This window comes from Martelella mangrovi, from assembly GCF_040545495.1.
GTDB classification, from domain to species: Bacteria; Pseudomonadota; Alphaproteobacteria; order Rhizobiales; family Rhizobiaceae; genus Martelella; species Martelella mangrovi.
In genome coordinates this window covers 1-226877 of record NZ_JBEPLY010000001.1, presented here as the reverse complement: position 1 = coordinate 226877, position 226877 = coordinate 1, and the positions used below count along the sequence as shown (strand labels likewise).

Annotated in this window: 223 protein-coding genes (1 of these 223 running past the window's edge); 94 read left to right on the top strand and 129 right to left on the bottom strand. The window is 60.5% G+C overall.

Annotation, left to right across the window (positions count from 1 at the left end; all coding sequences use genetic code 11):
* Nucleotides 1–546, top strand: the 3' end of a protein-coding gene (locus tag ABID12_RS01115; RefSeq protein WP_354432756.1) for an FGGY family carbohydrate kinase. Its footprint begins 933 nt before the window's first position; the window shows 546 of its 1479 coding nt (coding positions 934–1479); the start codon falls outside the window, past its left edge; its stop codon occupies nt 544–546.
* Between the two features lie 328 nt (nt 547–874).
* Here the strand turns inward: ABID12_RS01115 and ABID12_RS01110 are convergent, their stop codons facing one another.
* The 14 genes from ABID12_RS01110 to ABID12_RS01045 form a co-directional block, all read right to left on the bottom strand.
* Entirely contained in the window at nt 875–3700 is a 2826-nt protein-coding gene (locus ABID12_RS01110) for an autotransporter outer membrane beta-barrel domain-containing protein (RefSeq protein ID WP_354432755.1), read from the bottom strand.
* Nucleotides 3701–3757: 57 nt separating this feature from the next.
* On the bottom strand, nt 3758–5062 hold the full coding sequence (locus ABID12_RS01105) for an HlyD family type I secretion periplasmic adaptor subunit (RefSeq protein ID WP_354432754.1): 1305 nt from the start codon (nt 5060–5062) through the stop codon (nt 3758–3760).
* Nucleotides 5049–6887, bottom strand: a complete 1839-nt coding sequence (locus tag ABID12_RS01100; RefSeq protein WP_354432753.1) for a type I secretion system permease/ATPase — start codon at nt 6885–6887, stop codon at nt 5049–5051. The genes ABID12_RS01105 and ABID12_RS01100 overlap by 14 nt, the downstream gene beginning before the upstream one ends.
* A gap of 12 nt (nt 6888–6899) precedes the next feature.
* The gene (locus ABID12_RS01095) at nt 6900–7700 is read right to left on the bottom strand and encodes a calcium-binding protein (protein WP_354432752.1); all 801 of its coding nucleotides are present in this window, start codon (nt 7698–7700) and stop codon (nt 6900–6902) included.
* An 84-nt stretch (nt 7701–7784) separates the two neighbouring features.
* Nucleotides 7785–10433 (bottom strand): TonB-dependent receptor, encoded by a 2649-nt coding sequence (locus ABID12_RS01090; RefSeq protein ID WP_354432751.1) that lies wholly within the window; start codon nt 10431–10433, stop codon nt 7785–7787.
* Nucleotides 10434–10573: 140 nt separating this feature from the next.
* Nucleotides 10574–11527, bottom strand: coding sequence for a FecR family protein (locus ABID12_RS01085; protein WP_354432750.1), 954 nt, complete (start codon nt 11525–11527; stop codon nt 10574–10576).
* A 91-nt stretch (nt 11528–11618) separates the two neighbouring features.
* Nucleotides 11619–12209, bottom strand: coding sequence for an RNA polymerase sigma factor (locus ABID12_RS01080; protein ID WP_106306892.1), 591 nt, complete (start codon nt 12207–12209; stop codon nt 11619–11621).
* A gap of 250 nt (nt 12210–12459) precedes the next feature.
* A complete protein-coding gene (locus ABID12_RS01075) occupies nt 12460–13590 on the bottom strand; it encodes a PLP-dependent cysteine synthase family protein (RefSeq protein ID WP_354432749.1) in 1131 nt (376 codons plus the stop codon).
* 4 nt (nt 13591–13594) lie between these two features.
* Nucleotides 13595–13969 (bottom strand): RidA family protein, encoded by a 375-nt coding sequence (locus ABID12_RS01070; RefSeq protein WP_354432748.1) that lies wholly within the window; start codon nt 13967–13969, stop codon nt 13595–13597.
* Nucleotides 13966–14553, bottom strand: coding sequence for a peroxidase-related enzyme (locus tag ABID12_RS01065; protein WP_354432747.1), 588 nt, complete (start codon nt 14551–14553; stop codon nt 13966–13968). Before ABID12_RS01065 ends, ABID12_RS01070 begins: the two co-directional genes overlap by 4 nt.
* On the bottom strand, nt 14550–15038 hold the full coding sequence (locus tag ABID12_RS01060; protein WP_354432746.1) for a hypothetical protein: 489 nt from the start codon (nt 15036–15038) through the stop codon (nt 14550–14552). The genes ABID12_RS01065 and ABID12_RS01060 overlap by 4 nt, the downstream gene beginning before the upstream one ends.
* Complete coding sequence (locus ABID12_RS01055; protein WP_354432745.1) at nt 15035–16324, bottom strand: TRAP transporter large permease; 1290 nt, start codon at nt 16322–16324, stop codon at nt 15035–15037. The genes ABID12_RS01060 and ABID12_RS01055 overlap by 4 nt, the downstream gene beginning before the upstream one ends.
* The gene (locus ABID12_RS01050; RefSeq protein WP_354432744.1) at nt 16321–16842 is read right to left on the bottom strand and encodes a TRAP transporter small permease; all 522 of its coding nucleotides are present in this window, start codon (nt 16840–16842) and stop codon (nt 16321–16323) included. Before ABID12_RS01050 ends, ABID12_RS01055 begins: the two co-directional genes overlap by 4 nt.
* Before the next feature lie 6 nt (nt 16843–16848).
* Entirely contained in the window at nt 16849–17859 is a 1011-nt protein-coding gene (locus ABID12_RS01045) for a TRAP transporter substrate-binding protein (protein ID WP_354432743.1), read from the bottom strand.
* A gap of 119 nt (nt 17860–17978) precedes the next feature.
* On the opposite strand from ABID12_RS01045, the gene ABID12_RS01040 reads away from it, so the two are divergent.
* Genes ABID12_RS01040 through ABID12_RS01025 form a run of 4 tightly spaced genes read left to right on the top strand, consistent with a single transcriptional unit; the run spans nt 17979 to nt 22837 of the window.
* Nucleotides 17979–18944, top strand: a complete 966-nt coding sequence (locus ABID12_RS01040; protein WP_354432742.1) for a LysR family transcriptional regulator — start codon at nt 17979–17981, stop codon at nt 18942–18944.
* Nucleotides 18945–18958: 14 nt separating this feature from the next.
* A complete protein-coding gene (locus ABID12_RS01035) occupies nt 18959–20404 on the top strand; it encodes an NAD(P)-binding domain-containing protein (protein WP_354432741.1) in 1446 nt (481 codons plus the stop codon).
* An 18-nt stretch (nt 20405–20422) separates the two neighbouring features.
* Nucleotides 20423–21412, top strand: coding sequence for a membrane dipeptidase (locus ABID12_RS01030; protein ID WP_354432740.1), 990 nt, complete (start codon nt 20423–20425; stop codon nt 21410–21412).
* A gap of 6 nt (nt 21413–21418) precedes the next feature.
* Nucleotides 21419–22837 (top strand): M81 family metallopeptidase, encoded by a 1419-nt coding sequence (locus tag ABID12_RS01025; RefSeq protein WP_354432739.1) that lies wholly within the window; start codon nt 21419–21421, stop codon nt 22835–22837.
* 27 nt (nt 22838–22864) lie between these two features.
* Here ABID12_RS01025 and ABID12_RS01020 read toward each other — a convergent pair whose 3' ends face one another.
* From ABID12_RS01020 to ABID12_RS01010, 3 genes are read right to left on the bottom strand one after another with little or no spacing between them, the layout of a single operon-like run.
* On the bottom strand, nt 22865–23770 hold the full coding sequence (locus tag ABID12_RS01020) for an NADP-dependent oxidoreductase (RefSeq protein WP_354432738.1): 906 nt from the start codon (nt 23768–23770) through the stop codon (nt 22865–22867).
* 31 nt (nt 23771–23801) lie between these two features.
* On the bottom strand, nt 23802–24569 hold the full coding sequence (locus tag ABID12_RS01015) for an SDR family NAD(P)-dependent oxidoreductase (protein ID WP_354432737.1): 768 nt from the start codon (nt 24567–24569) through the stop codon (nt 23802–23804).
* A gap of 1 nt (nt 24570) precedes the next feature.
* Nucleotides 24571–25491 carry an NmrA family NAD(P)-binding protein gene (locus ABID12_RS01010; protein WP_354432736.1) on the bottom strand — a complete coding sequence of 307 codons (921 nt, stop codon included), beginning with the start codon at nt 25489–25491 and terminating at the stop codon, nt 24571–24573.
* 186 nt (nt 25492–25677) lie between these two features.
* Here ABID12_RS01010 and ABID12_RS01005 point away from each other — a divergent pair, with 186 nt between their 5' ends.
* Entirely contained in the window at nt 25678–26052 is a 375-nt protein-coding gene (locus ABID12_RS01005) for a winged helix-turn-helix transcriptional regulator (protein ID WP_106306855.1), read from the top strand.
* Between the two features lie 24 nt (nt 26053–26076).
* Here the strand turns inward: ABID12_RS01005 and ABID12_RS01000 are convergent, their stop codons facing one another.
* The 8 genes from ABID12_RS01000 to ABID12_RS00965 all read right to left on the bottom strand — a co-directional run bounded on the left by ABID12_RS01000 (nt 26077) and on the right by ABID12_RS00965 (nt 33609).
* A complete protein-coding gene (locus ABID12_RS01000) occupies nt 26077–26433 on the bottom strand; it encodes a DoxX family protein (RefSeq protein ID WP_354432735.1) in 357 nt (118 codons plus the stop codon).
* Nucleotides 26434–26750: 317 nt separating this feature from the next.
* Nucleotides 26751–27884, bottom strand: coding sequence for a Gfo/Idh/MocA family protein (locus tag ABID12_RS00995; RefSeq protein WP_354432734.1), 1134 nt, complete (start codon nt 27882–27884; stop codon nt 26751–26753).
* A gap of 209 nt (nt 27885–28093) precedes the next feature.
* A complete protein-coding gene (locus ABID12_RS00990; protein ID WP_354432733.1) occupies nt 28094–28900 on the bottom strand; it encodes an aldo/keto reductase in 807 nt (268 codons plus the stop codon).
* A 10-nt stretch (nt 28901–28910) separates the two neighbouring features.
* Nucleotides 28911–29741 carry a carbohydrate ABC transporter permease gene (locus tag ABID12_RS00985; protein ID WP_106306843.1) on the bottom strand — a complete coding sequence of 277 codons (831 nt, stop codon included), beginning with the start codon at nt 29739–29741 and terminating at the stop codon, nt 28911–28913.
* A 4-nt stretch (nt 29742–29745) separates the two neighbouring features.
* On the bottom strand, nt 29746–30600 hold the full coding sequence (locus ABID12_RS00980; RefSeq protein WP_354432732.1) for a carbohydrate ABC transporter permease: 855 nt from the start codon (nt 30598–30600) through the stop codon (nt 29746–29748).
* Nucleotides 30601–30669: 69 nt separating this feature from the next.
* Nucleotides 30670–31896, bottom strand: coding sequence for an ABC transporter substrate-binding protein (locus ABID12_RS00975; protein ID WP_106306841.1), 1227 nt, complete (start codon nt 31894–31896; stop codon nt 30670–30672).
* Between the two features lie 31 nt (nt 31897–31927).
* On the bottom strand, nt 31928–33010 hold the full coding sequence (locus ABID12_RS00970; RefSeq protein WP_354432731.1) for a mannonate dehydratase: 1083 nt from the start codon (nt 33008–33010) through the stop codon (nt 31928–31930).
* 167 nt (nt 33011–33177) lie between these two features.
* Nucleotides 33178–33609, bottom strand: a complete 432-nt coding sequence (locus ABID12_RS00965; protein ID WP_319518305.1) for a VOC family protein — start codon at nt 33607–33609, stop codon at nt 33178–33180.
* 113 nt (nt 33610–33722) lie between these two features.
* Between ABID12_RS00965 and ABID12_RS00960 the strand changes: the two genes are divergently transcribed.
* Nucleotides 33723–34571, top strand: a complete 849-nt coding sequence (locus ABID12_RS00960) for an IclR family transcriptional regulator (RefSeq protein WP_106306832.1) — start codon at nt 33723–33725, stop codon at nt 34569–34571.
* Nucleotides 34572–34573: 2 nt separating this feature from the next.
* On the opposite strand, the gene ABID12_RS00955 is transcribed toward ABID12_RS00960, so the two are convergent.
* Nucleotides 34574–35770 (bottom strand): mandelate racemase/muconate lactonizing enzyme family protein, encoded by a 1197-nt coding sequence (locus tag ABID12_RS00955; protein WP_354432730.1) that lies wholly within the window; start codon nt 35768–35770, stop codon nt 34574–34576.
* A 132-nt stretch (nt 35771–35902) separates the two neighbouring features.
* Between ABID12_RS00955 and ABID12_RS00950 the strand changes: the two genes are divergently transcribed.
* The 4 genes from ABID12_RS00950 to ABID12_RS00935 are packed head-to-tail and all read left to right on the top strand — an operon-like array spanning nt 35903 to nt 39230.
* The gene (locus ABID12_RS00950; RefSeq protein ID WP_354432729.1) at nt 35903–36919 is read left to right on the top strand and encodes a Gfo/Idh/MocA family protein; all 1017 of its coding nucleotides are present in this window, start codon (nt 35903–35905) and stop codon (nt 36917–36919) included.
* Complete coding sequence (locus ABID12_RS00945; RefSeq protein ID WP_106306823.1) at nt 36916–37671, top strand: ribonuclease activity regulator RraA; 756 nt, start codon at nt 36916–36918, stop codon at nt 37669–37671. The genes ABID12_RS00950 and ABID12_RS00945 overlap by 4 nt, the downstream gene beginning before the upstream one ends.
* Nucleotides 37672–37695: 24 nt before the next feature.
* Nucleotides 37696–38766 carry an ABC transporter ATP-binding protein gene (locus ABID12_RS00940; RefSeq protein WP_354432728.1) on the top strand — a complete coding sequence of 357 codons (1071 nt, stop codon included), beginning with the start codon at nt 37696–37698 and terminating at the stop codon, nt 38764–38766.
* Nucleotides 38763–39230: a heme-degrading domain-containing protein gene (locus ABID12_RS00935; protein WP_354432727.1), complete on the top strand. Its 468-nt coding sequence runs from the start codon at nt 38763–38765 to the stop codon at nt 39228–39230. Before ABID12_RS00940 ends, ABID12_RS00935 begins: the two co-directional genes overlap by 4 nt.
* 137 nt (nt 39231–39367) lie before the next feature.
* Here ABID12_RS00935 and ABID12_RS00930 read toward each other — a convergent pair whose 3' ends face one another.
* Both ABID12_RS00930 and ABID12_RS00925 read right to left on the bottom strand, forming a co-directional pair.
* Nucleotides 39368–40315 (bottom strand): 2-hydroxyacid dehydrogenase, encoded by a 948-nt coding sequence (locus tag ABID12_RS00930; RefSeq protein ID WP_354432726.1) that lies wholly within the window; start codon nt 40313–40315, stop codon nt 39368–39370.
* A gap of 85 nt (nt 40316–40400) precedes the next feature.
* Complete coding sequence (locus tag ABID12_RS00925) at nt 40401–41273, bottom strand: NAD(P)-dependent oxidoreductase (protein WP_354432725.1); 873 nt, start codon at nt 41271–41273, stop codon at nt 40401–40403.
* Nucleotides 41274–41660: 387 nt separating this feature from the next.
* Here ABID12_RS00925 and ABID12_RS00920 point away from each other — a divergent pair, with 387 nt between their 5' ends.
* Both ABID12_RS00920 and ABID12_RS00915 read left to right on the top strand, forming a co-directional pair.
* Nucleotides 41661–42650, top strand: coding sequence for a LacI family DNA-binding transcriptional regulator (locus ABID12_RS00920; RefSeq protein WP_319519762.1), 990 nt, complete (start codon nt 41661–41663; stop codon nt 42648–42650).
* A gap of 29 nt (nt 42651–42679) precedes the next feature.
* The gene (locus tag ABID12_RS00915; protein WP_354432724.1) at nt 42680–43099 is read left to right on the top strand and encodes a GlcG/HbpS family heme-binding protein; all 420 of its coding nucleotides are present in this window, start codon (nt 42680–42682) and stop codon (nt 43097–43099) included.
* A gap of 102 nt (nt 43100–43201) precedes the next feature.
* Here ABID12_RS00915 and ABID12_RS00910 read toward each other — a convergent pair whose 3' ends face one another.
* Nucleotides 43202–44236 (bottom strand): L-idonate 5-dehydrogenase, encoded by a 1035-nt coding sequence (locus ABID12_RS00910; protein ID WP_354432723.1) that lies wholly within the window; start codon nt 44234–44236, stop codon nt 43202–43204.
* 227 nt (nt 44237–44463) lie between these two features.
* Here ABID12_RS00910 and ABID12_RS00905 point away from each other — a divergent pair, with 227 nt between their 5' ends.
* The 7 genes from ABID12_RS00905 to ABID12_RS00875 all read left to right on the top strand — a co-directional run bounded on the left by ABID12_RS00905 (nt 44464) and on the right by ABID12_RS00875 (nt 50071).
* The gene (locus ABID12_RS00905; protein WP_354432722.1) at nt 44464–45228 is read left to right on the top strand and encodes an SDR family oxidoreductase; all 765 of its coding nucleotides are present in this window, start codon (nt 44464–44466) and stop codon (nt 45226–45228) included.
* A gap of 1 nt (nt 45229) precedes the next feature.
* Complete coding sequence (locus tag ABID12_RS00900; RefSeq protein WP_354432721.1) at nt 45230–45748, top strand: gluconokinase; 519 nt, start codon at nt 45230–45232, stop codon at nt 45746–45748.
* A complete protein-coding gene (locus ABID12_RS00895) occupies nt 45745–46629 on the top strand; it encodes an NAD(P)-dependent oxidoreductase (RefSeq protein ID WP_354432720.1) in 885 nt (294 codons plus the stop codon). Before ABID12_RS00900 ends, ABID12_RS00895 begins: the two co-directional genes overlap by 4 nt.
* Nucleotides 46630–46721: 92 nt before the next feature.
* Nucleotides 46722–47054: a putative antibiotic biosynthesis monooxygenase gene (locus tag ABID12_RS00890; protein WP_354432719.1), complete on the top strand. Its 333-nt coding sequence runs from the start codon at nt 46722–46724 to the stop codon at nt 47052–47054.
* A 216-nt stretch (nt 47055–47270) separates the two neighbouring features.
* On the top strand, nt 47271–47789 hold the full coding sequence (locus ABID12_RS00885) for a TRAP transporter small permease (protein ID WP_354432718.1): 519 nt from the start codon (nt 47271–47273) through the stop codon (nt 47787–47789).
* On the top strand, nt 47786–49066 hold the full coding sequence (locus tag ABID12_RS00880; protein WP_354432717.1) for a TRAP transporter large permease subunit: 1281 nt from the start codon (nt 47786–47788) through the stop codon (nt 49064–49066). Before ABID12_RS00885 ends, ABID12_RS00880 begins: the two co-directional genes overlap by 4 nt.
* A gap of 27 nt (nt 49067–49093) precedes the next feature.
* Nucleotides 49094–50071: a TRAP transporter substrate-binding protein gene (locus tag ABID12_RS00875; RefSeq protein ID WP_354432716.1), complete on the top strand. Its 978-nt coding sequence runs from the start codon at nt 49094–49096 to the stop codon at nt 50069–50071.
* A gap of 261 nt (nt 50072–50332) precedes the next feature.
* Here ABID12_RS00875 and nrdF read toward each other — a convergent pair whose 3' ends face one another.
* The 9 genes from nrdF to cyoA all read right to left on the bottom strand — a co-directional run bounded on the left by nrdF (nt 50333) and on the right by cyoA (nt 60220).
* The gene (nrdF, locus tag ABID12_RS00870; protein WP_106307334.1) at nt 50333–51310 is read right to left on the bottom strand and encodes a class 1b ribonucleoside-diphosphate reductase subunit beta; all 978 of its coding nucleotides are present in this window, start codon (nt 51308–51310) and stop codon (nt 50333–50335) included.
* Between the two features lie 17 nt (nt 51311–51327).
* Nucleotides 51328–53499: a class 1b ribonucleoside-diphosphate reductase subunit alpha gene (gene nrdE, locus ABID12_RS00865; protein ID WP_354432948.1), complete on the bottom strand. Its 2172-nt coding sequence runs from the start codon at nt 53497–53499 to the stop codon at nt 51328–51330.
* Nucleotides 53500–53528: 29 nt separating this feature from the next.
* On the bottom strand, nt 53529–53930 hold the full coding sequence (nrdI, locus tag ABID12_RS00860) for a class Ib ribonucleoside-diphosphate reductase assembly flavoprotein NrdI (protein WP_106306787.1): 402 nt from the start codon (nt 53928–53930) through the stop codon (nt 53529–53531).
* A 134-nt stretch (nt 53931–54064) separates the two neighbouring features.
* The gene (gene nrdH, locus ABID12_RS00855; RefSeq protein WP_106307328.1) at nt 54065–54286 is read right to left on the bottom strand and encodes a glutaredoxin-like protein NrdH; all 222 of its coding nucleotides are present in this window, start codon (nt 54284–54286) and stop codon (nt 54065–54067) included.
* Between the two features lie 693 nt (nt 54287–54979).
* Nucleotides 54980–55735, bottom strand: coding sequence for an SURF1 family protein (locus ABID12_RS00850; RefSeq protein ID WP_354432715.1), 756 nt, complete (start codon nt 55733–55735; stop codon nt 54980–54982).
* 324 nt (nt 55736–56059) lie between these two features.
* On the bottom strand, nt 56060–56533 hold the full coding sequence (gene cyoD / locus ABID12_RS00845; RefSeq protein ID WP_354432714.1) for a cytochrome o ubiquinol oxidase subunit IV: 474 nt from the start codon (nt 56531–56533) through the stop codon (nt 56060–56062).
* Complete coding sequence (gene cyoC, locus ABID12_RS00840; protein WP_319518323.1) at nt 56530–57135, bottom strand: cytochrome o ubiquinol oxidase subunit III; 606 nt, start codon at nt 57133–57135, stop codon at nt 56530–56532. The genes cyoD and cyoC overlap by 4 nt, the downstream gene beginning before the upstream one ends.
* Nucleotides 57132–59114 (bottom strand): cytochrome o ubiquinol oxidase subunit I, encoded by a 1983-nt coding sequence (cyoB, locus tag ABID12_RS00835; RefSeq protein ID WP_106306775.1) that lies wholly within the window; start codon nt 59112–59114, stop codon nt 57132–57134. The genes cyoC and cyoB overlap by 4 nt, the downstream gene beginning before the upstream one ends.
* Nucleotides 59111–60220: a ubiquinol oxidase subunit II gene (gene cyoA, locus ABID12_RS00830; RefSeq protein WP_354432713.1), complete on the bottom strand. Its 1110-nt coding sequence runs from the start codon at nt 60218–60220 to the stop codon at nt 59111–59113. Before cyoA ends, cyoB begins: the two co-directional genes overlap by 4 nt.
* Before the next feature lie 573 nt (nt 60221–60793).
* On the opposite strand from cyoA, the gene ABID12_RS00825 reads away from it, so the two are divergent.
* Entirely contained in the window at nt 60794–61198 is a 405-nt protein-coding gene (locus tag ABID12_RS00825) for a hypothetical protein (RefSeq protein WP_106306769.1), read from the top strand.
* A gap of 228 nt (nt 61199–61426) precedes the next feature.
* The gene (pgi, locus tag ABID12_RS00820) at nt 61427–63052 is read left to right on the top strand and encodes a glucose-6-phosphate isomerase (protein WP_354432712.1); all 1626 of its coding nucleotides are present in this window, start codon (nt 61427–61429) and stop codon (nt 63050–63052) included.
* A 270-nt stretch (nt 63053–63322) separates the two neighbouring features.
* On the opposite strand, the gene ABID12_RS00815 is transcribed toward pgi, so the two are convergent.
* The 6 genes from ABID12_RS00815 to ABID12_RS00790 all read right to left on the bottom strand — a co-directional run bounded on the left by ABID12_RS00815 (nt 63323) and on the right by ABID12_RS00790 (nt 67406).
* Complete coding sequence (locus ABID12_RS00815; RefSeq protein ID WP_106309052.1) at nt 63323–63559, bottom strand: hypothetical protein; 237 nt, start codon at nt 63557–63559, stop codon at nt 63323–63325.
* 166 nt (nt 63560–63725) lie between these two features.
* Entirely contained in the window at nt 63726–63956 is a 231-nt protein-coding gene (locus tag ABID12_RS00810) for a hypothetical protein (protein WP_106309055.1), read from the bottom strand.
* A 169-nt stretch (nt 63957–64125) separates the two neighbouring features.
* Complete coding sequence (locus tag ABID12_RS00805; protein WP_106309058.1) at nt 64126–64356, bottom strand: hypothetical protein; 231 nt, start codon at nt 64354–64356, stop codon at nt 64126–64128.
* Between the two features lie 309 nt (nt 64357–64665).
* Nucleotides 64666–65622: a transaldolase gene (gene tal, locus ABID12_RS00800; protein WP_354432711.1), complete on the bottom strand. Its 957-nt coding sequence runs from the start codon at nt 65620–65622 to the stop codon at nt 64666–64668.
* Between the two features lie 331 nt (nt 65623–65953).
* The gene (locus ABID12_RS00795) at nt 65954–66838 is read right to left on the bottom strand and encodes a methylated-DNA--[protein]-cysteine S-methyltransferase (protein ID WP_354432710.1); all 885 of its coding nucleotides are present in this window, start codon (nt 66836–66838) and stop codon (nt 65954–65956) included.
* Nucleotides 66839–66914: 76 nt separating this feature from the next.
* Nucleotides 66915–67406: a DUF2244 domain-containing protein gene (locus tag ABID12_RS00790; RefSeq protein ID WP_354432709.1), complete on the bottom strand. Its 492-nt coding sequence runs from the start codon at nt 67404–67406 to the stop codon at nt 66915–66917.
* Between the two features lie 27 nt (nt 67407–67433).
* Here ABID12_RS00790 and nth point away from each other — a divergent pair, with 27 nt between their 5' ends.
* Nucleotides 67434–68186 (top strand): endonuclease III, encoded by a 753-nt coding sequence (gene nth, locus ABID12_RS00785; protein WP_354432708.1) that lies wholly within the window; start codon nt 67434–67436, stop codon nt 68184–68186.
* A gap of 246 nt (nt 68187–68432) precedes the next feature.
* On the opposite strand, the gene fdhA is transcribed toward nth, so the two are convergent.
* The 6 genes from fdhA to ABID12_RS00755 form a co-directional block, all read right to left on the bottom strand.
* Nucleotides 68433–69629, bottom strand: a complete 1197-nt coding sequence (gene fdhA / locus ABID12_RS00780) for a formaldehyde dehydrogenase, glutathione-independent (RefSeq protein ID WP_354432707.1) — start codon at nt 69627–69629, stop codon at nt 68433–68435.
* A gap of 227 nt (nt 69630–69856) precedes the next feature.
* Complete coding sequence (locus ABID12_RS00775) at nt 69857–70645, bottom strand: MetQ/NlpA family ABC transporter substrate-binding protein (RefSeq protein WP_354432706.1); 789 nt, start codon at nt 70643–70645, stop codon at nt 69857–69859.
* A 182-nt stretch (nt 70646–70827) separates the two neighbouring features.
* The gene (locus tag ABID12_RS00770) at nt 70828–71607 is read right to left on the bottom strand and encodes a MetQ/NlpA family ABC transporter substrate-binding protein (protein ID WP_354432705.1); all 780 of its coding nucleotides are present in this window, start codon (nt 71605–71607) and stop codon (nt 70828–70830) included.
* A 57-nt stretch (nt 71608–71664) separates the two neighbouring features.
* A complete protein-coding gene (locus tag ABID12_RS00765; RefSeq protein WP_354432704.1) occupies nt 71665–72333 on the bottom strand; it encodes a methionine ABC transporter permease in 669 nt (222 codons plus the stop codon).
* The gene (locus ABID12_RS00760; RefSeq protein ID WP_319519764.1) at nt 72323–73366 is read right to left on the bottom strand and encodes a methionine ABC transporter ATP-binding protein; all 1044 of its coding nucleotides are present in this window, start codon (nt 73364–73366) and stop codon (nt 72323–72325) included. The genes ABID12_RS00765 and ABID12_RS00760 overlap by 11 nt, the downstream gene beginning before the upstream one ends.
* A gap of 232 nt (nt 73367–73598) precedes the next feature.
* The gene (locus tag ABID12_RS00755) at nt 73599–74540 is read right to left on the bottom strand and encodes an AraC family transcriptional regulator (RefSeq protein WP_354432703.1); all 942 of its coding nucleotides are present in this window, start codon (nt 74538–74540) and stop codon (nt 73599–73601) included.
* A 222-nt stretch (nt 74541–74762) separates the two neighbouring features.
* On the opposite strand from ABID12_RS00755, the gene ABID12_RS00750 reads away from it, so the two are divergent.
* The 3 genes from ABID12_RS00750 to ABID12_RS00740 all read left to right on the top strand — a co-directional run bounded on the left by ABID12_RS00750 (nt 74763) and on the right by ABID12_RS00740 (nt 79206).
* On the top strand, nt 74763–75506 hold the full coding sequence (locus ABID12_RS00750) for an SDR family oxidoreductase (RefSeq protein WP_354432702.1): 744 nt from the start codon (nt 74763–74765) through the stop codon (nt 75504–75506).
* Nucleotides 75507–76486: 980 nt separating this feature from the next.
* Nucleotides 76487–78004 (top strand): MFS transporter, encoded by a 1518-nt coding sequence (locus ABID12_RS00745; protein ID WP_354432701.1) that lies wholly within the window; start codon nt 76487–76489, stop codon nt 78002–78004.
* Between the two features lie 353 nt (nt 78005–78357).
* A complete protein-coding gene (locus tag ABID12_RS00740; protein ID WP_354432700.1) occupies nt 78358–79206 on the top strand; it encodes an oxidoreductase in 849 nt (282 codons plus the stop codon).
* A 114-nt stretch (nt 79207–79320) separates the two neighbouring features.
* Here the strand turns inward: ABID12_RS00740 and ABID12_RS00735 are convergent, their stop codons facing one another.
* Complete coding sequence (locus ABID12_RS00735) at nt 79321–79548, bottom strand: tautomerase family protein (protein ID WP_106309092.1); 228 nt, start codon at nt 79546–79548, stop codon at nt 79321–79323.
* A gap of 415 nt (nt 79549–79963) precedes the next feature.
* Here ABID12_RS00735 and ABID12_RS00730 point away from each other — a divergent pair, with 415 nt between their 5' ends.
* Genes ABID12_RS00730 through ABID12_RS00705 form a run of 6 tightly spaced genes read left to right on the top strand, consistent with a single transcriptional unit; the run spans nt 79964 to nt 86429 of the window.
* Nucleotides 79964–81046, top strand: a complete 1083-nt coding sequence (locus ABID12_RS00730) for an ABC transporter ATP-binding protein (protein ID WP_354432699.1) — start codon at nt 79964–79966, stop codon at nt 81044–81046.
* 25 nt (nt 81047–81071) lie between these two features.
* Entirely contained in the window at nt 81072–82046 is a 975-nt protein-coding gene (locus ABID12_RS00725) for an ABC transporter substrate-binding protein (protein ID WP_354432698.1), read from the top strand.
* 41 nt (nt 82047–82087) lie between these two features.
* On the top strand, nt 82088–83794 hold the full coding sequence (locus ABID12_RS00720) for an ABC transporter permease (RefSeq protein WP_354432697.1): 1707 nt from the start codon (nt 82088–82090) through the stop codon (nt 83792–83794).
* Nucleotides 83782–84807, top strand: coding sequence for an MBL fold metallo-hydrolase (locus tag ABID12_RS00715; RefSeq protein ID WP_354432696.1), 1026 nt, complete (start codon nt 83782–83784; stop codon nt 84805–84807). Before ABID12_RS00720 ends, ABID12_RS00715 begins: the two co-directional genes overlap by 13 nt.
* Entirely contained in the window at nt 84808–85410 is a 603-nt protein-coding gene (locus tag ABID12_RS00710) for a dual specificity protein phosphatase family protein (protein WP_354432695.1), read from the top strand. It begins immediately after the preceding gene.
* Between the two features lie 8 nt (nt 85411–85418).
* Nucleotides 85419–86429 (top strand): LacI family DNA-binding transcriptional regulator, encoded by a 1011-nt coding sequence (locus ABID12_RS00705; RefSeq protein ID WP_354432694.1) that lies wholly within the window; start codon nt 85419–85421, stop codon nt 86427–86429.
* Between the two features lie 5 nt (nt 86430–86434).
* On the opposite strand, the gene ABID12_RS00700 is transcribed toward ABID12_RS00705, so the two are convergent.
* The 9 genes from ABID12_RS00700 to ABID12_RS00660 form a co-directional block, all read right to left on the bottom strand.
* The gene (locus ABID12_RS00700) at nt 86435–87292 is read right to left on the bottom strand and encodes a D-amino-acid transaminase (RefSeq protein ID WP_354432693.1); all 858 of its coding nucleotides are present in this window, start codon (nt 87290–87292) and stop codon (nt 86435–86437) included.
* A 141-nt stretch (nt 87293–87433) separates the two neighbouring features.
* Nucleotides 87434–88129: a sulfate transporter family protein gene (locus tag ABID12_RS00695; protein WP_354432692.1), complete on the bottom strand. Its 696-nt coding sequence runs from the start codon at nt 88127–88129 to the stop codon at nt 87434–87436.
* A gap of 159 nt (nt 88130–88288) precedes the next feature.
* Nucleotides 88289–88825 (bottom strand): DUF1176 domain-containing protein, encoded by a 537-nt coding sequence (locus ABID12_RS00690; protein ID WP_354432691.1) that lies wholly within the window; start codon nt 88823–88825, stop codon nt 88289–88291.
* A 421-nt stretch (nt 88826–89246) separates the two neighbouring features.
* A complete protein-coding gene (locus ABID12_RS00685; protein WP_354432690.1) occupies nt 89247–91415 on the bottom strand; it encodes a malate synthase G in 2169 nt (722 codons plus the stop codon).
* A gap of 245 nt (nt 91416–91660) precedes the next feature.
* Entirely contained in the window at nt 91661–92968 is a 1308-nt protein-coding gene (hslU, locus tag ABID12_RS00680; RefSeq protein WP_106309119.1) for an ATP-dependent protease ATPase subunit HslU, read from the bottom strand.
* A gap of 13 nt (nt 92969–92981) precedes the next feature.
* Complete coding sequence (locus ABID12_RS00675) at nt 92982–93482, bottom strand: GNAT family N-acetyltransferase (RefSeq protein WP_319518349.1); 501 nt, start codon at nt 93480–93482, stop codon at nt 92982–92984.
* On the bottom strand, nt 93472–94029 hold the full coding sequence (hslV, locus tag ABID12_RS00670) for an ATP-dependent protease subunit HslV (protein ID WP_106309441.1): 558 nt from the start codon (nt 94027–94029) through the stop codon (nt 93472–93474). Before hslV ends, ABID12_RS00675 begins: the two co-directional genes overlap by 11 nt.
* A gap of 98 nt (nt 94030–94127) precedes the next feature.
* A complete protein-coding gene (locus ABID12_RS00665; protein ID WP_106309125.1) occupies nt 94128–94568 on the bottom strand; it encodes a DMT family transporter in 441 nt (146 codons plus the stop codon).
* Nucleotides 94565–95059, bottom strand: coding sequence for a DMT family transporter (locus tag ABID12_RS00660; RefSeq protein WP_354432689.1), 495 nt, complete (start codon nt 95057–95059; stop codon nt 94565–94567). Before ABID12_RS00660 ends, ABID12_RS00665 begins: the two co-directional genes overlap by 4 nt.
* Nucleotides 95060–95293: 234 nt before the next feature.
* Between ABID12_RS00660 and hisB the strand changes: the two genes are divergently transcribed.
* The 4 genes from hisB to hisA are packed head-to-tail and all read left to right on the top strand — an operon-like array spanning nt 95294 to nt 97791.
* The gene (gene hisB, locus ABID12_RS00655; RefSeq protein WP_106309130.1) at nt 95294–95902 is read left to right on the top strand and encodes an imidazoleglycerol-phosphate dehydratase HisB; all 609 of its coding nucleotides are present in this window, start codon (nt 95294–95296) and stop codon (nt 95900–95902) included.
* 11 nt (nt 95903–95913) lie between these two features.
* Nucleotides 95914–96372, top strand: coding sequence for a DUF2628 domain-containing protein (locus ABID12_RS00650; RefSeq protein ID WP_354432688.1), 459 nt, complete (start codon nt 95914–95916; stop codon nt 96370–96372).
* Between the two features lie 5 nt (nt 96373–96377).
* A complete protein-coding gene (hisH, locus tag ABID12_RS00645) occupies nt 96378–97028 on the top strand; it encodes an imidazole glycerol phosphate synthase subunit HisH (protein WP_354432687.1) in 651 nt (216 codons plus the stop codon).
* A 34-nt stretch (nt 97029–97062) separates the two neighbouring features.
* Entirely contained in the window at nt 97063–97791 is a 729-nt protein-coding gene (hisA, locus tag ABID12_RS00640) for a 1-(5-phosphoribosyl)-5-[(5-phosphoribosylamino)methylideneamino]imidazole-4-carboxamide isomerase (protein ID WP_354432686.1), read from the top strand.
* A gap of 148 nt (nt 97792–97939) precedes the next feature.
* Here the strand turns inward: hisA and ABID12_RS00635 are convergent, their stop codons facing one another.
* Complete coding sequence (locus ABID12_RS00635; protein WP_354432685.1) at nt 97940–98686, bottom strand: DUF3800 domain-containing protein; 747 nt, start codon at nt 98684–98686, stop codon at nt 97940–97942.
* Between the two features lie 47 nt (nt 98687–98733).
* Here ABID12_RS00635 and hisF point away from each other — a divergent pair, with 47 nt between their 5' ends.
* From hisF to coaA, 3 genes are read left to right on the top strand one after another with little or no spacing between them, the layout of a single operon-like run.
* Nucleotides 98734–99516: an imidazole glycerol phosphate synthase subunit HisF gene (gene hisF / locus ABID12_RS00630; protein WP_354432684.1), complete on the top strand. Its 783-nt coding sequence runs from the start codon at nt 98734–98736 to the stop codon at nt 99514–99516.
* A 17-nt stretch (nt 99517–99533) separates the two neighbouring features.
* Nucleotides 99534–99857: a phosphoribosyl-ATP diphosphatase gene (locus ABID12_RS00625; RefSeq protein WP_354432683.1), complete on the top strand. Its 324-nt coding sequence runs from the start codon at nt 99534–99536 to the stop codon at nt 99855–99857.
* Nucleotides 99854–100852, top strand: coding sequence for a type I pantothenate kinase (gene coaA / locus ABID12_RS00620; protein WP_354432682.1), 999 nt, complete (start codon nt 99854–99856; stop codon nt 100850–100852). Before ABID12_RS00625 ends, coaA begins: the two co-directional genes overlap by 4 nt.
* A 223-nt stretch (nt 100853–101075) precedes the next feature.
* On the opposite strand, the gene ABID12_RS00615 is transcribed toward coaA, so the two are convergent.
* Both ABID12_RS00615 and arfB read right to left on the bottom strand, forming a co-directional pair.
* A complete protein-coding gene (locus tag ABID12_RS00615; RefSeq protein WP_354432681.1) occupies nt 101076–101708 on the bottom strand; it encodes an alpha-ketoglutarate-dependent dioxygenase AlkB family protein in 633 nt (210 codons plus the stop codon).
* A 3-nt stretch (nt 101709–101711) separates the two neighbouring features.
* Complete coding sequence (gene arfB / locus ABID12_RS00610; RefSeq protein WP_354432680.1) at nt 101712–102149, bottom strand: alternative ribosome rescue aminoacyl-tRNA hydrolase ArfB; 438 nt, start codon at nt 102147–102149, stop codon at nt 101712–101714.
* Between the two features lie 171 nt (nt 102150–102320).
* On the opposite strand from arfB, the gene ABID12_RS00605 reads away from it, so the two are divergent.
* Entirely contained in the window at nt 102321–102734 is a 414-nt protein-coding gene (locus ABID12_RS00605) for a hypothetical protein (protein WP_354432679.1), read from the top strand.
* A gap of 276 nt (nt 102735–103010) precedes the next feature.
* The gene (locus ABID12_RS00600; protein ID WP_354432678.1) at nt 103011–103460 is read left to right on the top strand and encodes a glyoxalase superfamily protein; all 450 of its coding nucleotides are present in this window, start codon (nt 103011–103013) and stop codon (nt 103458–103460) included.
* Nucleotides 103461–103547: 87 nt separating this feature from the next.
* Here the strand turns inward: ABID12_RS00600 and ABID12_RS00595 are convergent, their stop codons facing one another.
* Complete coding sequence (locus tag ABID12_RS00595) at nt 103548–105155, bottom strand: phosphoenolpyruvate carboxykinase (protein WP_354432677.1); 1608 nt, start codon at nt 105153–105155, stop codon at nt 103548–103550.
* A 336-nt stretch (nt 105156–105491) separates the two neighbouring features.
* Between ABID12_RS00595 and ABID12_RS00590 the strand changes: the two genes are divergently transcribed.
* From ABID12_RS00590 to ABID12_RS00570, 5 genes are all read left to right on the top strand, one after another.
* Nucleotides 105492–106211: a response regulator transcription factor gene (locus ABID12_RS00590; RefSeq protein WP_106309155.1), complete on the top strand. Its 720-nt coding sequence runs from the start codon at nt 105492–105494 to the stop codon at nt 106209–106211.
* A 170-nt stretch (nt 106212–106381) separates the two neighbouring features.
* A complete protein-coding gene (locus tag ABID12_RS00585) occupies nt 106382–108124 on the top strand; it encodes a sensor histidine kinase (protein WP_354432947.1) in 1743 nt (580 codons plus the stop codon).
* Nucleotides 108121–108615, top strand: coding sequence for an HPr kinase/phosphorylase (locus tag ABID12_RS00580; protein WP_354432676.1), 495 nt, complete (start codon nt 108121–108123; stop codon nt 108613–108615). Before ABID12_RS00585 ends, ABID12_RS00580 begins: the two co-directional genes overlap by 4 nt.
* Before the next feature lie 168 nt (nt 108616–108783).
* Nucleotides 108784–109185 (top strand): PTS sugar transporter subunit IIA, encoded by a 402-nt coding sequence (locus tag ABID12_RS00575; RefSeq protein ID WP_106309163.1) that lies wholly within the window; start codon nt 108784–108786, stop codon nt 109183–109185.
* An 8-nt stretch (nt 109186–109193) separates the two neighbouring features.
* Nucleotides 109194–109472, top strand: a complete 279-nt coding sequence (locus tag ABID12_RS00570; protein WP_106309166.1) for an HPr family phosphocarrier protein — start codon at nt 109194–109196, stop codon at nt 109470–109472.
* Nucleotides 109473–109754: 282 nt separating this feature from the next.
* Here ABID12_RS00570 and ABID12_RS00565 read toward each other — a convergent pair whose 3' ends face one another.
* The gene (locus ABID12_RS00565) at nt 109755–110471 is read right to left on the bottom strand and encodes a Crp/Fnr family transcriptional regulator (protein ID WP_354432675.1); all 717 of its coding nucleotides are present in this window, start codon (nt 110469–110471) and stop codon (nt 109755–109757) included.
* A 268-nt stretch (nt 110472–110739) separates the two neighbouring features.
* On the opposite strand from ABID12_RS00565, the gene ABID12_RS00560 reads away from it, so the two are divergent.
* Entirely contained in the window at nt 110740–111819 is a 1080-nt protein-coding gene (locus ABID12_RS00560) for a glycosyltransferase (protein ID WP_354432674.1), read from the top strand.
* A gap of 110 nt (nt 111820–111929) precedes the next feature.
* Here the strand turns inward: ABID12_RS00560 and ABID12_RS00555 are convergent, their stop codons facing one another.
* From ABID12_RS00555 to ABID12_RS00545, 3 genes are all read right to left on the bottom strand, one after another.
* Nucleotides 111930–113450 (bottom strand): aldehyde dehydrogenase (NADP(+)), encoded by a 1521-nt coding sequence (locus ABID12_RS00555; RefSeq protein ID WP_354432673.1) that lies wholly within the window; start codon nt 113448–113450, stop codon nt 111930–111932.
* 48 nt (nt 113451–113498) lie between these two features.
* Complete coding sequence (locus tag ABID12_RS00550) at nt 113499–114641, bottom strand: fumarylacetoacetate hydrolase family protein (protein ID WP_354432672.1); 1143 nt, start codon at nt 114639–114641, stop codon at nt 113499–113501.
* 183 nt (nt 114642–114824) lie between these two features.
* Entirely contained in the window at nt 114825–115283 is a 459-nt protein-coding gene (locus tag ABID12_RS00545) for a host attachment family protein (RefSeq protein ID WP_354432671.1), read from the bottom strand.
* Nucleotides 115284–115407: 124 nt separating this feature from the next.
* Between ABID12_RS00545 and ABID12_RS00540 the strand changes: the two genes are divergently transcribed.
* The 5 genes from ABID12_RS00540 (at nt 115408) to ABID12_RS00520 (ending at nt 119839) form a co-directional block, all read left to right on the top strand.
* Nucleotides 115408–115716 carry a hypothetical protein gene (locus ABID12_RS00540; RefSeq protein WP_354432670.1) on the top strand — a complete coding sequence of 103 codons (309 nt, stop codon included), beginning with the start codon at nt 115408–115410 and terminating at the stop codon, nt 115714–115716.
* Nucleotides 115713–116630 (top strand): glycine betaine ABC transporter substrate-binding protein OsmF, encoded by a 918-nt coding sequence (gene osmF, locus ABID12_RS00535; RefSeq protein WP_354432669.1) that lies wholly within the window; start codon nt 115713–115715, stop codon nt 116628–116630. Before ABID12_RS00540 ends, osmF begins: the two co-directional genes overlap by 4 nt.
* A 337-nt stretch (nt 116631–116967) precedes the next feature.
* Nucleotides 116968–118170 (top strand): ABC transporter permease, encoded by a 1203-nt coding sequence (locus ABID12_RS00530; protein ID WP_354432668.1) that lies wholly within the window; start codon nt 116968–116970, stop codon nt 118168–118170.
* Nucleotides 118167–119105 (top strand): ABC transporter ATP-binding protein, encoded by a 939-nt coding sequence (locus ABID12_RS00525; protein ID WP_354432667.1) that lies wholly within the window; start codon nt 118167–118169, stop codon nt 119103–119105. Before ABID12_RS00530 ends, ABID12_RS00525 begins: the two co-directional genes overlap by 4 nt.
* Nucleotides 119102–119839 (top strand): ABC transporter permease, encoded by a 738-nt coding sequence (locus ABID12_RS00520; protein WP_106309185.1) that lies wholly within the window; start codon nt 119102–119104, stop codon nt 119837–119839. The genes ABID12_RS00525 and ABID12_RS00520 overlap by 4 nt, the downstream gene beginning before the upstream one ends.
* A 350-nt stretch (nt 119840–120189) precedes the next feature.
* Here ABID12_RS00520 and gyrB read toward each other — a convergent pair whose 3' ends face one another.
* From gyrB to ABID12_RS00495, 5 genes are all read right to left on the bottom strand, one after another.
* Nucleotides 120190–122625: a DNA topoisomerase (ATP-hydrolyzing) subunit B gene (gyrB, locus tag ABID12_RS00515; protein WP_319518371.1), complete on the bottom strand. Its 2436-nt coding sequence runs from the start codon at nt 122623–122625 to the stop codon at nt 120190–120192.
* 325 nt (nt 122626–122950) lie between these two features.
* Nucleotides 122951–123148: a hypothetical protein gene (locus ABID12_RS00510; RefSeq protein WP_354432666.1), complete on the bottom strand. Its 198-nt coding sequence runs from the start codon at nt 123146–123148 to the stop codon at nt 122951–122953.
* Between the two features lie 226 nt (nt 123149–123374).
* Nucleotides 123375–123737 (bottom strand): helix-turn-helix domain-containing protein, encoded by a 363-nt coding sequence (locus tag ABID12_RS00505; RefSeq protein ID WP_106309459.1) that lies wholly within the window; start codon nt 123735–123737, stop codon nt 123375–123377.
* A complete protein-coding gene (locus tag ABID12_RS00500) occupies nt 123709–124302 on the bottom strand; it encodes a Smr/MutS family protein (RefSeq protein ID WP_354432665.1) in 594 nt (197 codons plus the stop codon). The genes ABID12_RS00505 and ABID12_RS00500 overlap by 29 nt, the downstream gene beginning before the upstream one ends.
* Before the next feature lie 66 nt (nt 124303–124368).
* Nucleotides 124369–125070 carry a Tim44/TimA family putative adaptor protein gene (locus ABID12_RS00495; RefSeq protein ID WP_106309197.1) on the bottom strand — a complete coding sequence of 234 codons (702 nt, stop codon included), beginning with the start codon at nt 125068–125070 and terminating at the stop codon, nt 124369–124371.
* A 141-nt stretch (nt 125071–125211) separates the two neighbouring features.
* Here ABID12_RS00495 and ABID12_RS00490 point away from each other — a divergent pair, with 141 nt between their 5' ends.
* Together ABID12_RS00490 and secB are read left to right on the top strand one after the other, a co-directional pair.
* The gene (locus ABID12_RS00490) at nt 125212–125772 is read left to right on the top strand and encodes an FxsA family protein (protein ID WP_354432664.1); all 561 of its coding nucleotides are present in this window, start codon (nt 125212–125214) and stop codon (nt 125770–125772) included.
* 147 nt (nt 125773–125919) lie between these two features.
* On the top strand, nt 125920–126402 hold the full coding sequence (secB, locus tag ABID12_RS00485) for a protein-export chaperone SecB (protein WP_106309203.1): 483 nt from the start codon (nt 125920–125922) through the stop codon (nt 126400–126402).
* Between the two features lie 57 nt (nt 126403–126459).
* Here the strand turns inward: secB and betA are convergent, their stop codons facing one another.
* The 4 genes from betA to betI all read right to left on the bottom strand — a co-directional run bounded on the left by betA (nt 126460) and on the right by betI (nt 132071).
* Nucleotides 126460–128139 carry a choline dehydrogenase gene (gene betA, locus ABID12_RS00480; protein ID WP_354432663.1) on the bottom strand — a complete coding sequence of 560 codons (1680 nt, stop codon included), beginning with the start codon at nt 128137–128139 and terminating at the stop codon, nt 126460–126462.
* 320 nt (nt 128140–128459) lie between these two features.
* The gene (gene betB / locus ABID12_RS00475) at nt 128460–129917 is read right to left on the bottom strand and encodes a betaine-aldehyde dehydrogenase (RefSeq protein WP_435528131.1); all 1458 of its coding nucleotides are present in this window, start codon (nt 129915–129917) and stop codon (nt 128460–128462) included.
* 49 nt (nt 129918–129966) lie between these two features.
* Entirely contained in the window at nt 129967–131484 is a 1518-nt protein-coding gene (gene betC / locus ABID12_RS00470; RefSeq protein ID WP_106309211.1) for a choline-sulfatase, read from the bottom strand.
* Nucleotides 131481–132071 carry a transcriptional regulator BetI gene (betI, locus tag ABID12_RS00465; protein ID WP_227023729.1) on the bottom strand — a complete coding sequence of 197 codons (591 nt, stop codon included), beginning with the start codon at nt 132069–132071 and terminating at the stop codon, nt 131481–131483. The genes betC and betI overlap by 4 nt, the downstream gene beginning before the upstream one ends.
* A 194-nt stretch (nt 132072–132265) precedes the next feature.
* Here betI and choX point away from each other — a divergent pair, with 194 nt between their 5' ends.
* The 3 genes from choX to choV all read left to right on the top strand — a co-directional run bounded on the left by choX (nt 132266) and on the right by choV (nt 135210).
* A complete protein-coding gene (gene choX / locus ABID12_RS00460; RefSeq protein ID WP_354432661.1) occupies nt 132266–133204 on the top strand; it encodes a choline ABC transporter substrate-binding protein in 939 nt (312 codons plus the stop codon).
* Nucleotides 133205–133340: 136 nt separating this feature from the next.
* Nucleotides 133341–134183, top strand: a complete 843-nt coding sequence (gene choW, locus ABID12_RS00455) for a choline ABC transporter permease subunit (protein WP_106309220.1) — start codon at nt 133341–133343, stop codon at nt 134181–134183.
* On the top strand, nt 134176–135210 hold the full coding sequence (gene choV / locus ABID12_RS00450) for a choline ABC transporter ATP-binding protein (protein WP_354432660.1): 1035 nt from the start codon (nt 134176–134178) through the stop codon (nt 135208–135210). The genes choW and choV overlap by 8 nt, the downstream gene beginning before the upstream one ends.
* Before the next feature lie 77 nt (nt 135211–135287).
* Here the strand turns inward: choV and ABID12_RS00445 are convergent, their stop codons facing one another.
* From ABID12_RS00445 to ABID12_RS00420, 6 genes are all read right to left on the bottom strand, one after another.
* Nucleotides 135288–136280: a WavE lipopolysaccharide synthesis family protein gene (locus tag ABID12_RS00445; protein ID WP_354432659.1), complete on the bottom strand. Its 993-nt coding sequence runs from the start codon at nt 136278–136280 to the stop codon at nt 135288–135290.
* 229 nt (nt 136281–136509) lie between these two features.
* Entirely contained in the window at nt 136510–136827 is a 318-nt protein-coding gene (locus tag ABID12_RS00440) for a hypothetical protein (RefSeq protein ID WP_354432658.1), read from the bottom strand.
* Between the two features lie 20 nt (nt 136828–136847).
* Nucleotides 136848–137588, bottom strand: a complete 741-nt coding sequence (locus ABID12_RS00435; protein ID WP_354432657.1) for a sugar phosphate nucleotidyltransferase — start codon at nt 137586–137588, stop codon at nt 136848–136850.
* The gene (locus ABID12_RS00430) at nt 137585–138235 is read right to left on the bottom strand and encodes an HAD family hydrolase (RefSeq protein ID WP_354432656.1); all 651 of its coding nucleotides are present in this window, start codon (nt 138233–138235) and stop codon (nt 137585–137587) included. The genes ABID12_RS00435 and ABID12_RS00430 overlap by 4 nt, the downstream gene beginning before the upstream one ends.
* The gene (locus ABID12_RS00425) at nt 138235–138864 is read right to left on the bottom strand and encodes a PI-PLC domain-containing protein (protein ID WP_354432655.1); all 630 of its coding nucleotides are present in this window, start codon (nt 138862–138864) and stop codon (nt 138235–138237) included. The genes ABID12_RS00430 and ABID12_RS00425 overlap by 1 nt, the downstream gene beginning before the upstream one ends.
* Nucleotides 138864–139607 (bottom strand): glycosyltransferase family 2 protein, encoded by a 744-nt coding sequence (locus tag ABID12_RS00420; protein WP_354432654.1) that lies wholly within the window; start codon nt 139605–139607, stop codon nt 138864–138866. Before ABID12_RS00420 ends, ABID12_RS00425 begins: the two co-directional genes overlap by 1 nt.
* A gap of 147 nt (nt 139608–139754) precedes the next feature.
* Between ABID12_RS00420 and ABID12_RS00415 the strand changes: the two genes are divergently transcribed.
* The 14 genes from ABID12_RS00415 to prfH all read left to right on the top strand — a co-directional run bounded on the left by ABID12_RS00415 (nt 139755) and on the right by prfH (nt 152734).
* Complete coding sequence (locus ABID12_RS00415) at nt 139755–142160, top strand: ribonucleoside triphosphate reductase (RefSeq protein ID WP_435528130.1); 2406 nt, start codon at nt 139755–139757, stop codon at nt 142158–142160.
* A gap of 11 nt (nt 142161–142171) precedes the next feature.
* A complete protein-coding gene (gene nrdD, locus ABID12_RS00410; protein ID WP_106309471.1) occupies nt 142172–142360 on the top strand; it encodes an anaerobic ribonucleoside-triphosphate reductase in 189 nt (62 codons plus the stop codon).
* A 118-nt stretch (nt 142361–142478) separates the two neighbouring features.
* On the top strand, nt 142479–143180 hold the full coding sequence (locus ABID12_RS00405) for an anaerobic ribonucleoside-triphosphate reductase activating protein (RefSeq protein ID WP_354432652.1): 702 nt from the start codon (nt 142479–142481) through the stop codon (nt 143178–143180).
* Nucleotides 143181–143343: 163 nt separating this feature from the next.
* Nucleotides 143344–143775, top strand: a complete 432-nt coding sequence (locus ABID12_RS00400) for a DUF2852 domain-containing protein (protein ID WP_354432651.1) — start codon at nt 143344–143346, stop codon at nt 143773–143775.
* 133 nt (nt 143776–143908) lie between these two features.
* Entirely contained in the window at nt 143909–144646 is a 738-nt protein-coding gene (locus ABID12_RS00395; protein WP_354432650.1) for a M48 family metallopeptidase, read from the top strand.
* A gap of 43 nt (nt 144647–144689) precedes the next feature.
* Nucleotides 144690–145352 (top strand): phosphoribosylanthranilate isomerase, encoded by a 663-nt coding sequence (locus ABID12_RS00390; protein ID WP_354432649.1) that lies wholly within the window; start codon nt 144690–144692, stop codon nt 145350–145352.
* An 11-nt stretch (nt 145353–145363) separates the two neighbouring features.
* Nucleotides 145364–146584, top strand: a complete 1221-nt coding sequence (gene trpB / locus ABID12_RS00385) for a tryptophan synthase subunit beta (protein ID WP_354432648.1) — start codon at nt 145364–145366, stop codon at nt 146582–146584.
* 5 nt (nt 146585–146589) lie between these two features.
* On the top strand, nt 146590–146874 hold the full coding sequence (locus ABID12_RS00380) for a hypothetical protein (protein ID WP_106309252.1): 285 nt from the start codon (nt 146590–146592) through the stop codon (nt 146872–146874).
* A 41-nt stretch (nt 146875–146915) separates the two neighbouring features.
* The gene (locus tag ABID12_RS00375; protein ID WP_354432647.1) at nt 146916–147377 is read left to right on the top strand and encodes a hypothetical protein; all 462 of its coding nucleotides are present in this window, start codon (nt 146916–146918) and stop codon (nt 147375–147377) included.
* The gene (gene trpA / locus ABID12_RS00370; RefSeq protein ID WP_354432646.1) at nt 147374–148213 is read left to right on the top strand and encodes a tryptophan synthase subunit alpha; all 840 of its coding nucleotides are present in this window, start codon (nt 147374–147376) and stop codon (nt 148211–148213) included. The genes ABID12_RS00375 and trpA overlap by 4 nt, the downstream gene beginning before the upstream one ends.
* Before the next feature lie 42 nt (nt 148214–148255).
* The gene (accD, locus tag ABID12_RS00365) at nt 148256–149212 is read left to right on the top strand and encodes an acetyl-CoA carboxylase, carboxyltransferase subunit beta (protein ID WP_354432645.1); all 957 of its coding nucleotides are present in this window, start codon (nt 148256–148258) and stop codon (nt 149210–149212) included.
* Between the two features lie 129 nt (nt 149213–149341).
* Nucleotides 149342–150685, top strand: a complete 1344-nt coding sequence (locus ABID12_RS00360; RefSeq protein WP_354432644.1) for a bifunctional folylpolyglutamate synthase/dihydrofolate synthase — start codon at nt 149342–149344, stop codon at nt 150683–150685.
* A gap of 229 nt (nt 150686–150914) precedes the next feature.
* Nucleotides 150915–152093 (top strand): RNA ligase RtcB family protein, encoded by a 1179-nt coding sequence (locus ABID12_RS00355; protein ID WP_354432643.1) that lies wholly within the window; start codon nt 150915–150917, stop codon nt 152091–152093.
* Nucleotides 152090–152734 carry a peptide chain release factor H gene (prfH, locus tag ABID12_RS00350; RefSeq protein WP_354432642.1) on the top strand — a complete coding sequence of 215 codons (645 nt, stop codon included), beginning with the start codon at nt 152090–152092 and terminating at the stop codon, nt 152732–152734. Before ABID12_RS00355 ends, prfH begins: the two co-directional genes overlap by 4 nt.
* Nucleotides 152735–153010: 276 nt before the next feature.
* Here the strand turns inward: prfH and ahcY are convergent, their stop codons facing one another.
* The 8 genes from ahcY to ABID12_RS00310 form a co-directional block, all read right to left on the bottom strand.
* Nucleotides 153011–154411, bottom strand: coding sequence for an adenosylhomocysteinase (ahcY, locus tag ABID12_RS00345; protein WP_354432641.1), 1401 nt, complete (start codon nt 154409–154411; stop codon nt 153011–153013).
* Between the two features lie 146 nt (nt 154412–154557).
* Nucleotides 154558–156150, bottom strand: coding sequence for an FGGY-family carbohydrate kinase (locus ABID12_RS00340; protein ID WP_354432640.1), 1593 nt, complete (start codon nt 156148–156150; stop codon nt 154558–154560).
* 128 nt (nt 156151–156278) lie between these two features.
* Nucleotides 156279–157760: a mannitol dehydrogenase family protein gene (locus ABID12_RS00335; RefSeq protein ID WP_354432639.1), complete on the bottom strand. Its 1482-nt coding sequence runs from the start codon at nt 157758–157760 to the stop codon at nt 156279–156281.
* Between the two features lie 49 nt (nt 157761–157809).
* Nucleotides 157810–158808 carry an ABC transporter ATP-binding protein gene (locus ABID12_RS00330; protein WP_354432638.1) on the bottom strand — a complete coding sequence of 333 codons (999 nt, stop codon included), beginning with the start codon at nt 158806–158808 and terminating at the stop codon, nt 157810–157812.
* Nucleotides 158809–158819: 11 nt separating this feature from the next.
* Entirely contained in the window at nt 158820–159650 is an 831-nt protein-coding gene (locus ABID12_RS00325; RefSeq protein WP_354432637.1) for a carbohydrate ABC transporter permease, read from the bottom strand.
* 2 nt (nt 159651–159652) lie between these two features.
* Entirely contained in the window at nt 159653–160525 is an 873-nt protein-coding gene (locus ABID12_RS00320; RefSeq protein ID WP_319518396.1) for a carbohydrate ABC transporter permease, read from the bottom strand.
* Between the two features lie 198 nt (nt 160526–160723).
* Entirely contained in the window at nt 160724–162037 is a 1314-nt protein-coding gene (locus ABID12_RS00315) for an ABC transporter substrate-binding protein (protein ID WP_354432636.1), read from the bottom strand.
* Nucleotides 162038–162519: 482 nt separating this feature from the next.
* Nucleotides 162520–163473: a sugar-binding transcriptional regulator gene (locus ABID12_RS00310; RefSeq protein WP_354432635.1), complete on the bottom strand. Its 954-nt coding sequence runs from the start codon at nt 163471–163473 to the stop codon at nt 162520–162522.
* A 172-nt stretch (nt 163474–163645) separates the two neighbouring features.
* On the opposite strand from ABID12_RS00310, the gene ABID12_RS00305 reads away from it, so the two are divergent.
* Nucleotides 163646–164536, top strand: coding sequence for an NAD-dependent epimerase/dehydratase family protein (locus ABID12_RS00305; RefSeq protein WP_354432634.1), 891 nt, complete (start codon nt 163646–163648; stop codon nt 164534–164536).
* A gap of 48 nt (nt 164537–164584) precedes the next feature.
* Here the strand turns inward: ABID12_RS00305 and dnaQ are convergent, their stop codons facing one another.
* From dnaQ to ABID12_RS00280, 5 genes are read right to left on the bottom strand one after another with little or no spacing between them, the layout of a single operon-like run.
* A complete protein-coding gene (gene dnaQ / locus ABID12_RS00300) occupies nt 164585–165298 on the bottom strand; it encodes a DNA polymerase III subunit epsilon (protein WP_354432633.1) in 714 nt (237 codons plus the stop codon).
* Entirely contained in the window at nt 165298–165906 is a 609-nt protein-coding gene (gene coaE / locus ABID12_RS00295) for a dephospho-CoA kinase (RefSeq protein ID WP_354432632.1), read from the bottom strand. Before coaE ends, dnaQ begins: the two co-directional genes overlap by 1 nt.
* Entirely contained in the window at nt 165903–166763 is an 861-nt protein-coding gene (locus ABID12_RS00290; protein WP_354432631.1) for a shikimate dehydrogenase, read from the bottom strand. Before ABID12_RS00290 ends, coaE begins: the two co-directional genes overlap by 4 nt.
* Entirely contained in the window at nt 166756–167367 is a 612-nt protein-coding gene (locus tag ABID12_RS00285) for a Maf family nucleotide pyrophosphatase (protein WP_354432630.1), read from the bottom strand. Before ABID12_RS00285 ends, ABID12_RS00290 begins: the two co-directional genes overlap by 8 nt.
* Nucleotides 167368–167406: 39 nt before the next feature.
* Nucleotides 167407–168228, bottom strand: coding sequence for a pyruvate, water dikinase regulatory protein (locus tag ABID12_RS00280; protein WP_354432629.1), 822 nt, complete (start codon nt 168226–168228; stop codon nt 167407–167409).
* Here ABID12_RS00280 and ABID12_RS00275 point away from each other — a divergent pair.
* The 9 genes from ABID12_RS00275 to ABID12_RS00235 all read left to right on the top strand — a co-directional run bounded on the left by ABID12_RS00275 (nt 168196) and on the right by ABID12_RS00235 (nt 177625).
* Nucleotides 168196–168522, top strand: coding sequence for a hypothetical protein (locus ABID12_RS00275; RefSeq protein ID WP_354432628.1), 327 nt, complete (start codon nt 168196–168198; stop codon nt 168520–168522). The two genes, ABID12_RS00280 and ABID12_RS00275, sit on opposite strands and share 33 nt — an antisense overlap.
* Before the next feature lie 116 nt (nt 168523–168638).
* Nucleotides 168639–169664 (top strand): uroporphyrinogen decarboxylase, encoded by a 1026-nt coding sequence (gene hemE / locus ABID12_RS00270; protein ID WP_354432627.1) that lies wholly within the window; start codon nt 168639–168641, stop codon nt 169662–169664.
* Nucleotides 169665–169696: 32 nt separating this feature from the next.
* Nucleotides 169697–170239 carry a protoporphyrinogen oxidase HemJ gene (hemJ, locus tag ABID12_RS00265; RefSeq protein WP_106309306.1) on the top strand — a complete coding sequence of 181 codons (543 nt, stop codon included), beginning with the start codon at nt 169697–169699 and terminating at the stop codon, nt 170237–170239.
* Nucleotides 170240–170438: 199 nt separating this feature from the next.
* A complete protein-coding gene (rho, locus tag ABID12_RS00260; RefSeq protein ID WP_106309308.1) occupies nt 170439–171704 on the top strand; it encodes a transcription termination factor Rho in 1266 nt (421 codons plus the stop codon).
* Between the two features lie 257 nt (nt 171705–171961).
* Nucleotides 171962–173281 (top strand): tRNA uridine-5-carboxymethylaminomethyl(34) synthesis GTPase MnmE, encoded by a 1320-nt coding sequence (mnmE, locus tag ABID12_RS00255; protein ID WP_354432626.1) that lies wholly within the window; start codon nt 171962–171964, stop codon nt 173279–173281.
* Nucleotides 173282–173400: 119 nt separating this feature from the next.
* The gene (gene mnmG / locus ABID12_RS00250) at nt 173401–175263 is read left to right on the top strand and encodes a tRNA uridine-5-carboxymethylaminomethyl(34) synthesis enzyme MnmG (protein WP_354432625.1); all 1863 of its coding nucleotides are present in this window, start codon (nt 173401–173403) and stop codon (nt 175261–175263) included.
* Between the two features lie 7 nt (nt 175264–175270).
* Nucleotides 175271–175894, top strand: coding sequence for a 16S rRNA (guanine(527)-N(7))-methyltransferase RsmG (rsmG, locus tag ABID12_RS00245; RefSeq protein ID WP_354432624.1), 624 nt, complete (start codon nt 175271–175273; stop codon nt 175892–175894).
* A gap of 18 nt (nt 175895–175912) precedes the next feature.
* Nucleotides 175913–176704 carry a ParA family protein gene (locus tag ABID12_RS00240; RefSeq protein WP_106309319.1) on the top strand — a complete coding sequence of 264 codons (792 nt, stop codon included), beginning with the start codon at nt 175913–175915 and terminating at the stop codon, nt 176702–176704.
* Between the two features lie 36 nt (nt 176705–176740).
* On the top strand, nt 176741–177625 hold the full coding sequence (locus tag ABID12_RS00235) for a ParB/RepB/Spo0J family partition protein (protein ID WP_319518407.1): 885 nt from the start codon (nt 176741–176743) through the stop codon (nt 177623–177625).
* Between the two features lie 242 nt (nt 177626–177867).
* Here the strand turns inward: ABID12_RS00235 and holA are convergent, their stop codons facing one another.
* The 3 genes from holA to leuS all read right to left on the bottom strand — a co-directional run bounded on the left by holA (nt 177868) and on the right by leuS (nt 182194).
* Nucleotides 177868–178905 carry a DNA polymerase III subunit delta gene (holA, locus tag ABID12_RS00230; RefSeq protein ID WP_354432623.1) on the bottom strand — a complete coding sequence of 346 codons (1038 nt, stop codon included), beginning with the start codon at nt 178903–178905 and terminating at the stop codon, nt 177868–177870.
* A 111-nt stretch (nt 178906–179016) separates the two neighbouring features.
* Nucleotides 179017–179577 (bottom strand): hypothetical protein, encoded by a 561-nt coding sequence (locus ABID12_RS00225; RefSeq protein WP_354432622.1) that lies wholly within the window; start codon nt 179575–179577, stop codon nt 179017–179019.
* Nucleotides 179564–182194, bottom strand: coding sequence for a leucine--tRNA ligase (leuS, locus tag ABID12_RS00220; RefSeq protein ID WP_354432621.1), 2631 nt, complete (start codon nt 182192–182194; stop codon nt 179564–179566). The genes ABID12_RS00225 and leuS overlap by 14 nt, the downstream gene beginning before the upstream one ends.
* A gap of 178 nt (nt 182195–182372) precedes the next feature.
* Here leuS and ABID12_RS00215 point away from each other — a divergent pair, with 178 nt between their 5' ends.
* Nucleotides 182373–183044 carry a YggS family pyridoxal phosphate-dependent enzyme gene (locus tag ABID12_RS00215; RefSeq protein ID WP_354432620.1) on the top strand — a complete coding sequence of 224 codons (672 nt, stop codon included), beginning with the start codon at nt 182373–182375 and terminating at the stop codon, nt 183042–183044.
* A gap of 36 nt (nt 183045–183080) precedes the next feature.
* Here ABID12_RS00215 and ABID12_RS00210 read toward each other — a convergent pair whose 3' ends face one another.
* Complete coding sequence (locus tag ABID12_RS00210) at nt 183081–184208, bottom strand: NADH:flavin oxidoreductase (protein ID WP_319518412.1); 1128 nt, start codon at nt 184206–184208, stop codon at nt 183081–183083.
* Between the two features lie 113 nt (nt 184209–184321).
* Between ABID12_RS00210 and ABID12_RS00205 the strand changes: the two genes are divergently transcribed.
* On the top strand, nt 184322–184696 hold the full coding sequence (locus ABID12_RS00205) for a winged helix-turn-helix transcriptional regulator (protein WP_106309341.1): 375 nt from the start codon (nt 184322–184324) through the stop codon (nt 184694–184696).
* A 100-nt stretch (nt 184697–184796) separates the two neighbouring features.
* On the opposite strand, the gene ABID12_RS00200 is transcribed toward ABID12_RS00205, so the two are convergent.
* Complete coding sequence (locus tag ABID12_RS00200) at nt 184797–185507, bottom strand: DUF1013 domain-containing protein (protein ID WP_354432619.1); 711 nt, start codon at nt 185505–185507, stop codon at nt 184797–184799.
* 200 nt (nt 185508–185707) lie between these two features.
* Between ABID12_RS00200 and acs the strand changes: the two genes are divergently transcribed.
* The 5 genes from acs (at nt 185708) to ABID12_RS00175 (ending at nt 189999) form a co-directional block, all read left to right on the top strand.
* Nucleotides 185708–187666, top strand: coding sequence for an acetate--CoA ligase (gene acs / locus ABID12_RS00195; RefSeq protein WP_319518414.1), 1959 nt, complete (start codon nt 185708–185710; stop codon nt 187664–187666).
* Nucleotides 187667–187741: 75 nt separating this feature from the next.
* Nucleotides 187742–188236 (top strand): hypothetical protein, encoded by a 495-nt coding sequence (locus ABID12_RS00190; RefSeq protein ID WP_319518415.1) that lies wholly within the window; start codon nt 187742–187744, stop codon nt 188234–188236.
* A 103-nt stretch (nt 188237–188339) separates the two neighbouring features.
* A complete protein-coding gene (locus tag ABID12_RS00185) occupies nt 188340–189125 on the top strand; it encodes an NAD(P)-binding domain-containing protein (RefSeq protein WP_354432618.1) in 786 nt (261 codons plus the stop codon).
* A 12-nt stretch (nt 189126–189137) separates the two neighbouring features.
* Nucleotides 189138–189776, top strand: a complete 639-nt coding sequence (locus tag ABID12_RS00180; RefSeq protein ID WP_354432617.1) for a LysE family translocator — start codon at nt 189138–189140, stop codon at nt 189774–189776.
* A 1-nt stretch (nt 189777) separates the two neighbouring features.
* Nucleotides 189778–189999 carry a DUF1413 domain-containing protein gene (locus tag ABID12_RS00175; protein WP_354432616.1) on the top strand — a complete coding sequence of 74 codons (222 nt, stop codon included), beginning with the start codon at nt 189778–189780 and terminating at the stop codon, nt 189997–189999.
* A gap of 9 nt (nt 190000–190008) precedes the next feature.
* Here ABID12_RS00175 and ispG read toward each other — a convergent pair whose 3' ends face one another.
* The 5 genes from ispG to ABID12_RS00150 form a co-directional block, all read right to left on the bottom strand.
* Nucleotides 190009–191268, bottom strand: a complete 1260-nt coding sequence (gene ispG, locus ABID12_RS00170; protein WP_354432615.1) for a flavodoxin-dependent (E)-4-hydroxy-3-methylbut-2-enyl-diphosphate synthase — start codon at nt 191266–191268, stop codon at nt 190009–190011.
* Nucleotides 191269–191328: 60 nt separating this feature from the next.
* The gene (locus ABID12_RS00165) at nt 191329–192516 is read right to left on the bottom strand and encodes an MFS transporter (protein ID WP_354432614.1); all 1188 of its coding nucleotides are present in this window, start codon (nt 192514–192516) and stop codon (nt 191329–191331) included.
* A gap of 11 nt (nt 192517–192527) precedes the next feature.
* Nucleotides 192528–192923, bottom strand: coding sequence for a VOC family protein (locus ABID12_RS00160; RefSeq protein WP_354432613.1), 396 nt, complete (start codon nt 192921–192923; stop codon nt 192528–192530).
* Nucleotides 192920–193690 (bottom strand): DeoR/GlpR family DNA-binding transcription regulator, encoded by a 771-nt coding sequence (locus tag ABID12_RS00155; RefSeq protein ID WP_354432612.1) that lies wholly within the window; start codon nt 193688–193690, stop codon nt 192920–192922. Before ABID12_RS00155 ends, ABID12_RS00160 begins: the two co-directional genes overlap by 4 nt.
* A 144-nt stretch (nt 193691–193834) precedes the next feature.
* Complete coding sequence (locus tag ABID12_RS00150; protein WP_354432611.1) at nt 193835–194317, bottom strand: MarR family winged helix-turn-helix transcriptional regulator; 483 nt, start codon at nt 194315–194317, stop codon at nt 193835–193837.
* 78 nt (nt 194318–194395) lie between these two features.
* Here ABID12_RS00150 and ABID12_RS00145 point away from each other — a divergent pair, with 78 nt between their 5' ends.
* On the top strand, nt 194396–195301 hold the full coding sequence (locus tag ABID12_RS00145) for an EamA family transporter (RefSeq protein WP_354432610.1): 906 nt from the start codon (nt 194396–194398) through the stop codon (nt 195299–195301).
* A 37-nt stretch (nt 195302–195338) separates the two neighbouring features.
* Here the strand turns inward: ABID12_RS00145 and pyc are convergent, their stop codons facing one another.
* The 5 genes from pyc to ABID12_RS00120 all read right to left on the bottom strand — a co-directional run bounded on the left by pyc (nt 195339) and on the right by ABID12_RS00120 (nt 204312).
* On the bottom strand, nt 195339–198797 hold the full coding sequence (gene pyc, locus ABID12_RS00140; protein WP_354432609.1) for a pyruvate carboxylase: 3459 nt from the start codon (nt 198795–198797) through the stop codon (nt 195339–195341).
* Between the two features lie 106 nt (nt 198798–198903).
* Nucleotides 198904–199653 (bottom strand): helix-turn-helix transcriptional regulator, encoded by a 750-nt coding sequence (locus ABID12_RS00135; protein ID WP_354432608.1) that lies wholly within the window; start codon nt 199651–199653, stop codon nt 198904–198906.
* A 261-nt stretch (nt 199654–199914) separates the two neighbouring features.
* Complete coding sequence (locus ABID12_RS00130) at nt 199915–203109, bottom strand: efflux RND transporter permease subunit (RefSeq protein WP_354432607.1); 3195 nt, start codon at nt 203107–203109, stop codon at nt 199915–199917.
* Entirely contained in the window at nt 203106–204098 is a 993-nt protein-coding gene (locus tag ABID12_RS00125; RefSeq protein ID WP_354432606.1) for an efflux RND transporter periplasmic adaptor subunit, read from the bottom strand. The genes ABID12_RS00130 and ABID12_RS00125 overlap by 4 nt, the downstream gene beginning before the upstream one ends.
* Before the next feature lie 13 nt (nt 204099–204111).
* Nucleotides 204112–204312, bottom strand: coding sequence for a YgaP family membrane protein (locus tag ABID12_RS00120; protein WP_354432605.1), 201 nt, complete (start codon nt 204310–204312; stop codon nt 204112–204114).
* Nucleotides 204313–204482: 170 nt separating this feature from the next.
* Between ABID12_RS00120 and ABID12_RS00115 the strand changes: the two genes are divergently transcribed.
* Both ABID12_RS00115 and ABID12_RS00110 read left to right on the top strand, forming a co-directional pair.
* Nucleotides 204483–205421: a DnaJ C-terminal domain-containing protein gene (locus tag ABID12_RS00115; protein ID WP_354432604.1), complete on the top strand. Its 939-nt coding sequence runs from the start codon at nt 204483–204485 to the stop codon at nt 205419–205421.
* On the top strand, nt 205418–205753 hold the full coding sequence (locus tag ABID12_RS00110; RefSeq protein WP_354432603.1) for a chaperone modulator CbpM: 336 nt from the start codon (nt 205418–205420) through the stop codon (nt 205751–205753). The genes ABID12_RS00115 and ABID12_RS00110 overlap by 4 nt, the downstream gene beginning before the upstream one ends.
* On the opposite strand, the gene coaBC is transcribed toward ABID12_RS00110, so the two are convergent.
* The 6 genes from coaBC to ABID12_RS00080 form a co-directional block, all read right to left on the bottom strand.
* A complete protein-coding gene (coaBC, locus tag ABID12_RS00105) occupies nt 205754–206953 on the bottom strand; it encodes a bifunctional phosphopantothenoylcysteine decarboxylase/phosphopantothenate--cysteine ligase CoaBC (protein WP_354432602.1) in 1200 nt (399 codons plus the stop codon).
* Between the two features lie 287 nt (nt 206954–207240).
* A complete protein-coding gene (locus ABID12_RS00100) occupies nt 207241–207612 on the bottom strand; it encodes a helix-turn-helix domain-containing protein (RefSeq protein ID WP_354432601.1) in 372 nt (123 codons plus the stop codon).
* A gap of 1 nt (nt 207613) precedes the next feature.
* Nucleotides 207614–207925 carry a type II toxin-antitoxin system HigB family toxin gene (locus ABID12_RS00095; RefSeq protein ID WP_354432600.1) on the bottom strand — a complete coding sequence of 104 codons (312 nt, stop codon included), beginning with the start codon at nt 207923–207925 and terminating at the stop codon, nt 207614–207616.
* 131 nt (nt 207926–208056) lie between these two features.
* Nucleotides 208057–209301, bottom strand: a complete 1245-nt coding sequence (locus ABID12_RS00090) for a saccharopine dehydrogenase family protein (RefSeq protein ID WP_354432599.1) — start codon at nt 209299–209301, stop codon at nt 208057–208059.
* A gap of 97 nt (nt 209302–209398) precedes the next feature.
* The gene (nspC, locus tag ABID12_RS00085; protein ID WP_354432598.1) at nt 209399–210493 is read right to left on the bottom strand and encodes a carboxynorspermidine decarboxylase; all 1095 of its coding nucleotides are present in this window, start codon (nt 210491–210493) and stop codon (nt 209399–209401) included.
* A 168-nt stretch (nt 210494–210661) separates the two neighbouring features.
* A complete protein-coding gene (locus tag ABID12_RS00080; protein WP_106309396.1) occupies nt 210662–211306 on the bottom strand; it encodes a L,D-transpeptidase in 645 nt (214 codons plus the stop codon).
* A 167-nt stretch (nt 211307–211473) separates the two neighbouring features.
* Between ABID12_RS00080 and ABID12_RS00075 the strand changes: the two genes are divergently transcribed.
* Nucleotides 211474–211971: an MmcB family DNA repair protein gene (locus tag ABID12_RS00075; RefSeq protein WP_106309399.1), complete on the top strand. Its 498-nt coding sequence runs from the start codon at nt 211474–211476 to the stop codon at nt 211969–211971.
* A gap of 12 nt (nt 211972–211983) precedes the next feature.
* Here ABID12_RS00075 and ABID12_RS00070 read toward each other — a convergent pair whose 3' ends face one another.
* From ABID12_RS00070 to ABID12_RS00025, 10 genes are all read right to left on the bottom strand, one after another.
* A complete protein-coding gene (locus ABID12_RS00070; RefSeq protein ID WP_435528143.1) occupies nt 211984–212565 on the bottom strand; it encodes an ActR/PrrA/RegA family redox response regulator transcription factor in 582 nt (193 codons plus the stop codon).
* A 205-nt stretch (nt 212566–212770) separates the two neighbouring features.
* Nucleotides 212771–213163: a CBS domain-containing protein gene (locus tag ABID12_RS00065; RefSeq protein ID WP_106309402.1), complete on the bottom strand. Its 393-nt coding sequence runs from the start codon at nt 213161–213163 to the stop codon at nt 212771–212773.
* The gene (gene nqrM, locus ABID12_RS00060; RefSeq protein WP_354432597.1) at nt 213160–213327 is read right to left on the bottom strand and encodes a (Na+)-NQR maturation NqrM; all 168 of its coding nucleotides are present in this window, start codon (nt 213325–213327) and stop codon (nt 213160–213162) included. The genes ABID12_RS00065 and nqrM overlap by 4 nt, the downstream gene beginning before the upstream one ends.
* A gap of 22 nt (nt 213328–213349) precedes the next feature.
* On the bottom strand, nt 213350–214366 hold the full coding sequence (locus ABID12_RS00055) for an FAD:protein FMN transferase (RefSeq protein ID WP_354432596.1): 1017 nt from the start codon (nt 214364–214366) through the stop codon (nt 213350–213352).
* A 3-nt stretch (nt 214367–214369) separates the two neighbouring features.
* Nucleotides 214370–215596 (bottom strand): NADH:ubiquinone reductase (Na(+)-transporting) subunit F, encoded by a 1227-nt coding sequence (gene nqrF, locus ABID12_RS00050; protein WP_106309408.1) that lies wholly within the window; start codon nt 215594–215596, stop codon nt 214370–214372.
* A complete protein-coding gene (gene nqrE, locus ABID12_RS00045) occupies nt 215593–216204 on the bottom strand; it encodes an NADH:ubiquinone reductase (Na(+)-transporting) subunit E (RefSeq protein WP_106309511.1) in 612 nt (203 codons plus the stop codon). Before nqrE ends, nqrF begins: the two co-directional genes overlap by 4 nt.
* Nucleotides 216204–216866, bottom strand: coding sequence for an NADH:ubiquinone reductase (Na(+)-transporting) subunit D (locus ABID12_RS00040; protein ID WP_106309410.1), 663 nt, complete (start codon nt 216864–216866; stop codon nt 216204–216206). Before ABID12_RS00040 ends, nqrE begins: the two co-directional genes overlap by 1 nt.
* 1 nt (nt 216867) lies before the next feature.
* Nucleotides 216868–217668 (bottom strand): FMN-binding protein, encoded by an 801-nt coding sequence (locus tag ABID12_RS00035; protein WP_354432595.1) that lies wholly within the window; start codon nt 217666–217668, stop codon nt 216868–216870.
* Entirely contained in the window at nt 217661–218437 is a 777-nt protein-coding gene (locus tag ABID12_RS00030) for an RnfABCDGE type electron transport complex subunit D (protein WP_354432594.1), read from the bottom strand. The genes ABID12_RS00035 and ABID12_RS00030 overlap by 8 nt, the downstream gene beginning before the upstream one ends.
* Nucleotides 218434–219654 carry a Na(+)-translocating NADH-quinone reductase subunit A gene (locus tag ABID12_RS00025; RefSeq protein ID WP_354432593.1) on the bottom strand — a complete coding sequence of 407 codons (1221 nt, stop codon included), beginning with the start codon at nt 219652–219654 and terminating at the stop codon, nt 218434–218436. Before ABID12_RS00025 ends, ABID12_RS00030 begins: the two co-directional genes overlap by 4 nt.
* Before the next feature lie 232 nt (nt 219655–219886).
* Here ABID12_RS00025 and ABID12_RS00020 point away from each other — a divergent pair, with 232 nt between their 5' ends.
* Both ABID12_RS00020 and ABID12_RS00015 read left to right on the top strand, forming a co-directional pair.
* A complete protein-coding gene (locus tag ABID12_RS00020; RefSeq protein WP_354432592.1) occupies nt 219887–221008 on the top strand; it encodes a cytochrome C in 1122 nt (373 codons plus the stop codon).
* A 245-nt stretch (nt 221009–221253) separates the two neighbouring features.
* Nucleotides 221254–222519 carry an MFS transporter gene (locus tag ABID12_RS00015; protein WP_354432591.1) on the top strand — a complete coding sequence of 422 codons (1266 nt, stop codon included), beginning with the start codon at nt 221254–221256 and terminating at the stop codon, nt 222517–222519.
* On the opposite strand, the gene ABID12_RS00010 is transcribed toward ABID12_RS00015, so the two are convergent.
* Entirely contained in the window at nt 222510–223817 is a 1308-nt protein-coding gene (locus ABID12_RS00010) for an ActS/PrrB/RegB family redox-sensitive histidine kinase (protein ID WP_354432590.1), read from the bottom strand. The genes ABID12_RS00015 and ABID12_RS00010 overlap by 10 nt on opposite strands.
* Before the next feature lie 60 nt (nt 223818–223877).
* Nucleotides 223878–226316, bottom strand: a complete 2439-nt coding sequence (hrpB, locus tag ABID12_RS00005) for an ATP-dependent helicase HrpB (protein ID WP_354432589.1) — start codon at nt 226314–226316, stop codon at nt 223878–223880.
* Nucleotides 226317–226877: the final 561 nt, after the last annotated feature.

Below are 226877 nucleotides of genomic sequence, written 5' to 3'. Positions count from 1 at the left end.
GCAAGCACCATGCTGGGTCTGGCCGACCCTGCCGCGCTTTCATCGCTGGCCCAAACAGTGGCCGACACGGATGGCGTCGTGTTCGTGCCGGCGCTGGCCGGCCTTGGTGCGCCGCACTGGGACGCCGAAGCGCGGGGAACCCTTACCGGCCTTTCCCTTTCGACGAAACCCGCCCACATTGCCCGCGCCACGCTGGAAGCCATCGCCATGCAGGTTTGCGATGTTGCAGACGCCATGGCTGCCGATCTCGATGTCGCCATTTCCGGCCTGCTTGCCGATGGCGGCGCGGCTGCAAATCCATTTCTGATGCAGACCCAGGCCGACCTTCTCAATGCCCCGGTTCATGTTCCGGCCATTCATGCATTAAGCGGCTACGGCGCCGGTCTCATGGCCGGCGTTGCGGACGGCATGTTTGACGACGAGGATGCCCGCGGTTTTGTCCGCGAGAATACACGTTCATTCGCACCGAACGGGCGGGATTGCGACCGCAGCGAAAGACGCCGCAACTGGCGCGATGCCGTGACAAGGGCCCGAAACCGGCCCTGAAGCTCTTCGTTTGACCGGAACACAGATCGGGAAAAGAAACCCGGACCGGCTGGCTGGCTTGCCAATACGCGCGATGCGTTTGGCTGGCTGGCTTGCCGGTCCGGCCCTGTGAGGAGGTCACATCAGCGACACCGGGCGACCTTGCCGAACGGCGTCCGCTCTCCGATGAACCCGTACACAGGAATTCGGGGGAACGAGGCGTAAATCTTCATGAATTTCTTCCTCTCGTTTTGATGGCCTTGCCGGATATACCGACGGCATCCGGCCATCCGCCACATCATGGCAACGCCGGCGACGACAATGCGTCGACGGCGTAGTTTTCAGCATATCAGAACCGCACGCGCAAGTTGGCGTTCAACCCCTGATCGGTGGCGTTTTCGCCGAACTGGCCACTGTAGCTGACGCCCAGCGTGGCCGATTCCGTAACCGCAAAGTCCAGCCCGGCTTCCACCAGCGCCGTATTCTCGTCGAGCGGCGTTCCGAAGACGGTGAAGTCGTTGCCGGTGGCAAAGCGCGCCGTCGTCTGGGTATCGACATCGCCAAACGCATGCATCCAGCCGAGCGAACCGCGCGCGACTGTCGGCACACCGCCGAAGTCGAAATCGGTGGCAGCCCGCACGCCGATCGTGGTGAAGGTGGTGCTCATCTTCTGGCCATCCACCCTGAGCGCCGCCGTGCCGCCGGTTTCGGTAAAGCTGTCGGTTTTCAGGTGAACGAAGGCCAGATTGGCGAAGGGTTCCACCGATGCGGGACCGAGATCCGCACGATAGGCCAGTTCGCCGAACGCGTTGAAGCTGTTGGCGTCATATTCGCCCTTCAGCGTCTGGTCGAGCGCGGTGATCTTGCGGTCGGCCTCGGCTCTGTGGAACGTATATCCAAGACCGCCGCGCACGGCGAGCGCGTTCCACTCCATGTCGGCATAGGTCGCCAAGGTGTAGTTGTCGCTCTTGCCAGTTGACTGGTCGACATCGAAGGTGGAACGCGAATAGCCGGCGGCGACACCGACCCGCCACATATCATTGACCATCATGTCGGCACCACCGATGAAACCGCCGCTACCGATATCCGCATCGGCACTGCCATTGGTTCCGTCGATCTCGCCCCACGTACCGAAGCCGCTGCCCCAGGCGGTGAAGCGTCCTTCATCGAAGCCATTCGTTGCGCTGTCGGGGAAGGCGCCCTTGGCGGCGACGTCGCTCTCCTCGGCATAGCCAAGCGCGGGCACGGACGGCGCGGCAGCACCGCCTGACGCCGACCGCAGGCGGTTGTTGATCATCCTGCCGACAGACAGCGAATTCTGCATCATCGCCGATTGTCCGGCAGCATAATCAAGGCCACCGAGCTGTTCATAGGTTTCACGTGCGTCATCGAGGCCGAGCATCAGCATCTCGTTGTAGAGTTCGAGCGAATCCCCGGACTGATCGAGCGAATCGAGCGCCTGTGCCACGGCATACTGGTTCGGCGTATCGGCTGCCCAGGTGAAAACGCCTTCGTCCCCCGGATCACCGCCGCCGTTTCCGCCGTCATTGCCGTCGCCATTATCGCCGCCGTCACCGCCTTCGCCCTCGCCTTCGCCGATGAGCGCGACCGTGATCTTGGCGTCATTGCCTTCATAGCTGGTCGTCACGTCAAGAAAGGCTGACTGGCTGAGGGCTTCCTCAAACGAACCGTCGCGCGTTCCCGCCGACAGGATCGTGTAGGTCTGGCTTTCCTGATAGCTGGTGGAATCATCGAGCGAACGGATGGAAACCGTGCCGCCGAGCGACGCCGTTCCCGAGACCGTCACAAGATCGCTTTCCGCGCCGGTGAGATCGACGACATAGGTCGAGCCGCTTTCGAATGTCAGATCGCCATTGACGGTGAGCGACCCGATCGCATTGCGCATGCCCGGCGCCAGCGTGCCGCCGTCACCGATCGTGGTGGAGCCGATGGTGCCGGTTCCGCCGATCGTGCCCGCCTCGGAAGCCGAAAGAACGCCGCCTAGATTGCCGGTCACCAGCAGCGTGCCGCCGGTTGCTTCCGTGGAACCGGTGAAGCTGCCGCTGTTGCCGGAAAGCTCGGTGACGCCGGCCACCTGCCTGATCGAGGCACTGGCCGTATCCACGTCGGAATTGGTCATCACATGGGAAAAGTCATAGTCGGTCTCGGTGTGATTGAAGACCAGATTGGCATCGCCATAACCGAAGTGCACGCCGTTATCGGCATTGAGCGTACCGGCCGCTGCTGCTGCCTCACCCTCGGCGGCGCCGATGTTGATCGTGCCGGATGTCCAGCCCCCGTAATTGCTGTCTCTGGTGATGAGGGCCTCTTCCGAAGCCGTTACCTGTGCACCATCGGCTATGGTCAATGTCGCGCTGGCCCGGTCATCTTCCTCGCCACGGTTGCCGACCGCCAGATATTCGACCGCCAGGCTGGTGCCGGCGCCGGTCGCCACAACTGCTCCTCTTCCGCCGCCAAATGTGCCGATATAAAGGTTTCTCGCCTGATAGATCGCGTGATCATCTACCCTCAAAGTGGCCGCGCCACCACTACCGCCAACGCTCGTCACGTTAATAGACGAAAAGGTCGTCCCGGTTCCGCTCACGACCATAGATGATGTCGCATCGTCCCCAAGGAGTGTCACACTGCCGGCATTATACACTTTCGCCCCGTCGGAAATCGCGAGCGATCCCTCCCGGATCGCGATTTGACCTCCACTGAAAACGGGCAGGTTGGGTTTTGCCAGATCCCATTCCGCTCCCCGGCCGGAAACGGTCATCACGCCGCCACCATCGATCTCGGCTCCGCCGGTATTCAGGCTACCACCGGTGAACGTCATCGTGCCGCCGTCCCCATCATCATTGCCAATCTCCAGCGTCATGGCGACGGCATCTCCGCTGCTCAGGGTCACCTCTCCGCCGTTTGCGATTACGGCCGTGCGGTATATGTTGTTATCCGGCTGAACATCCGGCACCACGCCGTTGGACCAGTTGGCGCCGTTGAACCAGTCGCCCGTTCCGGCAATCCAATCCTCGGCGTGAAGCGGCGCATGCGCGGCGAGCGCCGTCATGGCGAATACCGCCCCGGCCAGCAGGTGGCGGTTGAAACGCCGAAGCGTATGGCCTGTCGAACGCGCGTTGGTTTTGTTTGCAACGCAATACTTGATATCAGTCATGTGTTCTGTGTCCCTTCTTTTAAAGCGAGTGCTGACAATGCAGCCCTGACCGCTCGGCTATTGTTCGCGGAAAGCTTTCGCCAACTGGTCGGAAAGCGGTTTCATGAAATAGGAAAGTGCGGTCCGGTCGCCGGTGCGGATCATCGCTTCGGCAGGCATGCCCGGCATCAGAGTCAGTTCCCCGAGCTTGTCCAGTTCGGCAGACGGCACGGCGATCCGGATCAGGTAATAGGACATGCCGCTATGCTCGTCGGTGGTCAGATCGGCAGCAACGCGGCTGACATATCCTTCCAGCTCGGGCGTGGTCCTCAAATTGAAAGCGGACATTCGCAGCATGGCCTTCTGGCCGGTCCGGATCTGGTCGATATCCTGAGGACGGATACGCACTTCAAGCGTCAGATCGTCACTTTCGGGCACGATCAGCATGACCGGTTCGGCCGGCGAAACCACACCGCCCACCGTGTGAACGGCAAGCTGGTGCACCACGCCTGACTGCGGCGCGATGATATCGATGCGCTTCAGTTCGTCTTCAGCGGCAACCCTGCGCTCCACATATTCCCCGATCTGAGCCTGCACTTCTCTCAGTTCCTGGCCGACTTCGGTTTTCAGGTCGTTGTCGATGGAAAGGATCTGCAGTCTGGTTTCGGCAATCCGGCCGGCGGCCTGCGCCTGGTAGGCAATCTTCTCGCCGCGCTCTCCGCCGAAAGTCGCTGCTTCTGTAAGCAAACCGTTGAGACGCTGAACGGAAACGATGCCTTGCTCGAATAGTGATTTCTGTGAAGCGATCTCCCCTTCCAGCACCTCAAGTCCACGGGAATAGGCAACTTCCTGGGCCTTGAGCCCCTCAATCTCATGCTCGAACTGGGTGATACGTTCCCGAAGCTGCGCCTTTCTGCCGGCCCGCGATTCCTGCCGGAATTCAAACAGCCGCGTCTCGCTGCGGATTGCCGAGGCCACATCGGGTTCATCCTGTCGCGCAAGAAGGTCTTCCGGAAAGGTGATCTGGTCGAGATCGTCCCTTTCAGCCTGTAGCCGCGCAAGCCGGGCATTCAGTTCATCCAGTCTCTTGACGATGATCGCCAGATTGGCGCGCGTCTGGGTGGCGTCGAGACGCATGACGACTTCGCCTGCCGCAACGTCGTCACCGTCATGCACGAGAATCTCGCCGACAACGCCGCCTGTCGGGTGCTGCACCTTCTTGACATAACTGTTGACCACGAAGTGCCCCGAAGCGACAACCGCGCCGGCAAGCCTTGTTGTCGTTGCCCAGGCGCCGACGCCGCCGACCAGCAGCAGACTGACGGCCATTCCGGCCATCAGATGAAAGCGGATCGAGCGGGACACCCTGTCAGTGCGTTCCATCCGGCGCCTCCTTCAACTTTGTCTCCTGAGCACCTGCCTGTTTCGAAGCCGCCTCGGCGATCACCCGCAGCGGTGTCAGTCCGGTCGCGGACGCCGGAAAACCGCGGGTTTCAGATGCGGTGGCCGCCGCCGGTTTCAAAACGCGCGACAACACCTCATCGCGTTGGCCAAAGGCTTTCTGCCGTCCGTTTTCCAGCATCAGCACGAGATCGACGGCGTCTATGGCGCTGGGCCGATGAGCGATCACCACGACAATGCCACCCCTTTCGCGCACCGCCGAAATCGCCTTTACGACGGCCGCCTCCCCGGCGGCATCAAGATTGGCGTTGGGTTCGTCCATCACCACGAGAAACGGATTGCCATAAAGTGCGCGGGCAAGACCGACCCTCTGGCGCTGACCGGCGGACAGCGCCGATCCGCTTTCGCCGATCTGCGTTTCATATCCGTTTTCAAAGCGCAGGATCAGCTCGTGAGCGCCGGCGATCCGGGCGGCCGAGACGATTGCCGCCGGATCGGCATCTGGTTCGAAACGGGCAATGTTTTCGGCAATCGTACCGTCGAACAGTTCGACACCCTGAGGCAGGTAGCCGATGTGGCGTCCGAGCATCTGGCGGTCCCACTGATCGAGGCTCGCACCGTCGATCCGGACCTTGCCGGAAGCCGGCTGCCAGACACCGACCAGAGCACGGGCGAATGTCGATTTTCCCGAACCGGACGGACCGATCACACCGAGCGCGTTACCCGCGCTGACCGAAAAACCGACCCCGGCAAGGTTCGGGGCCTTCTGCCCCGGAGGAACAACGGCAAGCGCTTCCACCCGCAACTCCTTTTCGGGGTCCGGCAGAGCCAGAAAGCGCTCGTCGTGGGGGACCGAGCCCAGAAGGTCTTTCAGGCGGCTCCAGCTTTGCCGGGCCATGAGAAACGGTCTCCAGCTTGAAATCGCGATATCGACCGGCGCGAGTGCCCGGCCCATCATGATCGAACTGGCGATCATCACACCCGCAGTCACTTCCTGGCGGATAACAAGATAGGCGCCGACACCAAGAATTGTGGACTGGAGCATCATCCGCATTGTCTTCGAAAGGGAGCCAAGTCCGCCAGCAACATCCCCTGCCTTGCGGTTGGCATCCAGATAGGCGCCGTTGGCCGTCTGCCAGCGCCCGGCCATCTGCGCATGCAGGCCCATGGCACGCACGACTTCGGCATTGCGGCGGCCTGCCTCCATCAGCGTGTTGCGCGTCATGTTGCGCGCGATAACATCGCGGATTGCGGCCTGAGACAGGGCATTGGTGAGAAGCGTCATGCCGATCAGAAGCACCGCGCCGACAAGTGCAGTCACGCCGATCCAGAAATGAAACAGGAAGCAGATTGCCAGATAAAGCGGCATCCACGGCAGATCGAAAAAGGCCGTCGGACCATTGCCGCCCAGAAAGCCGCGCACATTGTCGAGATCGCGCAACGGCTGGAGGCCGTCGCCCTTCACGCGGGTAAGAAGCGGCACACGCAGGACAGCATCAAAGACCCGGCCGGAAAAATCGCCGTCGAAACGCTCGCCGATCCGCAGCAGCACACGTCCGCGCAAGGCATCGAGCACGGCCTGAAAGCCGTAGAGGCCGGCGGCCAACACGGCCAGACCGATCAATGTCGGCACGCTGCCGCTTGCCAGCACCCGGTCATAGACCTGCAGCATGAACAGCGGCGATGTCAGCGCCAGAACGTTGACCACGCCGCTAATCATGGCAATGCCTGCCGCGCTTTTCGCAATCGGGAAGGATACCGCCGCAGCACGTGGCTGCGGCGGAACCTGTCTGGAAGCTCCAAACATATGTCCGGGTACCTACGCGAACGCGAAGTTGTCGCTGGAGAGCTCGGAGACGCTCACATCTGCCAGCGTGATGGACCCATGGCTGCCGAGATCAATGTTGACACCGTCGGCGGTATCTGAGGCTGCATTGAGAATCTCGCTGTAGCTGTCGTAGGCGCTATCGTTGAGACCGATGTAGATTGTCTCGTTTGCAGCGTCGAAATCGGTGATCGTGTCATCGCCGATCGCACTTGCGCCGGTATCGTCGAGAACGAAACGGAAGCTGTCGTTGCCAGCACCACCCGTCAGCGTATCATCACCGCCGAAGCTGGACTGGGTATCGGCGCCGGCCGTACCGACCTGCTCCGTTCCCTGCTCTTCGAAAAAGTCATACATGCCCGGGAAGTTCGTGCCGAAAATGGTCTGGCTTGTAAACGAACCTTCATTCGACAGGACATAAATTGCCGTGGCGAAATCGTCGGATTCTTCTACACTGCTTACATCAATCAGCAGCTGATCGTTCTGCACGTATTGGGAAGAGGCCGAATCATAGTAGATTCCCTCTCCAAAGTTCAGAGACTGAATTTCACCCGAAAAATTCCCGGTAGTATATGTGAAATCGTCACCTCCCAAGATCACACTTGGTGTCGGCGTGGACGCCGGATCCGTTGGATCATATATGTTGCCAGCACCCCATTGTGTATAGGGACCACCGGAACCATCGTCCGGGTTGAAAAAGCCGTGGTCACGATACGTCGAGTTCGTGCTCCAGGAATCAAAGTAGCCAAGCAGGTCGTTGCTGGCACCATTCTGCTGCGTGATTGTAACTGCCATTTTCCTTTTCCTTCCAAGTTGATGGCGTTTCTCGCATTATCCGTCCGCAGACGGATCCCTGTTCCCGGCGCGGGCCGGGGAATATCAGAAATTCAAATTCAACGATGCGGTGAAGGTTCTGCCCGGTGCGGGCAGGTCGGCGGTGCCCATCGACGGCACATAGGCAAGATTGGTGACGTTATCGACGGCAAAACGCAGCGCCGCGGTCTCGTTGAATTCCCACGAGCCGTAGATGTCGTAAACCGTGTAATCCTCGACATCGTAGGCCCGCAGTTCACCGGCCTTGCCGCCGGAAGAATGAGTCAGCCGACCGCCGACAGTCAGGCGTTCATCGAAGAACCGCAACCCCGCATCCATGGTCAGGTAAAAGGTCGGCGGAACATAGAGCGTGTCGGAGCTCCTCACCTCTCCGGGCTTGAGTGGTACATTCGTTCCCGATCCCGGCGCCCTTTCGCCATGATAGGTGTAGGTATCGGCATAATCGGTGCTGAGAACGGTTGCCGAGGCGCCGACATAAAACCGGCCGACATCGTAATTGGCCTCGAGTTCGAGACCCTTCATGTAGCTGGCGCCGTTGAGATTGACGAAGGACTGGTAAGCGCGATCACCGACATCCTTGTAGACGTGGCCAAGCGCGATATAGTCATCGACCTCGCGGAAGAAGCCGACGGCCTTCATCCTGAAACTGTCGTCGCCCCGGAACCAGCCGTCGCGGGCATAATTGACACCGATCTCATAGGTATCGGCGCTTTCGGCCTTCAGGTTGGGATTGGGCGCATAGCTGAGCGGTGCACTACCGATATAGTGCTGACCGCCCCACAGCTGCTCCATCAGGGTCGGCGGGCGGAAGGTTTTCGCATAGCGGACAAAGGGCTGAAGACCGTCCCACGGACCAAACGCAGCCGTTACCGAAGGCAGAAACGCGCCGTCCGAGCGGTCAATATCAACATCTTCCTTGGCCCATTCCTGCCAGTACCGTTCGCCTGTGCATATTTCACGCCAAGAACCGGTCGACGCATCCCAGACAGTTTCACATTCGCGGGTGCTGGGATGCTTTCGCATCCATGCGTAAGACCCGATCCCCTTGATCCTGTACCAGTCATAGCGAAGCCCGCCGGTCAGCGAGAGCCAGTCAGTGGGCTCCAAAGTGGCGCTGGCGAAACCGCTGAAGACATCGCGCGTTCCGGTCGGATTCGGCCCGGTAAGCCCTTCATTGCCGGTGAGTTCATCTCTCGGAAAATCAGCATCGACCTGGGTCTTGCCATCGTCGTGAAAACCCTCGATGCCGTAATTGACGGTCAGGTCGCCAAACCGCGTATCGAAAAAGCTGGTATTGTCGATACTGCCGCCGATCGTGCCGAGGCGGTAATGCGCCGGCGCAGACAATATCGTGTTGATCAAAAGCTGCTCGAACTCCTGATCATTCTGCAGGTGGTTGTACCAGAGGCTGACATCGAGATCGACGAGATCGCTCAGAGGGTTCCAGCCGAGATTGGCCGTCACCGTATTGTTGACCACGCCGTATCTGGATTCCTGCGTTCCGCCTTCCAGCGGGCCGGCCGGGATATAGCCGCCGGTGCTGAATTCGGAACTGTTGCGCAGCCAGGTCAGCGTCAGATCGATATCCTCACCCAGAAGCGCCTCACCTTTCAGAATGCTCGATTCCACCTCGGAGCCGGTGAACACCGAAATGCCGTCAATCGTGGTTTCCGGATTGATCTTCACATCGCCATTGGTGCCGAAACTGTAAGCACCCATCTTCTTGCGGCTGTAGCCGCCCAGAACCGAGAAATTGTCGGTGATCCGCGTGGCCGCCACGATCGATCCGTCATACTGGAACTCGTTCGAGCCGCTGGCGCCGTTGAATGACAGGCCCCAGTCATTGCCGGGCAGGATCACGTCATCGGCAATCAGCGTGCGGAAATTGACCGAGCCGCCGAGATTGCCCGCTCCGCCCACACCGGAACCGCCCATCTTGTCGATATCGATCTCGCGAATGAAGGCGGAATCCACATAGGCGCGCGATGTGGAGCCATGACCGGCGATCTGAAAATTCTGCCGCGCGCCGTCGACCATGGTGACGACGCGGTTCTGGTCCTGAAGCCCGCGGATATTGACGGAAATGCCCGGGTCCTGCCCGTTGGAACGGTTGGCGTAGACGCCGGCAACGTTGTCGAGAAGATCGCGCGCATTGCGCGATGGCGATGCAAGGATCGCATCGCGGGAGACAACGCTGAGCGAACCGGCTGTGTCGTAGACCCAGTCCGGCGTGCCCATGAAGCCCGCGCCGGAAGCGCCGCCCGCGCCGGTGGTGACATAGACCGGATCGAGAAAGGTGGAAACGCCGTCATCAAGATAGGACACGTCGTCTTCGATGGGCATTGCGGAAACGATGCTGACGGAGCGCGAGCCGGTCAGCTCATACTGAAGGCCGGTCCCCTGCAGCGCGCGCCCGAGCGCTTCGGTCACTGTCAACTGGCCACTGACGGCATTGGTCAGCGTGTCGGAGGGAACGCCCCCGCCATAAAAGATCCGCCAGCCGGACACGGCGCCGATCCGGGCAACGGTGGAGGCAAGCGAAGACGGCTGCAGATTGAAATCATAGACCCCGGCCTCGACAGCCGTATTGCCGGACGACGATTGTGCCGATGCGGGAGGAACAAATGAAGTCGAAGCCAAAAGCAGCGAGGCGAAACAGACGACGCCCCGTCTTCCGATTACGCGATACACCATAAAGCGAGCATTCCCTGTTTGTATCTGCCGTTTCCGGCAGAAGGCGTTCTTGCCTTCCATCAGATAAAACAAGCGAGTGCGCTAAAAGCGAACTTTTTTACTCAAGTTTTTTTCTAAAAAATCCAACCCACTCCAGATTGTCAGAAAACGACAACAATCCAAGGGGTTATGTGTCTAACGCGTGCGTCCACGGCCGCAGCGATTGCCTGCATTGCCTCTTCCGGATCATCTGTCGGGAAGCTGCCGGAGACCAGACGATCACCAATTCCGCCCCGCATCATGATCTTGACCGGGAGGTAGCGTTCAAGCGTCGCCATCACATGGTCGACCGGCTGCCGGTCGAAGGAAATCTGGCCGGTCATCCACCCAAGTTCGAGACCAAGGTCAACGGTGCTGACCGCGCCGGGCCTGCCGTCATCCAGCGATACTTTTTCAGACGGCGTCAGCGAACGCGTCTGACCCGCATTGCCGGACACATCGACGGAACCGTTTTCGACAACCACGGAAATATGGTCGCCGATCCTGTCGACATCGAAAGCCGTGCCCGTCACCGTCACACGCCCTTTGCCCGCATCGACAACAAACGGCGTGGGAAGGCCGTGCTTCACCCGAAAAAACGCCTCACCACGCAAGATCTCGACGTCACGCCGCTCGCCTTCGGCAAAATTGTTTACAAGCGCGGCGTCCGGCCCGAGAATGACCGAAGACCCGTCGGGAAGCGAAAAGCTGCGTGTTTCGCCATAGGCGGTCTTCATGTCCGCGCGCCAGTTCTGGACGAATGCCGGGTCAATCATCCAGACCGCAACAGCGATGGCGAAAACAAGCGAGGCAGCCATCGCCCAGGGCGTGAAGGCGGGACCGGCCCGCACGCGCGTTTCGGGCCGACAGTCATTGGCAGCAGAGATATTCAACGCCGGCGTGCGCAACATTGCCCACAGCCTGTTCGCCTCTTCATAGGCCTTGCGATTACGGGGACTCTGGCGCAGCCAGTTCTGAAACGAGGCCTCGGTTTCCGGTCCCGTTTCCCCGTCCCTCAACGCCAGCCATTCATAGGCGGCCTTCCGGTCAGCACCGGTCAGGATAATGGATTGCATCGCTGCGTCTTCCTGTTCTTGCTTCCCGTCGTCCCTGTTCATGTGCCGACAGTTTCTCCCGTTCTGGCGCTTTATCAACGGCGTGTGAGCCTCAGGGCAGAAAATAGTCTTCAACTGCGGAGCGGCAATGCTCCATCGCCCGCACCAGATGTTTTTCAACGGCACGTACGGAAATGCCAAGGTCGGCGGCAATCACGGCATTGCTTTCACCGTGGACACGTCGCCGTATGAAAATATGCCGGGTTCTTTCCGGCAACGCACCAAGGGCTTCTTCAAGCGCCGTCATCGCCTGCGCGCTTTCCATTGCGTCCTGTGAGGACGGTTGCTGCCTGAACATCTGCTCCAGCGTCAGGCCGGACAGAATATTCGACCGGCGCATGCGGCCCGTCAAATAGTTCGAACTTTCATTCCGGACGGCGGTAAACAAGATCTTCGTATTTTCCTCTTCGCTCTCGCGGCCACCGCTTGCGAGCAACTTTGTAAAAGCGGTTTGCACGATATCGGCTGCCACCTCGCGATCACGCACGCGCCGGAATGCAATCTGTTCGACATGCCCCTTGTGCATGGCAAACAGCCGCGCCAGTTGCTGTTTCCAAGAAGTCATAAGAAACGAATGTCCCTTGCAACCCGTAGCAGACGTCAGGCCAGGTCTGAGATGCCGTATATTCATGTCACCCGTCATCCGTGCGGACGGCCAGCCGCCCGCCGGAAGAGAGCATCATGAAAGTTGATTGTTTAAATCATGTTTTTTTCTAGCGTCAAGTTTATGAATTTTCCGTTTAGCGGGTTGCCGGAAAACATTTTGCGTCCGGCCAGATCGTTGAGACAGCCGGTCGAAATTCAAACGGTGATGCTTTCAAGGATCCGTCTTGCGGTCTTGGTACCGAAGGTCGCTCGAAATCAGCCGTCGATACGCGATCTGGCTTCGCATCTCAGCCGGCCGAGGAAGTGAGCGTCCTTCCGGTATCCAGAAACGCATTCAGCCGGTCGATATGAGGACCAAGCTCGAAGCCGTTGTCCTTCAGCCAGTCGGGATTGTAATAGGTATCGGTGTAGCGCGCGCCGCTGTCGCAGATCAGCGTGACAAGCGATCCCTCGCGCCCCTCGCGCAGCATCTGCGCGGCAATCCGGCAAAGGCCGAAGAAATTCGTGCCGGTCGAGCCGCCGACCCGCCGGAAAATCCGGTCAGACAGAACATGCATCGCCGCAAGCGAGGCCACATCCGGCACCCGGATCATATGATCGATGACCGTCGGCATGAAGGACGGTTCGACGCGCGGACGTCCGATCCCCTCGATCCGCGAACCGGCCGTGCAGGTCATCGCCGGATCGCCTTTGACATAGCTGTCGTAAAAGACCGAATTCTCGACGTCGACAACACAGAGCCGCGTCGACAGGTTGCGGTAGCGGATATAGCGGCCGATCGTCGCCGACGTTCCGCCCGTTCCCGCGCTCATCACCACCCATTCCGGTTCCGGCTGCGGCTCGTTTTCCATCTGCGCGAAAATGCTTTCGGCGATATTGTTATTGCCGCGCCAGTCCGTCGCCCGCTCCGCATAGGTAAACTGGTCGAGATAATGACCGCCGGTTTCCGCCGCGATCTGCTGAGCGGCCTGATAGACCTCCGCCGACCTTTCGACGAAATGGCACCGTCCACCGAAGCGCTCGATCGCCTCGATCTTCTGCGCCGATGTCGAGCGCGGCATGACGGCAATGAACGGCAGATGCAGTATCCGGGCGAAATAGGCCTCCGACACCGCCGTCGATCCGGAGGAGGCTTCAACCAGCGTCGTGCCCTCGCGGATATAGCCGTTGCAGATGCCGTAGAGCACAAGCGAGCGCGCCAGCCGATGTTTCAGGCTGCCGGTCGGATGGGTGCTCTCATCCTTGAGATAAACCGAGATATTGCCCAGCCCCGGAAACACCGGCTTGATCAGATGGGTATCGGCCGAGCGGCGCGCGTCTCCCTGCAACAGGCCGATGGCGCGCCGCGCCCATTCACGCCCGGCGCATTCCGGCAGGGCAAGCGGCAGATCATCACCTGAAAAAACATCCGTTTCCATGACGTCAGATCTCGATCACCGCTTCGACTTCCACCATAGCGCCCCTGGGCAGCGCCGAAACCTCGTAGCAGGCCCTGGCCGGAAAAGGATCGACGAAGGCCTTGCCGTATTCAGCATTGATGTCGGCAAAACCGGAAAGATCGGTGACAAGAATGGTGGTCTTGACGGTCCTGGAAAGCTCGGTTCCCGCACCTTCTGCAATCGCGGCGATGTTTTTCAGGCACTGGCGCATCTGCTCGACAGCCCCGCCGGGTACGATTTCCCCGGTTTCAGGATCGAGCGGAAGCTGGCCGGAAACGAACAGAAGATTGCCCGAACGCATCGCCTGGCTGTAAGGGCCGATGGCGGCCGGAGCGGTTTCGGTAGAGATGGTCTTCATTGCTGCTTTTCCTTTTCTCCGGGATCGGAATGACCGAGCGGGTGCATCAGCCGGTTTGCCCAGCCGAAAATCGCGATGGCATGGATCAGGTCGATAATTTCGAACGTATCCATGCCATCGGCTTTCAGCCGTTCGATATGGTTCCGGTCTGCCTTCGGCGGCGTTGCCGTCAACGCTTCGGCAAAATCCACGATTGCCGCATCACGCGGCGAAAGCCGGTCGCGCTCCTGCGTCCACAGCGCCGCAATCGTCGCCGACGAACCGGTAAGCCGGATATGCTGGCGGGCATGGACATTGGCGCAGTAGCGGCAGCCATTGACCAGCGAGGCGGCAAGGGCGCCAAGCTCGCGGTCCGGGCGCGGCAGGCCGCCATCGGCATACATGATCGCGTTGAACAGCGTGGTGCGCGCCACATAGCTTTCCGGGTCATGCGCCAGCGTGCGCACATAGGGAGAAACCTTCTTGGCCGAAGGCGTCACCTTCATCGCCTCAAGCTGTTCCGGCGTTGCCTCGCTGACCTCCACCGGCGGCAGATGCGGGTGCCAGGTCAGCGGCTTGATACGGATATTGCCGGGCGCGCTCATGCACATGCCTCCAGAAGCGCCAGCCCGTGGGCAACCCGAATCTGAAAACAGACGAAGGCCAGCAGTTCGGACAGGGCGATCACCTGCGGCACGGAAAGCCTCGCATCCAGAAGCCTGTCGAGACTTTCACGGCTGCTTGCCCCGGGATCGGTGGCAATCATGTCGGTATGCACCGCGATTGCCGCAAGCCTTGCATCTTCCGGCATATCGCCAGATGCCAGGGCGCGGTGATCCTCGCTTTCCGGCATCGGATATTCGGCAAGAAGCCGGTCATTTCCCCCCGTCAGCGCAACACGGCGGCCGATGGCCAGACGAAGATCGTGCGAAAGACCGAGATCATTGTCCGGTGCGAGCACCGCCTTGCGGCAATCCTCCGCGCCATTGAGGAATTCCGGTCTTTGCGCGCGCAGGGAAAAGACGGCGCCGTCTTCGGCAAGCGCGCCGGCGCGGTCGAGTGTATCGGGGCGTTCGTGTGATATCGTCATTGCGGACCCATGATCAGATCGGGGAGCCAGAGCGTAATCTCCGGCACGGTGGCAAGCAGGATCAGCACGATGATCGGCGGGATCATCAGCGGCAGGATCGCAATCGCCAGTTTCTCGAACCGCACCCCAGAAACCGCCGACATCAGATAAAGCCCGACGCCCAGTGGTGGCGTCGCGATCCCCAGAAGCAGCGCCAGTGTGATCACCATGCCGAACTGCACCCGGTCGATGCCAAACGCATCGGCGGCCGGCAGAAGAAGCGGCAGAAGGATGATCTTGGCCGGCGTCGCCTCCATGAAGCAGCCGATCACCACCAAAAGCACGATGGTGAACATCATGAACACCCAGGGCTGGCTGATCGTATCCAGAATGCCGGATGCGAAGGACTGCGGCACCTGTTCGAAGGCAAACAGCCAGCCCATGATCTGCGAAACGCCGATGATCATCATGATCAGAGCCGACAGGATGGCGCTTTCGACCAGTGCATCCCAGATGCCCTTCCAGCGGATCGAGCGATAGAACAGACCGATCAGCAGGGAATAGCCGCAGGCAATCACGCCTGCCTCGGTGGCTGTCGCGAAACCGAACACGATTGCGCCGAGGATGATGGCGGGCGCGATCAGCGCCGGCACGCCCTCGATTGTCGCGCGGCCGAGGTCGCGTATGGTCGCGCGCTTTTCGCGCGGCATCGGCGTCCAGGTCGCAACGACGCGGATATAGACGATAAAGGACAGCGCCACGAGAATGCCGGGCACGATACCGGCGAGAAACAGCCGGGCGACCGACTGGTTGGCAAGCCAGGCATAGACAATCAGGCTGATTGAAGGCGGCACGATCGGCCCGACCAGCGAGGTCGCAACCGTCAGGGCTGCGGAAAACTCGGGCGAATACCCCCGTTTGCGCATCGCCTTGACTTCAAGCTGGCCGAGGCCGGCGATATCGGCGGTAGCGGCACCGGAAACGCCGGCAAACAACAGCGATGCAATAACGTTCACATACGCCAGGCCGGCGCGGAAATGGCCGACCAGCGCCAGACAGAAATTGAAAATACGATCCGTCAGCCCGATCGTGTTCATCAGATTGCCGGCCAGCACGAAAAACGGGATGGCCATCAGGGCCGGCTTGCCGGCGCCATCCAGGATCTGCTGGGGGATGACAAGGCTCATATCGCCAAATCCGGCCCAGTAGAGACCGATGATCGAGCTTGCTCCGATGGCAATCGTGACGGGCACGCCGAGCAGCATCAGAAGGATGAATCCGCCGACAACGATCAGTCCGAGTATCATTCGACAGCTCCGTGTTCGACGGGTTCGCTGTCACGCGGAAAGGGCTCGGCCCGGCCGGTGGCGATCTCGATGAAAAGTATAAGGAAATGCGCGAAGATCAGCGCTGCGGAAATGAACAGCGGCAGGGAACGGCTCCAGATCGGCAGCCCCGTGCCTTCCATCGGCGCGCGCTGCAGGGCGAGCAGTTCGGGTGCTGCCCGCAGGATTGCCACCATCACCGCCATGCCGACAAGACAGGAAAACATGCCCATGATCCGCCGCGGCACCGTGCTCAGGCGCGACATGAAGATATCGACCACCACATCGCGGCGTCCGCGGATATAGGCAAAGAAACCGAACAGCAGCATCCACATGAACAAAAGCAGCGTCCACGAGAACACCCAGCCGAACGCCTGATCGAAAACCGCGCGCCAGATCACGTTGAACAGATTGAGCGTGACCATGACCGCAAGACAAAGCGTCGCCAGCCCCTTGAAGAGGCTGGCGAGCAGATCAAGTGCCCGGTTGAGCGCACCCATCGGGGCTTACTCTTGCCGTGCGGCCTGCACCGCCTGCATCAGGCCTTCCGGCAGTTCACCGGCATCGGCGCGCTGCTGATAGAAGGTCGCCATCTTTTCCACCAGCGGCGCGGTGTCGAAATCGAAATTCACGGTAACCCCTTCCTTCGATTTCAGATCCTGTTCAAGCGTGGCCGAAGCTTCATCGAGCAATTGCCGGCCATAGGCGGCGGCTTCGCTGTGTGCACGCAGCATGGCGTCCTGCTGGTCCGGCGTCAACGCATTCCAGGCATCGGCATTCATCATCCAGGCCACAGCCTGCGGATATTCGTTGGTGCGGATGATATACGGCGCCACTTCATAAAAGCGCATGGATTCGATCAGTTCGGCAGGGGATGTCACCGCATCGACAATGCCGCGGTTGATGCCGTCATAGACTTCGCCCCAAGGCAGAACCCGAACCTCGGCGCCGAGATGGGTCCAGGCGTCGATCACGAGCTGGTCCTGATACTGCCGCAATTTCAGCCCTTCGATATCGTCGGCGGTTTCAACCGGCGTCTTGGACAGAAGCGTGCGGAAGGAGCCGCGCGGCGTATCGGGAATATTGCCGAGAACGGTGATATCGGCTTCTTCCTCGACACTGGCGAGCCAGGACTGGAACAGATCGCCGTTCACGAAGTTCGACCAGTGCTGGTAATCGTCGAACAGGAACGGCGCTGCGGCATAGCGGATACCGTCTTCCCAGCGCGACAGGAAGGACAGGCCGGAGGGCGCAAGCTGCACAATGCCCTGGCTGAGCTGTTCCACGACGGAATCCATCGAGCCGATCTGCTCGTTGGGATAGATGCGCACCGTGATTTCGCCATCGGTGTATTCATCCACCAGATCCGCGAACTTCTGGTAGGTCTGCCCCTCGAAACTGTCGGGGGTCATCATCGAGCTGAGCCGCCACACCTCTGCGGCACCGGCGGACTGGGACATGAACACGGCCGAAGCGGCAATTGTGACGCTCCCCACGAAACGGGCAATAACAGACATGCGGGAACTCCTCTGTGGCTCTTCTTGGGTATCGGTCACGCCAGACATTGCTTCATCTGCGGACCGGCCTGCTTTCTGGTCTTGTCAATATTCATAATTTGGATAATGATTAGCAAATTATGTCAATAGAGAATGGTAAGATTTTCGATGTCAAGGCGCTTGAGGCCTTTCAGGCGGCCATGGCCTATGGCTCGATGACCGGCGCGGCAAAACAGCTGGGCATTGGCCAGCCGGCCGTCACGCGTCTGGTGAAAGACCTCGAAAAGATCGTCGGCTTTGCCCTGTTCCACCGGAACGGGCCCCGCATTTCGCCAACCGATCGCGGCTTGCGCTTTTATGATGAGGTCCAGCGCCTCATGTCCGGCCTGCATCAGATCGGCGACCGGGCCGTCGCCATCCGCGAACAGCGGCTTCCGGCCATCGATATCGCGGCCACACCGACAATGGCCGGCGGCCTGCTCGGCCCGGCGCTGGCCCGGATGAAGGACAGCCTGCCCGGCATCGTCAATATTCAGAGCATGACGGCCGAACATGTGGCCCGAAACCTGACCGGGCGCACCGCCGATTTCGGCGTTTCCGCGCTGCCGCTCGAACATGCCGCGCTGGAAGCGCTGGTGGTTTGCCGCTCCCGCCTTGTCGCAGCAGTTGAAGCCGGCGGACCGTTCGACACGGATACGCCGGTTACACTGGCAGAGATTGCCGCCACCCGGCTTCTGACGGTCGGCAACACGTATCGCATCCGGCGGAAAATCAACCGCGTTTTCAGCGAGGCCGGACTTTCGCCGGAAGCCGAACTCGCGACCAATTCATCGCTCAATGCCCTGATGGCGGCGCGCTCCGGCCTCGGGATTGCGATCATCGATCCGGTCACCGCTTTCGGGATACCCGTCGAAGGCACCGCGATCCGGCAGCTCGATCACGAGATGCCTTATACATGGGGGCTGTTCAGCGCGGCAGGGCGCACGCTTCCCGGTGACATCACCCCCTTCATCGACAGTTTCCGCACGGCCTGCACGACCATTATCCCCGATTGCGTGTTTCACGATCCCGCCGACATCCGGCAGCTCGACCACGCCAGTATCTAGACAAGGACGCGACTATGTCCCAATCCTCCGGGCCCCTTGCTTCCGGCCTCGCCGCCCTCGAAACCGAACTTCAGCGGCAGAAGACACTTCTGAACCTGCCGCCGAAAGCATGGATGCCGGAAACAACCGGACCAGACGGCGCCACCGTGCTCGACGTGGCCATTATCGGCGCGGGATTGTGCGGGCTCGTCGCCAATCTGGCGCTGCAGATGGAAGGCATTTTCAATATCCGCCTGTTCGACCGGGCTGAAAAAGGGCGTGAAGGGCCGTGGATCACCTATGCCCGCATGGAAACGCTGCGCACCGTCAAGGAAGCGGCGGGACCGGCCATGGGTATACCGGCGCTGACCTTCCGCGCCTGGTTCGAGGCGCAATGGGGTGACGAGGCCTGGGAGGCGATGGACCTTGCCCCGCGCACCATGTGGATGGACTACATGAACTGGTTCCGGGCGATGACCGGGGCCGATGTCGTGAATGACTGTGCCGTGACCGGGATCGAACCGGAAGGCGCGCTCCTGCGTCTGGAAACGTCAAACGGTGCGGTTTTCGCCCGCCGCGTGGTCATCGCCACCGGCCTTGATGCCATGGGCGCGCCGCGCCTGCCCGCAATCGCCCGCAACCTGCCGCGCGACAAGGTCTGCCACTCCGCCGATACCTTCGACACCGCGACCCTGAAGGGCAAGCGTGTCGTCGTTGTCGGCGCCGGCGCGTCTGCCATGGACAATGCGGCAACGGCGCTCGAGGCGGGGTGCGCGCGTCTCGACCTTCTGGTGCGCCGCCCGGCCATTCCGGTCATCGACAAGTTTACCGGAACCGGCTCGCGCGGCATGACGTCCGGCTATGTCGGCCTGCCGGATACCATCAAGTGGGAACTGATGAACGAGGGCGACCGCTTTCCCGTGCCGCCGCCGAAACATTCCGTCGAACGGGTTGCCCGCCACGAAAACGCCTTTCTGCATGTCGGCGCCCCTGTCACCGGCCTGGAGGAAACGGAAAACGGCATTCGCGTGGTGACGCCGGCCGGCACACTCGAAGCCGATATCGCCGTTTTCGCCACCGGCTTCGGCATCGATCTGGCGCAGCGGCCGGAGCTTTCCTCCTTTGCCGCGCATATCCGCACCTGGGGCGATGTGATGGGCGCTGAAAAGGCCGCCGCCAATCCCGGTCTTGCCGCCCACCCCTATCTGGATTTCGATTTTACCTTCATCGAAAACGAAAAGGGCGCCTGCCCTTCCCTTTCGAAAGTGACCTGTTTCGCCTACCCGTCCGTGCCCAGCCACGGCAAGGTGACCTCTGGCATTCCGGCCTCCAGCGAGGGCGCGCGCCGGCTTGCCTCCGGCCTGGTCCGCTCGCTTTTCGCCGAGGATGGCGAACTTCACCTCGCCCGTTTCCGCAATTACGATGTGCCTGACATGACCGGCGAGGAATGGCGTCCTTCCGATCTCTCCGTCACTGCCTGAACCAATGGGATGTCTTCCATGACCGATACCGACCTTCATACCCGATCACTCGTCATCGACGCATTGCAATGCTCCGACTTCAACCGTGAAATCCTGCTGGAAGCGCAAAAGGGCGGGGTGACGGCAATCAGCGCCTCGTCTGTTCTCTGGGAAAATTTCGAGGGCGGCATGGAATATGTCATCATGTGGAAGAAGAAGCTGGAGGAGAACGCCGATATCGCCATGCCGGTGAAAACGCCTGACGACATCCGCCGGGCAAAGGCTGAAGGCAAGGTCGGCATTATTTTCGGCTGGCAGAACACCTCTCCGGTGGAAGACCGGCTCGACTATTTCGGGATTTTCAAGGATCTCGGCGTCAACATCATGCAGTTGACCTACAATACCCAGAATTTCTTCGGCGCCGGTTATCTCGAGGCAAATGACAGCGGGCTGACCGGGTTCGGCCGCGAGGCCGTCGACGAGATGCGCCGCTGTGGCATCATGATCGACCTTTCCCATGTCGGCGTCCAGACGGCGCTCGATACGATCGACTACGCGAAACAGCCCGTTGCCATTACCCATTGCCTGCCGCGCGGCCTGAAGGATGTGCCGCGCAACAAGCCGGACGACGTTTTCCGGGCATGCGCCGAAAAGGGCGGCGTGATCGGTACGTCGCTGTTTGCGCCCGGCCTTGCAAAGGGCAATGACGCCACCGTTGCCGATGTCATCGACGCCATGGAATACACGCTCGGTCTGGTCGGCGAAGATCATGTCGCCATCGGCACGGACTTCAACCACAACCGGGCCCGTCCCGGCCCGTGGCTTCTCTGGGCCAACAAGGACAAGGGAACCGGCCGCACGCTGACGGAATTCGGTTCGGCAAAGATCACCAAGCCGGAAGGCATCCGCCGCAACGACGAATTCCCCAATCTTACCGCGGAAATGCAGCGACGCGGCTGGAGCGAGGCCCGGATAGAAAAAATCCTCGGCGGCAACTGGATGCGCCTTTTCGGTGAAACCTGGGGTTAAACGGCCATGAACAGCCCCGTCCGGCGTGCTGTCGTTCTTCAGCTTTTCCATGAGGCCAGCGCCATTTCGCCGCTTCAGGTGCGCCGGACGGAATTCCTCGAACGCCATCATTTGCGCGGCCGCGCTGTGGCCGATGCCTTTCGCGACACCCGCAACTGGATGGGCGGCGTTCTGACGGCACTCGATTTGGCGGAGATGCCGTATGAGATCGGGCTTTGCACGGCCGCCCTGCCGGGTGGCCCCATCGCGGCTGACGATTTTGCCATGCTTGAGGCGGAGTTGTTGGAAAGCCTCGATGCCATTCTTGCCGAAGGCCCCGTCAGCCACGTCTTCCTGCTGCTGCATGGCGCGCTGCTGGCCGAGGGGCGCGACGATCCGGAGGGCGATATCACCCGCGCCGTGCGCAAAAGGGTCGGCGACGCGGCCCGTATCGCCGTGCCGCTCGATTTCCACGCCAACCCCGGACCGGGCCTGATCGAGGCTGCCGATATCGTGCTGGGCGGCAAGCTCTATCCGCATACGGATACGCGCGAACGCGGCGCACGGCTGGTGGAACTGGCGCTGTCGGAGACGGACTGGAAAACGGTACATGTTCCGATGGGCCTTCAGGTGCCCATGCCCCGGCAGGAAACCGTCGATGGCCCCTTCAGCGCACTGGCGGCGCTGACGGATAGGCTGGAAGGCGGCGATATCGGCGACGTCACGCTGCTTGGCGGCTTCCCGTTCTCGATGGCGCCGTTCAGGGGAACAAGTCTTCTGGTGACCACGACAGACAAGACGCAGACAGTGCCCGTGGCAGACAAGGTGCGTGCCGCCATTGATGAACGGCGCGCAGCCCTTCTGGCGCCCGTTCCCGGCATCGACGAGGCGTTGCCCGCAATCCGCGGCGGCCTGTCACGCGGCCGCGTGGTCATCGCCGATATCGGCGACAATCCGGGCGGCGGCGGGCTTGGCGACGTCACCGCTCTTCTGCCCGCCCTCGTTTCGCTGAAAAGGCCCTTCGCCTTCGGTTTTCTGGTCGCGCCCGAACTGGTGACCGCAGCGCAGCAGGCCGGAACCGGCAGCACGATTAACATCGCCGTTCCGGGCGGCACGATTGCCGCCGGTGTCGAGGCGCTGGCCGATATCCGTTACCGCAATACCGGCGCGATGATGCAGGGCGAGATGCTTTATGGCGGGCCCGGCGCGGTGCTGTCCATCGGCTCCTCGCGCATTCTCGTTTCCAGCCTCCGCATTCAGGCCTACGACGTCAACGCGTTCATCTCACAGGGGATCGACCTGGAAAAGATGGACCTCATCGCGGTGAAGTCCATCGGCCATTTCCGCGCTTCCTACACGCCGCTGGCCACCGGCGCTCTGGTGCTGGTCGACAGCGGCGGCTACTCGTCGCCAGGGCGCATCGACGCCGCCCATGGCGCGCCATGAGCCGCACGCCGGGCGAGGTATGATCCTTCAGGGCACCGAAATCACCAGCTTTCCGGTCACATGCCCTTCGGCACTGAGCGCCTGTGCTTCGCCGGTCTTTTCCATCGGGAATGTCTTTTGAACATCGAGCCGCAATGCGCCCTCGGTGTAGAGCCGGGCGGCTTCGGCAAACAAAGCGCCGGGATTTTTCAGCTGCGTGGGCGAGAACAGGGCGCCGCGATCGGATGCGGAAAAATCGGCGATGGAAATGACCCGCGCCGCATCACCGGTAATCTCGATCAGTTCGTCGATGATGCCGGAACCGGCAATATCGAGCGCAATATCCACACCGCCGGGAGCCAGTTCGCGCACGCGTGCGGCAAGGCCCGGGCCGTATGTCGTGGGGGTTGCGCCCAGTTTGCGCAGGTAATCGTGGTTCCGCTCGCTGGCCGTTGCAATCACCGTCAAGCCGCGGTGGCGGGCAAGCTGCACGGCAATCGATCCCACCGCGCCGGAAGCGCCGCTGACAAGCACCGTCTGGCCCGCTTTCGCCTGCACCTGATCGAGAATGCGCCAGGCCGTTTCCACGGCCACGGGCAGGGCCGCGGCCATTTCGAAGGACATGTCGTCCGGCTTCAGCGCCCAGCTTTTCAGCACGACATATTCCGCCGTGGCGTGGTTGCCGAGCCCGAAGACCGCATCGCCGACGGAAACGCCGGTTACGCCTTCTCCGACCTCGTCCACCACGCCGGAAGCCTCGAAACCAACCGTGTGGGGGAACTCCAGCGGCATGAAGTCGCGGAAAATCCCCGACCGCCGCTTCCAGTCCGCCGGGTTGACGCCGGCTGCCCGCGCGGCGATGCGCACCTGACCGGGACCGGCATGCGGTTCGTCCACGTCAACCACTTTCAGGACATCCGGCTCGCCATATTCACTGAACTGGACCGCTTTCATGATCTTTTCCTTTCAGCTTACGTTTTGCTGTTTATTTCGGATAGACGCCGAGCTTTTGCAGGCCTTCCAGCATCTCGGTCTTGTCATAGGCGAAGTAGTCCGCGTCGCTCACCGCCGGACTGGCGGCAATGCCGGCCGAGACCAGGCCGACTTCCTCATTGGAAACCCAGTCGTCATTGTAGCGCAGTCTGGCGCGGGTGATCACCGGCCCCAGCACCTGCGCTGCCACGCGTTGCGCCTTTCCAACCTCGGCTGAAAGAACCTGGCGCATCATGAACAGGGCTGCCTGCTGCATATTGATGATCGAGGCACCGGGGACCGGCGCAACCGCGCTGCCGCCGAGAACAAGCTGATAGCTGCCCGTTTGCGGCAGGCGCCTGATCCAGGCGCGGGCGGTGGCGACATGCGCCGTCGACATATCGACGAAATAGCGCTGCCAGTCGCTTTCGGAAATCTCCCACAGGCTCTTGCCCTGCCACCAGCCGCCGATGGAGGCGATGACATCGGTGACCGGGCCGAACTCGGCGGTAATACGCTCGGCCATCGCCTGCGCACTGTCGAAACCGGTGTAATCGCCGGTCACGAAAGACAGTTTTTCGCTCTCACCGGCCTCAGTCAGCACCTCCCGGAACCGTTTCACCCGGCCTTCCGTGCGCGATGGCACGATGACATGCGCGCCGGTCTTCAGCCATGTGCGGACAATGCCCTCGCCGACATCGCCCGTGCCGCCGGCAATGACGACACGGCGGTCGGAAAGGTCGGGATAGCGTGCCTTTGCAAGATCGATCGTCGCGGTCATCTCAAAGTCCCTCGCGTTTGACATAGTCCGCGACGCTGACCGGCATGATATGCGGATAGCGGTCATTGGCAATTGCCTGCAGCTTGCCCTTACCCGTCAGCAGCGCACGCCAGTACATCAGCGGCAGCCAGTTGAACACATTGGCAGGCTCCGCTTTCCGGCGGTTTGCGATTTCGGCGTCGAGATCGGCGAGCGTTCCCATCTGCTTCACGGTCAGGGTTTTGCCCGACGCATCCTCATAGGTCTTCAGAAGGTCATGAAAATCGAGCGTCTCGCCGGCAACCTCGAAGATGGCCGGAACGGGTTCATCGTCCAGCGCCACCTCGACCGTGAAGCGGGCCGTATCGGCATAGGTGGTGAAATCCATCAGGGCATTGCCATCGCCCCACAGGAATGCGGTGCGCGCGTCAAGATCGAAGGCGCCGAGAAAACCGAACAGAACGATCCGGTCCATGAAAGCGCCGTTCTGGATCTGAACGACTTCGACATCGCCCTTCGCCTTTTCGGCCGCCTTGGCAAAGGCGCGGCGGTCATCCGAATTGATGTTGTCGCCGTCGTCGACGCCGAAGATATTGTAGGAGAAATTGGATGGAATGAACCGGCGCACGCCGACCTTGCGGGCGGCCTCAAGCAGGCGCAGCTGCGCATCGACGATGATGGCGGAACCGCCCTGTATTGCCGAGATCACGGAATATGCGCCCTGGAGCGCGTCTTCCAGACGATCAGCCTGAGCCTCGGAGTCGACTTCAATCTCGACGATCTCCGCGCCTTTTTCGCGCAAGCCCGCGACCTTTGCCGCGCTTTGCGGCCGTACAAGCACGCGCAATTGCACATCCGGCCTGTCCAGAAGCTGATCGGCGATGAGCGAGCCCAGATTGCCGGTTGCGCCAGCGAGCACAACGATCTTGCCTGCTTCGGTCATATTTATCCTCGTCTGTCTGATTTTCGGCAACGCACCGGAAGGAACGGTGAAGCCTTGTTCGTGGTCGGGATACCGGAAAGGCCGCCGCCATGGACGGGCGTTTTCTGGTATATTTTTGTAACTCGGTATATATATGTAGCCACGTATTTCCGCCGCAAGACGGCACAAAAATGATACCGGGGTTACATGCAAGGAACCGACCAACCTGTTATCCGCCATTCCGAGGAATGCCTACGTGTTGCGCGCGTGCTCTCGAGCATCGCCGGCAAATGGAGCGTCCTCATCATCATGCTGCTCAGGGAAAAACCGCTTCGTTTCAGCGAGTTGAAGCGCGGCATCGACGGCATCTCACAGCGGATGCTGACACTGACATTGCGCAATCTCGAACGGGATGGCCTCGTCACGCGCACGGTGACAACGTCGATACCGCCGCGCGTCGACTACGAACTGACCGCACTGGGCCATTCGCTCGCCGAACCGGTGCAGGCGGTCGGCGCATGGGCCTTCCGCCACCTGTCGGAAATCGAAACATCACGGATCCGCTACGACGAAAAGTCGTGACGGCCCCGTTTTTAAAGCTGGAATTTATATGGTTTTGCGCCGGCTGCGCCATGTCAGCCAGCCATTGAGGCAGACCAGCGTCAATATCACCGCAGGCGGAATGACGTGAGCGTATTCACCATTCGACAGCACGGTTATGCCGGCCGCCGCCATGACCACACCGGCAAGTGCGCTTCCGGCGAGCCGGACGACAGGAAGGGCGATGAGAACGGCCGCTGCCCATTCCAGCGTTCCGGTGACATAGGGAAACCAGGCGGGATAGCCCCAGTGCACATATTCCTCGACGGTTGCCGCAGACGCCATCAGGTTGAGCGTTCCGCCAACGGCAAAAAACGCGGTCAACAGCCCTGCAAGAACATGATTCCAGGGAATGTTTTTCATGGCGTTTCTCCTCATGACGCGAGAGTGGTTTGACCGTGTGAGCGGCCAGCGCTTCCGGGCTGATCCACGCTCGCCATTGCCGACCGCCTGTGTTTCTTCATCAGGCAAATTGATGAACGTCATGTAAGTTTTGAAAAACGCATTACAAACATAAAGAGGACACTTGGCCCGCAATCGGCGTCACCGGCGGGGCAACATATTCGCAGAAAAGTCCGCGCTCGCAGGCTTCATCGCAGCTTATAATTCCGGCCGCCGTTGCGCGATCTTGAAGCGGCCGAACCGCTTCAAGATCTTTTGCTGTCCGCGGAATTGTCCGCCTAGGCTTTCAGAAGGCGACCGGCCTGCGGGCCGTCCAGCGCCTCGGGACGACGGCAACGCGTGGACACTTCAACACTGCGCTGATCTTCGGCGGCACGCAGGATCGCGGTGAGGACGTCCACGACATGGAGCGCATATTCGCCGTTGCAGCGGTGTTCGCGACCTTCGACGATGGCCTGCGCCATGTCGGCGAGGCCTGCTGTGCGGTAATCGGCGACCTCGCCCGTCGAGACCGTGCGGTTGGGGGGCCCAAGCGGATGGTCCCAGTGCGGCAGTTCGGCGATGTCGCGCTTTCTGGTCACGACCACCGGACCATCGAAGAAATTCGGGTTGGGAATGTGGATGGTGCCCTCGCTGCCATAAAGCGCCATCGGCGCGAGATTGTGCTGCCAGACATCCCAGCTTGTCACGAGGGTCACCAGCGCGCCGGATTCAAATGTGAGGATCGCCTGCACCGTCGTCGCGACTTCCACCGGAACGGTTTCGCCGGTGCGCGGGCCGGAGCCGATGCGGCGGGAGCTTTCCGGCATTGCGGCCTCGGCGGAGACGCGGACAACAGGGCCGAGAAGCTGGACGAGATTGGCAACGTAATAGGGGCCGAGATCGAGGATCGGCCCGCCGCCCTTGCGGAAGAAGAAATCGGGTGCGGGATGCCATTCCTCCATGCCATGGTTCATCACGAAACAGGTTCCCGACGTGATCGTGCCGATGGCATCGTCATCGATCAGATGCCGGGCAAGCTGATGCGACGCGCCAAGGATCGTGTCGGGCGCGGAACCGACCCGCAAGCCCCGCGCTTCGGCAAGCTGCATCAGGGCCTTGCCCTCATCAACATCCACCACGAACGGCTTTTCGCAATAGACATGCTTGCCCGCCTCAAGCGCCATTTTCGACACCGGGAAATGCGCGGCGGGCGGCGTGAGATTGAGGATGATATCGACATCCGGGTCGGCCAGAAGCGCCTCCGGCGACATCGCCTTTATCCCGAATTCCGCGCCGCGCGCTTCGGCTGCGGCCTCATCCATGTCGGCAACGCCGACAAAGGTGATGTTTTCGAAGGTTTTGGCGCGCGCAAGATAGGCCGCCGAGATATTGCCGCAGCCGATAAGGCCGACGCCGAGAACGGTTTTCATGATCTCTATTCCAGTTTGTTGAACGGGGACGGTGCACGGCCCCGTCAGCTTTACGAAACGCCAACGCCGCTCGCGCGGAGTGGTGATTGGATCCTCGGGACAAGCCCGAGGATGACGTCCGTAAAAAGGATAGGTTTGTCAGCGCACTGACGGAAACGACGCGCGCCCCCGTCATTGCTGCTGGGTTCACGGCCGGGCCGGGCTGAAAATCAGTCCCAGTCCGGGCCGACCTCCGGCACGACAATCCTGAACCCGCGGTCGAGTTCGGCAATGCGGTTCATTTCCGCCTCGCTCAGGGCAATGTTCTGCGCTTCGAAATTGCTCTTCTGGCGCTCGGCGCTGGAGGACGCGGGAATGACGGCAATGCCGCGCTGCATCAGCCAGGCAAGCGAGATCTGCGAGGCCAGCGCATCATGCTCTTCGGCAATTTCCTTCAACACCGGATCGTCGGCAACACGCCCCTGCGCCAGCGGCATGTAGGCCGTCGGCACAATGCCCTTCGACAGGGCAAAATCGACAAGCTTGCTGTTTTGCAGGAAGGGATGGATTTCCACCTGATCGGTATGAATTCGTCCCGGACCGAGAACCGCTTCGGCCTGTTTCAGGCGTGCAATCGGGAAATTGGAAACGCCGATATGGCGCGCCTTGCCCTGATCCTGAAGGCGGCCGAGATCTTCCATATAGCTTTCGAACGGCACATCGGGCTCAATCGACGGCCAGTGGATCAGCACGAGGTCGATGACGTCGACCTGCAGATCCTTCAGGCTGTTTTCGACCGACGGCATGAACTGGGCGCGGTCGAGTTTCTTCTGGGCCACCTTGGTGGTGATGAAGATATCGTCGCGGTCGATGCCGCTTCTGCGCACCGCCTCGCCGACCATCGGTTCGGAGCCGTAGCTTTGCGCCGTGTCGATGTGGCGATAGCCGATTTCGAGCGCGGAGACGATGGCGCGGATGCCGTCTTCTTCGAGGCGTCCATAGGTTCCAAGGCCCATCATCGGGATTTTGTCAGGCATGGTATCTCCTTCAGCCCTTGGTTCCGCCGGCCGTCAGACCGCCGACAAAGAGCTTCTGCATGGCAAGGAAAAGAATGGCGATCGGCACCGTCATGATGACGGAGGCGGCCATGACGGCCCCCCAGTCGGTATTGAATTCGGTGGTGAATTCCGACAGGCCGATCGGCAGCGTCTTGGTTGAGGAGTCGATGGCGAAACACAGCGCGAAGATGAATTCGTTCCATGTGGTCACGAAGGCATAGACGATCACCGCGACAACGCCGGGAAGCGACAGCGGCAGCGTGATGCGCAACAGCGCGCCGAGCCTTGAAGCGCCGTCGACAATGGCCGCCTCTTCCAGCTCAACCGGAATGCCGCGGAAATAGGAGATCAGCATGAACACGCTGAGCGGCAGGGTCAGGATGAGATAGGCGAGGATCAGGCCGAGATAGGTGTTGAGCAGGTTCAGCCAGTTGAGCACGACATAAAGCGGCACGATGATCGCCGCCGTCGGCAGAAGCTGGCCGACGATGATCAGCGAGATCGCCAGCGACTTGCCCCTGAACTTGAAGCGGGCAAAGCCATAGGAGGCGAGAATGGCAAGCGCCAGCGCGATTGCCGTCGAACCGGCCGAGATGATCAGCGAGTTCAGGAAGTAGCGCGGCACGTTGGATTCGAACAGGACCTTTGCGTAATTGGCCCAGCTCGGCGCTTCGGGAATCCATGTCGGCGGAACGGTATAAAGCTCGCTCAGTTTCTTGAAGGATGAGATCAGCATCCAGAGAAACGGAAACATCGTAACGACGACGACGACGGCGACAGCGGGATAAAGCGGCCATTTGGCCCGGGTACGGGAAGCCATCACCTTACTCCTTTTCTGCGAATACGGTTACGTAGAGGACCATCAGCACGCCGGTAATGCCCAGGAACATCACCGAAAGGGCGGCAGCCTGGTTGAACTGGAAGAACTGGAACGCCTGACGGAAGATCTGGATCGGCAGGATGATACTGCGGTTGGCAGGCCCGCCACCGGTCATCGCGTAGATGATGGTGATGGCATTCAGCCCCCAGATGGCCAGGAGCAACGAAAGCGAACTCAGCACCGGCTTCAGATAGGGCAGCGTCACGTAGAGGATTTCGTGGTGCAGCTTGGCGCCGTCGATGCGGGCGGCCTCATAGACATCCTGCGGAATGGCCTGCAGGCCCGCCAGAACCATGATGGCGACGAAGGGGAACATCTTCCACACATTGACGGTGACCAGCGCCGGCATGACGGTGTTCGGGTTGGTCAGCCAGCCGATCGGCTGATCGATCACGCCGGCGCCCTGCGCCATGTAGTTGATGATGCCGAATTCGGTGTGGAACATCCATGCCCAGGTGGTGGCGGCAACAATGCCGGGAATGACCCACGGCACGACGATCATCGCACGCAGCGCGCTGCGGCCCCAGAAGGGCGCGTTGAGCAGGATGCCGACCGCCGTGCCCAGAATGATCTGGAAGACGATCGAGAAGAACACGTAGACGAAGGTGTTGCGGAGCGTGATGCCGGTCAGGCGCTGATCCAGCATGGTCCGGAAGGTCTCCAGACCGACATAATTGCCCGCAGGATCTGTGACGGAAAGGACGACTGTGTAGACCAGCGGATAAAACACCAGCAGGGCAAGCACGAATAGTGCCGGAAACACGAACAGCGGTCCGGTGAAGCGGGAACTGACACGCATGGCATTCCTCTTGAAAACAGCGGAGAGGCCGGGCCGCAGCACATGGGCGCGGCCCGGCCGGAAAAGTTGTTATTTCAGAAGACCGTCGATCTGCTGGGTCGTATCCGTCAGAACCTCCTGAACATCGGCGCCGCCGAGCAGGATTTCCTGGATGGAGTCAAAGTACATCTGCGTGATCTGCACCCAGTTGTTCACCGGCGGCTGCGGACGCGCATACTGCAGCATTTCGCGGAACTTCTCGTATTCGGGAAGCTGAAACTGCTCCATTTGCATGGCCGTTTCGCGGGCCGGGAAGTTGTCATGGGTGTAGAAGCCCATGTTTTCCGGCTCCAGCAGATAGGCGAGGAAGGTTTCGGCGTCTTCCTTGTTCTTTGCCGCTTCCGGGATCACGAAGTTCCAGCCGCCGAGGATAACCGCGGTTTCCTTGCCTTCCGGGTGCGGGATCAGCGCGGTGCCGACATCGATATCCGGGTTTTCCTGACCGATCGAGCCGAGGTCGAACTGGCCCGACTGATACATGGCAATGGTGCCGGCGATGAACAGGCGGCGCAGCGCCGTGCCGTCGTTTTCGAGCGTGGAGGGCGGCGCGGAGCCGTCAGCCAGGAAGCTCGTATAGAAGTCGACGGCTTCCACCGATTCCGGCGTATCGAGAATGCTCGACTGCAGGTCTTCAGCAAGAACGCCGCCGCCATTCATCCACAGGAAGGGAAGCGAACGGAAGATCGTGTTGGAGACCTCGCCGCCACCGGCAATACCGATGCCATAGTGACCGTTATTGGTCAGTGCGGCAGCGGTTTCCGTCAGCTCGGCCCAGGTTTCCGGGAAGTCTTCCGGATCGAGACCGGCTTCGCGGAACATGTCCTTGTTGTAGATCATCGCATGCGCTTCGGCGCGGAACGGAATGCCGTAAAGGCCGCCGTCGACTTCGGCCGTCTGCAGGGCTGCCGGCAGGAAGTCATCGAGATCGATCTCGTTTTCGGCAATGAAATCGTCGAGCTGGGCCAGCCCGCCGGTGGTCGCGAACGGCACGGTCCAGCCGTTGGCAACATCGATGAGGTCAGGCGTATTGCCGGACTGCAGGGCCACGAGAACGCGGTTCTGCAGGCCGTTGGGCACGACGCGTTCGACCCGGACCGAGATATCGGGGTTCTGTTCTTCGAACTTCTGCGCCAGCGCTTCGGCGCGATCGGCACCGAATTCAGGCGCCCACCATGTAATTTCGCCGGCAAAGGCCGGGGCCTGCATCAGGAACAGCGGCACGGCCGCGGTCAGTGCGAGTTTGGATTTAAGTCTCATGGTCTTCCTCCCAAGTAAGAAGTGTTGTGGTTCAGGACATTTGCGGGTCGTTGACCCGCGGCGCTGTCCTGACGAGGGCGTTCATGTAGCCCACGGCATGCGCCATCCCGACATGCCAGGGGGCAGGACAGGAAATTTCAGGAATGTGATCGGGAACGAGCACGCCGTCATAGCCTTCGGCATGAAGGATACGAGCGATTTCGGCCATATCGGTGTCACCGTCATCGATGAAGGCTTCCGCGTAGCGGGGAACCTTGCCCTTGACGTTGCGGAAATGCACATAGGCAATCCGCCCCGTGCGGGCGTAGTGACGCGTGGTTTCGTAGACATCGCCCGGCATTTCCATCAGCGAGCCGATGCAGAACTGCATGGCATTGGAGGGGCTGTCGACGATCTGCAGCAGCCGGTCGTATTTTTCGTGGCGGTTGACGAGACGGGCGGTCCCGCGCAGGCTGTCGGCCGGCGGATCGTCGGGATGCGCGGCAAGCACCACGCCCGCTTCTTCGGCCACCGGCACCAGTTCCTTCAGGAACCATTCGAGGCGCTGCCACAATTCTTCTTCGCTGCAGGTCACCGGGTCAGGCCCGCGACCTTCACGCACACGCATGTTCCAGACGATACCGTCGGGGATCGGCCGGTCGTGATCGAAGCGCGACATGTCGAATGTCGTTGCCATCGCGCCGCCACGGGCGATCGGCTGCCTCTGCCAGCCCCACACACCGGCCAGTGAAAAATTGTAGCCGATGACGGGGATGCCGGCCCGCCCGCAATCGCGGACGAGCTTTTTCAGACCATCCATCTGCGCTGCCCGTTCGGGGCCGTTCAGGAGGATGTCGGACCAGAAGGACGGCGAGAAGTTTTCCAGCGCGGCAACGCCAAGGCCGTTGTCGGCCAGCATCTTCACCGCACCGGAAAGCGTTTCATAGTCCCAGAGCACGGCGTCGCGGTCTTCGGAGAGAGGCGGACCTGCTTCGCCGGCCAGCCAGCCCGATGGGTCGGCTTTGTGGCCGTAGCGCACGAGATGGATGACAGCATCCCGGACACCGAGCTGGGCGGCAAAGCGCGCGCCGGCCGGTGAAAGGCTTTCTCCGAAAAGTGTCAGTCCTACCCGCATTTCGTGCTCCCAATCGAGATTGCCAAACCTTTGCCTCTCCCGGTTTCGCATCTCTTTCAAAAAGTCCATATTTGGAACTTATTGTTCTTTATATGAAACTAAATCGTCATAACGCATCGAGTCAAGACCTTTGTCCTGAATGCGACGCCGGTTGCGCGAATTATCGCCTACTTGGCGGCCATCGCCTTGATGGCAGCGAACTGCATGCTGTCCGGCATCATCTGCATGACCTCGATACGGTTGCCGTCGGGATCATCGACCCAGCACTGGCGGTTTCCGTCGCGGCCGGTCACAACCGGTTTGGCGAGCGGAACATTCATCTCTGCAAAGCGCTTTGCAGCCGCGTCGATATCGCCGGTTTCAACGCAGAAATGGTTGAGACCCGTGGCGTTTGGCCCGGGAACCGGGTTGCCTTCGCCTTCCGGGAAGAGCTCGAGATAGACTGTGTCGGTCACCTTCAGGTAGACCAGCCAGACGCGGCCGTCGTCCTGATTCAGGCGGAACATTTCGGGAAAACCGAAAACCGTCTGGTAGAATTCAAGCGACTTTTCGATGTCCGTGCAACGAATGGCCACGTGAGCGATTCCGGTGAAAACCATTGCGTTTACTCCTCTGCAATGTGGGTTGTACCCAAGGTTTGTGCGCCCGACCGATGGACAAGCGCCGAAAATCCCGATACCCAAAAGAAAAAGTTCATATTTGGGATCATTCTATGAAAACGAGGTCTGATGCGCCGGGGGTGGCAGCCGAGGGGTATGGTGCAGCCGCGGAAAAAAACCGCATTCCCGCAATCGATCGCATGATGGATGTTCTGTCCTATCTTGAGCGAAAGCCCGGCGGCGCATCGATGCGCGAGCTTGTGGAAGTGCTGCACCTGCCGCGCACCACGGTCTACCGCCTGCTGAATTCGCTTCATGCCTACGGTATTGTCCGGCACTTGCCGGATGGCAGCTACGTGCTCGGCACGCGGCTGATTTCGCTGGCCGCCCGCGTCCTGCCGAGCGCCGCCGATATCGATATCGTGCTGCTGGCCACCCCGCATATGGAGCGGCTTTCGGAGACCACGGGGGAGGGCTGCAAACTCTCCGTTCTCAACGAGGACGGCGTTGTGGTGATTGCCGCCAGCCCCGGTTCGCGCGGTCATGCGCTTGCCGGCGTGCCGGGACAACGCCTGCCGCTGCATGCGGGCGCGGCAAGCAAGGTCCTGCTCGCCAGCCTCACCAAATCGGAGCTGGACACCATCCTTCCCGAGACGCTGGCGCGCTACACGCCGCGCACCATCACCTCGGTAAAGAGCCTGCGCGCCGAACTGACCCGCATCCGCCGTCAGGGCTGGGCCTGGGACGAAGGCGAGTTTTCCACCGGCGTGAACGCCTTTGCCGCGCCGGTGCCCGACCGCAACGGCAAGACGATTGCCGCCCTCAGCCTGCCCTATCTCGCGGGCGAAACCGATGGCAGCCGTCTCGATATGCTGCGCGCCGCCACGATTTCCAGCGCCGGCGCCATCGCAGCGGACCTGCCGGCAGCGCCCAAGCGCAGTTCGACGGGCTGGAACGGCTGATCTCATTTGAAGAAATCCGCATCGTCGTCATTCAGATAGCGTTCGGCGGCTTCGGGAATCAGATCGACGCCGAGGCCCGGTGCGGTCAAAACGTCGACAAACCCGTCCTTCACGATCGTTTCGGGCAGTCCGGTAACGATCTCCGCCCACCATTCGGGAACGGCGATCGGATATTCAAACGCGATGAAATTGGCCGGCAGCGTCGCGCTGACCTGGATGAGCGCGGCAAGGCCGATCAACCCGTTGGCCGTGCCGTGCGGCGCCATCATGATTCCGTGCAGATCGGCGTATTCGGCAATCCATTTCAGCTCGGCAAGACCGCCGACATCGGCCGGGTCGGGGCCGATCACATCGACAGCGCGCGCTTCGATCAGCGGCTTGTAATTGTTTCTGAGATAGATCTGCTCGCCGGTATGGATCGGTGACGAGGTCGCCGTGGTCAGGTCACGATAAAGATCGGTGTCCGACCAGGGCGTGTAATCGCCCGAAATCAGGTCCTCGAGCCAGAGCAGATCGAGATGCTCCACGCCGCGGGCAAACCGCAGCGCATCGGAAAACATCCAGCCCGGACCGCAATCGAGCGCAATACCGACGGTTTCCCCGGCGACTTCCTTCATCGCCTCGACGCAATCGATCGTATGGCGCAGCCCCTTCTCGGTGATCTTGCCGCGCTCGAGAATACCGTGCGGTCCGGCACCCGCATGCTCACCATAATGATAGCCCGGAACCACCTCCTTCATCGCGCAATGGAAGGCGATCGGCTGCTTGATCATGGTGAAGCCTTCCGGCAGCGCCATCATCTTGCGCATGTCGTCGGCATAGTCTTCCGGCCGGTAGCCGTTCAGCGGAAAGCGGATGCCGCCATTATAGACGCGCAGCTTGTCGCGGACCTTGCCACCAAGCAGCTTGTGAACCGGCAGGTTCGCGGCCTTGCCGGCAATATCCCACAGCGCCATCTCGATCACGCTGACGGCGCTGCCGAAGGGCTTGTTGCCGCCCCGCTGACGGATGCGCAGCATGACGCGCTCCACATCCGTCGGGTCGGCACCGAGAATGGCTTCGCGAAGTTGCAGTATCTGCGGCTTGAGAAACGGTTTGTAGAATTCGGCCTGGCCGATCCCGTAAATCCCCTCATTGGTTGAGATACGGACAACCGGGTGGTTGCCGATGACCGCGCATTTAAGGTCCGTGATTTTCATTGGGCGCTCCTGCTTCCCTGCCCGTCGCTGTGATCGCGACTCTTCGCTATTGACTTTGACTGAATTTTCCTCTCTTTTCAATCCATATTCGGAACCTATTTGGTCCAAATATGAAACTATGGGAGGGCATCCATGTCCGATAAACTCAAATGGGGTGTCTTGAGCACAGCCGGAATCGGTATGCGCAAGGTCATTCCCGGTATGAAGAAATCCGAGCTGGTCACGGTTCAGGCGATTGCCTCGCGCGACGCGGCAAAAGCGGCGGCGGCGGCTGAAAAACTTCAGATTCCGGTATCTTACGGCAGTTATGAAGAATTGCTGGCCGATCCGGAAATCGACGCGATCTACAATCCGCTACCGGTCAACATGCATGTCGACTGGTCGATTCGCGCCATGGAAGCCGGCAAGCATGTGCTGTGCGAAAAGCCGATTGCGATGAGCGCCGAAGAGGCCGCGCGTCTGATTGACGCACGTGAGCGCACCGGCAAACAGGTTCTGGAAGCCGTCATGGTGCGCCAGCATCCGCAATGGCTGCGCGTCGCCGAGATCATCCGTTCCGGCGAAATCGGCGAGGTCTGCCTGATGCAGACGACGATGAGTTTCTTCAACGACGACCCCAACAATATCCGCAACATCGCCGAAGTCGGCGGCGGGGCGCTCTATGATGTCGGCTGTTATGCCCTCTTCCTGTCGCGATTTGTCTTCAATGCCGAACCGCTGCAGGTCGTCTCCATGAGCGATATCGACCCGAACATGCACACCGACCGGCTGATGAGCGGGATCATCGACTTCGGCAACGGTCGGCAGCTTTCCTTTGCCTGCGGCACGCAGCTGGCGCGTTTCCAGACAGTCCAGATCATCGGCCGCAAGGGCCGTATCGAGGTGCCGGTTTCGCTCAATGCCCCGCAGGGCGAGGAAGTGACGATCACGATCGATGCCGACGGCACCAACGATCCGGCGCAGATGCGCCATGAAGTGATCGCGGCTTCGGATCAGTACACGCTTCAGGCCGATCTGGCCGCCCGCGTTTTCCGTGGCGAGACACCCGCCGAATATCCGATCGAAAACGCCGTCAACAACATGGCGGCAATCGACGCACTTTACCGCTCTGCCAAGAGCCATACCTGGGAAAAGGTCGCTTCCATATGATCATCGATCCATCCGTCACGCCGCCTGCCGATATCACCCGCCCGCCGAAAAAGCTTGTCGACGGCCTGGCCCAAATCGGCACAGCCTCCATCAGCGGAGAACTCAGCCGGCTGGGCATCCGCGATCCGCAACTGACCGGCCTGACGCCGATGGCCCATGGCCAGTGCATGGCCGGCCCGGCGCTGACATTGCAGTTTCTGCCCAAGCGCGAAGACCTTGCCCCCGGCGAGGAATATGAAGAGCCGGAAAAGCAGATCCACCGCCATGTGCTCTATCTGGTGCAGGAAGGCGATGTCGTCGTCGTCGATGCCCGCGGCGACATGCATTCCGGCATTTTCGGCGAAATGATGATGACCTATTTCAAGGGTCGCAAGGGCGCAGGCCTCGTGGTTGACGGCTGCCTGCGCGACACGCCGAAAATTGCCGACCTCGGGGTCAATATCTGGTCGCGCGGACGGACCCCCAATTTCCACACCCAGACCGGCCTGATGCCCTATGCCGTCAATGTGCCCGTTGCCTGTGGCGGCACCACGGTGCTGCCGGGCGATATCGTCGTTGCCGACGATGATGGCGCGGTGGTCGTTCCGATCAAGCTTGCCGAACAGATCCTCGAAATGGGCAATGAACATGCCGACTGGGAGGATTTCGCCCGTCTCAGGCTGAGCCAGGGTGCCGATCTTCGCAAATACTACCCGATTTCCAAGGAAGTCGAGGCCGAATACCGCGCATGGCGCGAAAAGAACCCGCTCTGAACAAACCCGCCGTGGAGGAGTAACATGGCTAATATCAGTCTCAAGAACGTCAAGAAGTCCTTTGGCTCGGTCGAAGTGATTCACGACGTCAGCCTCGATGTCAGGGATGGCGAATTCCTGGCGCTGGTCGGTCCTTCGGGCTGCGGCAAATCCACATTGCTGCGCATGCTGGCCGGCCTTGAGGAGGTGACGGCAGGCGAAATCCAGATCGGTGCAAAAACCGTCAACGATCTTTCGCCGCGCGAACGCAATATCGCGATGGTGTTCCAGTCCTATGCGCTCTATCCGCATATGACCGTGCGTCAGAACATGAGCTTCAATCTGCGTTTGTCCGGCACGCCAAAGGCCCAGCAGAACGAGCGCGTGGATGAAGCCGCCCGCATGCTGGGGCTGGAAAACCTGCTGGACCGCAAGCCAGCCAACCTTTCCGGCGGCCAGCGCCAGCGCGTTGCCATGGGCCGCGCCGTGGTGCGCAATCCCGAGGTGTTCCTTTTCGACGAACCGCTGTCGAACCTCGATGCCAAGCTGCGCGTTCAGATGCGTGCCGAAATCAAGGCGCTGCATCAGAAGGTCCGCACCACCTCGGTCTACGTCACGCATGACCAGATCGAGGCCATGACCCTTGCCGACCGCATTGTCGTGCTCAATGGCGGCATCATCGAACAGGTCGGACGGCCGCTCGACCTCTATCGCGAGCCGGCAAACCTGTTCGTCGCAGGCTTTATCGGTTCACCGGCGATGAATTTCATCGACGCCGAAATCGCGAAGAAGGGTGAAACCGTCGTCGGCCATTGTGTCGATGGCAACGACATCGTGCTGCCGGCGTCTTATGCCGACAAGGCCGGCCTGGACGTGACCCTCGGCTTCCGGCCGGAAGATTTTGCCCTGGGCGACGGCAGCTTTGCCGGGTCCGTGACCATGATCGAGCCGACGGGCGCGCAGACACTGGTTTCGGTTTCCACCGGAAAGACGGCCCAGCCATTCCTTGCCGTGGTCGATGCGGCCAGCGAATATGCGGTGGATCAGACGATCCAGGCGCATGTCCCGCCGGAAAAGGTCCATGTCTTCGACCGCAAATCAGGGAGGCGCCTGTGAGCGAACGGCTCGATCATATCGCCCGCCTGGAAGAGGAGCGCCGCACGCTCGTTCTGCCTGCATTCAATGCGGATGTCGCCTGGACGATCGGAAATCACATCCGGGCGCGCGCCTCCGCCGAGAATTACCCGATTGCCATCGAGGTTTCAGGCATCGGCGGGCGGCTGTTCTTCGCCGCGATGCCGGGCGCAAGCCCGGATAACGCGGAGTGGATCAGGCGCAAGCGCAACGTTGTTGAACGGTTCTGGGAAAGCTCGCTTCTGGTGACGCTCAGATGTGACGAGCGCGGCCGCAAGATCCCCGAACAGTTCAAGCTGAGCGAAGCCGATTTCGTGCATTCCGGCGGCGGCGTCGCCATCAGAACCGCCGACAGCGGCTTCGTCGGCTGCGTCACCGTCTCCGGCCTCACCCAGTATCAGGATCATCAACTGGGCGCCGAGGCGCTTCGCGCACTGCTTGACTAGACCATCGGGCGATTGACGAGCATCGTCCGACGGTCCGTTTTTACCCCCGGCGCGTCGGGTAACGAAAAGCCGGTAAAGGCTTTTTCGCCCGACGCTTCGGGACGATAGTGGCGGCACCGGGGCGCTTACCGTGCCGCTTAGAGCACCGGCGTCGGCAAGGGTTTGCCGTCAAACTGGGCCACAAGGTTGTCGAACACCAGCTTGCCCATCGCCTTGCGGGTTTCATAGGTCCCCGAGGCGTGATGGGGCTGCAGCAGGACATTGTCGAGCGCCAGAAACCGCGGATTGATATTCGGTTCGCCATCGAAAACATCAAGCGCTGCCGAGCCGAGCTTTCCGCCCTCAAGCGCATCGAGCAGCGCTTCCTCATCGATATTCGACGCGCGTGAAATGTTGACCAGCATGCCTTCCGGTCCCAGCGCCTCGATCACGGATTTGTCGACGATATGGCGCGTTGCGGCGGATGCCGCCAGCGTGACAAACAGGAAATCGACATTTTCCGCCAGCTTTTCGGCCGTCTCGACATATGTCCAGTCGGCGGCGAAATCCTTCGGCGCCACGTCGCTGTAGGCAATATCCATGTCGAAACCGGAAAGCCTGCGGGCAACTTCGTAGCCGATGCGGCCGAGACCGAGCACACCGGCGCGCTTGCCGTGAATGCGGTGCATCAGCGGATAAAGCCCCTTTTCTGCCCAGTTGCCGCTTTTCACCCATGCCTCGGCACCGACGACGCCGCGCGACAGGCAGAGCATCATCGCAACACCGAGATCGGCGACATCCTTGGTCAGCACATCCGGCGTGTTGGTAACGCGGATACCGCGTTCGCGGGCGACATCAAGGTCAACGGCATCATAGCCGACGCCGTAGACGCTGATGATCTCAAGGGCGGGAAGGGCTTCGATCAGCGCCCGGTCAGCACCCAGTTCGCCGCGGGTGGCAATGCCGCGGATATTGGCCGCATGCTCCTTGACGAAGGCCTGCTTGTCTTCGGCCTCGTAATAGCGCCGCATGGTGAATTGCGCATTGAGCCTTTCGTCGTCCCAGCTCTGATAGGCGCCGATCTGAAGGATTTCGACTTTGGACATGGGTGTTTTCCTTTGATTATATGTTATCGATATCATAAACGCCGGAAGCAAAGGCCGCCTGCCGAAAAGCGGACGGCCCTTGTCTTCAGGACAGATTGTTGCGGTCGAGAAGTTCGACGAACAAGGCGGAATGATCGAGATCGGCGCCGTCGAGGCGCTCGACAAGATCTGCAAACCGGTCACGCTGAAGCGTGGTCAGCGGCAGTGAAATGCCCATCTCCCGGCATTCCGCCAGGACATTTTCCAGATCCTTGAGCTGGAAGGCAGAGCGTCCGCCGGGCGTGAAATCGCTGTTTTGCATGCGCGCACCATGCTGCTGCAAGATAACGGAATCGGCAAAGCCACCCTGCAGGACGGCACGGAACCGGGCCGGATCGACGCCGCCTTCGCGCACCAGCAGCGTTGCCTCCGCCACGGCACCGATGGTGATGGCGACAATCGCCTGATTGGAAAGCTTTGCCAGTTGGCCGCTTCCCGAAGGCCCGAGCAGGATGGCCCGCCCCATGGCCTCGAAAACCGGCAATAGCGGCGAAAACACCGCGTCTTCGCCGCCCGCCATGATGGCCAAACTGCCGGCTTCCGCACCCTTCGTTCCGCCACTGACCGGCGCATCGATATGGTGGATGCCCATTTCAGCCAGCCTGCGGCTGTGCTCACGCGCTTCGGCAGGCTTGATCGAACTCATGTCGATCACCGTCGCGCCGGCTTGCATGTTGCGCGCGACGCCCTGCCCGAACAGCAGGTCGTCAACGGCGGAGCCATCGGAAACCATGGTGATGACAACATCGGCCTGCGCAACAGCGCCGGCGGGTGTCGTCGCCACTGTGGCGCCGGCTTCCGACAGGGCATCCGTCTTGCCGGGGCTCCTGTTCCAGACGGTGACCGGAAAGCCCGCCTTGATCAGGTTAAGCGCCATCGGTGCGCCCATGAGCCCGGTTCCCAGAAATGCTATTTTCATAATATCCTCAGCCGCGTGATTCTCAGACTGTTCAACATGACCTGCGCCCTGTCCGCCGGTCAAAGCCATTCCGATATGACCACCCGAAAACGATGTTGCGGAAACAGTGGTAACAAAGACCTATGATATCGATAACAGATATGTTATAAACGTCAAGACAAAGCCTTCTCAAACCTGGGAAATCGGGGCTACGGTTCCGGCATCTTCTGGGGGCGAAGGCTATGCTTCATTGACAGCTGGCCGCCCCCTGACCAGAAGATCAGGCGGCGCGCACAGCCGCAGGCCCATGGTTCAGCAGCAGGGGACCGTTTACGGAAATTCGGTTTGGCAAAAGACAAAGTGAAAAACGGCCAGAAAAACGTCGCGCGGCCGCAAAGCGCCCCAACCATGGCGGACGTCGCCAGGCTGGCGGGTGTTTCGACGATGACGGTTTCAAGGGCACTCAAGAAAGACGGCCACGTCTCCCGCGAGACGCGAAAGCGCATCCTCGAAGCGGTTGATGAGCTCGGCTATGTTCTCGATCAGTCGGCGGGCTCGCTGTCGTCGCGCAAGACCGGGTTCGTCGCCGCCCTCGTCCCCTCCCTCAACAATTCGAACTTCTCCGAAACGGCACGCGGCATTACCGAAACGCTGGAAGGAACGGGACTGCAACTGCTGCTCGGCTATACCGACTATTCGCCGGACAAGGAAGAACAGCTGATCCAGTCCATGCTTCAGCGCCGCCCCGAGGGCATTATCCTGACCGGCGGTGCGCATACGCTGAGCGCCCGGCGCATGCTGGTCAATTCCGCAATACCGGTGATCGAGACCTGGGAAATTCCCGAGGAACCGATCGACAGCGTCGTTGGATTTTCCAACAGCGCGGTGATGCGCGACATGGTCAAGGCGCTGGCAGCCAAGGGATACCGGAAATTCGGCTATATCGGCGGCACCAGCACGCGCGACACCCGCGGCAATATGCGCAAGATCGGTTTTCTGAATGCCATCAAGGAACTGGATCTGGAACCCGGACGGCTGATTTCCTTCGGCGTGCCCCCCATTTCGATCGAGCAGGGCGCCCAGGCGATTGTCTCGATGCTCGAGCGCTGGCCGGATACCGAGGCGGTTCTGTGCGTCTCCGACCTCTCTGCCTTCGGCGCGCTGATGGAATGCCAGCGGCGCAATATCCGGGTCCCCGAAGATATCGCGATTGCCGGATTTGGCGATTACGAGATTTCCGCCTTCTGCCATCCGCGCATTTCCACGGTGAATGTCGGTTGCCACGATATCGGTCGCCTTGCGGCCGAAAAACTGCTGCGCGAGATTGCCGGTGACGAAGCCGGCAATGACGAACTGATCCTGACGCCCTATAAGGTGTTGTTGCGCGAAAGCACGTGACCGTTCATCACTCACGAAAGGAAAGCGAATTGTCCCACACCCGCCCAGCCGTCGCCCTCAGCCACAGCGGCGTCATGACCGCCCTAGCCGCAGCTGTTGCCAAGGCAGAAGAAATCGAGGTTCCGCAGAATGTCGTGATCGTTGATCAGAGCGGTGAAACGCTGACCGTTTTCCGCATGGACGGCGCCAAGTTCACCTCGATGAAAACGGCGCGGGCCAAGGCCGTAACCGCAGCCTCGATCAATGGGCCGACCGGGCAGATGGCGCCGGACTTTGCGATAACGGCGGCCATCGCCACCGAAGGCGACGTCATCAATCTCAAGGGCGGCCTTCCGATCCGCTTTGACGGCCTGCTGGCCGGCGGCATCGGCATCGGCTCGGGCACCGGCGATCAGGACATCATCGTCGCCCGGGCAGCACTTGCCGCAATTGGCGCCGACCCGGTCTGAATATCCGACGCAAGGCCCCTGCCCGAAGGCGGGGCCGCATCTTAGATGCAAAAGACAGCCTTGTCGCTTCATCGATGGAAAAAGCGACAGGGCCGGCACTTTCTATTCGAAGGCCAGCTGCACCTTCATCGATTTCGACCGGTCGCTGGCGGTTTCGAAGGCCGAAACCGCGTCGTCGAGCGGATAGGTTTGCGAAATCAGAGGCTTGATATCGATTCTGCCCTGATTGATGAGATCGACGGCCAGACCATATTCCTCGTGAAAGCGGAACGAACCGCGGATCTCGATCTCCTTGGAGACCACCATGTTCTGCGGCAGACCAACTTCGCCGCCAAGGCCGAGCTGAACGAGAACGCCGCGCGGGCGCAGAGCCTGAAGGCCGCTGGCCAAGGCACGGGCATTGCCGGATGCCTCGAACATCACATCGAAAGATCCCTTGCCGGCCGCATAGGTCGACAGCGCTTCCGGGTCCTTGGCAACATTGATCACCCGGTTGGCGCCGACAGCTTCCGCATAAGGCAGAACGTCGTCCATGACGTCGGTGACCACGATTTCACGCGCACCATGCGCGCGGGCAGACACAATGCACAGCGCCCCGATGGGGCCGCAGCCGGACACCAGAACCCGCTTGCCCAGAAGCGATCCTGCGCGGGAAACCGCATGGAGGGTGACCGCAAGCGGCTCCGCCATTGCGGCTTCGCCAAGCGAAACGGTATCGGCAACCTTGTGGCACTGCCAGGCTTCGGCGACCAGGTTTTGTCGGAACGCGCCCTGAATATGCGGCATCGGCATGGCGCTGCCGTAAAAGCGCATGTTGATGCAGTGGTTTTGCAGCCCCTTCAAGCAGTATTCGCAGCTATTGCAGGGCCGTGACGGCGAAACGGCAACGCGATCACCGACCGCAAACCCGTCAACGCCCGCACCAAGCGCCGTGACCGTTCCGGCCACCTCGTGTCCCAGGATCATCGGTTCGCGAACGCGCACATCACCGAAGCCGCCGTGGTTATAGTAGTGCAGATCGGAACCGCAGATACCGCCGGCACCGATCCTGATTTCCAGCTGACCGGGACCGGCCGCTTCCGGTGCGATGTCCTCTATGCGCAGGTCCTTGGCCGCGTGGATGATTGCAGCTTTCATCACTGCCTCCCTTGATAAGCGTTGTTCGGCGCGGCTCCGGAAATCGGAGACCGGTTTTCGCCCCGCCTGTAATGTCCTGCCCGACGATTTTTGTCCGGGACCGATTTTAATGTTGATTATGTTATCGATAACAGTTAAGTCAAGAACATTCGGAGACGGCGCATATATTTCCGCGCACCAGCGGATCACCCATTAAAGCGCGCCGGCCACAGGGTAGGAGAATGCCAATGTCCGATATGTTCAAGCTTAACGGAAAGCTCGCTCTTGTAACGGGTTCCAGCCAGGGAATCGGTCATTCGCTGATTTCCGGGCTCGCCGATCAGGGCGCTATACCTGTCGTGAACGACCGCAATGGCGAGCGTGCGGAAGCGGCCGTGAAAGCATTTGCCGAAAAGGGCGTGAAGGCCTATTCAGCGGTGTTTGATGTTACCGATAAACAAGCGGTTGACGCCGGTGTCGATGCGATTGAGGACGCGGTTGGGCCGATCGAAATCCTGATCAACAATGCCGGCATCCAGTATCGCACGCCACTCGAAGACTTCCCCGAAGAACAATGGCACCGCCTTCTCGAGACCAATATTTCGGGCGTTTTCTTCACCGGCCAGGCGGTAGCGCGCCACATGATCAAGCGCGGCAGCGGCAAGATCATCAACATCTGCTCGGTGCAGAGCGAGCTTGCCCGTCCCGGCATCGCCCCCTACACCGCCACCAAGGGCGCCGTGCGCAATCTGACACGCGGCATGTGCACCGACTGGGCCAAGTACGGACTGCAGATCAACGGCATCGCGCCCGGCTATTTCAAGACCCCGCTCAATCAGGCGCTGGTCGATAATCCCGAATTCACCGCATGGCTGGAAAAGCGCACCCCTGCGGGACGCTGGGGCGACGTCGAGGAACTCGTCGGCGCTGCGGTCTATCTGGCCTCGCCGGCATCATCCTTCGTCAACGGCCATGTCCTTGCCGTTGACGGCGGCATCACTGTGAGCGTGTGAGATGACAACCGCTATCGTGGTCATGGGGGTCAGCGGCTGCGGAAAATCCTCCGCCGGCCGCGCCCTTGGCGAGGCGCTCGCCGCCCGTTTCGTCGAGGGTGACAGCCTGCATCCCGACATCAATGTGGAGAAAATGCGGGCCGGCATTCCGCTCAACGATGACGACCGCAAACCGTGGCTCGAACTGGTCGGCCAGACGCTTGCCACGGCGGGCGATGACAACGGCGTTATCGTTGCCTGCTCGGCGCTGAAGAAAAGCTATCGTGATCTTCTGAGACAGCGCGCCGGCCCGGCACTGCGCTTCATCCACCTGAAGGGCGAGCGCGATGTGCTTGCCAGGCGCATGGCCAACCGACCCGGCCATTATATGCCGGTCTCCCTGCTTGACAGTCAGCTTGCAACGCTGGAAGCCACCAACGGCGAGCCGGATGTCCTGACACTCGATTGCGATCTGAAACCGGAAAAGATTGCCGAGGCCTCCCTCGCCTTTGTGAAAGCGGAACAAGGAGACCGACAATGACCGAGGCAATCGCCGTCATCGGCGCAGGCATCATGGGCACCGCCATTGCCACGCGCCTCTTGGAAAAGGGACACAGGCTGACCGTTTCGGATCTGGATGCCGGAAAGGTCGCAGCCCTGGTGGAACGCGGCGCGACGGCTGCGGCAAGCCCGCAAGAGGCAACTGCGGCTTCCCGCTTCGTGATCCTGAGCCTGAACCACGCCGACATCGTCAACGCCGTCGTTTTCGGCAAGGACGGCGTCGCCGAAGCCGCAAGCGGAGACAAGCTGCTGATCGACATGTCATCGATCGACCCGAAGGCCACCGCCGAGATGTCCCGACAGCTGCTTTCGCAGACCGGCATGGGCTGGGTCGACTGCCCGCTTTCCGGTGGTGCGCCGGGTGCGGCGAAAGGGCGACTGACCGTCATGGCCGGCGGCACAAGGGACGATTTCGAAAGCGCGCGCGCCGTCATGGACGATCTTTGCGCCAACTACACCCTGATGGGCCCGAGCGGTGCCGGACAGACAACAAAGCTGATCAATCAGCTGTTTTGCGCCGTCCAGTTTCAGGCGGTTGCAGAGGCGGTCAAGCTGGCCGAGGCCGGCGGCGTCGATGCGGCCAGCATTCCGCAGGCGCTTGCCGGCGGGCGGGCCGACAGCAACATCATGCAGGAATTCATGGGCAAGTTTGCCGCCCGCGATTTCTCCCCGACAGGTCGCATCGACAACATGCTGAAGGATCTCGACAGCCTGCAATCCTTTGCGCTGAAGACCCGCACGCCGCTGCCGATGACCGGTCAGGTGACCGAAATTCACCGTCTTCTGGTCGCCGCGGGTCTGGGTCCGAAGGACTCTGCCGAAATGATGCGCCTGCTCGACGGTACAACCCGGCCGGAATGATCCGGCCGGCATGACAAACCGGGAAAGGGTGCGCCTTTCTCCATTCCCAGCGCCTGACCGCGCTAACGCGGCTTTTCAGGGAGGACACTTGAATGATCATCCGCTACGCCCTTTTCGAAGGCAGGATCAATGAAGGCCGCGAGGCCGAATTTCGCGCTTACGTGACGGAAAAACTGGTGCCTCTCTGGCGCCAGTTCCCCGGCGCGCAGGACCTGCAGGTCTATTTCAGCGTCGAACGCGACGATGGCGCGCCCGAATATGCGCTCGTCATGGCGGTGCGCTATGACAGTCTTGACGCTGTCGCCAAAGCGCTGGAATCCGATGTGCGCTATCAAAGCCGCGACGTGACCCAGGGGCTTCTGGAGATGTTCACCGGCCGCGTTCACCATCACGTCTTCGACGGCGACCAATACGCACCGGCGTGACGCTTGCCGCGTCCGCGTTTTCTGACGGACCGGGAACCCGGCCAAAAGCACCTATGCAGCCGGGCGGGAGCGCCAAAAGCTTCGGATATTTTCACGTCGAAAAGTCCAAACTTTATGCCTGGAAGGCCAGAAAAGACGGGACAATTCCGCAGAGGTTTGTTATCGATAACATGTCTCTGCGAGACAAAACTGGAGAGTTCAGGGAGGTACCTGGAAATGAGCATGCTCACCCGGATCGTCAGTATTGGCTGGCGAATTATTGATGCGCTGATCGCACTTGCACTTGTGGTCATGATTGTTCTGGTGTTTGCCAATGTCGTTCTGCGCTACGGCTTCTCCAGCGGCATTCTGGGGTCGGTCGAAATCTCAAGGCTTCTGTTCGTCTGGGTCATCATGCTTGGCGCGGCCACCTGCCTTCGCAATTTCGAGCATCTTGCCCTTGCAGACATCGCCGAGGCTGTGTTTCCGAAAGCGCGCTTCTGGCTGCGGCGCTTCGTCAACGCCGTCATTCTGGGCTGTTGCATCATGCTCGTTCTGGGTGCCGCCCCGCAGGTTGTCGCGAACTGGGACAACATCTCCCCGATGAGCGGCATTCCCGTCGGCATGTTCTATCTGGCCGGTGTCATCGGCGGCGTGCTGATGGCCGGCATTGCTCTCCTGCGCCTGATCGATCCGCGCAATGCGGCGCCCGATTATGGCCCCGACGCCGAAAATGCCGGGGAGAATGTACAATGACCCTCGTCCTGTTTCTTTCCGTTCTGATCGGCGCCATCCTGCTTGGTGTTCCTGTCGCCTTTGCGCTTCTGCTGAGTTCCGTCGGCCTGATGCTGCACATGCATCTGTTCAGCGTCGACATTCTCGCCCAGTCGCTGGTCAACGGCGTCGACAGTTTTCCCCTGCTCGCCATCCCCTTCTTCATGGTCGCCGGCGAAACCATGTCCACCGGCGGCCTGTCCCGGCGCATCGTCCGCCTTGCCATGGCCTATGTCGGTCACCGCAAGGGCGGGCTCGGCTATGTCGCGATCCTGACATCGATCGTGCTTGCCGGCCTGTCCGGTTCGGCCGTGGCGGACGCCGCAGCGCTGGTATCGATCATCTATCCGATGATGCGCGAGGCCAATTACCCGCAGAAGCGTTCGGTCGGTCTTCTGGCCGCCGGCGGCATCATCGCCCCGGTCATTCCCCCGTCCCTGCCGTTGATCATCATGGGTGTTGCGGGCAATATCTCGATTGCCAAACTGTTCCTCGGCGGCATTGTGCCGGGCCTGATCATGGGCACGGCGCTGATCGGCACATGGGCTTTCCTGCTGCGTAACGAAAAGCTGGAAACCCATGAAAAGGCGCCGAAGGAAGAACGCCGCGCCGCCCTCAAGGATGGGGTCTGGGCGTTGATCCTGCCGCTGATCATCGTCGGCGGTATCCGCTTCGGCATCTTCACGCCCACCGAAGCCGCCGTTGTCGCCGCCGTCTATGCCATTCTGGTCTCGGCATTGGTCTATCGCGAGCTCACGCTTGCGAAATTCTACCGGGTCCTGCTCAGTTCCGGCCGCGCCACGGCCATGGTCATGTTCCTGGTCGGTGCGGCAATGGTCGCATCCTGGCTGATCACCGTCGCGCAGTTGCCGCAACAGCTCGCCGTCATTCTCGGCCCGCTTGTCGACAGCCCCCGCCTGCTGATGGCTGCGATCATGGTTCTGGTGCTGCTGGTCGGCATGGTGATGGATCTGAGCCCCACCATTCTGATCCTCGTGCCGCTCTTGATGCCCGTGGTCAAGGAAGCCGGCATCGACCCTGTCTATTTCGGACTGATGTTCGTCATCAATACCTGTATCGGCCTTATTACGCCGCCGGTCGGTACGGTTCTCAACGTTGTTTGCGGCGTTGGAAAAACCCGCGTTCAGGACGCAGTCGGAGGTGTATTGCCATTCATAGCTGTCTATGTGGCCGTGCTGATCCTGTTCATTCTTGTACCGCAACTGATCACGGTTCCACTCGGATGGATCGCGGGCTGACTTCTCACTTTCTACGGAGGATATGAAATGAAACGTTTTACAACAGGCCTGATTGCCGTCGGCATGCTGGTCGCCGGCACGGTTTCGGCCAATGCCACGACGCTGAAGCTGGCGCATGCAGCACCGCAGGGCGACCTGCAGCAAAAGCTGGCCGAGCGCTTTGCCGAAGACGTCAAGACCATGTCGGACGGCGATATCACGGTGCAGATCTTTCCGCAGGGACAGCTCGGCAATGATTCCCAGATGATCACCGGAACACGCTCCGGCATCATCGATATCACCATGAGCGGCCTGAACAACTTCACCGGCATGATGCCCGAACTCGGCGGCCTGATGCTGCCGTTCATGATCACCGATCGTGACCAGGCCTACGAAGTCTATGACGGCGAGATCGGTCAGGAAGCCTCTGCGAAATTTGAGAATTTCGGCCTCAAGGTTCTCGGCTATCCGGAAAACGGCTTCCGCGAGATCACCAATAACCGCGGCCCGATTGTCGAGCCGAAGGATCTCGAGGGCCTGCGGATGCGCACCAACAATTCAGAAGCGCTCAACGAGATGTTCGCGCTGCTGAAGGCCAACCCGCAGCAGATCCCGGTGGCGGAACTCTATACCGCGCTGGAAACCGGTGTCGTTGATGCACAGGATCACCCGATCACCATCGTTCAGTCCTTCAAGTTCTACGAAGTGCAGAAATATCTGTCGCTGACCAACCATTCCTATGCGGCGCTGGTTCTGGCCATGAACGAGAAGAAGTTCAACAGCCTGTCCGAAGATCAGCAGGCCATCATCATGAAGGCGGCCAAGGACGCCATCGATTACGAACGCAAGCTGTCGAAAGACGGCGATGCCGCGATGATCGCCGATCTGGAAAGCAACGGCATGATCGTCAACGATGACGTCGACCACGCCGCCTTCCAGAAAGCCGTTCGTCCCGTCTGGGATACGTTTACCGCAAAATACGGCGACGAACTCGTCAACAAGGTCCAGGCCGTCACGTCGAAATAACGCGCAAACACGCGCCCTCATTCAGGTAATGGCTGCGCAACCCCGTTCCGCAACGTCCTGACACCCTCACGTAAAACCCCGGGCCTCTGGTCCGGGGTTGATTTGTTGTCCACCCCGCCCAAACATCCCTTCCGCGCAAGCCATCGAGCAAACAGCTCTCTGACGCCTCCGGTCAAACCGAGGTATGAGCGGTTTGGCCATAAGCCAAAGGCGGCCCGCAAAGGCCGCCTTTTCGATGTCATCTGCACTGTCCGTGCTTTTTCAGAAATCCCAGTCGTCGTCTTCGGTCGAGACCGCCTTGCCGATGACGTAGGAGGAGCCGGAGCCGGAGAAGAAGTCGTGGTTCTCGTCGGCGTTCGGTGAGAGTGCGGACATGATGGCCGGGTTGACCTTGCAGGCTTCCGGCGGAAACAGCGCTTCGTAACCGAGGTTCATCAGCGCCTTGTTGGCGTTGTAATGCAGGAAGGCTTTGACGTCTTCGGTCAGGCCCACTGAATCATAGAGCTGCTCGGTGTATTTCGACTCGATGTCGTAAAGTTCGAACAGCAGACCGAAGGCGAAGTCCTTGATGGCCTGGCGCTCTGCCTCACTGACCTTCTTCAGCCCTTCCTGGAACTTGTAGCCGATATAATAGCCATGCACGGCCTCGTCGCGGATGATCAGGCGGATGAGGTCGGCGGTATTGGTCAGCTTGGCGCGGCTCGACCAGTACATCGGCAGATAGAAGCCCGAATAGAACTGGAAGCTTTCGAGGAAAACGCTGGCGACCTTTTTCCGCAAGGGATCGGTGGCGCGGTATTCCTGCAGCACGAGCTGCGACTTTTCCTGAAGGAAAGAGTTTTCCTCGGACCAGCGATAGGCGTCGTCGATCTCGGCCATCGAGCACAGCGTCGAGAAGATCGACGAATAGGAGCGCGCATGCACCGCTTCCATGAAGGAGATGTTGGACAGTACCGCCTCTTCATGCGGGGTCACGGCATCCGGCATCAGCGAAATCGCACCGACCGTGTTCTGGATAGTGTCGAGCAGCGTCAGGCCGGTGAACACACGGATGGTGAGCTGCTGCTCGTCTTCCTTCAGCGTCGCCCATGACGGGATATCGTTCGACAGCGGCACCTTTTCCGGCAGCCAGAAATTACCGGTGAGACGGTTCCAGACTTCCAGGTCCTTCTCGTCCTCGATGCGGTTCCAGTTGACGGCGCGCGGCACGGCGATGGCGGGTTTTGTCTGCATGTTCACGGTTCTGTTTCCCTTCATCACAGGCTGCACGAAACGCAGCCTTCGACCTCGGTGCCCGAAAGCGCCATCTGCCGAAGACGGATGTAGTAAATGGTCTTGATGCCCTTCTTCCAGGCGTAGATCTGCGCCTTGTTGACATCGCGCGTGGTGGCGGTGTCGCGGAAGAACAGCGTCAGCGACAGGCCCTGATCGACGTGCTGGGTGGCAGCCGCATAGGTGTCGATGATCTTTTCCGGCCCGATCTCGTAGGCATCCTGGTAGTATTCCAGATTGTCGTTCGACATGAACGGCGCGGGATAATAGACGCGGCCGATCTTGCCTTCCTTGCGGATTTCGATCTTCGAGACAATCGGGTGGATCGAGGCTGTGGCATTGTTGATGTAGGAGATCGACCCCGTCGGCGGCACGGCCTGCAGGTTGCGGTTATAAAGACCGCCCTTCATCACCGCGTCCTTCAGCGCCAGCCAGTCTTCCTTCGTCGGCAGGTCGATGCCGGATTTTTCGAACAGATCGCGCACCTTTTCAGTCGCTGGCGCCCAGTCCTGCTCGGTGTATTTGTCGAAATATTCGCCGCTGGCATATTTCGAGTTTTCAAAGCCGGCAAAGGAAACGCCACGCTCCACGGCAATCCGGTTCGACGCCTTCAGCGCATGATAGGTCACGGCGTAGAAATACATGTTGGTGAAGTCGACGCCTTCTTCCGAACCGTAGAAGATGCGTTCGCGGGCGAGATAGCCATGCAGGTTCATCTGGCCGAGGCCGATGGCGTGGCTTTCGTCATTGCCCTTTTCGATCGACGGCACGGAGGAGATGTGGCTCATGTCGGAGACCGCCGTCAGCGCGCGGATCGCGGTATCGACGGTGCGGCCGAAATCGGATGAATCCATCGCCATGGCGATGTTCATCGAGCCGAGATTGCAGGAAATATCCTTGCCGAGATGCTTGTAGGACAGGTCGTCGCGAAATTCGCTAGCCTCGGAGACCTGCAGGATTTCCGAGCAGAGATTGCTCATCGAAATCCGGCCCTCGACCGGGTTGGCGCGGTTGGCGGTGTCCTCGAACAGGATATAGGGATAACCGCTTTCGAACTGCAGTTCGGCCAGCGTCTGGAAGAAGGCGCGGGCGTTGATCTTCTTCTTGCGGATCTCGGAATTGTCGACCATCTCGCGATAGTGCTTGGAGATTTCGACTTCCGACATCGCCTTGCCGTAGACGCGCTCCACGTCATAGGGCGAGAACAGGTACATGTCCTCGTTGTTCTTCGCCAGTTCGAAGGTGATATCCGGAATGACAACGCCGAGCGACAGCGTCTTGATGCGGATCTTCTCGTCGGCATTTTCGCGCTTGGTGTCGAGAAAGCGCATGATGTCGGGGTGGTGCGCGTTCAGATAAACCGCACCCGCACCCTGACGCGCGCCCAGCTGGTTGGCATAGGAGAAGCTATCTTCCAGCAGCTTCATCACCGGAATGACGCCGGAGGACTGGTTTTCGATCTTCTTGATCGGCGCGCCGGATTCACGGATATTGGTAAGCGACAGGGCCACACCGCCGCCGCGCTTGGAAAGCTGCAGCGCCGAATTGATCGAGCGGCCGATGCTTTCCATATTGTCTTCGATTCGAAGCAGGAAGCAGGAAACCAGCTCGCCGCGGCTCTTCTTGCCGGCATTGAGGAAGGTGGGCGTTGCGGGCTGGAAACGGCCGGCGATGATTTCATCGACCAGCGCGGTTGCGAGCGCCTCGTCGCCCTTGGCCAGCGCCAGCGCCACCATGCACACGCGGTCCTCGTAACGCTCCAGATAGCGTTTGCCGTCAAACGTCTTCAGCGTGTAGGCGGTGTAATATTTGAACGCGCCGAGGAAGGTCTGGAAGCGGAATTTCTTGTCGAAGGCATGATCCCACAGGTCGCGCACGAAATTGAACGCGTACTGGTCCAGCACTTCCTGCTCATAATAGCCCTCATCAACGAGGTAATCGAGCTTTTCGCGCAGATTGTGGAAGAACACGGTGTTCTGGTTCACATGCTGCAGGAAATACTGCTTGGCCGCCATCCGGTCGGCGTCGAACTGGATATGCCCGTTCTCGTCATAGAGATTGAGCATGGCGTTGAGCGCATGATAGTCCAGCGTCGCCGCCTTGGTCTTGGCGGCGCCCTTTTCAGCGGTCTTGGTTTCCGTGGCGGTATCCTGCACGGTCTCTTCCTCGGCGCTTGCGGCCATCCTCAGTTCTGCCGTTTCCAAAACTCTTCCAGTCCCTGTCTGACGTTGTTGACATCCTCTTCAGTCCCGAGCAGCTCGAAACGATAGAGGTACGGTACGCTGCATTTCTTCGCGATGATGTCGCCTGCGACACCGTATGTAATTCCGAAATTGGTGTTTCCGGAGGCGATGACGCCTCTCAGAAGCGCCCTGTTTTCCGGGTTGTTGAGGAAACGGATGACCGGCTTCGGCACAGCCCCCTTGCCATCGCCGCCGGCATAGGTCGGCACCACCAGCACATAGGGTTCGTCCACCGTTTCCGTGTCGCCCTGCGGGTAAAGCCGCCTTGCCGGAAGCCCCGTCTTGGAGACGAAACGGTGGGTATTGCCCGTTGCGCTGGAATAATAGACGAGCATGCCCGTCATCCCCTTACCTCTTCACCAGTGCGGCGCGCCTTTCTGACGCGCCGCCGCTTTGTCCAATCACCGGACCGCATTCCTGCCTGCGGTCACGCGCAAATTGCCGGCCGCAGCGCAGAAGCGCGGCCGGAATGTTCTGTTCAGGCGAGGGCGCCGATCATGTCCGGACGGAAACCGGACCAGTGCTGTTCGCCGGCAACGACAACCGGAACCTGGCGATAACCCATGCCGACGACATGATCATAGGCGTCGTTGTCTACCGACACATCGACAATCTCGTAGTCGAGGCCCTTGCGCTCCAGTGCGCGGGTCGTTGCATTGCACTGCACGCAAGCCGGTTTGGAATAGACAGTGATCTTCATCGTTATCCTCGCATAATCATTTTTCTCAAAAAAGCGCCGCCGGCAAAACCACGGCGCCTTTCCGCGCATCTGAAGGGCAGGCCTGTTGCAAAACCAACAGGATGACCCCGGATCCGATCGTCGCCGGCATCCGCCGAACAGGACAGCTGCGGTTGTAAACCGTCTTCGCCACCGTCTCTCAACGATCTCCTCGAACGCATTGACCGGATTGCATTTTCTGGCCCTCGACAAGTCGGCACAGGTCGCGCAGCTCTCGGGCGAGCACCGCTTCGACATATGCTATTGAAGACTCAAAAACCTGAAAACCGGACGCTGCTGACGCATCAGCTTGATTCGATAGAATCACCATAACACAATATATGCGAACTGAAATGCCCGAACTCACAATATATAGTGCGACGTGGGGATGTTTTCCACATACAGCGTTAATTTTTAGTAAAGGGGAAATAACAGCCTGCGCAGGCGTGCCGCTTTTGAAAACAAACAGCGGCAACCTGGCGAATCGATCTGACATGAATGTCGACGGCGGCAAAGATGCCTGCATATCCCGGGCGACGGCTACCAACCCAGGATTGAACACGCATACACGCGGCTATTCTTCAGCACTTTCCACAGCCACGCAAAAAAGCTGGTGATATGCGGCTCAGAAAACAGGCGCGGCCGCGCGTAGCGCTTGACCGGCGAAAACCGGCGCTATTCGTCGTCGTCGTCCTGCGGCGGACGGCGGGTGCCCCAGACACCTTCATAGCGCAGCACCAGCCCGTATAAAAACGCGGTACCGAGCGCCATGGCAAACCATGTCAGGGCATAGCTGAGATGGGCATTGCGGAACTTCACCACGGTCAGCCCGCCGATCGGATAGCCGCCCGGATTGGCCGTATTGTCGGCGTCGATGAAATAGGGCGCTGCCGGAAGCAGGCCCTTGGTCGCCATGATCGACTGCACATCACGCCGGTACCAATTGCCGTTTTCAGGATCGTTGGCGCGCGAAAACAGCCAGCCCTTGTCCTCCGACATGCGCAGCAGACCGTCGATGGTCACCTCGCCTTCCGGCGCCGTGCGGGTCGCGGGGTCCCGCTTTTCCTCCGGCACGAAACCGCGATTGATCAGCACATAGGTGCCATCCGGCCGCAGCAATGGCGTCATCACGAAGAAGCCGGGCCCAAGCTCGGTCGAATAATAGATCTGCACTTCCTGGCTGTTCAGAAGTTTGCCCGTCACCGTCACATGCCGGTAGGCGTCCTTGTCACGGGTGATCTCGGGCCATGTGTCAGGCCCCGGCGCGGGCACTGCCGGCGCCTCGACCCGCGCATCGACAGCGGCAATCAGGTCGAGTTTCCATTGCAGGCGATAGACCTGCCAGACGCCGAGCGCGACGAACCCGGAAAAGATCACCGCGGCAATGGCGGTGATGGTGATCAGACGTGTTCTGGATGAAGAAGCAGCCATTGGGAAAGCACCTTTCGAACCTGAAGCGTCCTGACAATGTTTTGTAATGAAGCTCAGGTGCAGGAATGAAAGACATTTTTGGGCCGGAATGCATCTTTCGGCGTCATGCTCGGGCTCGACCCGAGCATCCAGTCAGCCTTTCCGCGAAAAAGAAATTGGCTTTTCAGAAACACGCGATCTGAATAGCCCGGTCCCGTCGTGGAGACAGGACACTGGATCCTCGGGTCAAGCCCGAGGATGACGCATCAAGATGTTGAGAGCATGGCGTCGCAAGACCGATAACCGCCATGCTCCTTTTCCTGTCCTGACAACGAGGACGAGGCCTTACTGCTGACCCTGAACGATGATGTTTCCGGTCACGCCGGCATCGCGCAACTGCTGGGCGATCTCGGGTGTGGCGCAGACAATGGTGCCATCGTCGAGATAGGTATAGCCGCTTTCCGGCAGGGGCATCATGTAGGCGTTCATGTTGTGCATGACCCACAGCGAGCCGGCCAGCACGATCAGAAGCAGGATCAGCGCCAGAAGCGAGGACGCCATGGTCCAGCCTTCTTCCTGCTGGCTGCTCAAAAGCAGGAAATACTTCAGATGCACCAGGATCTGGGCGGCGGCACAGATCATGATGACCGCAATCAGAAAGCTCTTGCTCGTGATCGCATCCGCCATCACCAGACCGAAGGGAATGATGGTGAGAACGGCCGCCAGACCGAAGCCCGTCATCAGTGCCTTGAAGCTGCCGTGCCCGTGACCGTCGTGACCGTGGCTTTCGTGGGATACATGTTCGTTGGCTGAACTCATAGAACCACTCCCGTGAGATAAACGAGCGAGAACACGCCGATCCAGACCAGATCGAGGAAGTGCCAGAACATCGACAATGTCGCGGTGCGCCGGCGCGTCGCCTCGTTCAGACCCTTGCGCGAAATCTGAACCAGCAGCACGATCAGCCAGATCGTACCGAAGGTCACGTGCAGGCCGTGCGTGCCGACCAGAGTGAAATAGGCCGACAGAAACGCCGAGCGATCCGGGGTGGCGCCGAGTTCGATGAAGTGATGGAACTCGTAGACTTCCATTGCCAGAAAGCCGATGGCGAACAGCCCGGCAACAACCAGCCACTTCATCAGCCCGGCCTTGTCGCCCTTGTCCATCCGCAGCATGCCCATGCCGAAGGTGACCGAGGAAAACAACAGCAGCGCCGTTTCGATGAGCGCGAAATCGAGCTCGAACAGGTTGGCCGGCGAGGGACCGCCCGCATAGGAGCGGCCCAGCACGGCATAGGTTGCAAACAGCGTGCCGAAGATCAGGCAGTCGCTCATGAGGTAGATCCAGAAGCCGAGCTGTGTCGGGCTGCTGTGGGCGTGTTCTTCGTGATGCGTATCGCCCGTCTGATCAGCGATCGTCATGCATAAGCCTCCTTGGCCTTCTCCTGGTCACGGGCGATTTCCTCGGCCGGAATGTAGAAGTCGCGATCGAAATTGAAGGTGTGATAGATGATCGTGCCGACGGCAGCGAGGAAGCTGGCAATGACCAGCCACCAGATGTGCCAGACCAGCGCGAAACCCAGCACCAGCGCCAGGAAGGCGGGAACGATGCCGGCCCAGGTGCCCTTGGGCATATGGATCGGCTCATAATCCGTCGACCACTTGAAGCCCTGCTTCTTCATCTGCCACCAGGCGTCACGACCGGTCACAACAACATCCTGCGGGAAGTTGTAGGCAGGCACCGGCGAAGCGGTGGCCCATTCCAGCGTGCGGCCGTTCCACGGATCGGGACCGCATTTCAGCTTGTCGCGGTTCTTGATGGTCACGACCAGCTGAATGACCGTGCAGGCGATGCCACAGCCGATCAGCAGCATGCCGATACAGGCAACGATGAAATAGATCTGCCAGCCGGTATCCGTATAGCTCTGCAGACGGCGGGTCACACCCATCAGGCCGAGAACGTAAAGCGGCATGAAGGCAACGTAAAAACCGATGCACCAGAACCAGAAGGAGCGGCGGCCCCACTTGTCGTCGAGCTTGAAACCGAAGACTTTCGGCCACCAGTACTGATACCCCGCCATCAGGCCGAAGACCACGCCGCCGATGATGACGTTATGGAAATGGGCAATCAGGAACAGCGTATTGTGCAGCTGGAAGTCGGCCGGCGGAACGGCCAGCATCACACCGGTCATGCCGCCGATGGTGAAGGTGATCAGGAAGCCGACCGTCCAGTACATCGGCGTCTCGAACCGGATACGCCCGCGGTACATGGTGAACAGCCAGTTGAAGATCTTGGCCCCCGTCGGCACCGCAATCACCATCGTGGCAATGCCGAAGAAGGTGTTGACGCTGGCGCCAGACCCCATGGTGAAGAAGTGGTGCAGCCAGACCACGAAGGACAGCACCAGGATACAGGAGGTCGCATAGACCATCGAGCGATAGCCGAACAGCGGCTTGCCGGAGAAGGTCGCGACCACCTCGGAGAAGATGCCGAAACAGGGCAGGATCAGGATATAGACCTCCGGGTGCCCCCAGATCCAGATCAGGTTCACGTAGAGCATGGGATTGCCGCCCATGTCATTGGTGAAGAAGTGCATGCCGAGATAGCGGTCGAGCGCCAGCATGGCCAGCGTTGCCGTCAGCACCGGGAAGGCGGCGACGATCAGGACGTTGGCGGCAAGCGTGGTCCAGGTGAACACCGGCATGCGCATCATGGTCATGCCCGGCGCGCGCATTTTCAGGATCGTGGCGATCATGTTGACGCCCGAAAGCGTCGTGCCGATCCCCGCGATCTGTAGCGACCATATATAATAGTCGACCCCCACATCGGGCGAGTATGCAATGCCCGAAAGCGGCGGCATGGCGAGCCAGCCGGTACGACCGAGAAGCCCGATGAATAGCGACACGTTGAGCAGGATCGCGCCGGCCACCGTCATCCAGAACGAGAAATTGTTCAGCCACGGAAAGGCAACGTCGCGCGCGCCGATCTGCAGCGGCATGGCGATATTCATCACGCCGACCAGGAAGGCCATGGCGAAGAAGAAGATCATGACCGTGCCGTGGGCGGTGAAGATCTGGTCGAAATGGTGCGGCGGCAGATAGCCCTGCGCCCCGCCGGCGGCAATCGCCTGCTGGGTGCGCATCATGAAGGCATCGGTAAAGCCGCGGAACAGCATCACCAGCGCCAGCACGATATACATGATACCGATCTTCTTGTGGTCGACCGAAGTAAACCACTCATTCCACAGATAGGCCCATTTACGGTGATAGGTAATCAGTCCGAAAACCGCCAGACCGGCAATGACGACTGCCGCAAAGGTGAAATCGAGAATGAGAACGTCGTAGGGAATGTCATCCCAAGTGAGTTTACCGAATATGATGTTCCAGATTTCAGATCTCATTGCTGCCTCACGGGTTCTGAAGCGTTCGACGCATCGTCGCCGCCGGAAATATTGGTCACGGTCTGGTCGGGGTTCTTGACGTTGACCGGACCCTTCGTCGGCTCATCGGGGTTGGCGTGGAGCACCTCGTCGAATTCATGCTGGTCGAACCCTTCGCCCGGCGGGAATTCGTCGTAGATGTACTGGTCCTTGGTGTTAACGCCCTGCAGGCCGCCGCCACCCATCATGTCCTGCATCATCATGTCGCCAATACAGACCTTGCCCGGCTCGACACACAGTCCGACGATCTTGTCGAAGAGGTTGTCGGCCACGCCGTTATAATAGGACACGCTGTCGGCAACCGTCGGCTTGGCAAGCTGGAGATAGGTCTCGTCGCTCATCGTGTTGGAAGAGGTCTTGACCGTGTTGACCCAGTTGTCGAACTCGTCTTCGGAAACAGCGAATGTCTCGAAATCCATATGCGCATAGCCGGGGCCGGAATAGTTGGCCGAACGGCCGTAATACTGGCCGGCTTCTTCAGCCACCAGATGCAGCTTCGTTTCCATGCCGGCCATGGTGTAGATCATGCCGGCAAGGGCAGGCACGGAGAAGGTGTTCATCACCGAGCTGGAGGTGAGCTTCAGGTTGACCGGGCGGTCCGTCGGGATGACCAGCTGGTTGACGACGGCCATGTCCTGTTCAGGGTAGATGAACAGCCATTTCCAGTCGAGCGACACGGCTTCGATCTCCAGCGGTTCGCCGGCGATATGATCCAGCGGCCTGTAGGGGTCGAGCCTGTGGGTGTAGATCCATGTCAGCGCGCCGAGCGCGATGATGATCAGCACCGGCACGCCCCAGATGAAGGCCTCGAACAGCGACGAATGCTCGAACTCGGGATCGTAATCATCCGTTGCCTTGCGGCTATCGCGATAGCGCCACGGGATGTACACGGCCAGTACCAGGACCGGAACGATGATGACGAGCATCAGCACGGTCGAGGCGATCAGAAGATCGCGCTCCTGATTGGCGACCCAGCCGGCCGGGTCGAGAAGAATGAGCTGACAGCCCGACAACAGCAGCGCAAGCGGCAAAAGCAGCGCCGGTTTCAATAACTTGAAAAAGTTCACAATCGCCTTCATTCTCTACAATGACGCCGGATTGCGCGGATAATCCAGACTTGATTGTCGATAAAATGCCTGCCGGCCCCAACCCATCGCCCCGCGGCGGCCGAACGCGTAATGCAGGCATTTCCTTAATAGACAGCCCCCTGCCTGTGTGCACGGAGGTGTCATCTCTGACGGTCTCTTAATCGCAATCAGAGCAAAAATGAAGCGTTGCCGTCCTGTGGCATTTTGGCACAAGGCCGCATTCACGTCACCTGCCCGCCTCTTTTTTGCGCGTAATGCGTGAAAAATGCCACGTAAATTGGCAATCGGCAGGTTTGCCGACGGCGGCGGCGGCGATTTCAGCCGCCTTCATTGATCTCGCTCAAAAGAACAGTGCGGGAGTATTGTCGCCCAGGACTGCGGTTTTGCTGCAGCGCAGCATCGACTTTCAGTATTCATCCGACAGCCTGTTCAACATCCGGCGCGCACAAATGAAAGGCCCGGTTTTGCCGGGAGTTGCATAGGCGCGGGGTTATGTGCGACAATACGCCACATGCGACAAACTGCACACAATCGTTTCGAGGAGGAGACGTGATGTCAGGCCTGTTTTTCTTTCCATATGTAACAAGCGCCATCGGCGTGCTGCTGGGGGTTTACCTGACCCGTGAGGCCAGGGAGTACGACCGCCGGGACTACTTCCTGCGCGCCTGCTTCATTTTCGTGATCAATCTGGTGATTTCCTATCTTCTGGAGTTCGCATTTCCGCGTGAATCCATCGGCAGCGAAGGCATGGCCCTTTCGACCGCCTATTATATGGGCCTGTCGATCTATGCGATCGTGCCCGGCCTTGCGTTCGGACGCTTCACCGCATTTCGCGCCCGCAATATGGGCCACGACACGTCGGTCGCCTATTGGAGCGCGATCCCGTTCGTGTTCATCTACTTCATGGTGGTCGCCCACAAACGCGAGCACCATCCCACGCCGCACACCGCCGGCTGAACGAACTCATTGATCCGAATGCCTCAACCGCGCGCCCTCCGGCGCGCGGTTTCCTGTGTCTTTCGCCGATGGCTTTTCACATTCGAGCGGTTGATTTTCATGTCTCAACCGCCTTCAATGTCAAAAATCCGTTCGACTCCGCTGTCATGATTTAGCAGAATCCCATTCAATCGTTTTAAAAAAGCGCTATAACCGCCCAATCAAAGCATTTTCAGGGAGCACATCGACATGAATGCCCTTCTCAATTCCCTCAAGAAAACAGCCGACAGGACAAGCGCCACGGATCTGCGCGCAGCATTTGCCGGCGACCCGGAGCGTTTCAGGAATTTCAGCCTGCGGTTTGAAGACCTGCTGATGGATTTCTCCAAGATTGCCATCAATGCCGAGGTCCTTGACGCGCTCGTCAGGCTCGCCGCGGAAAAGGGCGTCGAGGAAAAGCGCGCGGCCATGTTTGCGGGTGAAAAGATCAACATCACCGAAGACCGCGCCGTGCTGCACACCGCGCTGCGCAACCGCGCCAATACGCCGGTCATGGTTGACGGCAAGGATGTCATGCCCGACGTCAACGACGTGCTCGACGCCATGGGCAAATTCTCCGAGGGCATTCGCAGCGGCAGCATCAACGGCGCCACCGGCAAGGCCTTCACCGATGTTGTCAATATCGGCATTGGCGGTTCGGACCTCGGCCCGGCCATGACCACGCTGGCGCTGGCGCCTTATCACGACGGGCCGCGGCTGCATTACGTCTCCAATATCGACGGCGCCCATATTGCCGACACGATTGCCGGCCTTAATCCGGAAACGACGCTGTTCATCGTCGCCTCCAAGACTTTCACCACAATCGAAACCATGACCAATGCCGGCACGGCGCGCAAATTCATCGCGGAAGCGCTCGGCGAAGAGGCTGTCGGCCATCACTTTTGCGCCGTTTCGACCGCGCTCGGCAAGGTTGCCGATTTCGGCATCGACTCCTCGCGCGTCTTCGGCTTCTGGGACTGGGTCGGCGGACGTTATTCGATCTGGTCGGCAATCGGCCTGCCGCTGATGATCGCGATCGGGTCGAAGAATTTCGGCGCCTTCCTTGATGGTGCGCACGCCATCGACAAGCATTTCCAGGAAGCGCCGGTGACCGAAAACCTGCCCTTCATGCTCGGCCTGATCGGCTATTACCAGCGTGTCGTGCTCGGCTACCCGTCGCGCGCCGTCATCCCCTATGACCAGCGCATGTCGCGATTTGCCGCCTATCTCCAGCAGCTCGACATGGAGAGCAACGGCAAGTCGGTGACGATCGGCTCTGAGGAGGTGACCACGCCGACCGGCCCGATCGTCTGGGGCGAACCCGGCACCAATGGCCAGCACGCTTTCTTCCAGTTGCTCCACCAGGGCACCAACATCATCCCGATCGAATTCATGATCGCCGCCAATGGCCATGAAACCGACCTGCGGCACCAGCACCAGTTGCTGATGGCCAATTGCCTGGCCCAGTCGGAGGCCCTGATGAAGGGGCGCACGCTGGAAGAGGCCAAGGCCCAGCTTCTCGACAAGGGGATGGATGCCGAAACGGCCGACAAGATTGCGCCGCACCGCGTATTTTCCGGCAACCGCCCGTCGATCACCTTCGTCTATGATGCACTGACGCCTTACGCGCTTGGCCGGATGATCGCGCTTTACGAACACCGCGTCTTCGTCGAAGGCGTGCTTTTCGGCATCAATTCCTTCGATCAGTGGGGCGTGGAGCTTGGCAAGGAACTTGCCACCGGTCTGCTGCCGGTGGTCTCGGGAAGCGAAAGCGCCGAAGGGCACGATTCCTCGACCAAAGGCCTCGTTGCCACCCTTCTTGCCGCGGCGCACTGAAGTCAGGTTCGCGTGAAATAGCGATCCGGGCGAGCAACTGCTGTGTCAGGACCCGCCGGGTCGCATCCGGGTTTGCCGGACCTTTCCGGCTTCGACCAACCCAAAAGGCGGTCGGGCCCTCTCCGAAAGCACAGGTCTGGCGGCGCAACGCAGGAAAGGCGTAATCGCCGCTGCGGGCGAAGGTCTTGATTTTAGGCACATAAAAAGGGCGGCCGCTTGTTGCGGCCGCCCTTTTCTGCTTTGCCCAGGGTAAGAGTAACGACGAGGAGATTAGTCGTTGCTCTGACGAACCTGATCAACGAATTCAAGTTCGCCGTTTTCGCCAACGCGGAAGTAGTTGTCGAAGTGGTCACCGAACTTGTTGGTGCCTTCGATCATGACGGTGCTGCCGACCGGTGCCTTGGAAAGCGTACCGGTTTCCGGGATAGCCGACGGCGAAAGCGCGAAGGCGGCCGGAGCGGCAGCGAGAACGGAAACGAGGGCGGCGGATGCAAAAATCTTCTTCATGGGAGTCTCTCCTGATTGGTTTTTAAAGTCTTGGGAGTGTTTGGGTTGCCCGAAAGCTATTCCACAGGCCGGCTTCATGCCTGACCGCGACGCTGACGGGCGGGTTGCGGGCTCAAGCTCAAGGGCCCCATGCCCCGTCGCTCTTGCCCTGTCGCGCAAGCGATGATCAGTTCATGCGGAACTGGTCGACGAACTCCAGTTCGCCGTCTTCACCCACGCGGAAATAGTTGTCGTACTGGTTGCCGAACTTGCCGGTCGACTGGATCACGACTGTGCTGCCGGTCGGAGCCTTGGTCAGCGTGCCGGTTTCCGGGATAGCCGAAGGCTGGATGGCGAACGCAGCCGGGGCAGCCGCAAGAACGGAAACCAGGGCGGCGGATGCAAAAATCTTCTTCATGACAGTCTCCTGACTGATTCTATCTGATGGTTCAGATGTAGTTTTAATCAATTGATTAACAAGAGGCTCAAAGCGATGTGAGCGAATTTTTTTTGATCGCTCTGCGGGTTTTGAGCGGCGGGCCTGGGGCCGTTCAGCCCCTTGCCCGCGCCTCTTTTGTTGTGTGAAATCAGTTCACTGTGTCCTGGAAAACGAATTCCAGTTCGCCGTTTTCAGCAACACGGAAGTAGTTCTGGTAACGGTTGCCGAACTTGCCGGTCGATTCGATGGTGACCGTGCTGCCGACAGGGGCCTTGGTGAGCGTGCCGGTTTCCGGGATAGCCGAAGGCTGAAGCGCGAAGGCGGCCGGAGCGGCGGCAAGAACAGAGACCAGGGCGGCGGATGCGATAAACTTGGACATTGTGATGAACTCCTGTGTGTCATCGTTGTTTCGTTCGATGACCGGGAGTTAGGATTTAATCGAATGATCAACAAGACGCCATTTTCGCACCGCTGCGTTGTCAAAATGTTGACACTCTCCGGTGGGCGTTCACCGAAACAGCGCGCACGCCTCATAATTCAGCGCATCGACCGATAGAATTATTCTTTTATTTTCAATAGGATATATATGCGCATCACAGGCGCGCGCTGCTGGCTGAGGTGACCCGCGCATCAAAAAACCCGGCCGCAAGGGCCGGGTTGATTTTTGTGCAATCTGACGTTTTCGTGATCAGGCGTCGAGTTCTTTTGCCACTTTCGTGCGCAGTTTTCCGAGGTCGGCAGCAAAATTACGGATGCCTTCGGCCAGCTTTTCAGTCGCCATGGCGTCTTCGTTCATCATCCAACGGAAGGTCTGCTCGTCCATTTCGACCTTCGGTTCGGCTTCGAAGGTTTCCGGTGCAAGCTTGCGTTCCAGCTTGCCTTCGTCATTGGCCAGTTCCTCGAGCAGGTTCGGCGAGATCGTCAGGCGGTCGCACCCGGCCAGACCTTCGATTTCACCGGTATTGCGGAACGACGCGCCCATGACCACGGTGCTGATGCCATTGGCCTTGTAGTAATTGTAGATCGAACGCACCGACAGGACGCCCGGATCGGTTTCGGCGGTGTAGTCCTCGCCCGTGGCCTTCTTGTACCAGTCGAGGATACGGCCGACGAAGGGCGAAATCAGGAAAGCGCCGGCATCGGCGCAGGCAATCGCCTGGCATTTGGAGAACAGCAGCGTCAGGTTGCAGTCGATGCCTTCCTTCTGCAGCACTTCGCAGGCGCGAATGCCTTCCCATGTGGAAGCCAGCTTGATGAGGATGCGGTCCTTGCCGATGCCGCGCTCTTCATAGGCCGCGATGATTTCGCGGGCCTTGGCAATCGAGCCTTCGGTGTTGAATGACAGGTCGGCGTCGACTTCGGTGGAAACCCGGCCGGGCACCAGCTTGACGAGAGCCTCGCCGACATCGATGGCAAGGCGGCTGGCGACAGCTGCAACGACTTCATCCTTGTCGCCGGACTGGGCCTTGCCCCATTTGATGGCGTCGGCAAACTGCTCATCGAACATATCGGTCGACAGCGCCTTGAGCACGATGCTGGGGTTGGTCGTGCAGTCGACCGGCTTGATCTTGGCGACGGCCTTGATGTCGCCGGTATCAGCGACGACCGTCGTCATCTCGCGCAATTGGTCAAGTTTGGAAGCCATGATCTTCATCCTTCGTTTTCCGGGTCCGCGACACGATGGCTTGCGGACCACTTTCAATTTCGATGCCAAACAGCGTTCGCGCTATTTCCGCGCGGTCTGCCAGTAGGTTAACGCGCCGCGGTGATCTTTCAATGACTGTTGGCAAACATCGGCGCCGGACGCAAGCGCCGACGTCCGCTGAATTTCGCCCGCGAGTATCGCAAAGCGCCATTTTTCGAGTCAAGGCAGGATATCAATCGATTTAGACTTGTGTTTGACCGTGCTCAAACAATGTCGGGAAAAAACAGCGCGCTGTCGCAACGCGCCGTCCGGGGCCCGGTCAGATCCGCCATCAGACCTGCCCCGCCTCCCAGCCAAGCATGGCGCGCTTGCGGGTCAGGCCCCAGTGATAGCCGGTCAGTGCGCCGGATTTGCCGATGGCGCGATGGCAGGGCACGACGAAGGATATCGGATTGCGGCCGATGGCAGCGCCGACCGCGCGGGACGCCTTGGGGCGGCCGATCTCGCGGGCGATATCGGAATAGGTTTTGGCCGTGCCCAGCGGGATTTTCAAAAGGCTTTCCCAGACCTGGACCTGAAAATCCGTCCCGATCAACACGACCTTGAGCGGGCGTTCCGGTGTCCATTCCGCCGGATCGAAGATCCTCCGGGCAAAAGCCTCCGTCATGACCCAGTCCTCGACATAGCAGGCCTGCGGCCAGCGGGCGGACATGTCTTCAAGGGCGGACTGTTCCTCACCGGGATCGGCAAAGGCGATGCCGGCAAGCCCGCGTTCGGTTGCCATCACCAGTGCGGTACCGAAGGGCGAGGCATGAAAACCGTAACGGATGACAAGCCCGCCGCCGCCGGCCTTCCACTCGCCGGGCGACATGCTCTCATGCGTCACGAACAGATCGTGCAGACGCCCCGGGCCGGAAAGGCCGAGTTCATAAGAGGTGTCGAGAAGCGGCAACTTCTCCTCGCCGAGCAGGCGCTTGGCGTGGTCGAGCGTGATAGCCTGGAGAAAGGCCTTGGGCGACAGCCCGGCCCAGCGGGTAAACGTCTTCTGCAATGTGGTTGGCGACATGTCGAGCCGCCGGGCAATGGTTTCAAGCCCCGGCTGGTCGCGGTATTCCTCGCTGATGATCGCAATCACCTGGCGCACGATATCATAGTCCGCATCGCGCGGCGTGTTGTCGACGGCATTATCGGAAATGGTGTCAGCGAGGATGTTCATCGGTTTCGGGCTCCTTCAATCCATGAAGGAAACATGCTTTTTGCCGTCACGACCACCCGAAACTTGCCGACACCCGTCATATGCGCTGTTTTACGGTGGCAAGAGCCTGACAAAAGGCGGCGGCAAAGCTCTCCCGATCATCCGGATTGAGAAAGGCGCCGATCTCGAGCCGTTCGTCACGGCTTAAAAGCCGCATGCCGGTAATGCCGAACTCGTCGTGACGGTCGACGGCAAAGCGCGTGCCGAACGGATTGAAGCGGGTTTCAACCATGCGCCCCGAAGGCGCTACCTGCCGCACCGAGACGCAAAGCCTTGAAACCGAGACATGTTCACGCATCCTGGCCGAGCGGTAGGACAGCCGGAAAGCGCCATAAAGCGCGACAAATGCCAGCGCGCAATAAAGCGCGATCGGCCATGCGCCGTGAGCGGCAAACCAGAGCGCATTGGGAAAAAGGCCGACCGCGGCAAGTGCGAGCAGCACACGAAACCCCTTGCGCCCCAGGGAGCGATGGGGGAAAAGTTCAGCCGAGAACACCGGCCTGTCCTCAAACGCGGTCACATCGGTCATGGGCAGAATGCAAGCGATCAAACAAACATGATAAAAGCCAAGTCATCAGTGAGCACCCAAAGAGCGAAAAAGTCAAATCCGGGCGTGTCCGGCAAGCGCGGATCGGCCCGCTCGGCCTATTCGAAGGATGAAATCCGGGAAATCTTCCGCCGGTTTTCGGTGCAGCGGCCGGAGCCGAAGGGCGAGCTGGAACACACCAATGCCTTCACGCTGCTGGTGGCCGTTGCGCTTTCCGCACAGGCCACCGATGTCGGCGTCAACAAGGCGACGAAAGGCCTCTTTGCCGTTGCCGACACGCCGGAAAAGATGCTGGAACTCGGCGAGGAAGGACTGATTTCCTACATCAAGACCATCGGGCTATACCGCAACAAGGCCAAAAACGTGATCGCGATGAGCCACAAGCTGATTGATGAATTCGGCGGCGAAGTTCCGAAAACGCGCGAGGAACTGGTCAGCCTGCCGGGCGTCGGCCGCAAGACCGCCAATGTGGTGATGTCCATGGCTTTCGGGAAAGCGACGATTGCCGTCGACACCCATATCTTCCGCATCGCCAACCGCACCGGTCTGGCGCCCGGCAAGACGCCGGATCAGGTGGAGGCAAGCCTCGAGAAAATCATCCCGCCGGATTATCTGTTCCACGCCCATCACTGGCTGATCCTGCACGGACGCTATGTCTGCAAGGCACGCAAGCCGGACTGTCCGGCCTGTGTCATCGCCGATATCTGCAAGGCGGCGGAGAAGACCAGCGAAATGCCGGCGCCGTTGGTGCCGGTTGAATGAACCGACGGTCTCCAGCCGTTCAGTTTACTGACAAAGCTGCCACACACTCTGCGTCACCCTCGGGCTTGACCCGAGGGTCCAGGGCCACACGATGCAGGCTTGCCTGAAAAGCCTTTCTGCTCAAGTGCTTGAGCGGAATGGATGCCCGGGTCACGCCCGGGCATGACACCCGTGGGGACAGCTGACGGACGCAACAACCTGCACATCTCCGCATTTGTCAGCCGTCCGGACGGTCTCCGACCGTTTTCAGGCCGCGACCGATCCGTGCGGGTCGATGACGAATTTCTTTGCCGCGCCGCCATCGAAATCGGCATAGCCGCGCGGCGCGTCATCGAGCGTGATGAGTTCGACATTGACCGCCTTGGCAATATCCACCCGGTCAAACAGGATGGCCTGCATCAGCGCCCGATTATAGCGCATCACCGGGCATTGGCCGGTGTGGAAGGAATGCGACTTGGCCCAACCGAGGCCGAAACGCAGGCTGAGCGATCCCGTCTGGGCGGCCTTGTCTTCCGCGCCGGGGTCTTCGGTGACGTAAAGACCGGGAATGCCGATCTGACCGCCGGCCCGTGTCAGGTCCATGGCCGAGTTCAGAACGGTGGCGGGCTTTTCGTGTCCGTGATCATGGCCGCAGCCATGCGCCTCGAAGCCGACGCAGTCGACAAAGGCATCCACCTCCGGCGAACCGGTGATCTCGGCGACCATTTCCGGCAGGCTCGCATCCTGCCTGAGGTCTATGGCCTCGCAGCCGAAACTCTTTGCCTGCCGCAGCCGTTCGGGGATCATGTCGCCGACAATGACGCAGGCCGCCCCCAGAAGCCGTGCAGAGGCAGCGGCGGCAAGGCCGACCGGACCGGCGCCGGCAATGTAGACGATCGAACCCGGCCCCACACCCGCCGTCACGCAGCCATGAAAGCCGGTCGGGAAGATGTCGGACAGCAGCGTCAGGTTGGTGATCTTCTCCATCGCCTGTTCGCGGTCGGGAAATTTCAGCAGGTTGAAGTCGGCATAGGGCACCATGACATATTCAGCCTGCCCGCCGACCCAGCCGCCCATGTCGACATAGCCGTAAGCCGCGCCCGGGCGCGACGGATTGACGTTCAGGCAAATGCCGGTCTTGCCTTCCTTGCAGTTGCGGCAGCGCCCGCAGGCAATGTTGAACGGTACGGAAACGACATCGCCGACGCTGATGAATTCCACATCGCGGCCGCATTCGATCACCTGGCCGGTGATTTCATGGCCAAGCACAAGGCCCTGCGGCGCTGTGGTGCGCCCGCGCACCATGTGCTGATCGGATCCGCAGATATTGGTGGTCAGGATTTTCAGGATCACACCGTGATCGCAGCGGCGTTCTCCCAGCGCCAGTTTCGGAAAGTCGATCGTCTCGACTGTAACCTTGCCGGCGCCCTGAAATATCACGCCGCGGTTTGATGCACTTGCCATGTCTTCCTCCCAGGCTCGCTATGAACGCCCATCATCTGCGTGGAAGAAGGCCGATTCGTGTCTGAAAACGACATGATTGCGCATCAAAAATGCCGCCATGGATATGGCGGCATCTGAAACCGACGTCTGTCGGGTGGCATATGGGCGATGTCAGGCCCGGGAAAACACCGGAAAGACGACCGTAAAAATCACCTTGCGGCAGCCAGCCGGAGCATCACCTGTTGCGATCAAAAGACCGGTACGACGGCGCCGCCATAGGTGGTTTCGATGAAGTTGCGGATTTCATCGGACTGGTAAATCTCGACGAACTCCTTGACCCAGTCGGCATCCGCATCCTCGGTGCGCGCCACGATCACGTTGGCGTAGGGGCTGTCGGGGCTTTCGATGGCAATCGAATCCTCGATCGGGTTGAAACCGGCATCGAGCGCATAATTGGTGTTGATCGCGGCAACCGAAACATCGTTGAGAACGCGCGGCAGCTGCGCCGCATCCAGCTCAAGAATTTCGATATTCTTGGGGTTTTCAACGATATCCAGCGGCGTTGCCTTCAGTCCGGCGCCATCGGCAAGCTTGATAACGCCCTTGGCTTGCAGCAGAAGAAGCGCACGGCCGCCATTGGTCGGGTCGTTCGGGATCGCGACACGGCTGTTTTCCGGAATGTCGTCGACGCTTTCGACCTTGTTGGAATAAATGCCCATCGGCGTGATGATCGTCTTGCCGACGGCCTTCAGGTCATAGCCGCGATCGGCGACCTGGTTGTCGAGATAGGGCACGTGCTGGAAGCTGTTGAGATCGAGATCGCCGTCATTGAGCGCCTGATTGGGCACGACGTAATCGCTGAAGCTGGCGATTTCGACATCAAGTCCCTTCTCCTTGGCAAGCTTCTGCACCTGCTCGAGAATTTCCTCATGCGCACCGGGGGTCACGCCGACGATGATCTTGTCCTTTGCAAGGGCGGGCCCTGCAACAACGGCAGCGGACAGAGCGAGTGAGGCAAATAGGTTTACGAATTTCATTGTGTTGTCCCTGGGCTGCCCGCCGGGCATGATGCCGGACAGGCCTGTTTCCTGATATTTTTCTCTGATTATCCTGTGCCCGGCCGATGCTGAAGAAATCCGGTTTCCAAAGCCGGTGCCTTGGCGCAATTTCTTGCCAAAAACCGGTGCGCCCGCAGCCGGGCCGGACACCTGCAAGCACCTTACCAGGTCGGGGTGATGGCACCCTTGAACTGTTCCTCGATATAGGCCTTGACCTCGGGGCTGTGATAGCTCTCAACAAAGGTGTTCACCCAGTCGGCATCCTTGTCTTCCGCACGCACGGCGATGATGCCGACATAGGGCGCTTTTGCGCCTTCGCGGAACAGCGAATCCTTGACCGGGTTGAGGCCGGCATCCAGCGCATAATTGGTGGTGATCAGCGCAACATCGACATCATTGAGCGCGCGCGGCAGCTGGGCGGCATCCAGTTCGACAAAGTCGAAATCATGCGGATTGTCGACAATGTCGACGACGCTGGCGCGCACACCGATCCCGTCCGTCAGACCGATCAGGCCCTGATCCTCAAGCATCAGCAGGGCGCGCGCGCCATTGCTCGGGTCGTTGGGAAGCGCGATTGTCGCCCCGTCGGGAATGCCATCCTTGCTGTCGATCTTGCTGGAATAGCCGGCCATCGGAAAATTCACCGACTGGGCAACGCTGACGAGATCGAAACCGCGATCGGCGACCTGATTGTCGAGATAGGGCTGATGCTGAAAGGAGTTGATATCGAGGTCGCCATCGTTGAGCGCCTGGTTCGGCACGACATAGTCGGAAAACTCGATGACTTCGAGATCAAGCCCCTTTTCGGCGGCAACCGCCTTCACCTTCTCGACAATCTGGGCATGCGGGCCGGGTGTGACGCCGACCTTTTTGGTTTCGGCATGGGCCAGACCGGCGGAAAGGAGGGCGGCGAGCACCGCGGTGGAAAGCAGTTTCTTCATGACAGATCCTCTTGGCTTGGGAAAATCCTGGGGACCGGCATCGGTGCTGCCGATCGCCTACCGGCTTGCGTTTTTCTTGTCGAAGCTGCGCGCCAGGCGGTCACCGGCGCTCTGGATCGCCTGCACCAGCACGATCAGCACCACCACGACCGCCAGCATGACGCCCGGCATGAAGCGCTGATAGCCATAACGGATGCCGAGATCGCCGAGACCGCCGCCGCCGACGGCACCGACCATGGCGGAATAGCCGATCAGGCTGACGATGGTGAGCGTGAAGGCCAGCGTGATGGCGGGCTTCGATTCCGCCAGCAGCACCTTGACGACGATCTGCATCGGCGTGGCGCCCATGGCGCGGGCCGCCTCGATCAGCCCCTTGTCGACTTCACGGATGGCACTTTCGACAAGCCGCGCAAAGAAGGGAATGGTGGCGACCGTCAATGGCACGATCGCCGCCTGGGTGCCGATCGACGTGCCCGCGATCAGCCGCGTAAACGGAATGATCGCGACCACGAGAATGATGAACGGCGTTGACCGCGTGGCATTGACGATCAGCCCGACAATACGGTTGAGAAGCGGCGCCTGCAGCAATTCGCCCCGGCCGCTCGTGGCCAGAAAAATGCCGATCGGCAGGCCAAGCGCGGTGCCGATCAGGCCGGAAATGGCGACCATCTGCAGCGTCTGCAATGTTCCCTTGGTCAGAAGAGAGATGAGCATATCAGGCGACATAACCGACGACCTCCGCATTCAGACCGGTTCGGGCATAGAAGTGTTCGGCCTTCTTCATCACCGCCGGATCGGCGGAATAGGCCACATAGAGCGTGCCGTAGGGTTCTCCGGCAATCTCGTCCACGGTTCCGGCAATGATGTTGACCGGGCTTCCAAGCTCCGCCATCAGGCGCGAAACCAGCGGCTGATCGGCGGTCTCACCGAAAAACCGCAGGCGCAGAAGCGCATCGCATCCCGGTTTCGGCTCGGAGATCACCTGGCGTCCGATCCAGTCCGGCAGGCTGCCGCCCGGCAGTGCCGCCAGCATCGACCGGGTGGTCTCGTGTTGCGGTGCGGTGAAGACATCGAAGGTCCGCCCGCTTTCGGCAATCCGGCCGTTGTCCATCACGGCAACGCGGGATGTCACGGCCTTGACCACTTCCATCTCATGGGTGATCAGCAGCACGGTCAGGCCGAGATCGCGGTTGATCGTCTTCAACAGTTCAAGGATCTGCTGGGTGGTTTCCGGGTCAAGAGCCGATGTCGCCTCGTCGGAAAGCAGCAGCTTGGGCTCGGAGGCAAGCGCGCGCGCAATGCCGACCCGCTGCTTCTGCCCGCCGGAAAGCTGTGCCGGGTAATGGCGGGTGCGTTCGGAAAGGCCGACAAGATCGATCAGCGGCTCGATCCGCTTCCGGATCTCCTGCTTGCCAACGCCCGCAATCTCCAGCGGCATGGCGACATTGTCATAAACCGTGCGCGACGACAGAAGATTGAAGTGCTGGAAGATCATGCCGATTGACCGGCGCACGGACCTCAGCGCCACTTCATCAAGGGCGGAAACCTCCGTGCCGTCGACAATCACGCGACCCGCGCTCGGCTTCTCCAGGCCGTTGACCAGCCGCACGAGCGTTGACTTGCCCGCGCCCGACCGGCCGATAATGCCGGTAATCGCGCCCCGGGGCACGCTGTAGCTGACATCGTCGAGCGCCTTGAAGGCGCGTTTGCCGGTCTCCCGGCTGTTGAAGCTCTTGGTCACATTTTCAAAGCTGACCATCGGCGACACCGTTTCAGTGTCCTGCCGCACGGTCAGGCCGGAGACATTTTCCGCCATCGGGATCTCTTCTTATGTGCAGCAACCGACGAGGAAATCTCGCGGGAAACCGCTTGGAAAAGGTTTGCAACCCGTTAGCACTCTCCACCGGTTCTTTTCAAACCGAAAATACGAAAGCCGGTGTTTGCCGGGTATGTCCGCACGCCCCGGGCCAATTTCAGACGCGCCGCATCCCTCACACCGTCGCCATGCTGGGCAGGGCTTTGCCGGCCAGACCCTCGATGTCGCGCTTGGGCGGGGCGCCGAACAGGCGGCTGTATTCGCGACTGAACTGCGACGGGCTTTCATAGCCGACATGGAAGGCAGCGCCCGCGGCATCGAGATGCGCGTTCAGCATCAGCCGCCGCGCCTCGTTGAGACGCAGCCATTTCTGATATTGCAGCGGGCTCATCGCCGTCAGGTGGCGGAAATGGTGATGCAGGCTGGAGGGGCTCATCTGCACATGGGCGGCCAGATCCTCGACGCGCAGAGGTCGCGCATAATTGGTCTTCAGCCAGTCGACGGCGCGGGCGATCCGCTGGCCCTGGCTGCCGACGGAGACGATCCGCAGCAGCCGTTCGGCGACATCGGTCCTCAGCAGCCGGTAGTGGATTTCACGCTCGATCAGCGGTGCGAGCACGTCAATCGCCTCAGGCTCGTCAACCAGCGACAGGAGCCGGCCAAACGCCTCCTCCAATCCGGGCGTCATGGTGCCGACGGCCGCACCGGCATCCGCGCCCGTGCGGGCCGTCGGCACGGAGACCTGCGCGCTCAGTTCGGCAATCATGCGCAGATCAAGGCGCATGACCATGCCCAGACAGGGCTTGTCCGGGCTTGCCTCCAGCACCTGCGAACTGCCGGGCAGATCGAGCGAGGCGATCAGGAACCGGTCTGCGCCATATCTGTATTCCCGGTCGCCGATCAGCATCTGCTTTGCGCCCTGCAGAACGAAGACGATACAGGGCTCGACGCGGCAGCTGACCGGCTCCGTCGTTGTCTCCCTGCGGAAGAGCGCAAGGTTGGGAACCGGCGTTTCCCGGTCTTCCCGGCCGGCGATGTGGCGCTCGACAATATTGCAGAGTGCTCTAAATTTATCTTCGGACATGGCCTGAGGCCCGTTCTGAGTATGGTTTGTCATTTCAGACGTCCCTTGATCGTGTTGTGTTCAGCATAAGGGGTGCGCGGCTGGATGTCGCCTGAAATTCCCGGGATCTGGAGGATCAGGCAAGAAATTGACTGAATCAGTCTACCTTGTCTCCGCGATGATGTGGAATATTGCATTCATCCAAGCCCGGGGACGTTTGAACCCGGCTATGCCGCCGGGACATCCGGCACAGAAAAATAAACAAGGAGGTTTGTTATGATTAAGGATAAAGTCGTTCTCATCACCGGTGCATCGTCCGGTATCGGCGAAGCCGCCGCCAAGCTCATCGCCAGCAAGGGCGCCAAGGTCGTTCTCGGCGCACGCCGCGAAGACAAGCTCAAACAGATTGCCGACGAGATCAAGAACGCCGGCGGCGAAGCCGTCTATCAGGCGCTCGATGTCACCAAGCCGGCCGACAACGAAGCCATCGTCAAGCTTGCCAAGGACAGCTTCGGCCGCCTCGACGCGATCTTCCTCAATGCCGGCCTGATGCCGGTCAGCCCGGTTTCCGCCGTCAAGACCGACGAATGGAAACAGATGGTCGACGTCAACATCAACGGCGTTCTGAACGGCGTTGCCGCTGTCATGCCGACATTTACCGAACAGAAGTCCGGTCACATCCTCGCGGTTTCCTCGGTTGCCGGCCTCAAGGCCTATCCGGGCACGGCTGTCTACGGCGGCACCAAGTGGTTCGTCCGCGACTTCATGGAAGTGCTGCGCATGGAATCGGCCATGGAAGGCACCAATATCCGCACGGCAACGCTCTATCCGGCCGCGATCAACACCGAACTGCTCGACACCATCACCGACAAGGGTTCGGCCGACGGCATGCAGCAGGTCTATGACGCCTTCGGCATCTCGCCGGACCGCATCGCCGACGTCGTCGCCTTCGCGCTCGACATGCCGGAAGACACCAATGTCAGCGAGTTCACCGTCGGGCCGGCCAACCAGCCCTGGTAAACGGAAACGCCGTATCGGCCTGCCGGCAGCGGCGGGCCGATACGACTTGCTGAAGGCGGTTTCGGTTTCACAGCATCAGATTTCACGCCTTCGCGCGACAAAGGCCCGGCAGACGACATCGTCTGCCGGGTGTTCCTGTCTATGACCTTTTGTCGCCTTGTTTCGAGCAGCGTCCATCCTGGAACGATCGTTTCGACAGCGAACTGACGGTGGCAAACGACTTCGTTGGAGAAAAGCGCAGAAGCGTCCGGCAAATGGGCGGATCGCGTGCGCGATTTGGTAAAAAATCCGTCACCTGCAGACAAAGTGAATATTGTAATGCGGGGTTAGGCCCGTCGGCCCGAGGCTGCGATTGAGGTCAACTTGACGGACAAATATAGAATATAGATTTTGGGACGCTGTCTTCGCCTCGCAGAGGTCTAACGCAAAACATCAACAAAAATCGGGATTTTCACGAAAGGCAGAACGGATGGACAATTGGAGGCGCGGGCTGGCGAATCTTCTGATTGTATTTTCGTTCCTGTGCTTTGCAGGAGCGCTGATAGCATTCAATATCGCGTTGTTTCCGTGGGGCTTGGTTATGATTGGCGTGCCCGTTTTTATCCTATTATGCAGAGAAATAGCAAAACGGCGTTGAACGTCCGGAATTCGCCTTATGGCTGCTTTCCAATGTAACGGAAATCCTGAAGCCGGGTATGTCGGATGTTTCGCGACAAGATTCCAGCCTGTGACACATTTGGGTGTACTCAACGGTGACAGTTGAGTGTGACGCTCACGGCCCGTCACAATAGGGTTGGTTTCGCCATTCTGCAACGGGCGGACAGAGCGGCGGTCCGGCGGTTGCGCGAAGATGATTGCGCATTGCGCAAAGGCTGAAGCCGGGTATTGTGGAACCTTCCCGGTTCCCGGCTTCGCATCCTCTATCATACGGTGATCCGCGTTGACCGAGCGCCTTCAACAGAACAAGGACGCGGCCGCATATGGACAATTCAGAGCTTCAGGATAACCGGTTCTCGCCAGACCGGACGGCGGCGCTGATTGCCGTCCTGATCGCCTTTTTCGGCATACCGGCAACCATTTCCGGGGTCGCGACGATCATCCCCAATCTGAGTTCCGTGCTGGCTGTCAGCCTTTCGCAGGTTCAGTGGGTGATCACCTCCTTCCTGCTCTGCTCGGCCGGAATGACGGTCGTTTTCGGCGCCATCGCCGACAGCCGGGGCAAGAGGCGGGTGTTTCTGTTCGGCATCATGCTTCTGTCGTCCGCCTCGCTGGCCAGCGCGTTTCTGACGGACTATGCCGCTCTGGTGATTGCCCGCAGCATTGCCGGCATCGGCGCGGCAGCGCTTCTGGCAACCGGCCCCGCCGTGCTGAATGCCCTGTTCGACGGCCACAGGCAGATGAGCGTCTTCGCCATGTTCGGAACCGCCATTGGATCGGGACTGGCGCTTGGCCCCGTACTTGCGGCATTCGTGGCGACGCGGTTCGGCTGGCAGTCGGTCTTTCTGGTGCAGGCGGCTTTCTTCGCGGCTGCCGGTGTGGCGATGGCGAAGAGTGCCGTCCCCGAAACAGGGAACCCGACAGCGCCGTCGATGGCGATTTCCCACCTGCTGATCCGCTTTGCCGCGACAATCTCTCTGTTTTTCGTCCTGATCGAAGGGCCGTCGCTCGGCCTCGGCAATCCGTCCGTATCCGGCGCTCTTGCCATCGGCCTCGCCTCGGTTCTGTTTCTTTTCATCATGCATCGCCGCCGCAGAACCGCTGATAGGGAAGAGGCCCGCGGCATCAATCTCGGTTACTGGGGCTGGTGCCTTTCCGCCATCTTTCCCTCACTCACCTTCTTCGTCATCCTTCTTTATATGCCGACCTATCTCATCGTCGTGCACGGCCTTGGCGAGGTCGAGGCGAGCTATCGCATGGCGGCGCTGACGGCGCCGATGGTTGTCTTTCCGCTGCTGACGAAACCGGGGCTGAAGCTCGGCCTGCCGCCCTTTCTCATCCTGGCGCTCGCCTGCCTGACGGTTCTGACCGGCATTGGCCTGTTCCTCGGCAATGCCGCGCCGCTGCTCCTTTCCCTGGCGCTGATCGGGGCTGGCAGCGGCATCACCTTCAGCCTGACCGACATGCAGGCGCTCCGGCATATCGAACGACACCAGACCGCCAAAGCCGCCGGCATTATCAACACGGTCCGGCTCGGCAGCGAGGCCGTTGCCGCCGCGCTCTATGGCAGCGTGTTCTGGCTGTTTCTGCTGAAATGGTCGAACGACAACCCGTCGGCCCTCACGCGGCTTGGCGACACAACGGCGAAGCTGAAAGCGCTTTCTGCGCTTGCCGCCGGAAAGCTGGCGGAAAACGTCCCGGCGGGCATTCTCCGCACCGCCTACGACTTCGCGTTTCATCACACCGTGTTCGTCATGTTCTGCCTGGCGCTGACGGTTATTACGGGCAGTCTGAGCCTGATCAGGTCCGGCCGCGAAGCCGTTCGGATCGGCGCGGCGTAAAGGGCCTGCAGAGGAATAAAGAGGTTCTTGATGACAGATCGTCCGATCATGATGCTGACCGGGGGAAGCCGCGGCAGGGCTTGTCATGCACGCCATCGAACTGCCGAACACGGCGTCCGTGCCGGAACTGCATGTCAATTGCAGGCTGGATGGTCTGTTCTGAGCGCTCCGGCTGACCGCGATTGATGAGCTGGTTGCATGAATATTATGCCTGCCACGCCCATGAAACGACCCGCCTTGCACCCCAGATAACAGGGAAGCCCGCTGAATGACAGCTGTGGCCTCCCTTTCATTCGCGCCCCCGCGTGAACGAACCGGTTCACCTCACATTTCAACAACGAAGAGGTTCTGCCATGTCACAGGACACACCCGTCTGGTTCGTCACCGGATGCTCGACCGGTTTCGGACGGGAAATCGCCAAGCTGGTTCTTTCAAAAGGCTGGCGCATCGCGATGACCGCCCGGCGCCCGGAAAGCCTTGCCGATCTGGTCGAAGGCCATGAAGACCGCGCCTTGGCGCTTTCACTCGACCTGAACGATCCGGCGACAATCGACAAGGCCGTTGCCGACGCCGAAGCCCGGTTCGGCCATATCGACGTTCTCGTCAACAATGCCGGTTACGGCTATTTCTCGGGGATCGAGGAAGGCGAGGACGCTGAAATCCGCCGTCAGTTCGAGACCAATGTCTTCGGCCTCAACGCGCTAACGCTGAAAGTCCTTCCCGGCATGCGCGCGCGTCGCAAGGGGCATATCCTCAACTTCTCGTCCATTGGCGGGCTGATCGCCTATCCGGCGCTCGGCTATTACAATGCGTCCAAATTCGCCGTCGAGGCGCTTTCGGAGGCTTTGGCAAAGGAAGCGGCACCGCTTGGCATCAGGGTCACCATCGTCGAACCCGGCGGTTTCCGCACCGACTGGGCCGGACGCTCGGTGATCGAATCCAGCATCGAGATCGACGATTACGCGGAAACCGCCGGCGCCTATCGCAAGGGGTTGAAGGAAGGTTCGGGCCATCAGGCCGGCGATCCCGTGCGCGCGGCCGCGGCCGTGGTGAAAATCACCGAGGTCGAAAACCCGCCGCTGCGCCTTCTGCTCAGCGCGCAAGCCTATGAACGCGCCATGGAGCGGGTCGAGGAACTGCGCAAAAACTTCGAGGACTGGAAAGACCTGACCCTCAGCACGGACTTTCCCGAGGGCGAATAGGCCTTTGACAGACCGCTGTGGAAATGCCGCGACCTTCCCGAGAGTTCGCGGCAAAAATGCTGTATTGCACCTGAGAGGCAGCCGGACGCGCTAACGCCGCCCGGCTTGCCGGTTTCACAGCGTGTAGCCGGGTTTCTTGTAGAGCTTTTCCGGTGCAGACATGATCTCCGGCGTATAGACATCGTCCTTCCACCGTTCGGGCTCGATTTCCTCGATCGCCACGCTCACGGCATCAACGCCGGTATCCATATGTTCCACGACATCCCGGGTGATGGCTTCCGCCAGTTTCCTTTTCTGCTCTTCGCTTTTACCGGCTCTGACTTTCACGATCACATGTGGCATTGAGGGCTCCTGTATTTGTAAAGATCGACGCAGGCGCGGCAAGCCTTGCCGGATGCGCGTCAACGCCCGGACATCATCGGACGCTGTTTCTGTTTTATTCAGCAATATGGAATTTAGTGCGGTGATGGACGCTGTAAAAGGCGGCGGCACGACTGGCGCCCATGAATGGAATTCATGAAAAGCGGCAGGTTCAGCACCCCTGCACGGCTTGATTCATATATCGATACAAGGCCCCCGTTGTGTGGGCAGCCGGCGCGCGCCTGCAATTTTCATAAAACCGAAAATTCACTGAAACAGAACTGTCACAGTATCGGTGCATTGATTGCGCCGTGAATTGCACAGCTGTGCAAAATCTCTTTCAGACCTGACCGCCGCCGTTCTCCGGCAGCGTTCAGGAAAGGGCCGGGACGGTTTCATGAGCGCGATCGAAATCACATCAGTCGATAAATCCTTCGGCAAAACCAGCGTGTTGCGCGGTGTCTCGCTTTCCATTCGCTCGGGCGAATTCGTGGCCATTCTGGGGCCGTCGGGTTGCGGCAAGACGACGCTGTTGCGCGCGCTTGCCGGTTTCGAGCCGGTCAACCGGGGCACGATCCACATTGGCGATACGCTGCTTTCCGGCGAGGGACATCATGTGCCGCCGGAAGAACGCGGCATCGGCGTCGTCTTCCAGAGCTACGCGCTCTGGCCGCATATGAGCGTTGCCGGAAATGTCGCTTATGGGCTTCGGGTCAAGGGACTTGCGTGGCAGGAGCGCGAAGAGCGCACAAGGCGGGTTCTGGACCTCGTCGGCCTGACGGATTTTGCCGACCGCCGCCCGGCAGCCCTTTCCGGCGGACAGCGCCAGCGCGTGGCGCTGGCCCGCTGCCTTGCCATGGATGCCGGCGTCGTGCTGCTCGATGAGCCGCTGGCCAATCTGGATGTCCACCTGCGCGGTGAAATGGAAGAGGAATTTGCGCGTTTCCACCACGAATCCGGCGCGACAATGTTCTACATCACCCACGACCAGTCGGAGGCCCTTGCGCTGGCAGACCGGGTTGCGGTGATGGACAAGGGGACGATCAGCCAGTTCGCCAGCCCTTCCGAACTCTACAGCCAGCCCGCAAACGAAATGGTCGCCACCTTTATCGGCGAAGGCCAACTTGGCGTGATCGAGGATTTCCGGCCCGACCACAGCGGTTATGGCTTTGCCCGTTTCTTCGGTGCGCCGGTGCAGCTGCGCTGCCATCCGTCCGCTTCGCCCCGCCACGCGGCGCGCGTTGCCTTTCACCCCGGCGACCTGCGGCTGACCGAGACCGACGGCATTGCCGCCACCATCCGCCGGATCACCTATCGCGGCGACATCCTGCGGGTCGAGCTTGCCGCCGGCCCCGATAACCAGACCCTTTTCATGAACGTTCCTGCCCCGGCCCGTATCGAGGCCGGGCAGCGCGTAGCCGTCACGCTTGCCGACGGCTGGGTCCTTCCGGACCTGCAAACAGAAGACGCCTCTTTCTAGCTCCCAACAATCGAGGAAATCCCCGATGAAACTTTCCATGCTCGCCCTTGCCACCGTCAGCACGCTTGCCTTTTCGGCCGCCCACGCTGAAGAAACCATCACGCTTTACACCAGCCAGTCGCCGGAAATCGCGCAGGAAACGGTGGACGCATTCGAAGCCGCCAATCCCGACATCAAGGTCAACTGGACCCGCAACGGCACCTCGGCGCTGATGAATGTGATGCGCGCGGAAATCGAGGCCGGCAACATCCAGCCCGACGTGCTTCTGGTCGCCGACCCGATCAACCTTGGCACGCTGAAGGCCGGCGGCCACCTGATGGCCTATCCGCAAGCCCCGGTCGATGGCTATGACAAGGCCGCCTACGACAAGGACATGACCTTCTTCGGCACCAAGGCGATCACCACCGGCATTGCCTACAACACCGAAACCGCCGAACCGGTCGAGACCTGGAACGACCTTCTGGTCGACGATAATCGCGGCCAGATCGCCGTGCCGAGCCCGCTTTATTCCGGTGCGGCGCTGAACCACCTTCACGCCCTGATCAATGCGCCGGACATCGGCTGGGCCTTTTATGAAGGTCTGAACGATCTCGACATCGTGCCCGAAGGCGGCAACGGCCCGGCCACCAAGGCGGTCGCCTCCGGCATGGCAAAATACGCCATCATCGTCGACGCCAATACGCTGCGCGCCAAGGCCGATGGTTCGCCGGTCGACTATATCGCACCGAAGGACGGCGTTTCCTTCATCGGCGAGCCGGTTGCCATCATGAGCACGACCCAGCACGAAGACGCCGCCAAGACCTTCGTCGACTTCCTGCTGTCGCAGGAAGGTCAGGAACTGGTTTCCAAACAGGGCAATATCCCGCTGCTGCCGGGTGTTGCCGCACCGGAAGGCTATCCCGATCTCTCCTCGATGAAGCTTCTCGGCTACGACGTCGACACCGCCGTTGAAAACAACGACCAGGTGCGCGAGCAGTTCGCCGACATCTTCGGTCTGTAAGCGCAATGTCTCTTTCGACCACAATTGCAGGGGAGCGTCCGTTGCGGACGCTCTCCACGCTTTCCGGCGCATTGCGCAACGAGCGCACGCTAATGCTGGCGCTGGCGCTGTTTGTCGGCGTGCTGTCCATCCTGCCGCTCGGACGGCTCCTCTACGCCGCTTTCGTCACCGGCACGGGGTTTGAACTTGAGCGCATCGCCGATGTTCTCGGCGGGCGGCGCGTGTTCGAAGCCACCGTCAACACCGTCTGGATTTCGCTTGCTGCAACCGCACTGGCAACCGTCGCCGGAACGCTTGCCGCACTTCTGGTCGGCGCCAGCGACATGAAGGGCCGCACGGCCTGGGTTTTCGGCTTCGTGCTGCCGCTGATGATCCCGCCGCAGGTGATCGCGCTGGCCTGGATACAGGCCTTCTCGCCGGCCAGCCCGGTGATGCAGCTTTTCGGCCTGTCGCTTGAACCCGGCATGCGCCATCCGCTTTATTCCGCCGGCGGCATTGTTCTGCTGCTCGGTATCTACAACGCCCCGCTTGTGTTTCTCGCCGTTCGCGCCAATCTGCGCCGCGTGCCCGCCGATCTCGTGGAAGCGGCCCGCGCGGTCGGTGCCTCACCGCTGCGCGCAACGCTCGGCGTCATTCTGCCGCTGATCCGTGGCGGTATTTTCGCCGGCGCGGCGCTTGCCTTCGTCTCCTCCATCGGCAATTTCGGCATTCAGGCGATGCTCGGCATTCCCGCCCGCGTGCCGACGCTGATCACGCTGATCTACCGGCGGCTGAATTCCTATGGTCCCTCCGCGCTCAATGACATGGCGCTTCTGGCGCTGCTGCTCGCCGTGCTGACCGTGCTGGGCATGGGCCTTGCCGGATGGCTGAGCCGTATGGGCGACCAGCGCGTCGACGGCGCATCGAAACCGTTCAAGTTTCCGCTTGGCCGTTTCCGTCTTCCGGTCACGGCACTCGCCTGGGGCTATCTCGTTCTGGCATTGGCGCTGCCGCTTTCAGCCCTTGCCGGTTCGGCTCTGGTGCGCGGCTACGGCCAGCCGCTCAATCTGGAAACGCTGACCTTCGAGAACTTTTCCAATGCGCTCTTCCATCACGAGGGCATCCGCGAGGCGTTTTTCACCAGCCTGTGGCTGACCGGGCTTGCCGTTGCCATTCTCATTCCGGTGTCTGTCGCGCTGGGCTATTTCCTCAGCTGGCGCCATGGCGTCACGCCGCGCCTGCTCTATCTCTCCTCGCAGTTGGCCTATGCGCTGCCCGGCATCATCATCGGCGTTGCCATGATCCTGTTTTTCCTCAAACCGCTACCGGTTCTGGGCACCAGTCTCTATGGCACGGTCTGGGTCATCCTCGCCGCCTATCTGTCGAATTTTCTGGCGCTGGCGCTGCAGCCGATTCTTGGCGGTTTCGCCCAGATCGAACGGTCGCTGGATGAAGCCGCACAGGTGGTCGGCGCCGGTATCTTCCGCAGGCTGAAGGATATCATCCTGCCGGTTCTGGCCCCGGCGGCAGCGGCGTCCGCCATTCTGGTATTCATGACCGCGATCAACGAAATCCAGACTTCGGTACTGCTGGTGTCCTCGCGCGCGCAGACCATCGGCCCGATGATCATCTTCCTTGAGGAAGCCGGTTCATCGACACTGGCCGCCGCCGTCGGCTGCCTGATGGTGCTGGTCATCCTCACGCTGATGCTTTTCAGCCTGACCTTCGCAAGACGGCTTCCGCAGGGTGTATTGCCTTGGCACGACTGACAGTGATCAGCGGACTGAACCGCAAGAGTGCCGCCATCTTTCTGGTCGAGGCCGATGGCAAACGTATCCTGTTCGATTTCGGCGACGGGCTGGAACCCGGCGAACACCCCGATATCCGCAGCCTTGGCGTTATCGACGCCATCTTTCTCAGCCATGCCCATTCCGACCATGCCGGCCTGCTGGAAAAGATCGATGACATCGGCGCGCCGCCGGTCTTTGCGACAAAGCGCACGCTGGGTTTTCTGAACGGACGCATCAGCACCAAAGCAGCACAGGTGATTCCGGAGCGCGAATCGTTCCGGTTTGAAGGCATGACGCTGACCACCGGACGCTGCGGTCATGCGCCGGGCGGCGTCTGGTTTCATCTGGAAACGGAAAACGGCGGGTTCATCTATACCGGCGATATCAGCCTGGAATCGGCCGGCATGCCGTTCGATCCGCCGCCGCGCGCGAAAACCCTGCTGATCGACGCCTCCTATGGCGACCGCGACCAGCCGCTGACGGCGCAGATCGACGCCATTGCCGCAAAGGCCAGCGAGGGAGCGGTGCTGTGCTGTCCCGCAGCCGGGCGCGGCGCGGATATGGCCGTGGCGATGGCGGAACGCGGATTGGCGGTTCATGCCAGCGACGTGATTGCCCGGGAAACGCAGATGGCGACAGGGGCGACATTTCCGGTGGTCGACGGCGAGACCGCCAGACCGGATCAGGTCATCATCGCAACCGAATCCAACGGCGAGGCCGGGCTTTCCGCAGAGCTTCTGGCGCGGGGCGGCTTTCGCTTCGTCTTCTCAAGCCATGTGCCCGACGGCACGCCCGCCGCAGCACTGATTGCCCGTGGCGAGGCCGTCTGGATGCCCTGGAACGTCCATCCGCGAAAACGCGATGTGACAGCCCTTGCCGATGATTGCGGCGCGACCACGGTTCTGCCGGCCTTTGTCGACATGGCCAAAGCCCCCGAACTTGCCCGCGCGCTTGGTTCGCGGCTAAGACTGAGCACCGAAACGGAGATCTGAATGACCCAGGAAAAACGCCTCGGCGTTCCCGAACACGTGCCCGAGGCGGAAGCGCGCGAGGATGACCGCCCGCTTCTCTATCGGGTCATCGAGGATTTCGGGCCGCATCGCAAATCGCTGTTTCTGGGAAACCTCGCCGCGGCGGAAGACGCTGACTGCCTGCTTGCAGCCGGCATTACCGAAACGCTGAACGTCTCGATCAACATGTTTCCCGGTCCGCTGGAACTGGCGGACGGCGTCCATATCCGCCGCTACCAGATCGGCATGATCGACGGGGCCGGCAACAGCCCGCATCTGATGGCCGCCGCCGTTCAGACCATCGAAGGCCTGATGAGCGGCTATGTGCCGGCCAAACCGCATTACCCCAAACACCGCAAGGGCCATGTGCTTGTCCATTGCCGCGGCGGGCGTTCGCGTTCGGTCGCGCTGATTGCGCTCTGGCTTTCGGCTTTCGCTCGGCACCGGTTCGAAAGCTTCGAGGCAGCACTTGCCCACCTGCGCGCACTGCGCGGGCTGGATGAGAGCTATCCCCTGCCGCCAATGCTGGCCCTTGCCGATGCCGTCAGAACGCGTAACCTTCTCGGGACAGAACCGACCGTCTGAAGCAGGACATGGCCGACAAATTCGTTTCCGCATCCGATGTTGCCCGGCGGGCCGGCGTTTCCCGTTCAGCCGTCTCCCGCACCTTTACCGAGGGCGCCAGCGTTGCGCCGAAAACCCGGGCGCGGGTGATGAAGGCGGCCGAGGAGCTGGGCTACCGCGTCAATCTTCTCGCCCGCACGCTGCATAAACCGCGCTCCGACCTCGTCGGCCTTGTCGGCGCCAACCTGTCGAACCCCTATATCTCCGCGCAGGTCGATGCGCTGACGGCGGCCCTTCACGGCAACGGGCTGCAATGCATGCTGCTGAACCTGGCAGGCGCCGAAGAAGACGTTGAAAACGCGCTGGCAAAGCTTCTGGAATATCGGGTCCGCACGGTTGTGCTGTTATCCGGTGCGGTGCCTGATACACTGGTGCGGCTGGCCGCTGCCAATGGCACGCGCCTCGTGCTGATCAACCGGCCATTGCCGGACAATATCGGACGCGTCGACCAGATCGAGGCCGATTCAGCAGCTGGCGGCGCGCTGGCGGCGGAAAGGCTGATTGCCGCGGGCTGCCGGAATGTGGCCGTCGTGCTTTCGGCCTCCAGAACATCCGCCAAACTGGCGCGGGCCGAGGCGTTTATCCGGGTGATGGCGGAAAACGGCATACCGGTTACCGAATGGAGCCAGGGCCGCAACACTTATGAAACCGGCATCGAGGCCGCCCATGGCCTGCTGTCCGCACCCGGCATTGACGGCGTTTTCGGCGTTACCGACGAAATCGCGCTCGGCGTGATGAACACGGCCCGGCACGAACTCGGCCTCTGCGTTCCCGACGATGTCTCGGTGATCGGCTTCGATGACGCGCCAATCTCCGACTGGTCGTCGCACCGGCTGACCACCATCCGCCAGTCGCTGTCCTCGCTGACGCAAGCAACGCTGAAGGCCATCACCGGCCCGGCAAGCGCCCCCTCATCGCACCATTTCATCCCCGTCAGCCTGGTTGAGCGGGGATCGGTGAACAAGGCTGGAACGGCCTAGAGACGTCAGATCGCGTTGGCGCGCCGGTCGGCGATATAGAGTTCGCGCAGCTTCAGGCTGGTCGGGCCCGGCTTGCCGTCGCCGATCGGCTGGCCGTCAACAGCAATGACGGGGGTGATGAAGTTGCTGGCGGAAGTATAGAACGCTTCCTTCGCAGCCTTGACCTCTTCGACGCTGAAGGGGCGCTCTTCCACCTTGAAGCCGTTGCGGGCGGCGATTTCCAGCGCAGAGGCGCGAGTAATGCCGGGCAAGACCACATGGGAAAGCGGCCGTGTCACAATCACATCGTCCTGGGTGACGATATAGGATGTGGCCGACGTCTGTTCCGTCACGAACCCGTCCTTTACCAGCCAGGCATCATCGGCGCCCTTGTCATGGGCTTCCATCTTGGCAAGGCTCGGATAGAGCAGCTGGACCGTCTTGATGTCGCAACGCCCCCAGCGCAGGTCTTCAAGCGTCACCACGGTGATGCCATTTTTCGCCGTCGGGGTGTCGATGACCGTCTTCTTCTGGGTGAACATCGAGAAGGTCGGCTCCATATCCTTTTCGAACATGAAATCCCGGTCGCCCGGATTGCCGCGCGAAACCTGAAGATAGATCAGGCCTTCGCGCATGTCGTTACGTTCGGCAATCTCACGGTGAAGCGCGAGCAGGCCTTCATCATCGACCGGCTGCTTGATGCCGATGGCATCGGTGGAGCGCTTCAGCCGCGCGGCATGGCCGTCATAATCGAGCAGCTTGCCATCGAGAACGCAGGTGACCTCGTATATCGCATCGGCAAAGACATAGCCGCGGTCGAAAATCGACACCTTTGCCTGGTCTTCAGGCAGCCATTCCCCGTTCAGATAAACGATGCGTCCCATGATGTATGCTCCTGTGCGTCATTCTGCCGTTTCACCCTCAAAACGGTCATAGCCGCGTATAGTTTTCGATTCAACGTCTATTGTTTCGCTGTTTATTGCAAAGATGAATGATTTCGCGCATCAAACACGCGGAAATTCATCTCAGGCCGCACGTAACCGCTTGACGAGATGGACCATGAAGGCGGTCGCAAACAGCGGGGTTGCCAGATTGACAATCGGGATCGCGACAAAGCCGGCGACCACAAGACCGGCGAGAAAGACGGTGAACCCTCTTTCGCGCCGGAAGGCGCGGGCGGCTTCCGGCGTCATGAAGCGCATCGCCGCAAACTCGAAGAATTCGCGGCCGAGAAGATAGCCGTTGACCACAAAGAAGGCCACCAGATTGACCCCCGGGATCAGCAACAGAAGAAGCGCCAGGATATTGCCCAGAATGATGACGCCGAGGAATTTCAGCGCCTCCTTCATGGCCGTGAACACCGGCAGCGCCGTTCCGGGCGGTTCTGCAGGATAGTGCAGACGCTCGATATGGTCCGCAGCATCATCCAGGAAAATACCGGCGACGAAGGCGGACACCGGCGCCATCAGAAGCGCAAGGCCCAACGCCAGCCCGACGGCGGCAAAAATCAGCAGAACGAAGGTGATCCAGCCGGTCCATTCCGGCATGGTTGGAAACAGATTGGCAAGGACGGGAAAGGCGAGCCACAGGAAAAGCGCCCTGATCGCAAACCAGAGCGCAATCAGACAAAGCAGCGAAAGACCGAGCACCTTCCACAGAATGCTCCGCATCTTGGGGTCGATCAGATCCAAAAGCGCCTGACGCGCTGCTGTCATCAGCATCGGCAGCTCCCCGCCCCTTTTTTCGCGCCCGTCGCGAAAGCCTTGTCTTTCCGATGTAGTTCAGCATCCGCCGACCTGCAAGCGCCGCTTGGCGGAACCGAGCGACTGCGCCTGTATCGCGATGACAGCGCGCGATACAGGCGCGAGCCTTCAGCCGTTTCAGGAATTGTGGCCTTGCTGCTGGGCAAGCCAGTCGAGGCTCTGGTGAAGCCCTGTAAGATCTGCGGTCGCGACCTCCTGCGCATCCGGCCCGTCATAGCTGACCATGATTTCATCGCGCCCGACGCGGGCCGCCGACAGCACCGGCTGGACGATCTTCTGGTCATGGGTCACATATCCGCCTTCGGCCTCATCCTTCTTGAGGTCCTTGACCGGAACGGACGCGATTTCCTGCCCGTCGACGGCAATCGTGAAAACCCCGTCGGGGCTCAGCGTTTCGATCCCGTCAATCGTTGGCAGAACCATGGCGACCGGCGCATTGGCCTTGCTGGCCTTTACGAAAACGGGAATGGCCAGTCCGCCGTCATCGGCCGGCATCCGGCTGGTGGTCAGCCGACAGGTCATCTGACTGTCGCAAACCGCATCCCATGTGCCGCCGGAATCAAACATTTCCGCCGCCGAAGCGGTGGTCTGAAGCGAGAGAATACCAATCACCGAAGCGGCAACACCCGCATACATAATCCTACGCATTCTCATGAACGTCTTCCTCTTCTGCATGTTGACAGCGGCGCGATGAAGACAGCGGTTCCCGCCAGAATTGTGGCGCGAAACATTACAATACCTTAGGGATTTTGATGATGCGCAGCTTGCAAAGCTTGGCATTGTTTCGGCGGTGCTTTGGAAACGCAAAACAAATGCCCGGCTTTCGCGGGGGATCGTTTGTTGACAAACCTATCCTTCAACACGGTGTCATCCTCGTGCTCGACACGAGGATCCAGGCAGCGCGGCAAGGGTTCACAATAAACCGTAGTCGATTCAATCGCTTGAGGTCGCATGGATGCTCGGGTCAAGCCCGAGCATGACACTTGTGGAAAGGCAAGTGAAGGCGTCAACCTGCGTTTCCAAGCGTTTGTCAGCAGTCCGAGCCCGGCTTTGCCGGGCACGTTCAGGCAGGCCTTCAGGCCGCGTCCTTGGCCTTGCGTTCCAGCCGGCGGGCGTGGAGGACGGGTTCGGTGTAGCCATTCGGCTGTTCGCGGCCCTTCAGCACAAGATCGAGCGCGGCCTGAAAGGCGACCGAGTCGTCGAAATGACCGGCCATCGGGCGATAGGCCGGATCGCCCTCGTTCTGGCGGTCGACGACGGCGGCCATCTTCTGCATGGTGGCGACAATCTGCTCCTCGGAGCACACGCCGTGATACAGCCAGTTGGCCATATGCTGCGAGGAAATGCGAAGCGTTGCGCGGTCTTCCATCAGGCCGATATCGTTGATGTCCGGCACCTTGGAGCAGCCGACGCCCTGATCGATCCAGCGCACCACATAGCCGAGTATCCCTTGCGCATTGTTGTCGAGCTCGGCCTGGATTTCCTCTTCCGACCAGTTCGGCCGCACCGCCACCGGCACGGAGAGGATATTGGTCAGGCTGGCGCGTTCGCGGCCCTTCAACTGCTCCTGCACCTTGGCCACATCGACGGTGTGGTAATGCGTGGCATGCAGCGTGGCGGCCGTCGGCGAGGGCACCCATGCGGTGTTGGCGCCGGCCTTCGGCTGGCCGATCTTGGCCTCCAGCATCGCCGCCATCAGGTCGGGCATGGCCCACATGCCCTTGCCGATCTGCGCATGGCCGGAAAGCCCGCATTCCAGACCGATATCGACATTCCAGTCCTCATAGGCGGAAATCCAGGCGGCCGACTTCATGTCGCCCTTGCGGATCATCGGGCCGGCTTCCATGGAGGTATGAATTTCGTCGCCGGTGCGGTCGAGGAAGCCGGTATTGATGAAGACGACCCGGTCCTTGGCGGCGCGAATGCATTCCTTGAGGTTGACCGTGGTGCGGCGCTCCTCGTCCATGATGCCCATCTTCATCGTATCGGGCTTCATGCCGGTAATTTCTTCCACGCGGGTGAAAAGCTCGGCGGCAAAGGCAACCTCTTCCGGCCCGTGCATCTTCGGCTTGACGATATACATCGAACCGGCGCGCGAATTCATGTGACGGCCGCCCTCGCCGATGTCGTAGAGCGCAATCAGGGCCGTGACGGCGGCATCCATGATGCCCTCCGGCACCTCACGGCCATCGCGGTCTAGGATCGCGGGATTGGTCATCAGATGGCCGACATTGCGAACCAGCATCAGCGAGCGGCCGGGCAGCGTCTTCACAGAACCGTCGGGGGCCGAGAAGGTAACATCGCCTGCCAGCCTGCGGGTGAAGGTGCGCCCGTTCTTGCTAACCTCCTCCGTCAGGTCGCCCTTCATCAGGCCGAGCCAGTTGGAATAGGCCAGCACCTTGTCTTCCGCATCGACAGCGGCCACCGAATCCTCGCAATCCATGATCGCCGTGATCGCCGATTCAAGTCCGATATCACCGATGCCGGCAGGGTCGTCCTTGCCAATCATGCTATCGGGGTCGATGAAGACCAGCACATGGAGGTTGTTGTTGACGAAATAGAGCCGGAAAGCATCACCTTCCTCGTCCTTGAAACCGGCATATTGCGCCGGATCGGCAAGGCCGGTTTCGCCGACCGTGCTTTTGACGATGAGAGAACCGTCCTGATAGGAAAAGCCGGTGACATCCGCCCATTTACCGGCTGCCAGCGGCACATTCCTGTCGAGAAAATCCTTCGCCCAGGCAATAACCTTCTCGCCGCGCTTCGGGTTGTAACCCTTGCCCTTTTCCGCGCCGTCCTCCTCGGAAATCGCATCGGTTCCGTACAGCGCATCGTAAAGCGAGCCCCAGCGCGCGTTTGCCGCATTCAGCGCATAGCGCGCATTCATCACCGGAACGACGAGCTGCGGCCCGGCAATGGTTGCGATTTCAGGGTCGACATTGTCGGTCGCAACGGAAAAATCCTCACCCTCGGGCAGGATATAGCCGATCTCGCGCAGGAAGGATTCGTAGGCTGCCATATCCGCCGGCGCGCCGTTTTCCTTGTACCAGGCGTCGAGCTTTTCCTGCATCGCATCGCGGGTTTTCAGCAGCGCCCGGTTTTTCGGCGCAAGCTCGTGCACGATTTCGGAAAAGCCGCTGAACCAGGCTTCCGCGTCCACGCCCGTTCCGGGCAGCACGGTTTCGGTCAGAAAATCATGAAGTGCCTTGTCGAACTGAAGACCGTGTTTTTCGATACGGGCCATGGAGAAAACGCCTTTTCGGATGAATTGTCTGATGCCAATGTAGCGACGCAGGCGACGCCGTCAATTCGGTGTAAATTTGAAATATTATTTCCGAATTGGAATTAATATCGGAATTCCCCGCCCATCGGACAAAAGTAGGGAAAAGGCCCTGCCGAAAACGGCCAGCGGGCGGCGAACACAAAAAGGCCGGCGCAACGCGCACCGGCCTTTGAATGTTTCACGTGAAAACAGGGTTAACGGACCCTTTAGAGAATATAGCGCGACAGGTCCGTATCATTGGCCAGATCGCCGACATGCTCGCGCACATAGTCGGAATCGATCATCAGCTCCTGGCCCGACTGGTCGGGTGCGGTGAACGAGACTTCGTCCAGAACCCGTTCCATCACCGTCTGCAGGCGGCGGGCGCCGATATTTTCGACCGTGGCATTGAGGTGCACGGCGACATCGGCAAGCGCGTCGATTGCGTCTTCGGTGAAATCGAGCTTCATCTCCTCCGTCTCCATCAGCGCCTTGTACTGGCGGATCAGGCTGGCCTCGGTTTCCGTCAGGATACGGCGGAAATCTTCCTTGGTCAGCGCCTGCAGTTCGACGCGGATCGGCAGGCGACCCTGCAGTTCCGGCAACAGGTCGGACGGTTTGGAAACGTGGAACGCGCCGGAGGCCACAAACAGGATGTGGTCGGTCTTGATCGGTCCGTATTTGGTGGCAACCGTGGTGCCTTCGACCAGCGGCAGCAGGTCGCGCTGCACGCCTTCGCGGGAAACGCCCGCACCCATGCGGCCGTCACCGGCGGCAATCTTGTCGATCTCGTCGAGGAACACGATGCCGTCTTCCTGCACCAGACGCATGGCCTCGCGCTGGATCACCTCGTCATCGAGCAGCTTGTCGCTTTCGTCGCGGATCAGGTCTTCATAGGAATTCTTGACCGTGGTGCGGACCTTCTTGGTCTTGTCGCCCATGCCCTTGCCGAACATTTCGGAAAGGTTCAGCACGCCGATATTGGCGCCGGGCATGCCGGGTATTTCGAGACCGGGCATGCCGGAACCGCTGTCGGCAATCTCGATATCGATTTCCTTGTCGTCCATCTCGCCATTGCGCAGCTTCTTGCGGAAACTGTCACGCGTTGCCGGCGATGCGGTCTTGCCGACCAGCGCGTCAAGCACACGCTCCTCGGCATTGGCGTGGGCTTTCGCCTGCACTTCCTGGCGCTTTTTCTCGCGCACCAGAACAAGGCCGATTTCCACCAGATCGCGGACAATCTGCTCGACATCGCGGCCGACATAACCGACCTCGGTGAACTTGGTGGCTTCGACCTTGATGAAAGGCGCGCCTGCAAGTTTGGCCAGACGGCGGGAAATCTCGGTCTTGCCGACACCGGTCGGGCCGATCATCAGAATGTTCTTCGGCATCACCTCGTCGCGCAGATCATCCGGCAACTGCTGGCGGCGCCAGCGGTTCCTGAGCGCGATGGCGACGGCGCGCTTGGCATCATGCTGGCCGATAATATGGCGGTCGAGTTCGGAGACGATCTCGCGGGGGGAAAAATTGGTCATCTGTTACTGCTCCTCAAGCATCGCGGGCCATCAGCAGCGCCGGACCGCTTGTCATGCTGAAAGTTCCAAGCCGGACGAAACCGGCTTTCTCGTAGGCGCGGATCGCCGCCGCGTTGTCGGGATGCGGATCGACGAGGACGCGCTTTGCGTCTTTGTTCAGTGCCCGCTCCGCCATGGCGGAGACGAGACGGGTTCCAAGTCCCTTGCCGATCATCCCGGCCGGGCCGATAAACTGGTCGATCCCGAACGTGCCGGCGGGCTGTTTGGCCAGCGCCGGCTCTTTTTCACGCTCGCCATCGAGATCGCAGAGCTGGATGTAGCCGAATGGCGTATCGTCCAGCAAAACGACGAAAGGCGAAACGGTTGGGTCATCGAGATGCGCACGCATCTGCTCCACCTGCTTTTCCGCCCGTTCCCACCATGCCGCAACATGCGGCGCGGCAAGCCAGCGGGCCATCAGTCCAAGGTCGCTTTCGGCAAGCGGCCTGAAACTTATGGTCCCGTCATGCGGCATCCAGCGTTTCCACGATGATATTGCCGTTGGTGTAGACGCAGATTTCCGAGGCGATCTCCATGCCCCGGCGCGCCACCTCATCGGCGGGCTTGTCGCTGTCCATCAGCGCCCAGGCGGCCGCATAGGCATAATTGCCGCCCGAACCGATGGCCATGACGCCGTGTTCGGGTTCCAGCACATCGCCGTTACCGGTCACAGCCAGCGTGATGTCCTTGTCGGCGACCAGCATCATCGCTTCGAGATTGCGCAGATATTTGTCGGTCCGCCAGTCCTTGGCGAGTTCCACACAGGCGCGCATCAGCTGATCGGGGTATTGCTCCAGCTTGCGCTCCAGCCGCTCCAGCAGCGTGAACGCATCGGCGGTGGCGCCTGCAAAACCGGCAATGACATTGCCCTTGCCGATGCGGCGCACCTTGCGGGCATTGCCCTTCATCACCGTCTGGCCGAGCGAGACCTGGCCGTCGCCGGCCATCACCACCTTGCCGTCCTTGCGCACGGTTATGATGGTGGTCGCGTGCATGGTGCCGAAAGGATTGTGTTCGCTCATGATAAAAACCTCGCTTACGGCTTCGCGAAAGCGCACGAAGCCCTGTCCGGCACCCTATGTAGGCAGCCTTGCCACATTTGCAATCCGTGAAGCTCGGCTCAGGCCATCACTTGCGGTTTCTTGCGGCTCTGGGCGATGATCATGCCGACCAGAATGAGCGCCAGACCGGCAAGCCTCAGAAGCGGTTGCCCCTCCACGCCTTCAACCACATCCATGACCGCGCTCATGAACATCTGGCCGCCGATGATCAGCACCGCGGTATTGACCGCGCCGATCTTCGGAATGACCCAGGACCCGGCCGCCACGAAGATGACGCCGATGGGTCCGGCAAGGTAGCCGTAAAGCGGAACCTCGGAGACTGTCGGCGGAATAAGGCCGCCAATGACGACGGCAACCACGCTGACGGTGATGAAGCCGACGATGTGATTGTAAAACGAGGACATCATCGGCGAGGTCGAAACACTGAGGCGGCCATTGACCTGACGGCTGATGCCGACAAGCACGCCGGCGGTGACGGCAAAGATGATCGAGAAAATCATGCCTGCGCTCCCCCTGACATGATGACGAGAACGCTGCCCGCCAGAATGAAGATGACGGCCGACAGGTCTCTCAGATCAAGCCGTCTGGCGGGAAGGCCGAAAAGGCCCCACTGGTCGGCGGCGAGCGAAAAAAGCACCTGTCCGCCAAGCCCAAGCGCTATCGCGCCTGAAAGCGCCAGCGGCGAATTGACGGCAAGCGAGGCGGCGACAACGGTCGCAGCGCCGGAAACCCCGCCGAGATAGCCCCACCATGGCACGCTGATTTTTTCGGCTTTCGGGGTATTTTCTTCGCTTTCGCGTCTGCGGAAACGGAGGAAGACCAGGATGGCGATCGCGGCGACCGTGCCGCAGCCATGACCGGCCCAGGAGGCATACATGGGCGATCCGTAGAGTGCGACGGTCGCATTCAGATGAGTCATGACGGCCATGATGCAGCCGGCCGCGAAAGCGGCAAGGAAATAGATGAGCGAGGGACGGGCGACAGACGGCATGGAGGGGACTTTCAGGGAGGCGTTCTACTCTAAAGGCTGTAGCCGAGAACCGGACGCAAGAAAAGAAGGAAGGCGCAGGAATGCGGACGCTGCGTCAGGAAGTCGCCTTCGGCCTTCGCAAACATCAGGCACGCCATGACGCACACGCCCCCGATTGCCGCTTTTCTTTTGCGCTTGCCGGGCCTGCCTGTTAAGAAACGACCAGACCGCATATGATGGAGAAAGAAGACAAGCATGGCTGCCGAGACCGAAGCCCGCCGCGCGGAAGTCGCGCGCAAGACCAGGGAAACCGCGATTTCCGTTACCGTCAATGTCGACGGCACCGGTGACGCGCGGATTTCAACGGGAATCGGCTTTTTCGACCATATGCTCGACCAGCTTTCCCGCCATTCCCTGATCGACATGACGATCGAGGCGAAGGGCGATCTGCATATCGACGATCACCACACGGTGGAAGATGTCGGCATCGCCATCGGACAGGCGCTGGCAAAGGCGCTCGGCGACCGGGCGGGCGTGAACCGTTACGCCTCGATCGACCTTGCCATGGACGAGACCATGACCAAGGCCGCACTCGACCTTTCCGGCAGGCCTTATCTTGTCTGGAATGTCGCCTTCCCGTCTGAAAAGATCGGCACGTTCGACACCGAACTGGTGCGCGAATTCTTCCACGCCTTCGCCCAGAATGCCGGTATCACGCTGCATATCCTGAACCATTACGGCGCCAACAGCCACCATATCGCCGAAACCTGCTTCAAGGCCGTGGCCCGCGCATTGCGTGTCGCCGCCGAGATCGATCCGCGGCAAGAGGGCCGCGTGCCCTCCACCAAGGGCATGCTCGCCTGAGAGGAGGCAAGATGGTAAGCTATCTCGTCCTGATCTCGCCCGGCGACAGCGACCCGGCGAAGACCCGCTTCGTCTCCGACCGGTTTGCGTGGCTCGCCTTTCTGTTCGGTCCGTTCTGGCTTCTGGCAAACCGCGCCTGGCTTGCCGGTTTCCTCACGCTTGCGCTTTCCATCGTCTTCGGGGTTGCGGGTTACTTCGAAAGCCTGTCGCTTGCCTCAAGTGTGGCCTCACTGGCGCTCAACCTGCTGATCGGGTTCGAGGCGCGCGAATGGAAAGCGCTCGCCATGGAACGGCGCGGTTTCACGCTTGACGACGTGGTGGTCGCACCGGATATCGAAACAGCGGAAGCAATGTATTTCGCAGATCGCGCCGACCACCGGCCGGTTACCGATTTTGCCCCCGGCCTTGCCGGCAATCGCGGGTCGAGCCCCTCCGGCATCGGCCTGATGGACAGCTATTCAGCAAGATGACGACCATGAAAGTTGCGATTATCGATTACGGCTCGGGCAATCTGCGCTCGGCCACCAAGGCCTTTGAACGGGCCGCGCGCGAAAGCGGCACCGATGCCGAGATCATCCTGACCGACAAGGCGGAGATCGTGGCCGCCGCCGACCGGATCGTGCTGCCGGGCGTTGGCGCCTATGCCGATTGCCGGGCGGGCCTTGATGCCGTGCCGGGCATGGTCGAGGCCATCCGTGAAGTGGCCGAGGAAAAGGCCCGCCCCTTCCTCGGCATCTGCGTCGGCATGCAGCTGATGTCCGAACGCGGCCTTGAAAAGACCGTCTCGGAAGGCTTCGGCTGGATTGCCGGCGATGTCACCGAAATCACGCCCGCCGATCCCGAGCTGAAGATCCCGCAGATCGGATGGAACACGCTGACGCTCAACACGCCGCACCCTCTGTTCGATGGCATTGCGACGGGCGAGACCGGCTTGCACGCCTATTTCGTGCATTCCTACCACCTCGCCGCCAAACGGCCCGAACAGGTGATCGCCACCACCGATTACGGCGGCCCCGTCACCGCCTTCGTCGCCGAGGGCAACAAGGCCGGCAGCCAGTTCCACCCGGAAAAGAGCCAGACGCTCGGCCTGAAGCTGATCGCCAATTTTCTGACGTGGACGCCCTGAGCCTGCCCCTCCTGTATCGAAAGACTGAAGCCAGATGATCCTTTTCCCCGCCATCGACCTGAAAGACGGCCAGTGCGTGCGCCTCAAGCTCGGCGACATGGAGCAGGCGACGATCTATAATCCCGATCCCGCCGCTCAGGCCAAGGCCTTTGAAGACCAGGGCTTTACCCATCTGCATGTGGTGGACCTCAACGGCGCATTTGCCGGCGAAAGCGTCAACGGCGATGCCGTCGACGCAATCCTGAAGGCGACGAAAAATCCCGTACAGCTCGGCGGCGGCATCCGCTCGCTCGAACACATCGAAAACTGGCTGTCGAAGGGCCTTGCCCGCGTCATTCTCGGCACCGTGGCCGTGCGCGACCCGGAACTGGTCAAGGCCGCCTGCAAGGCGTTTCCCGGCAAGATCGCCGTCGGCATCGACGCACGCGGCGGCAAGGTCGCCGTCGAAGGCTGGGCCGAGGCCTCCGAGCTTGAGGTGGTCGAGCTTGCCAAGCGTTTCGAGGGTGCGGGCGTTGCCGCGATCATCTACACCGATATCGACCGCGACGGCGTTTTGTCCGGCATCAACTGGGATTCGACCCTTTCGCTCGCCGCTGCCGTCAACATCCCGGTCATCGCCTCGGGCGGTCTCGCCGCGATGGACGATATCGCCCGCATGACCAGGCCCGACGCCCAGATTCTCGAAGGTGCAATCTCCGGCCGCGCGCTTTATGATGGCCGCATCGATCCGGCCGAAGCGCTTCAGATGCTGAAAGGTCAATGAAACGAATCGGTTACAAGAATCGCCCTAATGCCTTGTTTTAAAGGTGTGAATCTTGAAATCAGGGGTGTTTCGCGCTATATATGGTTCAAGTGGATTGGGGTTTCTCGGTCGGCGTTAGGCTTCGGAGTATTCCGGGGCCTAAAGCTTTTTATGGCCCATAAATGGTTGAAATCGCCTTGGACACGCCTTTGGGCTTCCTGAGTTTCTGAAATTTCGGTTCGATGATTGCAAATGCCTTGTTGGGCTGAGCGGGACGGAGATATTTGAGCCCGGTGGGACGCGCAGTCAGATCGGCAATCTGCAGACCGGTCGAATTTGCTCTCTTGTCCCCGAACACGATATTGAACCCGGGAAATGTCTGACGATAGCTGTTTTGTCCGTCGGCAATCCTCCTGAACTCCAGTTCGAGATCAATGTCCTCTTTATTCCCTCTTTTCTCGAACACGAAGAAATAGCGTTTCTCTTGAATTTGCCTCTGCCTGAGAAACCGGAAAATCTCCTCGACAAGAAATCTCAATGCCAGGGAATAGGGGTTTTCCTGAAGCAGTTCCGACTTCAGTTCACGCTTGTCGATCACTACACTGAATATTCTGAACCGGGCAGCCTGGACCGCATGCGACATATCGGCGAGAAAAGCCGTGCGCGTATCAGCATTGGTCAGAATGGAAAACGGCCCGAACTGCTTTCGTATATCCCTTTCATGGAGTACGACCATGTCATGCCCGAAATGGCGGAACTTGATGGTTTGAAAGGCCGGGACAATTTTTCGGCAATAATCGGAAATTCGGAAGCCGCAGATATTCAGAACGAAAATTGGATACTCGGCGTCAACAGAGACCAGAGAGTGGTCTCCGCTCTCATCCGCATAGAATATGTACTCGCCATTTTCGATCATGGGCTCTATTAAGCTATTGCAATTTCGAAACTGCAAGAGGTTCTGTTTTGACTCTCAAAGCCCGTGTCATCCCCTGTCTCGACGTCAAGGACGGCCGTGTCGTCAAGGGTGTGAACTTTGTCGATCTGATCGATGCCGGCGATCCGGTGGAGGCCGCGCGCGCCTATGATGCAGCCGGCGCCGATGAGCTGTGCTTTCTCGATATCACCGCCACATCCGACAATCGCGAAACGATCTTCGACGTTGTCACCCGCACGGCGGAACATTGCTTCATGCCGCTGACAGTAGGCGGCGGGGTGCGCACGGTGGCCGATATCCGCAAGCTTCTGCTCTGCGGCGCCGACAAGGTGTCGATCAACTCAGCGGCGGTGAAGAACCCTGATTTCGTGGCGGAAGCCGCCGACAAGTTCGGCAATCAGTGCATCGTGGTTGCCATCGATGCCAAGCGGCGGGCCGAAGCCCCGAAGGATGGCGAAAGCGCCTGGGAAATCTACACCCATGGCGGCCGCCAGCCGACCGGGATCGACGCGGTCGAGTTCGCACGCAAGGTCGTTGCCCGGGGTGCCGGCGAAATCCTGCTGACCTCGATGGACCGCGACGGCACCAAGTCCGGTTTCGATCTGGAGCTGACGCGCGCAATCGCCGATGCCGTTTCGGTTCCCGTTATTGCCTCGGGCGGCGTCGGCAATCTCGATCACATGGTCGAGGGCATTCGCGACGGCCATGCAACGGCCGTGCTTGCCGCCTCGATCTTCCACTTTGGTACCTATTCCATCGGCGAGACAAAACAGTATATGGCTGATCACGGCATCGCCATGCGTCTCGACTGAGGCGGGGAGGGAAAAGCATGTCCGAATTCACACTCGCCGATCTTGAGGCGATCGTCGCCAGCCGTGCCACGGCCTCGCCGGAGGAAAGCTGGACGGCGAAACTCGTTTCCAAAGGCCAGCGCAAGGCCGCCAAGAAGCTGGGCGAAGAAGCGGTCGAGACCGTGATTGCCGCGATTGCCGAGGACCGCGAAAACCTGACCGGCGAGACCGCCGATCTTCTCTACCACCTGCTTGTGGTGCTGAAGATCGCCGATATTCCGCTTTCCGATGTCATGGATGAGCTGGCACGGCGCACCGGCCAGTCGGGCCTCGCCGAAAAGGCCGGGCGCGCGCCTTCATGATTCCTGAATTTCACGACACATTTCTCGAGGTGAATGCGGGCGAGGCGCTGGCCGACCCGGTCTCGCCCTATCGCTTCTTCTCGGCGGAAGAATGGTCGCGCTTTCGTGCCGACACGCCGCTGACGCTGACGGCGGAAGAAGTGCGCAAGCTGCGTTCGCTCAACGACCCGATCGAGCTGGAGGAGGTGCGCCGCATCTACCTCTCGCTGTCACGGCTCCTGTCCACCCATGTGGAAAGCTCGCAGATGCTGTTTCGCCAGCGCAGCCGGTTCTTGAGCTTCGGCGAGCAGGACAGCAAGACGCCTTTCATCATCGGCGTTGCCGGCCCGGTCGCCGTCGGCAAATCCACCACCGCGCGCCTGCTGAAACAATTGCTCGCCCGCTGGCCCTCAAGCCCCAAGGTCGATCTCGTCACCTCCGACGGCTTTCTGTTTCCCAATGCGGTTCTGGAGATGGAAGGGCTGATGCGCCGCAAGGGCTTTCCCGAAAGCTTCGACACGGCGGCAATTCTCAGGTTTCTCTCCGCGATCAAGGCCGGCATGCCGAATGTGAAGGCGCCGCTTTATTCGCATCTGAGCTACGATGTGATGCCGGACAATTTCACCACCGTCGACCGGCCCGATATCCTGATCTTCGAGGGCATCAACGTGCTGCAGGCCCGCAGCCTGCCCGCCGGCGGGCGCATGGTGCCGATGGTCTCGGATTTCTTCGACTTCTCGATCTATATCGACGCCAATATCTCGCTGATCCACCACTGGTATATCGAGCGCTTCAAAAAACTGCGCAACACCGCCTTCCAGGATCCGGCCTCCTATTTCCACCGCTATGCGCAGCTTTCGGAAAAGGACGCGCTGTCGACGGCGGAGGATTTGTGGAACAATATCAACCTCAAAAACCTCGAGGACAATATCCTCCCCACCCGCCCCCGCGCCGACCTGATCCTGCGCAAGGGCCAGGACCATCTGGTGGAAACGGTGGCGCTGAGGAAATTGTGAGGGGGGAAGCCGGAATGTGGGACAGAGCCTCTTTGAGGGCTGCGCCTGCTGGTCAAGGCCCATCCCTTTTGCGTCACCCTCGGGCTTGACCCGAGGGTCCAATCACCTCTGTCACGAGAAGCGTCAATGGTCTTTGCGGCGCGTATCGCAATGGCTGAAGGTCACAGCCAGTGCCAGCCTTGCGGAAAGAGCCTGGATCCTCGGGTCAAGCCCGAGGATGACGCTACAGAGATGGAGAACTTACCCGCCGCAGCGTCAGATTGATCCGTCCGCCGTTCTTCAAAAGCGTCGAGGTGCCGGGATAGGTGCGGGTCACGCCATGATAGGCAAGCCGGCTTTTGCCGGCAAGCAGCACGATATCGCCGCTTGCCAGTTTAAGCGACACGGCCTTGTCCTTTCGGTCCGTGCCGCCGACACGGAAAAGGCAGGTATCGCCGAGCGAGATCGAGAGCACGGGGGCTGAAAAATCGGCCTCGTCGCTGTCCTGATGCATGCCCATTTTCGCCGTATCGTCATAGAAATTGATCAGGCAGGCTTCCGGCGGTTCGCGATAACCGGCAAGGTCGCGCCAGAGTGCCGTCAGCCGTTCGGGCATTTGCGGCCACGGCCTGCCGGTAACCGGATGGGTCGCCTGATAGCGGTAGCCGCGTTCCTTGTCAGTAACCCAGCCGAGCGGGCCGCAATTGGTCATGCGCACGGACATCGGCTTTCCCGTGCGCGGCATGGCCGGCACGTAAAGCGGGGCATCCGCCACCACGGCGCGGATGTCTTCGACCAGCGCCGCCTGTGCAGCGCGGTCGAGATAGTCCGGCAGATAGCGAAAGCCCTCGGGCAGGCCGGGTTTGTCAGCGCTCATGACTCACTCGTCCGACGCGGGCTTGCCGCGCATTTTCTTGATGGTCGACCGGCCGGCCTTTGCCTTCAGCCGCCGCTCGATCGAGCCGCGCGTCGGCTTTGTCTTGCGTCTTTTCGGCGGTGGCGGGGCGGCAGCGGCCAGGATCAGTTCCTTCAGCCGCTCGCGCGCCGCCTCGCGATTGCGCTCCTGGCTGCGGTGGGCATTGGCCTCGATCATCAGGACGCCCTCCTTGGAGACCTTGCGGCCACCAAGGCGCATCGCATTGCGCTTCACCCGTTCCGGCAGGGAGGGCGAGGCGGCAAGGGGAAAGAACAGTTGAACGCCGGTCGCCACCTTGTTGACATTCTGCCCGCCGGGCCCGCCGGACAGCACGAACTGCTCGGTCAGCTCCCAGCCGAGAATGGTGATACGGTCGTTGATGATGAGGTCACGCGATGCCATGGCTGGCGTTATCTCATGCCGCCCCCTGCCCTTCAAGGCCGCAGCGGTTCCTGCCGCGTTCATCACATTTTGCATGTCTTGCCATTATGAATTATGTTTATCAAACTTTTCTTGTGTTGAGTGAGAACAAATTCATCGAGGAATTTTCCATGTTTTTCAATGGGGTATGGAATGTTTGGGGCACTAAAAAACTGGTGGGAACGGTGGAAGCATGACGCGGCGATCGATCGCCTTGTAATTAAATATAAAAGGTTGGGCGTAGCCGATCCCTACGCGGCAGCATTCCGTGAAATCTCCATGCTAATCCAGCTTGAAGAGTTCCGCGACTACGCCACAGAGGCCTACCTAACGAAAGGAACCAACGTCAACACAGCGAAGAAAGAGTGGCTAGAAGAAAACGGACCAATTATTTCCGCCGTTTTTGACCGAGAACAATCAGGGGCCATTCACGCTGCTATTTGGGATATGCCGGTCAACAAAGCGCTTAACGAGACGGCTTTTAAAAAGTGGGAGGAGGATACAGATGCGCTGATGATCCACTCCAAACCAAGTAAATATTATAAACGCGTTATCGACAGGCTCTAATTGTTCTAAGAAGCGTTCGTATATTGATGATGTGAAATTCTTCACACTCTCTCATGCCGCCCCTGCCCTTCAAGGTCACACGCTTGACGTCGACGGAAAACGGGCCTACTGAGCCGTTACGGCAAGGGACGCCGGCCGCCCGCGGGTTTTTGAGAAACCCATGGTGAAGTTCCCCTTGAACCGATGAGCGATGTTTTGAAAACCTTGCGCATTCGCGGTTTTGGCAATGCGGGCACCGAAACACCTGACAGGCGAATGCGAAGGAAAGACTTCGCCATGCCCCATTTATCCAATGCACCCCTGCCATCGCTTGAGGCCGTCAAGGATCAGGCCAAACGCCTGCGTGCCCATCTTGACCGCGAAGGTGAGGCAATCACCCATTCGCGCGCGCTGGAACTGATTGCCGCGCAATACGGCTTTCGGGACTGGAACACGCTGCACGCCAGGATCGGCAACCGCCCGCCGCTTAATCCGTGGCTGCTCGGTTCGCGCGTTTCGGGAACCTATCTCGGCCACGCCTTCAACGCCGAAATCATTTCGGTGAAGGCGTTTTCAAACAAGCCGGGGCATTATCGCCTGACGCTGAAATTCGATGACGCCGTCGATGTCGTGACCTTCGACAGTTTTTCGGCCTTCAGGCGGCGGATCAACTGCACGGTTGACGAAACCGGCCGGTCGCCCGCGAAAACCTCCGACGGCAGGCCGCATGTGGAACTTGCGTGGTAGAGCCCGCCATTCCCCACGCGAAAAAACGGAAATGCCCGGCGCCAGACGGCAACCGGGCATTTCACACGCTCCTCCTGCGTATGGTTTTCAGGCCGCGGCCATCATCTTCGGCGATGCCGCCTTCACGCCGGCGTCCACATGGGCTTCAAACTTGGCGAAATTGTTGACGAACATGTCCACCAGTCTTGCCGCCTGCGCGTCATAGGCGGCGGGGTCGCTCCAGGTGCCGCGCGGGTTCAGGATGGCCGCGTCGACGCCTGGAATTTCGACCGGCACCTCGAAACCGAAATTCGGGTCCGTCCGGAATGTTGCGCCGGAAAGCCTGCCGGCCAGTGCCTCGGCCAGCATGGCGCGGGTCTGGCGGATCGGCATGCGGCTGCCCGTGCCATAGGCGCCGCCGGTCCAGCCGGTATTGACCAGCCAGCACTGAACCCCGTGCTTTGCGATCAGCGATTTCAGCAGATTGCCGTATTCGGCCGGATGACGCGGCATGAAGGGCGCGCCGAAGCAGGTCGAAAACGTCGCCTCGGGCTCGGTCACGCCCTTTTCCGTGCCTGCCACCTTGGCGGTGTAGCCGGACAGGAAGTGGTACATCGCCTGATCCGGCGTCAGTTTGGCGATCGGCGGCAGCACGCCGAAGGCATCGGCCGTCAGCATGATGATCGTCTTCGGGTGCGGCGCAAGCCCGGTGCGCGAGGCGTTGGGAATATAATCCAGCGGATAGGCGCACCGGGTGTTTTCCGTCAGCGACCCGTCATCGAAATCCGGCACCCGGTTCTCGTCGAGCACGACGTTTTCCAGAACCGTGCCGAAACGCTTGGTGGTGGCGTAGATTTCCGGCTCGGCTTCGGCCGAAAGCCGGATGGTCTTGGCGTAGCAGCCGCCCTCGAAATTGAACAGGCCGTTTTCGCCCCAGCCATGCTCGTCGTCGCCGATCAGCGTGCGCGAGGGATCGGCGGAAAGCGTGGTCTTGCCGGTGCCCGAAAGGCCGAAGAACACCGCCGCGTCATCCGCCGCGCCGACATTGGCCGAGCAGTGCATCGGCATCACGCCGCGGGTGGGCAGAAGATAGTTGAGCGCGGTGAACACCGACTTCTTCATTTCACCCGCATAGGATGTACCGCCGATCAGTACCAGACCGTTTTCAAGATCGCAGGCAATCACCGTTTCCGTGCGGCAGCCATAGCGCTTGGGATCCGCCACGAAGGTGGGCAGGTTGATGATGGTGAGCTTCGCCTCGAACGCTTCGAGATTGTCGCGCTCGGGACGGATCAGCAGGTTGCGGATGAACTGGGCATGCCAGGCATATTCGGTGATCACCCGTGTGGGCAGGCGATTTTCGGCGTCGGCGCCGCCGATCAGATCCTGCACGAACAGCTCCTTGCCGCGCGCATGATCCAGCATGTCGGCCTTCAACAGTTCGAAATGCTCCGGCGACATCGGCTTGTTGTTATCCCACCAGATATGATCTCTGGTGCTGTCGTCGCAAACGATGAACTTGTCCTTGGCAGAACGCCCCGTGTGCTGGCCGGTGAGCGCGCGCAGCGCACCGTCTGCCGTCAGGACCGCTTCGCTGCGGCGAAGCGATTCCTCGCACAGTTCCGGCGGCATCAGATTGTAGTAGATGCCCGCCAGATCCTTCAGACCCGTATTTTCAACCGGAAAACGACGATTGTAGATTCCATGCTCCACCATGCGAAATGCCTCTCCAAACAAAATCTAATTTTTTAAAAACATATTAAATTTGTTCGCATCCGACAACAGGAAATCTGACAAAATATAATAATATCATGCATTTAATCGATTAAAGAAAATTGGCATTTTGCATGTTTTCCGGATTCTGAAGGATTCTCAGGCTGTTAACCGGATCGGGCAGCGGCACTTGAAATTCGATTTGATTCAATTGAACGCCCGCTTTGGTTGATCTTGCCACAATTTGTTCCAGTTTTTTTCCAACAAATGCTAGAAATCGCGAGACGGAGAACAATCTTGCCGTCCAAAGACCATAAAACTGCAGTCAGGGAGCCCCAAATGCAGACAATCGCGCTCGTGGATGACGACCGGAACATTCTGACCTCGGTGTCGATTGCGCTGGAATCCGAAGGTTATCGTGTCGATACCTATACCGATGGCGCCACGGCGCTGACCGGGCTGCAGGCCAACCCGCCGCAGCTGGCCATCTTCGACATCAAGATGCCGCGCATGGACGGGATGGAGCTTTTGCGCCGCCTGCGCCAGAAATCGGATATTCCGGTGATCTTCCTGACCTCGAAGGACGAGGAAATCGATGAACTCTTCGGCCTGAAGATGGGCGCCGACGATTTCATCACCAAGCCGTTTTCCCAGCGGCTTCTGGTGGAGCGTGTGCGCGCCGTGCTGCGCCGCGTTGCCGCCCGCGAGGCCGCCATTGCCGGCGGCGGCAAGCCCGCCGAGGGCGAGGCCAACCGGCCGCTGGAACGCGGCCCCCTGGTGATGGACCGCGAACGCCACACCTGCACCTGGAAGGGCGACCCGGTGACGCTGACAGTCACGGAATTCCTGATCCTGCATTCGCTGGCCCAGCGCCCCGGCGTGGTCAAGAGCCGCGATGCGCTGATGGACGCAGCCTATGACGATCAGGTCTATGTCGACGACCGCACGATCGACAGCCACATCAAGCGCCTGCGCAAGAAATTCAAGCTGGTTGACACTGATTTCGATATGATCGAAACCCTTTACGGCGTCGGCTATCGTTTCCGCGAAGCGGCCTGACGAGGGGCCGTGGCGCCGGAAGCGTGATGCGTGCGACCACACTCAGAACGCATTCGCGGGCTTCATAGAGGCTTGGACAGCCACCGCAGGCAGGGCGAAGATTGACGAACACCAGCGATAAAGCCGAGAGCAGGAAGCCGGGCCGGCGCTGGCGCAAGCCGTTTGCGGTGATGCGCTGGGTTCTGGCGTCGACGGTGTTTTCCAGCCTCAACTGGCGTATCCTGTTCTTCAATCTTCTGGCGCTGTTCTTTCTCGTCGGCGGGATTCTCTATCTCAACCAGTTCCGCGAAGGGCTGATCGATGCCCGCGTTGAAAGCCTTCTGACCCAGGGCGAAATCATCGCTGGCGCGATTGCCTCGTCGGCCTCGGTCGAAACCGATACGATGACGATCGACCCGCAGAAGCTTCTGGAACTGCAGGCCGGCGAAAGCGCGCGGCCCACCTCCAGCGACGAGGATCTGCGTTTTCCCCTCAACCCGGAAAAGGTCGCGCCGATCCTGCGGCGGCTGATTTCGCCGACCCGTACACGTGCCCGGATCTACGATCCCGATGCCAATCTGATCCTCGATTCACGCTATCTCTATTCGCGCGGACAGGTGCTGCGCTACGACCTTCCGGACACCGCGCAGACGACGACGGAAAGCATTTCCGACAGGCTCGGCAATCTGATGAACCGGTTCCTGCAGCCGGGCAACCTGCCGCGCTATGAAGAGGCTCCCGGCGGCGATGGCTCGATCTATCCTGAAGTCACCAAGGCGCTCGATGCCCAGCGCTCGGCCGTCGTCCGGGTGACCGACAAGGGCCGGCTGATCGTCTCCGTGGCGGTTCCGATCCAGCGTTTTCGCGCCGTGCTCGGCGTTTTGCTGCTGTCCACCCAGGCCGGTGACATCGACAAGATCGTCCACGCCGAACGGATCGCGATCATCCGCGTCTTCGGCGTCACGGCGCTGGTCACCATGATCCTGTCCTTCATGCTGTCGTCGACGATCGCAAGCCCGCTGCGCCGCCTGTCGGAAGCCGCTGTCCGGGTGCGCCGCGGCGGCCCGCGCGAACGCGAGGAAATCCCGGATTTCTCCGCCCGTCAGGATGAGATCGGACACCTTTCCACAACGCTGAGGGAAATGACCACGGCGCTTTACGACCGGATCGACGCGATCGACAGCTTCGCCGCCGATGTTGCCCATGAGCTGAAAAACCCGCTGACCTCGCTTCGAAGCGCGGTCGAGACCCTGCCTCTTGCCAAGACGAAAGAGTCCAAGGCCCGCCTGACCGAGATCATCCAGCATGACGTGCGCCGTCTCGACCGACTGATCAGCGATATTTCCGATGCCTCCCGCCTTGATGCCGAACTGGCGCGCGAAGATGCCAAGCGTTTTGACGCCGAAGTCCTGCTCAAGGACCTGATCACCATTTCGCGCGAGACCGGGCGACGCCACAAGCCGGTCGAGATCGGCTTTTCCATCAGCCCCGAAAACCACAGCAAGGGCGCTTTCGAGACATTCGGCCACGACCTCAGGATCGGCCAGATCGTCACCAATCTGATCGAAAACGCCCGTTCCTTCGTGCCGGAAACCGGCGGCCGCATCGATGTCACGCTGGCGCGTGCGCGCAACCAGATCATTATCACCGTCGACGACAACGGACCCGGTATCCGCCCGGATGCGGTGGAGCGTATTTTCGAGCGCTTCTACACCGACCGCCCGGACGGCGAGGCCTTCGGACAGAATTCCGGCCTCGGCCTTTCCATTTCCCGCCAGATCGCCGAAGCCCATGGCGGCACGCTGACGGCGGAAAACATCATCGATCCGGACAGTGCCCCGGATAGCGATGCCGGCGGCGACCCCGATGACACCAACATCAAGGGCGCCCGCTTCACCCTCACCCTGCCGGCCGCTGGCGGCAAGGCGCAATGACGGCGCTGCAGAACGCCAACCGGCATGCGACTGCCATCGTCCTCGGCTCCACCGGTATCCTAATTTGCGGGCCATCCGGCGCAGGCAAGAGCGAGCTGGCGCTTGCCCTTCTGCACGCCGCCCACCGGGACGGGCTTTTTTCCGCGCTCATCTCGGATGATCAGGTGCTGATATCGTCGGCCGGCGGGCGGGTGATTGCCGCCACGCCGCCTGCGATTGCCGGGCTGATCGAAATCCGCGGTTCCGGTCTTGCGTCTGTTGAGCATCTCGACTGTGCCGTCATGGACTTTGCGCTCACCCCGGTATCCGCCGAAAACGCCGTCCGGCTGCCGCCGTTTGACAGCCGGTTCGACCTCGGCGCAGGCATCTTCCTGCCGCAGGCTTTCCTGCGCTGGCCCGCGCCCGACCCGCTTTCAAAGCTTCTGGCCTTGTGCCCCGGCCTTGAGACCGGACGCCCGGCACGGCTTTCGCCGGCCGGAAAAGATCCGTAAAACCCGTCGTCACCTAGTTGCCGGCTTGTGGTCGCCTTGCATCATCGCCATCCGCCCGTCTGTTTTCATGTGGTATTTTAGCCGTTTTGGCTTGCACTTCGCGCCCGCTTCGACAAGATGCGAAAGAAGGCGGACAAGGTTGATTGTTGTGTAAGGAGCAGGGTGAAGATGATCGGACTGGTGCTTGTGACCCATGGCGGCCTGGCGGACGAGTTCCGGCTGGCGGTTGAGCATGTCGTCGGGCCACAGGACGCCATCGAGACCGTTTCCATCGGCCCGGAAGACGACATGGACCGGCGCCGCGACGACATTCTCAACGCCGTCGGCAATGTCGACAGCGGCAATGGGGTGATCATCCTGACCGACATGTTTGGCGGCACGCCCTCCAATCTGGCCATTTCGGTGATGAACAACGGTACGATCGAGGTGATTGCCGGCGTCAACCTGCCGATGCTGATCAAACTCGTGGCGGTGCGTGCCGATAATGACATGGCCAAGGCGCTTGCCGAGGCGGAAGATGCCGGACGACGCTACATCAATGTCGCAAGCCGCGTCCTCAGCGGGAAATAACAGCATCGATGGAAGAACCGGTCTCGCGTGAACTCACGATCGTCAATCGCAGGGGGCTCCACGCCCGCGCCTCCGCCAAATTCGTGCAGACGGTCGAACAATTCAGTGCATCCGTCAGCGTTGCCAAGGACGGGATGACGGTTGGCGGCACCTCGATCATGGGGCTGATGATGCTGGCTGCCAGCATTGACAGCACGATCATCGTTTCAGCGGCAGGCCCCGATGCACAGGCCGCGCTCGATGCCATCGAGGCGCTTGTGGCCAACCGCTTCGGCGAGGAACACTAGAGTAGAGCCCTTCAGGTTTATATGGAAGCGTTCTGCGGCAAGGAATTTGCGCCAGGACCAAGGGCTTTGGCGCAGGGCATAGCCGAAGCTATGTCCAAGCCGAAGACCGCCGGTAATGGCGCAAATTCATGCCGCCCTTCAGGGTTTGCCGAAACCGGCCCTCCACTTTGTCGAAACCCTTCGCCATAGCTATGGCTATGCCGCGCGGGCTTCTTCGCGTGGAATGACCGGTTTGGGCAAACAGAACTGTTTCCATATAAACCTGAAGGGCTCTGGGCCGTTTCAGCCGGACGGAAACCAGCTCGTGTCAATGCGAGTATGGTGGTCGACGAAATCGCAGAGCCGGACCAGTTCGTCTTCCTTCAGCACTTCGACCGTACCGTTTTCACGCCGGATCAGCCCGTCCTTCTGCAGCGCCGTGAAGGAGCGGCTGACATAGACATTGGTGAGCCCCAGAACGTCGGAAATCTCCGTCTGGTTAAGCGGCAGCCGAAAGGTGGTGGTCATCATCTTGTTGGCGATCCGCAGGCGGGCCATCAGATCAAGCAGGAAATAGGCGATCCGCTCGCGCGCGTTCATCCGGCCGTTGGCCCGCAGAAAGTCGGTGAGGACCACCTGATTGCGCACTGCAAGTGCAAACAGAAGGGCCGCAAGCTGCGGCGCGCTGGTGAACACCTCGTCCAGATCCTTCTTCGGGAACGGACAGAGCAGAACATCCTCCGCCGCCCGCAAAACCGTGGTGCGTTCATTGAACGCGATATCGGGAAAGCCGATGATATCGCCCGGATGATGGATTTCGACAATCTGCCGCCTGCCGTCCTTCATGTCGGCATAGCTGTAGAGCCAGCCATGCCGGACCACATAGAGATTGGCGTTGCGCTCACCGACCTGGTGAATTTCAACACCCTTCTGATACGCCCGCTCTTCGCGCTCGAGACGCGCGATATTGTCCAGCGAACACGGGCTGAGCGTCGCATAATGCGACAGTTTCTGCGTCAAACAGCTGTCCTGGCTCATCGTCCCCAACCTCCCAAAATGCGGCAAGACGCCCTAAGAGATTCAAATCCCGGCAAAAATGGCGTGCCGGGGCCACCGCCGCAACGGAAAACTGACCGGTTTTGTGCAGCAGGTGACTTTATTTAACAAAATCGTCCGATTTCAAACCAGTTTAATGCAGGCACAGGCCAAACAGGTCAGATACGGGGTTACCACGAGGAGACCCTTCATGTCCGAAGCCCGCCCAAAGCGGCGGAAGGGGACGCATCAAGTGTCCTCCGCCATAGCCATTATCGATCCATTCTGCCTGACGCCCTCAACCACAAAAGCACTCGACACCGAACAGGTCGGCGGTACCGAAGCCGTTGTCCTCAGGGTTGTGCAGGCGCTCAGTGACAGTTTTCATTTCCATTTCTACCAGAATGGCCGGCTTGACATGGACCGCGACGACTGCGGTCTCTACCGGCCGCTCGATACCGTCAGTGCGGCAAATCTCGCCGGCGTCAACAGCATCATTGTCATCAATTCCTGGAAAACCGCGCTGAAGGCGCGCAAGCTCAACGCCAACTGCCCGGTATATCTCTGGTCACACGCCCATCCCGGCCGCCACAACCGCCGCATGGGCGAAGCGTTGGCCGACGCGGGTATCGAGATCATCTGCGCCTCGCGCGCCCATGCAGACCATGTCACCCGCTTTCTTGTTCCGGAAAACCGCCGCCTACCGAAAATCGGCTGGATCTATTCGCCGGTCGAAGATGATCTTGTGGCCGACAATACCCCGCGCGACCACGACCGGCTGCTGTTTCCCGGCATGCCGCTGAGGGGAATTTCCGAAATTCTGGCAACATTCAACGCCGTCAGACAGGACCGGCCAACGCTTCAGCTCGATATTGCCGAACCTGCCGGTCCGGTCTGGTCGGGCAGCTTCCCACCGGCCGGCGTGAACTTTCTCGGGCGGCTTTCCAGAAGCGCGATGATTAACCGGATGCGCCGCTCGCTCTGCGTTTTCTACCCGCAAACCCGCCACGACGACCCGTTCAACATGCTGCTTGCCGAAGCCAATGCCGTGGGCACGCCTGTCATCGCCCAAAAGGGGCTCGGCGCCAATGATGAAATTGCCGGAACAGCCGGGCAGACGCTGGATACCAATGACCTGAAGGCCGTCGGCGAACGGCTCGACATGTGGCGCCTTGCACAGCCGGCAATCGACGTGCCGCCCGCCTTGCGGATGACGGCCGTGGCCGCCGCATGGCATGAAAAGCTCGGGGAAAGAACGCTCGGCAGGCCGAATCCGCCAGGTGTGGTGCCGCACGGCCTTTCATCCCGACCAGCGGCAGCGCCGGAAAAATAACCGGCAGTCCGTTGTCCCCGGCTCGGTAATTTGCCGCAGTTTCTTCTTCAAATGCAAAAACGCCACGCACCGGTCACGATGCGTGGCGTTTTGCTGTGGTTCCGCCCGCCTCAGCCGACGTGACGCAGATCCTCGGGCAGGAGAGCCGACGGCATGCTCTGATAGCAGACCGGGCGCAGGAAGCGACGGATTGCCATGGTGCCCACCGATGTGGCGCCGAAATTGGTCGAGGCGGGATAGGGTCCGCCATGGACCATGGCATCGGCCACCGCAACGCCGGTGGCAAAGCCGTTAGCCAGCAAGCGGCCGGCCTTGCGCTCCAGCATCGGCACCAGGCTACGGGCAAATTCGGTGTCGTCGTCGTCCATATGCAGCGTGCAGGTAAGTTGCCCCTCCATCCGTTCGGCAATAGCGCGCATTTCCTGCGCATTGGCCGCCATCACCACGATGCCGAGCGGGCCGAAAACCTCATGCGCCAGCGCCGGATTGGCGAGAAAATCCTTGCCGCTGACGGTAAACAGCGCCGGTGCGCCCTCGCGTCCCTCGCAGGCGGCCTGCACCAGCGTCTTGACGCCGTCTGTTCCCGCAATCTCCGTGCGTCCCTGACGGAAAGCATCGGCAATGCCCTCGGTCAGCATCACCGACGGGCCGACCTCGCCAAGCGCCTTTGCGGCCGCTTCGGCAAAACGGTCGGATTCCGGCCCCGCCAGCGTGATTGCGATGCCGGGATTGGTGCAGAACTGGCCGACACCCATGGTGAGCGAACCGGCCCAGCCCTTGGCAATATCTTCACCGCGGTTTGCCAGAGCATCGGGCAGCAGGAAATTCGGATTGACCGAGCCAAGCTCGCCGAAGAACGGAATCGGCTCGTCGCGCTGGGCGCACAGGTCGAACAGCGCCCGGCCACCGGCAAGCGATCCGGTAAAGCCGACCGCCCTGATCAGCGGATGGGTGACAAGGGCCGAACCGGCCTCGCGGGATGCGCCCTGCAAGAGCGAGAACACGCCCGGATGAATGCCGCATTTTTCCGCAGCCGCGGCAATCGCTTCGCCCACGATCTCGGCCGTGCCGGGATGGGCGGGGTGCCCCTTGACGACAACCGGGCAGCCGGCGGCAAGCGCGGACGCCGTATCGCCGCCGGCGGTCGAAAACGCCAGCGGGAAATTCGACGCGCCGAAAACGGCAACCGGACCGATCGGCCGCTGTACCATTTTCAGGTCCGGGCTGGGCGGCGTCGCATCCGCATTGGCGGGATCATGCCGGCGATCAAGATAGTCCCCATCGAGAATATGGCGTGCAAACAGGCGCAGCTGACCGGTGGTGCGCCCGCGCTCGCCCTCGAGACGCCCGGCGGGCAGGCCGCTTTCGGCCGAACCGATTTCGGTGATGTCGCTTCCGCGCTTTTCGATCTCGTCGGCGATCTTGTTCAAAAACGCCGCACGCTCCTGCCGGGTCGAATAGCCGTAGGTCCAGAACGCCGCCTCGGCGGATTTGACGGCCTGATCGATCCGCTTTTCATTGGCTTCGCAGAATTCAAGCGGCGCGCCGCTGGCGGGGCGGGATGTAAAGGTAACATCCGTCGCCAGCCATTCGCCACCGATCAGATGTTTGCCATGCGGTTCAAAAGTCATAGTGAATTCTCCTCGGGAGTTATTCTTCAATACCCGGACAATGCCGGTTCAAATGAGATCGCGTTCGGAAAGATTTGTCATCAGCGCGCGCACGCCGAATGTCCAGGGCGCGCATTCCGTCGAAAGCCGGACGGTGTTTTCAAGGCAGCCGAGACCGGGCGCGGAAATCGCCACCCTGTCGCCCGGCTTGTGGGTAAAGCCTTCGCCCGGCAGATCGCGGTCCTCGGTCGGGGCGAACAGCGTGCCGAGATAGAGCATGAAGCCATCGGGATACTGGTGATGCCGGCCAATGGTCTGGCGGACCAGGGTTTCGGGATCGCGGCTGATTTCCGCCATCGATGAATGCCCCGTCATCGTGTAGCCGTCTTCTCCCTCGACTGTCAGGGTCAGTTCGGCGCGGCGGACATCGTCCAGCGTGAACTCGCCATCGAAGAGCCTGATCATCGGGCCGATCGAGGCGGATGCATTATTGTCCTTCGCCTTGCCGAGCAGCAGCGCCGAACGCCCCTCGATATCGCGAAGATTGACGTCATTGCCAAGCGTTGCGCCGACAATTCTGCCGGCAGACGACACGGCGAGAACCACCTCCGGCTCTGGATTGTTCCAGTGCGATGCCGGGTGCAGGCCGACCTCGGCGCCGGGCCCGACGGCCGAAAGCGCCTGCGCCTTGGAAAACACCTCCGCATCCGGGCCGATACCGACCTCGAGATACTGGCTCCACAGCCCTTCGCCGATCAGCGCCTGTTTGGCGGCCTCGGCTGCCCTGGACCCTGCTTCTATGTTTTTCAGGCTGTCGCCGATGGCCGCGCCGATGCGCGCACGAATGGCTTCGGCCTTGCCGGGGTCGCCCGCTGCCTTTTCCTCAATCACCCGTTCGACCATCGAGCGGGCAAAGGTAACGCCGCAGGCCTTGACGGGTTGAAGGTCCGAGGGGCACAGAAAGTGGATACGGCTCTCATCGCCGGGCGCGGCTTCGGCGATTTCCTCCAGCATGCCAAGCCGGAAACCGGGCGCCTCGATCACATAACCCGCCGGATCGTCCATTTCGCAGATGTCGCGCACAAGCGGCGCAACCTCGGACGTGATGTCATAAACCGCGCCGCCGCGCAGGGTTACGACGGCCGGCCCTTTTGCCTCGGGCAGAAAAACGCGTCCGAGCCAGACGCCGTTTTCATCATCAATGATTGCCATGCCCAAATTCCCCCGTGTCCGGCGCGATGAACGCCGTTTCCGTCCCGGACCCAACGTCTGTTCACACTTAAGCGACAATCAGACGGGTTTCCAGTCTCCGGCGAAATTCGTTGAGGAAAGGCAATCGGCCGGACCGTTCTGGCCCGGCCGAAAGATTTTCCGGCACCGCCGGTCAGTCGCGGCTCAGACGACCTTGAGCCTGGTCAGGTGTTTTTCGATCTGGGCGACCGGCTGGTTGGCCAGTTCCTTCTGGATTTCGGTGCGCGCCGTGTCTTTGGTCTGCTGCGTGAAATACGGACGCAGGACACCGATCGCAGACGGCGGCGCGATCAGCACATAATCCTCGATCGTCTTTTCATAGACCAGCGCGTTGAGGCGTTCGGCCACACCCTTGAGAAAGTCCTGCTCGGCCTGTTCATGCCAGTCGGTCTCTTCCATGGCGCTGCGACCGTCGCCGACCGAGGAATGCGAACGGCCGGGCCGGTCTGTTCCGATCTCGCGCGATGACGCGTTATTCTGGGCAAAACGCTCGGCCACGCGCAGCTTCAGTTGCTCGACATCACCGATGTTTTCCATGAACATCGCCTGCGCACCATCGCACACGATCACCCAGGATTTCGACGGAACTTTAAACATGGCCATAAGCCAACCTCCTTTGTAAATGCCGATAACATGCCTGAACAGCAACCGATCAGACGGAAACGTTGTTCCTCAAAAAGATGGCATAATTTGCGTTTTGTCATTTTTACCCGCACGGTCCTCTGCCATGCGTCGGGTTGAAAGGCGGAACAGGTCGTGGATATTCTTCGGCAATGCGCCGCGCGGTGTTGCAAATCTGGTCTATGCTATCGTCAGATCGCATGACGCGCCCTATGTGAAGGGCAGGCTGTCCCGGCGCGCGGCCGAGCAGATCAAGGAGGACCCCGGCTCGGACGCGATATTGCCCGGACTGATCGAACAGGCGATGCTTGACCTGTTCGATGACTTTTTCGCACTCGCACCGTCTGTGGAGGTTGAGGTCGCAGGCGATCATTCAGGGGTCCGCAAGGACCCGCAAGAGAGGGACACATCATGAAACGACTTGCTACATTGACCGGCGCGCTCGCGATCACCGCCTTCGCGTTTGCCGGAACCGCCGCGGCCGATCCGGTCGTGGTTTCCTCCAAGATCGACACGGAGGGCGGCGTTCTCGGCAACATCATCATTCAGGCGCTTCAGGCCAACGACATTCCGACCGAAAACAAGATCCAGCTCGGCGGGACACCGATCGTGCGTCAGGCAATCACGCAGGGCCAGATCGATATCTATCCGGAATATACCGGCAATGCCGCCTTCTTCTTCAACAAGACCGACCTGCCGGTCTGGAACAAGCCCGAAGCCGGCTATGAAGAGGCCAAAAAGCTCGATTATGATGCCAACAAGATCGTCTGGCTGACCCCGGCGGAGGCCAACAACACCTGGGCGATTGCGCTGCGCAAGGATGTCGCCGAGCCGAACAATCTGTCGACCATGAGCGAGTTCGGCGCCTATGTCGCCGATGGCGGCACGGTAAAACTTGCCGCATCCTCCGAATTCGTCACCTCGCCGGCAGCCCTTCCCGCCTTTGAGAAAGCCTATGATTTCGACCTGGCCTCCGGCCAGCTGATCCAGCTTTCCGGCGGCGACACGGCGGCCACCATTGCCGCCGCCGCCAAGCAGACCTCCGGCGCCAATGCCGCCATGGTCTACGGCACGGACGGCGGCATCGCCCCTTCGGGCCTGACGGTGATGAAGGACGACAAGGGCGTTCAGCCGGTCTACCTTCCCACCCCGATCATCCGCGAAGTGCGGCTCGAGGAATATCCGCAGATTGCCGATATCCTGAAACCGATCTTCGAGGGTCTGACGCTTGAAACCCTGCAGAACCTCAACGGCCGCGTTCAGGTCGGCGGCGAACCGGCCGATGCGGTTGCCAAGGATTATCTGAGTTCGAACGGGTTTGTGCAGTAAGGCGTGAAGTCTTGAGGACGGGCTGCAAACGCGACTTTTCTTGTCACCTTCAGAACCCGTCTTCACGCGGCGTCATCCTCGGGTTTGACCCGAGGATCCAGGCACATCGCTCCACGACAGGCGTAGGCGATTGCTTTTTTGTCGTGGGCCGCTCGGTGCAAAGTTCCGCCGGCTCCGCTCGCGCCATGAGTGATTGGATGCTCGGGTCAAGCCCGAGCATGACGCAGCAGGTGGAGCGAGCGGGAGCGAAAGACTCCAAGGCTGCAACATCGCATCAATACGTCGCATTCCACCCCCGCCCTCGCGGGATAACCAACCGACGGCCGAAAGGCATGGCATGACAGCCATCAGCGAATACCGAAAGCAGGGCCGGGTCGCCGGAAGGTTCGACAAGCTCGGCGTCATCGTCACGGCGATTGCGCTGCTGGCGCTCTTTCTTCAGCCGTTTGCGCTTTTCCGCGCAAACCGCATCGTTGCCGCAGACAATGTGATGGTCTGGTCGGCGATGCCGCTTTGGCAGGCCGTCGCCCTCGTTGTTGCCATGCTGGCCGCCATCGCCGTCATCCTGTTCAGGACACCGGTCAATCTCCGGCTTGTCGTGTCCATTGCCGCCATCGCCGTTCTGGCGCTGATGGTCGGACGGGCCGGCTATTATCTGATGCCGGCGGACAATCCCTATGCCCGCGTCTCGCCGGGTGCGAGCTTCTGGATCCTGCTGTTTGCCTTTTCCATCGCCATGGCCGACGCCATCGTGCGCAAGGCGCTGCCGCCGATGGTGCGGATCGGTTTTCTGCTGGTTGCGGCAGCGGCCATCGGGCTTCTGCTGTGGTCGGGAGCATGGAACGATCTCTCGATCCTGAAGGAATACAATAACCGCGCCGATGCCTTCTGGCGCGAAGGCCGCACCCATGTGGAACTGGCTTTCGGTTCGCTGGCCGCCGCTGCCGCCGCCGGTATTCCCATCGGAATCCTGTGCTTTCGCGTGCCCAGGGTGCGCGCCACCATATTGAACAGCCTGAATGTGCTGCAGACGATCCCGTCAATCGCGCTGTTCGGCCTTTTGATCGCGCCGCTGGCCTGGGTCGGCCGCAATGTGCCGGGGGCAGCCGAACTCGGCATTGCCGGCATCGGTTTTGCCCCGGCCATCGTCGCCCTGTTTGCCTATTCGCTGCTGCCGGTTGTCTCCAACACGGTTGCCGGTCTCGACAGTGTTCCGCGCGATGCGCGCGAGGCCGCCCGCGGCATGGGCATGACCGGCCGGCAACAGCTGTTTCAGGTGGAATTGCCGCTCGCCTTTCCCGTCATCCTCACCGGCATCCGCATCGTGCTGGTGCAGAATATCGGCCTTGCCGTGATTGCCGGGCTGATCGGCGGCGGGGGTTATGGCACGTTCGTTTTTCAGGGCATTACCCAGACCGCGACCGACCTGGTGCTTTTGGGCGCGTTGCCTGTTGTCGGCATGGCCTTCGCCGCGGCCATCATTCTCGATGCGCTTGTTGAAATCAGCCAGGGCAGCGCCAGAAAAGGAAGCCGGAGATGATCGAGATCGAGGGTATCACCAAGGTCTATGACGGCTACAGCGCTGTCGACAATGTCTCGCTCACCGTCGAGCGCGGCGAGCTTGCGGCGATTGTCGGCACCTCCGGTTCCGGCAAGACCACGCTGATGCGGATGATCAACCGGCTTGTGGAACCGACCGCCGGCACAGTCCGCATCGACGGGCGCGACAACCGCGAACTGCCGGATTACGAACTCAGGCGCGGCATCGGCTATGCCATTCAGGGCCACGGCCTGTTTCCGCACCGCACGGTGGCCGAAAACATCGCCACCGTGCCAAAACTTCTCGGCTGGGACAGGAAAAGGCGCGATGCCCGCGTCGATGAACTGCTCGAGCTGTTTCGCATGGAGCCGTCAGCCTTTCGCGACCGCATGCCGCATGAACTGTCCGGCGGCCAGCAGCAGCGCATCGGCGTGGCCCGGGCGCTGGCGGCAGAACCGGCGGTGCTGTTGATGGACGAACCCTTCGGCGCGCTCGACCCGATCATCCGCGCCAAGGCCCAGGAAGACCTGCTCGACATTCAGCGCCGGTTTTCCACCACGGTCGTGCTGGTCACCCATGACATGGACGAGGCCATTCTGCTCGGCCACAGGATCGCCGTCATGCATGAGGGCAGGCTCGAGCAATATGCCCGCGCCGCCGAGATCATCACCGATCCGGCAAGCGATTTCGTCAATGAGCTGCTCGGCACCGGTGACAAGGCATTCCGCATGCTGTCGCTCGAGGCCTGCGAAAACCTTCTCGAGGACGGACCGGCAGACGGCGAACCGATCCCGGCGGCAGCAAGCCTGAAGGACGCGCTCGCCGCCACCTTGTGGTCCGGCCGCAACGCGCTTCCCGTCGAGCGCGACGGCCGGGTGATCGGCCGGGTCACCCGCGATGCGCTGATCCGCCGTGCCGCAGGACCGTCACCATGAAAGCCCCGGTCCTCATCCGTCTGGCGCTTCTTGCGCTGCTGATCGCCTTCATCGTCTTTCCGGAAGCCTTCGCCCCGGTATTCCGGCCGTTCACGCAAAATGGCGCGCCTGCGATCTATACCCAGACCAGCCTGTTGTCGCTGACACTCAGCCACCTCGCCATTGTCGGCGTGGCAACCGTTGCGGCAACGCTGTTCTCCGTCAGCCTTGCCATTATCGTGACCCGGCCCTTCGGTGAGGAATTCCTGCCGCTGTCGCGTTCGATCGCCAATATCGGCCAGACCTTTCCGCCCGTCGCCGTGCTGGCGCTGGCCGTGCCGATGTTCGGTTTCGGCCCGATCCCGACGCTGATTGCGCTGTTTCTCTATGGCCTGCTGCCGATCTTCGAGAATGCACTGACGGGGCTGACCAACCTGCCGGGCAATGTGTCCGAGGCCGCGCGCGGGGTCGGCATGACCGGGTTGCAGCGTCTCACCCAGGTCGAGTTTCCGCTGGCATTCCCCGTCATTCTGGCCGGCATCCGCCTTTCAGTGGTAATTTCGCTGGCGACGGCGACCATCGGCTCGACAGTCGCGGCCAAGACGCTTGGCGAGGTCATCATCGCCGGTCTGTTGTCGAACAACACCGCTTTCGTTCTGCAGGGCGGGCTTGTGGTCGGTGTGCTGGCGCTTCTGATTTACGACACGTTCGTGATGTTCGAACGGGCAATCGCGCGGCGCACCGGCCGTACTTAGAGCCCTTCAGTTTTATACGGAAACAGTTCTGTTTGCCCAAACCGGTCATTCCACGCGAAGAAGCCCGCGCGGCATAGCCATAGCTATGTCGAAGGGCTTCGACAAAGTGGAGGGCCGGTTTCGGCAAACCCTGAAGGGCGGCATGAATTTACGCCATTACCGGCGGTCTTCGGCTTGGACATAGCTTCGGCTATGCCCTGCGCCAAAGCCCTTGGTCTTGGCGCAAATTCCTTGCCGCAGAACGCTTCCATATAAACCTGAAGGGCTCTAAAAAAATACGGGCGATGGCTAACCCATCGCCCGACATTGAAAGCGTATCCGGATGGCCTGCGGCAGCAGGCCGGTTTCCGTCAGATATCCAGATTGGCCACCGAAAGCGCGTTGTCCTGGATGAAGTCGCGGCGCGGTTCGACCTCGTCGCCCATCAGGCGCGAGAACAGACCATCGGCGCTGGTGGCGTCCGACACCTTGACCTGCAGCAGCGAGCGGACATTGGGGTCCATCGTGGTTTCCCAGAGCTGCTCGGCATTCATCTCGCCGAGGCCTTTGTAACGCTGCGTTGTCAGCCCCCGGCGGCCGGCCTCGAACACGGCTTCCAGCATGGCGCGCGGGCCGTAGATGGTGAGGTCGCCATTCTTGCGGTGCAGGAGCGGCGGCTTGTCGTAGATATCGAACAGGCGCTGCTGCATCTGGTCGATATAGCGCGCATCGGTCGAGCCGATCAGCCCCATGTCGAGCGAGGCGACTTCCTTGACGCCGCGCACCGTGCGTTCGAAGCGCAGCCCGCCGTCGTCACGCACAAAGCCTTCCCAGCCGCGCTCGGTTTCCTCGGCGATCACGTCGAGCCGGGCTGCGATATCGGCGGCAAGGCGCTCGGCTTCCGCCTGATCCGTCACCCGTTCGGCGTTCAGAGCGCCGGCAATGGCCGCCTGCTCGACCACCGCGCGGTCGTAACGCGAATGGATGCCTTCCATGAGGTTGCGCATGCGGATCGCATCGACGATCACCTGACGCAGGTCCGCTCCGGCACGCACCTCGCCGGAAGCCAGGTGCAGGGCTGCATCCTCAAGGCCCTGATCGATCAGGTAATCCTCGAGCGCCTGCTCGTTCTTCAGGTATTGCGTCGATTTCCCGCGCGTTACCTTGTAGAGCGGCGGCTGGGCGATATAGAGATGCCCGCGCTCGATCAGCTCCGGCATCTGCCGGAAGAAGAAGGTCAGAAGCAGGGTGCGGATATGCGCGCCGTCCACGTCAGCATCGGTCATGATGATGATCTTGTGGTAGCGCAGCTTTTCCGGATTGTACTCGTCCTTGCCGATGCCGGTGCCCAGCGCGGTAATCATCGTGCCGATTTCCTGGCTCGACAGCATCTTGTCGAAACGCGCGCGTTCGACATTCAGGATCTTGCCGCGCAGCGGCAGGATCGCCTGGGTTTCGCGCGAACGGCCCTGCTTGGCGGAGCCACCGGCGGAATCGCCCTCCACCAGGATCAGTTCGGATTTCGACGGATCGCGGTTGGAGCAGTCGGCAAGCTTGCCCGGCAGCGAAGCGATATCGAGCGCGCCCTTGCGCCGCGTCAGTTCACGCGCACGCCGCGCCGCCTCACGGGCGGAAGCGGCTTCGGCCACCTTGGTAACCAGCACGCGGGCCTCGTTCGGGTGCTCTTCCAGCCACTGGCCGAGCGCCTCGTTGACACAGCTTTCGACCACCGGACGCACCTCGGAGGAGACCAGCTTGTCCTTGGTCTGCGAGGAGAATTTCGGGTCCGGCACCTTGACCGAAAGCACAGCCGTCAGGCCCTCGCGGCAGTCATCACCGGTCAGCGTTACCTTTTCGCGCTTCAGAATGCCGGAAGTGTCGGCATAGGACACCATCTGCCGGGTCAGCGCGCCGCGAAAACCGGCCATGTGGGTGCCGCCATCGCGCTGGGGAATGTTGTTGGTAAAGCACAGCACATTTTCGTGGTAGCTGTCGTTCCACCACATCGCCACCTCGACGGTGATGCCGTCCTTTTCGGTGGAAATGGCGATCGGCTCGTCAACCAGCGGCTTTTTCGAACGGTCGAGATAGGTCACGAAGGCGGCCAGACCGCCGTCATAATGCATCTCCTTGGAAACCGGTTCGGCATGGCGGTTATCGGTCAGCAGAATGCGCACGCCGGAATTCAGGAAGGCCAGTTCGTGCAGGCGCTTTTCCAGCGTGTCATAGTCGAATTCGACCATGGTGAAAGTTTCGTGGCTCGGCATGAAGGTGAGCTCCGTGCCGGTCTCGTCGCCCGCATCGCCGATGACTTCCAGCGGCTTGTCGGCAACGCCATGGGTGAACGAAATCTCGTGGAGCTTGCCATTGCGCTTGATCTTCAGCTTCAGCCAGACCGAAAGCGCGTTGACCACGGAAACGCCCACGCCGTGCAGGCCGCCGGATACCTTGTAGGAGTTCTGGTCGAACTTGCCGCCGGCATGCAGCTGGGTCATGATCACTTCGGCAGCCGAAATCCCCTCGCCGGTATGGATATCGGTGGGAATGCCGCGGCCATTATCGGTCACGGAAACAGAGCCGTCGGGGTTCAGGGTCACGGTCACAAGGTCGGCATAGCCGCCGAGCGCCTCGTCGATGGCGTTGTCGACCACCTCGTAGACCATGTGATGCAGACCCGAGCCATCATCCGTATCGCCGATATACATGCCGGGACGTTTGCGCACGGCGTCGAGGCCCTTGAGAACCTTGATCGAATCGGCGCCGTATTCGGCCGGAAGGCCGACGGCTGTTTCTGGTGTTTCGCTCATCAACAGGTCTTTCCGAATGTGTCAGGGGTACGGCGGCTCAAAACACGCCGAATCACTGCTTTTTCAAGCGTCGAGCTTAGGGGAAAAGCCGTTTCCGCTCAAATCTCTGCGGCCCCTTTTACAGCCAAATTGGGGATAAACCTAGCCCGTTTCAATGACGCGCCCGCAAGCCCTGGCACGGCCGGCTGCAATGGGGTGCCGCAGACAGGCGGTTTTTGCCGGAAAGTGCCCTTTCATTCCCGCAAAACACGACAAAGGCGGCGCTCCTCACGGGGAGCGCCGCCTGGAAATTTCGGATCAGTATTGCGACAATGCCTGAGCGGGCTCAGCCTGCCTTGCGGCGGATCCAGCGTTCGCTGGGTTCAATCAGCGCCGCATCGGCGAAAGTTGCCATCTCGTGTTCGGCCCTGTCATGGGTCAGGATACCGTTCCAATGAAGGTAGAGATAGCTGTCACGAATGATCTGGTTGGTCGAGGGTAGTTTGGCAGCGGTACTGCGTACACGATCGGAATGGGCGGCCATCAGGGCCATTTCCTTCTCCATGGAATACTTGGCGTTTTGGGAGGCGCTTCAGGCGGGAAACGTCTTTCGCATTCGAGGCTCCATACGAAACTTGCAGGGCCGGATGCAGAAGAACCTCTTGGCCAGAAGCTGTATCGAGGCCCCGAATGCAATTTCAGGCTAGTAAAGCGGACTGCATTCTTCCTTGATCTCCCTCAAATCCCGTGAAAATCGTCATTTTTCGGGCTTAACGCGCCAGTTTTTGGTCGACCAATAAATCGAGTGCACCGATGGCCTCCTCATCGAGCTGACCGATGACTCGCGAAAGCCGGTTGGCAAAGGCGGTGTGGGCGGCCGGCAGACCGGCGGTGTCGACCACCACGCGCGGGTCCGATTGGTCGGCGATTGCAAACAATGCTTCGGCATCGTCCCAGATGATGTGGAAATAACCGGCGACGCGCTGGAGGAAATCGAAACTCGGCTTGCCGCGCCGCCCGTGTTCGAGCGCGGACAGGTAGGCAGCCGACACGCCGATGGCTTCGGCCATCTGTTTTTGCGACACGCCGCGCTCTGCCCTCAGCTTACGAACGGCTTCTCCGAACGGCGTCATGCTCATGTCCCTTTCTCCGGGCAAGGCGCACGTAAAGCGCGCCCTCGCCGCCATGCTGCCGGGCCGCCGTCTCGTAGGAAGAAATCAGCGGCCTGAAGTCCGGCAGTGAAAACCAGATCGGCACCGATCGTTTCAACACGCCATCGCTGCCGATCGACCCGCCCTTGCCGGTGATCACCAGAATATGCCGGTGCCCCCTGTCATATGCGCGGCGCAAAAACGCCAGAAGCAGCGCATGCGCCTCGTCCTGAAACAGGCCGTGCAGGTCAATCCTGGCATCGATCGACAACCGCCCGTTGGCCAGCTTGCGCTTGACGGGCCGCTCGAGCGGATGGTGCCTGCGGACCTGATCCTGCGTCTGTTTTTTCGGCAAGGCGAGGGGTGAAACGCTGGTTTTTCCTGTGTCGGCCTTTTTGCCTTCGGCGGCAATGCCATTCATCAGGTCGGGAAAACTTTCCGCGCGTGCGACGGGCTTTTCCAGCTTTTTACCGGGCAGTGGCCGCGCGGTACGGGCGACCTTGTTCCACAATTCCCGTTCTTCGGACGAGAGCTTCCGGCGGCTCATCTTGACAGAAACTCCCGGCACAAGAAGCGGCGCTCAGGCGCCGCTTTCATCGGACAGAAACAAGACCTATTCGGAGGCCGTGGCGATCAGCTTCCAGTTCGGATCCCGCGCCCGCGTGTCGCGCGCAAAGGTCCACAGATCTCGGACTTCGGCGATCTGCTCGGCATCACCGTCGACAATCCCGCCATCCTTGTCATAGGTCGCGGAAATCATCTGACTGACGATCCGAAGTGTGATCCGGGCCTCGGTCTTTTCAACTTCCGCCTCGGTGACCTCGGCCTTCTCGATGCCGACAAAGCTTGCCTTGACGGATTCGCCAGCCGCCTCGCGCTCGCTGATGGCGGCGTTGAAGCCCTCATAGACTTCCTTGGACAGCAGGTTCTTCAGCGTTCGCCGGTCGCCATCGGCAAAGGCCATGACGATCATCTCATAGGCCGAACGCGCGCCCTTGAGAAACGCATCGGGATCGAATTGCGGGTCGGCTTCGACAATCGTCCTGAGCCCGGTATTGACCGCGCTTCCTTCCGGGGCAATCTTGTCGACAGCAGCCATGCGGGCGGCCTTGTCGTCCTTTTCCGCGCCAGGCAGCGTGATCACATTGCTCTCCGGACGGGCGTCATCCGTCGCATCGGTGCGCGAGCGCATCGGGCTTTGCTCGTAACGCGGTTTCTCGTTGCCCGTACGGCGGCCCAGAACATTGCGGAGCTGGAAAAAAATCACCACCGCAGCAATCAGGAAGAAGAGTGTAATCAGATCGCTTGTGCCCATTTTGGTGTTAACCGCCGTTTTCCTTGTTGTTTCCCACCCCCATATAGACTTCACAGGGCCATGATTCAAATGTAACACTTCGGATGAAGGCGTTCATTTCGTCATGATCATAACCAAAGACGGACCGAACAGGAAACCGATTTGCCGCTTCTGATTACTATTATCCTTTTCCCTTTCGTGGAAATCGCCGGATTCATCATCATCGGCCGTGCCATAGGCCTGTTTCCGACACTGGGGCTGATCGTCCTTACCGCCGTCATCGGCGCGATCCTTCTGCGCGTTCAGGGCTTCGGCGTGCTGCAGCGGTTGCAGACGGATGTGCGCGACGGCGGCGATCCGGGCCGCGAAATGGTACATGGCGCGATGATCGTGTTTGCGGGCATTCTCCTGCTGATCCCCGGCTTCGTCACCGACATTATCGGCTTCCTGCTGTTCATCCCGCCATTCAGGGATTTCGTGTGGCGGCGGATCAGCAAGAACATGGTCGTGGTCTCACAGGGCTCCGGCTTCTTTCGCGCCGGGCCCGGACCGGGCGGTGCGCGCGGACCGCGCAAGCCGGGCGGCAAGGGGCCGACCGTGGTCGATCTCGATGCCGAGGACTTTTCCTCCGGCTCCGGCGACCCGGATTCGCCCTGGGCCGAACATGACCGGCTGAACGATGACCGCAACGATGATGACAAACGCAACGGCAAGGACCGTTAGCCTGTCCGCTGCATTTGCTAAGACCGCCCGGCCGCAATCGCCCCACGCCCTGCGCTGCGGGCTTTTCGGCGGCCCGCCGGAGGGTTGTGCGGCGGCTCCCTAAATGCTAACTGGCAACCCAAATTGACCCACTCGAAAGGACGCGAAATGGCAGAAGAAAATGGTGCGGAGAAAAAGGAAAGCCCTTCGCTGAGCATTCTGACCCAGTACATCAAGGATCTTTCCTTCGAAAATCCCGGTGCCCCGGCTTCGCTGCAGAAGCGTGACGGCCAGCCGAACATCAACATCAGTGTCAACGTCAATGCCAATCCGCTTGGCGAAGACAATTACGATGTTCTCCTTTCGCTGAAAGCCGAAGCCAAGTCCAACGACAAGACGCTGTTCCTGTGCGAGCTGGTCTATGGCGGCGTCTTCCGGGTCGCGAACTTCCCCAAGGAGCATGTGCTGCCGATGCTGTTCATCGAATGCCCGCGCCTGCTGTTCCCGTTTGCCCGCCAGATCGTGGCCGACGCGACCCGCAATGGCGGTTACCCGCCGCTTCTGGTGGACCCGATCGACTTTGCACAGATGTTCCAGAAGCGCATGGCCGAGGAACAGGCCCGCGCCAAGGTGCAGCAGCCCGCCAACTGAGCAGGCTGACAGATCATTTAAAAAAACCCGGCCGCCGTGCCGGGTTTTTTTATTGTTTCAGCGATCCGATGTTTCCCGGCGCGGATTGAGCCAGGGGGCGGCGTTTTCGGGCGCGAGCGGCTGACGACCGAGGATGTGGTCGCTGGCCTTTTCGCCGACCATGATCGACGGAGCGTTGAGATTGCCGTTGGTGATGCGCGGAAAGATCGAACTGTCGGCGACCCTCAAGCCATCGACACCGATCACCCGGCATTCGGGATCAACCACGGCCATCGGGTCATCGGCGCGGCCCATCCTCGCCGTGCCGCAGGGATGATAGGCGCTTTCGGCGTGTTCGCGGATAAAGCCGTCGATCTCGTCATCGCTTTGAACATCGCCGCCCGGCTGGATTTCCTTGCCGCGATAGGGATCGAAGGCGGCCTGCGCGAAAATCTCCCGCGTCAGCCGCACGCAATGGCGGAAATCGGCCCAGTCCTGTTCATGGCTCATATAGTTGAAGACGATTTTCGGCGCGTCCTTCGGGTCGGTGCCCTTCAGCGTTATTTCTCCGCGTGAGGGCGAGCGCATCGGCCCGACATGGGCTTGAAAACCGTGGCCCTCGGCCGGTGCCGTGCCATCGTAACGCACCGCCATCGGCAGGAAATGATACTGGATATCGGGATACTCGACGCCTGGCCGCGAGCGCACGAAGGCCGCGCTTTCGAACTGGTTGGAGGCGCCGATACCGTTCTTGAACAACAGCCACTGCGCGCCGGCCAGCCCCTTGCCGAAGATGTTCCAGTGCTTGTAGAGCGTGATTGGCTGGGTGCTGGCCTGCTGGATATAGACTTCCAGATGGTCCTGCAGGTTCTTGCCCACGCCGGACCGGTCGGCAATAACGGGAATGTCGTGTTCGGCAAGTTCTGCCGCCGGACCGATGCCGGAAAGCAGCAGCAGTTTCGGCGTGTTGATCGAAGACGCCGCCAGAATGACCTCGCGGCGGGCGCGGATCGTCTCGACATGGCCGCCACGCTCGATCTCGACGCCGACGGCGCGGCCATCCTCGATGATCACCTTGCGGGCGAAACAGTGGATCAGGTCGAGATTTTGCCGTTTGAGAGCGGGCTTCAGATAGGCATTGGCCGCCGACCAGCGCCGGCCCTTCCAGACCGTCTGCTCCATCGGGCCGAAGCCTTCCTGCTTCTCGCCGTTATAATCGCCAGTCGCCTCGAAACCCGCCTGTTTACCCGCCTCGACGAAGGCATGAAACAGCGGGTTCTTGCGCGGCCCGCGCGTGACATGCAGCGGCCCGTCCTTGCCCCGCCATGACGGATCGCCGCCATGGCCGCCCTCATGCCAGTGCTCCATGCGCTTGAAATAGGGCAGCACATCCGCATAGCCCCAGCCGGTCGCGCCGCTTGTCTCCCAGTGGTCATAGTCGCGCGCGTGTCCCCGGACATAGACCATGCCGTTGATCGAGGAGGACCCGCCGATCACCTTGCCGCGCGGGGTCACCAGACGGCGATTGCCCAGATGCGGCTCCGGCTCGGAAACAAAACCCCAGTCATAGCGCTTCATGTTCATCGGATAGGAAAGGGCTGCCGGCATCTGGATGAAGGGTCCGATATCGGTCCCGCCGAATTCCAGCACCAGCACGGAATGCCTGCCGTCTTCGGAGAGACGCGCGGCCATTGCCGAGCCTGCCGAACCCGAACCAACGATGACAAAATCTGCTTCAGTCAATTTCGAACCTTTCATTGCCGCGATGGGCAAATGTTTTACGAGGCGCCGCTTGCGGCGATTAACCGCCCCCTCGTTACCCGACACGCTCTCCCCCTCTCAGCGTCATCCTCGGGCTTGACCCGAGGATCTAGTCCCCTTTCCACACGAGACGCGTACCGGCTGTCCCGCCAGGGTATTTCACTGCAAGAGCCGCCTACTCCGTGCGCGACCAGCCGGCGTTGCACTCTCTCCCCTATCCCCTTGCGTCATCTTCGGGCTTGACCCCGAGTGGTGGCGGCCTTGCTCACCTCAGCCACCTCAAGCGAAGTGATGACGGGCTCCTCTTCCCGCACCGCTCAATACGAACTGTCGACCTTGCCAAGCGCCACCTGCACGGTCTTCAGCTGAGAATAAAACTCCATCGCCGCGCGGCCGTTTTCGCGGCCGAAGCCGGATTGCTTGACGCCGCCGAAGGGAATTTCGACCGGGGTCAGGTTATAGGTGTTGATCCAGCAGATGCCGGCCTGAAGCGCGGCCGCCACGCGATGGCCGCGGGCAAGATTTTGCGTGAACACGCCGGCCGCCAGACCGAAGGGCGTGCCGTTGGCGCGGGCGATCACTTCCTCTTCCGTTTCGAAGGCGAGCACGCTCATCACCGGCCCGAAGATTTCTTCGCGTGCGATCGTCATGTCGTCGGTGACATCGGCAAAGACGGTGGGCTCGATATAGGCGCCCCGGGCGAAAGCCTCGCCCGCAGGAACCCCGCCGCCGATCACCAGCCGGGCGCCCTCGCCTCTGCCGGCCTCGATATAGGACAGCACTTTTTGTCGCTGCGCCTCGGAAATCAGCGGTCCGAGATGGGTTTCCGGGTCGAGCGGATCGCCAAGCCGGATCGTGTTGGTGCGTTCTGCAAGGCGGGTCAGAAAGGCCTCCAGAATGGATTTCTGCACGAACACGCGGGTGCCGTTGGAGCAGATCTGGCCGGTGGAATAGAAATTGCCGAGCATGGCGCCGCCGATCGCGTCTTCCAGATCGGCATCCTCGAACACAACCATCGGCGATTTGCCGCCAAGTTCCATGGTGGCGTGACGCATGCCCGAGGCCGCCGCCGCATAGACCTTGCCGCCGGTCGGGACCGAACCGGTGAGCGACACTTTTGCGGTCTTTTCATGGGTGGAAAGGGCAGCCCCCACATCGCCAAAGCCCTGCACCACATTGAAAAGCCCCTTCGGCGCACCGGCTTCCATGAGGATTTCAGCCAGTTTCAGCGCCGAAAGCGGCGTCATTTCAGACGGCTTGAACACCATGGCATTGCCGCAGGCAAGCGCAGGTGCGGCCTTCCACGAGGCGATCTGGATCGGGTAGTTCCACGCGCCGATGCCGACACAGACGCCGAGCGGCTCGCGCTTTGTATAGGCAAAACCTTCGGCAAGCGGCACGCTTTCACCGGAAAGACCGGCAGCCTGCGCGGAAAACCATTCAAGCGCATCCGCACCCGAAGCGGCATCGGCCACCAGCGTTTCCTGAATGGCCTTGCCGGTGTCGAGCGTTTCAAGCTCCGACAGTTCGTCATTGCGCTCGCGCATCAGGTCGGATGCCCTTCGCAGCACGCGGGCGCGCTCGACCGGCAGCCACGCCGCCCATTCGCGCTGGGCGCGTTCGGCAGCCGTCATGGCGCGTTCGATGATTGCTGGTGTGGCAGCATGAAGTGTGGCAATCACTTCGCCGGTGGCCGGGTTGATGCTGTCAAAGGCCCGGCCGGCGTCATCCTCGACATAGTCGCCATCGATGAAATGGCTGGCTTGTGCACGCATTGTCATTCTCCGCTTGGTCAGCGTTCGTTCTTTCGCGGCGCTAAAGCGCCTATTCGTCGCGGGGCCAGCGCTGGCTGGCTTCCAGAATGTTGAGATCCATGTGGTTGCGCATGAACCGCTCCGAGGCATCCTTCATCGGCTGGTAGTCCCACGGCCGGTAGTCGCCGGCCCTCAGCGCCTCATAGACGATATGGCGGCGCGCCTGGCTTTCGCGGATTTCGGCATCATAGGCGGCCATGTCCCAGTATTCGCGCACCTTCGCTGCAAAACCGGCAACGGTTTCGGCATGGGCGGGATCGTCTGCCAGATTGGTCAGCTCGTGCGGATCGGCTTCAAGATCGAAAAGCTGCGGGGGATCGAGTTCGCAGTGATTATACTTGAACCGACCCTCGCGGATCGAAACCAGCGGCGCTTCGGAGGCTTCGGCGGCATATTCCATGCGCACCGGCATTTTCCGTTCCGCGCCCGCAGCCACCGGCACAAGGCTTTCGCCATCGCTCCACGGAGAAACCGCCGCGGTGTCGATGCCGGCGAGATCGGCAAGCGTTGCCGCGATATCGACGGTCGAGGCCGGGGTTTTGACAAGGCCCGGTTTCATGCCGGGGGCGGAAATCATCAGCGGCACGCGCGACGAGCCCTCATAGAAGCTCATCTTGAACCACAGCCCGCGTTCGCCGAGCATGTCGCCATGGTCGGAAAGGAACACGATCACCGTATCCTCGGCCAGCCCGACGCCTTCGAGCGCTTCGAGGATTTCACCGATCTTGTCGTCGACATAGGAGACATTGGCGAAATAGGCCCGGCGCGCGCGGCGGACATCTTCCTTCGAGATATCGAATTTCTGCCAGTCATTGGCATCGAAAATCCGCTTCGAATGGCCGTCCTGCGCGTCATAATCGATGGTGCCGACCTCCGGTTCCAGATGGTCGCAATCCTCGTAGAGATCCCAGTATTTCTTCCGCGCCACATAGGGATCGTGCGGGTGGGTGAAGGAGACGGTCAGCATGAACGGACGGTCATCCTTGCGGCGGCCGAGATCATAGACCTTGCGCACCGCCTCATAGGCAACCTCGTCGTCATATTCGAGCTGGTTGGAGATTTCGCCGACGCCTGCCCCCGTCACCGATCCCATATTGTGATACCACCAGTCGATGCGCTCGCCCGGCTTGCCGTAATCCGGCGTCCAGCCATAATCGGCGGGGTAGACATCGGTGGTCAGCCGTTCCTCGAAACCATGGAGCTGATCGGGGCCGACGAAGTGCATCTTGCCGGCAAGCGATGTCTGGTAACCGGCGCGGCGCAAATGATGGGCATAGGTCGGGATGTCGGGCGAGAACTCGGCGGCATTGTCATAGACGCGGGTGCGGCGCGGCAGTTGACCGCTCATGAACGAGGCGCGCGCCGGCGCGCACAACGGCGAGCCGGTATAGGCATTTTGAAAACGCGTCGAACGCTGGCTGAGTTTCTTCAGGTTCGGCGTGTGCAGAAAGTCGGCCGGGCCATCGGGAAACAGGGTTCCGGCAAGCTGGTCGACCATGAGAACGAGAATGTTCGGCCGCGCGGTCATGAAGACATCTCCTTGGCGAGTGTGAGTTCGAGATATTCTCTGGTCATTTCGATGGCGCCCTTGCGGCTGGTGCCGAAATCCTTCAGCGCCGCACGCAGGTAGAACCCGTCGATCATCGAGCCGAGACCGGCGGCGATGCGGTTTGCAGCGTCGCGGCTGACGCGCTGGCGCAGCGCAAAGACGAGATTGGAGCGCAGCCGCGCCTCGTAGATCGACAGAAGCCGGCTGGCATCGCTCTTGCGCTGGGCCTGAACGTAAAAGGCAAGCCAGGCGGCCACCACGGCGGGATCGAACTGGTCGGGGCCGAAACTGGCCTCGATCACGGCCACAAGCCGCTCCTCCGGTGTGCGGGCGGTCTTGTAGCGGGCCTTGACCGAAGCGCCGAACGCGTCGAGGATGCGCCGCATGGCCGCGAACAATATCTTGTCCTTGGAGCCGAAATAATGATGCGCGAGCGCAGGCGAGACGCCGGCCCGCTGCGCGATCTTGGCGACCGTGACCTCGACCATGCCGACCTTGCCGACTTCCTCGATCGCGGCCCGGACAAGGGCATCGCGACGGATCGTTTCCATTCCGGTTTTCGGCATCGGCTCAACCCGCTGAAAAAATGCTCAGAGACGTATAATGGCGAAGAAATATGCAACTTTGCCTGCTTCGCCGTTTACAGGAATTAACATATGTTATATTGATTGACTGATCAATCAAAGAAGCCAACAGTTTTTCGCCGCGTCGTTTTGAGGCGCAATGGCAATCTTGCAACGGACCCGAAAGGAACGCTGACATGTCTGATAACTTCCGAATGATCCTCGCAGCGCTTGCCGCCGCCACAACCCTTTCCGCCGGCGCTGCAGCAGCCCAGGAAACGGCCTGTGACAGCGTGAGCTTCTCCGATGTCGGCTGGACGGACATCACCACCACGACGGCAACGGCGAAACACCTGCTGGAAGGCCTCGGTTACGATGTCGACGTCAAGGTTCTGTCCGTTCCGGTCACCTTCGCATCGCTGAAGAGCGACGATGTCGACATCTTCCTCGGCAACTGGATGCCGGCCCAGAGCGGCGCGATTTCCCCTTACATCGACGAGGGCGAGATCGACGTTGTCGCCACCAATCTGGAAGGCACCAAATATACGCTGGCCGTACCGACCTACACCTATGAAAAGGGTCTGAAGACCTATGCCGACATCGCCAAGTTCGCCGATGAACTCGACGACAAGATCTACGGCATTGAGCCGGGCAATGAAGGCAATGCCTATCTCGTTTCGCTGATCGACGAGAACAAATACGACCTCAGTGATTTCGAGGTTGTCGAAAGCTCCGAACAGGGCATGCTGGCCATGGTCGGCCGCAAATACCGCCAGGAACAGCCGATCGTCTTCCTCGGCTGGGAACCGCACCCGATGAACGCCACCTATTCGCTGAAATACCTCACCGGCGGTGAGGACTTCTTCGGCGGCGAAGGCATTGTCCGCACTGTAACCCGCAAGGGCTACGCCGAAGAATGCCCGAATGTCGGCAAGCTTCTGACAAACCTCAAATTCTCCCTGCCGATGGAAAACGAGATCATGGGCAAGATCCTCAATGACGGCGAGAACGAGGGCGACGCCACGGCCGAATGGATCAAGGCCAATCCGGATGTGCTCGACGCCTGGCTGGACGGTGTGACCACCACCGCCGGCGAGCCGGGGCTGCCGGCCGTCAAGGCCTCGCTCGGCCTCTAAAGGCATAAATGGCCCGGAACGGCGCAATGCTTTCCGGGCCTTTCCATATCCAAGCGCGCTATGATGAATGTGCTGCCGCGGCAGCGCGGTCTGGGCGAGACCCAGGCCACCGGGGGAGAAGAAAAGGAGCACCCTCTTGCACTGGCTGACAGACTACAAGATCCCGCTCGGGCGCTGGGCCCAGGACATCTTCGACTGGCTGCAGATGCATGGCGGCTGGTTTTTCGACGGTCTGGCCGAGATCATGGGCTGGCTCATCGACAGACTGTTGTGGCTGCTACAGGCTCCCGGCCCCATCGTGGTGGCGATCATCGTTGCCGCATTCGCCTACTGGCTGCAGCGCAACTGGAAAGTCTCGCTCTTCGTCTTCCTCGGCTTTCTGTTCATCATCAATCAGGGCTATTGGGAAGAAACCACCGAAAGCCTGGCGCTGGTCATCTCCGCCTGCATCATCTGCATGGCCATCGGCGTGCCAATCGGGATTTTCACCGCCCACCGGCCGCGTTTTTATCAGGTGCTGCAGCCGGTTCTCGACCTGATGCAGACGCTGCCGCCCTTCGTCTATCTCATTCCTGCGATCATCTTCTTCGGCATCGGCATGGTGCCGGGCCTGCTGGCAACGGTGATCTTCGTCATCCCGGCCTCCATCCGCCTCACCCATCTGGGCGTTTCCTCTGTGCCGAAGCCGCTGCTGGAAGCCGCCGACGCCTTCGGTGGCACCGGCTGGCAGAAGCTGACCAAGGTCGAGCTGCATTATGCGCTGCCGCAGATCATGGCCGGGCTCAACCAGACCATCATGCTATCGCTGTCGATGGTGGTTGTTGCCGCCCTTGTCGGCGCCGACGGCCTTGGCGTGCCGGTGGTGCGCGCACTCAACCAGGTCAATCCCGCGCTCGGTTTCGAAAGCGGCTTCGTCATCGTCGTCGTCGCCATCATCCTCGACCGGGTTCTCAAGATCGGAGGGCGCAACAATGGCTGATGCGGTTGTCTTTGAAGATGTGAATATCGTTTTCGGCGACAGGCCGGAAACCGCCCTGCCCCTGATGGACGCCGGCAAGGACCGCGCCGAAGTGCAGGACGAAACCGGCCAGGTGCTCGGCGTGCATAATTGCTCGCTCACCGTCGGCGAAGGCGAGCTTCTGGTGCTGATGGGTCTTTCGGGTTCGGGAAAATCGACCCTGCTACGCGCCGTCAACCGGCTCAACCCGGTCTGCCGCGGCCGCGTTCTGGTCAATGACGGCACGCAGATGACCGATGTGACCTCGGCCGACAGCAAAACCTTGCGCCATATCCGCCTGCAGCGGGTTTCCATGGTGTTTCAGCAGTTCGGCCTGCTGCCCTGGCGCAATGTCCGCGACAATGTCGCGCTCGGCCTGGAATTTGCCGGCCTGGGCAAGAAGGAACGGCTGGAAAAGGCCGAAGCCCAGCTGGAACTCGTCGGCCTGAAGGACTGGGGCAACCAGCTTGTGGGCGAATTGTCCGGCGGCATGCAGCAGCGCGTCGGCCTTGCCCGCGCCTTTGCCACCGAAGCGCCGATCCTGTTGATGGACGAGCCGTTTTCAGCGCTTGATCCGCTGATCCGCACCCGGCTTCAGGACGAACTGATCGAATTGCAGCGCAATCTGAAACGCACCATCATCTTCGTCAGTCACGACCTCGACGAGGCTTTCAAGATCGGCGACCGGATCGCGATCATGGAAGGCGGGCGGATCGTCCAGTGCGGCACGCCGTCGGAAATCGTGCGGCAGCCTGCCGACGCCTATGTCGCCGACTTCGTCGCCAATGTGAACCCGCTTGGCGTCCTGCGCGCTGCCGATGTGATGAGCGACGATGACGCACCGCTCGACGCGCACCCCGTCAATATCAACACCAAGCTGGCGGACATGATGGATGCGCTCGGCAAGGGCGCGACCTTGAGCGTGGTCGACGGCAACGGCAAAACCGTCGGCAGCGTCCGCCCGTCCAATGTCGTCACCGCGCTCAACCCGGCGACACCGCTCGGGTAAAGCGTTTCAGACTGACGACAGACTATGAAAGGGCGCTCTTTCGGGGCGCCTTTTTCAATGCGTGAAGGATACAACCATCAGCGCGGCATCAGGAAGAATTCCAGCACGCCGGTACGGATCGCCCGGCGCTTGACCTTGCTCTTGAACGGCAGCGACATCATGTTTCCAAGCAGGCGGCAGGCCTTGTAGGGGCCATAATAGTGATCGATTTTCTCGCGCTCATCATCGTGTTCCGGCACGACCGCGTTGGGATCGACGTGTTTTTTATAAAGCCCGATCCATTCATTGTGCGTGTAGCAGGTCCTGAAGGAATTGGGGTGGACCTTCATGAAGAAGGTCGGCTTCGACGGCTGCAGATTGAACTGGTCGAAAGACAGCAGCACGAAATTTGAAGCAAAATAGCGCTCCGTTGCCAGAACGGCCGCCTCGTTGCCATCATTGTAGCATGCACACGGCACCGCCCGGCCATCGCGACGCAGGGCGTTGACGAAGATGTGCTGTTCGGGGGTGTAGCGGTTGTAGCGTCGGTCCCCGGTGTCCCAACTGGCTTCCTCCTCCGTCATCAGCGGCACGTCGAAGAGCTTGCGGATGTCATCCGTCCGCCCGAAAAAGGCAAGATCCGAAGGATGGAACGGAAAGCGCAGCCGCGAACTTGGATTTCGGGAGAAATAGCTGCAGGCCAACAGTTTATGCGAAAACAGCGCATAATCATCATCGCTGTCGGGAAAGGCATCGAAGAAATCGAGAAAGCCGTTCCCGTTCAGCCTGAAATCGGTCCGCAGGCGAAAACAATAAGGGGTCGTGACCTTCTCCAGCCCAGCGCGTGTCCCGACAATCTGCCGGTTGACGTTGTTGGCCTTTTCACCGGGCTGATCGGAATAATAGAAAAACCCCGGATCCTCGCAAAGGGCCAGTTCATCGAAATCAAGGCCCGTGACATCTGTTCCGATCCAGCTCGACAGGACGATCCGCGATCGCGGAAAAATCCTGCGTACAGCCGCAAAGCTGTCGCGAACAAAGGATTTGTCCACGACCCCCTGAAACAGGAATGTGATCTCTTTCGTGTCCATCAGTAACTGACCGGTTTCCCCTGCGCCGCGAACAACCTGTTCCCGTTCCGCTCAGATTCTGGCGATATGGTCACGTCGACCATACCTTCGCCATATAATAACATTTTACACGCACCAAACTACAATATGCACGCCCCATACCGGAGCTGTCGAGCATCTTATTTCCCGAAGGTCGACGGGAACAAGGGGTCATACGGTAACACGCCGAATCTCGCCAAATGAATGCATTTCAATCCGGCCCGGATAAACTACCGGGATATTTGTCTGCTGTGGCGCCCGGCAATTTCACAACAACGTTGACAGTTCCCTCGGCAAGGCATTCGAAATCGGTCGCCTCGCCCGGCTCCATGACGATGATATCGCCCTCGCCATATTCCACACCATTCATTGCGACCCGTCCGGAAACAACAACCGTGTACTCGGTCGCGATGCGATGGTGATGCACTGCTTCTCTGTCTCCGCACCTGTAACGCTTGACGGCCACCTCGACATCACCGGTCCTACAAAGGCTTGGATCGAAATTGCCGATGAACCAGCCCTTGACCATGTCTTCAAGCTTCGCCGTCCTCAATGCAGAAAAGCCTCCTTGTGTTCATGCAGCTGGGAGATGTACTGGGCCAGCTGCATCTCCGTCTTCACCGGATGAAACTGGTCGTTCTCGATGAACTCGATCGCGACCTTCTTGTGACGCAACACCATCTCGTTGATGGTCTGGCTGATGAAGAAGGCATCCTTGATCTTCCGGTCCTTGCGTACCACGCTCTGCGCACAGAGAACGAAATCGCTGCCTTTTCGGAAATAGTAGAAGCTTGCCAGGGCATGCTTGCTGATCGGCCGTTTTTCCGCGACCTCGCAGACAAAACCGTTCTCATCCAGAAGCGCAAAAGAATAGCGCGGATGAACCGAACGGAAAGACACGACACCGGCATCACCGTCCTTTTCGCGAAACTTCTTCACGATTGCAGTGAGATCCGCATCAATCAGTTCATCGACCGCCACAAGGACGACTTCCTCGTCCCTGTCGATCTGCTCGGCCGCCAGGAGCGCGGTGCACACTGATCCGGCAGTCGAACCGGAAACCTCGACACAAACCGCATTGTCAGCGCTTTGCCCAATCACATCATCGACATTGAAATCGTGGATATCGGAGCTTCTGACGCAGAAAATGATCACGCTCGGATCAAGCGCCTGCAAGGCCGCTATCTGACGCTCGAGAATGAGTTCCTCGTTGAATTCCGTCATATAGAGCGGATAGCGTTCGCCCTTGATATCGAGGTTTTCGCCCCCCATCAGAACAACGATCTTCATGCTGCAGACCCCACGGACTTGCTGGCGGCCTCCGCCTCGGCAATTCGCCGTTTGATACTGGCGAAATTGACATCATCGACGTCCTTGACCGGGAAGACATGGGCACCGGAAGCTTCCGCCGCCTTCAGCCCGTTCGGGTTGTCCTCGACGATCAGGCATTCCTTCGGATGAAGCTTGAGCATCTTGATGGCTTTCAGATAAATCTCGGGATCTGGCTTGGCCCGTTTCACATCCTGATTGGACAGCATAAATTCAAGATAGGGTGTGAGGCTCGCCTTCGACATCATCTGCTCGACCGTATCGCGCGTCGAGTTGGACGCGACGGCAAGCCGATAGCCTTCCATCTGAAGCCGCGACAGCGCGTATTCGTGATCGAACCGCGGACGGCACCGCTCGACGATGATATCGAGCGTGTAACGCTGCTTAAGCTCATTGATGAAAGTGTGGAGATAGGTCGGCAGGTTCTTGTCGATGCTGAGACGCTGAAGCTTCACCTTGGTCGGCAGACCGTCATAGACCGTGGCATGTTCGTGACGCTCGATCGTGTAACCGAAAAGGCCAAGCGCCTTGTTCAACGCATCATAATGCCATTCCTTGGCCTCGATCAGCACACCGTCCATATCAAAAATGACCGCTTTGATAGACATTATCGTGCCTCCCCGAAATAATCCCGCGCCTTTTCAGGCACATCGGTGCACAAAAAGAGCGAATTTTTAACAACACATTTGGCCGATTTTATGATCGCCCACTGTGTATCAATATCGCGCTGGTGAAGATCGGCGGAGACAATACAGACACGCTTGCCATCACCAATCAGTCCATCGATCAAGCCCGGTCCAAACCAGTCCGAGCGGAAACAGTCAAGCCAGATCCCTTCGCAGGCCTCCATAAGCGGCGGGCTTGGCTGCAGATCACTCAGGCCCGTAAACACGGTCAAACCGTCAGCCAGCTGGCGCACGAGATCGGGCAACGACATGTCAAACACGAAATAATTGGTATGGCCGTAGTGATCGAGAATAGCCTTCACCTCTGCGCTCAAACCGTCTGCCTTGATGTTCAGCGCCAGCATCAGGTTTCGACCGGCCATGATTTCGAGAACGTCCGAGAAGGCCAGTTCGTTCCCTTCAGGCATGTCATGCGCGATGACGATCCGACCGTTATGATCGCGCAGGTCGGTCTCCGTACCGAAGCCACGATCAAAGGAGCGGTGGAACGCAATTTCGGCGTTCTTCTCCTCGGGCGTTTCCCACAAACCGCGATGCGACAGGATTTCCACTATCTGACCTCGTCGGAAATCGGGTGTTTCAAAAAGAAATCGAGATCGCTCGGTATGCCAAGTCCATACATACCGTCATATTCCCTACCGATCGAATAATGTCCGATCTTCAGTTTATCGCTAATCATATAGTTGTAAACCGGGCAAATATAAAACTCCCCGTTGATGCGCACATTGTCCTCAATCATTTTCCTTGAAGCGCGCACCAGATCGCGGCCCTTGCGGAAGTTGAAGATGCCGACGGCTGCATTGTCCGAAATCACACGCTTTTCCGCCGTCTCGACGACTTTTCCGTCTTCCTCGCGCACAAACGACCATTTCGGATCATCCGCTTTCATGGTCATGATCAGGCCATCATAGCCACCACGCTCCATGAAGCCGAGATAGTCGTCGATGTCGGCATCAATATACTGGTCCGAATTAACCGTCATCACCGGGTCATCATTGTCAATCAGCGCCTCAGCCAGAAGCACGGTCGATGCCTGCCCTTCGGTGACATGATCGATGCCGATGATCTCGACGTTTTCGGCAAGGCCTTTCAGCCTGTTTTCCAGCCCGTAATCCCGGATATGGCCATTCTGGCAGATGAAGATGAAGCGATGGTCAACCGATGGGGTGAGATTTTCAACCACCACCTGAATCATCGGCTTGCCATGAACCGGGATCAGCGGTTTGGGATCTTTATATCCAGCATCGGCGAAACGACTGCCACGCCCGGCCATCGGAACAACAATATTCAGCACATCAACTCACTTTCCGAAGTACCAACGCCGCAATCCGGCGTATGCAACCAAAGCCATAATATCACAATAAATCAAAGGTCTTTCTCAACAATGCTTACACGCCGTAGCACAAGCTGATCACCCCTTCCGTCCAGCATTTCGCCAGCAATGAAGGCCGGTTTTGACACATTTACGGCTGTTTTCGAACATCGTGGTAACCGAACCGGCAGCCGCCGACAACGTGGTCGACATGTCAAAGCGGACTTTTTGCGGGATCAAGGGCAATTCGCCGTTTTCCGCTGGCGTTTGGAACGGGCCGTACCGTCAGCAGCTTTCCAAGGCAGCTCCACCGGAGAAATTTCCCGAGAAAAGCCCCGCGATCTGACATTGCGCAAGGCAAGAAAGTGCGAATCAGTTCATCGATGTTTGCGGCCGGAGACACCATATATTGATTATGTGTCGAAACGATACACTACATACGGTGCGGCCGTGATCTCCAGACGAGGGAAACCGATCATGCCGGAAGCGAGTATCGCAATGGGAAAACTGTCGACTGCAACGGAAGAAAGACTGCCGTCTGCCGTTGTGAAACGCAACGGAACACGCATGCCGTTTTCCGCGGAAAAGATAGAACGTGCCATCCTGAAGGCCGGGGAAGCCACCGGCGCATTCGGGGCCGGTGAAGCCCGCAGGCTGACAGACCAGGTGGTCAAGGTGGTGAGTCACAGCGCCCTCAATGACGCCATCGAAATCGAGCGCATTCAGGACATCGCCGAACAGGTGCTGATTTCGGCCAACTTTTTCGAGACCGCCCGCGCCTATATCGTCTATCGCGAAAAACATGCCAAGCTGCGCGAGAGCGGCAAGGTTGCCGTCGATGTGATTTCATCGATCGATGAATATCTCGACCGCTCCGACTGGCGCGTCAATGCCAATGCCAATCAGGGCTATTCGCTGGGCGGGCTGATCCTCAACGTCTCCGGCAAGGTGGTCGCCAATTACTGGCTATCCCATGTCTATGCGCCCGAAATCGGCGCAGCCCACCGCGCCGGCGATCTGCATATCCACGACCTCGACATGCTGTCGGGCTATTGCGCCGGCTGGTCGCTTCGCACGCTGATCACCGAAGGGCTGAACGGCGTGCCCGGCAAGGTCGAGGCCGATCCGCCGAAGCATATGTCGTCGGCCGTCGGCCAGATCGTCAACTTCCTCGGCACGCTGCAGAACGAATGGGCCGGCGCACAGGCGTTTTCCTCCTTCGACACCTATATGGCGCCGTTCATCCGCAAGGACGGTCTTTCCTATGAGGATGTTCTGCAGTCAATCCAGGAACTGATCTACAATCTCAACGTCCCTTCGCGCTGGGGCACGCAGACACCGTTTACCAACCTCACCTTCGACTGGGTCTGCCCGGACGACCTGAAGGAGCAGCGCCCGATCATCGGCGGTGAGGAAATGCCGTTTGCCTATGGCGAGCTGCAGGTCGAGATGGACATGATCAACCGCGCCTATATGGAGGTGATGACCAAGGGCGACGCCAAGGGCCGGGTGTTCACCTTCCCGATCCCGACCTACAACATCACGCCGGACTTTCCCTGGGAAAGCGAAAACGCCACGCGGCTTTTCGAGATGACGGCCAAATACGGTCTGCCCTATTTCCAGAATTTTCTGAATTCCGATCTTTCGCCCAATATGGTGCGCTCGATGTGCTGCCGGTTACAGCTCGACCTGACGGAGCTTCTGAAACGCGGCAACGGGCTTTTCGGCTCGGCCGAACAGACCGGTTCGCTCGGCGTCGTCACCATCAATTGCGCCCGCCTCGGCTTCACCCACAAGGGTGACGAGGCCGGTCTGTTGGCCCGCCTTGACGAACTGCTCGACCTTGGCCGCGACAGCCTCGAAATCAAGCGCAAGGTGATCCAGCGGCTGATCGACGAGGGGCTTTTTCCCTATACCAAGCGCTATCTCGGCACGTTGCGCAATCACTTCTCCACGCTCGGCGTCAACGGCGTCAACGAGATGATCCGCAATTTCACCGATGACCGCGAGGACATCACCACTGAGGAGGGCTATGCGCTGGCGCTGCGGCTGCTTGACCATGTGCGCGAGAAGATCGTCTCCTATCAGGAGGAAACCGGGCACCTCTACAATCTGGAAGCAACACCGGCGGAGGGCACCGCGCACCGTTTTGCCCGCGAAGACGCCAAGCGCTTCCCCGGCATTATCCAGGCCGGCACGCCGGAAAACGCCTATTACACCAATTCCAGCCAGCTTCCCGCCGGCTTTACCGACGACCCCTTCGACGCGCTTTCACGGCAGGAAGTGCTGCAGAAGAAATATACCGGCGGCACGGTGCTGCACCTCTACATGGGCAGCCGCATGTCCTCCGGCGAGGCCTGCAAGAACCTTGTCCGCCGTTCGCTGACGAATTTCCGCCTGCCCTACATCACCGTCACGCCGACATTCTCCATCTGCCCGACGCATGGCTATATCGAGGGCGAACACCAGTTCTGCCCGAAATGCGATGCCGACCGGCTGGCGAAGAAACGCGCGACACTCATTGCTGCTGAATGAAAGGAAAGATCATGTCACTGATTGAGAAAGACGTCGTTGCCGACACCGAAATCACGCTGACCGACGAGGAGCGTCAGCCCTGCGAAATCTGGACGCGGGTGATGGGCTATCACCGTCCGGTTTCCTCCTTCAACCGCGGCAAGAAAGGCGAATTCGCCGAACGCCGCTATTTCAGGGAACAGGGCGGTGAACGGGCATAACGCAGCCGGACAACCTCTTCCCGCGTCCCCCTCGGGCTTGACCCGAGGGTCCACTGAAGCCGTGCCGCATGGCATGGATCCTCGGGTCAAGCCCGAGGATGACACGGAGAGAGAGGACGTGCGCCGGCTCTCTGGCAATCCCGACGATGACGCCGAAAGGGAAAGCAAGATCGATCTGCGCGTCGGCGGTTTCGAGCCGTTTTCGCTCTGCGACTGGCCGGACAGGATTGTTACCACGCTTTTCCTGCAGGGCTGCCCGTGGCGCTGCCCCTATTGCCATAATCCCGGCCTGCTGGATGCCGCGGCGAAGACCGGTTTCACTTTCGACGGCATTCTCGAATTTCTGGAAAGCCGACGCGGACTTCTCGATGGCGTCGTCTTTTCCGGTGGCGAACCCACCCTGCAAAAAGCATTGCTGCCGGCGATGAAGGCGGTGCGCGCCATGGGCTTCAGGATAGGCCTGCATTCCGGCGGCGCCTATCCCGAACGCCTGCGCGAAGTGCTGCCCCTGACCGACTGGATCGGCTTCGACGTCAAGGCGCCGTCCTATGCCTATGACCGGATGACGGGAACGCCGAAAAGCGCTGCCCGTGCGTTTGAAAGCCTCCGCCATGTGCTTGAAAGCGGTGTCGACTACCAGATCCGCACCACCGTGCATAAGGGGCTGATGGACGATGCGGATCTTGAAGCGCTCCGCACGGAACTCGCCGGCTATGGTATTTCCGGCCACAAGATCCAGACCTTCCGCACCACCGGCGTCGACATGACCCGGATGGACAAGGCGCTGAAGGAACATAAAAACGCGCTGGCCGACGGCTGAACCGGCAGGCCATCGGCAGCAAAAGCCGGTCCCGGACCCATTTTCGCCTTGTTCTGACACAATACTCGAAAACAGGCGGAAGAACTTGAAGCCGAAACAGTTCATTTCCATATAGTCTCTGTCGGCAGGCCTTACTGCCGTAACAAAGCGAGGAAAACTTGAGATGAACGAGACCGCATTGCTGCGTCCGGCGTGGACGCCACTTACGATCGCCCTGATGGTGATCGGCTTTGTCGTCTTCTGGCCGCTCGGCCTTGTCATGCTTGCATACATCATCTGGGGCGACCGGCTGAATATGACGAAGGACGAATGGAAGCATTCGGCCAAACGGGCCTTCGGCTCCTGCAAGCGCAACATGCGCAATGCGGATTCCACCATGCATTCGACCGGCAATGCCGCTTTCGATGAATGGCGCCGCAGCGAAATGGAGCGGATCGAGGCAGAGCGCCGCAAGCTCGATGAGATGCGCGCCGAATTCGACCGCTATACCGATGAACTGCGCAAGGCGCGCGACCGCGAGGAATTCGAGCGGTTCATGCGCGAGCGCGGCAGCAATTTCAATGCTTCCGGGCAGAACCCTGCGCCCGAAGCATAACACTGAATGACCTTCTGACTTTCCGGCATTGCCCTTTCCCCCAGGGCGGTGCCGTTTTTTTGTGCCCGCTTCTGGTGCGCGGAGAAGAAAAGCGCTACCCCTTGCCGGAACCCTAGAGAAAATGAGCTGATCCGTGGAAAAACGCGCAAGACCCACGACCATCGATCTGGGCGGCAAAGTGCTGCCGCTCAACCTGAAGACCAATGCGCGCGCGCGGCGGATGACGCTGAAGATCGAACCCGGCGGCCACGCCGTCAGCCTCACCGTTCCTCCCGGCCTCGCCCGCCACGAAGTCGACGGGTTTCTGCGCCGCCATCATGACTGGCTGCTGGAGCGCATGGCGCGGTTCGAGGGGCGCGATACCCATGTCTGCGACGGCGGCTCGGTTTCAATCTTCGGCATTGCCCACACCATCCGCCACAGCGGCAATCTGCGCGGGCTGACCACGATCCGCGATGAGGGTGACGGCAAGGTTTTGCGCGTCTCCGGCCCAGCCGAAAGCATTGGCCGCCGGGTTGCCGATTTCCTGAAAAAGGAAGCCCGGCGCGAAATCACCGAACGGGTGAAGGTGCATGCGGCGGCCAGCGGAAGGTCCTATGCGGCGATTTCGTTCAAGGATACCCGTTCGCGCTGGGGTTCGTGCTCGTCGGCCGGCAATCTCAACTTTTCCTGGCGGATCGCCATGGCGCCCCTGTTCGTGGTCGATTATCTGGCGGCCCACGAGGTTGCCCATCTTTCCGAAATGAACCACGGGCCGCGCTTCTGGGCATTGTGCGAAAAGCTCTGCCCGCAGACGCCGCAAGCGCGGCAATGGCTGAAAAACGAAGGCTCCTTCCTGCATGCGGTGCGTTTCGAGGCGCCTCTTGGCTGATCAAGCCTTCGCAGTCCGCCCCTGTTTGTGATAGAAAAGCGTCATGAAAAGACCCGAAATCAAGATCTGCGGTATCAGTACCAGACAAACGCTCGACCACGTGATTGCCCGGGGCGCCAGCCATGTCGGCTTCATCTTCTTCGAGAAGAGCCCGCGTCATGTGGACGTCGATGTTGCCGCCGAGCTGATCGATCATGTGCGCGGCCGGGCGAAGACCGTGGCCGTGAGCGTCAATGCCGATAACGAGTTGCTCGAGGAAATCGTCTATGGCGCCAAGCCCGACATGCTGCAGCTGCACGGCAAGGAAAGCCCCGACCGGGTGGTGACCGTCAAGGCGCTTTACGGACTGCCGGTGATCAAGGCATTTTCGATCCGCACGCCGGAAGACCTTTCCTTTGCCCGCGAATATGAAGATGTTGCCGACCGCATTCTGTTCGATGCAAAGCCACCGGAAAATGCCGAACTGCCCGGCGGAAACGGCGTTGCCTTCGATTGGCGCTTGCTTGCCGGCTATCAGGCGACTATCCCTTGGTTTCTGTCCGGGGGCCTGAACGCGGATAATGCGGGGACCGCGCTCAATGACATCCACGCGCCGGGCCTTGACGTATCATCCGGTGTGGAAAGCGCGCCGGGCATAAAGGATCCGGCCCGGATCGATGCCTTTTTTGATGCCGTCGACAAGGCGCGGATGCGCCAGACGGCCTGATGGAGACTGACGTGAACGAGACGCCAAAACCAAACTCCTTCAAATCCGGCCCCGACGAAAGCGGCCTGTTCGGCATTTTCGGCGGACGCTTCGTGGCCGAAACGCTGATGCCACTGATCCTCGACCTGCAGGCGGAATGGGACAGGGCCAAGACCGATCCGGCCTTCAAGGCGGAGCTGACGTCGCTGGGCAAGCACTATACCGGCCGCCCGAGCCCGCTTTATTATGCCGAACGGCTCAGCGAGCATCTCGGCGGCGCGAAGATCTATTTCAAGCGCGAGGAGCTGAACCACACCGGCTCGCACAAGATCAACAATTGCCTCGGCCAGATCCTGCTGGCCAAGCGCATGGGCAAGACCCGCATCATCGCCGAAACCGGCGCCGGCCAGCACGGCGTGGCATCGGCCACCGTGGCCGCCCGCTTCGGCCTGCCCTGCGTGGTCTATATGGGCGCGACCGATGTCGAGCGGCAGGCGCCCAACGTGTTCCGCATGAAGCTCCTTGGCGCCGAGGTGAAGCCGGTGACGGCCGGCCACGGCACGCTGAAGGATGCCATGAACGAAGCGCTGCGCGACTGGGTCACCAATGTCGACGACACCTATTACCTGATCGGCACGGCCGCAGGCCCGCATCCCTATCCGGAAATGGTGCGCGATTTTCAGGCCGTGATCGGCACTGAAGCGAAAGAGCAGATCATGGAAGCCGAAGGGCTGCTGCCCGATCTGGTGATTGCGGCCGTCGGCGGCGGTTCGAATGCCATCGGCATTTTCCATCCCTTCCTCGACGATCAGGATGTGAAGATCGTCGGCGTGGAAGCAGGCGGGCGCGGGCTTGACGGCGAGGAGCATTGCGCCTCGCTGACGGCGGGCGCGCCGGGCGTGCTGCACGGCAACCGCACCTATCTGCTGCAGGATGATGACGGCCAGATCAAGGAAGGCCATTCGGTCTCCGCCGGGCTCGATTATCCGGGCATCGGGCCGGAGCACTCATGGCTCAATGACATCGGCCGTGTCGACTATGTGCCGATCCTCGACACCGAGGCGCTGGAAGCCTTCCAGCTGATGACCCGGCTCGAGGGCATCATTCCAGCCCTTGAAGCCAGCCATGCGATTGCCGAAATCATCAAGCGCGCGCCGAAAATGGGCAAGGACGAGATCATCCTCGCCAATCTTTCCGGCCGCGGCGACAAGGATGTGCACACGGTCGGCAAGATTCTCGGCATGGAGATGTAAGGTCCATGACGACGGGTTCGCGCGCGGAGACCATTGAGGAGATGTCGGAACTGGCGGAGGCCCTTTTCGACATCATCGAGGAGGAGAATGCGGACGTGCCGGATATCCGCCACGCCGTGGTGGAAGCACTGGCGCACCAGAACCTCTACAATATCGAGATGGCGGCGGCCCTTTCGGCGCTTTCGGAGGGGCGGCGACCCGAGGCCGAGCTGGACAGTCTCGTTTTGAACATGAAGGCCGTTCACAAATCTCTGGTGAAGGCGATTTCGGCCTGGAACGAAGCGGAATAGGCGCCACTTTTCATCCGGCCGCAAATCATGAAAGGGAGGCCATGACATCGGAAAGGCTTTCAGAACGTTACGCGCCGAGAGCGGCCGGGTTTCTCCGGGCGGTTTCCGCAGATGGCGGCGTGATCAAGCTGAACGGCATTTCGACGTCACCGGACCTCGACTTTACCGATGCCGAGACGGACGCAGCAGCAGCGGTTCTCGAGCAATCGCAACTTGGCAAGCCGCATCTGAAGGTCGGCTTTGCCGTTCTGCATCGCGGCGAGGAGGCCTTGTGGCTGCTGCTTCACTGGTGGCTTGACGGCGGCATTGCCTCGCATGCCATGTGGCGGGCCGGTCTCGGGACGGCGCGGCCAGAGTTTTCACCGGTTCCGGCAGGGGTTCTGGCCTGCGTCTGGGAGCTGGGCGTTATTGATTTCGAGCGGCGGGCGTTTATGGATACAGCCCTGTCCGGCGCGCCGCTTGCCGACTATCTCGCATCGAGGATGCCACGGAGTACAGTATGACCGAACGCATGGAAAAACGCTTTGCAGCCCTGAAGGCCGAGGGCCGGCCGGCGCTGATCACCTATTTCATGGGTGGCGATCCCGATTTCGACACCTCGCTTGAGATCATGAAGGCGCTGCCGAAAGCAGGCGCCGACGTGATCGAACTCGGCATGCCGTTTTCCGACCCGATGGCCGACGGACCGGCCATCCAGATGGCGGGCCTTCGCGCGCTGAAAGGCGGCCAGACGCTGGAAAAGACGCTGGAACTGGCCCGTCGTTTTCGCAAAGAAGATGCCGATACGCCGATCGTGATGATGGGCTATTACAATCCGATCTACATCTACGGCGTCGAGCGCTTTGTGGACACCGCCCTTGAGGCCGGGATCGACGGCCTGATCATCGTCGACCTGCCGCCGGAAATGGACAACGAGCTGTGCATTCCCGCACTCGCAAAGGGCCTCAACTTCATCCGTCTGGCCACGCCGACGACGGACGAGAAGCGCCTGCCGGCGGTTTTGCAGAACACATCGGGTTTCGTCTATTACGTGTCGATGAACGGGATTACCGGCTCGGCGCTGCCGGACCCGTCGAAGGTGGGTGAAGCCGTTTCGCGCATCAAGGCGCATACCGACCTTCCCGTCTGCGTCGGTTTCGGCGTGAAGACGGCCGAACATGCCCGCCTGATCGGCGCGGCGGCCGATGGCGTCGTGGTCGGCACGGCGGTGGTCAACCAGATCGCCGGCAGTCTCGATGGGAACGGCAAGGGCGGCAAGGACACGGTTGACGCGGTTTCGACCTTCGTGCGCGGGCTTTCAAGCGGCGTACGGGACGCCCGCCTTGCGGCGGCGGAGTAAATCTGGCAAACCGCAGGCAATGCTATTCAGGAGGTTCATTTGGTGAACTGGATAACCAATTATGTGCGGCCGCGGATCAATTCCATGTTCGGCCGGCGCGAAGTGCCCGAGAATTTGTGGATCAAGTGCCCCGAAACAGGCGCGATGGTGTTTCACACCGATCTGGAAGAAAACAAATGGGTCATTCCCTCGTCCGGCTATCACATGAAGATGCCGGCCCGCGCGCGGCTGATTGACCTGTTCGACAACGGCCAGTTCGAGGACCTGCCGCAGCCGAAGGTGGCGCAGGACCCGCTGAAGTTCCGCGACTCCAAGAAATATGCCGACCGTCTGAAGGAAAACCGCACCAAGACCGGACAGGACGACACGATCGTCGCCGGTGTCGGCACGCTTGAAGGCCTCAAGCTGGTGGCCGTGGTTCATGAGTTCAAGTTTCTCGGCGGCTCGCTGGGCATGGCCGCGGGCGAGGCGATCATTCAGGCTTTCGAGCGGGCGCTCAAGGAAAACTGCCCGCTGGTAATCTTCCCGGCTTCCGGCGGCGCGCGCATGCAGGAAGGCGTGTTGTCGCTGATGCAGATGCCGCGCGTGACCGTGATGGTCGAGATGATGCGCGAGGCGGGCCTGCCCTATATCGTCGTTCTGACCAACCCGACGACCGGCGGGGTTTCGGCCTCCTATGCAATGCTGGGCGATCTGCACATCTCCGAGCCGGGCGCCGAGATCGGCTTTGCCGGCCGCCGCGTGATCGAGCAGACCATTCGCGAACAGCTGCCCGACGGCTTCCAGACCGCGGAATACCTGCTGGATCACGGCATGATCGATATGGTCGTCAGGCGCCACGACATTCCCGAAACGCTGGCGCGCGTGCTGAAGATCATGACCGGTGCACCGCCGACGGCAAATGCCATGCTGGAGCCGCCGAAACCTCACGATGCCATCGCCGACGAGACACCGCACGAAAAGATCGAAAGCGATCAGGCGCCGGCCCCGCAGAACTGAGGCCGTTCAGGCCCCGGGCAGCACCGGTCCCGACAGCAATTTCCGGGTGGCGACAGGCTGCCCGGAAACAAAAAAGATGAAGCAGGGCGCGGTCGATAGAGGCCCGGCGCTCCGGAAATCGGACCCATCATGGACAACCATTCCCTCGGCGCGGCCGAGCGCGTGATCGATCACCTGATGCAATTGCATCCCAAGGGGTTCGATCTGTCGCTCGACCGGATCCGGAACCTTCTTGAAAAACTCGGCAATCCGCATCTGGCGCTGCCGCCGGTGATCCATATTGCCGGGACAAACGGCAAGGGGTCGGCAAGCGCCTTCAGTCGCGCATTGCTGGAAGCTGCCGGGCTTTCGGTCCATGTCCATTCCTCGCCGCATCTGGTGCGCTGGCACGAGCGCTTCCGCATCGGCGGTCCCGGCGGCGCCAGCGGCTATGTCGACGATACGCTGCTGGCCGAGACGCTGAAGCGCGTGGAAGCGGCCAATGCCGGCGCGACGGCCACGGTGTTCGAACTGCTGACGGCAACGACCTTTGTGCTGTTTGCGGAAATTCCCGCCGACGTCGTTATTCTGGAAGTCGGCCTTGGCGGCCGTTTCGACGCCACCAACATCATCGACAAGCCCGCCGTCAGCGTGATCATGCCGATCTCGCTCGACCATCAGGCCTATCTCGGCGACCGTGTCGAGCTGATTGCGGCCGAAAAGGCCGGGATCATGAAACCGGGCGTGCCGGTCGTGATCGGCCAGCAGGAATATGAGGCTGCAGAAGAGGTGCTGATCGCCACCGCCGACAGGCTTGGCTGTCCGCTCCACCTCTACGGCCAGGATTACAGCGCCCATGAGGAGCACGGCCGTCTCGTCTATCAGGACGGCGACGGGCTGATGGACCTGCCGCTGCCCGCACTGCCCGGCCGCCACCAATATGCCAATGCGGCCGCTGCCATTTCGGCCGTCAAGGCCGCCGGTTTTGCAATTGACGAGAACGCCGTCGAAACGGCAATGCGCAATGTGTTCTGGCCCGCCCGCCTGCAGCAGCTGACGGAAGGCGATCTGGTAACGGCAGCCCCCGAAGGCAGCGAAATCTGGTTGGATGGCGGGCACAATCCCGGCGCTGGCGAGGTGATTGCCGAAGCGCTGGCCGGTTTCGAGGAACACGATCCGCGCCCGCTGTTCCTGATCATCGGGATGATCAACACCAAGGACCCGTTCGGCTTTTTCGAGCATTTCGCCGGGCTTGCCAATTATGTCTATTGCGCGCCGATCAAGGGCACTGAAGCCTTCATCGACCCCGTGGCGCTGGCCTCTTCAGCCGCCGATGCCGGTCTTTCGGCCGAGCCGGTTTCCTCGATCGGCGAGGCGCTGGCCGCGATCTGCCTGCGCGCCCGCGTCGACCAGCCACCGCCGCGCATCCTGATCGGCGGTTCGCTCTATTTCGCCGGCAATGCGCTTTTTGAAAACGGCACGCCGCCGCTTTGAGTTTTCGTTGAGGACTTGCAAAACGGCGCGGAAAGGCTTATGCACCTGCGGCCCGCCATAGGCGGGGTCAATGATCTTTTGAATTCGGGAGCCAGGACATGACGACCATGTACCGCCTGCCCAAAAACGCAGCAAACCTTCGCTAAGCCGTAGATACGGTGCGTCGAAGGCCGATCAGGGCAAGTATTCTTGCGCCTGAAGCTTTCCTGTTTTCAAATGAGTTACCCAAATGGGCACTTCGCCAAACAAGGCTGCGCGCATATCAGGCGCGGCCTCTATTCATCGTTTTTATTCTGAAAACGCCTGGATTGAAGGTAAAGCAGAAGAACAGCTTGACGCTGTCGCTGCAATGGAGGGCATCATCGCCATTGCTGCCTTTCCTGACCTTCACCCCGGCAAATATGGTCCGGTCGGCAGTGCTATCCTGTCGGATCGGATCTATCCGCAACTGATCGGCAATGACATTGGCTGTGGGATGTCGCTCTACGCTCTGGACCTGCCGGCACGCAAGTTCAGGCTGGACAAGGCTGCCCGGAAGCTGCGCCTGCTCGAAGGCGTGTGGGACGGCGATGCCGGTGCACGTCTTGCGTCCGACGGACTGCCGCCGGATCTCCATCCAAATGCACTCGGCACGATCGGAGGCGGCAATCACTTCTGCGAATTGCAGGTTGTCGATACCGTTCTCGACGATATTGGTCTGGAAAGGGGGCAACTCATGTTGCTCGTCCACTCCGGCTCCCGCTCTTTCGGGACTGAAGTCTTCAGCTCCGTGATAGACCATTCCGGTGGCTTCGACCCAGACAGCGAAACGGGGCAGGCCTATATGGAAGCCCATCGCCAGGCTGTGCTGTGGGCAAGCCTCAACCGCGCAATCATCGTCGAACGCGCGGCAAGGGCTCTGCATTGTGACTTCCGACCGGTTTGCAACGCACCGCACAATCTGATCGAGCCTGGCCCGCGCGGGTTGCTGCATCGAAAGGGTGCCGCAAAAGCGGACATGCCTATCGTGCCGCTTGCCGGGTCAAGGGACGCGCTGAGCTATCTTCTCAAGCCCAACCGCCACAAGCCTGAGGCGCTCGCCTCGCTTGCGCACGGCGCCGGCCGAAAATATGACCGGCGCTCGATGACGGGGCGCGCGGGTGTAACGCGATCGGACAGGGAAAACCTGAGCCGAACCTCCTTCGGAGGGCTTGTCATCTGCGAGGATCGACAGCTTCTGATCGAAGAGGCGCCCCAGGCCTACAAGGACCCGGCCCATGTGGTCGGGCAGTTGCAGGCCGCCAGACTGGCAGAGCCCGTTGCCGCGCTGAAGCCCTTGCTTACCTTCAAGAAAGCCACGCCGGAAGGCCATCAGGCATCAGCACGGAAAAAGTGGAACAGCTTGGGTACGAGGAGGGCGGAGCGATGAGCGTGCCGGAAACCGTCCGCCTGCTGGTGACCAGTGGCGATGGTCCACAGGAGTGCCGCCGTGCCGTATCGCTGGTGTTGAACCGGCTGGAACAGGAAGCTGCCGACCGCGCAATCCGGTTCGACGCCGAGATCCCCGATGCTGCGAATACCGGGAAAGATCCCTCGTCCTGCCTCGTCACCCTGGCGGGAAAAGGCGGGGCTGAGCTTGCGCGCCGCTGGCTTGGAACCGTTCAATGGACGTGCCAGAGCCCGTTTCGCCCGCAGCACAAGCGGCGCAACTGGTTTGTCGGTGTCTTTGCCGTCGAGGTGACGGATGCGCAAGATGCAGAGCCGAAAACTGAGGACCTCAAGGTCGAGACCTTCCGCTCCGGCGGGCCTGGCGGGCAGCACCAGAACACGACGGACAGCGGTGTGAGGATAACGCATCTGCCAACGGGTGTTTCCGCCCTGTCTACGGACGAGCGCTCCCAGCACCGCAACAGGCAAGCTGCATATGAGCGCCTTGTGGCGAAACTCATCCTGCGCCAGCAGGAAGCGCAAAGCCGCAACCGATCCGCACAAAACCAGCTTCACAGGCAATTGGAGCGGGGCAACCCGGCCAGGGTCTTCAAGGGAAAGCACTTCAATGAGGTGAGATAGGGCCGCCTCTTTCCGGCGGTCCTGGGGTGAGGTGGTACCGGAACCTCGGGCAATGATTGGTCTCGTCCGAGGCTCCAAAGGCCCCCGCTACGATGAAAATTCTCAACGACGCAGGCTTGCAAAAGCGCCTGGCCCTTAAAAACATGCGGCTGGCATGGCCACCAGGGGCGTCAAAATCCTCGCGCGATGCTCTGGCATCGCTCCGCGGTCTTTTCCTACCCGGATGGCCATGCCAGCGCGCATCATATGGGGCCTGATCATTGGCTCTTGGTATTATCAGTAGCGGTAGTGTTCCGGCTTGAACGGGCCTTCCGGCGTCACGCCGATATAGGCGGCCTGTTCTTCCGACAGCACGGTCAGCTTGGCGCCGAGCTTGTCGAGATGCAGGCGGGCGACCTTTTCGTCGAGATGCTTGGGCAGAACGTGAACGGCATTTTCGTATTTGTCGCGGTGCTGGAAGATTTCCATCTGCGCCAGCACCTGGTTGGTGAACGACGCCGACATCACGAAGGAAGGGTGGCCGGTGGCATTGCCAAGGTTCAGAAGGCGGCCTTCCGACAGCAGGATCAGCCGCTTGCCGTCGGGAAACGCGATCATGTCGACCTGCGGCTTGATGTTGGTCCACTTGTAATTGCGCAGCGAATTGACCTGAATTTCGTTATCGAAATGGCCGATATTGCCGACAATCGCCATGTCCTTCATCTCGCGCATGTGTTCCAGGCGGATGATATCCTTGTTGCCGGTGGTGGTGACGAAGATATCGGCGGTCGAGACGACGTCTTCCAGCTGCACGACCTCGAAGCCGTCCATGGCGGCCTGCAGGGCGCAGATCGGATCGGCTTCGGTCACCTTGACGCGCGCACCCGCGCCGGAAAGCGAGGCGGCCGAGCCCTTGCCGACATCGCCGTAACCGCAGACGACGGCAACCTTGCCGGCCATCATCACATCGGTGGCGCGGCGGATACCGTCGACGAGGGATTCCTTGCAACCATATTTGTTGTCGAATTTCGACTTGGTGACCGAGTCGTTGACATTGATGGCCGGGAAGGGGAGCTGGCCGGCACGGGCAAGCTGGTAGAGCCGGTTGACGCCGGTGGTGGTTTCTTCCGTCACGCCCAGAAGCGCATCGCGCTGCTTGGTGAAGAAGCCGGGCGTTTCGGTCATGCGCTTCTTGATCTGCGCGAACAGCACTTCCTCTTCTTCCGAGCCCGGCTTGGACAGCACATCCTCGCCGGCCTCGGCGCGCGCGCCGATCAGGATATACATGGTGGCGTCGCCGCCATCATCGAGGATCAGGTTCGACTGTCCGCCATCGTTCCACTGGAAGATCCGGTCGGTATAGGACCAGTATTCGGCAAGGCTCTCGCCCTTGACCGCGAAGACCGGTGTGCCGGTGGCGGCAATGGCGGCTGCGGCGTGGTCCTGGGTGGAGAAGATGTTGCAGGACGCCCAGCGGACGTCCGCGCCCAGGACTTTAAGGGTTTCGATCAGAACACCGGTCTGGATCGTCATGTGCAGCGAGCCGGAAATGCGCGCGCCCTTCAGCGGCTGGCTTTCACCGAATTCCTCGCGCGCGGCCATCAGGCCCGGCATTTCGGTTTCGGCAATCTCCAGTTCCTTGCGGCCGTAATCGGCCAGCGCGATATCGGCGACGATGAAATCTTCTGTGGCGCTCATTGAAAAACTCCCGAGGCAAAAAATGGGTGCGGCAGATCGCGGCCGGCACTCTCAGGCGGGCAACACGCTGCATTCGGTTTGCTTCGTTAGTAACAGCCTTGGCCGTCGCTGACAAGAAAGACATAAAGAAATCTTTATGTCTTTCTCTACTCCCGTTGAGCGTCGGGATCGGCGCTGCGCAACGCATCACGGCAGGCCTGCAGGATTTCAAGACGGACATATTGGCTTTCGTAATAATCCGAAAGCGCCGGATCGGGATTATGGGTGTGTCCGGTGGTCTGCATCGCGGTGGCGGCCTGCTCAAGGCCCGCATGAAGGCCCGATGCCGCGGCGGCGTTTACCGCAGAGCCCAGCAGCACCACGTCTTCCGTCGGGGAAACATGCACCGGCCGGCCGGTGACATCGGCGTAAAGCCTTGAGAGAAGCGGATTGCGCCGATGGCCGCCGGCAAGGTGGAGCGCGGTTGCGGGAATGCCGTTTTCGGCAAGATGCTCGAGGATCTGCCGCAGCGACAGCGCAATGGCTATGCAGGCGCGCCAGTAAAGCCGGCAAAGCCCGTCGAAGGACTTGTCGAGGGTGAGGCCCGCGACCATGCCGGTCATGGCCGGGTCGGCAAAGGGCGAGCGGGAGCCGTGAAAATCGGGCAGGATATCGAGCCCATCGGCAAAGCCGGGGCCGTCTGCCGCAATCATGGAGGCAATCCGGGCATTGACCTGCTCGTGACGGGCTTCCGTTGCCGGGCCGCCCTCGGCATGGATTTCAAGCAGGTGGTTGAGCAGGCCGCCGGTTGCCGACTGTCCGGCCTCGAACGGCCATTGGTGCGGATAGATAGCGGCAAAATAGGGGCCCCATACGCTTCCGGCAAAGACGGGTTCGGGCCCATAGCCGATAAGGCAGCTGGAGGTTCCGCCGATCAGCGCGAATTCGCCGGGTGCCTTCATTCCGGGGTGCGGCAACGCGCCGAGCGCGCCGGCATAGGCATCCACCATGCCGGCGGCAACCGTCACGGTGCAATCAAGCCCGAGTGCATCTGCCGCAGCTTCGGTCAGCTTGCCGATGGCTTTGCCGGGTGGGCAGGGCGGCATGTCGGCACCGGCCCTTTCCGGCAGATCGCCAAGGCTAAACCGGTCGAAAAGCGCACGCGGCCATGGATCGGCATTCTCAGCCATATGGAACCATTTGGTGGCAAGTGTGGAAAGCGAACGCTGCCGGCTGCCCGTCGCCCGAAAGCTCAGAAAATCGGCGAGATCGAAGAAATCGCCGGCCTTTTGCCAAAGCTCCGGCCGGTTCCGCTTCAGCCACAAAAGCTTCGGCACCTGCATTTCCGGCGAAATCGATCCGCCGGAATGCCTGACCGCGGCATCACCCGTGGCACTCAGCTCCGCGGCCTCGGCTCTGGCGCGGTGATCGAACCAGGCGATGGTGTCATAGGAGCCGCTGTCATCCGTAAAAAGCGGCAGCGGATCGCCCGCCCGGTCGAGCAGAACCAGCGAGCATGTGGCGCCGAAGGCAAGGCCCGCAATCCGCTCTGGGCCGAGACCGCTTGCAAGGCGCGCACTCCGCACCGCCGTCGCCGTCGTCTGCCAGATGTCGTCGGACACATATTCGCCGCGCCGCGCGCCCGGACGGCGCAGCCGCAAGGGCTCGACCCTGCGGGACAGCATGGTGCCGGTTTTATCGAAAATGCCAGCCCTGACGCTTGCCGTGCCGACATCGACCGCAATCACGTGATCGCGCATCCTGCACGCTCCCCACCCTGTCAGTCTTTGCGCACAAGGTGGACGAGAATGCAGATTTCGTCAAACATCCTGTCCGCGCCGGGCTTTCCCGGCCGCGGGGTCGGGTCAATCATCGGTAGCCGGATGCACTATGCCAGATCACCGGCGATATAGCGTTTCAGTGTTTCGGCGGTTCCGGCGGTTCTGAGGCTCTCCAGCGCTGCCGAGAAGCGCTTGCGGAAGGTTTCATTGTCGGAGATCGAGCCGAAGATGGCGCGTTCCTCAAGGAAAATCATCGGGTCTTCGCGGCTTGCAAGCGCGGCCTTGTGAAGACGGTCGGCGGCCTCATCGTTGAAGCGGATGGCGCGGCCACTGTCGGATCTTCCCTCGAAATAGCGGCACCACAGCGCCGAGACCAGCGCGAGGCCGACGACATCGAGGCCCTTGTCCAGCCGCGCCGCCGTGGACGGCAGGATGAATTTCGGCTGCCGGTTGGAACCGTCGAGCGCCAGCCGCTCGATCGTGTCGCCGATCTTGGGATTGGCAAAACGCCGGGCAATCAGCTCGTAATAGCCGGTCAGATCGGTATCGGGCACCGGCGGCACGATGGGAATGATTTCCTCCTTCTCGAGTTTTTCGAGAAAGGCGGCGATCAGTTCGTTCTCCATCGCCTCATGCACGAAATGGATATCGAGCAATTCGCCGGGATAGGCGATGGCCGCATGACCGCCGTTGAGGATCCTGAGCTTCATCACCTCATAGGGGCTGACATCTTCGACAAAGGTGACGCCGACCTCTTCCAGCGCCGGGCGACCAAGCGGGAAATCATCCTCCAGCACCCACTGTTTGAAGCCCTCGCAGAACACCGGCCAGTTGTCCGCGATGCCATATTCCTGGCGCGTGATATCGCGTTCGCGCTTGCCGGTGGCCGGCGTGATCCGGTCGACCATGGCATTGGGAAAGGCGACATTGTCGCGGATCCAGCCGGCAAGGGCCGGATCGGAGAGTTCGGCGAGACCCGAGACGGTGGCTTTGGTCACCGCGCCGTTATGGGGGATGTTGTCGCAACACATCACGGTGAAGGGCGGTATGTTTTCGCGGCGGCGTTTCTTCAGACCAGCGATGATCAGGCCGAAGGCCGTTTTCGGGGTATCCGGATTTTCACCGTCGGCGACGATGGCCGGATGGGTCGGATCGAATTTCCCGGTCGCCGGATCGATGAAATAGCCGCCTTCCGTCACCGTCAGGGACACAATGCGGATTGCCGGATCGGCGAGTTTTTCGATCATCGCCGCGTAGTCGGGCGGGGCGATCATGTCGATCATCGCGCCGGTGATCGTGGCTTCGCTGGCATCCGCCTCCTGGTCCACCACGGTGGTCAGAAAATCCTGGCCGGCAAGGACTTCGCGCATCTTCGTGTCGGAGGGCATGACGCCGGCGCCGATGATTGCCCAGTCGAGATCGCGGCCCTTGTTGAAAAGCTGGTGCAGGTAGACCGCCTGATGCGCCCGGTGGAAATTGCCGACGCCGAAATGAACGATCCCGGCGGAAAGGGCGCTGCGCTGATAGGCCGGCACGGCCGCCTTGTCCGCATGCTGATCAAGATTTTTAAGGTTGAGGGGCTCGGTCATGGTCTCAAGGTCCAGTCTTCGCATTTCGCTGTTTGGTCGACGGCGCCGGTCAGGCGGCAAGGCCATCCGCGTTGAAGCGGTAAAGCCGTTCGGGGTCCGGCGAGATAAACACCATGTCGCCGTGGCGCACCGGAAACTCGCCATCCGTACGGGTGGTGATATGGCCGAGCCCGGGAACATCGACATGCAGGAAGGTGTCGGAACCGAGATGTTCGGAGACGACGACCTTGCCCTTCCATTTGCCGTTTTCGGTGGAAAGGGCGACATGTTCGGGCCTGATGCCGATCGTGTGGGCGCCGAATTCCGCAGCCGCCTCGCCGTCGATGAAATTCATCTTCGGCGAACCGATGAAACCGGCGACGAAGAGATTGGCGGGGCTGCGGTAAAGCTCGAGCGGCGAGCCGACCTGTTCGATATTGCCGGCGCGCAGGACCACGATCTTGTCGGCCATGGTCATGGCTTCCACCTGGTCGTGGGTCACATAGATCGAGGTTGCGCCGAGCTGCTGGTGCAGTTCGGAGATTTCGAGCCGCATATTGACCCGAAGTGCGGCATCGAGGTTCGAGAGCGGCTCGTCGAACAGGAAACATTCCGGCGAACGCACGATCGCCCGGCCAATGGCGACGCGCTGACGCTGACCGCCGGAAAGCGCACGCGGCTTGCGCTCCAGATAATCGGTGAGATTCAGGATCTTTGCCGCCTCCTCGACCTTGCGGTCGATTTCGGCCTTGTCGAAATTGGCCATTTTCAGCGGAAAGCCGATATTGGCGCGCACGCTCATATGCGGATAAAGCGCATAGGACTGGAACACCATGGCAAGGCCGCGCTTTGCCGGCGGCTTGGCCGTGGCATCCTCGCCATCGATCAGAATGCGGCCGCCGGTAACATCCTCAAGGCCTGCAATCAGGCGCAGAAGGGTGGACTTGCCGCAGCCCGACGGGCCGACAAAGACGACGAATTCACCGTCATTGATTTCAAGGTCGATCGACGGAATGACCGCATGTTCGCCAAAATGCTTGGAGACGTTTTCGAGTCTGATGCTGCCCATTGGTCCTGTCCTTATTTAACCGCGCCGAAGGTGAGCCCGCGCACGAGCTGCTTCTGCGAAAACCAGCCGAGGATGACGATCGGAGCGATCGCCATGGTCGAGGCGGCGGAAAGCTTGGCGTAAAACAGGCCTTCCGGGCTCGAATAGGAGGCGATGAAGGCCGTCAGCGGCGCCGCCTTTGAAGCCGTCAGATTCAGGGTCCAGAAGGCTTCGTTCCAGGCAAGGATGATGTTGAGAAGAAGGGTGGAGGCAATGCCCGGCACCGCCATCGGGGTGAGCACATAGATCAGCTCCTTGCCGAGCGTCGCCCCGTCCATGCGGGCGGCTTCGAGGATCTCGCCGGGAATTTCCTTGAAGTAGGTGTAGAGCATCCACACCATGATCGGCAGGTTGATCAGCATCATCACGATGATCAGGCCGATACGGGTGTCGAGCAGGCCGAGATCGCGGAAGATGATGTAGATCGGCACCAGCACGCCGACGGCGGGCAGCATCTTGGTGGACAGCATCCACAGCAGGATGTCCTTGGTGCGTTTCGTCGGCGAGAATGCCATCGCCCAGGCGGCGGGCACGGAGATCAGCAGCCCGATCACCGTGGAGCCGAGCGAGATCGCCACCGAATTCCAGAAGTGATGGAAATAGCTGGAGCGGGCCTGCACCTCCACATAGTTTTCCAGCGTCCACTGGAAGAACAGGAAGGACGGCGGCGAGGAAACGGCCTCGCCCTCGGTCTTGAAACTGGTCAGAACCGTCCACAGGATCGGGAAGAAGATCAGAAGCGCCACGACCCATGCCAGAAGCGTGAAGGCCAGCTTTTTCTGTGTTGTAACCCGGCGTGCCATCGTCAGTCCTCCAGATTTTTGCCGATCATGCGAACCAGGAAGATCGCAACGATATTGGCGAGAATGACAGCGATGATGCCGCCGGCCGAAGCGCCGCCCACGTCGAACTGCAGCAATGCCTGCATGTAGACGAGGTAGGTCAGATTGGTGCTTTCCGTTCCCGGTCCACCATTGGTGGTCACCAGAATTTCGGCGAACACCGAAAGCAGGAAGATGGTCTCGATCAGCACCACCACGGTGATGGCGCGGGCCATATGCGGCAGGATGATGTAGATCAGCCGGTTGAAGGCATTGGCGCCGTCCATCTCGGCGGCTTCCTTCTGCTCTTCGGACAGTGATTGCAGCGCGGTCAGCAGAATGAGCGTCGCGAACGGCAGCCATTGCCAGGCGACAATGAGGCTGATTGACGTCAGCGGGATCGAGGATAAAAAATCGATCGGCTGTATGCCGATGAAGCGTGCCAGCGAGGCGAACAGCCCGTTGACCGGGTTCATCAGCATGTTCTTCCACACCAGTGCCGAGACCGTCGGCATGACGAAGAACGGCGCGATGACCAGAATGCGGACAATGCCCTGACCGAAGATCGGCTGATCCAGCAGCAGCGCCAGCGCAATACCGCCGACAACGGTGGCAAACAGCACACCGCCAACCAGGATCAGCGTATTGCCGATCGCCTGAAAAAAGGCGGGGTCGGTCAGGAAGAAACGGTAATTCATGAAGCCGGCGAAACTCTCGGTTCCCGGCATCAGGAGATTATACCGCAGAAACGAGAAATAGACGGTCATCGACAGCGGAATGATCATCCACAGCAATAGCAGAATGACCGAGGGCGCCATCATCAGCCGCGCCGCATGTTTTGTATGGGTCGTCGCCATTTCGGTTATCCCCGCTCGGTGAAGCCGGCCTCAAGGCCGCATCACGTCTCAATGGTTCCGCACCGGTGTGCCCGGGTTTGCGGAAATCACGGGAACCGCCGTCGGCAGGACGCACGGCGGTTCTCGACAAACGCCTTCAAAGGAAAAATCGGAAACGGGCATCCGGGCACGGGGCCCGGCCACCTGCCGGAGGAATGCCTATTTCGGATAACCGGCCTTCATCATCTCACGCGCGGTGAGCTGCTGGGCATTGGACAGCGCCTGATCGGCCGTCACATTGCCCGCAAGGGCTGCGGAAAACTGCTGGCCGACCGCCGTGCCGATGCCCTGGAATTCCGGGATCGAGACGAACTGCGCCCCGGTATAGGGAATGTCCTGAACCGACGGCTTCTTGGTGTCGACGGCGTTGATCGATTCCAGCGTCATTTCCGCGAAGGGGGCTGCCTTCTGGTAATCCGCATTCTCGTAAAGCGAGGTGCGGGTGCCGGGAGGGGCCGCGCGCCAGCCATCCTGTTCTGCAACAAGATCGGTGTAGTGCTTGGAGGTTGCCCAGGCGACGAACGCCTTGGCCCCATCCGCCTTCTGCGTCGACGCCGGAATGGCGAGGTTCCACGACCACAGCCAGTTGCCGCGATTGCCGATATCGCCCTTTTCCGGGAACAGCGCGAAGCCGACCGAGTCAGCGACCTTGGATTCATCCGGGTCGGTCACGAAGGAAGCGGCCACCGTGGCATCGATCCACATGCCGCACTTGCCCTGCTGGAACAAAGCGAGGTTTTCGTTGAAGCCGTTGGAGGAGGCGCCGGGCGGACCGTAATTGTTCATCAGGTCGAGATAATCGGTGAGCGTTGCCTTCCACTCATCGCTCTCGAACTGCGGTTTCCAGTCCATGTCGAACCAGCGCGCGCCATAGGAATTGGACATGGCGGTGATAAAGGCCATGTTCTCGCCCCAGCCGGCCTTGCCGCGCAGGCAGATGCCGTAAATGCCGTTGTCCTTGTCGGTCATGGCGGCCGCGGCCTTCTTGATGTCGTCCCATTTGGGTTCGGCCGGAATGGTCACACCGGCCTTTTCAGCCAGATCGGTGCGGTACATCACCATGGCGCTTTCGCCATAAAAAGGAGCGGCATAGAGCGTGTCGTCAACCGACAGGCCGCCGGCAATGGCGGGCAGAAGATCGCCGGCATCGTAATCATCCGGCATCCCGTCCAGCGCCAGCAGCCAGTCCTGCTTGGCCCAGATCGGCACTTCGTAATTGCCGATGGTCAGCACGTCGTACTGGCCGCTGTTCGTGGCGATGTCGGTGGTCACCCGCTGGCGCAGCACATTTTCTTCCAGCGTGACCCAGTCGAGGTCGATATCGGGATGCTGCGCGGTGAAATCGTCAGTGAGCTTCTGCATGCGGATCATGTCACCGTTATTGACGGTGGCAATCGTCAGCGTTTCGGCCGAAGCGACGCCGGTCAGCGCCACAAGCGAGCACGCGCCCAGAAGTATCGTGTGCAGTCTCATACTCGTTCCTCCCTCAGATTGAGCAATAGCTTACTGTGTGGGCAATTACCCACTATTCACTGTAAACTGTCAAGTGGGCGAATGCTCATACTTTGGGCGAATATTTTAATCCGATGTTTTTAAAGGAGAAATTTTGAAGCCATCGCGAAGGTCGGATTTTCGTTTCGACAGGCCTGCGTGCCTTGAGCAAAAAACTGATGTCACTGCTGTATGCTTCTCTCGCGTTGCGACAGCCCGATCGCCCTCACCACTTTCGTCACCATCGGGCTTGACCCGAGGGTCCAATCACGTCTGTCGCAAAAAGCGTCAGCGGTTTTGCCTCCGGCATCACAAAGGGTGAAGACCATAATCAGCGCCGGTTTTGCGGATGGGTGAATGGATTCTCGGGTCAAGCCCGAGAATGACGCCGAGGAAGGGGAGGGGCTTGTGCGCAACAGGTCTCTCTGGTCGGGAAAACGTGCCGCCATGCTCCCCGAAAAACGCTATTCCTCCAGCAGGAACCGCGCCGCATCCTCATCGGTGATCAGCGCGTTGATCAAACCACCCCTCAGCGCGCCGCGGATGGCGCGGTGCTTGGGCTTGCCGCGGGCCATGCCGAAAATGATGGCGTCATCGGCAAAGGGCAGGGGAATGCTGGCCACACGCTGGTTGATCGGGTGGTCGAGCAGCTTGCCGTCATCATTGTAAAGCCAGCCGCAGATCTCGCCGGCCGCACCGGCGGCGACCAGCTCGCTCATCTCGTCTGCGGTCAGGAAGCCATCGAGCAGCAGCGGGCCTTTCGCGCCGAGTTCACCGATGCCGACGAAGGTGACATCGGCCTTGCCGCCGAGTTCCAGCGTCGGTTTCACCAGCGGCTGGGCATGGAACAGGGCGCGTTCTTCCGGTGTGGACACCAGAACCGGCAGCGGCATGGGAAAATGCCGCGCCTGAATGGCGTCGGCCATCAGGAAGATGACGTTGTAATAGGCCGCCGAACCATCGGGGCTGATATTGCCGGTAAGCGAGACAATGCGGTGTTGCGGACAGGCCATCGGCGGCAATTGCTCGACCGCCGAGCGCAGCGTGCGCCCCGTGCCCATGGCCAGCACGGTCGGTTCGGCTCGCTTCAGCCAGCGCTCGATTTCGGCAGCGCCTTCCTCCGCGATTCCCGTCGGTGCGGTATCGGAATTCGGATCGCTCGGCACGACCTGCACCTGTTTCAGACCGTAACGTTCCTGAAGCGCTGCCGAAAGCGCCATGCATTCGGCGATCGGGTGATCGAGGCGCACCTTGATCAGCCGTTCGGACATGGCAAGCGACACCAGACGCTGGGCGCTCTGGCGGGAAATGCCCATGGCAGCGGCAATTTCATCCTGCGTGCGGCCGGCGACATAATAGAGCCAGCCGGCCCGTGCGGCGTCGTCAAGGCGCGATGCGCTGCCGGATTTTCTCGCCATGTTTTCCGCTACCCCGCTCAATTGAGCCATCGTCAATAATGCGGGCCAGAATAGCCATGTCACCGCCGCTCTGCCAAGCCACTGTGAAAAAAGCCGGCAAATCGGTTTGACGCCTCGCGCGGATGGATGCACGATCCGGCCATTCGAGGAGCATCCCAAAAGCGAGGAAGAAATGAGCAAGCGCATCGTTTTCACCGGCGGTAGCGGCAAGGCCGGCCGTGACGTGATCCCCTACCTTCTGGACAAGAGCCACGATATTCTCAATCTCGATCTGGTCGCGCTCGACCATCCGGACGTCAACACCTTCATCACCGACCTCACCGACAGCGGACAGGTGTTCAATGCCATGTCCATGCATTTCGGCATGGAGCGTTATGAAGACGGAAAACCACCCGTCGCGCCCGACGCCGTGGTGCATTTCGCCGCCATTCCGCGGGTGATGATCACGCCCGACAACGTCACCTATCAGACCAATGTTATGTCGACCTACAATGTCATCGAAGCGGCGATGAAGCTTGGGGTGCGCAAGGTCATCATCGCCTCCAGCGAAACCACCTATGGCGTCTGCTTTGCCGAGGGCGACAAGGATTTTCACGCCTTTCCGCTGGAAGAAGATTACGATGTCGACCCGATGGACAGTTACGGGCTTTCCAAGGTCTGCAACGAGAAGACCGCGCGCGCCTTTGCCCTGCGTTACGGCGCGGATATCTACGCGCTTCGCATCGGCAATGTCATTTCACCGGAGGATTACAGCAATTTCCCCGGCTTCCTCGCCGATCCGCCATCGCGCAAGCGCAATGCCTGGAGCTATATCGATGCCCGCGATCTCGGCCAGATCGTCGATCTTTGCCTGCAAAAGGACGGGCTCGGCTTCGAGGTCTTCAACGCCACCAACGACACAATCACGGCCAACGAAAAGACGGTCGATTTCCTGAAGAAATACGCGCCGAACACGCCGATCACCCGGGAAATGGGCGACTATGAAGCGCCGCTTTCCAACCGCAAGATCCGCGAGGTTCTAGGGTTCAGGGAACAACACGACTGGCGGGAATATGTGGGATAGGTCGGCTCCGGTCCAGCAAACCGTATGGACCGTTGACCGACAAAATCCTTACTTGTCCGAAACGCTGTGCCACAATGCCTTGTCGCCGATCTCGGCGAGCATTTTCGCATGCGCTTCGACCTCATCCGCATGAACGCGCGAGGCCAGCGGGCGAGGGCGGACCAGGGGCGGAAGCTTGCGCAGGTTTCCGTCGCTGTCATATTCATCGGCTGAACCGGCATTGACGAGACGGAAGGCGGCCTGCCGGCCGCCCGACATCTCGATATAGACTTCCGCCAGCAGCTCGGCATCGAGCAACGCGCCGTGCTTGGTCCGGTGGGCATTGTCGATGGAATAGCGCTTGCAGAGCGCATCGAGACTGTTGGGGCCCATCGGATGTTTGCGCCGCGCCAGCGCCAGGGTATCGACCACCATTTCCTGATCGATCGGCGGTTTGCCGAGACGGCCGAGTTCGACATTGATGAAGCCCATGTCGAAGGCAGCGTTATGGGCAATCCAGCGGGCGCCATCGAAAAACGCCAGAAGATCGTCGACGACATCGGCAAATACCGGCTTGTCCTTCAGGAAATCGTCCGAAATGCCGTGCACCTGCAGGGCTTCGGGATGCACGGTCTTGCCATCCGGATTGATATAGACATGAAAGGTCTTGCCGGTCGGAAAATGGTCGATCAGCTCGACGCCGCCGATTTCGATCAGCCGGTCGTCATTCTTGTCCATACCCGTGGTTTCGGTATCGAAGATGATATCGCGCGTGACCTTCATCATCCCTCCCTGTCTTTATCCGCTGCCTTGCCTTCAAGCTCGGCAATAATGTCGCTGACGGCTGCTCGCGCCTGGTCGATGCCGTGTCCGGTATCGACAATATAATCGGCCCGCGCGCGTTTTTCGCCATCGGAAAGCTGACGTTTCAGCACTGTTTCGAACTTTTCCACTGTCATATCCGGTCGCGCCAGCACGCGTTCGCGCTGGATTTGCGGATCACAGGTAACGACCAGCACACAATCGACCGATCGGTCGGCGCCGGTTTCATAGAGAAGCGGAATGTCCAGCACCGCAATCGCCGCCCCGTCGGCCCGCGCCTTTTCAAGGAACCGGTCGCGTTCTTCACGCACCAGAGGATGAACGATTGCCTCCAGTCTTTCGAAATTCTCCGACTTTCCGTCAAGCGCCTTGCTCAGACGGGCGCGATCAATCGCGCCATCGACGGCAACGCCGGGAAAGGCCGCTTCCACGGGCGTCACCGCCCTTCCGCGGTAAAGCGCATGGACAACCTCATCGGCATTTTGCACCGGAATGCCGGCCTTGGTGAAAAAGCCCGCTGTTGTGGACTTTCCCATGCCGATCGATCCGGTGAGGCCGAGAATGATCATCCGTTCGCCTCAAGATCGGCAATGATTTCGTCGCGAAGCCCCGCATCCACTTCGGGTCGTTTTCCGAACCATTTCTCAAAACCCGGTGCGGCCTGATGCAGGAGCATGCCGAGACCGTCGACGGTTTTCAGGCCGTGCGCCTTGGCCTGTTTCAGGATCGGCGTTTCCAGCGGCACATAGACGATGTCGGTCACGACCGCATTTGCAGACAGAAGAGAGAAATCGATATCGGGCACCGAACCGCCCTTCATGCCGAGCGACGTGGTGTTGACGAACAGCCCCGCACCGGCCATCACATCCGAAAGCCGGTCCATATCATGGGCGTCGACGCGATCGCCCAGCCGTGCGGCCAGTTCGGAGGCGCGCGCCAGCGTGCGGTTGACGATATGAATGTGGGAAATACCGCGCTGCTTGAGCGCCATGGCCACCGAGCGCGCACCGCCGCCGGCCCCCAGAACAACGGCTTTTTCCACATAGTCCCAGCCGGGACAGGCGGCATCGAGATTGCCGGCAAAGCCGAGACCGTCGGTGTTGGTGGCATGAATGCGGCCATCTTCCACCCACAGCGTGTTGGCCGCGCCTAAAAGCGTGGCGTTTTCATCGGCATGATCGGCAAGTTCAAAGGCGGCCATCTTGTGCGGAATGGTGACATTGCAGCCCACAAAACCCGTTTCGCCGGAGCGCAGCTTGTCCATGAAGGCCGCGATTTCGCCCGGCGCCACATCCTGACGCAGATATTCGCCGGCAATGCCGTATTTCTTCAGCCAGTAGCCGTGAACCAGCGGCGAACGGGACTGGGAAACGGGATGGCCGATGACACAGGCCCGTCGCGGCAAGGTTTCACGTGAATCAATCATGCAGTGCTCCGAGTTTGCGCAAGGCCGCCAGAAGCTGAAGCATCGGCATGCCCAGGATCGTGAAAAAATCGCCGTCGATCCTGTCGAAAAGTCGCACGCCCGGCCCTTCCAGCTGGTAAACGCCGGAGGAACAGAGCGTCTCATCGGAAATACACGCCAGATAGGCCTCGATTTCCGCATCATCGAGCACACGCATGTGCAAGGCGGCCGTTTCGCAGGCCTCGAACAGGATTTCACCGTCGCGGGCAATCGCGAAGGCACTCATCAGATAATGGGTCTTGCCGGAAAGACGTCTGAGATGCGCATGCGCCTCCTGCCGGTTTTCCGGTTTCGAATAGGGCTGTCCCTCAAACGCCATCACCTGGTCGCCGCCGATGACGAAAGCGCCCGGCGCACGCTTTGAAACATCAAGCGCCTTTGCCCGGGATAAAAGCCCGGCCAGAAAACCAGGCGTTGCGCCTGTCTTGATGAAAGGCGCCTCCACGGCGCGCTCGTCTACATGCGGGCGCATGCTGGAAAAGGAAAGCCGCGCATTGGTCAAAAGCGCGCGCCGGGACGGGCTGGTCGAAGCCAGAATGATCGGAATATTCATCGCTTTTTTCATTGCCCGCTTTCCCTCCTGCGCCAGGTTCCGGCGTCGTTGCTATTTCATCTCATATTTCAGGGCAAGAATGGCGGCTGCCGTTTCCTCGATCGAACGGCGGGTAACATCGATGACCGGCCAGTTGTTCTGGGCGGCAAGACTTCTTGCGTGTTTCAGTTCCTCGGCAATCACCGCGCGGTCGGTATATTCGCTCTTGCCCTCGTCGGCGCCGCTGCCGAATTCGCGAAATTCACGCACCTGCGAAATCCGGCCGGGCGAGGCGATCAGGCAAACAATCAGCGTTTTGGTCGCCCGGTAAAGGCTTTCCGGCAGCTGCGCCCCCGGCACAATCGGAATATTGGCGGCCTTCACACCGCGATTGGCAAGATACATGCAGGTCGGGGTTTTCGATGTGCGGGAAATCCCGAGAATAACCACGTCGGCCTCGTCATAGGTTTCCGGCATCTGCCCGTCATCATGGTCCATGGCGAAATTCAACGCCTCGATCCGGGCAAAATAATCCTCGTCCAGACTGTGCTGGGCGCCGGAACGCCGGCGCGACGTCGTGCCGAGATAGGACTGAAACACGCCGGCGACCGGTTCCAGAACATTGACGCATGGCACATTCATGTCCCGGCACATCTCGTCCAGAAGCGCGCCGAGTTCCTCGTTTACCACCGTGTAAAGCACGATCCCCGGTGCTTCATCGATTGCGCGCAACACAGCAAGCACCTGTTTGCGGCTGCGCACCAGCGGATAGACGTGTTCGATCGGCTCATAACCGCCGAACTGGGCGGAAACCGCCCGTCCCGCCGAAATCAGGGTTTCGCCGGTCGAATCAGAGATCAGATGGAGGTGAAAGAAGTTTTTGCGGTTTTCCACGATGTCCTTCGCCTCCTGTTTATAACGCTGGACAAACCGGGACATCTGCCGAGCGCGTTTTTTGGCCTGTGGGTGATGTCGCGAATTATCCACATATCCCCTTTTGTCGAAAAGGTTCAAACGCCGCTGTTGAAAACGGGGAAAAACTGCACTTTTCCTTCAAAAATCCAGCAGTTTTGCACAGCCTGGATATTGACGACGCGATTGGCCAACCATCTGAATCCAAAAATCAATCGTCCGTCTTCCCCACAGTTTTCATTCAGCCGTGATTTCGCCGGCGCATCGGTGATGTGAAACGGTGGAAAAGACTCAAACTTCACGAAAAACCTTTAATCCTTGATCCTCACAGACTCTAAGAAATAAAAGGAATCCAAAGATAGAAAGATTCATTATTTAAAAGGGCTGGGGATATGGTGAAACGGACGCTGGAACGCGTGCTTGAAGGCGAAACCGTCAACCCGCCTCCGATCTGGCTGATGCGTCAGGCCGGTCGCTACCTTCCGGAATACCGGGCCTTGAGAGAAAAGGCCGGTGGCTTTCTCAATCTTTGCTACAATCCTGATTTTGCTACGGAAGTGACGCTGCAGCCGATCAGACGTTATGGTTTTGATGCAGCCATTCTGTTTTCGGACATTCTGGTCATTCCGGATGCACTGAAATGCGGTGTTCGCTTTGAAAAGGGTGAAGGTCCGCGACTGGATCCGATCAATGCCGACGATATAGCAAGGCTGGAAGCCCGCTATGCGGCCAATACACTCGATCCCGTGATCGAAGCTGTTCGCCGTATACGGGCCAGTCTGCCGGAGGAAACGTCGCTTCTGGGGTTCTGCGGCGCGCCCTGGACGGTGGCGACCTATATGATTGCCGGGAAGGGCACGAGCGATCAGGCCCCGGCGCGACTGTTTGCCTATCGGCACAGGAAAGAATTCCTGCAGCTTCTCGATCTGATTGCCGATCTTTCCGCCGATTATCTGATCCGGCAGCTTGAAGCCGGCGCCGATGCGGTGCAGATTTTCGACAGCTGGGCCGGTGTTCTGACAGAAGACGATTTTGCCGATTTTGCCGCCAAACCGGTGGCACGGATTGTCGAGAAAGTGCGAATGGCGGTTCCCGGCGCCAAGATCATCGCCTTTGCCAAGGGCGCGGGCGCAAATCTGTCAACCTACCGGCAGCTGACCGGCGCCAATGCCATCGGTCTCGACTGGACCGTTCCGTTAAGCGTGGCCAAAACCCTGCAAAAAGAAGGACCAGTACAGGGCAATCTCGATCCGCTCGCCATGGTTGTAGGCGGAAAAATGATGGAAGCTCGGGCGACAGCCATAGTTGAAGCGTTGTCCGATGGACCGATGATCTTCAATCTCGGACACGGAATTACACCGGATGTGGACCCTGAAAATGTGGCCGCGCTGGTAAAACGCGTTCGGGGCGAAAAATAATATAAAGAAAACAGATAGATGTGGAGGATACTATGGCGGATCAGGGTGAAACCGGAAAAACCGCGGGAAAGAAATCGGCAAGCCGGGCGACAACGGCGCTTCTCTTGTTTCTGTTCATCTGTCTTGGCTTGTTCAAATTCGACCACGACAATTTCTATCTATGGGCGACTGCCATTCATGTGATGGCGGTGATTTCCTGGATGGCCGGTATGTTCTATATGCCGCGTCTTTTCGTTTATCATGCCGACAGCACGCCGGGATCGGAAAAATCCGAAACCTTCAAGGTCATGGAATCCCGATTGATGAGGGTGATCATGAACCCGGCGATGATCCTGACCTGGATTTTCGGTCTTTATCTGGCATGGGACGGCGGCTGGCTCGTCGATGGCTGGCTTCATGTGAAGATTTTCGCCGTTTTTCTGATGTCCGGCGTTCACGGCTATTTCAGCAAGGCGATGAAGGATTTTGCCGCCGACAAGCGCAAAACGAGCGCGCGGCACTGGCGGATCGTCAATGAAGCACCGACAGTGTTGATGATTATTGCCGTGATCATGGTGATTCTGAAGCCGTTTTAATCGTTTGATGAATAGATTGCCGCGTTTTCCGGCTTAAAAACGCGCTTTTTCTCTTGTAACGCACGCGGCAAATCAGTATCTTCCAGCCAACCCATCCTAAAGGCTGTGCGAAACTCATCTCCTGCGCCAATCCGAATTGGCACTGCTGTACCAGTGCAACCAGCCTTCTTTATCACCACAACAATTCACGGTTTTCTTCATGTCACAAATGAAGCTTCAGGAACTGAAGAGCAAGACACCTACCGATCTCCTGGCCTTTGCGGAATCGCTCGAGGTCGAAGGCGCCAGCACGATGCGCAAGCAGGAACTGATGTTTGCCATTCTGAAAGTGCTGGCCACACAGGATGTCGAAATCATCGGTGAGGGCGTGGTCGAGGTTCTCCAGGACGGCTTCGGTTTTCTGCGCTCGGCCAATGCAAATTATCTGCCGGGACCGGATGATATCTACATCTCGCCGTCGCAGATCCGCCGCTTCGCGCTGAAGACTGGCGACACGGTCGAGGGGCCGATCCGCGGACCGAAAGACGGCGAACGCTATTTTGCCCTTCTGAAGGTCAACACGATCAATTCCGATGATCCGGAAAAGATCCGCCACAAGGTTCATTTCGACAATCTGACGCCGCTTTATCCGAATGAGCGCTTCAACATGGAGCTGGATAATCCGACGTCGAAGGATTTGTCGCCGCGCGTGATCGATCTCGTCGCGCCGCTTGGCAAGGGCCAGCGCGGACTGATCGTTGCGCCGCCGCGTACCGGTAAGACGGTTCTGCTGCAGAATATCGCGCATTCCATCACCGCCAATCATCCCGAATGTTTCCTGATCGTTCTTCTGATCGATGAACGCCCCGAGGAAGTGACGGACATGCAGCGCTCGGTAAAGGGCGAGGTTGTCTCCTCGACCTTCGATGAACCGGCCGTGCGTCACGTTCAGGTGGCTGAAATGGTCATCGAAAAGGCAAAACGCTTGGTCGAACATGGCCGCGACGTGGTTATCCTGCTCGACTCGATCACCCGTCTCGGGCGCGCCTACAACACCGTCGTGCCGTCTTCGGGCAAGGTTTTGACCGGTGGTGTCGATGCCAATGCCCTGCAGCGCCCGAAGCGCTTCTTCGGCGCTGCGCGGAATATCGAAGAGGGCGGTTCGCTGACGATCATCGCTACCGCGCTGATCGATACCGGTAGCCGCATGGATGAAGTCATCTTCGAGGAATTCAAGGGAACCGGTAACTCCGAAATCGTTCTCGATCGCAAGGTCGCCGACAAGCGGATTTTCCCGGCAATGGATATTCTCAAGTCGGGCACCCGCAAGGAAGACCTGCTGGTGCCGCGTCAGGACCTGCAGAAGATCTTCGTTCTGCGCCGGATCCTGGCCCCGATGGGAACGACCGATGGTATCGAATTCCTGATCGACAAGCTGAAGCAGACGAAGAGCAATGCCGAGTTCTTCGAGTCGATGAATACCTGACAGCTGCGAGATGAAAACAGGCCGGTCCGGTGTGTCTGTCACGCCGGGGAAGCCTAGGCAGCATGACGGGGCAGGCGTGTTGTCCTGTCCCATAATGTTTGTCCCCGGGCCTTTGTCCGGGGAAACGGCGCAAAATACCTGTTTTGTTTTGCGCAGACTGCTCAAATGGCCCTGCACAAGCAAGAGATGTGGTCTAATCTCTTAACGCTTTGAATCAAAATAGCATTCTGTCCGTCAGGCCGTCATAGGCGTAGATGATGCGAGCTTCCGATACCATCTTTGCACTTTCAAGCGGCGCCTTGCCGTCCGGCGTTGCGGTTATCCGCATTTCGGGGCCGGGCGCTTTCGATATCTGCGCCTCGGTGGCCGGTCATGTGCCTGAACCGCGGCGCGCGCAGCTTTTGACATTGCGCGGCCGGGATAACACGGCCATCGATCAGGCGCTGGTCCTGACGTTTCGAGGACCGGCCTCTTTTACCGGCGAGGACTGCGTCGAATTTCATCTTCATGGCGGCCGCGCGGTTATCCGTGCCATGCTTGATCTGTTGTCGTCCTTTGCCGATACGCGGCATGCGGAGGCGGGGGAGTTCACTCGGCGGGCCTTTGAAAACGGAAAACTGGATCTCGTCGAGGCTGAAGGCCTTTCCGACGTAATCGTTGCCGAAACGGAGATGCAGCGGCGCCTTGCCATGGAACAGGCAAGCGGTCATCTTTCTAAACTCTATGAGGGATGGGCGAAGGCGCTGACCCATGCCCGGGCGATGATAGAAGCCGAACTCGACTTTTCGGATGAAGAGGATATTCCCGGCTCCGTATCGGAAACCATCTGGCAAAGCGTTGAAGAGATTACCGAATCTATTCGCCGTCATCTGGCCGGTAGCAGAACCGGAGAAATCATTCGTGATGGTTACCAGGTGGTTATCGCCGGACCGCCAAATGCGGGAAAATCAAGTCTTCTCAATGCTCTGGCCAAGCGGGATATTGCCATTGTCACCGATGTGGCCGGCACAACCCGCGATGTGCTCGAGGTTCATCTGGACATTGGCGGCTATGCCGTCCGGCTTTATGATACAGCCGGATTGCGAGAGACCGACGATACGGTCGAGCTTGAAGGGGTGCGCAGGGCACGTGCGCTGCTGGAAACGGCGGATCTGGTGTTGTCTCTGGCCGATATGAGCGGGGAGGAGGATGCCGAAATATTTCCCGACAGAGACTGTTTGAAAATCGGCACCAAGGCTGATCTGTTTTCCGGGCAGCAAAAGGCTGATGCTTTCGATCTGGTGTTGTCCTCGCAAAGCGGGGAGGGGATGGATCGGTTGATCGCGGCTATTTCGGACCGATTGGCCGAGCGTGTTGCCGGGGCGTCGCTCAGTCTACCGGTGCGACAGCGGCAGACGGATTATTTGCGCCAGGCATTGGGCGCACTTGAAGAAGCATCATCCGCACGAGCGCTTTCGCCGGAGCTGCCGTCGGAGTCGCTCAGACGGGCTGCCGAGTCTCTTGGACGGATCACCGGACGGGTGGATGTCGAGGATCTTCTTGACGTGATCTTTTCATCGTTCTGTGTCGGCAAGTAACGATCCGCAAAAGTGTTTCACGTGAAACAATCTTGACTTGCCGCGGACGAGACGGCAAAACCGACGCCAGATTATCGGGGTAGGGGCGATTATCGTCCGGCCGCGAATGGAGCAGTTTCATGACCGATCATTTTGATGTCATCGTCATTGGCGGTGGCCACGCAGGCTGCGAAGCCGTATCCGCGGCAGCGCGCAGCGGCGCAAAAACCGCATTGATCACACATAAACGCGATACCATCGGCGTCATGTCCTGTAATCCTGCGATCGGTGGTCTGGGCAAGGGGCATCTGGTTCGCGAGATCGATGGACTCGACGGGCTGATGGGTCGGGTGGCCGATGCGGCTGCCATCCAGTATCGCATGCTGAACCGACGCAAGGGACCGGCCGTGCGCGGGCCGCGCAGCCAGGCGGATCGCAAGCTCTATCGTCAGACCATGCAGCAGGCACTTGCCGAAATTGCCGGGCTCGATGTTCTGGAAGGCGATGTCTTTGATATTGAAACCCAGAACGGTCGGGTTGTCGCGGTAACCACGAAGGACGGTCACCGTTATGCCTGTGGGGCTGCTGTGCTGACAACCGGCACCTTTCTGCGTGGCCTGATCCATCTCGGCACTCGCCAGATCCCGGCTGGCCGGGTGGGGGAGGCGCCGTCTGTCGGCCTCTCCGATACACTTGCACGGCTCGGCCTGTCGCTCGGCCGTTTGAAGACAGGCACACCGGCGCGGCTGGATGGACGCACCATTGACTGGACGTCACTTGATCGGCAGAAGGCCGACGACGACGCTGTACCATTTTCCTTCATGACCGATGGTGTGCAGAACCCTCAAATTGAATGCGGAATTACCCGGACAACACCTGAGGTCCATGCAATTATCCGTGATAATATCGGGCTATCGGCGATGTATTCGGGGCAGATCGAAGGTGTCGGGCCACGCTATTGTCCTTCGATCGAGGACAAGATCATGCGCTTCGGCGACCGTGACGGACACCAGATCTTTCTGGAACCAGAGGGGCTCGATGACGACACCGTCTATCCCAACGGGATTTCCACCTCGTTGCCGGAGGATGTCCAGCAGGCGTTTATTCGCGCTATTCCCGGGCTGGAAAAGGTCGAAATTTTGCAGCCCGGTTACGCAATTGAGTATGACCACGTCGACCCGCGGGAGCTGATGCCGTCGCTTGAACTGAAGAAGATGCCGGGATTGTTTCTTGCCGGACAGATCAACGGCACCACGGGTTATGAAGAGGCCGGTGCGCAGGGCCTTGTTGCGGGCTTGAATGCCGCACGTCTTGCGGGCGATGCCGAAGCCGTCATTCTGTCGCGGACGGATTCCTATATCGGCGTGATGATCGATGATTTGACGTCGCGCGGTGTTGCCGAACCTTATCGAATGTTCACATCGCGTGCGGAATATCGTCTGACGCTGAGGGCCGACAACGCCGACGAACGGCTGACGCCATTGGCGCTATCGCTTGGCATCGCCTCTTCAGATCGCCGTACGCGCTTCGAGCGTTATACCACTGAGTTAAGCGAGGCGCGGGAAGCATTGAAGGCGCGCTCGTTGACACCGAATGAGGCGGCGACCTATGGGCTGAAACTGAATCAGGACGGACAGCGCCGCACTGCCTATGATCTTCTGGCCTATCCGGATCAGGACTTCGAGTCGCTTGTTGGCATTTGGCCGGAGCTTGGCGAAACCCGCAATGTGGTGCGCAATGCGATTGAGATCGAGGCGGCCTATGCCGTTTATCTGGATCGTCAGGCGGCCGATATTGCCCAGGTCCGCAAGGATGAGGGCAGGGCGATACCGGAAGATTTCGACTATGCGGTGCTCCCCGGTCTTTCCAACGAACTGAAAGGCAAGCTGGAACGGGCGCGTCCCGCAACAATTGCCCAGGCCAGCCGTATCGATGGCATGACGCCGGCGGCGCTGTCGCTGCTGTTGGTGCGTTTGAAAACCGCGCGTTCAGCGGCGGCATGAGCACAGAATGAAGTTGAACGGACAAACTGTTTCACGTGAAACACAGGAACGGCTGGAGCGTTTTGCGGCCCATTTTGAAAAATGGGCAAAGTCGATCAACCTTGTTGCGCCATCAACGCGCCAGCAGTTCTGGGATCGCCATGTTGCCGACAGTGCCCAGATACATCAGCTCTCACCAACGCCAAAAACATGGATCGATATTGGAAGCGGTGGCGGTTTTCCGGGGATGATTACGGCTATTTTCCTTGCCGAACAGGGCGAGGGCTGGGTTCATCTTGTCGAAAGCAACAATAAGAAAGCCTCGTTTCTGCGCACCGCGATCCGGCAGACCGAGGCCCGCGCCAGCGTCCACGCTATTCGCGCCGAAACGGCATCTGCAGAAATAGAAAGTGCTAAAGCCATGTCGGCACGGGCGCTGGCCGATCTGTCTCTTTTGCTGGGCTATGCGCAGCCGTGGTTTGAAGCTGATCCCGAATTTCGGGCGTTTTTCCACAAAGGTCGGGATTATCAGCGCGAAATCGACAAAGCGCGTGACCAGTGGGACTTCGATCTGGTAAAATATGAAAGCAAGGTTGAACCCGGCTCCGTAGTTCTGGAAATTTCGCGCCTTGCGTCATCATCAGCCTTCTAGACAATGGCGGAATGGTTAATGAATCGTAAAACGCGTGTTATCACGGTTGCCAACCAGAAGGGCGGCGTCGGAAAAACTACCACTGCTATCAATCTGGCCACCGCACTTGCTGCCATCGGCGAGAAGGTTCTGGTGCTCGATCTCGATCCGCAGGGCAATGCCAGCACCGGTCTGGGCATCGAACGTGATCAGCGAGACGTGTCAGCCTATGATGTTCTGGTCGGCGACAAGACAATTTCCGAGGCCGCGATACCCACGGCGGTTCCCAATCTCGATCTTGTCCCCTCGACACTTGATCTTCTGGGATTCGAACTTGAGATCGCATCAGATCCGCGCCGTGTCTTCAAACTGCGTGATGCCTTGAGCCAGTCCGATGTTGGCCGGTATCGCTATGTCTTCTGCGATTGCCCGCCGTCTTTCAATTTGCTGACGATGAATGCCATGGGGGCTGCTCAGGCCGTTCTCGTTCCGTTGCAGTGTGAATTTTTTGCGCTTGAAGGATTGAGCCAGCTTCTGGACACGGTTTCGGAGGTGCGCAGCACAATCAATCCGGGGCTGGAAATTCAGGGCGTGGTTCTGACCATGTATGATTCGCGCAATAATCTGGCCCAGCAAGTGGTTTCGGATGTGCGCGAATATATGGGGGACAAGGTCTACAAGACGCTGATTCCGCGTAATGTTCGGGTTTCCGAGGCGCCGTCTTTCGGCAAGCCTGTCATTCTTTACGATCTGAAGTGCCAGGGCAGTCAGGCCTATATCCAGCTGGCTTCGGAAATCATCCAGCGTGAACGGGCGCTGGCAGCGGCCTGACAGGCCGTAATGCGTATTTGTCGGTAAGGTGATGATATGAGCGAAGACACTTCAAAACGGCGGCTCGGGCGCGGCCTTGCAGCCCTGATCGGTGATATTGAAAAAACTGAGCCGTCCGAGGAGGCGTCCGTAACGCCGGTGACGGCAGACAGGCGTATCCCTGTCGAGTTCATTTCGCGAAACCCGCGAAATCCCCGCCGTCATTTTGAAGAGGATGATCTTCGCGATCTGGCTGCATCGGTTCGCCAGCACGGTATTGTTCAGCCGGTTGTGGTGCGTACGATTGGCGAGAACCGCTTCGAGATCATCGCTGGTGAGCGCCGCTGGCGTGCTTCGCAGCTGGCCGGTCTTTCCGAAGTGCCGGTGCTGATCCGGGATGTCGATGACAGAACGGCACTGGAAATCGCCATTGTCGAGAATGTGCAGCGCGCTGATCTCAACCCGCTTGAAGAAGCGAATGGTTACGAGCTTCTGATGGCCGAACACGGCTATACCCAGAATGATCTCGGCGAGATTATCGGCAAAAGCCGCAGCCATGTTGCAAACAGTCTGCGGCTGTTGAAACTGCCGGAAAGCGTGCGCGACATGCTCGGGGAAGGGGTGTTGTCTGCCGGCCATGCCCGCGCCCTGATTTCAGCGCCGGATCCGGATGCTCTGGCGCGGACCGTTGTTGAAAAGGGTCTTTCCGTGCGCGAGGCCGAGAAGCTTGCGCAAAGAGCGATAGAAGGCGGCGGCACCCGCGCCTCCAGGCCGCAGAAGCAGAAAGATGCCGATACACTGGCGCTCGAACGTTCGCTGTCAGATCGGCTTGGTCTTGCCATCACGATCGATCACAAGAGCAGCGGTGGCCAGGTTCGTATTTCGTATACATCTCTGGATCAGCTGGATGATATCTGCAGGCGGTTGGAGCGAAATCCATAAAATTGTATCATGTCAAATTGAAGTGATACAATTTTATCATTTATCATCAGCCTCTTAATGCTGTGTGCTTTGTTTTTCACTCTGATTCGGATTGCTGGCGCTGAACGATTGTACATCGTGCCTGCGGCCGATCTGTAGTGAGAGAACCGGTAAGCGCACCGATTATTATTATGTCTCAATATCGATTTGGAAATCGCAGTCAGGCTGTCTGAAGCTGCGTAGGGGAAGGGCGACGCTGCGTTCTATTTGCGGCGGTTTGATCTCAGCGTGAGGGCCAGCAAGGTCTGCATGGCGATGCTCTCCTCTAGGGCGGGATAGCGGCGCGTGTTGAGGACGGCTTCCGACAGCATGCGCAGCGCGCGCTCGGTGGCATTGCCGTCCCAGGCCGACAGTGCCTTTTCAAACACCGGTTTGCGGCGGAAGAATATCTGCTTTCCATGGGTCTGCATCACCTGGCTTGCCGGCTGACGCTTGCTTTCCATGTCGGCGCGCATGCGGTCAAGAAGGTGAAACTGTCGGATACAGCCGTTGAAGATCAGGAAAATCGGCGTTTTGGACTGTGAAATCTTCGCCATGGAGTGGCGGAGAGCGGCCACGTCACCGGAAAGCACGGCGTCGACGGCATCATCGGCGGAAATCGCGCTGGCGTCACCTATAACGGCGGTAATGTCATCTTCATTGATGACCTCGAACCCGCGGCCATAAAGCGCAAGCTTTTCGATTTCATTGCGCGTGGCCAGCCTGTCGCCGCCGATCATGGAGACAAGAAGCTGGCGCGCCTGCGGTGTTATTCGCAGATTGGCTTCGCCGAGCGTCTGGTCAATAAGCGCGTTGAGCGCCCGCGCATCGTCGGCGTAGCAGGGGATTGCAGCGATCTGGCGCGATGTCTCCGCGGCCTTGCGCATGGCCGTGCCCTTGCGCAGCTCTCCTGCCTCGATGATAAGACAGGCGCTTTCAGGCGGGCGTTCGGAAAGCGTGTTCAGCGCGCTTGTCAGCGCCTTGTCATTGCCGCCGGCACGCACCCAGACAAGGCGGGACCCGCCGAAAAGCCCGATTGCGTTGACTTCATCAACGACCCGGCCAGCATCCCCTTCGATATCGCCGATATCGAGCTTCATGACGGAAAACGGATCGTCGAGCGGAACGCCGGTGCTTTTGGCAATCAGGCCCGCGCGCTCGCTGACAAGACCGCGATCGGGACCATAGATCAGGAACAACCGGTAGCGCGCGGCGTCCTGCCGGAGGAACTCATCGAACTTGTAGGATTTGATTTCCGTCATCGCTCAACCGGTTCCGATCGTTACTGCGGACGTTCAGGCCTGTTTTTTTAACCCGGGCCTGCGGATATCGATCAGGCCCGGGCGGTCATGCGCGCATTGTCGCCGGACAGCCTAATTTACCGGCTGTTTGGGCAGCTCGAGCGGTGGTTCCTTGCTGAGCGCTATTGCCAGATCGGCATTGATGATCTCGGCAACTTCCTTGGAGGCGCGCTGTTCGCCATCGCTAATTGCCCTCAACTTGGCAAATTCCTGTGAAGGAAAGTCGAGAAGCGCTGTTGCCTGACGGCGGCCGCTTGCAAGAAGCTTGTTGTCTTCCCGCCGGCGCAGCGCAAAATCCGCTGTCACGATCGTGCGTCCGGCACGCGCGGTATCCGATGAGTCGTCCTGCAGCAGTTCCGAGGTCACGGAAAAGGCGGAAAGGTTGACATCATATTTTGCGTTGATGCTTTCGCCCGCGCCGCCGCCGGTCAGGAAGATCAGCTCATTGCGGACATATTGTGCGACCTGCGTTGTCGGCACGGAAAAGGCAAGTTCATGCATTTTCGCGTTCAGCGCCGTGCCTTCCGCGCCGCCATAAAGCGGCCGCACCTGGCAGGATGCCAGCGTGGCAACGGCGGCAAGGGCGCCAAGTGAAAAGGCAATCGCTCTCAGACGTGGTTTAGACAACAACATTCACGATCCTTTGCGGCACAACGATGATCTTGCGCGGGGCCTTGCCATCCAGCGCCCGAACGACCGCTTCAAGCTCCAGCACCGCCGATTTGATACTGTCCTGATCGGCATCGCGCGCCACCGTCAGTTCAGCGCGCTTCTTGCCGTTGATCTGGACCGGCAGCGTGATTTCATTGTCGGCTGTCAGGGCTTCATCATAGTCCGGCCAGGCCGCCATGGCGATCATACCCTCAGCGCCGAGCGCCTGCCAGCATTCTTCGGCCAGATGCGGCATCATCGGTGCAAAACAATGGGTCAGGAACAGGCTTGCCTGTTTCACAGCGCCGCGCAGTTCGTCATCCGCCGTCTCGATTTCCGAAAGCGGCTGCGCCAGCACGTTCACCAGTTCGTAGATCCGCGCAATCGCCTTGTTGAACCCGAGGCCGTCGAGGTCGGCTGCCACGGCCTTCAGCGTCTTGTGGGCAGCACGGGAGATTTCGAGTGCCTTTCCGTCCTTGCCTGCTGCAGGTTCGACACCGGCGAGCGTCGGGGCAGCTTCGGATACCAGCCGCCAGATGCGCTGCACGAAGCGGAACGTGCCCTGAACGCCGGCTTCGGTCCAGACCACGTCGCGGTCCGGCGGGGAATCCGACAGCACGAAGAAACGGGCCGTGTCGGCGCCATAGGTCGCCAGAATATCATCCGGGTCGATAACGTTCTTCTTCGACTTCGACATTTTCTCGATGGCGCCGATGGCAACCTCTTCACCGGTTTCGGTGAGGACGGCCTTGCGAACGCCATCTGTCTCGTCCACCGTGACGTCTGTCGGAGGGACCCAACGGCCTTTCGGCCCGCTGCCGCCGATACGATAGGTTTCATGCACCACCATGCCCTGTGTGAACAGGCCCTTGAACGGCTCTTCGTGGTTCACGTGGCCGGTTGCCTTCATCGCGCGGGTGAAGAAGCGCGAATAGAGCAGGTGCAGAATGGCGTGCTCGATGCCGCCGATATACTGATCGACCGGCAGCCAGCGGTCGGCCACGGCCGGGTCCGTCGGCGCGTCCTCGTGCGGCGCGGTAAAGCGGGTGTAATACCAGCTGGAATCCACGAATGTGTCCATCGTGTCGGTTTCGCGCCGTGCATCCTTGCCGCATTGCGGGCAGGCGACGTGACGCCATGTGGCGTGACGGTCGAGTGGATTGCCGGGCTTTTCGAAATCGATGTCGTCGGGCAGCTGAACCGGAAGATCAGCCTTGGGAACCGGCACCACGCCGCAGTCATCGCAGTGGATGACCGGGATCGGGCAGCCCCAGTAGCGTTGACGGGAAATGCCCCAGTCGCGCAGGCGGAAATTGACCTTGCGTTCGCCGCGCGGCGCACCGCGCACGACATCGCCTTCGAGCTTTTGCGCAACGGTTTCAAAGGCATCCGTGGTGCTCATACCGTCGAGGAAGCGCGAATTGATCATCACGCCATCATCGGTATAGGCCTCGTCGCCGATGGTAAAGCTTGCCGCATCGCCATCCTTCGGCATTACCACGGCCGTCACCGGCAGGCCGAACTTACGGGCGAAATCCAGGTCGCGCTGGTCACCGGAGGGGCAACCGAAGATCGCGCCCGTGCCGTAATCCATCAGCACGAAATTGGCGACGTAGACCGGCAGTTCCCAGCTGTCGTCAAAGGGATGACGCACGCGAATACCGGTGTCGACGCCCTTCTTTTCAGCCGTCTCGAGGGCTGCCAGCGACGTTCCGGCGCGCCGCGTCTCCTCGCAGAAGGCGGCAACCTTGTCGTCGTGCTTCGCGGCTTCCTTGGCCAGCGGGTGGTCGGCGGAAATCGCCATGAAGGATGCGCCGAACAGCGTATCGGGGCGGGTGGTGTAGACGGTGATCTCCTCGTGATCGCCGGCCTTGCCCGCACCGTCGGCAATGTCCCAGCGCACCATCATGCCTTCGGAGCGGCCGATCCAGTTTTTCTGCATCAACCGGACCTTTTCCGGCCAGTGGTCGAGCGTGTCGAGCGCGTCCAGCAGGTCCTGAGCGTAATCGGTGATCCTGAAGAACCACTGTGTCAGCTCGCGGCTTTCAACCAGCGCGCCGGAGCGCCAGCCGCGGCCCTCGATCACCTGCTCATTGGCCAGCACGGTCATGTCGACCGGGTCCCAGTTCACCTTCGACTGCTTGCGATAGACCAGGCCCTTTTCCAGCATGTCGAGGAACAGATGCTGCTGGCGCTGATAATATTCGACATCGCAGGTGGCGAATTCACGGGTCCAGTCCAGCGACAGGCCCATGGACTTGAGCTGATTGCGCATGGTCGCGATGTTGTCATAGGTCCAGTCCTTGGGGTGGACCTTGTTCTGCATCGCAGCGTTTTCCGCCGGCATGCCGAAGGCGTCCCAGCCCATCGGGTGCAGAACATTGAAGCCGCGTGCCCGTTTATAGCGCGCCACGACATCGCCCATGGCGTAGTTGCGGACATGGCCAATGTGAATGCGTCCCGACGGATAGGGAAACATTTCAAGCACATAATAGGTATCGCGCGGGTCGGCATTATCGGTGACGAAGACATTGTCCTCGTTCCACTTCTTCTGCCATTCGGGTTCGACTTTGCGCGGGTTATATCGTTCAGAGGCCATAGTGCAGCTACTCGGTCATTTTCTTTTGGATTTTGGCGGTGAGCTTCATCATGAAAGCGCCTCAGCGTCAAGTTAAACGGGGCGATTTGGCGGTGCGGGAAACCGCTGCGGACCCGTTGCGGCGCACCGCACCTTTGCCATAAGGTGCGCCGACATGAATTGAAGGGAGTTCAGGCCGATGGGTGTTCGCGAAAACCTCGAAGATGTGCGCACGAAAATCGCTGCAGCCGAACATGAGGCCGAGCGGGCAAAAGACGCGGTGACGCTGGTGGCCGTTTCCAAGACCCACGAGGCCGATATGATCCGCGAGGCCATTGCGGCAGGCCAGCGGGTGTTCGGCGAAAACCGGGTGCAGGAAGCGCAGCGGAAGTTTCCGGAACTGAAGCAGGAAACGCCGGATCTTGAACTGCGCCTTATCGGGCCGCTGCAATCCAACAAGGCAGAGGATGCGGTAAAGCTGTTCGATGTGATCGAAAGCGTTGACCGCGAGAAGATTGCCCGCGCGCTTGCCAAGGAAATGGCCAAGCAGGGCAGGGCACCCCGGCTTTATGTTCAGGTGAATACCGGCAATGAGCCGCAAAAGGCCGGAATCGACCCGCGTGAGACGGGGGCATTTCTGACACTGTGCCGTGATGAGCTGGGTCTTGAGATCGAAGGTCTGATGTGTATTCCGCCGGCCGGCGAAAATCCCGGTCCGCATTTCGCGCTGCTTGCCGATCTGGCGAAAGAAAACAGCGTGCCGAAACTGTCCATGGGCATGTCCGGCGACTATGAAATCGCGGTTGCCTTCGGCGCGACCAGCGTGCGTGTTGGCTCCGCGATCTTCGGCGCGCGTGATTACGCGGCGTAAATCGGGTGAGGGGGCGGCCGAAGCCGCCCGCTTTTGTCAGTAAAGTTCGGCCAGTGTTTCACGTGAAAACGCTTCGAGCCTGTCGGTCTCGTCGGCCTTTATCTTTTTCACCCATTCAGGGTCCCGCAGAAGGGCGCGACCAACCGCGATGAGGTCGAATTCGTTCTTTTCCATACGGTCGACCAGCCGGGTAATGCCTGCTGCGGAAACCGACGTCTGCTGGCCGCCGAAGGAACCGAGGAAGTCGGCGCCGTCAAGGCCGACGGAACCGACGGAGATCGTCGGAACGCCGGTAATCTTCTTGGCCCAGCCGGCGAAGTTGAGGCCGTTTTCGCCGTCGATTTCGGGAAATTCCGGCTCCCAGAAGCGGCGTTGCGAGCAGTGGAGAATATCCGCACCCGCATCCACCAGCGGTTCCAGCCATTCGGCCATCTCGTCGGGCGAGGTGGCGATCCTGGCGCCGTAATCCTGCTGTTTCCACTGGCTGAGGCGGATGATGACGGGCATGTCGTCGGAGACGGCTTCCCGCACGGCTTTCAGGGTCTCGACGGCAAACCGCACGCGCTCGGAAATGGAAGGGCCGCCCCAGCGGTCGGTGCGCAGATTGAGCTCCGGCCAGAAGAACTGGTCGATCAGGTAACCGTGCGCGCCATGCAGCTCGACCACGTCGAAACCGAGGCGCTCGGCATCGGCTGCGGCTTTGGCATAGGCAGCGATCGTGTCGGCGATGTCTTCCTCGCTCATGGCCCGGCCGCGCTTCTCGCCCGGTTTGACAAAGCCGGACGGGCTTTCGGTTTCATCCGGGTCCGGATAGTCCGGGCTGGCAACCGTATTGGCGACATGCCAGATCTGCGGGCCCATCCTGCCGCCGGCAGCATGAACCGTATCGATGACATTCTTCCAGCCGGCAAGCGCCTTTTCGCCGTGAAAATCAGGGATAGCCGGGTCGTTTTTCGAGGTCGGCCGGTCGATGACGGTGCCTTCGGAGAGGATCAGGCCGACATCGTTTTGCGCGCGACGCCTGTAATAGGCGGCCACATTGTCGCCGGGAATACCTTCCGGCGAGAAGCTGCGCGTCATCGGCGCCATGACGATGCGGTTTTTCAGCTCGAGTTTCTTGAATTTGAACGGCCTGAACAGGGCGTCTGTTGTGCTTTGGGGCATGAATTTTCCTTCCGGTCGGATCTGTCCTGGGAAATGACGCCGCTATAGGTATAAAATATAGACCTAGTGTCAATAAGGCACTATGCTTTGCCTAGGTATAGGAGAGGAAACCCATGGATCAGCGCGTCGAACAATGTCCGCAATTCAATGCCGGCTGCATGAGCCGGGAGATTCTCGACCAGATCTCCGGCAAGTGGTCGATCATGACCTTGACAGTGCTTTCCTACGGGCCGCATCGCTTCAATGCCATCAGGAAACGTCTGGAAGGGGTCAGTCAGAAGGCGCTGACCGACACATTGCGCAGGCTTGAACGCAACGGTCTCGTCCGGCGCCATGTGCTGGCGACCTCACCGGTCGGTGTCGAATACGAACTGACCGCGCTCGGCGCGTCGGTGAAAGCGCTCTATTGCGGTCTCTATGACTGGGTTGTGGAGAACGGCGCAGAGATCGCCGAGGCCCGCAAGGATTTTGACCGGAAGATGGGCTGAAAACAACGCGGTCAGGAAAAACTGAAATATCGCCGTTTTCAGCTATCGGAAGGGGCAACTGGGCCCCTCCCTTGCCATGAATGAAGCGTACCGCTGCTGATCAGCGGTCATCCTCGTCCTTGTCTTCATCGTCATTGTTGTTGAGCGATGCAAAGCGCGAGAACACCTCGTCGGCGGACATTTCCTTGTCTTCCTGCGACGAAGAGCTGACGCTGTCGCCAAGGCTTTCCATCTCGCTGGCAGAGGCAAGCCGCGCGTTGTCGAGTTCTTCCGCAGACGGCAGCGGACGGTCCTTGGCGGATTTTTCGACTTCAAGGTCCAGATCGATCTGGCTGCAGAGGCCGAGCGTGACCGGATCCATCGGCGTCAGATTGGCCGAGTTCCAGTGGGTGCGGTCGCGGATCTGCTCGATGGTCGACTTGGTGGTGCCGACAAGGCGCGAAACCTGCGCGTCCTTCAGTTCCGGATGGTTGCGCACCAGCCACAGGATGGCGTTCGGGCGGTCCTGACGCTTGGAAACCGGCGTGTAACGCGGGCCCTTGCGCTTGGATTCCGGCACGCGCACCTTCGGTTCGGAAAGCTTCAGCTTGTGGTTCGGGTTGCCTTCCGCACGTGCAATCTCTTCACGCGAAAGCTGTCCGGTCGAGATCGGGTCGAGGCCCTTGATGCCTTGTGCGGATTCGCCGTCCGCGATCGCCTTGACTTCCAGCGGGTGGAGTTTGCAGAGATCGGCAATCTGATCGAACGACAAGGCCGTGTTGTCCACGAGCCATACGGCTGTCGCCTTGGGCATAAGCAGCTTTTGTGCCATTGGATATAGTCCTTCTGTCGTCCGCGCCGGTGTCGCGGTCCGTGGGTGTTTGCCACAATTTCCGGGAATACATGGGCGTTCATATAATCCCTATGCGCTTCGAATGCAATCACGTCGAAACAATTGACGAATGTCTTATTGAAGACATCGTCTGAGACTGTATGAATGGGGACAACGGAGGAAATCATGAGGAGGAAAGCATGTCAGGCAAGACCTATCCGGTTTTGAAGCAGGCGAAGACGCGTGCTCTGATCGACGCCAACAAATACGAGAAATGGTATCAGGAAAGCGTCGAGGAGCCTGAAATCTTCTGGGACCGGCACGGCCGCCGGATCGACTGGTTCAAGCCCTATACCAAGATCAAGAATACGTCGTTCAAGGGCCGGGTCTCGATCAAGTGGTTCGAGGATGGCCAGACCAATGTCTCCTACAACTGTATCGACCGCCACCTGAAGACCCACGGGGAACAGACCGCCATCATCTGGGAAGGCGACAACCCTTATATCGACAAGAAGATCACCTATAACCAGCTTTACGATCAGGTTTGCCGGATGGCGAACGTGATGAAGAAGTACGGCGTCAAGAAGGGCGACCGGGTGACGATCTACATGCCGATGGTGCCGGAAGCGGTTTATGCGATGCTGGCCTGCGCGCGCATCGGCGCAATCCATTCGGTGGTGTTTGCAGGCTTTTCGCCGGAAGCGCTGGCCGGCCGTATCGTCGATTGTGAATCGACCTTCGTGGTCACCTGCGATCAGGGCGTGCGCGGCGGCAAGCCGATCCAGCTGAAGGAAAATGTCGACCTCGCCATCGATATCGCGGCAAAACAGTATGTCCTCGTCAACCACGTACTGTGCGTGCGCCGCACCGGCGGCCATGTCGGCTGGGCCCGCGGTCGCGACATGTGGTATCACGAGGAAATCAAGACCGTGAAGGGCGATTGCCCGCCGGTGAAGATGAAGGCGGAAGACCCGTTGTTTATCCTCTATACATCCGGTTCCACCGGCAAGCCGAAGGGTGTTCTGCACACCACCGGCGGCTATCTCGTCTGGGCCTCGATGACCCATGAATATGTGTTCGACTACAAGGAGGGCGATATCTACTGGTGCGCGGCCGATGTCGGCTGGGTTACCGGCCATTCCTATATCGTCTACGGGCCGCTGGCCAATTGCGCCACGACGGTGATGTTCGAGGGCGTGCCCACCTTCCCGGATTCCGGCCGGTTCTGGGAAGTGATCGACAAGCACAAGGTCAACATTCTCTACACCGCGCCGACGGCGATCCGCGCGCTGATGGGGGCCGGCGACGATCTGGTGAAGAAATCTTCGCGCGAGAGCCTGCGTCTCCTGGGCTCGGTCGGCGAGCCGATCAATCCGGAAGCCTGGGAATGGTACTACCGCGTTGTCGGTGAGGAGCGCTGCCCGATTGTCGATACCTGGTGGCAGACGGAAACCGGCGGCATGATGATCACGCCGATGCCGGGGGTCACCGATCTCAAGCCCGGTTCGGCCACGCGGCCGTTCTTCGGTGTCCAGCCGCAACTGGTCGACAATGAGGGCAATGTGCTGGAAGGGGCTGCCGACGGCAATCTGTGCATCACCGACAGCTGGCCCGGCCAGGCGCGCTCGGTCTATGGCGACCATCACCGTTTCGTCCAGACCTATTTCTCGACCTATAAGGGGAAATATTTCACCGGTGACGGCTGCCGGCGCGACGAGGACGGCTATTACTGGATCACCGGCCGCGTCGATGATGTGCTCAATGTTTCCGGCCACCGGCTCGGAACGGCGGAAATCGAAAGCGCGCTGGTTTCGCACCATTTCGTGTCCGAAGCGGCCGTGGTCGGTTATCCGCATCCGGTCAAGGGGCAGGGCATTTACTGCTATGTCACGCTGATGAGCGAGCACGATCCCGACGAGGCGCTGCGGCAGGAACTGGTCAAATGGGTGCGCGCCGAAATCGGACCGATCGCTACGCCGGACAAGATCCAGTTTGCGCCGGGCCTGCCAAAGACACGCTCCGGCAAGATCATGCGCCGCATCCTGCGCAAGATCGCCGAGGATGATTTCGGCGCGCTCGGCGATACTTCGACGCTTGCCGATCCCGATGTCGTCGACGATCTGATCGAAAACCGTCAGAACAAATCCAAGGCGGCATAGGTATGTTTGAGACAGGGAAGCGGCCATATCAGGCGCTTCCCTGTCTTTCCATTCAAAGGCGGAGGGCAGTATAGGATGTTTCGGATCGTCGCCATCGTCGCGTTGATTATCTGTGCAACGGTAGCCCGGGCGGATGATCTGAAGGCCGGATGGAGCGTGCAATTCCATCAGGACATTTTTGACAGGACGATCATACCGCTTGCGATGGTCTCTGAGACAGGCGACGATTTCGATAAGGCTTCGCTGGGTGCCGTCTGTTCAAAAGACGGCAATGTCGTCATCTTCTTCCAGCCGGAACGCATCATGATGTTCGAAACAGCCGCAAAACTGGCGCTTCGGTCAGGCGATGATGTTACGGAATATAGTTTCGTTTCGGAAAAGATTCCTGCTTTCGGCAGCCTTCTTGCCATTGATGCCGATCAATCCCGGAAAATCATGACCCTGTTCAGCAATGCCGACAGTGCTGATCTGGCTTTCCGCACGGAAAAGAAAAATGGCCTTCTCAGCAGTATCGGGGCGAAGAAAGCCTTTGATATCGTGCAGGCAAACTGTCCGGGCACGGGCAATTAGTACGAACAGCGAAGAGACGAAGACCACCACGCTTTCTTCCTTCCCCCGTTTTCAAGCCATCCATGTCCTTTTATGCTGACGCAGCAATGCAGGAAGGAATGTCATGACAATCGGATTTATCGGAACGGGCGAGATCACGCGGGCGGTGGTGATCGGCATGAGCACGGTCGAGGGCGAAAAGCCGACCATTCTTCTGTCGCCGCGCAACGAGCAGATTGCGGCGGAACTGGCCGACCGCTTCGAAAATGTCGAAATCGCCGGCAGCAATCAGGACGTGGTCGATGGTTCTGAAACCGTTTGCTTGGCGCTCAGGCCGCAGGATGGCGAGGCGATCACCGCGGATCTGAAATTCGGAACGGAGCACCACGTCATCAGTTTCATGCCGACCTACAGCCAGGCGCGGCTTTCAAGGATCGTGGCGCCGGCGACGCGGATCACGCTCGTCACGCCGCTGCCGGCGGTTGCCTTCCATGGCGGGCCGACACCGGTTTTCCCGCCGGATGAGGACGCGATTGAAATGTTCGAACCGCTCGGCACGGTCGTTGCGGTCGAAACCGAGGCCGAATATCAGGCACTATGTGTCGCTACCGCTTCGCTTGCCGGGGCTTATGCCTATTACGAGACCATTGCAGACTGGTTGCAGGGCAAGGATGTGCCGGCCGACAAGGCACGGGCCTTTTCCGGTGCCGTGTTCTATGCGTTGGCGGCAACGGCCCGCAATGCACCGGATATGTCGTTTTCCGAACTGACCCATGAATCGGCCACCCGTGGCGGCACCAATGAGCAGGTGCTGACCCATCTGAAGGAAAACCAGGTCTATACGGAATTTTCAAAAGCGCTTGACGGGATCTGGGACCGGTTCGAGAATGCGAAACCCACTTCCGACTGACAGGATATGCCAATGAACTCCGCCGCGCTTTTCGGGCCGTTGGTCCTTGCCTGGACCGCTTATTTCATCGCCGTGGTCAGCCCCGGCCCGGCAACGCTTGCCATTGCCGGCACGGCCATGGGCCACGGCCGGCGCCAGGCCATTGCACTTGCAAACGGCGCTTTGACCGGTTCGTTTTTCTGGGCAGTGCTGGCGGGCACCGGCATGGCGGCCATCGTAACAAAACTTGCCTATGGTCTGATGGTGCTGAAAATTGTCGGCGGGTGCTACCTGCTTTACCTCGCCTTCAAGAGTTTTCGTGCGGCCACGCGGTCGGATGCGCATGCCATGGTGCCGAAGATTGCCGGGCGTTCAGGCTTCGGCGCGTTTTACCGGCGCGGCCTTTACATCCACCTCACCAATCCGAAGGCGATCTTCACCTGGGTCTCGCTTGTGTCCATTGGCCTGCCGCAGAATGCGGGCTATGGGACAATCATCCTGTTCATCGTCGTTGCCGAGTTTATCGGCTTTCTCACCTTCAACACGCTGGCGCTGCTGTTTTCGTCCGGCGTGGTCGTGCGTGGCTACCACAAGGCCCGCCGCGCCATCGAGGGGACCATGGCGGTTCTCTTTACACTCGCAGGCTTCAAGCTCCTCACAACACGGATCTGATATGCTTGATGAAGACGACATAGCGAACCGGCTGCTCGCATTGGAGCCGGGCGAGTTTCATTTCCCGACGCTTTATGGCGAGGGCTGGAACCGGCTCTATATCGGCGACAAGGTGAAAATCGGCCGCGAATTCCTCAATGCCGTGCGCAAAGGGCGCTTTCCCGATGTGGAAGACACCGGCCGCAAGAAGGGCGGCGGCCGGATCTACCTGAAGAAGGGATAGCGCCCTGTTTCACTCGGCGGCCTGGCTGCCGGTGCCGAAACGGTTTTCGATATAGTCATCGACCATGGCCTCGAAATCAGCAGCGATGTTGGGACCGCGCAGGGTCTTGGCTTTCTTGCCGTCGATGAAGACCGGGGCTGCCGGGGTTTCGCCGGTGCCGGGCAGCGAAATGCCGATATCGGCGTGCTTGCTCTCACCCGGGCCGTTGACGATGCAACCCATGACGGCAACGTTGAGGGCCTCTACGCCCGGATATTTCTCACGCCAGATCGGCATGTTCTTGCGGATATCGGACTGGATCTTCGAGGCCAGCTCCTGAAACACCGTCGAGGTCGTACGCCCGCAGCCGGGACAGGCGGCCACCACCGGCACGAACTGGCGAAAGCCCATGACCTGCAGCAGTTCCTGCGCCACCTGCACCTCACGGGTGCGGTCGCCGCCGGGTTCCGGCGTCAGCGAAACGCGGATCGTGTCGCCGATGCCGTGCTGCAATACATAGCCCATGGCCGCAGACGATGCGACGATGCCCTTGGTGCCCATGCCGGCTTCCGTGAGGCCAAGATGCAGCGCGTGGTCGGAACGTTCAGCGATCATCGAATAGACCGCGATCAGGTCCTGAACCTGGGAAACCTTGGCCGACAGGATGATGCGGTTTCTTGGCAGGCCGATCTCTTCAGCCAGATCCGCCGAAATCAACGCCGACTGGACGATCGCCTCGCGGGTGACATCGCGGGCGGAAAGCGGTGAACCGGCTTCGGAATTTTCGTCCATCAGCCGTGTCAGCAATTCCTGGTCGAGCGAACCCCAGTTGACGCCGATGCGCACCGGCTTGTCGTAACGGATCGCCATTTCGATGATATCGGCAAACTGCTTGTCGCGCTTGTCGCGAAAGCCGACATTACCGGGATTGATGCGGTATTTGGCAAGCGCCTCCGCGCAGGCCGGATGATCGGCGAGAAGCTTGTGGCCGATATAGTGAAAATCGCCGACCAGCGGCACATCGAGGCCGAGATGTTCCAGCCGTTCGCGAATGCGCGGCACGGCGGCGGCCGCCTCGTCGCGGTCAACGGTGATGCGCACCAGTTCGGAGCCGGCTTTCGACAGGGCGGCAACTTGCGCCACAGTGGCGTCGATATCGGCCGTGTCGGTATTGGTCATGGACTGCACGACCACCGGCGCGCCGCCGCCGACAAGCACGCCACCGACATTGACGGCAACGGATGCGCGACGGGGCAGGGGATCGAAATTGCGGGGGGCGGCAAAGGTCATCATTTTCTCCGAAACGGAAACTGCCTTTCAGGTGGTACAATGCCGCCATCTTGTCAACTGTCAGCCCACCTTGTCGCGGTCGGCATAACGCATCAGCGGCGCCAGCAGGAAGACGATAACATGCAGCAGCGACAAGCCGACAAAAATCGGTGCAAAGCCGGTATGCTCGGCCAGAAAGCCGATCGCCGAAGGGGCGACCAGAATGCCGGAATAGCCGAGCGTGGTCGTGACTGACAGGCCGATACCCGGCGCCATGCCCGGCAGATTGCCGGCGGCGGAAAACGCAATCGGCACCATGTTGGAAATGCCGAGACCGGCAATCGCGAAACCGATGATGATGATCGGCGTCGTGGGGGCGAGGCCCGCAAGCAGCAGTCCGATGACCGAGAGCACCGCGCAGATCCGCATGGTGGTTACCCCGCCGAGACGATCGCGCACGAGATCGCCGGCAAAGCGCATCGTCGTCATGGAGAGCTGGAAGGCAGCATAACCGAATCCGGCCCAGGCGATATCGACGCCCAGTTCGTCATGCAGATAAAGCGCGCTCCAGTCGGTGACCGCCCCTTCCGGGATCATCGAAAACAGCGCCACGACCCCGATCAGCCAGGGAAGCGGTGTCATCGGCAGGCGGATCTTCTGGTGTTTTTCTTCTCCGTCGGGGGTATCCGCCACCAGCCGGGGAAACGACGCGGCCAGAAACGCGCCGGCGAGCACGGTTGCGGCAATCGCATGGCCAAGCGGGCCGATCGTCGAAATCAGAAAGCCGCCGAGACCGGCGCCCAGAAGCCCGCCAAGGCTCCAGAAGGCATGGCAGGATGACATGATCGCCCGGTGTTCCACCTTTTCCACAGCCACCGTGTTGGCATTCATCGAGACATCCATGGCCGCCATCAGGCCGCCGAAAAAAAAGATCACGATAACGGCGAGCCAGATGCTGTTGACCACGGTGATCAGGATCAGCGACGGCAGAAACATCAGCGCCGCTGCCCTGACGACGCTGGTGGAGCCGAAGCGGGCATTGAAGATGCCGGTCATCGGCATGGCGAGAATTGAACCTACCCCGAAGACCAGAATCATCAGGCCGAGTTCGCCCTCCGAAAGGCCCAGCTTTTCGGCAAAGATCGGAATTTTCGGCGCCCAGGAGCCCATATAGAAGCCGTTCATCAGAAACAGCAGCGAAACACCGAGACGATGCGGCGACATGTAGCGGCGCGGACGGCTGGTTTCGGCAAGCGGGGTATCGGTCATTGTTGTTCTCGTCAGGCAGTGATTTCGATGCGGTTGCCGTCGGGATCGGCAAGGACGGCCTCGTAGAAACCGTCATCTGTGGTTCGGGGCGGACTGAGAAGAAACCCGGTGGTTTTCGCCTCCGCCGCCAGCCGGTCGACGGCGCCGGTGCTGCCGAGGCTGATGGCGATATGGTCCCATCCGGGCCTTTCGGCCGACCGGTCGTCTGCCGGAAAAATCCAGGGCGCCTGCATCAGTTCGATAGCAGAACCGTCTGTCAGCGACACGAAGCGGGAGACAAAACCGGGCCTGCGGCGGCTTTCACAGCGCTCCCCGACGGTAGCGCCGAAGACATCGCGGTAGAAGACGGCCAGGCGTTCCAGATCGGCGGTCCAGAGTGCGACATGGGCAATGCGACAGGCATTCATCGGCTGTCTCCTCGTCCGATAAGCGAAAGCCCGGTGGCCTGAAGCGCCTCAACTGCCCCGGCATCGAGCGTGTGCGGGATGGCAAGGGCATCGAGCGCATCAAGCGCAATCACGCTGCAGGGCGCGCGGGTGGCGAATTTCGCCGCGGTCATGGCGGTTATCACCCGGTGCGCGCAGGCGGCGGCCTCGCGCTTGAACAGGGCATCTTCGTAATGAAAGCAGGTGAGGCCGGCCTCGATATCGAGGCCGCACGTGCCGAGCAGGCACAGGTCGAAATGGAAGGCCTGAATATCTTCGATCGGGCGGGTGCCGACGGCGCCGCCGACGTCGCGGTGGATTTGCCCGCCAATCATGATCACATCGAGGGTCTGATGCCCGTCGAGGGCGGCGGCAATGGCCGGCGCATTGGTGACGATTGTGGCCCGCCGGTCGGCCGGCAAGGCACGGGCCGCGGCAATATTGGTGCTTGCGGCATCGAGGAAAACGGTCATGCCGTCGTCAATCTCGCCGGCAAGCAGGCGGCCGAGCTGCTGTTTTTCTGCGTCCCCCTTTTTGTCGCGGGTGTTCAGCGGTCCGGCGGCCGGCGCGACGGGCAGCGCGCCACCATAGACCCGTTCGCACAGCCCGCGCGCGGCCATGTCGCGCAGGTCGCGTCTGATCGTATCCTCAGACACGGCAAATTCCGCAGCCAGTTCGGCTGCCAGAACCCGGCCTGAAGCCCTGAGGCGTTGAAGGATAATGTCTTGTCGTTCGCGGATCAGATGCATGGTTTTGTCCAAATCGTGCACAAACGTGCATAATCCGGTTTAAATGTGCATGCAAGGGTATTGTGGAATGTTTCGGTGGTTCCGCTCACAAAGATAGAATGTCGGCTGCAGAAACAGGCCCGGCATTGCCCGTGACGGACGGTTCTATTCGAAGGCCGCCAGCCACTTGGCCAGCAGGCGGTCGAGCGCTTCGCGGTCATCGGTGCCGAGCGTTTCGATCAGCCTGTGCTGGTTTTCGACATGGGCGGTTACCGCTTCGTCGATCAGGGCAAAGCCTGCGTCCGTGAGCGCGATGGCGAACCCGCGGCCGTCCTCCGGATTGCGCCGGCGTGAGATGAAGCCTGCGGCTTCGAGCCGGTCGATCCGGTTGGTCATCGTTCCGGAGGATACCATCGTCCGTTCCATCAGCGTCGATGGCGAGAGCGCATAGGGCGGACCGGAACGGCGCAGCGTGGCCAGGACATCGAAACTGGCGGCATTCAGCCCGTAGCGGGCGAAAACCGTTTCCAGATTGCGCGCAAGGTGCACTTGCAGCCGTTTCAGACGGCCCATGACGCCCATGGGCATGGCGTCAAGGTCCGGGCGCTCGGCCTGCCATTCGGCGAGAATACTGTCGACATGATCCATGAATGGAACCTGAAGAAATTTTACCTTGACGTCAAGTTAAAACAGGATATCTTGAAATCAAGATAAATGGAGGCTGAAATGCCGAAGACATCCGATTTTCTGCTCACCGCACTGGCGCCGGCCATCTGGGGCAGTACCTATATCGTCACCACCGAACTGCTGCCGCCCGGTCTGCCGCTGACGCTCGGTTTGCTCAGAGCGCTGCCGGCGGGCCTCATCCTGCTTGTCGTGGTCCGGCAGTGGCCGTCATTCGCCATGCTGCCGCGGCTGTTTGTTCTGGGTTTCCTGAATTTTACGTTGTTCTGGAGCCTGCTGTTTGTGGCTGCCTATCGCCTGCCGGGTGGCGTTGCCGCAACGCTTGGCGCCACACAGCCGTTGATCGTACTGTTCCTGGCGCGGCTGGCCCTTGGAACGGAAATCAGAGTAATGGGACTGGTTGCCGCACTCGGCGGACTGGTCGGCGTCGGTTTCCTCGTGCTGTCGCCGGAGGCCGTGCTTGATCCGCTGGGCATTGCCGCAGCCTTCGGCGGTGCGCTGTCGATGGCGGCCGGCACGGTCCTGACCCGCAAATGGCAGTTTCCCGTCCCGCCGCTGACCCTGACCGCCTGGCAGCTGACCACCGGCGGCCTGCTGCTTCTGCCGCTGGCGCTCGCCTTCGAACCGGCCTTTCCGGTTCCCTCGTTGCAGAACATTGCGGGTCTTGTCTGGCTCGGTGTTGTCGGCGGCGCGCTCACCTATTTCTTCTGGTTTCGCGGCATCGCGAAGATCGGTCCGTCAAGGGCGGCCATTCTGGGCTTCCTGAGCCCGCTGAGTGCCGTGCTCCTCGGCTGGGTCCTTCTAGGACAGGCTTTGTCGCCGCTGCAGATCGCCGGTGCCGTGCTTGTTCTCGCAAGCCTCTGGCTTGGCCGCTCTGCGGGTCGCAACGCTGCAAACGCGCAGCCGGCCTTTGTTGCGCCTGAAAACGCAAAAACCCCGGCCGAATGACCGGGGTTCTGCAAATATTGCGCCAAGTGCCGGGGGCTCAGTCCTCGAACACCACCAGAAGGTCCTTGGCGTCGATCTGGTCGCCGGCCTTGACGTGGACTTCCTTGATCACACCGTCGCGGTCGGCGTGAAGCGCGGTTTCCATCTTCATTGCCTCGATGGAAACGAGGACATCGCCGGAAGAGACCTGCTGTCCGGCGGAAACGGCAACCGTTGAAATCACGCCCGGCATCGGCGCGCCGATCTGGTTCTGGTTGGCGGGGTCCACCTTCTGGTTGGCGCCGCCGGCCGCGCCATGCGCCCGGTCGGGCACCTTGATGGAGCGCGGTGCGCCATTCAGCTCGAAGAACACCGTGACCATGCCCTTTTCGTCGGGGCTGGTGATCGCCTGGTTGAGAACAACGAGCGTCTTGCCGCGTTCGATATCGGCAAAAAGCTCGCCGCCTTCGTCAAGACCGTAGAAATAGGCCGGCGTCGGCAGCACCGAGACGGGACCGTAAGTCTCGTTTGCCATCACGTAGTCGACGAAGACCTTCGGATACATCAGATAGGAGGCCAGCTCGAAATCATTGATTTCGCGTCCGACCTTTTCTTCAGCTTCTTTCCGTTCGGCCTCGAGATCGGCATCTTCAAGCAGCGAGCCGGGGCGCACGGTATAGGGCTCGTCTCCCTTCAGCGCCTTGTTCTGCAGGCCCTCCGGCCATCCGGCCGGCGGCTGGCCGAGGTCGCCCTTCAGCATCGAGATCACCGAATCGGGGAACGACATGTCCTTGGCCGGGTCTTCGACATCGGCGACGGACAGGTCCTGGCTCACCATCATCAGCGCCATGTCGCCAACCACCTTCGAGGACGGCGTAACCTTGACGATATCGCCGAACATCTGGTTGGCGTCGGCATAGGCCTGCGCCACTTCATGCCAGCGGGTTTCAAGGCCCAGCGAACGGGCCTGTTCCTTCAGATTGGTGAACTGGCCGCCCGGCATTTCATGCAGATAGACTTCCGAGGCCGGACCCTTCAGATCGCTTTCAAACGCGGCATACTGGTGGCGCACGGCCTCCCAGTAAAACGAGATACGGCGGATGTAGCCGGTATCGAGGCCCGGGTCGCGCTCGTGCCCCTTGAGCGCCTCGACGATCGAGCCGAGGCAAGGCTGCGAGGTATTGCCGGAAAACGCATCCATAGCCGCATCCACGGCATCGACGCCGGCGTCGATCGCCGACAGCACGGTGGCTGCGGCAATGCCGGAGGTATCGTGCGTGTGAAAATGGATCGGCAGTTCGGTGGCGTCCCGCAGTGCGGTGAACAGCATCTTGGCGGCGGCCGGCTTCAGCAGCCCGGCCATGTCCTTGACCGCGATGATATGGGCGCCGGCGGCCTCCAGTTCCTTGGCAAGGTTGGTGTAGTATTTCAGGTCATACTGCGGCCGGCGCGCATTCATGATGTCGCCGGTATAGCAGATCGCCGCCTCGCACAGCTTGCCTTCCTCGGCCACGGCGTCCATCGAGACGCGCATGTTTTCCACCCAGTTCAGGCAGTCGAACACGCGGAACAGATCGATCCCGCCTGCAGCCGCCTGGCGGACAAAATATTTCACGACATTGTCGGGATAGTTCTTGTAGCCGACGCCGTTTGCACCGCGAAGCAGCATCTGCAACAGCAGGTTCGGGGCGTTTTCACGCACCTTCTCAAGCCGTTCCCACGGGTCTTCCGTCAGGAAGCGCATGGATACGTCGAAGGTCGCGCCGCCCCAGCATTCCAGCGACAGAAGCTCCGGCAGTGCCCGGGCATAGGTCCCGGCAATGGAGGCGATGTCGTGAGTGCGCATGCGGGTTGCCAGCAGCGACTGATGGCCGTCGCGCATGGTGGTGTCGGTCATCAGGACGCGCTTTTCGTTACGCATCCATTTGGCGAATCTCTCCGGCCCCATCTGGTCGAAAAGCTGCTTGGTGCCTGGCTTCGGGTCGCCTTCGATGAAGGGAATAACCGGTGCTGCGATCTCGTCGGATGGTTTCGGGCGGCCCTTGGTCTCGGGGTGACCGTTGACGGTGACGTCGGCCAGATAGTTCAACAGCCTGGTCGCACGGTCCTGCCGCTTGACCTGGGAGAACAGCTCCGGCGTCTCGTCGATGAAACGCGTGGTGTAGCTGTAGTCCATGAATTGCGGGTGGGTGATGATCGCTTCAAGGAAGGTCAGGTTGGTGGCCACGCCGCGAATGCGGAATTCCCTCAGCGCCCGGTCCATGCGGCGGGCGGCCTCCTGCGGCGACGGTGCCCAGGCGGTGACCTTTTCCAGCAGCGGATCGTAGAACCGGGTGATGACCGCGCCCGAATAGGCGGTGCCGCCATCCAGACGGATGCCGAAGCCGGTGGCCCCGCGATAGGCGGTGATCCGGCCGTAATCGGGGATGAAGTTCTGTTCCGGGTCTTCGGTGGTGATGCGGCACTGAAGCGCATGGCCGCGCAGATAGATTTCCTCCTGCGGGGGAACGCCGGATTCCTCGGTGCCGATCACGGCGCCGTCGAGAATGTGGATCTGCGCCTTGACGATGTCGATGCCGGTCACGGTTTCGGTCACCGTGTGCTCGACCTGGATGCGCGGATTGACCTCGATGAAATAGAATTTCCCGGTATCGGCATCCATCAGATATTCGACGGTGCCGGCGCCGATGTAGTTGGTGGCCCGGCCGATCTTCAGGGAATATTCGGCAAGCTCGGCGCGCTGTTCGTCGTTCAGATAGGGGGCTGGCGCACGCTCGACGACCTTCTGGTTGCGGCGCTGGATTGAACAGTCGCGCTCGAACAGGTGCACGACATTGCCGTGGGTATCACCGAGGATCTGGCTTTCCACATGGCGCGCGCGCTCGACGAGCTTTTCGAGATAGACCTCGTCCTTGCCGAAGGCGGCCTTGGCCTCGCGCTTCGCTTCCGTCACCTCGCGGGCAAGATCGTCCTTCGAGCGGATTGCGCGCATGCCGCGACCGCCGCCGCCCCAGGAGGCCTTCAGCATCACCGGATAGCCGATCTCGTCGGCCATGCGCTCCACTTCCGCCATGTCGTCGGGCAGTGGATCGGTGGCGGGCACGACCGGCACGCCGACCTCGATGGCGAGATTGCGCGCGGCGACCTTGTTGCCGAGCCGGCGCATGGTTTCGGCCTTCGGCCCGATGAAAGTGATGCCGGCTTCCGCGCAGGCATCGACGAATTCCGGGCTTTCCGAAAGCAGGCCGTAGCCGGGGTGGATGGCATCGGCGCCGGAAAGCTTGGCGACGCGGATCACTTCCTCGATGGAGAGATAGCTCTCGATCGGCCCCATGTCGTGATCAAGATGCGGGCCGCGCCCGACCTGATAGCTTTCATCCGCCTTGAACCGATGGAGCGCCAGTTTGTCTTCTTCCGCCCAGATCGCCACCGTTTTTATATCGAGTTCGTTTGCAGCGCGAAAAACGCGGATGGCAATCTCGGAACGGTTGGCGACAAGAATCTTTGAAATCGGCAAGGAAGTCCTCCTCAGGAAAAAAGCGTGAAAATCGCAATTTAAAAGTCATAGCCAAACTCGGGTCCGAGCGCAAACCTGCTTTCCGGCCTGACTTATTTTGAACCAATCAGGAGATGAGGCCAAGCCGGAATGCAAGCGCCACAAGGTTTTGCCGGTTGCGGGCATGCAGTTTTTGCTGCAGCCCGCTCACATACCAGTTGACGGTATGATTGGTAAGGCCGATCGCCTTGCCGGTTTCCACCGATGTCATGCCATCGGCGAGATTTCTGAGGATTGTGACCTCGCGGGCAGACAGTTCCGGAACGATACCCGAGCGGCGTCGCGTCGGCTTCCCGCATTGCAGAATAAAGAGACTGCGCTTTAGTGTTTCCCTGGCAAGGGTGGCGAACAGGCTGACCTCAAGCGTGGAAAGCTCGATCCGGTTCTCGCAGGCAAACACCATTGCGCCTGCAAGCCCTTCGCGCTGATAGACGGGAAAGGTGACGCCGTAATTCAGGCCGGTTTCCGCAGCCCGCACGCAGCGCGTGCGCAGCCTGCGGTAGATAGCGGGGTTGAATTCTTTAGTCTCGACTGTCGCTCTGTCCCAGTAATACGGGTCGCCCAATGTGCCGAACGACAGCAGTATGCCATCGGCCTCGCTATCGAAAAGCACCGAGACATCCGTGCTTACAATGTGTTCGAAAAGGTTCTGCCACGCGACATTGTTGCCTGCGGGGGTGACGGTTCGCTGGAAAAGGCCAAGGCGATCAAAATTGTAACGGAGAGCGACCTTCTCGACTGCATTGTAAAGGTTGATGAGGGTATCTATCTCATGCATCAGCACGAGATATTCCAACACGTCGTGAAACTTTTTCAAGGAGCGGTTTCTTTCGGGCTAGCGGCAACAAAGTCTTTGCACCGGCCTGGACGATTCATATTGCAAGGCTTGGCCGTTCAGGCATCGAGATGCGAACAGCCTTAAAGATATAGTGTTCAAATTTACACGTATTGGGAGCGTTATCAACCATAAGATTAGTGGCGCGCAACGTTTTTGCACGCTTAATTTCGGACGCTCTGTCGAGAGCAATCTATACGGGAATGCGGCCGCGATTTTGCCAGATCGCGGCCGGTATTCCTGTCAGCTTCGCAATGCGCGATAGATCGCCGGAATGATCAGCACCGTTAGAAGCGTCGACGATATCAGGCCGAACAGCAGCGAAATCGCCAGGCCCTGGAAGATCGGGTCGGCCAGGATAACTGCCGCGCCGATGATCGCCGCAAGCGCGGTCAGCAGGATCGGCTTGAAGCGAATCGAACCGGCCGCAATCAGCGTGTCGATCATCGGCACGTCATCCGATTTGGTATGCCGGATGAAGTCGACCAGCAGGATCGAGTTCCTGACGATGATGCCGGCAAGCGCGATGAAGCCGATCATCGAGGTGGCCGTGAACGGCGCATTGAACATCCAGTGGCCGAGCATGATGCCGATGAAGGTCAGCGGCACCGGCGTCAGGATCACCAGCGGCACCTTGAACGAGCCGAACTGGGCAACGACCAGGATATAGATCCCCAGAAGCGCGACCATGAAGGCCGCTCCCATATCGCGGAAGGTGACCCAGGTCACCTCCCATTCGCCGTCCCACAACAGCACCGGTGTGGTTTCGTCTTCCGGCTGGCCGTGCAGCTTGATCGCGGGTTTGGACAGATCGCCCCAGTCCATCGCGTCGATGGCATCCTGAACCGCCAGCATGCCGTAAAGCGGCGCCTCGAAATCCCCCGCCAGCTCGCCGGTCACCATGTCGGCATAATGGCCGTTATGGCGGAAGATGGCATAGGAGGTGGGTTCTTCGCTCACGGTGACGACATCGCCGAGTTCGACCACGGAGGCCGTTCCGCCGGTGGTCGAGGCGACCGGTGTCGACAGGAAGGTCTCGTCGAGCACCTTCTGGTCCTTCGTCCGGCCGATCTCGATCGGGATCGGGGGCCGGCCGCCGCCGCGATGGGAATAGCCGACCGTGGTCGTGCCGTTGAGTGCAGCAAGCGCATCGAAGACATCCTGTTCGGCAACGCCGTAGGATTCCAGATCGTCGCCGGAAATCGTCACCCGAAGGCGTTTTGCCTGCTGGCCGCAGCTGTCATCGACATCGACGATGAAGGGCACGGAGCGGAAGGCCTCCTTGACCTTTTCGGCAACCGCGCGCCGGGTTTCGGCATCCGGGCCGTAGATCTCGGCAAGCAGCGTGGCCATGACCGGCGGGCCGGGCGGCGGCTCGACGACCTTGAGCGAGCTTCCGGCCGGCACGGGAACCGCGGCCAGGATCTTCTGCCTGAGATCGAGTGCAATCTCGTGGCTTGAGCGGTCACGGTCGCCCTTCGGCGTCAGATTGATCTGGACGTCGCCCATCTCCGGCCGGTTGCGCATATAATAGTGGCGAACCAGACCGTTGAAATTGAACGGGGAGGCGGTGCCCGCATGGGTCTGCACCGACATCACCTCCGGCGTCTGCAGCACCACATCGGCAACAGCCTGGGCAATCGCATCGGTTTCCTCGACCGAAGCGCCTTCCGGCAGGTCGATTGTCACCTGCAGCTCCGACTTGTTGTCGAAGGGCAGCAGTTTGACGGTGACATGCTTGGTGTAAAACAGGCTGAGCGAACCGAAAGTGGCGACCAGCACGAGCCCGATAAAGGTCCAGGAGCGCAGCTTCGTCTTCAGGATCGGACGGGCAACCATCGCATAGGCCCGGCCGAGCGCACCGCCGCCATGGCCGTCTTCGGCATGGAGCTTGGCCTTGCCGGCAATCCTCACCATCAGCCAGGGCGTGATCATCACGGCGACGAAGAAGGAGAAGATCATCGCTGCGGACGCAACCGCCGGGATCGGGCTCATATAGGGGCCCATCATGCCGGAGACGAACATCATCGGCAGGAGGGCGGCAACAACCGTCAGCGTCGCGACGATCGTCGGATTGCCGACCTCCGCCACCGCCTCGATGGCCGCTTGAACACGGGTCCGCTCGTCGGGCATGGCCCAGTGGCGGGCAATATTCTCGATCACCACGATCGCATCATCCACCAGAATACCAATCGAAAAGATCAGCGCGAACAGCGACACGCGATTGAGCGTATAGCCCATGATATTGGCGGCAAACAGGGTTAGCAGGATCGTCACCGGAATGACGATGGCGACGACGAGGGCTTCCCGAAGCCCGATGGCGACCCAGACCAGAATGATGATCGACACCGTGGCAAGCGCCAGGTGAAACAGCAGCTCGTTGGCCTTTTCATTGGCGGTCTCGCCGTAATCCCGCGTGACGGCGACCGTCATCGTGTCGGGAATGAGGGTTCCTTCGAGCTCGTCGACGCGGTGGAGAATGTCGTGGGCGACATTGACGGCATTGGCGCCGGCGCGTTTGGCGTTTGCCAGGGTAACGGCGGGCACGCGGTCCATCGTGCCGTCCTCGGCCAACGTGACCGAGGAGGTGATGGCGTCGGCATCATTGGTGATATAGGTGATATCGGCAACATCGCGCACATAGACCGGGCGGCCATCGGCGCTGGTCAGCAGAAGATTGCCGATTTCGCCGGGCGATGACAGGGTCTGGCCCGCCATCACATTGATCTGCATGCCGTTGTCGCGCACCGTACCGGTGGAAAAGGCGCGGTTTGCCGCCGTCACCTTGCCGGTCAGCGCCTTCAGCGTCACGCCGTAAAGGGCAAGCCGCTCGGGATCGGGCGCAATGCGGATGGCCTCGCCGGTCTCGCCGACCAGATAGGTAAGCCCGACCTCGTCGATCTTGGTCAGTTCGGTCTGTAATTCGCGGGCCACCCGGGTCAGATCATTGGCGGTGATGCCGGCATCCTGACCTGCAGCCGGCGTCAGCGTCAGCGCCACAATGGCGACGTCATCGATGGTGCGGCCGACGATCAGCGGCTCGGGAATGCCGACGGGGATATCGGACATATTGGCCATGACCTTGTCATGAACCCGCAGAACGGCACTGTCGGACGGCGTGCCGACCTTGAAGCGGGCGGTGACCATGACCTGGTTGTCGGAGATCTGCGAATAGACATGCTCGACATCATTGATGCCCTTGATGATCGTCTCCAGTGGTTCGGAGACAAGCTTGACGGCATCCTCCGCCTTCAGGCCCGGGGCCTGGACGATGATATCGACCATCGGCACGGAAATCTGCGGCTCTTCCTCGCGCGGCAGGGTGAACAGCGCCACGATACCGAGCGCAAGGGCCGCCAGCAGAAACAGCGGTGTCAGCGGCGAAGCGATGAAGGACTTCGTCAGCCCGCCCGCTATGCCAAGCTTATGCGGTTTCATGGGACAATCACCTCATCGCCGGCGACAAGCCCGGTCAGCACTTCCGTCATGGTATGGCCGTCGATTTCGGCGTTCCCGCCGGTGATCACGGTCTTTTCCCGCGTCTGGCCGCCGCCGAGCGAAACCGTGATGAAATCCAGCCCGTGACGGGTGGTCACAGCCGCAGCCGGCACGAAAAACGCTTCGCGCTCGCCGATCGGCACACGCACCAGAAAGCGCTGGTTGACATAGCTGGTCTTCAGCCCATCGACCTCGACATCGGCAATCACGCGGTTGTTGTCGAGCTCGGGGTAGAGTTTGACCAGTTTGCCTGTGGCCGCGCCGTCCGCATCGGGGCGGGTGATCTCGATGCTCGCGCCTTCCTCAAGCAGGTTTGCGTGGCGGGCGGGAATGGCAAGCCTCAGGAAAAAGCCGCCGGAGCCGATCGTTGCCACGGTCTCGCCGGGCAGGATCACCGAGCCTTCGACCACCGGCACCTGCAGCACCCGGCCGGAAGCCGGAGCAACAATGTCGCCCTCGCGCAATTGCTGGCGCACCACTTCCATATTGGCGTTGACCGACGCGATATTGTTGACCACGACGTCGACCTGGGTTCTCAGCGTGTCGAGCTGCTGGTTGCTCATCACCCCGCGCTTGTTGAGGTTTTCGCCGCGTTCCAGTTCCGAACGGGCGTTTTCGAGCGAGGCGTTGAGCCCCTTCAACTGCGCTTCATAGGCAGCGATCTGGTAATCCAGCTTGTCGTCCCTGACGGTGCCGATCACATCGCCTTCGCTGACCGTATCGCCCTCCGTCAGCGTCAGCGATTCCAGCGTGCCGCCGATGCGCGCGCGCGCCGGCACGGTGTCGCGGGCCTTGACCTCGCCATAGACCGCCTTCCATTCCGGCACGGTCATCGGCTCGACCTTTATCATTGCGGCGGATACCGGAAAGGCCGTGAGAACGGCGGCAAGAAGCGCGGCCGCTCCGCGCCATGCAAGCGCTTTTGGCATCATCATCTCACTTTCAAAATGCGGTGCCGGACTTGATGCCAAGCTTTTTGAAGATGATGGCGGCCGGGCAGAAGCCGGTAAAGGCCGACTGCAGCAGGTTGAGGCCGACAAAGGCGGTGAGCCACAGCCAGTAAATGCTGACGAAGACCGTCAGAACCACCGACAGAAGAACCATGAAACCGGCAAAGGCCAGAACGGCACGATCGAGAGACATTGCAAACTCCTCGCTAAAAGATACGTACTTTCGTATATACGTTATTATATCGAATTTGCAAGAGCCGTTCTGCTTTCCGTCGGGCGCGGCCGACGTCTGGAAAGCGGAAACGGACATTCCCATATCATAAGGCAAGGCGGCCGATCCGCCGATTGATCAAGGTCACAATCATGGTGCAGCAACAACAAGACCCCTATCAATTGCTCGGCGTTGCCAAAACGGCCTCTCAGGACGAGATCAAGAAGGCCTATCGGCAACTTGCCAAGAAACTTCATCCCGACCTCAACCCTGGTGACGCCGCCAAGGCGGAACAGTTCAGCCAGGTGACGGCGGCCTACGACCTTTTGAGCGACCCGGAAAAACGCCGTCGGTTCGACGCCGGCGAGATCGACATCAACCAGCAGGAGCGGCCGGAGCGACAATATTATCGCGCCCATGCCGAGGCCGATCCGAGCGCGCGCTACGAATTCGAAGGCGGGTTTGACGATCTCGGCGAATTCTTCGCCCGCGCCTTCGGCGGCCGGGCCGGGGACGGCGCAGGGCAAAGACGGAGTTCGATGCGGATGCGCGGTCAGGATCGGCACTTTCATCTTCAGGTCAGCCTCATCGAGGCGCTTTCCGGCGCCAAGAAGACCGTTGGTCTTCCCGAAGGCGGGCGTATCGCGCTGACGATTCCCGCCGGCATCGAGGACGGCAAGACGTTGAGACTTGCCGGAAAGGGCGAGCCGGGCGTCAATGGCGGTCCGGCGGGTGACGCCTATGTGCGCGTCGAGGTGCTGCCCGATGCCGTCTTTACCCGCGATGGCGACGATATCGCGCTCGAATTGCCGGTCGGCGTGGACGAGGCCGTGATTGGCGCCACCGTCTCGGTGCCGACGATCGGCGGTCGGGTCAATCTGAAGGTCCCGGCCAATTCCAGTTCCGGCCGGGTGATGCGGCTGAAGGGCAAGGGCGCACCGAAACCGGGCGGCGGGGCCGGCGACATGCTGGTCACCCTGAAGATCGTATTGCCGCCGGAGCCCGATCCCGCCCTTGAGGAAGCGCTCAGGGCATGGCGAAGCGAGCATGGCTACGATCCACGCGCGGGCTGGAAAGGAGGCCGGCGATGATCATCATGACGAAAACGCAAGTGCTGGAACGGATCGGCCGGTTGAGCGCCGAGCGGCTGGAAATCTGCGTCACCCGCGCATGGGTCAAGCCGCGTGAGGGCGAACGCGGCCCGGCCTTTGACGAAACCGATCTGGCCCGGCTGCAATTCATTGTCGAACTGACCGAGGATCTGGAGGTCAATGACGACGCGGTTCCGGTCATTCTGGGGCTTATGGATGAGCTCAGCACGCTGCGCCGGCGCATGCGCGCCCTTGATGAAGCGCTCAATGCCGAAGGTGAGGATGTCCGCGAGGCGGTGATTGCGCGCTTGCGGGATCGGGCAGGGGCCTGATCAGAGCCGCCCGGCAATCCAGTTTGCCAGTTTGTCGGCCACATGCGTCTTGTCCATGTCGGGCCAGACTTCGGTTGTTTCCTGTGTTACCAGCATGACCTGATTGCGGCTGCCGCCCATGACGCCGTCTTTCGAAACATCATTTGCGACGATCAGGTCGGCGCCCTTGCGGGTCAGCTTGTCGGCGGCATAGGTCGCGACATCCTGCGTTTCGGCGGCAAAGCCGATAACGAGATGCGGGCGCTGCGCATGATGGCCGATGGTTTTCAGAATGTCGGGGTTTTCCGTCAGTTGAAGCGGGAGCGGTGCCTCGCCGGGCTTTTTCTTCATCTTCTGCACGGTGGAATCCGTTGCCCGCCAGTCGGAAACGGCAGCGACCATGACGGCGATATCGGCGGGAAGGGCGGCCTCGACGGCGGCCAGCATGTCGCGCGCGCTTTCCACATGCACGGTGCTGACGCCTTCAGGATCGGCAATCGCCACCGGGCCGGAAACCAGCGTCACATCGGCTCCCAGTTTCGCGAGGGCTGCGGCAATGGCGTGGCCCTGGCGGCCGGAGGAACGGTTGGCAATATAGCGCACCGGATCGATGGCCTCATGGGTCGGGCCGGAGGTGATGACGGCGCGCTTTCCGGCAAGCGGCTTCGGCCTTTCATCGAACACCGCTTCGATGGCGGCGACAATTTCCATCGGTTCTGCCATACGGCCGGTGCCGGCCTCGCCGCTTTCGGCCATTTCGCCGGCCATCGGGCCAATGGTCATGACGCCGTCGGCGACAAGGGTCGCAAGATTGCGCCGCGTCGGCGCCGCGCCCCACATTTTCGGGTTCATCGCGGGCGCCAGCAGCAGCGGGCAGTCGCGCGCCAGAAGCACGGCGCTTGCGAGATCGTCTGCAAGGCCATTGGCCGCTTTCGCGATCAGATTGGCGGTCGCCGGCGCAACGACGATCAGGTCGTTTTCGCGCGCAAGGCGGATATGGCCGACATCCTGTTCCTCGGTGCGGGAAAACAGATCGGTAAACACATGCCCGCCGGACAGCGCGCCGACGGCCAGCGGGGTGACGAATTCGGTCGCCGCCACCGTCATCACCGGCGTCACCCGCGCGCCGCGCTCCTTCAGCCGCCGGATCAGATCGAGGCTCTTATAGGCCGCGATACCGCCGGCGATGATCAGAAGAATGCGTTTGTCTTTCAGCGACATGATAAGCCCGCCCGTTTCGTTGCAACGGTTTTAGCACGATGCGGACAAAGAAAAACCCCGCAGTGTGCGACTGCGGGATCGGGCGACCGACAATGCTATCCACTTTACGGGCGTCATTCTCGGGCTTGACCCGAGGATCCAATCACGCAGCCAAGCGCGCGGGGCTGATATATTATAAAGGATTGTTTTATTTGATATCCATCCAGATTTTCCTGTCGCGCCGAGACGTGGTTAGACCCTCGGGTCAAGCCCGAGGGTGACGCTGGAGAGAGAGCCGTCCTTGTCCGTCAGGCGGCGGCAAGCGCGTAGGGTTTGATCAGCAGGTCGGCGGGAATGTTCCAGTGCGTACTGATCGTGTGGATCTGTTCCTTGGTCAGTGAACGTTTCCGGTTGAGAATTTCCGAGGCCCGTGATTTCGATCCGATCAGTTCTGCCAGATCGGCCTGTGTGCGACCGGCGGCTTCCATATTTGCTTTCAGCAGATCGATCGGATCGACATTGAGAGGAACCGTGTTGCGGGCTTCATAATCTCCTACCAGCAATATCAGCAGATCGAGCCTGTCTCCTTCAGGCGTATCGTCATCCGCACCCCAAAGGCGTTCGATCTCCACAAGCGCGGCTTCATACTGGTCTTCGGTTTTGATGATTTTCGGTTCCATATCATCCTCGTCGAAATTGCGCGATCCTGTGAGCATCAATCCTGTCATATTCGGCATGCGTGCCAATGAACTTGATGAATACGGCCTGACGATGGAAATCAAAAGCAGCGATCAGGCGGTAGTCTCCTCCTGCAATCTCGAAGCGTGCGCGGTCTGCCCCGAGCAGCTTGACCTTGCTGAAAGCATCGCTGACGTCCTGTAATCTGCGCCATTCAGCGCGCCGGACCGTCATGATCCAGTTTTCAATTGCGGCGGCAGCGTCGGGATGTTCCCGTGCATAATCATGCAAATGCAGGGTCTTGATTATCCGCATGTCAAAGTTCCCGTTCTGGGAATGGTGGTGCTGATCCGGGCAGAAGTCAATGACATTTCTGCAGGCACAGAAAAACCCCGCAGCGTGCGCCAGCGGGGTTTTCGTCGTTTGGGGGCTTGTGGCGGTCGGCGTTACTTCGAAAAATCGAGCGCGCGGTCGCCGTTTTCATCCTTCACGCGCGTCGGCAGGCCGATGTGGTTGAGGATGTGGAGGAAGGGCTTGGGCGGCAGTTCCTCGACATTGGCCATGGTCTTCACATCCCACTCGCCGGAGGCGACCAGGATGGCGGCGGCGACCGGGGGCACGCCGGCGGTAAAGGAAATGCCCTGCGAGCCGACTTCGTTATAGGCCTCCTTGTGGTCGGAGACATTGTAGATGAACACTTCGGCCGGCTTGCCGTCCTTCGTGCCCTTGACGAAATCACCGATGCAGGTCTTGCCGGTGTAGTTGGGCGCAAGCGAGGAGGGGTCGGGCAGCACGGCCTTGACCACCTTCAGCGGCACCACTTCCTGACCTTCCGCCGTCATCACCGGCTGTTCGGAGAGAAGGCCGAGGCTTTTGAGCACGGTGAAGACGTTGATGTAGTGGTCGCCGAACCCCATCCAGAAGCGGACATTGGGCGAGCCCATGTTCTTCGACAGCGAGTGGACCTCGTCATGGCCGGACATATAGGCCTTCTGCTTGCCGACAACCGGCAGGTCGAATTCGTGGCCGACCTCGAACATCTTGTTGGTCGTCCACTCATTGTTCTGCCAGGCGTAGACCGTGCCGGTGAACTCGCGGAAATTGATTTCCGGGTCGAAATTGGTGGCGAAATACTTGCCGTGGCTGCCGGCATTGATGTCGACGATGTCGATATCGGTGATGTCGTCGACATAATCGTCCTTGGCAAGGCGGGCATAGGCATTGACGACGCCCGGATCGAAGCCCGCGCCGAGAATGGCGGTCACGCCCTTTTCAGCGCAGCGTTCCTTGCGCTTCCATTCGTAGTTTGCATACCACGGCGGGGTTTCGCAGATCTTGTCGGGCTCTTCGTGGATGGCGGTGTCGATATAGGCCGCGCCCGTTTCAAGGCAGGCTTCCAGCACCGACATGTTGAGGAAGGCGGTGCCGACATTGATGACGATCTCGACGCCGGTCTGGTTGATCAGCGCCACGGTTGACGGGATGTCGAGGGCGTCGAGCTGGTGGGCGAGCAGAACGCCGTCCTGCTTCATCGCCTGCTTTTCAAGAACGCTCTCGATGATCGCATCGCATTTCGCCTTGGTGCGCGAGGCGATGTGGATGTCGCCGAGCACGTCGTTGTTCTGGGCGCATTTATGCGCCACCACCTGGGCGACGCCGCCGGCGCCTATGATCAGGACATTCTTCTTCATCAGGACAACGCCTCCGGTTTTTCAAATCCGTTGTGTCCGGCCGAGGGGCCAGTGAAATCAGGTGCGGCGCAAATCCTTGCGCGCGCGTGTGACGCCTTCATGAAAGGCTCGATACATAATCCGCATAGCCGAATTCGCGCACGGTGCGGATTGTGCCGTCTTTCTCGCGAATGGCAATGGCCGGCATTTTCACGCCGTTGAACCAGTTCTTCTTGACCATGGTGTAGCCGGCGGCATTTTCAATGGACAGACGGTCGCCGGGTTTCAGCGGTTCGGCAAAGGAAAACTCGCCGAAAATGTCACCTGCCAGGCAGGACTTGCCACAGATCATCACCTTGTGCGGGCCTTCGTCTGGCGAAAGTTTTGCCGGTTCGCGATAGATCAGCAGGTCGAGCATATGCGCCTCGATCGAGCTGTCGACAATCGCCAGGTCCTTGCCGTTGTAAAGCGTGTCGAGCACGGTGACCTCCAGCGTCGCAGCCCCGGTAATCGCGGCCTCGCCCGGTTCCAGATAGACCTGAACGCCGTATTTTTCGGCAAAGCCCTTCAGCCGTTCGGCCAGCTTTTCCAGCGGATAGTTTTCGCCGGTGAAATGGATGCCGCCGCCAAGGCTGACCCAGTCGAGGCGCGCAATCAGGTGGCCGAAGCGTGCCTCGATTACGCCGAGCATCTCGTCGAAACGGTCGAAATCCTCGTTTTCACAATTGTTGTGAAACATGAAACCGGAAACCCTGTCGAGCACGGCTTCGATCTTTTCCGGATCATGCTCGCCGAGGCGCGAGAACGGCCGGGCCGGGTCGGCGAGGTCGAAATCCGAGGTCGAGACTTGCGGATTGACGCGCAGGCCCCGGATCTTGTCTGCTGACTGGCTTTCGAAACGGGTCAGCTGGCCGATGGAATTGAAGATGATCTTGTCGCAGTTTGCGAGCACGTCTTCGATTTCGTTTTCGGCATAGGCCACCGAATAGGCATGGGTCTCGCCGCCGAATTTCTCGAAGCCGAGCTTGACCTCGTAAAGCGAGGACGAGGTGGTGCCGTCCATATAGTCGCGCATCTGGTCGAAGACCGACCATGTGGCGAAACATTTGAGCGCCAGCAGCGCCTTTGCGCCGGAGGCTTGCCGCAGCCAGGCGATCTTGTCGAGGTTCGCCTGCAGGCGGGATCTGTCGATCAGATAATAGGGGGTCTGCATAGCCGGGCCTTTCGGGTTGCGGCGAAAGGTCATGCCGCTTCGGGGTTTGGGCCTTATCTATCGAACGAACCGTCAAAATCAAGCTTGAGGCCCGACAAATCGCCGGCGGAAATGAAAAAGGCGGCCCCGAACAGAAGCCGCCTTTCGAATATTGCGTTTCACACGACCTCAGCCGGGAAGCACGACCACCTTGGTGCGGGTATCGGGATCGACGCGGGCGTAAAGGTCGATAATGTCCTGGTTGATCATGCGGATGCAGCCGGAAGACACAGCCTGGCCGATCGACGTCCAGTTGGGGTTGCCGTGGATGCGGTACATGGTGTCATTGCCGTTGCGGTAAAGGTAAAGTGCGCGGGCGCCGAGCGGGTTCATGATGCCGGGTTCCATGCCGCCGGCAAATTCCTTCAGCTCGGGCTGACGCTTGATCATGGCTGACGGCGGATGCCAGGTCGGCCATTCGGCGCGGCGGCCGATATAAGCCTCGCCGGACCAGCGGAAACCGTCGCGGCCGACGCCGATGCCGTAGCGCACGGCCTTGCCGTCTTCGAGCACGTAGTAGAGCAGCCGTTCCTTGGTATCGACGACGATTGTGCCCGGTGCCTGATCGGTTTCGTAGTCAACGATCTGGCGGCGGTACTTCTCGTCCACATCCGTGATCGGCACCCGCGGCAGGTCGATGCCCTCGTCATTGGTGGCTGCATAGGCGGAAACCGGCGCCATTCTGCCCGAAGACATGCCGTCGGTCGTGGTGCAGCCGGCAACGGCAAGCAGACCTGTTAAGGAGAGTGCAAGAAGAAGTGTTCTGATGTGCATAGGCTGACTCGTGACGACGATTGAACCGAAAAATGATAATGGTTAGCTGATAGAAGCTTATGGTTAACATTTCATTGCATGACAAGCGCAAGTGATGTGAAGTCCCGTGAATGGCCCTTCAGGGGCCATGCGCTGTTGTGAAAATGCATCGATCGGAAGGAGGTTCCATGGCGATTGTCGACCTTCACGCGAAAAACCCGACGGCCGACGGGCGTCAGTCCGAGCGCGCCATGCTGGTGCGGCGGGGCGTCCAGCACCTGATGAAGCACATGCGCAATGCCGCGATCAGCGAGATGACGCTCAGGAACGGACGGCGCGCCGATCTCATCTGTCTGACCGAAAAGGGCGAGATATGGATCATCGAGATCAAGTCATCGATCGAGGATTTCCGTGTCGACCGCAAATGGCCGCAATATCGCGATTATTGCGACCGGCTGTTCTTCGCCACCCATGCCGATGTGCCGCTGGATATCTTTCCCGAGGATTGCGGGCTGTTGCTGGCTGATCGCTACGGTGCGGAAATCATCAGGCCGGCGCCCGAACACAAGCTGGCGCCGGCGCGCCGCAAACTGCTGACACTCGCTTTTGCCCGTAATGCCGCCGAGCGGCTGACAGCGGCGGAACTGGTGCTGGAACGGCTCGAGGCGGAGGGGATTACGTTCTGAACGACCGGATTGTCAGCGCGGCGCGCGCTTGGCGAGGATCCGCTGCAGGGTGCGGCGGTGCATGTTGAGGCGGCGTGCGGTTTCCGAAACATTGCGGTCGCACATCTCGTAGACCCGCTGGATGTGTTCCCAGCGCACCCGGTCGGCCGACATCGGATTTTCCGGCGGGTCGACCTTTTCGCCCGGCGCCTGGGTCAGCGCGTGAACGATATCGTCGGCATCAGCCGGTTTTGCCAGATAGTCGAGCGCGCCGAGCTTCACGGCGGTCACGGCCGTGGCGATATTGCCATAGCCGGTCAGTACCACGATGCGGGTATCTTCTCGGGCCTCGCGAATGGCGGCGATCACATCAAGGCCGCTGCCGTCTTCCAGCCTTAGATCGACGACCGCATATTTCGGAGGCCGCGCCCTGGCGCTTTCCACCCCTTCGGCAACGGTGCCGGCAGTGTCGATCGAAAAGCCGCGCGTTTCCATGGCCCGGGCGATACGGCGCAGAAAGGGCGTGTCATCGTCAACGATCAGCAGGCTCATTTCGCCGCTGGAACCGCCCGCTGTTTCATCCCGCCCGATACCCGGTATTTGCGTGTCGTCCATATCTGCCATGCCTGAAATCTTCCCGCGGCAAATGACCGCGCTCCAATGGTATCAGATGCTTATGACTCCCGAAAGCCGGGGGGTAAACCCTAAAAGACCCACGGGGAGTGACAGGCAGGCAGGCCGCCGGCGGTGTTTTCGAAAGCAGGCGGAAATGTTGCGGCAGGGCCGGATGCCTGCCGCTCAGGGACATGGTCGAAGCGTTTTAACCGCTGAGCCGCACGAGGGCGGAGAGCACATCGGAGCGGCGCAACAGGCCGACCAGCCGGTTGCCGTCGACCACGGGAAACACCCGGTGCGGATGGGCAATGAAGGCTTCGGCGGCGGTGACCAGATCGGCACTGGCCGGCAGGCTGACGGCGTTGTGGCTCATATAGTCGGCCACCGTGCCTTTCCATTCCTGATAATAGCTTGCCTGAAGCGCCGGGTTGAAACAGTCCTTCTGGGTGAGGATGCCGCAAAGCATGCCGCTGTCATCGACAACCGGGGCGGCGGCCGCCTTGCTTTCGACCAGCAACGCCACGGCGCGCCGGATCGGCGTTTCCGGGGTGACGGTCAGCGTCTCGGTCTTGGTGATCTCGGCGATCGTGTCCGTCATTTCGCCGGCCTCTGCCCACGGTTCGGGCAGCCCTCGCAGGCCGCTTCCTTCATGCAGGCCATGCCGCCGCACGAGCCCTTGAGCGGACCGCGTCCGACAAGAAGGCCGACAGCCAGGCCGCCCATGCCCAGAAGCACGATCGCAATTGCCATCAGGATTTCCATGTCAGTACTCCTCTCTGGAACACTATAGCAGAAAACGGCTGAAACCGCCCGTGGTTTCACGTCGCAGGCCCTCACCGTCGTGAAACAGGAAAAGGGCGGAAATCGCGCGGTTGCGCGCAAGCGCCGGACCGTTGCCGCCGGCAGCCGTCAGTGCCGTTGCCCAGCCATCGGCCGTCATCGCGTCGGGGGCGAGCACCGAAACCGATGCGATGGCGCCCTCGACCGGAACGGCATGGCGCGGATCGATGATGTGGCTGTAGCTGTGGCCGGACAGCGTATAGCTTTGCGCGCGAAGACCCGAGGTGGCAACGGCGCCATCGGCAAGTTTCAGCACGCCGGCGCCGCCGGTTGCCTTCAGGCGCGGGTCTTCGACGGCGACCTGCCATGGCCGGCCGGCGGGATGGTTTCCGCGGGCGACAAGCTCGCCGCCGAGGTCGATCAGGAAATCCGTATGGCCGGCATCCAGAAGGCGTTCGGCCATCAGGTCGAGCGCGCGCCCCTTGGCAATGCCGCAGAGGTCCATGGTCACGCCGCCCTGGGTCTTTTCGAGGCGATTGCCGTCAACGGCGAGCGCATGCCACAGTGGCGGTGCGCCCTCTTCGGCGGTTTCTCCCGTAATTGGCCCGAAGCCGAAACGCGCCACCAGCGGGCCGACGCTCGGGTCGAACCAGCCGTCGCTGCGGATTGCGATATCGAGTGCCGCGTCAGCCACGAAAGCGGTTTCGGCGGAGACCGGCCGGCCACCGGCGCCGGCCGCGTTGAACGCGCTGATCTCGCTATCGGTCCGCCAGGGCGACATCATCCGGTCGATGCCGGCAAGCAGAGCCTCGATGTCGCCCCGCAGTGCTTCCGGCCTGCCGCTATCGGGAACCGTCACCCGCCATGTCGTGGCAAAGGCCTCACCGGTGATCTGTTGCGTCGCAGGCGCTGATCGCACGATCGCCGGGGTTTTTGCACGGGCGCCGGCAGCGGCCAGAAAAGCCGTTCCGGAAAGTGCGAGAACGCGGCGGCGGGTCAGAAAGGTTTGGCGTGCGTTCATGGGTCAGACTCCGAAATCGTCGTAGAAGATGGACTTCGACTCGACACCGAGCCGGTGCAGGGTGGAGATCACCGCCGAAATCATCACCGGCGGTCCGCACATGTAATATTCACAGTCTTCCGGTGCGGGATGGCGGGAGAGTTCCGCGCGCACCACATCGTGGATGAAGCCGCTTGCCCCCGTCCAGCGATCGCCCGGTGCGGGATCGGAAAGCGCCGGTGTCCAGGAGAAATTGTCGTGTTCGGCGGCGATCTTCTCGAATTCCTCGACATAGAACAGGTCGGCGACCGAACGCGCGCCGTAGAAATAGCGCATCCGCCGTTGGGTGTTCTTGCCGATCTGGTCGTGGATCATGGCGCGAAGCGGCGCCATGCCGACGCCGCCGCCGATGAATACCATTTCGCGCTCTGTCGGCTGCACCTCGAATTCGCCGAACGGCCCGGAGGCCTCGACTTCATCGCCCGGTTTCAGGGCGAACAGCCAGGAGGAGACGATGCCCGGCGGAATTTCCTGTTCGCGCCCGGGCGGCGGCGCGGCGAGGCGGATATTGAAGACGGCGCGTTCCTGTCTGGCATCTTCCGGCCGGCAGGCAATCGAATAGGCGCGGGTGACGGATTTTTCGGCGTAGGAGGTCATGTCCGACCAGCCGGAGACCCGCCAGGGCTCGCGAAACGGCGGGTCGATGTCGATATCGCGGAAATCAAGTCCGTATGCGGGTGCGGTCAACTGCATGAAACCGCCGGCAACGAAATCAAACGGCTGGCCTTCGGGCAGTTGCAGCACCAGTTCGCGGATCAGCGGCGCCTTCATCTCGTTGGAAACCACGCGGCAGGTAAAGCCGGTCGCCCCGACGAAATCCTGCGGCACGGTCACCGAGCAGGGGCCTCGAAGCGCGGTCTGGCAGGCAAGGCGCATATGGGCCTTGCGTTCGGCGGCCGAAAGCACGCCGCGTTCGGTGGCCTGCGCTTCGCCCGCGCCTTCGCCTTCCACCTGCACGCGGCACAGTCCGCATGTGCCCGAACCGCCGCAGGCGGCGGGAATGCCGATACCGGCGCCATGCAGCACACCGAGCAGGCGGTCGCCGCGATTGGCCTCGATTTCCATCGTATCGTTGACCTTGACCATCAGCGCTTCGGCAGGGATCAGGCGCGCGCGGGTGATCAGCAGCGCCAGCGTCAGCACCAGGACGAGGCCGATAATGACAATGGCTCCAACAGCGATCTCGTTCATGGCGTCACCATTTGCGCAAATGCCGAAAAGCCGAGTGACATCATTCCGGCCAGTGTGAAGGTAATGCCGAGCCCGCGCAGCCCCTGCGGCAGGTCGGCATAGGAAAGGCGTGCCCGGATCGCGCCGAGCAGAACCACGGCAACGCCGAAACCGAAACCGAGACCGATGCCGAAGACCGCCGATTCACCGACACTGTAATCGCGGTCGACCATGAACAGGCTGCCAGCGAGAATGGCGCAATGCACCGTCAAAAGCGGCAGAAAGACGCCGAAGGAAGAGTAGATGGCCGGGAAGAACCGGTCGAGCACCATTTCCACAAGCTGCACCGTCGCGGCGATAACGCCGATGAACGAGATCAGCTTCAGGTAGGAAAGGTCGACATCCGGCATGCCGGCCCAGGCCCATGCACCCGGCGCCAGAAGGGCGTGATAGATCAGCTGGTTGAGCGGCACGGTGACGCCCAGAACCGCGGTCACGGCGATGCCCAGGCCGATGGCCGAGCCGGTGCGCCGCGACAGCGCCAGAAACGTACACAGACCGAGAAACAGCGTCAGCGGCGCATTTTCAACGAAGGCTGCGCTGAGAAACAGGGACCAGAGGTCACTCATCATCTGGCCTCCTCTGTTTCCGGCGGGTTGAATTCGGACGGCTCGGCCTGTTCCGGCAGGACGGAGCGAATAGCCCAGACCAGCCCGCCGAGCATGAAGAAGGCGCTCGGGGCGAGCAGCATCAGGTTGAGCGGCGTGAACCAGCCGCCATCGGCGACCACGGGAAAGACCTGATATCCCATCAGCTTGCCGGCGCCGAACAGTTCGCGCGCCGATCCGATGATGATCAGCACCAGCGAATAGCCGAGCCCGTTGCCGAGCGCGTCGACCATGGAGGGCAGCGGCGGGTTGGAGCGCGCATAGGATTCGGTCCGCCCCAGCACCAGGCAGTTGGTGGTGATCAGGCTGACGAACACCGAGAGCTTGCGGCTGATATCGAAGAGATAGGCTTGCAGGATCTGGTCGATGACCACCACCAGCGAGGCGACGATGACGATCTGCACGATCAGCCGGATGGAATCGGGAATATGGCGGCGGATCAGGCTGACAAGCATGGACGACAGCACCAGCACCGTGGTCAGCGAGGCGGACATGGTCAGCGCGGTCGCCACCGAGGTGGTTACCGCCAGCGCCGAACAGATGCCGAGGATCTGCAGCGTCACCGGATTTTGCTGGACGAGCGGCTCCGTCAGCGTCGACCAGAGTTTGGTGCGATCCGCCATATCAGAACTCCCCGCGCTGGACGGCGTCGATCAGCGGGCCATAACCTTCCGGCCCGCCCCAGAACCGCATGATCTTGGTGAATGCGTTGCCGGTGTTTGTGGCGCCGGTGATGCCATCGACCTCGTATTCATTGCCGGCGGCCCCCTTGGCGACGGCAAAGCGCACATCGCCCGTGGCGTCGGCCAGTTCGGTGCCGGGGAACTGCGCCAGCCAGGCCGGCTCCTCGATGCGCCCGCCAAGGCCGGGCGTTTCCGCCTGGTTGGTGATGGCAAGGCCGGCGATGGTGTTCATGTCGCCGCGCAGCGCCAGGATGGCGTCGATCGGCGCCTGATAGCCCGCACCGCTGATCGGCAGCAGCGCCAGCGAGATGTCACCGTTTTCACCGCGCAGCAGATAGATCTGGGCATAATCCGGCCGCCGGCCGAGACCCGCCGTGTCCTCTCCGGGCGAAAGCGTGGTCCAGTTGGCCGCGTCGTCCAGCGCGGTGGCAAGTGTTTCGGGCGTCACGTCCTGTGCGGCCGCGCCCTCGGGCAGGTTGATCACCACGGTCGAAAGCGAACCGCCGGACTGTTCCAGCAATTCGGTCATGCCGGGAATGCCGGCAACCAGCGCTTCCAGCCGGGCCTGTTCTTCCGCCGCGCGGTTTGCCGCCTGGATTGGCCGCAGCACGACGGTCGCCCCGCTCACCAGAAGCGCACAGACGGCTGATACAAGAAAGGCGACAATGACGGTCTTGGTCCGGTTTTCATTCGGCAGTGCGAGGAACCGGCGCCATGCCGAGATGGGGTTCATGTCAGCCATGACGTCTTCTCCTTTGGGCAAGCCACACGGAAATTGCGGCTTCGTCCAGCAACGGGGCGGCAAGCGAGGTCAAAAGCGCTGCCGACACCGCCATCTGCAAGGGGGCGGCGCTTTGCCAGCCGAGCGTGAACAGGATTATCAATGCGCCGAAAAAGGCGCCGTTGAGCCAGCCGCCGAGCCGGGTCGAGGCGCTGGCAACGGGATCGGCAACCAGCAGGACGAGAACCACGGCGACGGCCGGCAATATCGGTTCAATCGGCACACCCGCCAGCCGGGCGCCGCCGATGACGATCACCGCGCCGGCAATCACCCGTGCGGGCATCACCCCGGTCAGCGCGCCGAGCAGGGCAGCCGGGATGGCCGCCCAGGCCAGCGGCAGCGGCAGTTCCGGCCAGGGCGCGGTCACGAAACCGAAGCCGAGAAAGGCCAGTGTTACAGTGGCAGGGTTCAGCACATTGCGTCCCCAGCCGCCGAACACGAGTTCCGCCATGACCGAACCGAAGCTGATGCCGAGGACCAGTTGAATGATGCTGAGATCCTCGGGCGCCAGCATGGCGATCGCAAGCGCCGTCAGCGCGCCGGCAAAGGATGGCGGCTGGGCGCGTGCCAGCATGAAGATGACATGCCACAGGCCGGAAATGATCAGCGCCAGCAGCAAAAGGCCAATAGCGTCCAGCCCGCCATACCACAACCAGGTCAGCGCCAGCGGCATGACCGAGATCAGAAGAAGCAGGGCGACAGTTTCGCGGTCCCACAAGCCGTGATTCATGCCGGCGCCTCCTCTTGTTCAATGGCATTCAGCAGCCCGCGCAATTGTGCGGCAAGCGATGGTTCGGAGGATGTGACGTAATCGACCAGCGCGAGATCCTCCTCCAGCAGCGACAGGGCGCCAAGGCGGGCCGCGGCTTCCTGATCGCCGGCCGAAAGCGCGCGCATCAGTGCCGCGGCGGGAATATCACCGCCGAACGACTGGGAAAGGGCTGCCGTCGGAATGATCGGCAACGGCCGGGAAGCGCGTGTCAGTGCGGCGGAAAACCAGTGGCCGCGCCGCCTGCCGGACCCGCGGGTCACCACGCTGGCCTGCCGGTCGCGCGGACCCAGCCAGTGCGCGGGCCTGCCGTCGAGCACGGAACCGGCGAGCACCTGATAGGGACCCGGCCGCACATAGCCGTGACAGAGGCCGCGCAGGTCCGCACCGGGCTGACAGCGCAACAGGCGCGGCTCGCGCATGGCCGAACCGGTGACGGTGACAAGACGGGTTTCGGACAGAAGGCCGGTGGCCAGAAGATCGCCGAGATCGGCGACATCCTCGGCATGGATATCCCAGACGCGCGCCTCGACTTCGGCCGGTGCGTGATGGTGGATCTGGATGCCGGCAAGTCCCTGCGGGTGCAGCTTGCCGCAGGTAATGCGGCGCACCGTGCCGGTATCGGCAAGGTCGAGCGTCTTGCCCTTGGTCTCGCACAGGAAAACGGCGTCTTCGGCCAGAAGGTTGAGCGCGGCAAGGCCGCGCGCCAGCGCCTCCTCGCGTCCGGCAAGCGCTGTTTTCGGGTCGGGGGCGGCGGGCCGTGAATCGGCGGCCATCACGAAAATTGCGGTCGGGGTCTCGGCAAGGCCGGGCATATGCCCGAAAGGCCTGCTGCGACAGAGGCGCCAGAGACCGGCGTCCTGCATCAGCGCGCGCAGGGCGGCAGCGTCATTGCCGGCCCCTTCGGTGGCAAATTGATGCCGTCCGCCGCCGTTCTCGCGAAACAGCAGCATCTGGATCAGCCGACGGCCGGGATTGAGCTCGATGGCCGCCACGCGGGCCGCCATCGGGGCGACGAGCCTAACGTCCGGCGCACCGCGCAGCGAAAGCAATGGCTGACCTTGCGCGACCAGGGCGTCAACCTCGACCAGCGGCACAACCCGGAGTTCTTCCCCGAAAGCAGGCGTCAGCGCCGCTTCCTCGGTGAGAAGCGTGTCGGCAACATGATCGTCTGGCAATGAAGGGCCGGTCGGTACGGACAAACCGGAAGAAAATAGGCGGTCCAACAAAACACTCCTGAGACTTTCCGCATGAAACCCTACGGTCTATCCGACATTTGATTTGCCGGAACGGGCCGAATTGATTAGCATACTTAAAACGCAGACTATGAATTTTCAGCGGGGGTGAAAAGCCATGTCTTCAGAAGTGAAGCGATTTTCTTCAATTTTCGTCGCCATTATTGCGGCGAGTTTGACATTTGTCAATTCTGATACTGTTTCGGCGCAGGACAACGATGAAGGCGAAGCGGCTGTTGATGCGCTGGAGCTTTTTGTGATGCCGCAGTCCGGGCCGTTCAGACCGGACCAGATTTCGATACCGCAGCAGACCATGATCGAGGCCTGGGCGCGTTCGGCGCATGCCGATGCCTCGGCTGAAGCCTTTACGCACTGGGATGGCGAGGGCGAGGTGCCCGCAAGCTGTTCCACCTGTCACTCCGGCGCGGGCTTCCGCGCCTTTCACGGGCTGGATGGCAGCGAGCCCGGTGTGGCGGCGGCCGTGCCGGTCGGCGGTGTTGTCGACTGCGAGACCTGCCACAATCCCGGCCTTGCCGAAATCACCGCGATCACCCTGCCCAGCGGTGTCGAGCACCCCGTCAAACCCGGTGTCGAGGCGGCCTGTCTCACCTGTCACTCCGGTCGTGAGGCCGGGGTGAGCGTGTCGAATGCCGTCGGCGACAAGGCCGAGGATACGCCGGATCCCGAAATCGGTTTCGTCAATCCGCATTATGCGCTGGCCGGTGCCGTGCGTCTCGGCGCTGTCGGTGCGGGCGGCTTCGAATATCCCGACAAGACCTATTCGGGCCGGTTCTTCCATGCCCGTCCGGTGGCCGACTGCGTTTCCTGTCACAATCCGCACACGCTGACGGTCGCCGAACAGACCTGTCTGACCTGTCACGAGACCGGAAATGTCGACGAAATCCGGATTTCGCGCGTGAGCTATGACGGCAGCGGCGATCTTTCCAAGGGCATCCGCTCCGATGTCGCCAACAATGCGGCGCTGCTGATGGAGATGCTTCAGGATTATGCCGCCAATGTCGCCGGCACGCCGATCGTGTTTGAGCCGCATTATCCCTATTTCTTCGTTGATGCGGATCAGGACGGTCGCGGTGATCAGGTCGACGGGCGCTCTGTAAACTATAATGCCTGGACGCCGCGCAGCCTGAAGGCGGCCTATAACTGGAAATTCGTGACGGCCGACCCCGGTGCCTTCGCGCATAATCCGCAATATGTGCTGGAACTGCTCTACGATTCGATCGAGGACCTTTCCGGCCCGCTTGAGGTCGATGTCAGCGAGCTGGGGATCCAGCGCTAGGTATCTTCGGATTTCTGCTTCTCGCCGGGCCTCTCGCCCGGCGGGACATTCTGTTGCTGGTCGGCGGGCCGGACACTTCATGCCGGTCCCGCCGCTGCACGTCAGCGCGGCATTCGTGAAGGCACGACAGGAGAGGGTAGGAGGGTGCCGTCGATATCGGCAATTCTCCTGAGATAATTGCAGGCTTGCCTTTCGCCGGTCATTCGGCCAACGTCTTTTTCGATGCAATTTTCGGAGGAAGGCATATGGCGGTAACAGCCGGCGAGCGCAATCGGGCGCTGTTTCTGGGCAGTATGGGCGGCGGTCTGGAATTCTATGATTTCGTGATCTACGCCTCCTTCGCCTCGCAGATCGGCAAGACCTTCTTTCCTTCCGAAGCGGCGGCGACCCGCCTTCTGGCCGCGTTCGCCGTCTTTGCCGCCGGTTATCTGGTGCGCCCGCTTGGCGGCATCCTGTTTTCCCATTTCGGCGACAGGCATGGCCGCAAGCTGATGCTGCGCGTCTCGATCGCCGGCATGGCCGGCGCCACCTTCCTGATCGCCTTCATGCCCGGCTATGCCACCTGGGGCATTGCGGCAACTGTCGCGCTGGTCGTGCTGCGCATGGTGCAGGGGCTGTGTCTTGGCGGGGAAATTCCCGGCGCGATGACGCTGATCACCGAAACCATGCCGAAGCGGCGCGGCCTTGCCTGCGGCTTCCTGTTCATGATCATCAATGTCGGCATGCTGGCCGCCCAGGCCGTGCAATGGGCGATCGAGCACCTGTTGAGCGATGCGGCCGTTCTGTCCTATGGCTGGCGCATCGGCTTTTTCATCGGCGGTCTGGTGGCCATTGCCGGTTTTGTGCTGCGCGCGCGCCTTGCCGAAAGCCCGGCCTTTGCCGAAATGGAAGCCTCGGCTCACAAGGTGCCACTGGCCGCCCTGTTCCGCGATAATGCCCGCGCCGTCTGGCTGGGCCTGTTCATCACCGGGCTCGGGGCTGCCGCCGTGCCTCTGCTTTACCTCTACATGAACAGCTATCTGACCGATTTCCTGCACTATGACCCCGATCAGGTGGCCAGCGCCGTGCTCATCGGCATCGTCGTGTTTTCGCTGCCCATGCCCGTTGCCGGGGCCATTTCCGATTTCGTCGGCATCAAGGTTCCGGCCTTTGTCGCGTCCTTGCTGCTGGCGATCGCGGCGATCCCTGTCTATGTCTGGATACATGAAGGGGTCACGTCGCTGATGCCGGCCATGATCGTGATTTCGCTGATCGGCGCCTTTGCCTGGGGTGTCGGCCCGGTGCTGCTGACGGCGATCTTCCCGACCGATGTGCGTTATACCGGTGTCGCCTTCGTCTACAATATCGGCTTTGCCATTGTCGGCGGGCTGACGCCGTTGCTGGCAACCTTCATCATCCAGCAGACCGGCATCACGGTTGCGCCGGGCTTCCTGCTGGCCTTGTTTGCGGCCCTTGCCACGGTTGCGATCTTCCTCACACAGGTGATCCCGGCGCAGAAGTCTCAGCTCTGATCGGCTGTTTCGGTTTCCATCCGCCAGCGCGGCCACGAGACGGTGATGCGCGCGCCGCCGGCATTTTCGAATGTCAGATGCGCGCCGGAGCGCTCCAGCAGGGTCTTGGCAATGAACAGGCCGAGGCCAAGCCCGCCGGCGCGGCTGTTGGCCGGGTCTTTCGGCCGGTCGGAGACGAAGGGATCGCCGATGCGCGGCAGGATATCCGGCGTATAGCCTTCGCCGTCATCGGTGACCGTGATCGTCACCTGTGTTTCGCTGTAACGCGCGTCGATCGTGACCTTGCGGCGGGCATGCTCGACGGCGTTTTCGACGATATTGCCAAGCCCGTAGATGATGCCGGGATTGCGAGTTCCCACCGGCTCGCCGCTGGTTTCGCCTGAAACCCTGATTTCCATTTCGGCAATGAACGGCCGGTGCGGCGCCGCGACCTCCTCGATCAGCGAGGTCAGCGGCAGGCGGCGCATATGCGCCTCGTCCTCATTGGAAAGCGAGGTCAGGCGGCCGAGAATTTCACGGCAGCGCTGGCTCTGGCTGACCAGTAGCTGCACATCCTCGCCATGGTTGGGATCATCGGAAAGCGCGCGCGCCATCTCCTTGGCCACCACCGAAATCGTGGCAAGCGGGGTGCCGAGTTCATGTGCGGCGGCGGCCGCCAACCCGTCGAGCTGGGAAAGATGCTGTTCGCGTTGCAGCACCAGTTCGGTGGCCGCCAGTGCATCGGAAATCTGCTGAGCCTCAAGGGTGATGCGCTGGGCATAAAAGGCCGCAAAACCCAGCATCGAGATAATGGCGATCCAGATGCCGAATTTCAGGATCGGCTCGATCTCCAGAATAATCCCCTCGTGCCAGGGCAGGGGAAACGGGCTGAGCGCCAGCGCCGAAACGCCGGAAACCGCAAAGGCCAGAAGCGCAAAGGCATAATGCAGCGGCAATGCGGCAAAGGAGATGATCACCGGCACGCAGATCAGCGGCGCAAACGGATTGGCAAGCCCGCCCGTCAGATAAAGCAGCGCGGTAAGCTGCAGAAGGTCGAAGCCGATCAGCGAAAAGGCGATGCGCGGGGAAACCCGCTGGGTCGCCGGGAAATGCAGGCTCAGGACCAGATTGCCGAGCGCCAGGGCTAAAATCAGCGCCAGAACGGGAAACAGCGGCATCGGAAAATCAAGCCCGTAGGCAACCGTCAGTGCGGTTGCGGCCTGTCCGGCGACCGCCAGCCATCTGAGCCGCACCAGCGTCTGCAGGCGCAGGCTGCCGCGACGTTCCTGTCCGACCATTTCCGGGACCGGTGCTTTCATTGCGAAATCTCCCTTCGTCCGTGGCAGCGGCGCAAACCGTTGAATGATGGCGTCATCGTCTCATGTTCCACGCGGTTTTGCGCGCCGTGTCGCTTCCGCATTGGCGGGGTCCTCCGGCCAGACATGTTTGGGGTAGCACCCGCGCATGTCGGCACGCACATCCTTCCACGATCCCGCCCAGAAACCGGCAAGGTCCCGCGTCGTCTGGATCGGCCGTCCCGCCGGTGACGTCAACTCCAGCAGCAGCGGCACGCTTCCCGCAATCTTCGGATGGCTCTTCAGCCCGTAGAGCATCTGCACGCGAATGGAAAGCACCGGCTCGTCGCCATCATAGCGGATCGGCACGCGGTCGCCGGTGGGGGCGGTAAAATGCGTCGGCGCCAGCCGGTCGAGGTCGGTGGCAAGCGGATAAGGCAGCAGCGCCTGCAGGCCCTGGGTCAGGCTTTTCGGGCTGATCGCCGAAAGTGCTGCGACATTGCCCTGAAAAGGCGTGAACCAGATATCGAGGCTTTGCAGCAGCCCCTCTTGCGAGACATCCGGCCATGGCGCTCCGAGCTTGCGGTGAAGGAAGCCGATGCGCTCGACAAGATGTGCCGCGTCCTTCGGGAGGGTGAGGAGTTCAAGCCCGTGCGTGCGCAATCCTTCGGCAAGGGCTTCGGCGGCTTTTTCCCCGGCGGGCTTGCTGCCGGGCCGTTCGGCCAGCACCAGCGCGTCAAGCCGGGTCACGCTGCGCGTCCGCACCGAAAGGCTCTGTCGGTCGAAGCGGCATTCCTCGCGGGTCACAATTGCGTCGGCACGCGCTTTAAGGATTGTTTCACGTGAGACAGGGCAGGCAGCAAGGATGCGCCCGCGCGCGGCCGCGCCCGTCAGATCGGCGATGACCAGGAAATCATGGGCCGCCAGGGGATCGTCTTCGGCCAGCTCCGCGCCGCGCCCGTTTGCCATCAGATAGCGGCCCCGGCCGCCGCGCGCCATGGCAATCCGGTCGGGAAAGGCATGGATCAGGGCCGCGCCGGGATCGAAGGGTTCGCCGCTTCTGCCGCCGCCGGTCGTTTTGGCGATCCGTCCGGCAAGGCCACGTGCGGCCTCTGCGCGCGGGGTTTTCTCATGGCGGAAACGCCGCAAGCGCTCCGAAAGATCGAGGCTGTTGCCGCCAAGCCCCTGTTCGCTCAGGAGTACGGCGAGTTCGGCCGCCTCAAAGGCGTTGCCGGCTTCCGCTGCGTTGATGACCATGGCGGCAAGACGCGGCGGCAGGGGGATGGCGCGCATCAGTTCGCCGGTTTCCGTCAGCCGCCCCGCCGCATCCAGCGCGCCGAGCGCGCCCAGCAGTTTCGTCGCTTCAACATAGGCCGGCCCGGGCGGCTGATCGGCAAAGGAAAGCTGCGCGGGATCGGTGACACCCCAATGCGCAAGGTCAAGCGCAAGTCCGGAAAGATCGGACGACAGGATTTCCGGCGGGCTGAAGGCCGGAAGTGCGGCGGTCTGCCCCTCATGCCAGAGACGCAGCGCAATCCCCGGTGCGGTTCGCCCGGCACGGCCCGCACGCTGGTCTGCCGCAGCCCTTGAGACCTTCACGGTCTCCAGCCGGGTGATGCCGGTTGCCGGCTCGAAGACCGGCAGGCGCTGCAGCCCGCTGTCGATCACAATGCGTACGCCGTCGATCGTGATCGAGGTTTCGGCGATCGCCGTTGCCAGCACCACCTTGCGGCGGCCCTCCGGCGCAGGCGCGATGGCCGCATCCTGTTCGGCCCGCGACAGATTGCCGTAAAGCGGCGCAATGGAGACGGTCTCATCAAGCGTTGCGGCGAGCCGTTCCGCCGTGCGGCGGATTTCGGCCTGTCCCGGCAGGAAAACTAGGATCGAGCCCTCTTCGCTGTCGAGCATGGCAAGGGTCGCGGCGACGACATCGTCCTCGATGCGTGAGCGCGGCGGGCGCGGCTGATAGCGATGCTCGACGGGATAGGCGCGGCCCGCGCTTTCGATTACCGGCGCGTCGTCCAGAAGGCTTGCCACCTTTGCCGTGTCCAGCGTTGCCGACATCACCAGAAGCTTCAGGTCTTCGCGCAGGCCGTCGCGAATATCGAGCGCCAGCGCCAGGCCGAAATCGGCATCGAGCGAGCGTTCGTGAAACTCGTCGAAGATGACCACCGCGATGCCGGAAAGCTCCGGATCGTCCAGCGCCATGCGGGCAAAGACCCCCTCGGTCACCACTTCGATGCGGGTTTTCGCCGAGACCCTGGTATCAAGCCGCATGCGATAGCCGATGGTTTCTCCCGGCTTTTCACCGAGAAGGGAAGCCATGCGGAAGGCCGCCGCGCGTGCGGCAAGGCGGCGCGGCTCCAGCATGATGATCCTGCCCGCGCCCGCGAGGCCGCATTGAAGCAGATGAAGCGGCACCAGCGTGGTCTTGCCCGCGCCGGGTGGGGCGGCAAGCACGGCCCGACCGTTTTCATTGAGCGCCTGTTCCAGTGGTGACAGGACGTCGTTCACCGGAAGCATCTTCGTCCGCTCTCGCATGGGGTCTTTCAAAGTTTTCAACTCCGAAAAATTCGTTTGCGCATTGATTAAAGTAAAAGCGACCTATCAGCAAAGGCGGTATCAGCACGGTTCAAGGCGGCAAAACAGCCATTCAAGGGAGGTTGAAAGAGGCGGTTAAAAAACAGGCAAGAGCCGTATCTGCCTTATCATTATGCGCCCCGAAATGCTTAACGGACATTAACGTTTGTCTTTGAGTGTGTTCGTAATTTTCGTCAACAAAACCAGATACTTAACAAAAATGTCATTTTTTTTGGGGTTGGGAGTTGACGGTTTGCGGAAATGGGGTCTATAAGCCGCCTCACCGAACGACGGGGCGGCGCTGAGGCGGTGCCTACGGTTCGAAAAAATCTTCCGACAGGCTGGAATGCTGGGTCAGGCTGAACTTTAAGAGATTAGCCGAGAGAGGATTTGTGACGGGAATTTTCCGTCGGTTATTTGGACAATTTTATAATGAAGAAAGAGAAACGTGGCGAGCGGCTTTGTCGGTGAGCTTTCGGGCTTACCAAAGAGACTTAAGAAGCG

Excerpts from the sequence above, each read along its gene's own strand:
- ABID12_RS00150 (WP_354432611.1), bottom strand. The coding sequence starts at position 194,317 with ATGGATCATGTCGACAGTATTCTCGCCGAATGGCAGGCCGAGCGCCCG.
- ABID12_RS00165 (WP_354432614.1), bottom strand. The coding sequence starts at position 192,516 with ATGACCGATACCCCGCTTGCCGAAACCAGCCGTCCGCGCCGCTACATG.
- ABID12_RS01070 (WP_354432748.1), bottom strand. The coding sequence starts at position 13,969 with ATGAAGACCATCTCTACCGAAACCGCTCCGGCCGCCATCGGCCCTTAC.
- tal (WP_354432711.1), bottom strand. The coding sequence starts at position 65,622 with ATGGCTTCCAAACTTGACCAATTGCGCGAGATGACGACGGTCGTCGCT.
- ABID12_RS00615 (WP_354432681.1), bottom strand. The coding sequence starts at position 101,708 with ATGAGCGCTGACAAACCCGGCCTGCCCGAGGGCTTTCGCTATCTGCCG.
- ABID12_RS00505 (WP_106309459.1), bottom strand. The coding sequence starts at position 123,737 with ATGACGCCGTTCGGAGAAGCCGTTCGTAAGCTGAGGGCAGAGCGCGGC.
- ABID12_RS00940 (WP_354432728.1), top strand. The coding sequence starts at position 37,696 with ATGGCTAATATCAGTCTCAAGAACGTCAAGAAGTCCTTTGGCTCGGTC.
- ABID12_RS00325 (WP_354432637.1), bottom strand. The coding sequence starts at position 159,650 with ATGGCACGCCGGGTTACAACACAGAAAAAGCTGGCCTTCACGCTTCTG.
- ABID12_RS01105 (WP_354432754.1), bottom strand. The coding sequence starts at position 5,062 with ATGGAACGCACTGACAGGGTGTCCCGCTCGATCCGCTTTCATCTGATG.
- ABID12_RS00145 (WP_354432610.1), top strand. The coding sequence starts at position 194,396 with ATGCCGAAGACATCCGATTTTCTGCTCACCGCACTGGCGCCGGCCATC.
- hrpB (WP_354432589.1), bottom strand. The coding sequence starts at position 226,316 with ATGCTTCCGGTGAACGACGTCCTGTCACCACTGGAACAGGCGCTCAAT.
- choX (WP_354432661.1), top strand. The coding sequence starts at position 132,266 with ATGTCTGATAACTTCCGAATGATCCTCGCAGCGCTTGCCGCCGCCACA.
- ABID12_RS00695 (WP_354432692.1), bottom strand. The coding sequence starts at position 88,129 with ATGCTGATGACAGCAGCGCGTCAGGCGCTTTTGGATCTGATCGACCCC.
- ABID12_RS01065 (WP_354432747.1), bottom strand. The coding sequence starts at position 14,553 with ATGAGCGCGCCCGGCAATATCCGTATCAAGCCGCTGACCTGGCACCCG.
- ABID12_RS00495 (WP_106309197.1), bottom strand. The coding sequence starts at position 125,070 with ATGGGCACAAGCGATCTGATTACACTCTTCTTCCTGATTGCTGCGGTG.
- ABID12_RS01085 (WP_354432750.1), bottom strand. The coding sequence starts at position 11,527 with ATGCAATCCATTATCCTGACCGGTGCTGACCGGAAGGCCGCCTATGAA.
- ABID12_RS00180 (WP_354432617.1), top strand. The coding sequence starts at position 189,138 with ATGAACTCCGCCGCGCTTTTCGGGCCGTTGGTCCTTGCCTGGACCGCT.
- ABID12_RS00710 (WP_354432695.1), top strand. The coding sequence starts at position 84,808 with ATGACCCAGGAAAAACGCCTCGGCGTTCCCGAACACGTGCCCGAGGCG.
- ABID12_RS00030 (WP_354432594.1), bottom strand. The coding sequence starts at position 218,437 with ATGAATCACGGCTTGTGGGACCGCGAAACTGTCGCCCTGCTTCTTCTG.
- ABID12_RS01025 (WP_354432739.1), top strand. The coding sequence starts at position 21,419 with ATGAACAGCCCCGTCCGGCGTGCTGTCGTTCTTCAGCTTTTCCATGAG.
- ABID12_RS00580 (WP_354432676.1), top strand. The coding sequence starts at position 108,121 with ATGACGGCGCTGCAGAACGCCAACCGGCATGCGACTGCCATCGTCCTC.
- ABID12_RS00335 (WP_354432639.1), bottom strand. The coding sequence starts at position 157,760 with ATGACCGAGCCCCTCAACCTTAAAAATCTTGATCAGCATGCGGACAAG.
- ABID12_RS00750 (WP_354432702.1), top strand. The coding sequence starts at position 74,763 with ATGATTAAGGATAAAGTCGTTCTCATCACCGGTGCATCGTCCGGTATC.
- ABID12_RS00775 (WP_354432706.1), bottom strand. The coding sequence starts at position 70,645 with ATGAAATTCGTAAACCTATTTGCCTCACTCGCTCTGTCCGCTGCCGTT.
- ABID12_RS00530 (WP_354432668.1), top strand. The coding sequence starts at position 116,968 with ATGACAGCCATCAGCGAATACCGAAAGCAGGGCCGGGTCGCCGGAAGG.
- ABID12_RS00770 (WP_354432705.1), bottom strand. The coding sequence starts at position 71,607 with ATGAAGAAACTGCTTTCCACCGCGGTGCTCGCCGCCCTCCTTTCCGCC.
- ABID12_RS00675 (WP_319518349.1), bottom strand. The coding sequence starts at position 93,482 with ATGCCGCATGACGGGACCATAAGTTTCAGGCCGCTTGCCGAAAGCGAC.
- ABID12_RS00985 (WP_106306843.1), bottom strand. The coding sequence starts at position 29,741 with ATGGCTTCCCGTACCCGGGCCAAATGGCCGCTTTATCCCGCTGTCGCC.
- ABID12_RS00285 (WP_354432630.1), bottom strand. The coding sequence starts at position 167,367 with ATGAAAAAAGCGATGAATATTCCGATCATTCTGGCTTCGACCAGCCCG.
- ABID12_RS00235 (WP_319518407.1), top strand. The coding sequence starts at position 176,741 with ATGAGCGAAGACACTTCAAAACGGCGGCTCGGGCGCGGCCTTGCAGCC.
- ABID12_RS00705 (WP_354432694.1), top strand. The coding sequence starts at position 85,419 with ATGGCCGACAAATTCGTTTCCGCATCCGATGTTGCCCGGCGGGCCGGC.
- nrdI (WP_106306787.1), bottom strand. The coding sequence starts at position 53,930 with ATGACGGGCATGCTCGTCTATTATTCCAGCGCAACGGGCAATACCCAC.
- ABID12_RS01030 (WP_354432740.1), top strand. The coding sequence starts at position 20,423 with ATGACCGATACCGACCTTCATACCCGATCACTCGTCATCGACGCATTG.
- ABID12_RS00825 (WP_106306769.1), top strand. The coding sequence starts at position 60,794 with ATGTCAGGCCTGTTTTTCTTTCCATATGTAACAAGCGCCATCGGCGTG.
- ABID12_RS00110 (WP_354432603.1), top strand. The coding sequence starts at position 205,418 with ATGATCATCATGACGAAAACGCAAGTGCTGGAACGGATCGGCCGGTTG.
- nspC (WP_354432598.1), bottom strand. The coding sequence starts at position 210,493 with ATGCAGACCCCCTATTATCTGATCGACAGATCCCGCCTGCAGGCGAAC.
- ABID12_RS00375 (WP_354432647.1), top strand. The coding sequence starts at position 146,916 with ATGACATCGGAAAGGCTTTCAGAACGTTACGCGCCGAGAGCGGCCGGG.
- ABID12_RS00175 (WP_354432616.1), top strand. The coding sequence starts at position 189,778 with ATGCTTGATGAAGACGACATAGCGAACCGGCTGCTCGCATTGGAGCCG.
- ABID12_RS00510 (WP_354432666.1), bottom strand. The coding sequence starts at position 123,148 with ATGGCCGCCCATTCCGATCGTGTACGCAGTACCGCTGCCAAACTACCC.
- cyoD (WP_354432714.1), bottom strand. The coding sequence starts at position 56,533 with ATGAGTTCAGCCAACGAACATGTATCCCACGAAAGCCACGGTCACGAC.
- trpA (WP_354432646.1), top strand. The coding sequence starts at position 147,374 with ATGACCGAACGCATGGAAAAACGCTTTGCAGCCCTGAAGGCCGAGGGC.
- ABID12_RS00545 (WP_354432671.1), bottom strand. The coding sequence starts at position 115,283 with ATGGCCATGTTTAAAGTTCCGTCGAAATCCTGGGTGATCGTGTGCGAT.
- ABID12_RS01010 (WP_354432736.1), bottom strand. The coding sequence starts at position 25,491 with ATGACCGAAGCAGGCAAGATCGTTGTGCTCGCTGGCGCAACCGGCAAT.
- nth (WP_354432708.1), top strand. The coding sequence starts at position 67,434 with ATGATAAAAGCCAAGTCATCAGTGAGCACCCAAAGAGCGAAAAAGTCA.
- ABID12_RS00065 (WP_106309402.1), bottom strand. The coding sequence starts at position 213,163 with ATGACGGACACGATCGCCGAGATCACCAAGACCGAGACGCTGACCGTC.
- ABID12_RS00970 (WP_354432731.1), bottom strand. The coding sequence starts at position 33,010 with ATGCGGGTAGGACTGACACTTTTCGGAGAAAGCCTTTCACCGGCCGGC.
- ABID12_RS00440 (WP_354432658.1), bottom strand. The coding sequence starts at position 136,827 with ATGGTCAAGGGCTGGTTCATCGGCAATTTCGATCCAAGCCTTTGTAGG.
- ABID12_RS00240 (WP_106309319.1), top strand. The coding sequence starts at position 175,913 with ATGAATCGTAAAACGCGTGTTATCACGGTTGCCAACCAGAAGGGCGGC.
- hisB (WP_106309130.1), top strand. The coding sequence starts at position 95,294 with ATGGCTGCCGAGACCGAAGCCCGCCGCGCGGAAGTCGCGCGCAAGACC.
- ABID12_RS00735 (WP_106309092.1), bottom strand. The coding sequence starts at position 79,548 with ATGCCACATGTGATCGTGAAAGTCAGAGCCGGTAAAAGCGAAGAGCAG.
- acs (WP_319518414.1), top strand. The coding sequence starts at position 185,708 with ATGTCAGGCAAGACCTATCCGGTTTTGAAGCAGGCGAAGACGCGTGCT.
- coaBC (WP_354432602.1), bottom strand. The coding sequence starts at position 206,953 with ATGTCGCTGAAAGACAAACGCATTCTTCTGATCATCGCCGGCGGTATC.
- betB (WP_435528131.1), bottom strand. The coding sequence starts at position 129,917 with ATGCGTGCACAAGCCAGCCATTTCATCGATGGCGACTATGTCGAGGAT.
- ABID12_RS00090 (WP_354432599.1), bottom strand. The coding sequence starts at position 209,301 with ATGAAGAAGAATGTCCTGATCATAGGCGCCGGCGGCGTCGCCCAGGTG.
- ABID12_RS00900 (WP_354432721.1), top strand. The coding sequence starts at position 45,230 with ATGACAACCGCTATCGTGGTCATGGGGGTCAGCGGCTGCGGAAAATCC.
- fdhA (WP_354432707.1), bottom strand. The coding sequence starts at position 69,629 with ATGGCAAGTGCATCAAACCGCGGCGTGATATTTCAGGGCGCCGGCAAG.
- ABID12_RS00605 (WP_354432679.1), top strand. The coding sequence starts at position 102,321 with ATGTTTGGGGCACTAAAAAACTGGTGGGAACGGTGGAAGCATGACGCG.
- ahcY (WP_354432641.1), bottom strand. The coding sequence starts at position 154,411 with ATGAGCGCCACAGAAGATTTCATCGTCGCCGATATCGCGCTGGCCGAT.
- ABID12_RS01055 (WP_354432745.1), bottom strand. The coding sequence starts at position 16,324 with ATGATACTCGGACTGATCGTTGTCGGCGGATTCATCCTTCTGATGCTG.
- ABID12_RS01015 (WP_354432737.1), bottom strand. The coding sequence starts at position 24,569 with ATGACCGCGACGATCGATCTTGCAAAGGCACGCTATCCCGACCTTTCC.
- mnmE (WP_354432626.1), top strand. The coding sequence starts at position 171,962 with ATGCGAGCTTCCGATACCATCTTTGCACTTTCAAGCGGCGCCTTGCCG.
- ABID12_RS00155 (WP_354432612.1), bottom strand. The coding sequence starts at position 193,690 with ATGCATCTGATCCGCGAACGACAAGACATTATCCTTCAACGCCTCAGG.
- ABID12_RS00275 (WP_354432628.1), top strand. The coding sequence starts at position 168,196 with ATGGAGGTGAAAGAAGTTTTTGCGGTTTTCCACGATGTCCTTCGCCTC.
- nqrF (WP_106309408.1), bottom strand. The coding sequence starts at position 215,596 with ATGAACGAGATCGCTGTTGGAGCCATTGTCATTATCGGCCTCGTCCTG.
- ABID12_RS00665 (WP_106309125.1), bottom strand. The coding sequence starts at position 94,568 with ATGATTTTCTCGATCATCTTTGCCGTCACCGCCGGCGTGCTTGTCGGC.
- ABID12_RS00760 (WP_319519764.1), bottom strand. The coding sequence starts at position 73,366 with ATGGTCAGCTTTGAAAATGTGACCAAGAGCTTCAACAGCCGGGAGACC.
- ABID12_RS00700 (WP_354432693.1), bottom strand. The coding sequence starts at position 87,292 with ATGGGACGCATCGTTTATCTGAACGGGGAATGGCTGCCTGAAGACCAG.
- ABID12_RS00815 (WP_106309052.1), bottom strand. The coding sequence starts at position 63,559 with ATGAAGAAGATTTTTGCATCCGCCGCCCTCGTTTCCGTTCTCGCTGCC.
- ABID12_RS00320 (WP_319518396.1), bottom strand. The coding sequence starts at position 160,525 with ATGGCGACGACCCATACAAAACATGCGGCGCGGCTGATGATGGCGCCC.
- ABID12_RS00525 (WP_354432667.1), top strand. The coding sequence starts at position 118,167 with ATGATCGAGATCGAGGGTATCACCAAGGTCTATGACGGCTACAGCGCT.
- ABID12_RS00635 (WP_354432685.1), bottom strand. The coding sequence starts at position 98,686 with ATGATCGAAAATGGCGAGTACATATTCTATGCGGATGAGAGCGGAGAC.
- ABID12_RS00550 (WP_354432672.1), bottom strand. The coding sequence starts at position 114,641 with ATGGCAATCATTGATGATGAAAACGGCGTCTGGCTCGGACGCGTTTTT.
- ABID12_RS00555 (WP_354432673.1), bottom strand. The coding sequence starts at position 113,450 with ATGACTTTTGAACCGCATGGCAAACATCTGATCGGTGGCGAATGGCTG.
- ABID12_RS00290 (WP_354432631.1), bottom strand. The coding sequence starts at position 166,763 with ATGATTGATTCACGTGAAACCTTGCCGCGACGGGCCTGTGTCATCGGC.
- ABID12_RS00120 (WP_354432605.1), bottom strand. The coding sequence starts at position 204,312 with ATGTCTCTCGATCGTGCCGTTCTGGCCTTTGCCGGTTTCATGGTTCTT.
- ABID12_RS01005 (WP_106306855.1), top strand. The coding sequence starts at position 25,678 with ATGCAAGGAACCGACCAACCTGTTATCCGCCATTCCGAGGAATGCCTA.
- ABID12_RS00650 (WP_354432688.1), top strand. The coding sequence starts at position 95,914 with ATGGTAAGCTATCTCGTCCTGATCTCGCCCGGCGACAGCGACCCGGCG.
- ABID12_RS00590 (WP_106309155.1), top strand. The coding sequence starts at position 105,492 with ATGCAGACAATCGCGCTCGTGGATGACGACCGGAACATTCTGACCTCG.
- mnmG (WP_354432625.1), top strand. The coding sequence starts at position 173,401 with ATGACCGATCATTTTGATGTCATCGTCATTGGCGGTGGCCACGCAGGC.
- ABID12_RS00890 (WP_354432719.1), top strand. The coding sequence starts at position 46,722 with ATGATCATCCGCTACGCCCTTTTCGAAGGCAGGATCAATGAAGGCCGC.
- osmF (WP_354432669.1), top strand. The coding sequence starts at position 115,713 with ATGAAACGACTTGCTACATTGACCGGCGCGCTCGCGATCACCGCCTTC.
- ABID12_RS00960 (WP_106306832.1), top strand. The coding sequence starts at position 33,723 with ATGAAAACGAGGTCTGATGCGCCGGGGGTGGCAGCCGAGGGGTATGGT.
- ABID12_RS00895 (WP_354432720.1), top strand. The coding sequence starts at position 45,745 with ATGACCGAGGCAATCGCCGTCATCGGCGCAGGCATCATGGGCACCGCC.
- prfH (WP_354432642.1), top strand. The coding sequence starts at position 152,090 with ATGAGCGTGCCGGAAACCGTCCGCCTGCTGGTGACCAGTGGCGATGGT.
- ABID12_RS00765 (WP_354432704.1), bottom strand. The coding sequence starts at position 72,333 with ATGTCGCCTGATATGCTCATCTCTCTTCTGACCAAGGGAACATTGCAG.
- ABID12_RS01020 (WP_354432738.1), bottom strand. The coding sequence starts at position 23,770 with ATGAAAGCGGTCCAGTTCAGTGAATATGGCGAGCCGGATGTCCTGAAA.
- coaE (WP_354432632.1), bottom strand. The coding sequence starts at position 165,906 with ATGATCATTCTCGGCCTCACCGGATCGATCGGCATGGGAAAGTCCACA.
- ABID12_RS01060 (WP_354432746.1), bottom strand. The coding sequence starts at position 15,038 with ATGACGATATCACACGAACGCCCCGATACACTCGACCGCGCCGGCGCG.
- ABID12_RS00725 (WP_354432698.1), top strand. The coding sequence starts at position 81,072 with ATGAAACTTTCCATGCTCGCCCTTGCCACCGTCAGCACGCTTGCCTTT.
- ABID12_RS00310 (WP_354432635.1), bottom strand. The coding sequence starts at position 163,473 with ATGGCGAGAAAATCCGGCAGCGCATCGCGCCTTGACGACGCCGCACGG.
- dnaQ (WP_354432633.1), bottom strand. The coding sequence starts at position 165,298 with ATGAAGGTCACGCGCGATATCATCTTCGATACCGAAACCACGGGTATG.
- ABID12_RS00910 (WP_354432723.1), bottom strand. The coding sequence starts at position 44,236 with ATGAAAGCTGCAATCATCCACGCGGCCAAGGACCTGCGCATAGAGGAC.
- ABID12_RS00585 (WP_354432947.1), top strand. The coding sequence starts at position 106,382 with ATGCGCTGGGTTCTGGCGTCGACGGTGTTTTCCAGCCTCAACTGGCGT.
- ABID12_RS00950 (WP_354432729.1), top strand. The coding sequence starts at position 35,903 with ATGTCCGATAAACTCAAATGGGGTGTCTTGAGCACAGCCGGAATCGGT.
- hslV (WP_106309441.1), bottom strand. The coding sequence starts at position 94,029 with ATGAGCGAACACAATCCTTTCGGCACCATGCACGCGACCACCATCATA.
- ABID12_RS00205 (WP_106309341.1), top strand. The coding sequence starts at position 184,322 with ATGGATCAGCGCGTCGAACAATGTCCGCAATTCAATGCCGGCTGCATG.
- cyoB (WP_106306775.1), bottom strand. The coding sequence starts at position 59,114 with ATGAGATCTGAAATCTGGAACATCATATTCGGTAAACTCACTTGGGAT.
- ABID12_RS00210 (WP_319518412.1), bottom strand. The coding sequence starts at position 184,208 with ATGCCCCAAAGCACAACAGACGCCCTGTTCAGGCCGTTCAAATTCAAG.
- nqrM (WP_354432597.1), bottom strand. The coding sequence starts at position 213,327 with ATGGAAATCCTGATGGCAATTGCGATCGTGCTTCTGGGCATGGGCGGC.
- ABID12_RS00885 (WP_354432718.1), top strand. The coding sequence starts at position 47,271 with ATGAGCATGCTCACCCGGATCGTCAGTATTGGCTGGCGAATTATTGAT.
- ABID12_RS00930 (WP_354432726.1), bottom strand. The coding sequence starts at position 40,315 with ATGTCCAAAGTCGAAATCCTTCAGATCGGCGCCTATCAGAGCTGGGAC.
- ABID12_RS00980 (WP_354432732.1), bottom strand. The coding sequence starts at position 30,600 with ATGCGTGTCAGTTCCCGCTTCACCGGACCGCTGTTCGTGTTTCCGGCA.
- holA (WP_354432623.1), bottom strand. The coding sequence starts at position 178,905 with ATGACGGAAATCAAATCCTACAAGTTCGATGAGTTCCTCCGGCAGGAC.
- ABID12_RS00125 (WP_354432606.1), bottom strand. The coding sequence starts at position 204,098 with ATGCCAAAAGCGCTTGCATGGCGCGGAGCGGCCGCGCTTCTTGCCGCC.
- hisH (WP_354432687.1), top strand. The coding sequence starts at position 96,378 with ATGAAAGTTGCGATTATCGATTACGGCTCGGGCAATCTGCGCTCGGCC.
- ABID12_RS00925 (WP_354432725.1), bottom strand. The coding sequence starts at position 41,273 with ATGAAAATAGCATTTCTGGGAACCGGGCTCATGGGCGCACCGATGGCG.
- ABID12_RS00185 (WP_354432618.1), top strand. The coding sequence starts at position 188,340 with ATGACAATCGGATTTATCGGAACGGGCGAGATCACGCGGGCGGTGGTG.
- ABID12_RS00160 (WP_354432613.1), bottom strand. The coding sequence starts at position 192,923 with ATGAATGCCTGTCGCATTGCCCATGTCGCACTCTGGACCGCCGATCTG.
- ABID12_RS00445 (WP_354432659.1), bottom strand. The coding sequence starts at position 136,280 with ATGGACACGAAAGAGATCACATTCCTGTTTCAGGGGGTCGTGGACAAA.
- ispG (WP_354432615.1), bottom strand. The coding sequence starts at position 191,268 with ATGACCTTTGCCGCCCCCCGCAATTTCGATCCCCTGCCCCGTCGCGCA.
- ABID12_RS00625 (WP_354432683.1), top strand. The coding sequence starts at position 99,534 with ATGTCCGAATTCACACTCGCCGATCTTGAGGCGATCGTCGCCAGCCGT.
- ABID12_RS00355 (WP_354432643.1), top strand. The coding sequence starts at position 150,915 with ATGGGCACTTCGCCAAACAAGGCTGCGCGCATATCAGGCGCGGCCTCT.
- ABID12_RS00500 (WP_354432665.1), bottom strand. The coding sequence starts at position 124,302 with ATGAGCCGCCGGAAGCTCTCGTCCGAAGAACGGGAATTGTGGAACAAG.
- ABID12_RS00660 (WP_354432689.1), bottom strand. The coding sequence starts at position 95,059 with ATGCCGTCTGTCGCCCGTCCCTCGCTCATCTATTTCCTTGCCGCTTTC.
- betA (WP_354432663.1), bottom strand. The coding sequence starts at position 128,139 with ATGAAAGGTTCGAAATTGACTGAAGCAGATTTTGTCATCGTTGGTTCG.
- rho (WP_106309308.1), top strand. The coding sequence starts at position 170,439 with ATGTCACAAATGAAGCTTCAGGAACTGAAGAGCAAGACACCTACCGAT.
- ABID12_RS00340 (WP_354432640.1), bottom strand. The coding sequence starts at position 156,150 with ATGCGCGATCACGTGATTGCGGTCGATGTCGGCACGGCAAGCGTCAGG.
- ABID12_RS00190 (WP_319518415.1), top strand. The coding sequence starts at position 187,742 with ATGTTTCGGATCGTCGCCATCGTCGCGTTGATTATCTGTGCAACGGTA.
- ABID12_RS00730 (WP_354432699.1), top strand. The coding sequence starts at position 79,964 with ATGAGCGCGATCGAAATCACATCAGTCGATAAATCCTTCGGCAAAACC.
- nrdD (WP_106309471.1), top strand. The coding sequence starts at position 142,172 with ATGTCACTGATTGAGAAAGACGTCGTTGCCGACACCGAAATCACGCTG.
- ABID12_RS01075 (WP_354432749.1), bottom strand. The coding sequence starts at position 13,590 with ATGGAAACGGATGTTTTTTCAGGTGATGATCTGCCGCTTGCCCTGCCG.
- ABID12_RS00850 (WP_354432715.1), bottom strand. The coding sequence starts at position 55,735 with ATGGCTGCTTCTTCATCCAGAACACGTCTGATCACCATCACCGCCATT.
- ABID12_RS01100 (WP_354432753.1), bottom strand. The coding sequence starts at position 6,887 with ATGTTTGGAGCTTCCAGACAGGTTCCGCCGCAGCCACGTGCTGCGGCG.
- ABID12_RS00200 (WP_354432619.1), bottom strand. The coding sequence starts at position 185,507 with ATGGCACAAAAGCTGCTTATGCCCAAGGCGACAGCCGTATGGCTCGTG.
- ABID12_RS00360 (WP_354432644.1), top strand. The coding sequence starts at position 149,342 with ATGGACAACCATTCCCTCGGCGCGGCCGAGCGCGTGATCGATCACCTG.
- ABID12_RS00225 (WP_354432622.1), bottom strand. The coding sequence starts at position 179,577 with ATGTTGTTGTCTAAACCACGTCTGAGAGCGATTGCCTTTTCACTTGGC.
- ABID12_RS00570 (WP_106309166.1), top strand. The coding sequence starts at position 109,194 with ATGGAAGAACCGGTCTCGCGTGAACTCACGATCGTCAATCGCAGGGGG.
- cyoC (WP_319518323.1), bottom strand. The coding sequence starts at position 57,135 with ATGACGATCGCTGATCAGACGGGCGATACGCATCACGAAGAACACGCC.
- gyrB (WP_319518371.1), bottom strand. The coding sequence starts at position 122,625 with ATGAGCGAAACACCAGAAACAGCCGTCGGCCTTCCGGCCGAATACGGC.
- ABID12_RS00990 (WP_354432733.1), bottom strand. The coding sequence starts at position 28,900 with ATGCCTGACAAAATCCCGATGATGGGCCTTGGAACCTATGGACGCCTC.
- ABID12_RS00390 (WP_354432649.1), top strand. The coding sequence starts at position 144,690 with ATGAAAAGACCCGAAATCAAGATCTGCGGTATCAGTACCAGACAAACG.
- ABID12_RS00575 (WP_106309163.1), top strand. The coding sequence starts at position 108,784 with ATGATCGGACTGGTGCTTGTGACCCATGGCGGCCTGGCGGACGAGTTC.
- ABID12_RS00040 (WP_106309410.1), bottom strand. The coding sequence starts at position 216,866 with ATGGCGGATCGCACCAAACTCTGGTCGACGCTGACGGAGCCGCTCGTC.
- ABID12_RS00015 (WP_354432591.1), top strand. The coding sequence starts at position 221,254 with ATGGCGGTAACAGCCGGCGAGCGCAATCGGGCGCTGTTTCTGGGCAGT.
- ABID12_RS00810 (WP_106309055.1), bottom strand. The coding sequence starts at position 63,956 with ATGAAGAAGATTTTTGCATCCGCCGCCCTGGTTTCCGTTCTTGCGGCT.
- ABID12_RS00745 (WP_354432701.1), top strand. The coding sequence starts at position 76,487 with ATGGACAATTCAGAGCTTCAGGATAACCGGTTCTCGCCAGACCGGACG.
- nqrE (WP_106309511.1), bottom strand. The coding sequence starts at position 216,204 with ATGAGTGACCTCTGGTCCCTGTTTCTCAGCGCAGCCTTCGTTGAAAAT.
- ABID12_RS00435 (WP_354432657.1), bottom strand. The coding sequence starts at position 137,588 with ATGAAGATCGTTGTTCTGATGGGGGGCGAAAACCTCGATATCAAGGGC.
- ABID12_RS00790 (WP_354432709.1), bottom strand. The coding sequence starts at position 67,406 with ATGACCGATGTGACCGCGTTTGAGGACAGGCCGGTGTTCTCGGCTGAA.
- secB (WP_106309203.1), top strand. The coding sequence starts at position 125,920 with ATGGCAGAAGAAAATGGTGCGGAGAAAAAGGAAAGCCCTTCGCTGAGC.
- ABID12_RS00130 (WP_354432607.1), bottom strand. The coding sequence starts at position 203,109 with ATGAAACCGCATAAGCTTGGCATAGCGGGCGGGCTGACGAAGTCCTTC.
- ABID12_RS00520 (WP_106309185.1), top strand. The coding sequence starts at position 119,102 with ATGAAAGCCCCGGTCCTCATCCGTCTGGCGCTTCTTGCGCTGCTGATC.
- ABID12_RS01045 (WP_354432743.1), bottom strand. The coding sequence starts at position 17,859 with ATGTCTGTTATTGCCCGTTTCGTGGGGAGCGTCACAATTGCCGCTTCG.
- ABID12_RS00080 (WP_106309396.1), bottom strand. The coding sequence starts at position 211,306 with ATGCACATCAGAACACTTCTTCTTGCACTCTCCTTAACAGGTCTGCTT.
- coaA (WP_354432682.1), top strand. The coding sequence starts at position 99,854 with ATGATTCCTGAATTTCACGACACATTTCTCGAGGTGAATGCGGGCGAG.
- ABID12_RS00215 (WP_354432620.1), top strand. The coding sequence starts at position 182,373 with ATGGGTGTTCGCGAAAACCTCGAAGATGTGCGCACGAAAATCGCTGCA.
- ABID12_RS01080 (WP_106306892.1), bottom strand. The coding sequence starts at position 12,209 with ATGACGGGTGACATGAATATACGGCATCTCAGACCTGGCCTGACGTCT.
- leuS (WP_354432621.1), bottom strand. The coding sequence starts at position 182,194 with ATGGCCTCTGAACGATATAACCCGCGCAAAGTCGAACCCGAATGGCAG.
- ABID12_RS00035 (WP_354432595.1), bottom strand. The coding sequence starts at position 217,668 with ATGGCTGACATGAACCCCATCTCGGCATGGCGCCGGTTCCTCGCACTG.
- hemE (WP_354432627.1), top strand. The coding sequence starts at position 168,639 with ATGGTGAAACGGACGCTGGAACGCGTGCTTGAAGGCGAAACCGTCAAC.
- ABID12_RS00380 (WP_106309252.1), top strand. The coding sequence starts at position 146,590 with ATGACGACGGGTTCGCGCGCGGAGACCATTGAGGAGATGTCGGAACTG.
- ABID12_RS00400 (WP_354432651.1), top strand. The coding sequence starts at position 143,344 with ATGAACGAGACCGCATTGCTGCGTCCGGCGTGGACGCCACTTACGATC.
- ABID12_RS01000 (WP_354432735.1), bottom strand. The coding sequence starts at position 26,433 with ATGAAAAACATTCCCTGGAATCATGTTCTTGCAGGGCTGTTGACCGCG.
- ABID12_RS00305 (WP_354432634.1), top strand. The coding sequence starts at position 163,646 with ATGAGCAAGCGCATCGTTTTCACCGGCGGTAGCGGCAAGGCCGGCCGT.
- ABID12_RS00595 (WP_354432677.1), bottom strand. The coding sequence starts at position 105,155 with ATGGTGGAGCATGGAATCTACAATCGTCGTTTTCCGGTTGAAAATACG.
- ABID12_RS00995 (WP_354432734.1), bottom strand. The coding sequence starts at position 27,884 with ATGAAAACCGTTCTCGGCGTCGGCCTTATCGGCTGCGGCAATATCTCG.
- ABID12_RS00955 (WP_354432730.1), bottom strand. The coding sequence starts at position 35,770 with ATGAAAATCACGGACCTTAAATGCGCGGTCATCGGCAACCACCCGGTT.
- rsmG (WP_354432624.1), top strand. The coding sequence starts at position 175,271 with ATGAAGTTGAACGGACAAACTGTTTCACGTGAAACACAGGAACGGCTG.
- ABID12_RS01040 (WP_354432742.1), top strand. The coding sequence starts at position 17,979 with ATGTCAATAGAGAATGGTAAGATTTTCGATGTCAAGGCGCTTGAGGCC.
- ABID12_RS01090 (WP_354432751.1), bottom strand. The coding sequence starts at position 10,433 with ATGGTGTATCGCGTAATCGGAAGACGGGGCGTCGTCTGTTTCGCCTCG.
- ABID12_RS00010 (WP_354432590.1), bottom strand. The coding sequence starts at position 223,817 with ATGAAAGCACCGGTCCCGGAAATGGTCGGACAGGAACGTCGCGGCAGC.
- ABID12_RS01035 (WP_354432741.1), top strand. The coding sequence starts at position 18,959 with ATGTCCCAATCCTCCGGGCCCCTTGCTTCCGGCCTCGCCGCCCTCGAA.
- ABID12_RS00330 (WP_354432638.1), bottom strand. The coding sequence starts at position 158,808 with ATGGGCAGCATCAGACTCGAAAACGTCTCCAAGCATTTTGGCGAACAT.
- pgi (WP_354432712.1), top strand. The coding sequence starts at position 61,427 with ATGAATGCCCTTCTCAATTCCCTCAAGAAAACAGCCGACAGGACAAGC.
- hisA (WP_354432686.1), top strand. The coding sequence starts at position 97,063 with ATGATCCTTTTCCCCGCCATCGACCTGAAAGACGGCCAGTGCGTGCGC.
- betC (WP_106309211.1), bottom strand. The coding sequence starts at position 131,484 with ATGACCGCGCGGCCGAACATTCTCGTTCTCATGGTCGACCAGCTTGCC.
- ABID12_RS00740 (WP_354432700.1), top strand. The coding sequence starts at position 78,358 with ATGTCACAGGACACACCCGTCTGGTTCGTCACCGGATGCTCGACCGGT.
- ABID12_RS00685 (WP_354432690.1), bottom strand. The coding sequence starts at position 91,415 with ATGGCCCGTATCGAAAAACACGGTCTTCAGTTCGACAAGGCACTTCAT.
- ABID12_RS00905 (WP_354432722.1), top strand. The coding sequence starts at position 44,464 with ATGTCCGATATGTTCAAGCTTAACGGAAAGCTCGCTCTTGTAACGGGT.
- ABID12_RS00540 (WP_354432670.1), top strand. The coding sequence starts at position 115,408 with ATGCGTCGGGTTGAAAGGCGGAACAGGTCGTGGATATTCTTCGGCAAT.
- ABID12_RS00690 (WP_354432691.1), bottom strand. The coding sequence starts at position 88,825 with ATGAGAATGCGTAGGATTATGTATGCGGGTGTTGCCGCTTCGGTGATT.
- ABID12_RS00315 (WP_354432636.1), bottom strand. The coding sequence starts at position 162,037 with ATGAGACTGCACACGATACTTCTGGGCGCGTGCTCGCTTGTGGCGCTG.
- ABID12_RS00415 (WP_435528130.1), top strand. The coding sequence starts at position 139,755 with ATGAAGGCCGGTTTTGACACATTTACGGCTGTTTTCGAACATCGTGGT.
- ABID12_RS00945 (WP_106306823.1), top strand. The coding sequence starts at position 36,916 with ATGATCATCGATCCATCCGTCACGCCGCCTGCCGATATCACCCGCCCG.
- ABID12_RS00055 (WP_354432596.1), bottom strand. The coding sequence starts at position 214,366 with ATGAACGCACGCCAAACCTTTCTGACCCGCCGCCGCGTTCTCGCACTT.
- ABID12_RS00095 (WP_354432600.1), bottom strand. The coding sequence starts at position 207,925 with ATGCGGATAATCAAGACCCTGCATTTGCATGATTATGCACGGGAACAT.
- ABID12_RS00795 (WP_354432710.1), bottom strand. The coding sequence starts at position 66,838 with ATGAACATCCTCGCTGACACCATTTCCGATAATGCCGTCGACAACACG.
- ABID12_RS00115 (WP_354432604.1), top strand. The coding sequence starts at position 204,483 with ATGGTGCAGCAACAACAAGACCCCTATCAATTGCTCGGCGTTGCCAAA.
- ABID12_RS00070 (WP_435528143.1), bottom strand. The coding sequence starts at position 212,565 with ATGGACGACACGCAAATACCGGGTATCGGGCGGGATGAAACAGCGGGC.
- arfB (WP_354432680.1), bottom strand. The coding sequence starts at position 102,149 with ATGGCATCGCGTGACCTCATCATCAACGACCGTATCACCATTCTCGGC.
- ABID12_RS00600 (WP_354432678.1), top strand. The coding sequence starts at position 103,011 with ATGCCCCATTTATCCAATGCACCCCTGCCATCGCTTGAGGCCGTCAAG.
- ABID12_RS00880 (WP_354432717.1), top strand. The coding sequence starts at position 47,786 with ATGACCCTCGTCCTGTTTCTTTCCGTTCTGATCGGCGCCATCCTGCTT.
- ABID12_RS00875 (WP_354432716.1), top strand. The coding sequence starts at position 49,094 with ATGAAACGTTTTACAACAGGCCTGATTGCCGTCGGCATGCTGGTCGCC.
- ABID12_RS00430 (WP_354432656.1), bottom strand. The coding sequence starts at position 138,235 with ATGTCTATCAAAGCGGTCATTTTTGATATGGACGGTGTGCTGATCGAG.
- nrdH (WP_106307328.1), bottom strand. The coding sequence starts at position 54,286 with ATGAAGATCACTGTCTATTCCAAACCGGCTTGCGTGCAGTGCAATGCA.
- ABID12_RS01050 (WP_354432744.1), bottom strand. The coding sequence starts at position 16,842 with ATGGGTGCGCTCAACCGGGCACTTGATCTGCTCGCCAGCCTCTTCAAG.
- ABID12_RS00965 (WP_319518305.1), bottom strand. The coding sequence starts at position 33,609 with ATGGTTTTCACCGGAATCGCTCACGTGGCCATTCGTTGCACGGACATC.
- ABID12_RS00755 (WP_354432703.1), bottom strand. The coding sequence starts at position 74,540 with ATGACAAACCATACTCAGAACGGGCCTCAGGCCATGTCCGAAGATAAA.
- betI (WP_227023729.1), bottom strand. The coding sequence starts at position 132,071 with ATGCCGAAAACCGGAATGGAAACGATCCGTCGCGATGCCCTTGTCCGG.
- ABID12_RS00920 (WP_319519762.1), top strand. The coding sequence starts at position 41,661 with ATGGCGGACGTCGCCAGGCTGGCGGGTGTTTCGACGATGACGGTTTCA.
- ABID12_RS00075 (WP_106309399.1), top strand. The coding sequence starts at position 211,474 with ATGGCGATTGTCGACCTTCACGCGAAAAACCCGACGGCCGACGGGCGT.
- ABID12_RS01095 (WP_354432752.1), bottom strand. The coding sequence starts at position 7,700 with ATGGCAGTTACAATCACGCAGCAGAATGGTGCCAGCAACGACCTGCTT.
- hemJ (WP_106309306.1), top strand. The coding sequence starts at position 169,697 with ATGGCGGATCAGGGTGAAACCGGAAAAACCGCGGGAAAGAAATCGGCA.
- ABID12_RS00100 (WP_354432601.1), bottom strand. The coding sequence starts at position 207,612 with ATGGAACCGAAAATCATCAAAACCGAAGACCAGTATGAAGCCGCGCTT.
- ABID12_RS00975 (WP_106306841.1), bottom strand. The coding sequence starts at position 31,896 with ATGAGACTTAAATCCAAACTCGCACTGACCGCGGCCGTGCCGCTGTTC.
- hslU (WP_106309119.1), bottom strand. The coding sequence starts at position 92,968 with ATGACCAATTTTTCCCCCCGCGAGATCGTCTCCGAACTCGACCGCCAT.
- ABID12_RS00805 (WP_106309058.1), bottom strand. The coding sequence starts at position 64,356 with ATGTCCAAGTTTATCGCATCCGCCGCCCTGGTCTCTGTTCTTGCCGCC.
- choV (WP_354432660.1), top strand. The coding sequence starts at position 134,176 with ATGGCTGATGCGGTTGTCTTTGAAGATGTGAATATCGTTTTCGGCGAC.
- ABID12_RS01110 (WP_354432755.1), bottom strand. The coding sequence starts at position 3,700 with ATGACTGATATCAAGTATTGCGTTGCAAACAAAACCAACGCGCGTTCG.